Raw genomic sequence first — 225,062 nt, forward strand, 5'->3', positions numbered from 1 at the left:
GCAGCCACCGGCGCAGCTCGCGCTCGCCGCCGAGTTCCCCTCGGCGGAGGCGGCCTGCGCGGCCGTCTGCGCGATCATGGAGCGCGGCCATACGCCGTCGCTGCTCGAGCTGATGGACGGCACCACCGTCCGGGCCGTCAACCAGCTCGCCCACATGGGGCTGCCCGACACCACCGAGGCACTGCTGCTGTGCGCCTTCGACACTCCGGACCCGGCCGCCGATCTGGCCGCGGTGGGGGAGCTGTGCCGGGCCGCGGGCGCCACCGAGGTCGTACCGGCGGACTCCGTCGCCGAGTCCGACCTGCTGCTCCAGGCGCGTCGGCTGTCGCTCACCGCCCTGGAGACGATCAAGACGGCCACGATGATCGACGACGTGTGCGTGCCGCGCACCCGGCTCGCCGCGATGCTCACCGGCACGACGGCGATCGCCGAGAAGTACGGGCTGACCATCGGCGTCTGCGCGCACGCCGGCGACGGCAACACGCATCCCGTCGTGTGCTTCGACCACGCCGACGAGGACGAGTCGCGGCGGGCGCGGGAGTCGTTCGACGAGATCATGGCGCTCGGCCTGGAGCTCGGCGGCACGATCACCGGTGAGCACGGGGTGGGCGTGCTGAAGAAGGAGTGGCTGGCGAGGGAGTTGGGGCCGGTGGGGGTGGAGCTGCAGCGCGGGATCAAGAAGACCTTCGACCCGCTGGGCCTGCTGAACCCGGGCAAGTTGTTCTGAGGCCACCGGCGCGGGCGCGGGCGCCGGTGTGGGTGCGAGTGGGGGCGCGGACGGGGCGCGAGCGGGCGCGCGGGCGCGAACAGCAGCGCGGGCGTGGGCGGGAACGTGGCCCGTGCCCGGCTCACGCCTCGCCGTCCGTGGACTCGTCCGACGGCCACGGGTCGCTCAGCCACAGGTCGTCGGCCGCCACCGTGGTGGCGAGCAGTTCGGCGAGACCGTCGTCGATGCCGAGCTGCTCGGACTCGGTGCCCGGCGGAACCGCGCGCAGGGTCCGCTCCAGCCAGGCCGAGACCTGCGCCGACGGCGCCTCCAGGAGCGCGTCTCCGTCGGGCGACGACAGGGCCATCAGGATCACGTTCTGGCCGTCCGCCTTCGTCGGCCAGACCCGCACGTCGCCGTGGCCGCAGGGCCGGAAGACGCCCTCCACGAGGAGTTCGCGGGCGAAGGTCCAGTTGACGGGGTGTTCGGAGCCGACGTGGAAGGTGATGTGGACGGCGTACGGGTCGTCCACGCGGTAGGCGAGACGGGCCGGGACCGGGATCGAGCGCTCCGGGGAGAGGACGAGCTTCAGCTCGAGCTCGCGCTCCACGACGTTGTTGTCGGTGTTCTGCATGGCGTGCTGCCTCTCTCTCGGTGAGACCCGCGGCGGGCCTTCACAGGGAGAGAGAGCGGTCGGGCGGAGTCATTACGCGACTTCGCGAGATTTTCCGGAGAATTTTTTTCGGGGCCCGGAGCCGGGGTAGGAGCCCGGGGTCCGGGCAGGGGCCCGAGAATCACCCTGAGTGACGAAAGCGCGTGTCTGTCCCTCGAAGGCGGCCTTTATGGCGGGCTCCTTGTCCCTGCGCGGGCGTTCTTCGTTACTGTCCTCCCTGGGCGTGGCGCGGACGGTGCGCGAACGGGGCGCGGTCCGGCCGATCAAAGACGTTGTGACTGAACGGAGTCGGGTCAGTGGCTACTCCACCTGGAGGCGGCGGAGAGGTACCGCAGGCGGGCTACTACCCGGATCCGTCGATTCCCGGGTACATCCGGTACTGGAACGGCGGTGCGTGGGTGCCCGGTACGAGCCGGCCCGCCCCCAAGGAGGGCGAGGCGCTCCCGGCCCCGCCGGTCTCCGTCGCCCCTCTGCTGGCTCCGAGCCCGGCCCCGGCACCGTCGGTGCCCGCCGTGCCCGCCGTGCCCGCGGTCGAGGAGACGGGTCCGCTCTTCTTCGACGAGGACCCCGCCCCCGTCTCCGGCCCCGCGTCCACCCCCACCCCGGCCGCCGCTCCTGCCCCCGCGCCGGCCGCGCAGCAGGAGCCCGCCTCCGCCTGGCAGGCGTCCACGGACCGTCAGACCGGCTTCGGCGGCGAGCGCGACCAGAAGGTCTCCTGGGGAAGCGCCCCGGACCCGCGCGATCCGCGCGCGGCCTGGCCGCCGGCCGGCGCGGGCGGCTCGGACGACGCGCGTCCCGCCCAGCCGGGCGGCTCCCCCGCCGACCGTCCGAACTCCGGTACGGGGGCCCCTGCCTGGCCCGCCGGCGGCGACGGCCGGGCGTCGGGCACGGACGCGTCCGCGGACCGGGCGCCGGGCGCGGCGTCGAGCAGTGCGCCCGCACCCGCCTGGCCCGCGGCCGGCGGTCCGTCCGGCAGTGCCGCGGCGCCCGCCGGGTCGGCGGGCAGGCCCGCGTGGCAGGCGGCCGACGGCCAGGGCGCGTCCGCGTGGCCCGGGACCGGTGGACCGGCCGACGGCCGGGGCGCGGTAGCCGTCCAGGGACCCGGCGCGGACCCGGCCCCGGCGGCCGACGCGGCGGCGTCCGCGTCCGCCGGCGCGGCCGGTGGTACGGCCTCCGGTACGCCGGGCGGCCCCGGCGCGGTGCCCGCCCAGGGGCCGGCCGCGGCCCCCGCCCAGGCGAACGCCGGTACGGCGACGCCCGCGTGGCCCGCCGCCGGAGGGACCGACGAGCAGGGCGTGCGGCCGCAGGGTGACGCCTCGGCCGGGCTGCCGGGTCAGCGTCCCGGCACGTCGACCGGTTCCGCGCGACTCGGCGGCATGCCGGTCAACCCGGCGCCCGCCGCGGGCCACTGGCCCCCGCAGCAGCCCGCACAGGCACAGGCCCCGCAGCCCGCGCAGGGCGTCGGCCAGCAGTCCGCCCAGGCGCAGGCCCCGGCCCAGGCACAGACCCCGTCCCCCCAGGCCCACGGCCCCCACGCCGCCCCGCAGCCCGCCCAGGCCCAGGCCCAGGCCCAGGTCCACGCCCAGGCCCCGTCCCCCCACGTCCCTCAGCCCTCCGCCCCCCAGACCTCCGCCCCCCAGCCCCCGCAGTCGCGCGCCCCTCAGTCCGCCCAGCCGCCCGCGCAGCCGGCCGCCCAGTCGCCCGCCCAGCAGGCTCAGGCCGACGGGCAGCCGGTCGTCCCCTGGAAGCCGCCCGTCGAGGACGTGTTCATGGCGGCGGCGCGGGCGCAGGCCGCCGCGCGGCCGGCCGGGCTCGGGCGGCGGCTGTTGGCCCGGCTCATCGACGGCGTCGTGCTCGGGGCGCTCGTCGGCGCGGTGTCGTACCCCTTCCTCACCGCCGCCGTCACGCACATCGGCGACAAGATCGAGGCCGCCAAGCAGTCCGGCGTCACCGTCCAGGTGTGGCTGGTCGACTCGACGACCTCCGTGCAGTTCGGGATCGTCCTCGCCGCCTTCCTCGTCCTCGGCGCGCTCTACGACGCGCTGCCCACCGCCAAGTGGGGCCGCACGCTCGGGAAGAAGCTCTGCGGCATCGAGGTACGGGACATCGAGGCGCACGAGCCGCCGAGCTTCGGCGCCGCGCTGCGCCGGTGGCTGGTCTACGGCGTGCTGGGACTGCTCGCCGTCGGGGTGCTGAACGTCCTCTGGTGCCTCTTCGACCGCCCGTGGCGGCAGTGCTGGCACGACAAGGCGGCCCGCACCTTCGTCGCCCGCTAGGCCCTGTCGTCAGCTCCCGTCGTCTCCCGTCGTCGCCCCGGGGCGGGCAGGCGGGAGTTGGACGACATGGCCTAGGACCCGGTCTAGGACCCGGCCCGGCCGGCCCCGCCGCCTCCGGAGTTCTTGTTGAGCACGAGGTTGGTGGTCCACCCGTCGCCGAACTTGACGTTCTCCTGCGGGTCGTCGAACGTGTACATGCCTTCCAGCGGGACGGTCTCCCCGGGGCCGGCGGACTGCAGGACGTCGCAGACCTCGCCGACGGAGTTCACGGGGCTGTCCTTCATGGCGGTCATCAGGTCCATGAGCTGCAGGTCGGCCTTGGCCGCGGGCGAGTTGCTGGTCACGCCGACGACGAGCACTCCGGTGGCGTTGCCGGCGACCAGCCGCTTCTGCCGGGCCTCGACCTCGGCCTGGTCGTCGGGCCCGAACTCGTCGATCACCGTCGGGTCGTCCACGGCCTTGAGGCGCCAGCCGGGGTCGTTCTTGACCTGCCCGCCGGCCAGCGTGTCGAGGATCGGGCGGGCGTGGTCGGAACTGATCGAGTAGAACTGGCCCTGGGTGTCGCCGGTCACGCTCAGCACGTTGATGCCGACCACCTTGTTGTCGGTGTTGAACAGGGGGCCTCCGGAGTTGCCCGGGTTGATGGTGGCCGAGTGCTGGATGGTGGAGGGGTAGCGGGGGAGCGAGGGGGACGGTTCGGCGTCGTTGACGCTCGGGTTCTGGACCGAGCCGCTCGTGAAGGCGGGCTTCTGCGTCTCTCCCTGGCTGCCGAGCGAGGCCGGGTAGCCGAGCGCGACGACCTCGTCGGCCGCCTGCATGTCCTTGCTGTCGCCGAACTCCACCGCCTTCAGGTCGGACTGCGGCGAGGTGAACGTCAGCACCGCCAGGTCCTCGCAGGGGTCGATGCCGACCACCCGCACCGGCGCCGCGGGCCGGTCTCCGACGACGGCCTTCAGCGAGGCCTCCCCCTGCACCACATGGGCGGCCGTCGCGATGAGACCTCGGTCGGCGTCGTAGACGAACCCGGTGCCGGATCCGGTCCTCCCCAGCACGTGGACGGTGCCGGGCGCGGACCGCTCGTAGATCTCCTTGGGATCGAAATCGTCCGCGTACGTCGTGCCGCCGGCCGTCAGACCGAGTACCAGCGCCGCGGCTCCGACCACAGCGCTTCTGGCCCGTGCATTCATGAGCTCGCCGCCTTTCCCGCGACGGTGGACCCCTCTTCAGGCTAGGACGGGCGCCGGGAGCGGTCCTGTGCACCGGTCAAGCTTTGAACGGTCAAGCACTCCGGCCGCCCCGAGAGCGGGGGCGTCCCTCGAACGGGCGGCGATTCCTTGCGGGGGCCGGGTGCCCGGGATGCACTGCCCCCATGAGCAACGATCAGCCGCCGCCCCCGCCCCCGGGTCAGCCGCCCGAGGACGATCCGTTCAGCAAGAGGCCCTGGCAGCAGCCGCCCGCGGGGGGAGGTCCGCCCGGCGGCCGGCCCCCCGGCGGTCCTCCCCCCGGCGGTCCCCCTCCCGGCGGCCCGCCGTCCGGGAGTCCGTACGACCAGGCGCCCCCGCCGCCCCCGCCCTACGGCGACTACGGGGGCGGGTACGGCGGCGCCGATCCGCTCGCCGGGATGCCGCCGCTCGCCGAGTCGGGGAAGCGCATCGTCGCCAGGATCATCGACTGGCTGATCATCGCCGTGCCGCTCGCGATCGTCGGCATCCCGTTCGACGTCTACCGGCGGGCCACCGACAACGACAACTTCGACGCCACGGTCAACAGCCTCAACGGCGGCGGCCAGCTGGTCTTCCAGCTCATCACGATCGTCGCGTACGTGGCGTACGACACCGTCATGGTCGCCAAGAACGGGCAGACCCTCGGCAAGAAGTGGATGAAACTGCGGGTCGCGATGCTCAACGACGGCTCCACGCCGCCGATGAGCACCTCCCTGGTCCGCGCGCTCGTGCTCTGGCTGCCCGCGCTGATCTGCTGCGCCTGCCTGTGGCCGCTGCTCCTGCTGATCCTCATCCTCGTGGACAAGCCGTACAAGCAGGGCCTTCACGACAAGGCGGCCAAGACCGTGGTGGTGTCCGTACCTCAGTGACAAGAGGGAGCAACCACGCGCAGAGGACCCGGTGTCACGAAACGGTCCGGGTGTCCGCTCCCGCGCCCACCGGCGCGGCCGGCACCCGGATCTCCGTGTTCCCGGCGGGCACGGAATCCGTGACCAAAGGCTTGACGTGCCTCGTCCGGACCGGCATCGTCACCGCCACCAGTACACCGAGCATCAGGCCCGCGACGCAGATCGCGACGATGCCGAGCGTGGTGGTGGTGCCGGAGAGCAGCAGCAGGGCGACGGTCGCGAGAACGACGGTGGCCGAACCGTAGGCGGACTGTGCGGCGTTCGGTCGCTGCATGACGGGTACCGTCCCTCGGGCACGTGGCGGTGGGCGATCGGTCGACTCGGCGGGTTCGACGCGTCGGCGGGTGACCCCGCGGCGGGTGACCCCGGGCGCGGGCGACTCTCCGACGGGTCGACTCTACGACGGTGGATGCCCGGAGCGAACCGCTGGTAAGCGTGGCCTAACCCACGGCCGATGCACGGGGGGCGCAGGGGCGCACACGCACGCCGGATATTCGTTCGAAGTTCGACTATCGGAAATCCGATCCCGCATAGTGCAGTTGGCCTGTCCAAGTCAAGATCTGTCTTTTCTGCTTCAACTCCGGTCGAATGTCGTCACTTGTGATGCGCTATCCCGCCCGAGCGGACACCCCACCACTCGGTCCGCGGGCGAGGAGCGCCGGGGAGGACAGATCCAAGTGACCAACAAGCGACGGGCGATCAGAGCGTCCGCGATCGTCGTGGCCCTCGCGGCCACGGCCGCCACTGCTTCGACCTTCAGCACGGCATGGGCCGACAACCACGGCAGCGCGCCGGTGGCCGGCTCCGCGCGGGCCGTCGACAAGCTCACCGTCGACCACGACCTCGACGGTCCGTTCAGCAAGCAGCAGGAGCAGCAGCGCAAGGCCGCCGTCGAGCAGGTGCTCAGCGGCGAGAGCAAGGTCGAGAGCCGCAACGGCTCCCAGGTGGTCAAGCTCGACAGCAAGAAGTACGTCGAGCTCGGCCGTGAGAAGACCGACAAGATCTTCACCATCCTCGTCGAGTTCGGCGACCAGGTGGACAACACCACCCTGGTCGACCGCAAGGACGACGACACGAACGAGCTCAAGCCGAAGTACGGCGGCCAGCCCGGCCCGCTGCACAACGCGATAGCCAAGCCCGACCGTGCGAACGACAACTCCACGGCCTGGCAGGCGGACTACAACCAGCAGCACTTCCAGGACCTGTACTTCGGCACCGGCAAGGACAAGAAGGGCCAGCCGAAGCAGTCCCTGAAGACCTACTACGAGAAGACCTCGTCCGGCCGCTACTCGGTCGACGGCCAGGTCTCCGACTGGGTCAAGGTCCCGTACAACGAGGCCCGCTACGGCTCCAACTACTGCGGCCAGACCAACTGCGCCAACGTGTGGGACACCGTGCGCGACGGCCTGGTGGCGTGGAACGCCGACCAGAAGGCCAAGGGCAAGACCGACGCCGAGATCAAGGCGACGCTGGCGCAGTACGACCAGTGGGACCGCTACGACTTCGACGGCGACGGCAACTTCAACGAGCCCGACGGCTACATCGACCACTTCCAGATCGTCCACGCGGGCGAGGACGAGTCGGCCGGCGGCGGCGTCGAGGGCACCAACGCGCTGTGGGCCCACCGCTGGTACGCCTACGGCACCGACGCGGGCAAGACCGGCCCGGCCAACAACAAGGCCGGCGGCACCCAGATCGGCGACTCGGGCATCTGGGTCGGCGACTACACGATGCAGCCGGAGAACGGCGGCCTCGGCGTCTTCGCCCACGAGTACGGCCACGACCTCGGTCTGCCGGACCACTACGACACCTCCGGCGGCGAGAACTCGACCGGCTTCTGGACCCTCATGTCCTCCGGCTCGTGGCTCGGCACCGGCAAGGACTCCATCGGCGACCTCCCCGGCGACATGAACGCCTGGGACAAGCTGCAGCTCGGCTGGCTGAACTACGCCAAGGTCAACGACTGGCAGCGTGGCACCAAGACCACCCACAAGCTGGGCGTCTCGGAGTACAACACCAAGAACCCGCAGGCGCTCGTCGTCGAGCTGCCGAAGAAGAAGGTCACCACCGACGTCGTGGCTCCCGCCGAGGGCGCCACGCAGTGGTGGAGCGACATGGGTGACGACCTCAAGAACACCCTGACCCGCTCCGTCGACCTGACCGGCAAGTCGGCCGCCTCCCTGGAGCTCCAGGGCTGGTACGACATCGAGCAGGACTACGACTACCTGTACGCCGAGGTCTCCACCGACGGTGGCGCCAACTGGGTCGCCCTCGACGGCACCGCCGACGGCAAGCCGCTGCAGAAGGACGCGTCCGGCGCCCCGGCCCTGACCGGCGCCTCGAACACGCACCAGAAGCTCGTCTACAGCCTGAACGCGTACGCGGGCAAGAAGTTCGACCTGCGCTTCCGCTACCAGACGGACGGCGGCGCGGGCGGCAAGGGCTTCACGGCCGACGCCATCACGCTGACCGCCGACGGTGCCGCCGTGTTCTCGGACAACGCCGAGAACGGTGACAACGGCTGGGTCGCCAAGGGCTTCTCGCGCATCGGCAAGGGCTTCGCGAAGGAGTACGAGCAGTACTACATCGCGGAGAACCGCCAGTACGTCTCGTACGACCAGACCCTCAAGGTCGGCCCGTACAACTTCGGCTTCACCGGCGACAAGGCCAGCTGGGTCGAGCACTACCCGTACCAGAACGGTCTGCTGATCTGGAAGTGGGACCTGTCCCAGAAGGACAACAACACCTCCCAGCACCCGGGTGTGGGCCGCGTCCTCCCGATCGACGCCCACCCGAGCCCGCTGAAGTGGGGCGACGGCACGCTGATGCGCGGCCGCATCCAGGCCTACGACTCCCCGTTCAGCATCTCCCGCACGGACGGCTTCCAGCTGCACAACAAGGGCGTCGGCACCTGGGTCCCGTCCCAGGCCGGCAACCCGACCTTCGACGACCGCAAGGGCGTCTACTGGTTCTCCGAGACCGCGCGCTCCGGTGTCCAGGTAACTGACACCAACACCAAGATCCAGGTCGTCAAGGAGGCCAAGGACGGCTCCACGATCACGGTCCAGGTGGGTCCCTCGACCAAGTAACGACGAGTTTTTCTGAATCGTCGCAGGTCAACGCATGATCGGCCGTCGCCCCCTAGCGGGCGGCGGCCGATCGTGTTTAGGTGCGTCTTACGGCCTCGGCCGCCCGACCTTATTGACAGTAGTTCCACGGGGGAGTGGTTCCGCATGCCCAACGGAGGGTTCTGCAGACTGCCGGGAGGCAGTGTCGTCGTCGCCATCGGCCTGCCCAGCCCGGCCGGCGACGGGGCCACCGTCCGCTTCCTGGTGCACGCCGCGAACCGTGCCCGCGCCCTGACCCGGCTGCGGAACCTCGGACTGCGGGCGGTCTACCTCCGCGGCAACACCGAGCCGCCCACCCCGGACGAGATCACGGCCGTCCTGCACCACCCGGAGGGGCTCCTGTGGCGCGCCACCGCCCAGGAGCTCTGGCACCCCATACGCTCCCTCCCGAAGGCCCCGGCCGCCTAGGGCGCCTGTCCGGCCCGCCCGTCCGGCGAGGCCTCCGCTACGGGGCGACGACCGGCTCGCCGGTCAGCTCGACGCCCGCCGCGCGCAGGTCGTCCAGGGCCCGGGCGGTGGTCTCCTTCGCCACGCCCGCGGTCAGGTCGAGCAGGACGTGGGTGCGGAAGCCCGCGCGGGCCGCGTCCAGGGCGGTCGCCCGTACGCAGTGGTCGGTGGCGATGCCGACGACGTCGACCTCGGTGACGTCGCGGGCGCGCAGCCACTCGGCGAGCGCGTCGCCGTTCTCGTCCTTCCCCTCGAAACCGCTGTACGCGGCGGCGTAGGCGCCCTTGTCGAAGACGGCGTCGATCGCGCCGGCGGTGACCGCGGGCGCGAAGTTCGGGTGGAAGCCGACGCCCTCGGTGCCGGCCACGCAGTGCCGCGGCCAGTTCGTGACGTAGTCCGGCGCCTCGCCGGCCGGGGCGAAGTGGTCACCCGGGTCGACGTGGTGGTCACGGGTGGCGACCACGTGCCGGTAGGCGGAGCCCGCCGTCTCGCCGATCAGGTCGGTGATGGCGGCGGCGACGTCCGCGCCGCCGGCCACCGCGAGGCTGCCGCCCTCGCAGAAGTCGTTCTGAACGTCCACAACGATCAATGCGCGGTGCATGACAGGTCCTTAGCGGTCGGATCGGGAGGCCGGATCGGGGAGGCCGGATCGGGCGTCGGTTCTCGGACGGATTCGAGCCTAGAGACTTCCCCCTCCCTGCGGGAGGGGGCGCTCAGAGGCGTTACGCGTACTCCGTCGGCAGGACCGGCTCCCCCCGGGACAGCTGGGTCGCCGACAGCGGCAGCCCGGCGCGGGCCGCGATGTGCCGGGCCCGGGCGGCCTCCAGGGGCTCGCGGGCCACCACGTCGCCGCCCTTGACCAGCTCCACGAGCAGCTGGCGGTCGACGAGCTCCGCCGGGACGGGCCCGGTGCCGACGACCTCGGCCTCGGCGACGCCGGCGGCGTCCGTCCGGCGGGCCGCCCACTTGCGGCCGCCGACGGAGGCCTTGCCGCCCACCGACTTCTTGGCGACCGGGGTCAGCGGGGCCTTCGGGTCGGCCGAGCCGGCCCGGGCGACCAGCTTGTAGACCATGGAGCAGGTGGGGTGGCCGCTGCCGGTGACGAGCTGGGTGCCGACCCCGTACGCGTCGACGGGCGCGGCGGCGAGCGAGGCGATGGCGTACTCGTCGAGGTCGGAGGTGACCACGATCTTGGTGTCCGTGGCGCCCAGCTCGTCGAGCTGCGCGCGCACCCGGTGGGCGACGAGCAGCAGGTCGCCGGAGTCGATCCGGACGGCCCCGAGCCCGGTCCCGGCCACCTCGACGGCGGTACGGACGGCCTCGGCGACGTCGTAGGTGTCGACGAGCAGGGTGGTGCCGCTGCCCAGGGAGTCGACCTGGGCCCGGAAGGCGTCGCGCTCGGTGTCGTGCAGCAGGGTGAAGGCGTGGGCGGAGGTGCCGACGGTCGGGATGCCGTAGCGGAAGCCGGCCGCCAGGTCGGAGGTGGAGTCGAAGCCGCCCACGTAGGCGGCGCGCGAGGAGGCGACGGCGGCCAGCTCGTGGGTGCGCCGGGCGCCCATCTCGATGAGCCGGCGGCCCCCGGCGGCCGAGGACATGCGGGAGGCGGCGGCCGCGATGGCGGAGTCGTGGTTGAGGATCGACAGGATGACGGTCTCCAGGAGCACGCACTCGGCGAAGGAGCCCTCGACCCGCAGGATCGGCGAGCCGGGGAAGTACACCTCGCCCTCGGGGTAGCCCCAGATGTCGCCGGAGAAGCGGTAGCGCGCGAGCCATTCCAGGGTGGGCTCGTCGACGATGTTCCGCTCGCGCAGGTAGCCGAGCACGCCCGCGTCGAAGCGGAAGTTCTCGACGGCGTCCAGGACCCGCCCGGTCCCCGCCACCACGCCGTAGCGCCGCCCCTCGGGCAGCCGGCGGGTGAAGACCTCGAAGACGGACCTGCGGTCCGCGGTACCGGCCCTGAGGGCCGCCTGGAGCATGGTCAGCTCGTACTGGTCGGTGAAGAGCGCCGTCGACGGAACGTCCACCGGCAGCCCAAGGTCCGCAGCGTTCATGTGAGGATGCTACCGCAGTATTCGTCACTCTGACGAATACTGGGAGAACTCGCGGCGTGGCACGGGTGACCCGTTTGTGCGACGGACCGGTCGGGGTGGCAGCATGGGGTAAGTGAGCGTTGCGCCTATCGAGATCGAACGGACCGAATCGGCCGAGGAGGTCTCCGCCGTCGTCGAACCGGACGTGCCGTGGGTGACCCTCGTGCACAACGACCCGGTCAACCTGATGAGCTATGTCACCTACGTCTTCCAGGCGTACTTCGGCTACTCCAAGGACAAGGCGCACAAGCTGATGCTCGACGTGCACAACAAGGGCCGCGCGGTGGTCTCCAGCGGCACCCGCGAGGAGATGGAACGGGACGTGCAGGCGATGCACGGCTACGGCCTGTGGGCGACCCTCTCCCAGGACCGCGGCTGATGGCGGGCCATTTCGAGTCGCTCCCGGGCGGCGGCGCGGCCGTCGCGCTCGACGAGGTCGAGATCTCCATCCTCCGCTCCCTGGCCGTACAGCTCATGGAGCTGATCGGTCCCGGGGAGGAGCCGGTGGAGGGCGACGATCCGCTGGCCGCGCTGTTCACCGAGGGCCCGAGCGAGCCGCCCGCCGACCCGGCACTGCGCCGGCTCTTCCCCGACGCGTACGGGGACGACACCGACGAGCTGCGCCGCGCGGCGGCCGACTTCCGCCGCTTCACCGAGAACGACCTGCGGGCCCGCAAGCGCGACGACGCGCTCACGGTGGTCCGCAGCCTCGACGCGCTCGCCTCGGCGGCGGCCGGTGAGGGCGGCGGCGTCCTCAAGCTGACCCAGGACGAGTCGCGGGCGTGGCTCGGCGCGCTCAACGACCTGCGGCTGACCATCGGCACCCGGCTGGAGGTCACGGAGGACGACGAGAGCGAGCGGCTGTACCGGCTGCCGGACTCCGACCCCCGCAAGCCGATGGTGATGGCGTACCTCTGGCTCGGCGGGCTCCAGGAGTCGCTCGTCGAGACGCTGATGCCGTAGCCGCCGGCCGCGGGGGCCCATCGGCTCGCTGCCGCCGCTGCTGCTGCCGCCGCGGCCGGCCGGGCCCTGGGTTCGGTGTGGCCCTGGGTTCGGTGTGGCCCTGGGTTGGGTGTGGCCCTGGGTTCGATGTGACGGGACACCTGCGACGGCGGGTGTTCGCTCAGCGGACGCTCAAATCCGGATAACGAATGCGTTATCAAAGCGCCCCGCTTTGCTCTGTTGAGTCCGTTTCACCCCCCTTTTCGTGTGGTGTGGGTCACGCGCGGGGTCCTCGATCACGGTTAAGCGCGTGATAAATCTTCACGACCACCCGGGGACGCCACCCCTGTCCCCGGGGGCGCTTCGACCGGCTGACCGCCGGTGGCACTCCATTCCACATCCGGGGGGATCAGGACCTGATCCGCAGCACAGACGGCCGAGCCGGCCGGTGCGCGGATCAGCATGGAGAAAGGCGCACCACCATGACCTCTGCGCAGGTCGACACGCAGCACGACGGCGACGAGGCCGCGGACACGACGGCGGGCGAGGGCTACCACCGGGCACTCGGCGCACGTCAGATCCAGATGATCGCGATCGGCGGAGCCATCGGCACCGGCCTCTTCCTGGGCGCGGGCAAGGGCATCTCGATCGCGGGACCCAGCCTGATCCTCGCGTACGCCGTCGCGGGCCTCGTCATCTTCTTCATCATGCGGGCGCTCGGCGAGCTCCTCATGTACCGCCCCGTCTCGGGCTCCTTCTCGGAGTACGCACGGGAGTTCATCGGCCCGTTCGCGGGCTTCGTGACCGGTTGGACGTACTGGCTCTTCTGGGTCGTCACGGGCATCACCGAAGTCACCGCCGCGGCCACCTACATGACGTACTGGTGGGACATCCCGCAGTGGCTGTCCGCCCTCGTCTTCACCGTGATCCTCTACGGCGCCAACCTGATCTCCGTGAAGCTCTTCGGTGAGCTGGAGTTCTGGTTCTCCATGGTCAAGGTCACCGCCATCGTCGGCATGATCCTGATCTGCGCCGGCATCCTCACCCTGGGCTTCTCCGACGCCGGCGACACCGCCTCGGTCACCCACCTGTGGAGCCTCGGCGGCTTCTTCGCCGGCAAGGACGGCATCTTCTCGACCCTGATGACCCTGCAGATGGTCATGTTCGCCTTCCTCGCGGTCGAGCTGGTCGGCGTGACGGCGGGCGAGTCGAAGGACCCGAAGACGGTCCTGCCGAAGGCGATCAACACCGTGCCGTGGCGCATCGCCGTCTTCTACGTCGGCGCGCTGATCATGATCCTGTCGGTCGTCCCGTGGACCGCGTTCAAGCCGGGCGTCAGCCCGTTCGTCGCGGCCTTCGAGAAGATGGGCCTCGGCATCGGCGCCGCCATCGTCAACTTCGTCGTCCTGACGGCGGCCCTGTCCTCCTGCAACTCGGGCATGTACTCCACCGGCCGCATGCTGCGCGACCTCGCGCTCAACGGTCAGGGCCCGAAGGTCTTCACCAAGCTCACGAAGTCCGGCACCCCGCTGGTCGGCACCACCGTCTCGGCCGCGCTCATGACGGTCGGCGTCTGGATCAACTACCAGTGGCCCGGCGAGGCGTTCAACTACGTCGTCTCCTTCGCCACCATCTCCGGCATGTGGGCCTGGATCGTCATCCTGATCTGCCAGATCCGCTACCGGCTCAGGGCCGACCGCGGCGAGCTGCCGCAGTCCTCGTTCAAGGCGCCGGGCGGCATCTGGTTCAGCGTCTTCTCGCTGGCCTTCATCGGGATGGTCGTCGTGACCATGGGCATGGACAAGGACAACCGGGTCGCGCTGTACGGCGCGCCCGTCTGGGGCCTGATCCTCGCCGTCTCCTACCTGGTGCTCAAGGCCCGCAACCCCGAGGGCGCCGCCTTCGCCAAGCGCTCCTGACCAGCACCGTCTCGGCATTCGGGCCGTCTCGTACCACTCCTCGGTACGGGGCGGCCCGTCTGCTTATCCTGTCGGCATGCTGACCATCACCCGAGCCCTGTACGACCAGATCGTGGAACACTCCCGCGCGGACCACCCCGACGAGGCCTGCGGCGTGGTCGCGGGACCGGTCGGCACGGGCCGCCCCGAGCGCTTCATCCCCATGCTGAACGCCGCGCGCTCGCCCACCTTCTACGAGTTCGACTCCGGCGACCTGCTGAAGCTCTACCGGGACATGGACGACCGGGACGAGGAGCCCGTGATCGTCTACCACTCGCACACGGCGACCGAGGCCTACCCGTCCCGTACGGACATCTCCTACGCCAACGAGCCGAACGCCCACTACGTCCTGGTCTCCACCGCCGACACCGACGGCGCGGGCCCCTTCCAGTTCCGCTCGTACACGATCGTCGACGGCGTCGTGACGGAGGAAGAGGTCAAGGTCGTCGAGGCGTACGAGTGACCGTGCGGATGATCATGCGAGACTGAGCGCGACCAACGGGCGGCAGGAACCAGGAAGCCGGTGCGAATCCGGCACGGTCCCGCCACTGTGACCATCCCTCCCGGGGTGGAAGCCAGGAACTGACCTGCCGCCTTCCCACCGCCGATCGGGGACGCGGAGATCCCCGTCAGGAGGATCGTTCCGTCATGCCCTGGCGCCGTACGTCGCTGCTGCCCGCCGTCGCACTGACCGCCCTGCTCGCCGCCTGCGCGGCCCCCGCCGCCCCACCCGCGGCCGCGCCCGCGCCCGGCTTCCCCTACACCGTCACCAACTGCGGCGTGACGACCACCTACCAGGCCCCGCCGCGGCGCGCGGTGACCATGAACCAGCACGTCACCGAGGTCATGCTCGCCCTCGGCCTGGAGAAGTCCCTGGTCGGCACCGCCTACCTGGACGACGCGATCCTCCCCGCCTACCGCGGGGCCTACGACGCCGTCCCCGTGCTCGCGAAGGAGTACCCCTCCAAGGAGGCGCTGCTCGCCGCGAACCCCGACTTCGTCTACGGCGGATACGCCTCCGCCTTCGACCCCACGGCCGGCCGCGGCCGGGCGGACCTGGAGCGCTCCGGCATCGCCACCCGGCTCAACACCGAGTACTGCCCCGGCGGCCGCGGCTCCCTGGCCGACCTCTACCGCGAGGTCGACGAGGTCGGCCGCACCTTCGGCGCCGCCGACCGGGCCGCGGCCTGGGTCGCCACGGCGAAGAACACCGTCGCCGCCGCCGAGAAGACCCTCAGGGGCGTCGCCCCCGTCTCCGTCTTCGTCTACGACAGCGGCGACAAGACCGCGTTCACCGCCGGCGGCAAGGGCATCGGCAACGAGATCATCACCCGGGCCGGCGGCCGCAACGTCTTCGCCGACCTCGACAAGGCCTTCGGCGACGCCACCTGGGAACAGGTCGTCGCCCGCGGGCCCGAGGTCATCGTGATCTACGACTACGGCGCCACCACCGTCGAACAGAAGAAGCGGCGCCTCCTCGACGACCCCGCCCTGCGCGAGGTCCCCGCGATCAAGAACCGCCGCTTCGCCGTCATGCCGCTCTCCGACACGGTCCTCGGCGTCCGGGCCCCCGCCGCCGTCGGCAAGCTCGCCGCCCAGCTGCACCCCGCGCGATGACCCCGGCGAAGCGCTGCCCGGCCGTGGTCGCCGGGCTGCTCGTGGCGCTCGCCGCGGCCGTCGTGGCCTCGCTCGCGCTCGGCTCCGTCCGCGTCCCGCCCGGCCAGGTGCTCGACGCCCTGACCGGGCGGGCCGGGCCCTCCCCGTACCGGACGATCGTGCTCGACGTACGACTGCCCCGGGTGCTGCTCGGCGCGATCGTCGGCGCCGGGCTCGCCGTCGTCGGAGCCGTCCTCCAGGCCCTCGTCCGCAACCGGCTCGCCGACCCCTTCCTCCTCGGGATCTCCTCCGGGGCCTCCGCCGGCGCCGTGTGCGTGCTGGTCCTCGGCGTGGCCGGCGGCGTCTCCACCGGCGTCGCCCTGCCCGCCGGGGCCTTCGCCGGCGCCCTGCTCTCGCTCGTCCTCGTCTACGCCCTCGCCCGGCGCGGCGGCACCCTCACCGGCGCCCGGCTCGTGCTCGCCGGCGTCGCCGTCTCCTACATCCTGTCCGCGCTCACCACCCTGCTCATGGTCGTCGCGGGCCGGCCCGAGCAGTTCCAGGAGGCGCTGTTCTGGTCCCTCGGCGGCCTCGGCAGCGCCCGCTGGGACGGCCTCCTGCTGCCCGCCGCCGTCCTCGCCCTCGGCATCGGCCTGCTGCTCACCCTCGCCCGGCCGCTCGACCTGCTGCTCGTCGGCGAGGAGGGCGCCACCGTCCTCGGCCTGGACACCACCCGCTTCCGCGCCGTCGTCTTCGTCCTCGCCTCCCTGGTCACCGCCGTCATGGTCGCGGCCAGCGGCGCCGTCGGCTTCGTCGGCCTGATGGTCCCGCACGCCGCCCGCACGGCCGTCGGCGCACCGCACCGCCGGCTCCTCCCGGTCGCCGCCCTCGGCGGCGCGCTCGCCCTGGTCCTCGCCGACCTCGCCGCCCGGACCGTCGCCGCGCCCCAGGACATCCCCGTCGGCGTCCTCACCGCGCTCACCGGCGGCCCGTTCTTCCTCTGGCTGATGCGCCGCCGCCCGGAAGGAGTGACGGCATGACCGGACTGCGCGTCCAGGGGATGGCGTACCGGAACCGGCTGCACGCCGCCGACCTCGTGGTGCGTCCCGGCGAGACCGTCGGCCTCGTCGGCCCCAACGGCAGCGGCAAGACCACCCTGCTGCGCTGCGTCTACGGCACCCTCGCGCCCACCGCGGGCCGCGCCCTCCTCGACGGCGCCGACCTGCTCGCGATGGGGCCCCGGGCGCGGGCCCGCCGGGTCGCGACCGTCCCGCAGGAGAGCGCCGCCGAGTTCGAGCTGACCGTCCGCGAGCTCGTGGCCCTCGGCCGCTCCCCGCACAAGCGCTTCTGGCAGGGCGACAGCGCGGCCGACCTGGCCCGGGCGGACGCGGCCCTGGCCCGGGTCGGCATCGCGGACCTCGCCGAGCGCCCGTACCCCGGCCTCTCCGGCGGGGAGCGGCAGCGCGCCCTGGTCGCCCGCGCGCTCGTCCAGGAGCCCGAGCTGCTCGTCCTCGACGAGCCCACCAACCACCTGGACATCCGCTACCAGCTGGAGATCCTCTCGCTCGTGCGTCACTTGGGCACCGCCAACCTCCTCGCCCTGCACGACCTCACGCTCGCCGGGACCTACTGCGACCGCCTCTACGTCCTGGCGGACGGCCGGATCGTCGCCGAGGGGGCGCCCGCCGAGGTGCTCACCGCGGCCCTCCTGCACGAGGTCTACGGGGTGGAAGCCGAGGTCATCCCGCATCCGCGGACCGGTCGCCCGCTCGTCCTCTACCTCGCGGCCCCGGAGGACCGTCCGACAGCCGAACGCGATCTGTCCGTCATGTGAGATCACATTCCGGAACCCGGACCGGGAATCGATACGATGACCGCATGGTTTCCCACGACGTGAGCGAAGAGACGCCGGGCACACCCCTGCTCGTCGCGCGGCTGCACGTCGACCTGTGCCGCCTCGCCAGCGCGATGTGTACGCCGCGCGCTGCGCTCTGAACGACCGGCCCGAGCGCATTCCCAGCACGACCCCCCTCGCGCGGGGGCCAGAGCCGCGCGCCCATTCCGTCCCTTCCGACAGGAGCCCCACGTCATGGCCATCGAGGTCCGCATCCCGACCATCCTCCGCACGTACACCGACGGCGCCAAGGCCGTCGAGGGCAAGGGCGAGACCCTCGCCGAGCTCTTCGCCGACCTGGAGTCCCGTCACGCGGGGATCGAGGCCCGCATCGTCGACGGCGGCAAGCTGCGCCGCTTCGTCAACGTCTACCTGAACGACGAGGACGTGCGCTTCCTCGAGGGCATCGAGACCAAGCTCACCGACGGCGACAACGTCACGATCCTGCCGGCCGTCGCCGGCGGCATGGTCTGAGCGGACCGGTCCCCATGCGTTACGACTCCCCGCTCGCGGCGGTCGGCAACACGCCGCTGGTCCGGCTGCCCAGGCTCTCCCCGTCGGACGACGTCCGCATCTGGGCCAAGCTGGAGGACCGCAACCCCACCGGCTCGGTCAAGGACCGCCCCGCGCTCCACATGATCGAGCAGGCCGAGAAGGACGGCCGGCTCACCCCCGGCTGCACCATCCTGGAGCCCACCAGCGGCAACACCGGCATCTCGCTCGCCATGGCGGCCCGGCTCAAGGGCTACCGCATCGTGTGCGTCATGCCGGAGAACACCAGCGAAGAGCGCCGCCAGCTGCTCGCCATGTGGGGCGCGGAGATCATCTCCTCGCCGGCCGCGGGCGGGTCGAACACGGCCGTACGCGTCGCCAAGGAGCTCTCCGAGCAGCACCCGGACTGGGTGATGCTCTACCAGTACGGCAACCCGGACAACGCCGGCGCCCACTACGCCACCACCGGCCCCGAGATCCTCGCCGACCTGCCCTCCGTCACCCACTTCGTGGCGGGCCTGGGCACCACCGGCACCCTCATGGGCGTCGGCCGCTACCTGCGCGAGCACAAGCCCGACGTCAAGATCGTCGCCGCGGAGCCCCGCTACGACGACCTGGTCTACGGCCTGCGCAACCTGGACGAGGGCTTCGTCCCCGAGCTGTACGACGCCTCCGTCCTCACCACCCGCTTCTCCGTCGGCTCCGCCGACGCGGTCACCCGCACCCGCGAACTCCTCCAGCAGGAGGGCATCTTCGCCGGCGTCTCGACGGGCGCGGCCCTGCACGCGGCCATCGGCGTCGGCAAGAAGGCGGTCAAGGCGGGCGAGAGCGCCGACATCGTCTTCGTCGTCGCGGACGGCGGCTGGAAGTACCTGTCGACGGGCCTCTACACGGCCAGGACGACGGAAGAGGCGATCGAGACGGTCCAGGGCCAGCTCTGGGCATAGCCCCGCGTCCCCGGACCGCCGGCGCGAGCCCGGCCTGATCCGAAGGAAACGCCCTAGGTCAGATGGCGGACCTGGTCCCAGACGACCGGGTCCGCCGTTCCCACTCTGCGGCGGAACTCCCACACCGGGACGTCCCTCAGCTCGTCCGTCTCCAGGAAGCTGGGCCGCCCCTGGGCGTCGCCCACCGAACCGGGCGGGAGCGGGATCACCCCCGGCCGTTCGTCGTGGTACCTGCTGGTGATCTTGGCGACCAGCGCGTTCTCCCCGCGCAGGGCCAGGACCAGGCACGGCCGGTCCTTCGAGCCAGGCCCGTCCTCGTACGGCACGTCCGCCCACCAGATCTCGCCCGCCCGCGGCAGCCGCTCCGGCGCCTTGCCCGGCGCGGCCGGCCGGGCGGGCGGCCGGGTCCGGCCCGCGGGGCGGCGGTCCGAGCGCCGCCACCCTCCGCCCGACCTCGTCCCGGGGGACCCCCAGGCGAGCGCCACGACGAGCGCGATCACCACGACCGCGACGAGCGCGGGCCACCACGACGTGTCCATACCTCAAGACCGTACCGTCGCGCCCCCCACCGTGCCGCGAAGGCCCGCCATCCATCCGAACCGGTGACAGAGCCCGTGAGTTCGCCCACAACGGGCCGCCACGGAGGAGCGACGGAGGGCGACGCGCCGTACGCTCGACAGACCGCACGACCTCCCCTCTCAGCGCGCTTTCCGCACCCGTCTTCGGAGGTTCACGCTCCATGAAGCTCACCGTCGTCGGCTGCTCCGGGTCGTTCCCGTCCGCGGAATCGGCCTGCTCGAGCTACCTCGTAGAGGCCGACGGCTTCCGGCTGCTCCTCGACATGGGCAACGGCGCCCTCGGCGAGCTGCAGCGCCACATCGGTCTGTACGACCTCGACGCGATCTTCCTCAGCCATCTGCACGCCGACCACTGCATCGACATGTGCGTCTACTTCGTCGCCCGCTACTACCGCCACGAGGGCGGCCGCTGCGGGGCGATCCCGGTCTTCGCACCGGAGGGCGCCGAGCAGCGGCTGACCACGGCGTACGGGGACACGCCGCCGGAGGGCGCGATGGGCGAGGTGTTCGACTTCCAGCCCCTGAAGTCCAACACCTTCGAGGTGGGTCCCTTCACCGTCCGTACGGAGAAGGTGCGCCACCCGGTCGAGGCGTTCGGCATCCGGATCGAGCACGGCGGCCGCACGCTGACCTATTCGGGCGACACCGGCGTCTGCGACGCGCTCCACGACCTGGCGGCGGGGGCGGACCTGTTCCTCTGCGAGGCGTCCTTCACCCACGGCAAGGAGGACATTCCGGCCCTCCACCTCAACGGCCGCGAGGCCGGCGCCCAGGCCGCCCGGGCCGGCGTCGGGCGTCTCGTCCTCACCCACATCCCGCCGTGGACGGACGGCGAACGCAACCTGGCGGACGCCCGCGAGGTGTTCGGGGGGCCGACGGAGCTGGCACGGGCGGGCGCGGTCTACGAGGTCTGACGGGCGTGGTCCACGAGGCCTGAGCCGGGGAGGTCCCCGGAACGAGGACGTGACCCGAGACGGGAAGTCCCGCGGAGACGGAAGTGCCCCGGAGACGGAAGTGCCCCGGAGACGGAAGTGCCCCGGAGGCGCGAAATGCCCCGGAGACGGGAAGTCCCCCGGAGGCGGGAAGTGCCCGGAGACGGGAAGTCCCCCGGAACCAGCCGGTTCCGGGGGACTTCCACGTCGTGCGGCGGAGGCTCACGCCTTGGTGAGGTCCTCGATCTCCTCCTCGGGCTCGCGGCCCGGGGTCGGGAGGTTGAACTTGACGATGGCGAAGCGGAAGACCACGTAGTAGATCGCCGCGAACACGAGGCCGATCGGAATGATCAGCCACGGCTTCGTCGCCAGGTTCCAGTTGAGCAGGTAGTCGATGCCGCCGGCGGAGAAGGTGAAGCCGGCGTGGACGCCGAGCGCCCAGGTGACGGCCATCGAGACGGCGGTCAGGACCGCGTGGATCCCGTAGAGGACCGGCGCGATGAACATGAAGGTGAACTCGATCGGCTCGGTGATGCCGGTGACGAAGGAGGTCAGCGCGAGCGAGAGCATCATGCCGAGGACGGCCTTGCGGCGCTCGGGGCGGGCGGCGTGCGCGATGGCCAGGGCGGCGGCCGGGAGACCGAACATCATGATCGGGAAGAAGCCCGACATGAACTGGCCGGCGGTCGCGTCACCGGCGAAGAAGCGGCTGAGGTCGCCGTGGACGACGTCGCCGGCGGCGTTGGTGAAGTCGCCGATCTGGAACCAGGCCACCGAGTTCACGAACTGGTGCATGCCGACCGGGATCAGCGCGCGGTTGATCAGACCGAAGAGACCGGCGCCACCGGCGCCGAGGCCGGTCATCCACTCGCCGAAGCTGGAGATGCCCTCACCGATCGGCTCCCAGACCAGGCCGAAGAAGACACCGACGGCGGTGCCGACGAAGGCCATGATGATCGGGACGAGCCGGCGGCCGTTGAAGAAGCCGAGCCAGTCGACCAGCTTGGTGCGGTGGAACTTCTGCCACAGCACCGCGGACAGCAGACCCATCAGGATGCCGCCGAGGACGCCCGGGTTGTTGTACGTCGCGGCGACGTCGACACCCTTGTTGGCGGTCGTGTTGACGACGGCCTCGGTGACCGGGAAGGCCTTCAGCACGTTGCTGTAGACCAGGAAGCCGACGAGGGCGGCGAGGGCCGTGGAGCCGTCGGCCTTCTTCGCGAAGCCGATGGCCACGCCGATGCAGAAGAGCAGCGGCAGGTTGTCGAAGACGGCGCCACCGGCGGTGGCGAACACGGAGGCGACCTTGTCCCATCCGAGACCGTCGGCGCCGAAGACGTCGGGCTGGCCGAGACGGAGCAAGATACCCGCGGCCGGCAGTACGGCGATCGGCAGCTGCAGGCTGCGACCGACCTTCTGCAGGCCCTGGAACAGGCCGGATCCGCGCTTCTTCGCGGGAGCGGCGGCCTGGGCGGTGGCCGTACTCATCAACTTCCTCCAGTTGGACAAGGCGCCGCCAGAGGACAGTGAAAGGGGGTGACGGCGACGTCTCGGGGGAACGCGGTGGTCTGGACCGCGTGGTCTACACCATTGAGTGGTGTAGACCTGTTGTAGCACGTGAGACTTAGATAAGGAACCTGTGAATTCTGTGCGCTGAGCCATAGCCGGGCAGGGCGCGACAAAAGGCCCTCGGACCGGGGGGTCCGAGGGCCTGTGCGAGCGGGGCCTACGCCTTCGTGACGTCCTGCTCGATCTCCTTCTCCACCTCCTCCGGCTCGCGGCCCGGAGTCGGGAGGTCGAACTTGGTGATCGCGATGCGGAAGAGCACGTAATAGACGAGGGCGAACGCCAGACCGATCGGGATGATCAGCCACGGCTTCGTCGCGAGGTTCCAGTTGATCACGTAGTCGATCAGGCCCGCCGAGAAGCTGAAGCCGTCCTTGACCCCGAAGGCCCACGAGACCGCCATCGAGACACCGGTCAGCACGGCGTGGATCGCGTACAGCGCCGGCGCGATGAAGAGGAACGAGTACTCGATCGGCTCGGTGATCCCGGTGACGAACGAGGTCAGCGCGACCGAGAGCATCATGCCGCCGACCTCCTTGCGCCGGTGCGGCCGGGCGCAGTGGGTGATCGCCAGGGCCGCCGCCGGCAGGGCGAACATCATGATCGGGAAGAAGCCGGTGGTGAACTGGCCGGCGTTCGGGTCGCCCGAGAGGAACATGGTGATGTCGCCGTGCACCACCGTGCCGTCCGGCTTGGTGTACGAGCCGAACTGGAACCAGATCGGCACGTTGAGGAACTGGTGCAGGCCCACCACGAGCAGCGCGCGGTTCGCCACCCCGAAGATGCCCGACCCCCAGGAGCCGAGCCCGACCAGCCAGTCGCTGAAGCTCTCCAGGCCGTCGCCGATGGGCGGCCAGACCCACAGGCACAGCGAGGCGAAGGCGATGCCGACGAAGGCCATGATGATCGGGACGAGCCGGCGGCCGTTGAAGAAGCCCAGCCAGTCGACCAGCTTCGTACGGTGGTACCGCTGCCAGAGGTAGGCCGCCAACAGGCCCATCACGATGCCCCCGAAGACGCCGGGGTTCTGGTACGTGTAGCCGGCGAAGGAGTCGTCCGTGCCGAGGCAGCCGCCGCCGATGTCCTTCGTGCCCGTCGGGCAGTCCTTCGGGAACTGGCGCAGCACGTTGTAGTAGACGAGGAAGCCGACCACCGCGGCCAGTGCCGTCGAGCCGTCCGCCTTCTTCGCCATGCCGATCGCCACGCCGATGCAGAACAGCAGCGGCAGACCCAGGCTGCCGTCCAGCAGCGCCCCGCCGGCCCCCGCCATCACCTTGGCGACGTTGTCCCAGCCGAGGCCGTCGGCGCCGAACACGTCCGGCTGGCCGAGCCGGCCGATGATGCCGGCCGCCGGGAGCACGGCGATCGGCAGCTGGAGACTGCGGCCCATCTTCTGCAGTCCCTGGAAGAAGCCGCCCCACACCGACTTCTTCGGCCCGGCTGCGGCACTCGCGCTACTCATCGGCGTCCTCCCTGGGTGCTGCGGATGCATACTGGTGTAGACCAGTTGCGATAGGCTCCCGGAGGTCGCTCAGGGCAGGCCGCCGGTGATCGTCATCATTCGGCAGAACGGCGGCATCCGCTCGCGAGGTTGGGCCAACCGTGGGCTACCGTGACAAAGCGGACCAAGGGTGCGCCGAGACTCACGTTCTTCACACGTCTTCGGACGGAACGGACAGGGAGAAACACATGGCCAGCAAGGCTGAGAAGATCGTCGCCGGGCTCGGTGGCATCGACAACATCGAAGAGGTCGAGGGCTGCATCACCCGCCTCCGCACCGAGGTCAACGACCCCGCCCTGGTCGACGAGGCCGCCCTGAAGGCCGCAGGCGCCCACGGCGTCGTGAAGATGGGCACCGCGATCCAGGTCGTCATCGGCACCGACGCCGACCCGATCGCCGCCGAGATCGAAGACATGATGTGAGCGGCTGACACCAGCCGACGAGGGGCCCGTTCCGGCAGGGGAACGGGCCCCTCCGTCATGGGGCTACGCTCGTGGCATGTCTCGAATCGACGGCCGTACCCCCGAACAGCTCCGCCCCGTCACCATCGAACGCGGCTGGAGCAAGCACGCCGAGGGCTCCGTCCTCATCTCCTTCGGCGACACCAAGGTCTTCTGCACCGCCTCCGTCACCGAAGGCGTCCCGCGCTGGCGCAAGGGCAGCGGCGAGGGCTGGGTCACCGGCGAGTACTCGATGCTCCCCCGCTCCACCAACACCCGCGGCGACCGCGAGTCCGTCCGCGGCAAGATCGGCGGCCGCACCCACGAGATCTCCCGCCTCATCGGACGCTCCCTGCGCGCCGTCATCGACTACAAGGCGCTCGGCGAGAACACCATCGTCCTCGACTGCGACGTCCTCCAGGCCGACGGCGGCACCCGCACCGCCGCCATCACCGGCGCCTACGTCGCCCTCGCCGACGCCGTCGCCTGGGCCCAGGGCAAGAAGCTGGTCAAGGCCGGCCGCAAGCCGCTCACCGGCACCGTCGCCGCCGTCTCCGTCGGCATCGTCGACGGCACCCCGCTCCTCGACCTCTGCTACGAGGAGGACGTGCGCGCCGAGACCGACATGAACGTCGTCTGCACCGGCGACGGCCGCTTCGTCGAGGTCCAGGGCACCGCCGAGGCCGAGCCCTTCGACCGCAAGGAGCTCAACGCCCTCCTCGACCTCGCCTCCGGCGGCTGCGCCGAGCTCGCCGAGATCCAGCGCAAGACGCTCGAGGGAACTCTCTGACAGACTGCGGCGTCCTTGGGCATACGGGCGCACGGGTCGAACCGTGCGCCCCGTCCACGAGTTCGTACATACGAGGGGGAGGACCCGACCCTTGAAGCGCCGCCGCTCCATAGCACTCGCCGTCGCCACGGCCGCCGTCACCGTCACCGGCCTGACCGGCTGCGGAGCGCTCGACAAGGCCATGGACTGCGTCAAGACCGCCGACGCCATAGCGACCTCGGTCAGCAACCTCCAGCAGGCCGTCTCCAACGCCTCCAACGACCCCACCCAGATCGAAGAGGCCCTCAACAGCATCGACACCGAGCTCGGCAACCTCAAGAACACGACGGACAACGCCGACCTCTCCAAGGCCGTCGACGACCTCAACAAGGGCGTCGACTCCGTCCGCGCCGCGGTGAAGAACGGCGACACCACGCCGGACATCACGCCGATCACCGACGCGGCCGCCGAGGTGGGCAAGGTCTGCACCCCGGGCTGAGCGGTCACCAGCCCCCGCGCGGGGCCCGGATAATCGGGCCATGACCCGTCTGATCCTCGCCACCCGCAACGCGGGCAAGATCACCGAACTCCACGCGATCCTCGCCGACGCAGGCCTCGACCTCGAACTCGTCGGCGCGGACGCGTACCCCGAGATCCCCGACGTCAAGGAAACCGGCGTCACCTTCGCCGAGAACGCCCTGCTCAAGGCCCACGCCCTCGCCCAGGCCACCGGCCTGCCCGCCGTCGCCGACGACTCCGGCCTCTGCGTCGACGTCCTCCACGGCGCCCCCGGCATCTTCTCCGCCCGCTGGGCCGGCTCCCACGGCGACGACAAGGCCAACCTGAACCTGCTGCTCGCCCAGCTCTCCGACATCGACGACGCCCACCGCGGCGCCCACTTCGCCTGCGCGGCCGCCCTCGCCCTGCCCGACGGCACCGAGCGGGTGGTCGAGGGCCGCATGCCCGGCACCCTGCGCCACGAGCCCGTCGGCACCAACGGCTTCGGCTACGACCCGATCCTCCAGCCGGAGGGCTACGACGTGACCTGCGCCGAACTGACCCCGGCCCAGAAGAACGCCATCAGCCACCGCGGCAAGGCGTTCCGGGCGCTGGTACCGGTGGTCAGGGAGCTGTTGGGCTGAGGCATGCACCAGGGCGCGCCACCCTGACGGGGGCGCGCCCTGTGATGGTGGGCCCGGTGGGACTCGAACCCACGACACACCGGACCTAAACCGGCGCCCTCTAGGCCAGCTGGGGTACGGACCCTCGGCGCCCACTGTACTGCGCGCGGCCACCACGGTTCGAGAAGGTGCCAGTCTGGCTGTGGCACGAGGGGCACAGGTACCGCAGGTTCTCGGCGCGGTTGTCGAGGCGATCGCCGTTGGTGTGGTCGATCTCGAGGATGAGGCGCCTGCCTTGCCAGCTGTCGCCGATGCCGCACGCCTGGCAGATGTGCGGAACGCCCAGCTCGTCCAGCGCGCGACGCAGTTGTGCGGTCTTGGCGCGATGAGAGCCCGGCTCCCGGCGGACAAGGATCTCGGCCGCCGTCTTGCGGCTCTGGGACGGGACGCCCCGTCGATGGGCCTGTCCGACGAAGTGCTGGCAGGAGATGTCATAGGCAGCCATGGCCCGCTTCACGCGAGTCCGGGATGCACCGTTGTCGGGCATGCCGAGCTGCTTCAACACACCAGCGAGGCTTTGCGAGCACGCTGCCGCGCGGACGAGCTCGTCGCGCGGGGGGAGTTCGGCGCCGTACCTTCGTCCGCTGCGGAAGTGAGACGTGTCGATACCGAATTGATCGAGCTTCTTGCGGATGTGTCCGTAGGGGCAGTCACGCGGCGAGTACCCCATGAACTCGATCATTTCGCGGATGCTGTGCGAGTGGGCGGCAGCCTCCGCCAGCACCTCTTTCGTGTAGGAGCGGCGCGGCCGCTCGGGCAGGCTCTCCTCCTGGAAGTGCGAGATGTCGATGCCGTAGTGCCTGAGCCGTCTGTTCAAGTACCCACGCGGGCCGCTGGCCAAGGGGGCATTCAGTCTGCGCATCAGGTCGAGCATGCTCGTGGACACCGCAGCGGTCCGGGTGAGGAGATCGCGGGAGTAGTCCTGTGTGGTCATTCCCCGCCCCTCCGCTTACGGCGGCCTCGGTAAGTGTCCGTCACGGAGTGGCAGTTGGGGCACAGGAACCGGAGGTTCTCCGGTCGGTTGTCCCACCACTCCGCGCTGATGTGGTCCACTTCGAGTTGCAGGGGCTTCCCGTTCCACTCCAGCCCCGTCCCGCACTCCGCGCAGCGTTCCTCGACCCCGCGGAGGAGAAGGTGGCGCCGAAGGCGCTGCCCTGGAACCCTTCCGTCTGCTGGGGCACCGTGCCGGAGCGGTGTTCCGCGGGAGAGCTGTGGGCGCCCCCGCCGTGCGGGTGTGAAATGAGCCGTGTCGATGCCTAGCGCGGCGAGACGTCGGCTGATGTGCGTGTGGTGTCCGCCGACCGTGTCGATACCCAAGTGGCGCAGTACTCCCTGGACGCTCGTGGACGCGGCCACGGCGGCTTCCAGTACCTCCCGCGTCCACCGCACCCCCTCCCGTTCGAAGTGCGAGGTGTCCACCCCCAGCCTTCGCATCCTCTCCGCCACGTACCGCCGCGTAGAACTCCGCGGGTCCACCCCGAGCCGTTCCAGTGCCTCCGACAGCGTCCGCGCCCCGCGGGCCGCCGCCTCCAGGCGGTCCTTCGTGTACGGGCTCGTCCCCATGGATCCCCTCCTTGTACGGATCTCGCACGGACCAACGACCCGAATATCGGACGGTCACGTCATATCGCGTGCGGATATCGCAATTCGGCGGGCGCGCCGAACGGCCCGCGCGGACGGGGCCGGCGCGGGCCGTTCAGGGCTGGGGGGGCGGATGGGAGCCGGATGTCAGAACTTCGGCTCCGGGGCCTGGGCCGTCACCATCTCCGCCGCCTCCTCCGGGGTTGCCACCGCCGGTGGCGAGCCCTCCAGGGGGCGGCGGGCGGTCTCCTTCATGCAGGCGACCGCGACCACGCCGACCAGGGCCGCGCCCATCGCGTAGTACGCGGGCATCAGTGTGCTGCCGGTCGCGCCGATCAGGGCGGTGATCACGAGGGGCGTCGTGCCGCCGAAGAGGGACGTGGAGAGGTTGTAGCCGACCGAGAGGGAGCCGTAGCGGACCTCGGTCGGGAAGAGCGCCGGGAGGGCCGCCGACATGGTGGCGAGCAGGCAGACCAGGGACAGGCCGAGCATCAGCATGCCCGCCGTGATCGCCGGCACGCCGCCCTGGCCGATCAGCAGGAACGCGGGCAGGGAGAGGAACAGGAAGCCCAGCATGCCCGTCATCAGCACCGGCCTGCGGCCGAACCGGTCGTTCAGCCGCCCGACCCGGGTGATGACCAGCATCAGCAGGACCATCACGAGCAGCAGTACGAGCAGTCCGTGCGTCTCGCTGTAGCCGAGCTCGTCGGACAGGTACGTCGGCATGTAGGACAGCAGCATGTAGTCGCAGATGTTGTACGCGCCGACCAGCGCGACGCAGAGGACCAGCGCCCGCCACTGCTCGCGGAAGATCCTGCCCAGGTCGCCCTTGGCGGAGGTCTCCACCGCGTCCGCGGCCGTCGACGGGTGGGCCGGGTCCGACTCCAGCCGCTGGAACGCGGGGGTCTCGTCGAGCCGCATCCGGAGGTAGAGGCCGACCAGGCCCAGCGGCCCGGCGACCAGGAACGGCACCCGCCAGCCCCAGGACTCCATCGTGTCGGAGCCCAGCCAGGCGGTGAGCGCCGTGACCAGACCCGCGGCGCCGACGTAGCCCGCCAGGGTGCCGAACTCCAGGAAGCTGCCGAAGTACCCGCGCCGGCGGTCCGGCGCGTACTCGGCGATGAAGGTGGAGGCGCCGCCGTACTCGCCGCCCGTCGAGAAGCCCTGGAGCATCCGGAAGAAGACCAGCAGGGCCGGTGCCCAGAAGCCGATGGCGGCGTACGAGGGGATCAGGCCGATCGCGAAGGTGCCGAGCGCCATGAGGATCATGGTCAGGGCGAGCACCTTCTTGCGGCCCAGCCGGTCCCCCATGGGGCCGAAGACCAGACCGCCGAGCGGGCGGACCAGGAAGGCGACCGCGAAGGTCGCGAACGACGAGAGCAGCTGGACCGTGTCGTTGCCGGCGGGGAAGAAGACGTGCCCCAGGGTCACGGCGAGATAGGCGTAGATGCCGAAGTCGAACCACTCCATGGCGTTGCCGAGCGAGGCCGCCCGGACGGCGCGCCTGACCGCCGCTTCGTCGGTCACCGTGATGTCCGTACGGCGCAGCCGGGGCCGCTGCCGTCGGCTGACCGCCCGGAACAGCCGGGGGTGGCGCTTCAGGGCGCCGGCGTCGGCCGGGTGGTCGAGGTCGGGGGCCGGCATGGCCGTACGTCCTTTCTCCGGGGGTGCTCCAGGAAGGACGTCTGCGCGGTCACGCCGGCCGCAAACGGGCCGTGACGTGGATTGCGATCCACGTCACGGCGGGGGAGGGGTGTCAGGCCTCGATCTTCAGGTCCTTGAGGATCTTCGCGACGTGGCCGGTCGCCTTCACGTTGTAGAGGGCGCGCTCGACCTTGCCCTCCTCGTCGACGACGACGGTCGAGCGGATCACGCCCGTGACCGTCTTGCCGTAGAGCTTCTTCTCGCCGAAGGCGCCGTACGCCTCCAGGACCTTCTTGTCCGGGTCGCCGACCAGCGTGACCTTCAGGTGCTCCTTCTCGCGGAACTTCGCGAGCTTCTCGGGCTTGTCCGGCGACACGCCGATGACGTCGTAGCCGGCGCCGGCGAGCAGGTCGAGGTTGTCCGTGAAGTCGCAGGCCTGCTTCGTGCAGCCGGGGGTCAGGGCGGCCGGGTAGAAGTAGACGATGACCTTGCGTCCCTTGTGGTCCGCGAGGGAGACCTCGTTGCCGTCCGCGTCGGGAAGGGTGAAGGCGGGGGCGGTGTCGCCGGGCTGCAGTCGCTCGCTCATGGCTCTCCTCGGAGGTCGTACGCGTACGCCGACCCAGCCTAATGGGGGTCTGTGCCGACCCTGGCAGGCATGAGCTGACAGACTGTCCGCAACGACCGGAACACGACTACGGAGGCAGCGCGGTGTCGGACGCCAGGACCCCTGCGCAGATCGAGGCGGACATCGTCCGCCGGCGCGAGCAGCTCGCCGTCACTCTCGACGAGATCGGCATTCGGATGCACCCGAAGACGATCATCGGGGACGCCAAGGCGAAGGTGGCCGCCCAGGTCGACCAGACCGCGGGGCGGGCGTTCGTCGCCGTGAACCGTCTCGTCTCGGACGTGAAGGCCCGCTTCACGAGCGAGGACGGGGCGCCGCGTCTGGAGCGGGTGGTGCCGGTGGCCCTCGTGGCCGTCGCCGTGGTCGGGCTGATCGCGGCGTCCTCCCGCAGGGGCAAGGGCTGACCGTCCTGGAGTTCTCCCGGCGCCTTCTGACCCGTCCCGGGTACGGACGACACGCCCGGGCAGGTAGGTTCGAACCGTGAGCGAGAACACGCACGACAAGCTGCCCATCCGGATGCTCCACGACCGGGTCCTGGTCCGGACCGACTCTCCCGAGGGGGAGCGGCGCTCGGGCGGCGGCATCCTGATTCCGGCGACCGCGGCCGTGGGCCGCCGCCTTGCCTGGGCCGAGGTCGTCGCCGTCGGGCAGAACGTCCGCACGGTCGAGATCGGAGACCGGGTCCTGTACGACCCCGAGGACCGTGCAGAGGTCGAGGTGCGGGGCGTGGCGTACGTCCTGATGCGGGAGCGTGACCTGCACGCGGTCGCCGCCGACCGCTTCCAGGGCGCGACCGACTCGACCGGGCTGTACCTCTAGGACCTCCGGGCCGGTCCGCTTCGGGCCGGTCCGCGCGAAGGGCCTGGTGACCGGTGTCACCAGGCCCTTTGCCCGCTCTTTGCTAAAGTGGACGTACCCGACGAGACGCGCCGTACCGGGTTCCACGACAAGACGACGCACCCCTGTTGATCCGTCTCGCGGAGGTGTTCGTCGTCATGGCCTGGGTTCTTCTCCTCGTCGCCGGTCTGCTCGAGGTCGGCTGGTCGATCGGCATGAAGTACACCGAGGGCTTCACCCGTCTCTGGCCCAGCGTGCTGACCGCCGCCGGGATCGTCGCCTCGATGATGCTGCTCTCTCAGGCCGCCAAGACCCTGCCCATCGGCACCGCCTACGGCGTCTGGGTCGGCATCGGCGCGGCCGGGGCGGCGGTGCTCGGCATGGTGGTCCTCGGCGAACCGGCGACCGCCGCCCGGATCTTCTTCGTCTGTCTGCTGCTCGTGGCCGTGGTCGGCCTCAAGGCGACGTCGGGCCACTGACCGGGGGTCCCACCGGCGGGACCGGCGCGGGCCGGTCCGGCAGCGGGGCCTCGGCCGCCGCGGTCGGGAAGACCTCCGTCGACGCCGCCCCCGGGCCGGTGCCGGGCGCGGCTTCCCAGCTCCGTACGAGCTCCTGGGCCTGCTCCGGCGTCCGGGGCACGACTTCGGGCCCGGCCTGCGGTCCCGTCTGGTCCCGTGCGCCGCCGGCCCCTTCCCGTACCGCCTCTTCCCGCCCCGGCACCCTCGGCACCGTCGGGCGGGGGTGGTGGGGCCGGCGGTTCGCGCCGGGGCCCTCGTACCCCTCGGCCCCGGGGTCGTCCGGCATCGGCGGAACCGGCTCCTCCTCGGCGCCGGCCATCAGCCGCAGGTCGAAGTCCTTCGGCGGGACCCCGGCGAGCGCGTCGCGGGTGAACTGCGCCCAGATCTGCGCCGGTGTCCCGCCCCCGTTGATCCGGGGCTGCCCGAGCGCCCCGTACAGCGGCAGCTGCCGGCCCGTCTCGGGGTCCTGGCCCATCATGGCGACCACGGTCGCGAGCTCGGGGGTGTAGCCGGCGAACCAGGCCGCCTTGTCGTCCTCCGCCGTGCCCGTCTTGCCCACCGCGGGCCGCCCGGCCGCGAGCGCCGCCGTGCCCGTGCCGCCCTCGACGACGCTCCTGAGCACGGAGGTCGTGGTGTCGGCGGCCTCGCGCCCGATCGCCTGGCGGCGGCCGGCGAAGCCCGGCAGCGGGAACTCCTCGCCGTCCCGGACGAGCTTCTCGACCAGGGTGTACGAGCCGTGCCCGCCGTGGTTGGCGAGCGTCGCGTAGGCCTGTGCGAGGTCCAGGACGCTGGCGGTGGCCGGGCCGAGCGCGATGGAGGGCGAGGCGGTGAGGTCCGGGGTCCGGCGCGGCAGGCCGAGCGCGACGGCCGTGTCGCGCACCCGGGCCGGTCCGACGTCCACGGCCATCTGGGCGTACACGGCGTTCACCGAGTAGTCCGTGGCGGCCCGCACGGTGATGGCGCCGTAGTTCGTGTCGTCCTCGTTGGCCGGGTCGTAGGGCGCGCCGCTCCAGCCCTGCACCGGGCGCCGGTTGTCCCCGTCGTAGAAGGTGTTGGGGGTGATCCGTTCGCCTTCCTGGGTCTGCGCGCCGTGCTGGAGGGCGGCGGCGAGGACGAAGGGCTTGAAGGTGGAGCCGATCTGGTAGTCGCGGCGGGTCGCGTTGTTGACGAACTGTTTGGTGTAGTCGATGCCGCCGTAGATCGCGGCGACCTTGCCGCTCGCCGGGTCGATGGCCGCGCCCCCGACGCGTACCCAGCGGTCGGCCGGGTTGCGGGCCGGGTCGAGCTTCGAGGTCACGTGGTCCTCGACGGCCTTCACGAAGGCGTCCTGCTTGGCCCGCTCCAGGGTCGTGGTGATCCGGAAGCCACCGGCGGCCAGGGTCTTCTCGTCGACGATGCCGTTCTCCGTCAGGTACTGCTCGACGGCCTGCACGAGATAGCCGCGCTGCCCGGACAGCCCGGCGGAGGCGTGCGCCGGCCGGGGGGCGGGGAAGACGGCGGCGGCCCGGTTGGCGGGGGAGAGCCAGCCCTCCTTGACCATGCCGTCGAGGACGTAGTGCCAGCGGGCGAGCGCCCGGTCCCGGTTCTCGGGGTGGGTGGCGACGTCGTACGCGTTGGGGGCGTTGAGGAGGGAGGCGAGGTACGCGCCCTCGGCGGTGTCGAGGTCCTTGGCGTCCTTGCCGTAGTAGGCGCGGGCGGCGGCCTGGACCCCGTAGGCGTTGCGGCCGAAGTAGCTGGTGTTCAGATAGCCCTCGAGGATCTCCGCCTTGCTCTTCTCGCGGCCCAGCTTGAGCGCGATGAAGAACTCCTTCGCCTTGCGGGTGAGGGTCTGTTCCTGGCCCAGGTAGTAGTTCTTGACGTACTGCTGGGTGATGGTGGAGCCGGACTGGCGGCCCTTGCCGGTGAGGGTGTTCCAGGTGGCGCGGACCATCGCGCGCGGGTCGACGGCCTGCGAGGTGTGGAAGTCGCGTTCCTCGGCGGCGAGGACGGCGTGCTGGACGGCGACCGGGATCCGTTCCAGGCTCACGTTCTCCCGGTCGACCTCGCCGTCGCGGGCGATCTGGGTGCCGTCCCGGTAGAGGTACAGGTTGGACTGGGCGACGGCGGTGGCGTTCGCGGCCGGGATGTCCACGAGGAGGTAGCCGGCGACGAAGCCGCCGACGAGCAGCAGGACACCGAGCGCGAGCAGGCCGAACAGACGCCGGAGGATGCGGCGCGGACGACTGCGGGGGCGGCCGCGGCCGGGGCGGTCGCCGGTGCGTCTCGGGGGCGGGGCGGGGAGGGTGGGGTCCCGCGGGTCCCAGCCGCCGTCCGAGTTGGGACCGGAGCGGGGCGCTGGGCCGGACCGGGGGCCGGGACCGGAGCGGGGGTCGGCACCGGAGCGTGGGCCCGGACCGGGTGGATCGGGTGGCAGGACCTCGTTCGCCGCACCTGAGGGCATACCGGATGAAGGGGACATAACAGTACATCCTGCCCCCGAGGGGGCCCGAGGGGCCGGAAATCCGCTCGCGACGACACGGGAAATCCCACTAAGGTCGGCCCCTTTGGCGCGGACGGGAACGAGCGAAAAGAGCGGGAGGAGACGGAAGCATGCTCCGGCTCTACGCCACCGTGGCGGCAGGTGGCTTCCGGCGCCATGCCACCTACCGGGTGGCCACGGCGGCAGGGGTTTTCACCAACACGGTCTTCGGCTTCATCCTGTCGTACACCTATATCGCCCTCTGGGACGCGCGTCCCTCGCTCGGCGGATACGACATGGGCGACGCGCTCGCCTACGTGTGGATCGGCCAGGCCCTCATCACCGTGTGCGGACTGATGGGTGGCGGGTTCGAGGACGAGCTCATCGAGCGCATCCGGACCGGCGACATCGCGGTCGACCTCTACCGGCCCGCCGACCTCCAGACCTGGTGGTTCTCCGCCAACCTGGGCCGCTCCGCCTACCAGCTCCTGGGCCGGGGCGTCCTCCCCATGGCCTTCGGCGCCCTCGTCTTCGATTTCACCCTGCCGTCGAGCCCCTGGACCTGGCTCGCCTTCCTCCTCGCCGTGGCGCTCGGCTCGATCGTCAGCTTCGCCATCTGGTACCTGGTCGCGATGAGCGCCTTCTGGCTGCTCGACGGGCAGGGCGTGGTCCAGGTCGCCTGGCTCGGCGGCCTGTTCTTCTCCGGCATGCTGCTCCCCCTCGGCGTCTTCCCGGGCGCCCTGGGCGAGGTGGCCCGGACGCTGCCGTGGGCGTCGATGCTGCAGGTGCCGGCGGACGTCTACCTGGAACGGTACGAGGGCTGGGGGCTGGCGCGTGCGTACGCCTTCCAGGCCGGCTGGGCGGTGGTACTGCTGGCGGCGGGCCGGGCGGCGCAGGCGGCGGCGACGCGGAAGGTGGTGGTCCAGGGTGGGTGAGACGCGGACGGAGGGGGTGCGCGGGGCGGATGAGGCGCGGACGGCGAGGGCGCCCGGGACGGGTGAGGCGCGGACGGCGGGGGTGCGCGGGACGGGTGAGGCGCGGGCGGAGGGGGTGCGCGGGGCCGGTGGGAGCCGGGCCCGCACGGGAGCGGCCGAGTCGTGGCGGACGTACCGGATGATCGCGGCGATGTGGATCCGCTCGACGGTGACGTACCGCGCCTCCTTCGCCCTGACCCTCCTCTCCTCCTTCACGGTCACCTTCTTCGACTTCGTCGTCATCCTCCTGATGTTCGGTCAGGTCGAGGGCCTGGGCGGCTTCACCTTCCCCGAGGTCGCCTTCCTCTACGGGACGACGGGCACGTCCTTCGGTCTGGCGGACCTGGTGATGGGCTCGCTGCCGAGGATGGGCAAGCGGGTGCGGGACGGCTCCCTCGACACCTTCCTGCTGCGGCCGGCCCCGGTCCTGGCCCAGGTCGCGGCCGACCGCTTCGCGCTGCGGAGACTGGGGCGCCTGGCGCAGGGCCTGCTGGTCCTGACCTGGGGCCTGGTGCTGCTCGACGGGGTGTCATGGACGCCGTTGAAGGTGCTGCTGGTGCCGGTGATGCTGCTGAGCGGTGCACTGATCTTCGCGGCGGTGATGGTGGTCGGGGCGTCCGCGCTGTTCTGGCTGCAGGATGCGGCGGAGGTGACCAACTCCTTCACGTACGGCGGCAACACCATGCTCCAGTACCCGCCGACGATCTTCGCGCAGGACCTGGTGCGGGGCGTCGTGTACGTGGTGCCCCTGGCCTTCGTGAACTGGCTGCCGGCCCTGTACGTCCTGGGCCGCCCGGCACCGGCCGGGGTGCCCGGGTGGACGGCGTTCGCCTCGCCCGTGGTGGCGGTGGCGTGCTGCGCGGTGGCGGGATGGACGTGGCGGACGGGGCTGCGGGCGTACAGATCGACGGGCAGTTAGACCGGCGCGGTGCGAGGCACGGTGGCCCGGGGAATCGGGCCGGCGGAATCAGATCCCCGGAGGGGGACGGACCGAAGGAAGGCGGAGGAGCCCGAGATGTCCTTCATCGAGCTGGAGGCGCTGGAGAAGACGTTCACCATCAGGAAGCGGACCGGTGTGCTCCGCCGGGAGAAGCGCGAGGTCAGGGCGGTCGACGGCATCTCCTTCACGGTGGGGAAGGGGGAGATGGTCGGCTACATCGGCCCGAACGGGGCCGGGAAGTCCACCACCATCAAGATGCTCACCGGCATCCTCACCCCCAGCGGCGGGCGGCTGCGGGTGGCGGGCATCGACCCGTCGCGGGAACGCACGAGGCTGGCCGAGCGCATCGGGGTGGTCTTCGGCCAGCGCACCACCCTGTGGTGGGACCTCCCGTTGCGCGACTCGTACGCCCTCGTGCACCGCATGTACCGGATCCCCGACGCCCGGTTCAGGGAGAACCTGGCCCGCTGCGTGGACCTCCTGGAGCTGGGCGACCTGCTGGACGTGCCCGTACGGCAGCTGTCGCTGGGGCAGCGGATGCGCGGGGACATCGCGGCGGCGCTGCTGCACGACCCGGAGGTGCTGTACCTGGACGAGCCGACGATCGGCCTGGACGTGGTGTCGAAGGCGAAGGTCAGGGAGTTCCTGAAGGAGCTGAACGCCACCCGCGGCACGACGGTCCTCCTGACCACCCACGACCTGACCGACATCGAGCAGCTGTGCCGGCGGGTGATGGTCATCGACCACGGGCGCCTGATGTACGACGGCGAGCTGTCGGGTCTCCACGCGGTCGGGGAGAGCGAGCGGCTGCTCGTGGTCGACCTGGCGCGCGAGGCGCCCCCGATCGACGTACCCGGCGCCCGCTTCGTCCGCGCCGAGGGTCCGCGCCAGTGGCTGTCCCTGCCGTCCTCCGCGTCGGCGGCCCCGGTGGTGGCGGCGGTGGCCGCCGCGTACCCGCTTGTGGACCTCTCGGTGCGGGAACCGGACATCGAGGCGGTGATCGCGAAGATGTACCGGGGAACTCCGGATGCGGCTGCGGAGTCCCTCAGATAGGGAGGTGGGGTGATGGTCAGCTTCACTTACACGGCGGCGGACGAGGAGAAGAGCAGGGGCGTCCGGCGGATGAAGGCCCTCGCCACGGGCCTGCTGGCCCTGGTCGCGGCGATCTACGCCCTGGCCACCTGGGCGAAGGCCTCGGACGCGGGCGCCTGGGCGGGCTATGTGGCGGCCGCGGCGGAGGCCGGCATGGTGGGTGCGCTGGCCGACTGGTTCGCGGTCACGGCGCTCTTCCGCCGCCCTCTGGGGCTGCCGATCCCGCACACGGCGATCATCCCGACGAAGAAGGACCAGCTGGGTGCGTCGCTCGGCTCCTTCGTCGGCGAGAACTTCCTCTCCGCGGACGTCGTACGGGGCAGGCTGCGCGGCTTCGCCATCGCCCGCCGCCTGGGAGCGTGGCTCGCCGACCCCGCGCACGCCGACCGGGTCACCTCGGAACTGGCCGCCGCCCTGCGCGGCGCCCTGACCGTTCTGCGGGACTCGGACGTGCAGGCGGTGGTCGGGGAGGCGATCACCCGCCGGGCGGAGTCGGCGGAGGTGGGCCCGCCCCTGGGCAAGACGCTGGCCCGGATGGTGACGGACGGCGCCCACCGCAGGGCGGTGGACCTGATCTGTGCGAGGGGCCACGACTGGCTCGTGACCCACCGGGCCTCGGTGATGGAGGCCATCGAGGGCGGCGCCCCGGGCTGGACCCCGCGCTTCGTGGACCGCAAGGTGGGCGACCGCGTCTACCGCGAGCTGCTCCGCTTCGTGACGGAGATGCGCGACATGCCGGCCCACCCGGCGCGCGCCGCGATCGACCGCTTCCTGGCGGACTTCGCGGCCGACCTGCAGGCCGACACGGACACCCGCGCCCGCGTGGAACGCCTGAAGTCCGAGCTCCTGGCCCGGCCGGAGGTCCAGGACATCATCGCCTCGGCCTGGTCGTCGGTCCGCGCGCTGCTGCTGGCCGCCGCCGAGGACGACAGCAGCCAGCTCCGCCGCCGCGCCCGCGCCTCCCTCATCTCCCTGGGCCAGCGCCTGTCCTCGGACACCCGCCTCCAGACCAAGGTCGAAGGCTGGGCGGAGGACGCGGCGGCCTACGTCGTCACCACCTACCGCACCGAGATCACGTCCCTGATCACCGACACGATCGCCGGCTGGGACGCCACCCAGACCTCCCGGAAACTGGAGGCCAACATCGGCCGCGACCTCCAGTTCATCCGCATCAACGGCACGGTGGTGGGCGCCTTGGCGGGCCTGCTGATCTACACCGTCAGCCACGCCCTGGGCGGCTGACCGGCCCTTGCGCGTCCGGGCCCGGCGACCTCAGCGGGCCTTGCGGGTCACGGCGTACGCGGCTCCGGCCACGGAGAAGCGGCCACCGCGCGTCCGAGCCCGGCCTCAGCGGGTCTTGCGGGTCACGGCGTACGTGGCCCCGGCCATGGCTCCGGCCACGGAGAAGCGGCCACCGCGCGTCCGGTCCCGGCGGCCTCAGCCCGTCTTGCGGGTCACGGCGTACGCGGCCCCGGCCATGGCTCCGGCCACGGAGAACACGGCGGGCCAGGCCCCGATCTTCTTGGCCAGCGGGTGGGACCCGGCGAAGGCGGCCACGTAGGCGGCCGTCAGCCCCCCGGCCACCTTCGCCCCACCCACCTGCTGCCACTCCCGAGCCGCCACCCCACCGGCCACCGCCAGCACGACCCCACCGAGCGGCCGCTTCTTGGTCCACCGCGCTACGGCGTACCCACCGACGAGCCCGGCGGCGGCGACGGCGGGGGAGGGGATGCGGGGCATGGTGGGGCCTTTCTCGCGGGTACGGTCTCGGAACGAGCCTAACCAGGGCGTTCTCCGTGCGGTCAGAGAGTGCCCTCATCGCGGGCCCCGACGGGCCACACGTCGAGTGCGATCTTGGCAAGCTCCGCCTGCCGCTCGTCGATTCCGCGGACGCGCCACGCGCCGCGCTCGTCGTCCCAAAGGCGCTCGATCCCCGTGTCCTGAGTGATGAGGAGCGAGGAGGAGTCGTAGGCGCTGACCTTCTCCGGGTAGGTCTTGTTCGAGGCAGACCGGTTCTTTCGGCCGTGGAGGAGGGTCTGGTTCCCCAGTCGGTTGATCCACTGACCGTGGTCGTCGAGTCTGAACTCGGCCTCCGGGGACTGGGGGTAGACGTGCTCGACGTGCACCGCCGTCGTGCCGGCCACGACGACGTCGTCGACGCCGGCGCGCTGTCGAAGGTACTGCTCGATGGTGCTGAGGAGATACCGCGCCTGGGTGCTGCGCGGGATGGACGCCTGGGCGAAGTCGGTTTGGAAGGTGCCGTCGTCGGGGGTCCAGCTGGTGATCTGAGCGCACGCGTCGTCCGTGCTGAGGCCAGCGCTGACCTGCTTGGACAACTTGAAGAGCTTCTCCTCCAGCAGGGTCGATTCACGTCGGCCGACGACCGTCCAACGGACGTAGTAGCTGATGAGGGCCTGGGTCACCTTGACCATCTCGGTGTAGTTCGCCGCCTCCGAGATCGCCAGGAGCAGCGGGTAGGCAGCGTCCGCGCTGAGGCTTCGCACCTCGTCGAGGAGCCCGTCGAGTTCTTCGACGCCGGTGTCGGAGGTGATGAGCTCGATGTAGCGGCCGGACGCGTTCTGGAGCTCGGCGGCGAAGGTGCGCACCTCGTAGCGGGGCATCGCGTTGTCGAACCGATCCGTGAGTTCCTCTCGGATCGTCGTGTACAGGCTGTGCGAGCGGACGTCACCGTGTCGCGCCACCCAGAAGTGACGGAGAAACTTCTCTATGTCCTCGCGTCGCTCAAATCCATCGAGGAGCGAGCGCCACGCGTTGTTGACGCGGTCTTTCTCGTCGTCGTTCCTGCTCTTTTCCATGAGGAAGTTTCGGACGAGATCGACGGTCGAGAGGTCCTTGCCCCGGGAGTTGATCGTTTCGAATACCTCATTGGCGTCGCTGGACGTGGGAGTCTGGACCTCCACGAATACCAGCCCCTTCATGAGGCAATCCGCGAGCTCGTCCAGCCAGTCGAGCCGCGTTTCGTCGTCGTGAATGTGGTCCAGAGCCCGAATGATGTGCGTCTTGAAGGCCCCGTAGGCATCCTCAATGAGTTTGTGTGACGGGCGCGAGGCCTTCTCCGTGGTGAACTGCCGGCCGGTCGTCTCGCTCCAGTTCTGGATGTAGTCCCTGAAGAAGTCCCGATCGAACAGGGAAAGAGTCAGGAAGTACTGCGGCTGGGCGTGCCGCCCGTCGCGGCGCGCGATGTAGTCCCGCTGCAGGTTGTTCGCCATGACGCGGGCCTCGGTCGCGGCCATGGCGCCGAGGGTGTCGCGTATGGCGGCGATCAGGATCGTTGACGTGGTGAGACGCTGCTGGCCATCAAGCAGGGAGCGCGTCGTGATCTTGTCGTCCGTGATGGTGACGATCGGGCCTATGAAGTACTCGGATGACGCCTGGCTCCCGGTGCTGCGGGCCCGCATGAACTTCAGAATGTCTTGCCAGTAGGTGTCTACTTCGCGCTTTCCCCAAGCGTATTGCCGCTGACTGTCATCAGGGACGACGACAGGGGGATTATTCGCGCCGATCAGCTGGCCGAGTGTTTGGCGTGCGGCGTTCTTGATGATGGCCATGGTGGGTCCTTCCCGGGTTCTCGCCAAGGCTATCGACGCGCGCGTGCGGTGTGACGGAGATGGCTCCATCTCCGTCAACTGGTGCGTAGTTTATGGTGAATTGTTACCTCATTGTCCGGAAGGGACGCCCGCTTGCCCGGCCGTGCTCCGCACGTCTGGTAGCTTCGATGCTTCTTACTGACCGTGAGAGCGGGGGAGGGTGGGGATGGAGAGTCGCATTCCCCGGACGAGTGCCCATGGGCTGCACGACATTCTGGCCAGGGTCTGGGGATCCGGTGCCGAGAATTTCCGAAAGGGCTGGGCGGCGGCGCTTGGTGCCGAATGGGGGTCGCCGGAATTCGCGCGTCGTCACGCCGAGGTCGCCGGCCTTCTCGCGGAGACCATTCAGCAGGTCCAAGCACTACCCGAAGCGCAGCAGGCCCGATACTCCCGGTACTTCCCGCAGTGGTGGACGGCAGTGGTCCAGCCGGATGTGGGCTGGACGGACTCCGGTCGACCTGCACGCGTTCTCGTCACCCAGGAAACGCTCGATCACCTGGCCTCGGCGGCCGACCTCCTGCAAGGGGCCTTGCAGGGCACGGCGTCGGCGCCTGCCGGTTCCAACCTGGATACGCTGAAGGAGAGTTGTTCCTCCTGGCTGGAACTCCTGGAGCAGACGCCGGATTCCGAGCTTGCCCCGTCCTTGCGCGAGGAAATCGCGGCTCAGATTCGGCATCTTCTGTGGCTGATCGAGAACGCTCAGCTTTTTGGCATCGCTCGCATCTCCCGTGAGTCCACGTCGGTCATCGGGGCGCTGGCGCAAGCCTCCACCGTGCTCACCGGCCAGGACCCGCAGACCGGTGGCAAGTGGCGGCGCGGCTTCGTTTCCTTCATCGCGGCATCCGCTCTTCTCGCCACGGGCATGGCGACGGTGCAGACCGCCATAGAGTCAGGGACGGGAGTGGTCAAGGAGATCACTCAGGTCGTTGAGAGCGTTACCTCGTCGGCAGGATGAGCGCACGGGCGGTGGCATCCGCCACCGCCCGCGCAACGTCAACTCCCCGCGATCGAGGAGTCGCAGAACAGGACGACTGACACCTCGGTAACCGGCCGCCGCTATCAGACCCATGCGGCCGCGTGGCCCCGCTCTCCCGGCGCCAACCCGTCCGGTACACGACGCACGGTGTCGGCGACGTGCTTCGCGAGTACGCCACTCAACTGCGTCCCCTCCCTCATCAGCCCCCGCCATTCGTACCAGGCGTGATGCGTCGGTGGCTGAGAGAGAGGTTGTTTGCCGTGACTCCGGGGCTTCAGTCCGCCCCGTGGCACTCCCCGTAAGTCCGCCCCGAGCCGCACCAGCACTCCGCCGACCTGGCCGGGGGCCAGGCGGTCGCTCGGCCGCGGGCTGCCAGGGTCGTGGCGTACTGGGGGAGGAGGTCCGGGTTCGCGGGGGTGGAGGACTCGGAGGCGGCGAAGGCCTCGTAGGAGGGGACCGTGGCCGGGACGATGCCCAGGTTGGGGGTGCCGGACTGGGCGAGTTCGCGGAGGGAGGCCTCGATGTCGGTGAGGTGGGCCCGGTACGTGGGGTACTCCGCCTCCAGTTCCGGATAGGCCGCCAGGAGCTCGTCCAGTTCCGCCTCCGGCCAGTGCAGGACCGCCACCGGGAAGGGGCGGGACAGGGCCGTGCGGTAGGAGCCGAGTTCCGAGCGGAGGCGGGCGATCTCGGCCTGGAGCTCCGCCGGGTCCGAGGAGCCCAGGGCCCACAGGCGCTTCGGGTCGTGCAGCTCGTCCAGCGGGACGTCCGCCGTGTGGAGGCGGTCCGCCAGGGTGTCGCCCTCGTCGTGCGGCAGGGCCAGCAGACGGCGGACCCGGTGCCGGCCGGTCAGGAGGGACTGGAGGGCGTACGAGATGTCCTCCGCGTCGGACGGGAGCAGCAGGCCGGCCGCCTCCGTGAACGTCGCCTCCGCCTCCTCCAGCTCGTCGTGCGACTCCAGCGTCTCCGCGACGATCTCCCAGGGTGCCGGCTCCTCCGGGCGGGCCCGCCGGACGCCCTCGATGATCGCCCTCGCCTCCGCCTCATGGCCGTACTCCCACAGGTTCGCCGCCTTCAGCGACCTGATGAGGAAGGGGTCGGCCGGGGCGCCGGAGAGGAGGTCGTCGTAGAGGGCCGTCGCCCTCTCGCGCTCGCCCGCCAGTTCCAGGTGGGCCGCCGCGCGCAGCAGCAGCGGTTCGCGGTCCTCCGGGTACTGCCCCGCGGTGCGGAGCAGGCGCTCGGCTTCGGTGGTGTGATCGGCAGGCGTGTCGGGGCGCATGTCGACCACCGTACTGCTGTACGGCCCTGGAGAGTTGGCGCGTCAGCGCTTATCGTGCCCGCCGTGCGGGGTCGGCAGGAGCGCATTCCGGTGGTCGTGCAGGCGCGCGGGCGCCCGCGCAGAGGGCGCGGGCCCGTCGGGCGTGCGCTCTTCACCTGCGCCGAAGGCCTCGTCACCTGCGGTGTTCTCCTCGTCCTCCTCGTCGTCCACCAGCTGTGGTGGACCAACGAGCAGGCCCGCACCGAAGCCGTCCAGTCCGTGCGCGCCCTCGAACGGGAGTGGGACGCCTCACCCCCCGTCGTGTCACCTTCCGAGACGGAGGGGATGACGGACGGGGCCCTTTCCGGCGGGGCGCCATCCGGTGGTCCTGCCTCCGGCGGCGGTCCGGGGGAAGGGGGAGGGGGCCGGTCCGGCAGTGCGTCCGGTGGCACGCCCGGGGCCAGTTCCGCTTACGCCGTCCTCCGCATCCCCCGGCTCGGCCTCACCGTTCCCGTCGCCGCCGGTGTCGGCAAGCGCCAGGTGCTCGACCGCGGCTACGTCGGGCACTACCCCGGCACCGCCCAGCCCGGCCGTACCGGCAACTTCGCCCTCGCCGGGCATCGCAACACCCACGGCGAGCCCTTCCGCTACATCAATCGGCTCCAGGAAGGGGACCGGATCACCGTTCGGACCCGGGGCGGGACCTTCACCTACCGCGTCGACCGCGTTCTGCCGCAGACCTCCGCCCGCGACACCGGGGTCATCGAGCCCGTCCCCCGGTCCCTCGTCCACCCGTCCTACGGCTACGACCGGCCCGGCGCCTATCTCACCCTCACCACCTGCACGCCCGAGTTCACCTCCCGATACCGGCTGGTCGTCTGGGCCAAGCTCGTCGCCGGCTGAGCGTGATCGTCGACGCTGGTCGCCGGCTGAGCGTGATCGTCGACGCTCGTCGCCGGCTGAGCGTGATCGTCGACCCGTCTGCCCGTCGACCCGTCGACCGGTTGTCCGGTCGTTGCCCGGTTGTCCGCGGTCTCTCAGCTCTTCCGGCTGTTTCCCCGGGCCGCCGCTACGGTGATCACCGCACCCGCCAGGCCCAGCGCCGCCGACGTCACGACCGCCGCGTCCGGGCCCGCCGTCGACATCGCCAGGGCAAGGGCCACGCCCGCCGACGAGCCGATGTAGCGGGCCGTGTTGTTCGCGCCGGAGCCCATCGCCGCCCGCTCCTGCGGTACGGAGTCCACGGCCATGCGCGGCAGCGCCGCGTTCAGCAGGCCGCTGCCCGCGCCCGCCACCAGCAGGCCGGGCAGCAGGCGGAGCCAGTCGGCCCCGCCCCCGTGTCCGCTCCCGTGGCCGCTCCCCTCCAGGGCGCCGAGCAGGGTCAGCACCCCTACCGTCGACAGCGCGAAGCCGACCGCCAGCTGGTACGGGGCCGAGATCCGGCCCGCCAGGCGGCGCGTCTGCAGGGCGACCACGAACGCCGTGCCCGACCACAGCAGGAACAGCCACGCCGTGCTCAGCGGGGACATCCCGGCGCCCCGCTGCAACAGCGCCGGCAGCACACTGAAGAAGCCGATCACCGCCAGGCCCGTGAAGAGCGCCCCCGCCGTCGCCGCCCGGAACGCCGGGCGCCGGAACAGCTCCAGATCGATCATCGGCGTACGGCTCCGCCGCTCGACCCGTACGAACACCGCCGTCGGCACCACCGCCGCGAGCAGCAGCAGGCCCACGGACGGACGCAGCCAGCCGTCCCGGCCCAGGGTCAGCGCGGTGAGCAGCGCGGCCAGGGCCAGGCCCAGGCTGAGCGCGCCGGCGATGTCCGGGCGGCCCTCCCGCGGGGTGCGCGATTCGGCGAGGGCACGGGTGCCGAGCGCGGCCACGAGCAGGGTGCCCGCCGCCAGGGCCTCGTACGTCCACCGCCAGTCGGCCAGGCCGCTCAGCGTGCCCGCGAGCAGCGGGCCGAGCGCGATGCCCGCGCTGACGAACGCGCCCCACACCCCGGTCGCCCGGATCCGTGCCGCGCCGGTCGGGTACGCCTGCGCCAGCAGCCCGAGGCTGGCCGCCAGCACGGCAGCGCTCGCCGCCCCCTGCGCGATGCGCGCGAGGGTGAAGGTGAGGGTGGTGGTGGCGAGGCCGCCGAGCGCGGTGGTGAGGCCGAGGGCGAGGGTGCCCAGCAGGAACACGCGGCGGCGTCCGTGCTCGTCGGCCAGGCTGCCCGCCACGAGGAGCAGGACGGCGAGGCCGAGCGGGGTGCCGTTCAGCAGCCAGGCCTGCGCGGACGGCGCCGTACCGAAGGCGGCGGCCGTGGCGGGCAGGGTCAGCATCGGGGCCGTGTAGTCCATCAGCGTGAGCGCGGTGGCGGCGCTGGTGACGGCGAGGGTGGCGCCGGGGCGGGAGCCGGGGTCGGGAGGGAGGTGGGGAGGGAGGTGGGTGGCGGGGGAGGGGTCGGAGTCGCGGGCGGGGTGGGAGTGGGGTCGGGCGCTGGGACTGGGGCCGGGGGTGGGGCTGGGGCTGGGGCTGGGGCTTGGGGTGGTGCTGGTGCGGGTGCGCGAGGTGGTTCGGCCGGGGAGCTGTGAGGCCGGCGGCGCTGGGGTGGGCTCGGGCATGGCAGGTCCTCGGGGAGCGGGATGGGTTCGGTGAATGAACCTTAGGTGCTCGCCCACCGTAACAGGGTTAGTTCGTTCATTGAACCCGGTTCGCTATACTCGGCCCCATGGCTCTCGGCAAGGACTACGCCACCCAGCAGTGCTCCATCGCCCGCGCCCTCGAGGTCGTCGGCGAGCGCTGGACCCTTCTCGTCGTGCGCGACGCCTTCTACGGCGTCCGCCGCTACAGCGACTTCCTCGTCCACCTCGGCGCCCCCCGCGCCGTCCTCGCCGCCCGCCTCCAGACCCTCGTCGACCTCGGCGTCCTCGACAAGCGCCGCTATCAGCAGTCGCCGCCGCGCGACGAGTACGTGCTCACCGAGCGCGGCATCGGCCTGTGGCCCGTCCTGCGTTCGCTCGGGCTGTGGGGGCGCGAGGCACTGCCCGGGGCCGTTCCCATGCGGCACTTCCACCACGTCGACTGCGGCACCGAGGTCGGCCCGTACGGCGAGTGCCCGGCCTGCCGGATCCCCGTCCACCCCGCCGACATCGAGATGCGGCCCGGCGCCGGGCTCGACCCGGACCCCGCCGACCCCGTCAGCCGCGCCCTGCTCGCCCCGCGCCGGCTTCTCGTCCCGCTGGAACTCTCGCCGCCCGACGCCCGTCGTGTATAACGGACGAGATCTGCGAAAGGAGGATGAGATGCTCAAGGACCTGGTCCTGCGCGTGCTCGCGCCGCTGCTCGTCCTCCTCGCCCTCGCCGATCTGCTGCTCTCCGACGGCTCGAGCGGGGCCGGGGCCGGTCTCTCCGCCGCCTTCGCCGTCGCCGCGGCCGGTTTCCTCTACGCCCTGACCGGCGCCCGTTCGGCCCTGCCCGTACCGCCCACCCGGGTACGCACGGCCCTGCGCGACCGCGCCCGGCGCACCGCCTTCCTGCCGCAACGCGACCCCGACGCACCAGGCCGCCGCCGGCCCCGGGCGCCGGGACGTCCCCTCCTGACGGCCGCGTAGCGAGACGACCAGCAGTTCTCCCGGGTTCTCGGAGGAGCCGCACCCCGGTTTTCCGGGGGCCGCACCCCGGTTCTCCGAGGACAGCCGAATCCCGGTTCTCCGAGGAGTCGTACCTCGGTCTTCCGAGGAGCCGGGTCCCGGTTCTCCGAGGAGTCGTACCTCGGTCTTCCGAGGAGCCGAGTCCCGGTTCTCCGAGGAGAGCCGAGTCCTGCTTCTCCGAGGTTCACCACCCACGCTCTCCGCGCGGTTCCGTCCTGCCGACATCCCCTTTCTCCCGGCACGACGAGACCCTACGGAGGGCTCCCATGTCCGTTTTCGCCTCCCTGGTCGAGCAGCTCGCCGACCTGCTCCAGCCGCTGTTCGCGACCGCCTCCACCGCCGCCGCGATCGTCCTCTTCACGATGGCCGTACGACTCGCCATCCACCCCCTCTCCCGCGCCGCCGCCCGCGGCCAGAAGGCCCGCACGCGCCTCGCGCCCCAGCTCGCCGAGCTGCGCAAGAAGCACGCCAAGAACCCCGAGCGGCTGCAGAAGGCGGTCATGGAGCTGCACGCGGAGGAGAAGGTCTCGCCGTTCGCCGGCTGCCTGCCCAGCCTGCTCCAGGCGCCCGCGTTCTTCCTGATGTTCCATCTCTTCTCCAGCGGGCGGATGGCCGGCCACAGCCTCTTCGCCGCGCCGCTCGGCGACCACTACGCCGACGCCCTCTCCCACGGCGGCGTCCTCGGCCCGGCCGGCCTGGTCTACCTCGCGCTCTTCGCGCTCGTGGCCGCCGTCGCCACGTACAACTACGTGCGGGCGAAGCGGCAGCAGGCCGCCGCCCCGGCCGCCGACCCCGGCCAGCCGGGTGCCGCGCTCGCCGCCGGCATGGCCCGCTACCTGCCTCTGCTCTCCTTCGCGACGCTGATCTCCGTCGCCGTCGTGCCGCTGGCCGCCGCGCTCTACATCGTCACCAGCACCACTTGGAGCGCCGTCGAGCGGGCCTTCCTCTACCGGGACATGCCCGCCGCCGGGGCCCTGGCGCCGACCGTCTAGGGCAAGCGCCTCCTCCTGCGGTCGGGGGAGTGGCTCCGTGGCAGCCGGCCGGCCACGGAGCCCCCGCGAAAACCCGTTGGCGGGCTCACGGCGACCGCTGCTAGCTTTCCGGAGGCCGTGCGAGAGAACGAGGAGGTGGTACCCGTGAACGCAGTATCGACATGGGTGCTCCCCTCCGGGGTCACGGTCGGGCGATAGGTCGTCCGGGAGCGCCGTTCCAGCGCACTCCCGAAAGGCACGACCATGGCCCTTCACTTCACTTCCGAACAGCGCCTCGACGACGGCGTCCTCGAGCGCGAGTTCACCCTCGGTGAGATCCCCGGCACCCTGTGGACGCCGGAGTCCGCCGCACCGGCACCGCTCGTCCTGATGGCGCACAACAACGGCCTGCCCAAGGCGGACCCCCGGCTGGTGGCCCGGGCCCGGTACACCGCGGCGCGCGGCTATGCGGTGGCCACCATCGACGCCGTCGGGTGCGGAGACCGTCCCCGTTCCGCCGCCGCCGAGCAGGCCCGCGCCGAACTCCGCCGGGCGATGCAGGCCGGCGAGCCCCTCGACGAGATCTTCGAGTCCCTCGTCGGCCCGATGGTCGAGGAGGCGGTGCCGGACTGGCGGACCACCCTGGACGCCCTCCTCGAGCTGCCCGGGATCGGCGGCCCGGTGGGGTACTCCGGGGGATGGGCCGCCCTCGGCATCCGGCTGGCGGTGGTCGAGCCCCGCATCGCGGCCGCCGGGTTCTTCGCTGGCGGGTACGTGCCCCGCGCCCAGCGCGAGGAGGCCCGGCAGGTCACCGTTCCGCTGCTGTTCCTGCTGCAGTGGGACGACGACGGGAACCCCCGGCAGCGGGCCCTCGACCTGTTCGACGCCTTCGGCAGCAAGGAGAAGACGCTGCACGCCAATCTGGGAGGGCATGTCGGCACGCCGTGGTTCGAGCTGGAGGACTCCTGCCGGTTCCTGGACCGACACCTGAAGTGAGCCCGGGCGGGGCGCAGGCCGGCAGGCCGGAAGGGGTCCGGCCTGCCGGCCGGAGGGCCGCCGGCCTGTCAGGCGGGCGGCCGTCGGCTTGTCAGCCGGGAGGTCGCCGGCCCGTCGGCCGGGAGGTCGCCGGCCCGTCGGCCGGAAGGCCGCCGGCCCTCAGCCACAAGGTCGCCCGCCCGTCAGGCCGGAAGGTCGCCCGCCCGTCCGCCGCAAGGTCGCCCGCCCGTCCGCCGCAAGGTCGGCGGCCTGCCGGCCCGCGGGCTGCTGCTCGCGACCCGTCCGCCTTGTTACCCGCGCGTAAGGGTCCAGGGTGTGAACGGGGTCTTGCAGAGTGACCTTTTGTCTTGGAGGATCGACCAATCCTCCGATGGCCGCACTCCATCGGCCGGGGCTCATCACGGCCCGCTCCCCGGGCCACCTCGACCACAGGGAGAAGACCATGAAGCTGCTGCGTGTCGGCCCGGCGGGAGCCGAGCGGCCTGCCCTCCTCGACCAGGACGGAACCCTGCGCGACCTGTCCGCCGTGGTCGACGACATCGACGGCGGTCTGTTCGCCGACGGTGCCGCGCTCGAGCGCGTACGCGCCGCGCTCGGCGCGGGCGTGCTGCCCGCGCTCGACCCGACCGGGCTGCGGATCGGTCCGCCGGTCGGCCGCATCGGCAAGGTCGTGTGCATCGGGCTGAACTACCACGGCCACGCCGCCGAGGTCGGAGCGGCGATCCCGGAGGAGCCCGTCGTCTTCCTCAAGGCCGCCGACACCGTCGTCGGCCCGGACGACACCGTGCTCGTCCCGCGCGGCTCGGTGAAGACCGACTGGGAGGTCGAGCTCGCGATCGTCATCGGCCGGACCGCCCGCTACCTGGAGACCGACGAGGAGGCCCTCGCCCACGTCGCCGGCTACGCCCTCGCCCACGACGTCTCCGAGCGCGAGTTCCAGATCGAGCGCGGCGGCACCTGGGACAAGGGCAAGAACTGTGAGACCTTCAACCCGCTCGGCCCGTGGCTCGTCACCGCCGACGAGGTGCCGGACCCGCAGAACCTCGGCCTGAAGCTCTGGGTCAACGGTGAGCTGAAGCAGGACGGCCACACCTCCGACCAGATCTTCCCGGTCGCGGAGGTCGTCCGCTACGTCAGCCGCTTCATGACGCTCTACCCCGGCGACATCATCAACACGGGCACTCCCGCGGGCGTCGCCATGGGTCAGCCGGAGCCCAAGCCGTACCTGCGTCCCGGCGACGTCGTCGAGCTGGAGGTCGAGGGCCTGGGCCGGCAGCGGCAGGAGCTCAAGAGCGCGTGAGCCCCTCCCCGGCCCGTGCGTGAGCCGCTCCCCGGCCCGTGCGTGAGCCGGGTCCGAACGTGAACCCCTCACGTACGTGAACCCCTCCCGTACGTGAACCCCTCCCGTACGTGAGTCGTTCGGGCGACGCCCCATGCGCCCCGCGCGTGGGGCGTCGCCATGTCCACTGGCGTTCTGCATATTGCCGCATATGCGCGCACATGTAATGAATCGTCATTATCGGGCGGGGCCTGTCGGAGTGGCGGTCGCCGGGGCCGCTGTGCTGGTCGGCGCCCTCGCCTCGGCCGCCTCCGCCGCCCCGCTCCCGGGCGGTCTGGGTCCCTGTCTGCCGGGCAGCTGCCCGGCGCCGTACCCGGACGCCCACAACGGCTACGTCGCCGGCCGCGACAACAACGTCAACATCTTCGTCGGCGGCGACTTCCTCGTGCGCGAGGCGGCCGCCGAGGCCGAGGGCAAGGTCGTGGTCCTCGGCGACTTCGACCTGCACAAGCGCGCCGGCGTCTCGCAGGTCTACAACGTCGGTGTCGCGGGCGTCGGTTCGCGCGTCGTGCCCGACAACGGCACCGACTTCCTCACCGCCGGCGGGGACGTCACCGTCGCCCCCGGCCAGCGCCTGCTCGCCGAGGAAGGCCGGGTGCACGGAGTCGTACGGTACGGGGGCACGCGCAGCGGCACCGTGAGCCCGGCGTCCGTCGCCGACCCCAAGGCCGCCGATCCGTACCGGGACCTGCGGGATCGGCTCACCGCGGCCGGCCGCTGCTACGCCTACCCCGGCGGCAGGCCGCGCACCCCGACCGGCACCGCCGTGAACAAGGGCTACGAGACCGTGTTCAGCGGCGACGGGAAGTCCGCGCTCCAGGTCTTCGACGTCGACTTCGACCTCGAGTCGGCGAACGGCGGCTCGCAGGGCCTGCGCTTCACCCGCATCCCGGCCGACGCGACCGTCCTCGTCAACGTCGTCGGCCCGAAGCGGACCGTCGACACCTACGTCAACGGCTTCCCCGAGGGGCTGCGCGAGCGGCTGCTGTGGAACTTCCCCGACGCGACGGACGTGCTCTTCGAGGGCAGCGGGCAGTTCGCGGGCAGTGTCCTCGTCGCCGGCCGGGCCAGCACGACCAGGGTGACGATGCCCGGCATGAACGGGCGCTTCTACACGAGCGGTTCGCTCGTCCACGCCTCGGTGGTGGGCGGGGGCGGCGGCCAGGAGTTCCACAACTACCCGTTCGACGGCGACCTGCCCGACTGCGACGAGGGCGAGACCACCCCGACCCCGAGCCCGACCCCGACCCCCAGCCCCAGCCTGAGCCCGACCTCGCCCACCCCGACGCCGACGCCCACGCCGACCCCTTGGCCGACTCCGACCCCGGACCCGACCCCGGACCCGACGACCTCGGACACGAACGGCGGGACGAACGGCGGTACGGACGGCGGTACGGACGGAGGCGCGGACGGCGGGACGGACGGCGGCTCGTCCGACGGGGGCGCCGCCGACGGCGGTACGACGAGCGGTGGCGGGCACTCGGGCGGCCACGCCACCGGCGGCACCACCGGCGGTGCAAACGGCGGCGGCGAGAGCAACGGCGGTACCGGGACCACCGGCGGTACCGGGACCACCGGCGGTCACACCCCCGATGGCGGCGAACTCCCCGACACCGGCTCCGGATCCGCCGCCGCCAAAGCCGTCATGGCCGCCATGGCCCTCGCCCTCACCACCGCCGGCGGCGTCCTCGTGGCGGTCGCCCGCCGCAGGGGCCGAAGGCGCTGAGGCCGGGCGGGCGCGCTCCTACGCGTACGAGCCGAGCAGCCGCTCCAGGCCGAGGACGACCAGCGCGTGGTCCTCGGCCTGCGGGAGGCCCGAGACCGTGACCGAGCCGATGACCCCCGCGCCCTCGACCGCGATCGGGAACGAGCCGCCGTGCGCCGCGAAGACGTCCGGGTCCAGGCGCGCGGACTCCTCGAAGGTCGTGCCCTTGGCGCGGAAGCGGGCGCCGACCAGGAACGAGCTCACGCCGTACCGCTCCACGACCCGCCGCTTCCGGTCGATCCAGGCGTCGTTGTCGGCGCTCGACCCGGGCAGGGCGCAGTGGAAGAGCTGCTGGGCGCCGCGCCGGACGTCGACGGCGACGGGTGCCTGCCGCTCGCGGGCGAGCCCGACCAGGATCGTGCCGAGCGTCCAGGCGTCCTCGTAAGTGAAGCGGGGCAGGACCAGCCGCGCCTCCTGAGCCGCCAACTCCTCCACGGAGAGGCCGGCCGAACCCTTCGGACTCACAGCGTCACCGCCACGCCCTCGCGGGCGGACTTCCGCGCTGCCTCCAGGACGTCGAGCGCTGCGGCGGCCTCGTACGCCGTGACCGGGTTCTCGCCGGCACCGCGCAGGGCGGCGGCGACGGCCGCGTAGTAGGCGGGGTAGGCGCCCGGAAGGGTCTCGACGGGGGTGCCGCCGCCGGTCAGCGGGGACTCTCCGGCGCCGAGCCGGCCCCACAGCTCAGCCGGTTCGACGCCCCAGGCGGCGCCGGGCTCGGGGCGCAGGCCCTCGCGCAGGGCGGCCTCCTGGGGGTCGAGGCCGTACTTCACGTAGCCGGCGCGCTGTCCCAGGACCCGGAAACGGGGGCCGAGCTGGGCGGTCGTGGCGCTGACCCACAGGTGGGAGTGGACGCCGTCGGCGTGGGTGATCGCGAGGAACGTGTCGTCGTCGGCCTCGGCGCCGGGGCGGCGCACGTCGGACTCGGCGTAGACGCGGACGGCCGGGCCGAAGAGGACCAGGGCCTGGTCGACGACATGGCTGCCGAGGTCGTAGAGCAGGCCGCCGATCTCCTCCGGGGCGCCGGACTCGCGCCAGCCGCCCTTGAGCTGCGGTCGCCAGCGCTCGAACCGGGACTCGAAGCGCTGGACCTCGCCGAGGGCGCCCTCGGCGAGCAGGGAGCGGAGGGTGCGGAAGTCGTTGTCCCAGCGGCGGTTCTGGAAGACGGAGAGCAGCAGCCCGCGCTCGTCGGCGAGGGCGGCGAGCGCACGCGCCTCGGCGGCGGTGCCGGCCAGCGGCTTGTCGACGACGACGGGCAGGCCGGCCTGGAGGGCGGCGGTGGCGACCGGGACGTGCGTCTTGTTGGGGGAGGCCACGACGATCAGGTCGAGCTCGTCGGCCCGCGCCAGGAGCTCCTCGGCGGAGCCGGCCACGCGCACCCCGGGGTGTTCGGCACGGGCCTGGGCGGCGCGCTCGGGGTTGCCGGTGGAGACCGTGTCGAGGACGAGATCGGGGGAGGCGGCGATCAGCGGGGCGTGGAAGACCGAGCCGGCGAGGCCGTAGCCGACGAGCCCGACGCGGAGCGGGGAGGGGGGCGGAGAGGTGGGGGAGCTCATGTCCACCACTTTGGCAACGCTGTTGCCGAAGTGCAAGCGACGGGCACAATAGGGGCGTGAACAGGGACAACGGAGGAGCCGCCGCCGGGGCCAACCTGCCCGCGCTGCGCAGTCACAACGCGGCGCTGGTGCTCGACCTGCTGCGCGCGGCGGGGGAGGGCGGGATCAGCCGTCTCGAACTGGCCGAGCGCACCGGCCTCACCCCGCAGGCCGTCAGCAAGATCACGGCGCGGCTGCGGACCGAGGGCCTCGTCGCCGAGGCCGGCCGCCGCGCCTCCACGGGCGGCAAGCCCGCCACGGTGCTCCGGCTCGTCCCGGCGGCCGCGTACGCCGTCGGCCTCCACCTCGACCGCGACGAACTCACGGCCGTCCTCCTCGACCTCACGGGTACCCGGGTCGCCACCCGCCGGGTCCCCCTGGACCTGGGCGCGGGGGCGGAGGCGGTCGTCGCGGCGGCGGTGGAGGCGGTGGCAGACGTGGCGGACGTGGGAGACGTGGGGGACGTGGCGGACGACGGCCCAGCCCCCGCTGTCGGCAGTGGGCCGGCCCCCGGCTCGAGCGACGGCCCAGCCCTGGCTGTCGGCATAGGGCCGGCCCCCGGCTCGGGCGACGGCCGAGCCCTCGCCGTCGGCAGTGGCGCCGACCCCGCTCTCAGCCGTGGTGCCGACCCCGCCGTCGGCCGTGGTGCCGACCCCGCCGTCGGCCGTGGTGCCGACCCCGCCGTCGGCCATGGTGCCGACCCCGCCGTCGGCCGTGGCCCCGTGCTCGGTGTCGGCGTCGCCATGCCCGGTCCCCTGGACCACCGGGCCGGGACGCCCGGTCGGGTCACCGGCTTTCCCGAGTGGGACGGCTTTCCCTTGCGCGACGAGTTGGCGCGGCGGCTCGGCCTGCCGGTCGTCCTCGACAAGGACACCAACGCCGCCGCCCTCGGCCTCGCCCTGCGTCCCGACGCGCCGGACTCCTTCGCGTACGTCCACCTGGGTACGGGCCTGGGCGCCGGTCTCGTCCTCGGCGGCGCGGTGCTGCGCGGCGGCAGGACCGGTGCCGGCGAGCTCGGTCACCAGACCGTGCTGCTGGACGGGCCGCCCTGCGGCTGCGGCGGACGCGGCTGCCTGGAGGTGCTGTGCCTGGCGGCCCTCGCGGACGGCGACCGCGCGGAGGCCGCCCGCATCCTCGGCACCGGCGCCGCGAACCTGGTGCGGCTGCTCGACATCGACCGCGTGCTGCTCGGCGGCCGGGCGGTCCTCGCCGACCCCGAGGCGTACGCGCGCGGGGCCCGCGCGGTCCTGGACGGCCTCGGCCTGCCGGCGGACGTCGAGGTCGCCGGCGCGCCGTACGCCGTCGCGGAGGGCGCGGCCCAGCTGATCCTCGCGCCGATCTTCGGAAAATAGGCTGATCGGGCGGAACCGGCGGTGCGTTCGGCCGGCCCCGCCGCGTCGCTCCCGGGCCCGCCCGGAAGCAGGTGGCAACGTCGCGGGCGCCCCGTACGTCCGCGAGCAGCAAAGGCACGCCCCTCATGCGACCGCGCAACGCCCTCGCCCTCGCCGCCTTCGTCACGGCCACGACGGCCGCCGTCCCGGTGGTCCCCGACAGCGCCCCGGCGGCCCAGGCGGCGGCGCCCGCCCGAGCACCCCTCCCCACGTGCGGCGTCGCCGACGCGCCCGACTTCCCGCTCGCCACCCGGATCCGCGGCGGCCCCGTCGAGTACCCCGCCGGCGGGCGCTTCCAGACCTGGCAGCTGGACCTCGCCAACACCACCACCGAGCCCTGCCGCGGCATCCATCCGGTGCTCGTCCTCACCGACCGCGAGCGGATGCTGAGCCCCGAACAGATCCGTGCCGAGTTCTACGACGCGGCGGCGCGGATCTGGCGGCCGGTGGTCTTCGAGGGGACCGACCAGGCCGAGAGCGTCGGCGTGTTCGCCGACGCGCCCATCGGCCCCCTCAGCCCCCTCAGCCCTCTCAGTCCCCTCAGCCCCGGCGAACCCAGTGCCCTCACTCGCCCCACCGAACCCGAGGCCCTGACTCGCCCCACCCACTCCGCCGGCTCGCCCCGACCCACCGGCCTCCTCCACCCCACCGGCACCGCCCGATCCACCTCGTCCGCCGATCCCGGCTCCGTCCCCGACGCCGCCGAACCCGACCCCGCTTCCACCCTCCCCGCCTTCCCCGGCTTCGCCGTCCCCGCCGGCCGGACGCTCACCGTCCCCGTACGGCTCGCCTTCCGGGCAGACGCCGCGCCCGACGAGGTGGTCGTCAACGCCGCCGTCGTCCAGCGCCGGGGCGACGACGGCGACTGGGTCGGCGAGTCCGGCGACTACCGCCTGACCATCGGCCCCGCCGAACCGGAGGCCGAGACCGGCTCCGCCGATCCGACCCCGCGCCCGTCGGCCAGCGCCCGCCCCACCGTCCCCGGCACCGCCCAGAGCACCGCGCCCGCACCCGTCTTCCCGGAACTCGCCACGACGGGGCCCGGTGCGGACCTCCGTTACGCGCCGGCCGCCGCGGCCCTGCTCACGACCGGCGTGGTTCTCGTCCTCCGGTTCCGCGGCCGCCGCCGACGGCACACCTAGGGCGTGTCCGGAAAGTAGCGTCGTCTGCCCGGAGAGCCAATGCGGGACTTTACGGACACGCCCGACGCCGCCCTCTTCCGGACCGGCCGCCTGCCCTCCGCGCAGACGACGCCCCCCTTCCGGACCCGCCGCCTGCCCTCCGCGCAGACGGCGCCTTCTTCCGGACCAGCCGCCTGCCCTCCGCGCAGACGACGCCCCCTACCCGACCGCCCCAGGCCCTCCCCGGCGGATCAGGGCGGCCGGACGGCCCCCAGGCCACGTTCCGTACACCTCCCCGTTCACTCGGCTCTGCGACGATCAACGCGTGCAGAACGTGGAGAGAAACAGCAGCCCCGGCCCGAGCGGTCCGCGACACGGCAGCCCCGACCACCCCGGCGCCCCCATCCGCTCCGGGATCCCCGAGCACGGGCGCGTCCCGAAGTACTACGCCGTGAAGGCCAAGGTCGCCGACCTCGTCGACGAGCTGGGCGAGGGCGGGCTGCTGCCCACCGAGCGGGATCTGGCGGTCCGTTACGAGGTGTCGCGGGAGACCGTCCGGCAGGCGCTGCGCGAGCTGCTCCTGGAAGGGCGGCTGCGGCGGCAGGGGCGGGGGACCGTGGTCGCCGGGCCCAAGCTGGAGCAGCCGCTCTCGCTCGCCAGCTACACCGAAGGCGTGCGGCGGCAGGGCCGCAGGCCGGGACGTACGCTCATCTCGCTCGACCGCTTCCCCTGCCCCGAGGCCCTCGCCCCCGAGGTCGGCGTCGAACGCGGCGCGCCCGTCTGGCACATGGAGCGCGTGCTGCTCGCCGACGACGAGCGGGTCGGCCTGGAGAGCACGTACGTCTCCGAGGCGCGCGCCCCGCGCCTGGACACCGACTTCGACCCGGACTCGTCCTTCTACGCGTACCTCCACGACCGGCTCGGCATCTCCTTCGGCGACGCCGACGAGCGCATCGAGACCGTGCTCGCGACCCCGCGCGAGGCGCTGCTCGTCGGCACCCCTCCCGCGCTGCCCATGCTCCTGATCCACCGCGTCTCGCGGGACACCGAGGGGCGGCCCCTGGAGCGCGTCCGCACCCTCTACCGCGGCGACCGCTTCAGCTTCACCGCGCATCTGGGGCGCCAGACCTGACGATCCCTCCCCTTTCTCCCCCTTCCTTTCTCACCCCTCCTTCCCCCTTCCGTTGGTCACGAAGAGATAACGGGTCTAGTCCAAGCTTGTCGGTCCGTTCACCGTCCCGTCGCCGCCCCGACCGGCCCGGGTCACCCGCCGCCCCGACCGTGAACGGCATGAAGGTGATCGTCGTAGGAGCCGGCGTGGTGGGGACCATGCACGCCTGGCAGGCAGTCGAACGCGGCCATGAGGTCGTCCACATCGAGCGCGAGGCCGAGGCGCGCGGGGCGTCCCTCCGCAACTTCGGCCAGATATGGGTCAGCGGGCGCGCGGGCGGTGAGGAGCTCGACACCGCGCTGCGCGCCCGCGAACTCTGGGAGGGCATCGGTGCCCGCGTCCCCGGGCTCGGCTTCCGGGCCATCGGCTCCCTCACCCCCGTGCGCGGTGAGCTCGAACTCGCCGTCGCCGAGGCCGCCCTGGCCCGGCCGGACGCCGCAGCCCGCGGCTACAAGCTGCTCACGCCGGACGAGGCCCGGTCGGTGAACCCCGCCCTGCGCGGCGCGTTCGACGCCGCCCTGTGGTGCGAGCGGGATGCCGCCGTCGAGCCCCGGACCGCCCAACTCGCCCTGCGCGAGGCCCTCCTGGCCTCCGGCCGCTACACCTTCCTGCCCCGTCGTGAGGTGCGCGAGGTCGTCGACGCCGGCCGACGCGGCGCCGTCCGCGACGACCACGGCGACGTCCACAGCGGCGACGCCGTCGTCCTGTGCACCGGCGCGTGGCTGTCCGGGCTGGTCCGCGAGGTGGCCGGCGAGATCCCGGTCCGCCGGGTCCGGCTGCAGATGATGCAGACCGACCCGCTCGGCGAACCCCTCACCACCTCGGTCGCCGACGCCGACTCCTTCCGCTACTACCCGGCCTACGCCTCGCCTGCCCTCGACGCCCTCAACGCCGGACAGGCGCAGGACCCGACCGCCGCCGCCCACCGGATGCAGCTGCTCATGGTGCAGCGCCTGGACGGCGGGCTGACCATCGGCGACACCCACGAGTACGAGCACCCCTTCGCCTTCGACACCGTCGAGGACCCCTACGAGCACCTCACGCGCGTGGTCGAGTCCCTCCTCGGCCGCCCGCTCCCGCGGGTCCGCCGCCGCTGGGCCGGCGTGTACGCGCAGTGCACCGACACCACCCGCGTCGTCCACCGCCAGCGGGTGAGCGACGGCGTGTGGCTGGTGACCGGACCCGGCGGGCGCGGCATGACCTGCTCGCCCGCCATCGCCGAGACCACCGCGAACGAACTGGGCTGGTGAACACCATGACCACCGACAAAACCCCCCGGCACGACCTGGTCGTCCTCGACATGGCCGGCACCACCGTCGCCGACGGCGGCCTCGTCGAGCAGGCCTTCACGGCCGCCGCCGAGCGTCTCGGAGAGGACCCGGCGACGATGATCGACCACGTCCGGGCCACCATGGGCGAGTCCAAGATCTCCGTCTTCCGCCACCTCTTCGGCGGCGACGAGGCCCGCGCCCGGCAGGCCAACCTGGCCTTCGAGACGGCCTACGGCGAGCTGGTGGCCGACGGCAGGATCGCCGCCGTCCCCGGCGCCGCCGAGGCCGTCGCCGCCCTCAAGGAGCAGGGCCGGACCGTCGTCCTCACCACTGGCTTCGCCCGCGCCACCCAGGACGCCATCCTCGACGCCCTCGGCTGGCGCGAACTCGTCGGCCTCACCCTCTGCCCCGCCGACGCGGGCGGCCGCGGCCGCCCGTACCCCGACATGGTGCTCGCCGCCCTGCTGCACACCGGCGCCGTCGACGACGTCCGCCAGGTCGTGGTCGCCGGCGACACCTCGTACGACATGCTCAGCGGCGTCCGCTCCGGCGCCGGGATCGTCGCCGGCGTCCTCACCGGCGCCCACGGCGAGAGAGCGCTCAGGGAGCACGGCGCCACCGACGTCCTGCCCTCGGTCGCCGGACTCCCCGCGCTCGTACGGGAGTACGAGGAGCGCCGGGGATGAGCAGCGCCACCAGCGGCATCCGCTTCGACGGCGTCTCCGTCGCCTACGACGGCACCACCGTCCTCGACTCCCTCGACCTGACCGTCGAGCCCGGCGAGGTGATGGCGCTGCTCGGACCCTCCGGGTCCGGCAAGACCACCGCCCTGCGGGCCGTCGCCGGCTTCGTCCGGCCGGTCGCGGGCCGGGTGTTCATCGGCGACCGCGACGTCACCGGGCTCCCGCCGCACCAGCGGGGGATCGGCATGGTCGTGCAGCAGTACGCCCTCTTCCCGCACATGCGGGTCGAGGACAACGTGGCCTTCGGCCTCAAGGCGCGGAAGGCGCCCAAGGCCGAGATCCCCGGGCGGGTCGCCGAGGCCCTGGAGATGACCGGGATGGCGGCCTACGCCAAGCGCTATCCGCGCGAGCTCTCCGGCGGGCAGCAGCAGCGCGTCGCCATCGCCCGCGCGCTCGCCATCCGCCCGGACGTCCTGCTCCTCGACGAGCCGCTGTCCGCGCTCGACGCCCGGCTGCGGTCCGGAATGCTCGCCGAACTGGCGCGGCTGCACCGGGAGCTGCCCGAGGTGTCGCTGCTGTACGTCACCCACGACCAGGTGGAGGCGCTCACCCTCGCCGACCGGATCGCCGTCATGGACCGGGCCCGCCTCCAGGACTGCGGCACCCCGCAGGAGCTCTACCGGCGGCCCCGTACCGGGTTCACCGCCTCCTTCGTCGGCAACGCCAACCTGCTGCCGGTGACGGTCGGCACGGACGGGGTGACCCTCGACGGGGTGCCGCTCGACGTGCCCGTCGACGGGGGCGCGGTCCCCGGCTCCTCCGCGACGCTGTGTGTCCGGCCGCACCTGGTGGGCCTGGGCCCCGGCCCCAACACCCTGCGGGGCCGGATCGCCGAGGTCCAGTGGCGGGGGGCGACGCACCGCCTGTACGTGGCGGTCGGCTCCGGACACCGGGTGAAGGCGGACGTGCGGGAGCTGCGGGTGGCACCGGCGCCGGGCGACGAGGTGGAACTGCACTTCGCGCGGGAGGACGCGGTGCTGCTGGCGGCGGGGGTGCACGATGGCTAGCCCCGGGGCCCGTCTCACCAAGGCGCAGCCCGCGCCGGGGGCCGTGCCCGGCCGCCCTGCCGCGCGGGACCTCGGCGGCGAGCGCGGCGGCCGGAACGCGGACGCCTGCCCGCGACCGGGGGAGAAGGATCCACGGCCGGACGGCGACCCGGCCGCCCCGGCCCCGGGCCGCGGTCCGCACGGCGACGCGGCCGCCCCGGCCCCCGGCCGCGGTCCGCACGGCGACCCGGCCGCCCCGGCCCCGGGCCGCGGTCCGCACGGCGACGCGGCCGCCCCGGCCCCGGGCCGCGGTCCGCACGGCGACGCGGCCGCCCCGGCCCCCCGCCGCGGCCCGCACGGCCGGGACGTCTCCTGGCTCTGGGCCGCGCCCCCCGTCCTCGCCCTCGCCGTCGTCTTCCTCTACCCGCTCGCCCTCGTGGTCCAGGAGTCCCTGGCCCCCGGCGCGTACGCGCGGGTCTTCGCCTCCGCGTCCTTCCGGGACGCGCTCGTCACCACCGTGTGGCTCGCCGCGGCGGCCACGGCGGGCTGTCTCGTCCTCGGCTTCGTGCTGGCGCTCGTCCTCGCGTTCGTGCCGTTCCCCGGCGGCCGGGCGGTGGCCAGGTTCATCGACGTCTTCCTGTCCTTCCCGTCCTTCCTGATCACGCTCGCCCTGCTGTTCCTGTACGGCACCGTCGGCATGGCCAACGGGCTGTGGACGGACGTCACCGGCGCGGACAGCGGGCCCTTCCGGTTCCTCACCACCCCGTGGGGCGTGCTGCTCGCCGAGATCACGTACTTCACGCCGTTCGTGATGCGGCCCCTGCTCGCCGCCTTCTCGCAGCTGGACACCGCCCAGCTCGAGGTGGCCTCCTCGCTCGGCGCCCGGCCGCTGCGGATCGTGCGCCGCGTGATCCTGCCCGAGGCGCTGCCCGCGCTCGCCGCCGGCGGCAGCCTCGTCCTCGTGATGTGCCTGAACGAGTTCGGCATCGTCCTGTTCACCGGCGCCAAGGGCGTCACCACCCTGCCGATGCTCGTCTACGGCAAGGCAGTCCTCGAGTCCGACTACGCGGCGGCCTGCGTGGTCGCCGTCGTCAACGTGCTGATCTCCGTGGGGCTCTACGGGCTCTACCGGACGCTCGTGGCCAGGTCCGGCGGCGCCGGGGCCGGCCGGGAAGGGAGCCGCCGTCGTGCTGGTGCATAGCCGAGCCGGCCGGTGGGGCGCCTGGGCCCTGTTCGCGGTCCTGTTCGTACCGCTCTTCGCCCTGCCCCTCCTCGTCATCCTCACCGCCTCCTTCTCCACCCACTGGTCCGGCGCCTTCCCCTCCGGGCCGACCACCGAGCACTACGCCGCCGCCGTGCGCGGCGAGTCGCTCCAGGCGCTCACCACCAGCCTCGTCACCGCCCTCAGCGCGAGCCTGCTCGCGCTGACCTTCGGGACCTGGGCCGCGCTCGCCGCCACGGCCCTGCGCGGGAAGGGCATCGGCCGGAAGGTCCTCGACGCGCTGTTCGTGCTGCCGGTGGCGGTGCCGTCCGTGGTCGTCGGACTCGCCGTCCTGGTCGCCTTCTCGCAGCCGCCGTTGCTCCTCAACGGCACGCGCTGGATCGTGATCCTCGCGCACACCGTTCTTGTCACGGCGTTCGCCTACCAGTCGGTTTCGGCCGCCATCCTGCGTCTCGACCCGATGTACGAGCAGGCCGCCGCCAGTTTGGGTGCCCGGCCCTCGTACGTCCTGCTCAAGGTCCGGCTGCCGCTTCTGCTGCCCTCGCTGAACGCGGCGGCGGGGCTCTGCTTCGCCCTGTCCATGGGCGAGTTGAGCGCCACGATGATGCTCTACCCGCCGGACTGGCTGCCGCTTCCGGTGCTCGTCTTCACGGCCACCGACCGCGGTTCGCTCTTCACGGGCTCCGCGCTCGCGGTGGTCCTGATGGCGGCGACGCTCGTGGTCCTGCTCGCCGTCTCCCGCATCCGTACCAAAGCCTCGTACAGATAACCCACCCCCTCCCTCACTCCTCACCCTGGAGAGAACGACGCCATGCGTACGTACACCACGCCGATCACCGCCGTCACCGGCGCTCTCGCCCTCGCCGCCACCCTCACCGCCTGCGCCGGCTCCACCACCGCCGCCGACGAGAAGGTCGTCACCGTCTACAGCGCCGACGGCCTCAAGGGCGAGGCGGGCGACGGCTGGTACGACAAGGTCTTCAAGGACTTCGAGCAGCAGACCGGCATCAAGGTGAAGTACGTCGAGGGCGGCTCCGGCGAGATGGTGCAGCGCGCCGCCCGCGAGAAGAGCAACACCCAGGCCGACCTGCTCGTCACCCTGCCGCCGTTCATCCAGCAGGCCGACTCCAAGGGGCTCCTCCAGGCGTACACGCCGAAGGACGCGGCCATGGTCAGCGGCGCCGACAAGGCCGACGACGGCACGTGGATCGCCGTCGTCAACAACTACTTCGGCTTCGTCCACAACAAGAAGGAGCTGCCCACCGCGCCCACCACGTGGGAGCAGCTGCTCGACGGCAGGTTCAAGAACAAGCTGCAGTACTCCACCCCGGGCGTCGCGGGCGACGGCACCGCCGTCGTCATCAAGGCCATGCACGACTTCGGCGGCAAGGAGCCGGCGATGGAGTACCTCAAGAAGCTCCAGGCCAACAACGTCGGCCCGTCCTCCTCCACCTCCAAGCTCGCCCCCAAGGTCGACAAGGGCGAGATCCTGGTCGCCAACGGCGACGTCCAGATGAACTTCGCGCAGGCCCGGTCCATGCCGAACCTCGGCATCTGGTTCCCCGCCAAGCAGGGCGGCCGGCCCACCACCTTCGCCCTGCCGTACGCCGCCGGCCTGGTGAACGGCGCCCCGCACGGCGAGAACGGGAAGAAGCTGCTCGACTTCATGCTCACCGAGCAGGCCCAGCGCGAGGTCAGCGCGGTCGGCGGCGGCTTCTCCGTCCGCAAGGACGTGCGGGCCACCGACGCCAACGCCATCGCGCTGGGCAGGCTGATGAGCGGCGTCGTGGTCTTCGAGCCGGACTGGGCGGACATCGACAAGAACCTGACGGCCTACGTGGACGCGTGGAAGTCCGCGACCGGCAGCTGAAAGTTCACCGCACGCCCCTTTCCCCGCGCGGAATTGTCGCGGAAGGATAACGGGTACGGACCAAAGCGATTCCTCGTTCAACGCCCCTGACGCGTCAGGGGCGTTGGTGCGCTCCGCCCCCTGACGCCCAGCCCTACGGAGGACCCCCGACATGCCGCTCACCGGCATCTCCCGCATCTCCCGCCGCAGCGTGCTCGCCGCCGCCGGCGCCACGGCGGCCGTCGCCGCCACCGGCCTCGCCGCCGCCCCCGCCGCCCGGGCGGCCGCCGCCGCCCCGACGCTCCCCGACGGCACCAGCAAGGACAAGGTGCTCTTCGTCGGCATGGACGGCCTGCGCCACGACCGCATCGACGCCGCCAAGGCGCCGAACCTCAAGTCCCTGATGGCCAACGGCACCTACGGCCGCTCCCTGCTCTACGCCAACCCGATGGCCGCCACCTCCTCCGGCCCCGGCTGGTCGACCATCTCCACCGGTGTGTGGCCCGACAAGCACGGCGTGAAGGACAACACCTTCAGCGGCCGCGCCTACGGCACCTACCCGGGCTTCCTCGCCCGCCTGCACCAGGTCCGGCCCGAACTCTCGCTCTTCGCCGCCGTCGACTGGCCCGAGCTCGACACCTACGGCACGGTCACCCCCGGCGCCGACGCCAAGCTCGTCTACAACAACGACTACGCCGTCAACGACCTCCAGATCACCCAGATCACCGAGGACGTCCTGCGCAACCAGAACCCCGACGTCCTCTTCGTCTACTTCGGCGAGACCGACGAGATCGGGCACGGCTACGGCGCGGCGAGCCAGCAGTACCTCGACGCCATCGACGTCCAGGACGGCTACCTCGGCCGCCTCCTCGCCGCCGTCCGGGCCCGCCCCTCCTACGCCACCGAACGCTGGACCGTCATCGTCGCCACCGACCACGGACACACCGACGCCGGCGGCCACGGCGGGTCCAGCATCGAGGAGCGCCGCACCTTCGTCCTCGCCCAGGGCCCCGGCATCGCCGCCGGCGCCCGCCCGATCGACACCCGGCTCGTCGACGTCGCCGCCACCGTCTTCCGCCAGCTCGGCATCACCCCCGACCCGGCCTGGGGCCTGGACGGCAAGCCGATCCAGGACCGCTCCACGGACCCCTTCGACGCCCTCCAGTCCTCACTCGGCGGCCGCGTCGACGAGACCGGCATCCCCACCGGCGTCCTCGGCTTCACCCACACCGCGCCCAGCGGCTGGTCCGTCATCAGCAACGCCATGGGCACCGGCGGGGTGACCGAGTGGCGCGGCTGGTCCTTCGCCACCGACGAGTTCTGGTCCCGCTCCCAGCGGGACCAGTGGCGCGAGCTCAACGTGCGCGCCCGGGGCGTCTTCGCCGTCGCCGACTCCGACGAGTGGGCCGACAAGACCTTCTCCGGCACGTACGACTCCACACTCGTCAGTCCCGCGTACGCGGTCACCGGCGCGGCCCGCGTCACCCTGGACTTCACCACCTTCTACCGGCAGGAGGGCGCGCAGACCGCGCAGATCCTCGCGAGCTTCAACGGCGGCACCCCGACCGTCGTCAGGAGCTACACCGCCGACGTCGTCTCGCAGCCGCAGTCGGTCACGGTCGCCGTGCCGGCCGGCGCGTCCAGCGTGAGCTTCCGCTTCCGCTACACCGGGTCCAACAACTGGTACTGGGTGATCGACGGGGTCAAGGTGAGCACTTCCTGACCTAGTCTGGGGGCGTCGCCACAGCGTCGTCGCGTCGCCCCCAGCACACAGCACGTTCGTACGGCAGGAGTCCCGCACCCATGGCAGAGCGCAAGCCGATCGAATCCTGGCTCACCGACATGGACGGTGTCCTCATCCACGAGGGCGTGCCGATCCCCGGAGCCGACGCGTTCATCACGAAGCTGCGCGACACCGGGAAGCCCTTCCTGGTCCTCACCAACAACTCGATCTACACCGCGCGCGACCTGCACGCCCGGCTGGCCCGCATGGGCCTCCAGGTCCCCGTCGAGAACATCTGGACCTCGGCGCTCGCCACCGCCAAGTTCCTCGACGACCAGCGCCCCGGCGGCACCGCCTACGTCATCGGCGAGGCCGGCCTCACCACCGCGCTGCACGACATCGGCTACGTGCTCACCGACCACGACCCCGACTACGTCGTCCTCGGCGAGACCCGTACGTACTCCTTCGAGGCGATGACCAAGGCGGTCCGGCTCATCAACGCCGGCGCCCGCTTCATCTGCACCAACCCCGACGAGACCGGCCCGTCCCTGGAGGGCCCGCTGCCCGCCACCGGCTCGGTCGCCGCGCTGATCACCAAGGCCACCGGCAAGGAGCCGTACTTCGCCGGCAAACCGAACCCGCTGATGATGCGCACCGGCCTGAACGCCATCGGCGCCCACTCCGAGACCAGCGCCATGATCGGCGACCGGATGGACACCGACATCCTGGCCGGTCTGGAGGCGGGCATGCAGACCTTCCTGGTGCTCACCGGACTGACCACCCAGGCGGAGATCGACCGCTTCCCGTTCCGCCCGTCGAAGATCGTGAAGTCGATCGCGGACCTCGTCGACCGCGTCTGAGTCGTCGCAGGTGAGGGCCACGGCCGGCCCTCTGCGGATGCGAACGGGACCGAACCGGGCGACCCTGCCAGTACCAGGAGGTCACCATGCGTTCAGGTCCCATCGCTCTCCGTGCCGCGGGAGCGGCCTTGGTGCTGGTGCTGGCGCCCACGGCGGGCACCGCACTCGCCCGCGACGGAGTCCACGCCACCGTCACCCCGTCCACCGCCTCGCCGGGCGTCGACGTCGAGGTCCGGGTCACCGGCTGCAAGGGCACCACCGGCGCCGCCGGCTCCCAGGCGTTCACCGAGGCCGTCGAGCTCACCGGCCGGGACGGCGGGAAGGGCGCGCTGTCCGGGAGCGCCAGGGTCAGGCACGGCCTCGAGGACGGGGCGTACCGGATCAGCGTGACCTGCGACGGGCGCGAGCACCGGGACGCCGGCACCGTCCACGTCAGGCGCCACGACGAGCCGACCCACCGGCCCACCCACCACCCGTCCCCGATCGCCCCGGTCCACGCGGGCGGCGGCGGCGCGGCCGCCTTCGCCGCCCCGGCCGCGCCCGGTGTGGCGCAGACCGCGGGCGCGGCGGGCCTCGGCACCCCGTACACCCTCCTGGGGCTCGGCATGGCGGCCGTCGCCGCGGTGGCCGTCGCCGTCCGCAGCGCCCGCCGCCGCGGTACGGGCACGGACTGACCGCGTGACCTCCGGCCGGGCGCTGACCGGGACGGCCTGGGCGGTCCTCCTCCTCGGCCTGTGGTTCTGGGGCAGCGACGCCGCCGAGGGGCCCGTCGGCGGCTCGGCCCCGACGACCGGCGACATCGCCGCCGTGGGCCGCCCGCCCGGCGCGCCGCTGCCCCCGGCGCACACCCCCCTGGCCCCCGTCGAACCGCGCCGCGTGGAGATCCCCTCGCTCGGGATCTCCGCGCCGGTCGTGGCCCGGGGCCTGGACGCGGACGGGGCGATCGACCCGCCCCCGTTCGAGATGCCGCGGACCGTCGGCTGGTACGGCTCCGGCACCCGCCCGGGCGCCCCCGGGCCCGCCCTCTTCGTCGGCCACGTCGACACCGAGACCCGCCCGGCCGTCTTCTACGGCCTGAGCGCGGCCCGCCCCGGCGCGCGGGTCTCCGTGACCCGTTCGGACGGGAGCGTCGCGGAATTCACGATCGACGACGTCCAGGTCCACCCGAGGACGGACTTCGACGCCCGGAAGGCCTACGGCCCGCACGTGCCGGGCCGGGCGGAACTGCGCCTGATCACCTGCGGGGGGACGTACGACCGGGAGAGCGGGGAGTACTCGGCGAACGTGGTGGTGTCGGCGTACCTGACGGGAACGCGCGGCTGACCGACTCCCGGCCGGTGGGTGCGGCGGGGTGCGCGGCTGCCGGGGGCCGACCGACCAGGGTCGACAGACCGGGGCCGACCGACCGGGGCCGACCGACCGGGGGCCGGCCGGCGGGGCGGGTGGCGCCGGCCGCCGGCCGGTCCGGTCCTCGACCGCGGGCTCACGGACCGCGGGAGGAGCCCGGAGCCGTCGCGGGAGGTCGGGTTCCGCTCACTGTAGAGGAGAACGCCGAAACGACCGAGGCCCTTCACCGATCGGTGAAGGGCCTCGGCCTTCGCGTGCGCCGCCAGGGACTCGAACCCCGGACCCGCTGATTAAGAGTCAGCTGCTCTAACCAACTGAGCTAGCGGCGCCTGCTGACAGAGATAACTCTACAGGACGTCCGACCGTGCTCCTGACCATTTACGGTCCGCCCGGCCTGTCGGATGGTCGTATTGAGCCTTCGATCCGTCAAAATGCGATATGTCCGGACAGTTGAGACACTGACGCCCGTGCAAGAGCGCCAGAAGATCTTGACGAGTGTGGAGGGGAACGCATGAGTGTGCCGGTCTTCGAAGAAGTCGAGCCCGCGGCCGACTGCGGCTGCCCGGGCTGCGCCCAGCGGCGGCGCGACCTCGCGCTGGGCCTCCCCGTCCGCGCGGGAGGCCCCCCGTCCGCGCACGGCGCCCGCCGGGCGCTGGTCCTGGTGACGGCGGCGGGGGTGGTTCTGGGCGGGGGTGCGGGGGCGGCCGGCGCGGCGGCGACGGGGGTGACGGACGCCACGGGGGTCACGGGCGGCGGCGGAGTCCTCACCGGCCCGGCCCCGGACACCCCGCAGGGCGACCGGGGCCCGCTGCACGGCGGCGCGCCCGGCCCGGGCTCGTCCCCGTCCCCGGTCGCGGCCCCGACGACCGGTCAGGTCTCCGTCCAGACCCTGCGCAGGACGACCCGGGCCGAGATCATCAACCGGGCGAAGACCTGGGTGACCGAGAGCGTCCCGTACTCGATGGAGCGGTACTGGAGCGACGGCTACCGCCAGGACTGCTCCGGCTACATCTCGATGGCCTGGAACCTCCGGAGCAACGAGTGGACGGGCAGCCTCGACCGCTTCGCCGACCGGATCGACCGGACCGACCTCCAGCCCGGCGACATCCTGCTCTTCCACAACCCGGCGAACCCGACCCGCGGCTCGCACGTGACGATCTTCGGCGGGTGGACGGACTACACGCACACCGCGTACACGGCGTACGAGCAGACGAAGCCGCGCGCCCGGAAGCAGGCCACGCCGCTCGCGTACTGGGAGAACTCCGACCGCTACCTGGCCTACCGCTACAAGGGCGTGGCCGGCGGCAGTACGGGAAGCGGCTCGCCGGGTACGGACACGGTCCCGGGCGCGGGGGGCGCCGGGACGCCGTTCCCGGGAACGGCGATGTTCGGCCCCGGCGCGAACAACGCGTACGTCACGCAGCTCGGGAAGCTGCTCGTGGCGCGGGGCGGCAAGAACTTCTACGCCCAGGGCCCCGGGCCGCGCTGGGGCGAGGCGGACCGCCGGGCGACCCAGGCCTTCCAGCAGGCCCAGGGCTGGAAGGGCGCCGCGGCGGACGGCATGCCCGGCCCGCGGACCTGGGCGCTGCTGGTGTCCGGCCAGGGCCGGGACATCGGCGGTTCGAGTGGTTCGGGCGGGTCGAGCGCAACTGCGACCGGGTTCCCCGGGCGTGGCTACTTCCGTCCGGGCCAATCCAACGCATATGTGGAGAAGCTGGGCAAACAACTGGTGAAGCGGGGCTTCGGCGGGCACTACGTGTCGGGCCCCGGTCCGCGGTGGACGGAGGCGGACCGCCGCAACGTCGAGGCCTTCCAGCGGGCCCAGGGCTGGCGCGGCGCAGCGGCCGACGGCTACCCGGGTCCGGAGACCTGGCGGCGCTTGTTCCGATGACCCCGAGAACATGAGGTGGACCGAATGACGGCATCGACCCCGAACCCCCTGGACTCCGGCCCGGCCGCCACCCGAGACGCGGCCCGCACAGCCCGCCGCCTCACCGACGGCCGCCTACGCCCGTCGGGCCCGCCGGGCGACACGGGGTCGCCCACGGGCGCGGGCTCGGCGGGCGACACGGGGTCGCCCACGGGCGCGGGCTCGGCGGGCGACGCGGGGTCGCCCGGTGGTGGGGCTTCGCCAGGCGGAGGCGGTTCGCCTGCTGAGGGGGTGGGCGTGGCCGAGGGTTCGGCGGGGGCTCCGGTTACCGGGGCCGCAGCTGCCGGTGGGTCGGGGGCTCCTCTTGCCGGGGCCTCACCGGCCGGTGACGTCGGCGTTTCCGGGGTGGGTGCGGGGGCTCCGGTCGGCGGGGCCTCGTCCGCCGGTGCGGGCGCGGTGAGCGGGGTCGTTACGGGGCCGGCCGCCTCGGCGGCCGGGGCGGGCTCGGCAGGTGCCGTGCCCTCAGGTGGGGCTGCGGTGACGGCCGCGCCTGGCGTGGGCGGTGCGGCGGTGGGCGCGGTGACGACTGCGCCTGGCGCGGGCGGTCCAGCGGTGGATGCGGGGGCGGTCGCGTACGGCGACGCGGGTCAGGGTGCGGGCGATCTCAGCAGTGCCTCGTCGGTGGGGGCGCCGGACGCGGGTGCCTCGCACGGTGGCTCGGCGACGGCCGGTGGTGCGACGGCGAGCCCGGTGGGCGCCGCTGCTGCCAATGGCGCGGCGAGTGCGCCGGCTGACGGGACTTCGGGCGCGGCCGTAGGCGCCGTCGGCCCGGCGGTGGGCGTGTCGGGTGGCCCGGGCGCGGGCGCCGGCCCGACGGCGCGAATCGATTCAGCAGACGTGGAACCTTCGGGCTGGGCCCCGAACGCCGCCTCGCCGCAGGCGGATCGGCCGGAGGCCACGGCTCCGGCCGTGGCGGGCGCGCCCGCCGGACAAGCGGGACTCATGGGTGGGGCGGTGGCGTCCGGGGCCCGGACCGGCGGCCCCGCCACCCCGTACGGCGTCTCGGCGGCACCGGACGCGGCTGGAACCGGCGCTGCCGCGGCGAACGGCGCCTTCTCCGCCGCGCCACAACACGGCCTCCGGCCGACGCCCTCCGGCCCGGCCGGAACGGGCGACCCGGCCGGGCCGCAGGCCACCATGGCGGCGATGCCCGCTGGTTCACCCACTGCGGCGCCCGGCCCGGCCGGAACGGGTCACCCCGCCGGGCCGCAGGCCACCACGGCGGTGTCCGCCGGCGGCGCAGGTACCGCGTCGCCCGGCCTGGCTGACCGGGAGGCAGCCGCCGCTGGGACCGCCACGGCGGCGATGCCCGCCGGTTCGACAACCGCGGCGCCCGGCCCGTCCGGAACGGGCGAGCCCGCCGGGTCGCGGGCCACCGCGGCGGCGATGCCCGCTGGTTCACCCACTGCGGCGTCCGGCCCGGCCGGTCAGGGAGCGGTCGGGGGTGAGCTCGGTCCGCGGGGTGTTTCCTGGTCTTCCGCCGGTGGCTCGGATGCCGCGCTGCAGTCCGGCCCGCGAGCAGGAGCGGCCGGCCTCGCTGCTCCGCAGCCCGCGTCCGGTGTGGCCGACGCGGGCGCGGTCGTGGGAGGCCTCGGGCCCCGGACCACGGCCGGGGCGTCCGCCGCCGGTTCCGGTGCCGCTTCGCGGCCCGGCCCGCACGCGGGCGCTGTCGTGGGGGGCGTCGATGCCCCGGGCGCCTCCTCCGCCCCCGCCGCCGGTTCGGATGCCGCGTCGCAGAACTCCGGGGCGTCCGGGGCGGCCCGTACGGGCACCGCACCCGGCGGCTCCGCCGCCCACCCCGACGGTTCGGGTGCCGCGCCGTACCAAGGGCGGTCGGGCCCCGGGCCCGAGCGTGCCGGCTCGGCTGCCGGCGGCCACGCCACCGCGCAGTCCGGCGCCCCGGAGGCCGCCGACGACGCCGCGCCGCACGACACCCGTGCCGCCGCGGCCGGTTCGGGCGGAGGGGCGTCCGCCGGCGGCTCGGGTGCGGCCTCGCCGCAGGCCCGGCCGGGGCTGCGGCCCGCGTCGCCCGGCCTGGCTCGCGGGGCCGGGGCCAAGGGAGAGCCCGGCCCCCGGACCACCTCGGCTGCGCCCGTCGCCGGCTCGGACGCGGTACCGCAGCACGTCCGCCCCCTCCCCGTGTCCCCAGGCCTGGCCACGGCGCAGGGTGCGACGCACGATGCCCGCCGGACCGCGCCCGCCGACGCCGTGGCGGATGCCGCGTCGCCCGCCCCGGCCCGTACGGGCGGTCCCGCCGATGCAGCCGTCTCCACCGCACCCGCACCCGTGCCCGCGGCGGCCGGCGACGACCACGCGCCGCCGCCCGGCGCCGGTTCGGGCGACGCGCCGGGCGCGCGCACCGCGGCTCCGGCCGGTGCGCGCGCCGAGTCGACCGGGCCGGCCGGCCCGAGCCCCACCGCCCGGGCCCCGCGCGTCGCGACGACCAAGGCAGCCGACGACGCCGCCGACCCCGGGTGGATCGCCGGCGTGCGGGTCAGGAGCGTCGCCGTGCCCGTGGCCGCCACCGTCGAGGTCGTACCGCGCGGGAGCGGCGGCAACGGCAACGGCAGCGCCGGCACCAACGGCAACGGCACCGCCGGCAACAACGGCAACAGCGGCGGCCAGCGGCGGCGGAACGTGATCGGGTCCGAGACCACCGGGTCCATCCCCGTGCACCTGTTGTTCCGTGAGGAGTCGGACGGCGCGGGCGACGGTGGGCCCGCCACGGTTCCCGTGCCCAAGGTGTCCGCGGCGGACAAGGCATCCGCGACGTCGAAGGCGGGCGCGCGGAAGGGGAAGGGCAAGGCCCCCGTTCCCGGGGCCGCCCGGCACAGACACGCCGCCGGGCCCGCCCGCCCCGCGCCGACCGCCGATCCGAAGCTGGTCGAGCGGCCCGGGCCGGTGCTGCCCGGATGGATCGGGGCGGTCGGAGGAGCGCTCGCGCTCCTCGGGTGCGCGCTCCTGGTGTGGTGGACGGGAGCCGTGCCCGCCGAGGTGACGCGGATGCTGCGGGTGCCCGCCCGGCCGTACCACGGGATCCACCTCTGGCAGTGGGCCCTGCTGGCGCTCGGCGTGCTGCTGACCCTCTTCTTCCTCGGCGGGCTCGGCCGCGGCCGGGTTGGCTACGCCCTCGTCCTGACCCTCTTCGGCGACTACCGCGGCACCGTCCGCCGCACCGGACTCCTCTGGGTCAGCCCCCTGCTCCTCCGCCGCCGCGTCGACGTACGGCTGCGGCACTGGCGGAGCGAGCCGCTGCCCGCCGTCGACGCGAAGGGCACGGCGCTGGACGTCGTCGTCCTGGTGGTGTGGCGGATCCGGGACACCGTGCGGGCCGCGCTCGGGGTCGACCGGCACGAGGAGTACCTGCGCGAGCAGGTGGAGGCGGCGATGGCCCGCGTGCTGTCGCAGCTGCCGGCCGACGCGTTCCACGAGGACGCGCCGACGCTGCGCGACGCGGAGGCGGTCGGCGAGGCGCTGACCCGGGTGCTGTCGGCGGAGTGCGCCCCGGTCGGGATCGACGTGTTCTCGGCGCAGCCGACCCGGATCGAGTACGCCCCCGAGGTCGCCGCGGCGATGCGGCGCCGCCGGATCGCGGCGATCGACGCGAAGCACCGGGACAGTGTGCTCACCTCGGTCGTGGACGCGGTGGACGACGTCGTCCACCGGCTGACCTCGCGTGGGCTGGTGGAGCTGGACGACTACGACCGGAAGGCGCTGGTGAAGGACCTGACGGTGGCGTTCTACACCGGTCGCACGGCACCGGGGGAGGGCGCGTAGGAACCGGCTTCCCTTCACCCTCAGCCCCCATACGTGTCCCCGCGGGTCGTCCCCGCGGGGACACGTGTGCTTCAGGCGCACCCCGCCCCCACTTTGGTATGGACATGGCCAACTTCCGTCCCTACCTTGGTACTTGGTCTAGACCTGAATCGTTCTCCCCGCGCGCGTGCGGCACAGCCCACAGAACTCCCCCACGTTCTCCTGGAGCGACATCATGCGCAAAAAGACAGGAGTGGCGGCCGTGGCGCTCGGCGTCGCCGCGGCCTCCCTCTTCGCGACCACCAGCGCGAGCAGCCACGGCTACACCGACTCGCCGATCAGCCGTCAGAAGCTCTGCGCCAACCGCACCGTGAGCAACTGCGGCGACATCCAGTGGGAGCCGCAGTCGGTCGAGGGGCCCAAGGGCTTCCCGGCCGCCGGGCCGGCCGACGGGACCATATGCGCCGGCGGCAACAGCCGCTTCGCGCAGCTCGACGCGCCCCGCAACGGCGCCTGGCCCACCACCAGGGTCACCGCCGGCCAGAGCTACACCTTCCGCTGGCAGTTCACGGCCCGCCACGCGACCACGGACTTCCGCTACTACATCACCAAGAACGGCTGGACCGGCACCAAGGCCCTGACCCGGGCCGACCTCGACACCCAGCCCTTCCTGGTCGTCCCCTACAACAACCAGCAGCCGCCCTCGACCCTCTCGCACTCAGGGACCATCCCGGCGGGGAAGACCGGCCGCCATCTGATCCTGGCGGTGTGGACCATCGCGGACACCGGGAACGCCTTCTACGCGTGCTCGGACGTCCAGTTCTAGCGCCGGCTCCCGGCGTTCACATCTGACAGGGCGTCAGCTACCATCCCGCCGCATGGGGACCGTCGCGGAACTCGTACGACGCCAGTGGGGCGACCACCGGACCGGACTGAGGGACGAGCGCACCACCCTCACCCACCACGAGGTCGCCTCCGGCGCCGCCGCGCGCGCCGCCCTGCTCACGGAGCTGATGCCCGACCGGCCGGGGAGCGAGCCGCACCTCGGCCTCCTGCTCGACAACACCCCGGAGTACCCGCTCTGGCTCGGCGCGGCGGCCCTCGCGGGGGCCGCCGTCGCCGGGATCAACCCCACCCGGCGCGGCGCCGAGCTCGCCCGGGACATCCGGCACACCGCCTGCCGGGTCCTGGTCACCCAGCGCGTCCACCTGCCGCTGCTCGACGGCCTCCCGCTGCCCGGCGTCCGCATCCTCGTCACGGACACCGACGCCTACGCCGCCCTCCTCGCCCCCTACGGGACGGCCACCCCCGAGGACACCTTCCTGCGGCCCGCCCGCCCCGACAGCCGGCTGCTCCTCTCCTTCACCTCCGGTTCCACGGGTGCCCCGAAGGCGGCGGTCTGCTCCCAGGGCCGGCTCGCCGCCGCCGGCGCCTCCCTGGTCTCCCACTTCGGCGTCACGCCCGAGGACACGCACTACATCTGCATGCCGATGTTCCACGGCAACGCCGTCATCGCCGACTGGGCGCCCGCGCTCGCCGCCGGCGCCGGCATCGCGCTCCGCGCCCGCTTCTCCGCCTCCCGCTTCCTCCCCGACGTACGCCGCTTCGGCGCCACGTACTTCACCTACGTCGGCCGCGCCGTCCAGTACCTGCTCGCCACCCCCGAGAGCCCCGACGACCGCGACCACCAGCTCCGGCTCGGCTTCGGCACCGAGGCCGGCGCGGTGGACGCGGCCCGCTTCGAGGCGCGGTTCGGGGCGCGGCTGGTCGAGGGATACGGCTCCTCCGAAGGCGGGGCCGCGATCCAGCGGACCGCCGGCACCCCGCCCGGCGCCATCGGGCGCGCCGCACCCGGGGACGACCTGGCCGTGGTCGACCCGGAGACCCGCCGCGAGTGCCCGCCGGCCCGCTTCTCGGCCACCGGCGTGCTGCTCAACGGCGACGAGGCGGTCGGCGAGCTGGTCAACCGGGGCCGCAGCCCCTTCGAGGGCTACTGGCGCAACCCCGAGGCCGACGCCGCCCGGCTCCGCGACGGCTGGTACTGGACCGGCGACCTCTTCTACCGGGACGCCGACGGCTTCCTCTACTTCGCGGGCCGCACCGACGACCGGCTGCGGGTCGACAGCGAGAACCTGGCCGCCGCGATGATCGAGAACATCCTCGCCCGCTGGGACCGGGCGGCGGGCGTCGCCGTCTACGCGATACCCGACCCGGTCTCCGGCGACCAGGTCATGGCCGCCCTCGCCCTGCGCCCCGGCGCCGCCTTCGACCCGGCCGCCTTCGCCGCGTTCCTCGCCGCCCAGACCGACCTGGGCACCAAGATGCCGCCGACCTACGTCCGCGTCATGCCGGAACTCCCGCTCACCGCCACCAACAAAATCCACCGGGTGGCCCTCCGGCGGACCGGCCTCGCCACCCCCGATCCCGTCTGGTGGCGCCCGGCGCCGACCGCGCCGTACGAGCCGCTCACCCCGGAGAGCCGAGAGCACCTCCGCCGACGCTACGAGAACCAGAACCGACCCTTCCCGGGACAGCTCCCGCCACCGTCCGCGTAGGGCCGGGCCTACTCAGCCCCAGGGATCGGGCCGCGCCTACTTCGGCCCCGGGGGGTGGGGCTGCGCTTACTTCGGCCCCGGCGGTGGGGCCGGGCTGCTTCGGTCCCGGGGGTGGGGCCGGGCTGCTTCCGTCCCGGCGGGTGGGGCCGGGCTGCTTCGGTCCCTGGGGGTAGGGCCAGGCCTACCCCCAGGACACCCGCCACACCCATGGCCCGCCCCGGCCCACCGCGCATAGCGTGATCGTCATGCCGCCGCCTGACCGCCGCACCCCCCACATCCCCCATGCTCTCCGTATCCCCCACGCCCCCCGGACCGCCTGGCAGGCGCTCGCCCGGCCGCGGGGGTTCCTCCGGACCGCCTGGCCCTGGCGGGCCGTGGCCTTTCTCGCGTCCGGCGTGGTCAGCGGGGTCGTGGCGCTCGCCGTGCTGCTCGTGCTCCTGGGGTTCTCCGTGGTGCTCGTGGGCCTGCCCCTGCTGCTGCTCGCCGGGGTGGCGCTCGGCCGGGTCGAGCGGTGGCGGCTGCGGCTGGTCGACGGCGAGGCGGCGGCCGATCCGCACCGGGTGCCCGAGGCGCCCGGGCTCGGCGCGTGGCTGCGGCTGCGGGTGCGGGAGCAGGTCACCTGGCGGGAGTTCGCCCATGCCGTGCTCCATGCCACCGTCCTGTGGCCGTTCGATCTGGCCGTGCTCGCCCTCGGGGTGGGACTGCCGGTCATGCTGATGAGCGCCCCGCTGCAGTTCGCGGCCGACGGGCACGAGGCGAAGGTCGTCAAGGCCTGTCTCGTCACCTCGTATCCGCAGGCCTTCGCGGCCGCGGCCCTCGGTCTCGTGCTGCTGCCGCTGCTGCTCCTTCCGCTGACCGCGCTCGCCGGCGCCCGGGCCGCGCTCGGCCGGGCGCTGCTCGCCCCGCGCGAGGCCGAGCTGCGGGACCGGATCGGGGAGGTCACGGCCTCCCGAGCCCGGCTCGCCGCCGCCTTCGAGGCCGAGCGGCGCCGGATCGAGCGCGATCTCCACGACGGCGCCCAGCAACGCCTGGTCGCCCTCACCATGACCCTCGGGCTCGCCCGTTACGACGCCCCGCCCGGGCCGCTCGCCGACCAGCTGGCGAAGGCACACGCGGAGGCCGGGCAGGTGCTCACCGAGCTGCGCGAGCTGATCCACGGCATCCATCCCCAGGTGCTCGCCGACTACGGTCTCGGCGCGGCCCTCGTAGACGCCGCCGACCGGGCCTCCACTCCTGTGGACACGGACGTCGACCTGCCTCGGCTGCCCGGCCCGGTCGAGAGCGCCGGCTACTTCGTGGGCCGCGAGGCCCTCGCCAACGTCGACCGGCACAGCGGCGCGGCCCGGGCCCGGATCACCGCCCGGCACCGCGACGGCGCGCTGGTCGTCTCCGTCGAGGACGACGGCCGCGGCGGCGCCGACTCCGCCCGGGGCAGCGGGCTCACCGGACTCGCCGACCGGCTGGCCGTCCTGGATGGCACACTGACGATCATCAGCCCGCCCGGCGGGCCGACCCTGCTACGAGCGGAGATCCCGTGCAGCGCCCTCTCCGAGTCGTCCTCGCCGAGGACAGCGTCCTCCTCCGCGAGGGGCTGATCGGTCTCCTGAAACGTTTCGGCCACGAGGTGGTCGCCGCGGTCGGCGACGCCGACGCGCTGCGGGAGGCCGTCGCCGCGCACGATCCGGACGTCGTGGTCACCGACGTACGGATGCCGCCCGGCTTCCAGGACGAGGGGCTGCGCGCGGCGGTCGCCCTGCGCGCCGAGCGGCCGGCGCTGCCGGTCCTGGTGCTCAGCCAGTACGTGCAGCGCTCCTACGCCGCCGATCTCCTGGACGCGGGCGACGGCACCGGCGTCGGATACCTCCTCAAGGACCGGATCGGCCAGGTCGAGGAGTTCCTGGACGCCCTGACCCGGGTGGCGGACGGCGGCACGGTCGTCGACCCCGAGGTCGTACGGCAGCTGCTGCGCCGCCACCGCGACCCCCTCCAGGCGCTGACCCCGCGGGAGCGGGAGGTCCTGGGCCTGGTCGCGGAGGGGCACTCGAACGCGGCGATCGCCCGCCGGCTGGTCGTGACGGAGGCCGCGATCGGCAAGCACATCGGCAACATCCTGGCCAAGCTCGACCTGCCGCCGGCCGAGGACACCCACCGCCGGGTGCTCGCCGTCCTCGCCTACCTCCAGGCCTGACGGGCAGGGGAGACCGCCAGGGGAGACGGACCAAAAGCAGAAGGCCCCTCGCTCTCGCGAGGGGCCTTCCGGTCGGTGCGCCGCCAGGGACTCGAACCCCGGACCCGCTGATTAAGAGTCAGCTGCTCTAACCAACTGAGCTAGCGGCGCCTGCTGACAGAGAAAATACTACCTGGTCCCGAGGGGTGCTCGTGACCACCCTCGTGACCACCCGCAGGTCAGCCCCCGGCCGCCCCCGCACCACCCTCGCGGCCAGGTCCTCCGGGGCCGGCCACCTCGTCCGGCCGGGCCACGTCGTCCGGGGCCCCGGGGAGCGGGAGTCCTCAGATCGCCAGCGACAACACCACCGGGGCCGCCCGCCGGTTCAGCATGTCGGCCGCCGAGCGCAGCCGGTGCGCGTGCTCCAGCGGCAGCGACAGGGCCAGGCAGCCCACGGCCGAGCCCGCCGTCAGCGGCACCGCGGCGCAGACCGTGCCCACCGCGTACTCCTGGAGGTCGAGCACCGGGACGGTCGGCGGCTGGCTGTCCAGCTTGGAGAACAGCACCTTCTCGTTGGTGATCGTCCGGGAGGTCAGCCGGGCGATCTTGTGCCGGGACAGGTGGTCACGCCGTCCGTTCAGGTCGAGCTGGGTCAGCAGGCACTTGCCGACCGCGCTGGCGTGGGCGGCCGAGCGGAAGTCCACCCATTCGTTGACCTTGGGCGTGCGCGGGCCGTCGGCGAACTGGGTGATCTTCACCTCGCCGTCGATGTACCGGCTGATGTAGACCGCCGCGCCGACCGAGTCGCGCAGCTCGGTCAGGGTCTCCTGGAGCTTGCGCTCCAGGGCCTCGCGGCGGGTGGTGCCGGAGCCGAGGAGGACCAGGGAGTCACCGATGACGTAGGCGCCGTCCGAGACCTGCTCCACATAGCCCTCGCGGCGGAGCATCAGGAGCAGGGACGTCAGATGGGCGGTGGGCAGGCCGGTCTCCCGTGCGATCTGCACGTCCGTCACGCCGCCGCCGTGCCGTGAGACCGTCTCAAGCACGCGCAGGGCGTATTGCACCGAGTGGAACGGCGCGGTGGGCTCGGGCTTCAGCGCCACGGTTTCCCCCTACCAGGTTGTGACCGCAAGCTTCCGTACCACGATAGCCGCCAAGCTCCCGTTACGGGGCGGCTGTTGGCGAGATTGATGCGGTGCCCACGGGCCGTATCCTGCGGCTCACCACTCTGGCATATGCCATGGTCACAGCCCTGCGGGAGAGGCGGAGGTCAGGGCCGTGACCGGGGCGTTCCGCACGGGCGTTCGGGGCCGTTCCGGACGTGAAGATTTTTTCGGCGGAATAACCGGAGACTCCCTCCTGTTACTCCCTCCCGTACCTACCGACGTCACTGCGCAGGAAGGCCGCCCACGGTGAGCGACGCGATTCGAGACGCGATTCGAGGAGAGGCGCGCGGCACCGCGCCCGTACCGCTGTCCGTACTGGACCTGGTGACCGTCGGCAGCGGGCGCACCGCGAGCCAGGCGCTCGCCACCAGCGTGGACATCAGCCGGCTCGCCGAGCGGCGCGGTTATCACCGGCACTGGGTGGCCGAGCACCACTCGATGCCCGGCGTCGCCTCCTCCTCGCCGGCCGTGATCCTGGCCCACCTCGCCGCCCACACGAGCCGCATCCGGCTCGGGTCGGGCGGTGTGATGCTGCCCAACCACGCGCCGCTGGTGATCGCCGAGCAGTTCGGCACCCTGGAGGCGCTCGCCCCGGGGCGGGTCGACCTCGGCCTGGGCCGTGCGCCCGGCACCGACGGGGCGACCGCGGCCGCGCTGCGCCGCACGGACACCCTGAACGAGGGGGCCGACGACTTCCCCCAGCAGCTGGCCGAGCTGACCCGCTTCCTGGACGACGACTTCCCGGACGGGCACCCGTACGCGCGGATCCACGCCGTGCCGGGTCCGGTGCAGGGGCCGGCGGGGCGGCCGCCGATCTGGCTGCTCGGCTCCTCCGGTTTCAGCGCGCGGCTCGCCGGCCTGCTCGGGCTGCCCTTCGCCTTCGCCCACCACTTCTCGGCGCACAACACGCTCCCCGCCCTCGACCTCTACCGCGAGTCCTTCCGGCCCTCGGCGGTGCTCGACGCGCCGTACGCGCTGATCGGCGTCTCCGCGCTCGCCGCCGACGAGGCGAGGGAGGCCCGCCGGCAGGTGCTGACCGGTGCCCTGTCGATGCTGCGGCTGCGCACCGGCCGGCCCGGGCTGATCCCGACGCCGGAGGAGGCGGAGGCCTACGCGTTCAGCCCGGCCGAGCGGGAGTTCGTGGACGGCTGGCTCGCGAACGTCGTGCACGGCACGCCGGACGAGGTGCGCGAGGGTCTGGACGGGCTGCGGAAGCGGACCGGTGCCGACGAGCTGATGCTCACGGCCAACGCGCACAGCGGCGAGGCCCGGCTGCGCAGTTACGAGCTGATCGCCGACGCCTACGGTCTGCCGGAGCAGGCCCCGGAGGCCGCGCCGGAGCTCGGATAAGCGGAATTTCCCCGCCCGTTGGTTCCTCCTCGAAGCGGCCGGCGGGGGAAGTCTCAAGGGAGCCTTAAACCGCTCGTCACGCGGGGTGGCGAGCGGTTCCTTCATGTGCTGCGAGCCTCTCGAAAGGCCCTGACAAGGGCTTTCTCCGGCCGATTGGTCTAGTCCTCAATTTGGTTCAGACCATTGACGCGCTGTTCACGCGGCGGATATCACTGCTCCAACTTCCGTACCGCCACCCCTCCCGGAGGCCGCACGTGCACCCCCGCAACCCCCGCAGACCGCTGATCGCCGCCCTGCTGAGTTCGGCACTCGCCGCCGGCGCGCTCGCCACCACCGTCGGCCTCGGCTCCGCGCAGGCCGCCGACACCGCCGCCGCCCCCTCCACCGGTGGCGTCAAGATCGCCTACTACGACCAGTGGAGCGTGTACGGGAACGCCTTCTACCCGAAGCACCTCGACGAGCGGGGCATCGCGGCCAAACTCGACGTCATCAACTACTCGTTCGGGAACATCCACCCGACCGACCTCACCTGTTTCGAGGCCAACAAGGCCGCGGGCGACGACAACAACCCCAACGCCGGTGACGGCGCGGGCGACTCGTACGCCGACTACCAGAAGTCCTTCTCGGCCGCGGACAGCGTCGACGGCGTGGCCGACAAGTGGGACCAGCCGATCGTGGGCGTCTTCAACCAGTTCAAGGAGCTGAAGGCGAAGCACCCCCAGCTGAAGATCAACATCTCGCTGGGCGGCTGGACCTACTCCAAGTACTTCTCGGACGTGGCCAAGACCGACGCCAGCCGCCAGAAGTTCGTCGCCTCCTGCATCAAGCAGTACATCCAGGGCGACCTGCCGGTCGAGGGCGGCTACGGCGGCCCCGGCACCGCGGCCGGCATCTTCGACGGCATCGACATCGACTGGGAGTACCCGGGCTCGGACGGCGGCCACCTCGGCAACCACTACGCCCCCGAGGACAAGCAGAACTTCACCCTCCTGCTCGCCGAGTTCCGCAAGCAGCTCGACGCGTACGGCGCCGCCCACGGCGGCAAGAAGTACCTGCTGACCGCCGCCCTGCCGGCCGGCCAGGACAAGATCAAGAACATCGAGACGGACAAGATCGGCGCGTACCTCGACTACGCGAACATCATGACGTACGACATGCACGGCGCCTGGGACGGCGACGGGCCGACCTACCACCAGTCGCCGCTGTACTCCGGTGCGAACGACCCGACCGACGCCATCAAGCCGGGCACCGAGAAGTACTCGATCGACAACGCCATCGACTCCTGGATCGACGGCAAGCCCGCCTACGGCATCACCGGCGGCTTCCCCGCCGGCAAGCTGACCCTCGGCTACGAGTTCTACTACCGCGGCTGGAAGGGCGTCCCGGCCGGCACCACCCACGGCCTCGCCCAGACCGCGACCGGCGGCTCCAACGCCCGCCCGCTCAGCCAGGCGGCCGGCATCGCGTACCACAAGGAGCTCGGCGGCATCGTCGACAACCCGGCGACCACCTACTGGGACGACCAGGCCAAGTCCGCCTACTTCTACAAGGACGGCGAGTTCTTCACCGGTCTCGACCAGCGCACCATCCAGGCCCGCGCCGACTACGCCCACCAGCGCGGTCTCGCCGGCGCGATGATGTACTCGCTGCTCGGCCTCGACGCCAACGCCACGCTCTTCAACCAGATCGTGACCGCGGTCGGCTCGTCCCCGACCACGCCGACGCCCACGCCGACCCAGACCACGGCGACCCCGACCCCGACGGCGACCACCACGAGCCCGACCCCGACCCCGACGCAGACCACCACCCCGCCGACCGGCTGCACCGCCCCGGCGTACGTGGCCGGCCAGGTCTACACCGGCGGCCAGACCGTCTCCCACAAGGGCCACAACTGGAAGGCCAAGTGGTGGACCCAGAACGAGGAGCCGGGCACGACCGGCGAGTGGGGCGTCTGGCAGGACCTCGGCGCCTGCTGACCGCCCGCCGATCGCTCACCGGCCACCGACCGGCCGGCCGTCACCCCGCATGAACCACTGCCCCCGCCCGGAATGTCCCTCCGGCCGGGGGTAGTTCCATGCCGGAAGGCCGCCGGGCCGGGCCCCCTGGGAGGCGGCTAGACCGGCAGCGGCGCGACGCCGATGAGGCCCGCGATGTGCTCCGGGGGGACCGCGCGGGAGTAGAGCCAGCCCTGGCCGGTGTCACAGCCGATCCGGCGCAGCCGGGCGGCCTGCCCCGCGGTCTCCACGCACTCGGCGGTGACGGTGAGTCCGAGCCGGTGGGCGAGCTGGACCAGCGCCTCCACGATCAGCTCGTCCGCCGGGTTGGCGTGCTCCTCGTTCTGGAAGCCGCGGACGAACGATCCGTCCAGCTTGAGGACCGAGACGGGGAGCCGGCTGAGGTAGGCGAGGTTCGAGTAACCGGTGCCGAAGTCGTCGATGGCGATCCGTACGCCCATGTCGCTGAGCGCCTGGAGCGCCTGGAGGGGTCGGCCCGCCGAGCCCATCACCGCGGACTCGGTCAGCTCCAGCTGGAGCAGATGGGGCGCGAGCCCGGTCTCGGCGAGGATGCCCGCGACATCGGCCACCAGGTCGGAGTCCCAGACCTGGCGCACCGCCACGTTGACGCTGACGAAGATCGGCCGGTCGCCCGGATGGTCCTTCTGCCACTGCCGGGCCTGGCGGCAGGCGGTCCGCAGCACCCAGCGGCCGAGCTCGACGATCGAGCCGTCCTCCTCGGCGATCCCGACGAACCGATTCGGCGTCAGCGTGCCGAACTGCGGGTGGTTCCAGCGCACCAGCGCCTCCACGCCGCGCACCGCGCCGTCGGCGAGGTCCACGAGCGGCTGGTACTCGAGCGCGAACTCGCCGCGCTCCACGGCCGGCCGCAGGGTCGAGCTGAGCGCCTGCCTCGTCATCCGGTGCGCGTTGCGCTCCGGGTCGAAGAGCGTCCAGCGCGCCTTGCCGTCGGCCTTCGCCCAGTACAGCGTGGTGTCGGCGGCCTGCATGAGGCAGGTCGCCGAGGAGCCGTGGGCCCGTCGCTCGACCACGCCGATGGACGCGGAGACCGAGAGCCGCTGCCCGGACAGGTCGAAGGGCTCCTGGAGGGCGCCGAGGACGGACTGCGCCAGATCGGCGAGCTGCTCGGTGCCGGTCGAGTCCTCGACCAGGATCGCGAACTCGTCCCCGCCGAGGCGGGCCACGAGGTGCCCGCCGTTGCGCGTGTAGCCGTAGCCGTCGGCGCACTCGGTGAGCCGGCTCGCGACGGCGGCGAGCAGCCGGTCGCCGACCCGGTGGCCGAGGGTGTCGTTGACCGCCTTGAAGCCGTCGAGGTCGAGATAGCAGATGCCGATCCGCCCTGTTCTGCCATGCCCGTACGACTCGTAGGACTCGTAGGACCGGTCGCGGGGGTCCTCGTCCCCGGGGCTCTCGGCGGCGGCGCTCTCCAGGGCGGTGGTGAGGCGCTCGAAGAAGAGGGTGCGGTTGGGCAGCCGGGTGACCGGGTCGTGCATCTGGAGGTGGCGCAGCCGGGCCTGCAGCTCGCGCCGCTCGCTGATGTCGGCGACGGTGAGCAGCACGCGCGGGCTGTCGGGCACGGGGGAGACGGTCACCTCGGCCCACAGGGAACGCCCGTCGGGGTGCTTGAGCCGGCGGGTGCAGCGGAAGCGGGAGCGGCGGCCGCCCAGCACCTCGCGGTAGGCGTGCCAGGTGCGTCCGTCGGAGGCGAGGTCGACGAGGTCGGCGGCGGCCTGCTCGCGCAGGGCGGTGGCCTCGGTGCCGAGCAGGCTCGCGAGCGCGTCGTTGGCGGCGACGACGACGCCGTCCTGGTCGACCATGGCCATCGCGAGCCTCGCGGCGCGGAAGGCGGCGCGGTAGTCGCGGAGTTCGCTCTCCCGGGACTCCGGCGGGAGGAGTTCCTGATCGGGATCGGATGCGTGACGCTCCGTGAGCGTCGGCGCCGCCGACGGGTGCACCGGTTCTTCGGGGGTTCCGCTCACCGCTCGCTCCCGTAGTGCGTTCGGGCCGTACAGATGTGGTCGGAATGGTCGGCCAAGGAAAGTGTGCCGATCATAGAGGCTGGCCCGGGGGCCGTTCCAGCTCCGAGGCCCGCCGCCCGGCCCGTGGGCCCTGTGAGGCTGCCCACCCGGAGCACCGGCCGATCGTTTCTGCGCGGGTCTGACACGGGTCGACGGCGGTCTGACCGAATGTGACTTTCCGTGAGCTGATGCCGATCTGTGTCGCGTCGCCCCGGCGCGTCCCGCTCACCCGACCGGGGCAGCGGAAAGGTGCGAAACCTCTCAAACCGACACAAGGTGGGTGGCGTGTCACGCGATCCGGAGCCGGAGGTCCACGTGAGGGGTCAGCAGCCACCCGGGGGAGTGCAACGCTCGCGCCTGCGCGCCGGTGCGGCGGCCTTCACCTCGCTCGCCGCGCTCGCCGCGACCGGGCTGGTCGCCGGGCCCGCCGTCGCCGCGCCCGCCGCGGGACCCTGCACCCTGCCCCGTACCGCCGCGCATCACTCGCTCGGCCTCGACACCTGGAACGGGTCCTATCCGCGGCCCACCCGCCCCCTCGACGCGGTCATGATCTTCCTGTCCTTCCCGGACTCCACCCCGATGACCACCCCGGCCGAGCTGACCGCCGACCACTTCCCCGGCACGGCCGAGTTCTTCGAGCGCGCCTCCTACGGCCGGTTCAGCCTGCGCGTGCACCCCCGGACCGCCTGGGCCCGGATGCCGCACGACTCCACCGCGTACGCGATACGGCGGGACTGGAGCGCCGAGCACCGCGCGGCCTATCTGCGCGACGCGATCCGTGCCGCCGACGACTCCGTCGACTTCTCCCGCTACGACATCGTCTATCTGGTCGCCGACCCCGACGCCCCCGGCGTGGACTCCGACGCCACCAAGGTGGTCAACCTGGAGCACCCGCTGGAGGCCGACGGCACGGAGGTCAAGCGGGTGGTCACGGTCTTCGAGCGCCACCCGCCGGACCGCAACGTGCTCGCCCACGAGACCGGGCACGTCTTCGACCTGCCCGACCTCTACCACCGGCCCACGGACGGCAAGGGCGACTGGGACACCCATGTGGGCGACTGGGACGTCATGGGCAGCCAGTTCGGCCTCGCCCCGGACCTCTTCGCCTGGCACAAGTGGAAGCTGGGCTGGCTCGACCGCTCCGAGGTGACGTGCGTCCGCGGGCCCGGCACCCATGTGATCAGCCTGGAGCCGGTCGCCGCCGCCCCGGTGGCCGGCGGCACCCTCGGCACCCGGCTGGCCGTCGTCCGTACGGGCGAGGGCAGCGCGCTCGCGATCGAGGCCCGCGCGGCCACCGGCAACGACCGGGACACCTGCGCCGAGGGCGTGCTCGTCTACCGGGTCCGCAACGAGGCGGCCTCCGGCGAGGGTCCGGTCGAGGTCGTGGACACCCACCCCAGGACCGAGGCGTGCTGGGAGCGCTCGGTCTACCCGCCGCTCGCCGACGCGCCCCTGCGGGAGGGCGAGTCCTTCACCGTGCCGGGTACCGGCGTACGGGTGGAGGTCGCCGAGCGGACCAAGGCGGGCGTGTGGACGGTCCACGTCACCGGCCCCCGGGCCGAAGCGCTGAGCTGAGGCCGCCGGGCGCACACGAAGAAGCCCCCCGCTTCCGCGAGGGGCTTCTTCCGTCTGTGCGCCGCCAGGGACTCGAACCCCGGACCCGCTGATTAAGAGTCAGCTGCTCTAACCAACTGAGCTAGCGGCGCCTGCTGACGTCGTAGACATTAGCATCAGGATCCACCGAAGGAAAAATCGATACCCGCACGTCGGCCGCCGAAACCGTCCGGGCCGCCCGGACACAGGCCCACAGCAGCACCTCGGGCCCCGGCAGCCAGGGCTTGCGGGTGTCCGGCGCGACCAGCCAGCGCGGGCCCGAGGTGTCGTGCGGGGAGAGCGGCGGGATCGTCACCGCGTCCCCGGTGCCGTGACAGAGCGGCCGGGGCACGGCGCTTCCCCACTCCTCCCAGTCGAGGAGGGACGGTAAGCGCTGGGCGGTGCCGGGGGCCGCGAAGAGCAGCATCCGGCCCCGGTGCACGGCGACCGGGCCGGAGCCCGGGCCCTCGGCCCAGAGCCGGTCGAGCATCCGGCGCCCGAAGATCGGCTCCACGTTCACCACGTCGAAGACGCCGCCGCAGGGCAGCACGGCCGGGGCGGCGGGCCGCCTCTCCCAGCGGTCGAGCGTGGCCCACGGGTCGGCGGCCGCGGAGGCGAGCCAGGCGGCGCCGTCCTCGGTCACCCGCGCGGCCTGGTGCCGCTCCTCGTCGGGGTCCGCCAGCAGGCGGAGGATGTCGTACGGGGCGGTCTCGTCGCGCAGCCAGGTGGTCATACGAGAAGATCTACCGGGCGTGACGCTTCCGTTTCAGCGGGTTGCCGGAAATCCGGACAAGCCGGGGTTCGGAGGAGTATCTTGCGCCCCGGCATATGCCAGGGCGCTGGTCGGCCGGGGTGGACCGGAGACTCACTCCTCCGGGTCGCGGCCGCCCGTTCGGATCAGGTCCTGCCCGAACTCGATCATCTTGCGCGCGTAGTCCTCGGTCCACGCCGCCCGCTCGGCCACGTCCGCCGGGGTCAGGCGGTCGAACCGGCGCGGGTCCGCCAGCTGGGCCGCCGCGATCGCCTGGAACTCGATCGCCCGGTCCGTCGCCGCGCGGAAGGCCAGCGTCAGCTCGGTCGCCCGGGTCAGCAGCTCCCGCGGATCCTCGATCGACTCCAGGTCGAAGAAGTGCTCCGGGTCGGCGGTCGCCTCGGCAGGCTCGAAGATCAGCGGCGCCGGCCTGACCCGCCGCTGTCCGCTCCGCTCCGCGGATTCCGCCATGGTCCTTCTCCTCCTCGCGCACACGGCCCGAACCCCCGGGCCACCTCTCATTCTCCCGCCCCTGGCAAGAGGGCCCCACGGCCCGCTCACGGGGACCAGGCGACGCGGTGTTCCGCGAGGTGGGAGAGGACCGCGTGATTGGCCTCCCAGCCGTCCGGGAACTTCACCGTGACACCGAGCTGCACCGGCTCCGTCGACGGATGCTCGTCCAGCAGCTCGGCGACGCCCGCGCGGCACACCACGACGCACGCGTGCCGGTGCCGGGAGGCCAGGACGCACAGCCGCCCGGTCTCCAGGTGGAAGGCGGTCGCGTCCGGGCGCCCGGACAGCGGGTGCAGGACCACCGTCACGTCGTACTCCCGGCCCTGGAGCCGGTTCGCCGTGTCCACCGTCACCCCCGAGACGCCCAGCTCGGCCAGCGCCACGCGGATCGCCGCCGCCTGGTCGCGGTGGGCCGTGCCGACCGCGATCCGGTCCGCGGTGAGCGGCACGGGATCGGGGGAGCGTTCGCTCACCGACGCCCCGCCGCGGTCCAGCAGGCGGCGCACCACCAGGGCGACCGCGTGGACCGCCTCCGGGTCGGTGCGCGGGGTGTGCCGGGCCGGCAGCTCCAGCAGGCCCCAGCCGGACTCCGCCGCCTCGTCGAGCACCCGGTCCGGGCCGGAGCCGTCCGAGGCCACGCCGAAGGACAGCCGCCGGTCCCCGTGGTCCGTGCCGCTGCGGAACGGCGTGTACGGGTAGAAGGCGTCCGACACCAGCGGCGCCGCGGAGGCCGGGAGCCGCCACGAGACCGGGAGGCGGTGCTGCGGCAGCTCCGGGTTGTGCGCCAGGAGCGTGGAGACGGCGGAGGCCGACGGGTCGTACGACAGCCCGGCCCACTGCTCCGCGCCCACCACCGAGAACGGGTCCAGCTGCCCCGGGTCGCCCACGAACAGCGCCCGCTCGAACAGACCCGCCACCGCGAGCAGCGCGTCCGAGCGCATCTGGTACGCCTCGTCCACGATCGCGTGCGCCCACGGCTCCACGTTCTTCACGTGCGCCCACTTCGCCGCCGTCGACACGACCACCGGCAGTCCGGCCAGGTCCCCGGCCTTCGCCGACTTCCGCACCTGCTCCAGATCGTTCAGCGCCTTGTCGTACGGGTCGGAGTCGTTCGAGTGCAGCCGGCCCACCGGAAGGTCGGGACGCTTCTCGGCGATCCGCAGCACCAGGTCGTCGACCTGCGCGTTCGTTTGCGCGACGATCATCAGGGGGCGGCCCGCGTCGGCCAGTTCGAGCGCGGCCCGCACCACGAGCGTCGACTTGCCGGCGCCCGGCGGGGAGTCGACGACGACACCCCGGGCGGTCCCGTGCAGGGTGCTCGCCAGGATGGCGTCCGTCGCCCGCGCGGCCGCCGCGGACGGGTCGAAGGGGGCGGGATCGGGGGTCACAGGATGTCCTCGGGGGTCACGGCGTCGGGCAGTTCGGCGGCGTCGGAGCGCGGCGGACCACCGTGCGTCCACGGCGTCTCCTCCGGGTCGGGCAGCTTCGCGCCCACCCGCTGGTCGTGCTCGAACAGCGTCCAGGCGATCCGCTCGCCCTTCTCCGGCACCGAACCCTCCGCCGGCTCCTTCGCACGGCCCATCCTGTCGAGGATCCGCAGGACCAGCGCCCCGTCGTCCTCCTGCCCCACGAACTCGGCCGACTGGGGCTTGCCGTCCAGCGAGCGGTACACCTTCACGCCCACGCCCAGATGCGGGCGGTCGTCCGTGCGGACCGTGAGCCGCGGACGAGGACGGTTCTTCTCCGTCCGCGCCATCGTCACCTCGACGACCTCCGCCACGAACGCCTCGCCCGCGAGCCGCCGCCCCGCCATCACCAGCGGGTCGTCGAGCGCCTCCTGCGCCTCCAGCTGGCCCTGTGCCTGCTCGCGCGCGGCCAGCTTCTGCGCGGCGGTCACCGCGTCGTCGCGGCGCGGCTGCGGCGGCTCGCCCGCCGCGATCCGGTCCCGCTGCCCGGTGAACGACCAGCGGTCGCGGGTCCAGCGGTCGGGCACCCGCGCTCCCTCGGGAAGCGCGCGCAGCAGGTCGAGCGCCCGCCACACCCCGTGCCAGGTCGGCTCCAGCTGGCCGGCGACCAGCCGGCGGACCTCCCGCTCGGCGCGGTGCAGTGCGGCCAGTCCGTCCTCGGCGGCCCCGCCGTCCTCGGCCGCGCCGAGCGCCTGCCGGGCCCGGTCGTAGGCCTCGATCGCGGGCGCGAGCAGCTTGTTGTCGAAGGCGGGGTCGGTGGCCGGGCCGGCCGGCGGGCACAGCAACTGCCCCCGGGCGTCCCGCCCGAGCTCCGCCCGCAGCACCGCCTCCGCCCCGGACTCCCCCTCGGGCGTGTCGATCCAGGCGAGCAGCGCCCCCAGGTGCTGGTCCTCCAGGGAGGACTGGCCCGTCGCCCAGTGCCGGTTCAGCAGGTCCGTCGCCGCGACCAGCAGCGAGGAGCCCGGCACCCGGGCCCGCTCCCCGAGGTGCGTCAGCCAGCGGCCGAGCAGCGGCACCCGCGGCGGCGCCGGGAACGGCGTCTCCGGGTCCTGCTCGGCGGTCCGCCGGAAGCGCGTGGACCGTCCGAGCAGCCGTACGTACTCCACGGCCGCCCGGCTCGGCACCACCACCTGCGGGGCGTCCGCGCACAGTTCGACCTCGACCTTGACCTTCTTCCCGGTCTCCGGGTCGGTCTCGGAGCGTTCCGCCGCCTCGACGACCCCGGCGAAGGAGTCGACGTACGGCAGGATCTCGTCGGCCAGCGCGGCGAGGAACGCGAACCGCAGGTCGCGGTCGCGCGGCTGCGGCACGACGAGCAGCCGCGGCTCCTCCCGGTCCGTGCCCACCAGCGCCCCGAGCGGTGCGCCCGCCTCACCGGCGGTGGTCAGCGGCACCAGGACCAGCGGCCGTTCGGACAGATGCCGGTGCCGGACCGTGGCCAGCGGCTGCGCCCGGCCCGCCTCGACGGCCTCCATCCGGGCGAGGGCGGAGATCAGCGACATGCGCTCACCCCCGCCAGCGCCTCGCCGCGCAGCGCCCGGGCCCGGCGCAGCGCCGCGACCGCCGGGTCGTCGGGGTCGCCGGCCTCGCCCCGCGCCGCCGCCAGGACCGCGCCGATGGTCGTCAGGCCGCCCAGCTCACCGCGTACGGACCGGCCGAGGGCGGTCACGGCGTCCGCGGCCCGGGCCCGCTCGCGGCAGTGGAAGGCCAGCTCGCAGGCGGCCAGGCACTCCGGCGCGTACGCGTGCGGCACGCACTCCACGGCCGCGGTCAGCTCCTCGGCCGAGCACGCCGTCACGTCGAACGTCACGCCCTCGGGGAGCGCGTCCACGATCTCGTCGAGCCGGGTCAGCCGGGCCAGTTGGCGCCGGGTCACCGACAGCTGCTTGCGCACGTCCACCGCCGAGGCCGTCGGCAGGTTGGAGAAGTCCTTCGGGCAGACGAGCAGCACGGTGTGCGCCACCCGCGCGGCCTCCGTGACAGCGGCGACCCGCTCCAGGGCCAGCACGTACACCGCGGCCTGGCGGGCCGCCGCGCCGACCTTCGGCGCGTCGGCCGCGCCGTCGATCATCGGGAAGGACTTGATCTCCACGACCGTCCACCGCCCGTCGGGGTGGACCACGACCGCGTCGGGCTCCAGATAGACGGGGGCTCCGGCCACCTCCAGCGCCAGCATCGGATGGTCGAGCAGCGCCCAGCGGCCCGCCTCCGTCGCCTCGCGCAGCGCGAGCGCGGTCCGGGCCGCCCGGCCCTGGGGCCCGGCGGCCGTGAGGTCCGGCAGGTCCACGGCCGACGGCTCCTCGATGCCGAGCAGCCGCAGCAGCTCCCGCCCGCCGTCCGCCTTCACCTTGGCCTCGAACGCGTTGCCCCGGGCGATGGCGAACTGCGACTGGCCGAAGCCCGAGGGGGCACCCAGCTTCGCGGCGAGCGCCGTCTTGTCGACCCCGGCCCCGTCGAGGACCGCCCGCCGTCGGCAGCCGGGGTTGGCGGCGAGGGCGGCCAGCGCCCGCGCGTCCAGCGGACGCGGCACGGAGGCCGGTCCGCGCAGCTCAGCGAGCTGATGCCGGAGTGTCGTCTGCCGCGGCCGGTGCGGACCGCTGCCCAGGGATGCGCTCACCCGCGGAAGTCTCCCATCCGCCACTGACAAGCGGGGTGCTTTGCCGGGATCCGCCCGTCATCACCCGGTCCGCGAGGCGCATCGCGTACGGCGCGAGCAGCAGTCCCGCGCCCATCACGGCCGCCCCGGCGGCCGCGTCCAGGAAGTAGTGGTTCGCCGTGCCCATGACGACCAGGGCGGTGAGCAGCGGGTAGGCCACGCCCAGCGCCTTGAACAGCGGCGTCCGCCCGTACCGCCACAGCATCACCCCGCACCACAGCGCCCAGCCCACGTGCAGGCTCGGCATCGCCGCGTACTGGTTGGTGAGCCCGCCCAGACCGCGCGGCGCGCTCGCCTCCCCGCCCCACCAGCCGTACGCGCTGAACCGGGCCATCGTGTCGACGAAGCCGTGGGCGGGGTCGAGCAGCCGGGGCGGGCAGGTCGGCAGCAGGGTGAAGCCCACGAGCCCGAGCAGGGTGGAGACCATCAGCCAGGTGCGGGCCGCCCGGTACGCGGCGGGCCGGCGGCGGAACAGCCAGACGAGGACGGCCGGCGTGACCAGGTAGTGCAGGGAGGCGTACGCGAAGTCGGCGGGGATCCCGAGCGCGGGCGTGGCGGTGAACAGGCGGTTGAGCGGGTGCTCCAGGTCGAGGCCCAGGGTCTGCTCGGCGCGCAGGATCGCCAGGCCGTTCCCGACGGCGGTGTCGAGGTCCCCGCGGGCGAGCAGCCGCCCGCCGGAGTAGGCCGCGTACACCGCGGCGATCAGTATGAGCTCCGCCCACCAGCGTGGCCTGCGCATCCGAGGTCCCCCGCCTTCCCCCCGACTCGTACTCCGACCGTGAGAGGACGCCGGGAGGCGGGAGGAGGTTGCCCGGAGGTCACCGGGAATCCACGTGGGTGATGATGGAAGTGCATCGCGAACATCGCCCCGCTGAAGAACCAGGGAGCCTTCATGGCACCGCGCATCCTGCTCGCCCGGCACGGCCAGACCGAGTGGTCACTGCTAGGACGTCACACCGGCAGGACGGACATCCCCCTCCTCGAAGAGGGCCGACGCGGCGCCAAGCTGCTCGGCGCACGCCTGCAGCGGGGGCCGTGGGCCGGGCTCGACGGGGTCGAGGTGCGCACCAGCCCGCTGGTGCGGGCCCGGGAGACCTGCGACCTGGCCGGCTTCGGCGACCGCGCGGAGGACTGGGACGCCCTCATGGAGTGGGACTACGGCGCCTACGAGGGCCTGACGCCGGACGAGATCAAGGCCGGCCGGCCGGACTGGTTCATCTGGCGCGACGGCGTGGCCGAGGGCGAGACCATGGCCGAGCTGTCGGCGCGGGCGGACCAGGTCGTGGAGTGGGCCCGCTCGGCCGACCGAGACGTCCTGGTCTTCGCCCACGGGCACATCCTGCGGTCCATCGGCGCCCGCTGGCTCGGCGAGGACGTGTCCTTCGCCGCCCGCATCCGCCTCGATCCGACCAGCCTGTCGGTCCTGGGCTGGGCCTACGGCGACCCGGCGATCGAGCGCTGGAACGACACCGGGCACCTGGAGTAGCGGAGGCCGTCCGGGCGCGCGCCGCTCAGTATCCGGCGGCCGCCGTCCGGGCGCGCGCCGCTCAGTACGCGGCGAGCACCCGCCGGGTCTCGGCGAGCATCGTGCGGATCCGGGCGGACTCGACGCCGTCCAGCGAGGACTCCACCCGGCGCACCTCCGCCTCGGCCTCGTCGGGGCGGCCCGCGCGGGCGAGGTCGCCGGCCAGCTGGGCCCGGTAGAGGGCCAGGTTGCGGGCGAAGTGCGGGTTCTGCAGGACCGTGGCGCGCTGGGCGTGCCGGGCCGCGCGGGACCAGTCGCCGAGCAGCGACCAGCACTGCGCCTCCAGAGCCTCCAGTTCCGGCTCGCCGAAGAAGGACATCCACTCGGGGTCGCTGTCCCTGGGGCCCCGCTCGAAGTGCCCGTGGGCGCGGCCGAGGGCCTGCGCGCAGGCCGAGCGGTCACCGAGGCCGGCCCACGCGCCGGCCTCCCGCAGGGTGAGCAGGGCGAGCAGCCGGGCGGAGGCGAGCGGCCGGGCCGCCCGCAGTCCGGCCTGCGCGGCCCGGACCGCCTCCCGGTACCGGCCGCAGTCCCGGGCCAGGAACGAGGTGTTGCAGAAGGCGTGCGCCTCCAGGGCGGCGTCGCCGGCCACCCGCGCGGTCGCGAGGGCCTCGGCGTAGTGCGAGCGGGCGTCGTCGCGGCGGCCCGAGTCATGGGCGAGCCAGCCGACGGAGATGGCCAGCTCACCTGCGCCGTTGTGCAGCCGGTCGGCCGTGGAGCGGCGGGCGGTGACGCCCGCGTCGAGCAGGGCGTAGGCGGTGCGCAGCGGCTGGGTGGCGCGCTGGTAGAGGCCTTCGGCGCCGTGCCGGTCGTCGAGCAGACGGATCTGCCGTACGGCGTCCTCGACGGCGCGGACCTCGGTGTCGCCGACACGGTGGGCGCCACGGGGGGCGGGGATCGCGGCGGCGACGGTGCCGCTGCCGAGTCCCAGCGAGGCGGCCGCCAGGGTGGCGGTTCCGCCGGTCATGAATGCGCGACGCAGCACGTCGCTCTCCTCATCGTTCCGGGTGGTGATGGCGAGGGGTGACGGTTCCCCGGCCGCCACGGCGGCCGGCCGCCGGCCCCGAACGGTCTCCCGCGCCGAGAACCCCAGGTCCGCAAGGGTGAGTCCGGGGAACATGTGCAGGAAGACCCGCTCGTACGCGTAGTTCGGGCAACGGATCTCGCCCGCCTCCACGCGCCCGATGTAGCGGGCGTCGCATGCGACCTGCTCGCCGATCTCCCGCGCGGCCCGGCGGACGATCGCGGCGAACTCCGCCGGCGAGCGCTGTCCGCGGAGTCTGCGGAAGGCGAGATTGGGAACTGCCCGTGACAACGCCATGGCCGAGCCCTCTCCTGGTGCTGCCGGTGTTCCGGCGGGGCAAGAACGTACCTGCTGTGACCGGCCGCGTACGCAGGGTTTGGCAACAAATCGGATATCTCGCACGTGATCTGCCATGAACTGCCATCCTTTGCGGCGGCGTGCCGCCGTAGCCGTTGACGCGTACCGGCGTTGAACCATGCGGAGAGACGGAACGTGTCTCCTCTTGAGCGAGGAGGGGTCCCATGGTGGAGACCGAAGCGTCGCAGTCGACCGAGCGGCACAGGCCCACGCAGGACGCGAGCGCGTCCCTCGCGTCGCGCGCCGGCGCGGGCGGCCCCCGCTCGGGCGAAGCCGAGAGCCTCGGGGACTGCGACCTGGTGACCGTCCCGGCCCGGCAGGGCCTGGAGGCCGTGGACATCCTGCGCCGGGGCGGCGCGCCCGCGGTGGGCCCCGTGCTGCACGACGGCGCCTGCGACACCCTCGGCTTCCTGGTGCCGCCCGGCACGGCGGCGGCCTGGGACATGCCGGGCAGCGCCTGTACGAGGACCGACGGGCGCGGGCTGCGGCTGCCGGAGCTGCCGGAGCTGCCCGGCCCGGACGGCGTCACCCCGCGCCCGGCGGACTGGCTGCTGCCGCCGGGCGACAGCGGCGAGGTCACCGACCCGGCGATGCTGCGCGCGGCCCTCGGCCAGGCCGCCCGGCTGATCGAGGCGGCGGACGGCTGCCGCTGAGCGCCCGGGTGCCGGGACGGCCGTCGGGCGGCCGCGGCACCGGACGCGGCCGGTCGTGCGCCTCCCCGCGTCCCTTCGGGGCGCCCCCGCGCGTCACCTGGCCCGATAATGGGGCACGTGGCCAGGAACAAGCAGCGGGAACGGGCGGCGGGAGCCGTGGCGGTCGTCGAGACCGTCGACGGCGGGCTCGCCGAACTCATACCCGACCGTGAGCGGCCCCGCGGGTGGACGCTGCTCATCGACGGCGCACCGCAGTCGCACGTCGATCTCGACGACCCCGCGCACCTCTCCTTCGAGTACCAGCGCCGGCTCGGCCACATCGCCGATCTGGCCGCCCCGCCGAACAAGCCGCTCCAGGTCCTGCACCTCGGCGGCGGCGCCTTCACCCTCGCCCGGTACGTGGCCGCCACCCGGCCCCGCTCCACGCAGCAGATCGTGGAGCTCGACGGATCCCTCGTGCAGCTGGTCCGCCGGGAGCTGCCGCTCGACTCCTCGGCGCGCATCCGGGTCCGCTCCACCGACGCCCGCGCCGGGCTCGGCAAGGTCCAGGACGGCTGGGCCGACCTGATCATCGCCGACGTGTTCAGCGGGGCCCGTACGCCCGCGCACCTGACCAGCACCGAGTTCCTGGCCGAGGTCCGGCGGGTGCTGCGGCCCGGCGGCTTCTACGCGGCGAACCTCGCCGACGGCCCGCCGCTGGCCCATCTACGCGGCCAGATCGCCACCGCCGCCACGGTCTTCCCCGAGCTGGCGCTGGTCGCCGACCCGACCGTGCTGCGCGGCCGGCGCTTCGGCAACGCCGTGCTGCTCGCCTCGGACCGGGAGCTGCCGGTGGCCGAGCTGACCCGGCGGGTGGCGACCGACCCGCATCCGGGGCGGGTCGAGCACGGCCGGGCGCTCGCCGACTTCACGGGCGGCGCGGCGCCGGTCACCGACGCGAGCGCCAAGCCCTCGCCCGTACCGCCGGCGTCCGTCTTCCGCTGAGCCCGCGCCGGGTGCCGCCGAGCCCACTGAGCCCGCGCCGGGTGCCGCCGAGCCCACTGAGCCCGCGCCGGGTTTCCGCCGGGCCCGCTGAGCCCGCGCCGGGTTCCGCCGGGTCCGCTCAGCCCAAGCAGTCTCCGCCGGGCCCGCTGAGCCCGCGCCGTCTTCCGCCGGGCCCGGGCCGGGTCACCGCTCGTCGATCTCCACGCGCGGCGCGGTGTCGTGCCACACGCAGAAGACGGAGATCTCCCGGCCGTCCTTGGTGAAGGTCACCCGGATCCAGGTGGGCTGCTTCCACACCTGCATCTGCCAGCCCGAGCCGGGCGTGGCGGAGACCAGCTCGGCCGAGGACGGGCCGAGGTCGAAGACGACCCGGCCGCCGTCCGTGCCGTAGCTCTTGACGCTGCCGGTGTCCCCGGTGCCCTCGCCGGGGCCGCCCGGCGTGGTCCGCGGGGCGGTGGGCCGGCGGGTGGGCGCGGTGGACGCCGTCCTCGTCGGTCGGGCGGTGGACGGCGTGGCCGTCGGGGTCGCCGAGGGCGACCCGGGGCTGTGCGTCGAGGAGGTCAGCGGGTCCGTGCCGGTGCCGCCGCCCGCGGCGGCCAGGGTGCCGGAGGGGATGGGCAGGGCCCGCGGCGGGTCGTAGACCGTGCCGGCCAGCACCGTGTGCACGCCCCACCAGGAGAGCGTGACGGCGCCGCCCGTGGCGAGCGACCACGCCAGCGCGTGAACCAGTCCTCTTCGCATCCGGCTCATCCTGCCATCACCCGAATGGCGTACGGTGCCGCCCATGGCAAGTGTGCTCGTGGTCGAGGACGACCAGTTCGTGCGCTCCGCCCTCATCCGGCACCTGACCGAGGCCTCCCACACCGTGAGAAGCGTCGGTACGGCCCTGGAGGCGCTGCGCGAGGTCGCCCATCTCCGTTTCGACGTGGTCATCCTCGACCTCGGACTGCCCGATCTGGACGGCGCCGAGGCGCTGAAGATGCTGCGCGGGATCACCGACGTGCCCGTGATCATCGCGACCGCCCGCGACGACGAGGCGGAGATCGTCCGGCTGCTCAACGACGGGGCGGACGACTACCTCACCAAGCCGTTCTCCGTGGAGCACCTGTCCGCCCGCATGGCGGCGGTGCTGCGCCGGTCCCGCGCCTCGGCGGGGGAGGCGCCGCCCTCCCGGGAGCTGCGGGTCGGCGGGCTCGCCATCGACCCGCTGCGCCGCCAGGCCGCGCTCGACGGAACGGCCCTCGACCTGACCCGGCGCGAGTTCGACCTGCTGGCCTTCCTCGCCGGCCGGCCCGGGGTGGTGGTGTCCCGCAAGGAGCTGCTCGCCGAGGTGTGGCAGCAGGCGTACGGGGACGACCAGACCATCGACGTCCATCTGTCCTGGCTGCGGCGGAAACTGGGGGAGACGGCCGCCCGCCCCCGCTATCTGCACACCCTGCGCGGGGTGGGCGTGAAGCTCGAACCCCCGGTCGGCACCGGGGAGTCCCAGCCGTGAGATGGGCCCTGGTCAAGGTGTCGCTCGCGGTGACCGCGATGGTCGTCGTCGCCTTCGCCGTGCCGCTCGGTCTGGTCGTCAAGGAGATGGCCCGCGACCGGGCGTTCTCCAACGCCGAGCGGCGGGCCGCCGGTCTCGCGCCGGTCCTCGCGATCACCACCGACCGCGAACAGCTGGAGCGGGCCGTCGCCACCACCGACGACGGGGCCGAGGGCCGGCTCGCCGTCCACCTCCCGTCCCCCGGCGAACCCGCCGGCCGGGGCGAGGAGATCGGCACCCGGCGGGCCAGCGACGAGGACCTGGCCACCACCAGGACGCTCGGCCGGGCCACCATCGCCGAGGTGCCGGGCGGCTCCGCGCTGCTCCAGCCCACCGCGGTCAGCTCCGGACAGGTCGCGATCGTCGAACTCTTCGTCCCCGAGGGCGAGGTCAGCAACGGCGTCGCCACCGCCTGGCTGGTCCTCGCCGCCGTCGGCGTCGCCCTGATCGTCGGCTCCGTGGCCGTCGCCGACCGGCTCGGCCTGCGCATGGTCCAGCCCGCCCAGCGGCTCGCCCGCGCCGCCCACGACCTGGGCGAGGGCAGGCTGGGCGCCCGCGTCCGCGAGGAGGGGCCGCCCGAGCTCAAGTCGGCCGCCGTCGCCTTCAACTCGATGGCCGACCAGGTCGTCCAGCTGCTCGCCAACGAGCGGGAGCTGGCCGCCGACCTGTCGCACCGGCTGCGCACCCCGCTCACCGTGCTCCGGCTCAACGCGGCCTCGCTGGGCTCCGGCCCGGCGGCCGACCAGACCCGGGCCGCCGTCGAGCAGCTGGAGCGCGAGGTCGACACCATCATCCGCACCGCCCGCGAGGCCAAGCCGCAGACCCAGGCCACCACGGCCGTGGCCGGCTGCGACGCGGCCGAAGTGGTGCGCGAGCGGATGGACTTCTGGTCGGCGCTCGCCGAGGACGAGGACCGCAAGGTGCGGGTCGCGGGGATCGAGCGGCCGGTCCGGATCCCGGTCGCCCGGCCCGAGCTCGGCGCGGCGCTCGACGCCCTGCTCGGCAACGTCTTCCGGCACACCCCGGAGGGCACCGCCTTCTCCGTCGACCTCCACAACGGCGAGGACGCCGTGATCATCCTGGTCTCGGACGCGGGCCCCGGCATCCCCGACCCCGCCGCCGCGCTCGCCCGCGGCGCGGGCAGCGGCCGCGCCGGCTCCACCGGCCTCGGCCTGGACATCGTCCGGCGCATGGCCGAGTCCACCGGCGGCGACGTCCGGATCGGGCACTCCGTGCTCGGCGGCACCGAGGTGCGGATCTGGATCGGGCTGGGCGAACGGGGCGCCCGCACCCCTGCGGGGCGCCGCGGCCGCCGCCGTGGCCGCTGAACCTTTAGTCCCTCCGATGCCTCCCTTAAGCGGACCCTAAGAATCCTCAACCCCGGTCCGCTCGTGGTCATTTGTCCGTTCGCCGGTCGCTAGCGTGCTGCCGCACCCCCTCGTCCACCACCCCCGGCACACAGAGGCAGGCACGCCATGGGCACCCGTTCGCACCGGCGCAGGACCAGCGGCAGGACCAAGGTCGTCGGCGCGGTCGTCGCCGTCGCGGTGATCGGCGGCGCGGCCTTCGCGCTCTCCGGCACCGCCCAGGCCGCGTCCGTCGGCGCCGCCTACACCAGGACCAGCTCCTGGACCGGCGGCTACACCGGCCAGTACGTCGTCACCAACGAGACCTCCGCCCCGCAGTCCGACTGGACCCTGGAGTTCGACCTCCCCGCGGGCACCGTCATCGGCTCCCTCTGGAACGGCGAGCACACCGTCTCCGGCCGGCACGTCACCGTGAAGCCCGCGAGCTGGAACAAGCAGCTCGCCCCCGGCCAGTCCGTCACCGTCGGCTTCGTGACCTCCGCCGCCGGCGCGGCCGGCGACCCCGTCAACTGCCTCATCAACAAGGCCGCCTGCTCGGCCGGCGGGCCCACCCCCACCCCGAGCGGCCGCCCCACCGGACAGCCCACCGCGACCGCCACCCCCACGGCCACGGCGACCCCCACCAGGACCGCCACGCCCACCCCGACCAAGACCGCGACCGCGACCCCCATGCCGACGCCGACGGCCACCACCACGCCCGCCGGGTCGGCCCGCTTCGCCCCGTACGTCGACACCTCCCTCTACCCGTCCTACGACCTGCTCGCCACCGCCGACGGGACCGGGGTGAAGGAGTTCAACCTCGCCTTCATCACCTCCGGCGGCAGCTGCGCCCCCCTGTGGGGCGGCGTCACGGACCTGGCCTCCGACAAGGTCGCCGCCCAGATCGGCGCCCTGCGGGCCAAGGGCGGCGACGTCCGGGTCTCCTTCGGCGGCGCGGCCGGCCACGAGCTGGCGCTCAACTGCCAGAGCACCGCCTCCCTCGCCGCCGCGTACGGCAAGGTCATCGACCAGTACAAGCTCACCAAGGTCGACTTCGACATCGAGGGCGCCGCGCTGCCGGACACCGCCGCCAACACCCGCCGCGCCCAGGCCATCGCCCAGCTCCAGAAGTCCCACCCGGGCCTGAACGTCTCCTTCACCCTGCCGGTCATGCCCGAGGGCCTGACCCAGCCGGGCGTCGACCTGCTCGCCGACGCGAAGCGGAACGGGGTCCGCGTGGACGCCGTGAACATCATGGCGATGGACTACGGGCCGGCCTACAGCGCCGACATGGGCCAGTACGCGATCTCGGCCGCCACCGCCACCCAGGCCCAGATCAAGGGTGTCCTCGGCCTGTCCGACGCGGCGGCCTGGAAGGCCGTCGCCGTCACCCCGATGATCGGCGTCAACGACGTCGCCTCCGAGGTCTTCAGGGTCGACGACGCGACCCAGCTGGTCGACTTCGCGCGCTCGAAGGGCATCGGCTGGCTGTCGATGTGGTCCTCGACCCGCGACAAGCAGTGCGCGGCCGGCGCGGTCAACTACGCGGACGCCACCTGCTCCTCGATCCTCCAGCAGCCGCTCGCCTTCACCAAGGCCTTCGCCGCCTACCGGTAGCCGCCACGAGCCGCCGGAAGCCCCCCACCCACGGCGGTGCGGGACCCCCTGGTCCTCGGACCCCCTGGCCCCCCACCCCCGGCGGTACGGACCCCCCGGTCCCCCCACACCGCGCGCCCCGGACGGAACCACCCCACCGCCGTCCGGGGCGCGCCCCTGCGCCCGGTCTAGCCGGCCGTCGCCGTTCGCCACTCCTCCGCGTAGTCGTTGAAGATGGCCCGCAGGTGGTGGCCGATCTTCAGGTAGTCCAGGTCGTCGAGGTTCGCGAGCGAGATCCGTACCGACCACTCGGGGCCGTCGAAGCCGCCGCCGTTCAGCAGCACCACGCCGGTCTGCTCGGCGAGCCGGAAGAGCGGGTCGACCGGCTCGTAGTTCTTCTCCAGGAAGTCCGCGAAGTCCTTCCCGTGCACCCGTTCCGCCTCCGCCAGCAGATCGAGCTCGATGTAGTAGCCGGCCCGCTCGGCGTCCTCGGCGATCTTCATCTGGGCGCCTTCGAGGAGCAGTTCGAGCCGCTGCCGGACGATCCCGCGGACGCGCTCCTTGTAGGCCTGGCCCTCCTCCACCATGGCGAAGAGGGAGAAGAGGCTCATCATGACCTGCTGCGGCAGCGAGAGCCCGGCCGTGTGGTTGAGCGCGACCTGACGTGAGTCCGCGACCAGCCGGTCGATGAACCGGATCTTCCCCGGTTCGACGGACAGCGAGCCGTACCGCCGGTCCAGGCGCTCCTTCTCGCCCTCCGGGAGCGCGGCGATCATCCGGTCGATCACGTTGTCGTCGTTGAGCCCGATGACCCCGAGCCGCCAGCCCGTCGCTCCGTAGTGCTTGGAGTACGAGTAGACGAGCAGCGTGTTCTGCGGCAGGTCGGCCGCGATCGAGCGGAAGCCGGGCACGAAGGTGCCGTAGACGTCGTCCGTCACGATCACCAGGTGGGGGTTCTTCGTGGCGACCAGCTCCTTGATCTGGTCCGCGACCCGCCGGCTCAGCGCGAGCGACGGCGGGTTGGAGGGGTTGACCATGCACAGCAGCTTGATCGACGGGTCCTCCAGCTTCGCGACCTCCTCCGTCGGGTAGCGCCACTCGCGCACGCCCGTCTCCGCGAAGAGCGAGGCCTCCACGTGCACCACGTCGAACTCGTACGTGTCGAGCGCGGGGATCTCGATGTACGGCGTGAAGACCGGCACCATCAGGGCGATCTTGTCGCCCTTCTTCAGGATCCCGTTCCTCACCAGGGAGTCGAAGACGTAGCACATGGCGGCGGTGCCGCCCTCGGTCGCGAAGTACGAGACGTTCCCCGCCGGCGGACGCCCGTCGAAGATCTCGTCGTCGACGTAGCCGCGGACGATCTGCTCGGCGTGCGGGAGGATCCGGTCCGGCACGGGGTAGTTGTCGCCGATCGAGCTGTCGGCCAGCTCGTGCACGAAGGCGTCCTTGTCGAAGCCGAAGCGCTCGACCGCGTACTCCACGCACTTCCGCAGGAGGTCGACGCCCGGCAGGTCCGGGTGCTGCCGTACGAAGGTGTCGAACCGCGCGCCCGAGCCCGTCTCCTCGGGCATGCCGCCCAGGTCGTCGGCGGTCCACACCCGGCGTGACTCGGCGAGCGCGAAGTAGCCGAGGGCGTGGAAGGCCTCGCGCGGACCCGTCGCCGTCCAGTTCGGGTTGCCGCGGCCCGCGTTGAGCATCTGGACCTGGGTCTTGCCCTTCTGACCCGGCTGGTCGGCCTGCGCCGCGCGGGCGAGCCGGATGAACGTGTCCTTCAGCTCGAACGGCGACAGCTGCGCGTAGGACTTGATCTCGTCGCGCGTGAACGTGGTCTTGGGCATGTCGGTCCTTACGTGCGTCAGGGGTGGGGGAGGACGGCCACGGGGCTCCGGGGCGGGACTGTGCCGCGCCGCTCGCCCCGCTCAGGCCCCGAGGATGCCGACGAGCAGCGGGCCGGTCAGGGGCAGCAGGAAGTTGGACAGGGCGTAGGTGATCGTGTAGCCGAGCATGGGCACCGAGCTCTGGGCGACCTGGGTGACCGAGGTGATCGCCGGGGTGGAGCACTGCTGTCCGGCGATGGCGCCGATGAGCAGCGGTGGCTCGATCCCCAGCAGCCGGCGCCCCACGAGGAGCGAGAGCGTGGCGGGTACGAGGACCATCACGATGCCGGCGAACGGCAGCAGCGCGCCGTACTCCTTGAGCAGCGGCCCCGCCTGGGGGCCGGAGACCAGTCCGGTGCAGGCGATGAAGACCGCCAGGCCCATGTCCTTCAGGGTGCTCGCGGCCTGCGGCGGGAAGGCGCCGAAGGTCTGGCTGCGGGAGCGGAACCAGCCGAAGAGCAGACCGGAGACCAGGCAGCCGCCGCCGGTGCCGAGGGACAGCGGCACGCCGCCGAACTTCACCACGATCTGCCCGAGGAGCGAGCCGACGACGATGCCGGCGCCCAGGTAGACGAAGTCGGTGGCATCGTTCCGCACCACCGAGCCGATCTTCTGCACCAGGCGGCCGAGCCCGGAGCGGGCGCCCACCAGGGTGAGCACGTCGCCGCGGTGCACCTCGGTCTCGGGGGTGGCGGGCAGCACCTGGTCGCCGCGCTGCACCTCGGTGACGTAGACGCCGCTGTCACGGAGCTCGGCGTGCTCCTTGCGCAGCCCGTCGAGGGTCTTGCCGGACACCGACGGGTCGGTGAGGGAGACCTGCGCGGTGGCGAGCGGGGTGTCGAGGCCGGGCACCGCCGGGGTCTCGGGGCCGATCAGCCGGCCCGCCTCGATGATGTTGGCCCGGCGGCCCACCATGAGGACGAGGTCGGAGAGGGTGAGCTCGAAGTCCGGCGGCGGGGGAGTGAGCACCTTGCTGCCCCGTTTCACCGCCTCGACGGTGACCCGGCTGCCGTTGCGGTGCTCCAGCTGGGAGACGGTGGCGCCGTCCGCGATCGTGACCAGGAACGTACGGCCCACCATGCCGGGCAGCGCCTCGCGCTCGTCCGACTCGAGGCCGCCGGAGCCGCCGCGCATCCGCTCCCACAGGGCGCGCGAGGACTCGCGCAGGTCGATCCGCAGGATCATCGGCATGAGCTGGCTGGTGTAGATCACGATGGTGACCAGGCCGAAGAGGTAGCAGACGGTGTACGCGGTGGCGACATGGCCCTGGTAGGTGCTGATCTGCGCGGCCGTCAGGCCGTCCAGCTTGCCGATGGCCTCGGTCGCGGTGCCGACCACGGCGGACTCGGTGGCGGCGCCGGCGAGGATGCCGGAGGCGGTGCCGACGTCGAGGTCGAAGGCCTTGGCGAGGCCGTAGGCGATGCCGACGACGGTGACGAGCTCGATGCCGCAGAGGGTGAAGAAGCGCAGGCTCTTCCTGTTGAGGTTGGCGATGAACTGGGGACCGGCCATGTAGCCGAGGGCGAAGATGAAGATCGCGAAGAAGATCGTCTTGACGTCCGCGTCGACCTGGACCTCGGTCCAGGCCCCGAGCAGCAGCGAGACGATCAGGGTGCCGCAGATGCCGCCGAGGGTGATGGGTCCCACGCGCAGCTTCCCGACGAGATAGCCGGCGCCGAGGCAGAGGAAGACGGCGAGTTCGGGGTGGTCCTTGATCACTCCCATAGGGCCTCACCGCACCCGGAAGGGGTGGGGGAATGCGGAGATATCAGGCATAAAGGGACGCTAGCAGCGCCGCCACGAGCGAAGCCCGCCGCCTCGGCCGAAGGAGTGACGTGGGGCGTACCGGGGCCGCCGGGGGTCCGTCCGGGAACACGAAAACGACCGAGGCCCGGTTCTCTCGAACCGGGCCTCGGCCTTCAGGGTGAGTAACGGGACTCGAACCCGCGACATCCTGGACCACAACCAGGTGCTCTACCAGCTGAGCTATACCCACCACGACCGGTCATCTGCCCGAGGGCTTCCCTGACCGGCCGAGAAGAAGTCTACAGGGTCCGAGGGGGTGCTCGCGCACACGTTTCCCCGAGGGGCTCGTGGGCGCGAGCGGCGCGGATCAGAAGTGCTGGTCCCCGGTGATGACGTGCTTGGCCGCGATCTGCTTCGCGGTCTCCGAGTCGGGGCCGGGCTGCGGGACGAAGACCGCCTCGCGGTAGTAGCGGAGCTCGGCGATGGACTCGCGGATGTCGGCGAGCGCGCGGTGGTTGCCGTTCTTCTCCGGACTGTTGAAGTACGCCCTCGGGTACCAGCGGCGGGCCAGCTCCTTGACCGAGGAGACATCGACGATCCGGTAGTGGAGGTGCTTCTCCAGGGCCGGCATGTCCCGGGCGAGGAAGCCGCGGTCCGTGGAGACCGAGTTCCCGCACAGCGGAGCCTTCCCGGGCTCCTTCACGTGCTCGCGGATGTAGGCGAGCACCTGGGCCTCGGCGTCGGCGAGGGTGGTGCCCTCGGCGAGCGCGTCGAGCAGGCCGGAGGCCGTGTGCATCTGGCGCACGATCTCCGGCATGGTCTCCAGGGCCGCGTCCGGCGGGCGGATCACGATGTCCACGCCTTCGCCGAGCACGTTCAGTTCCGAGTCGGTGACCAGCGCGGCCACCTCGATGAGTGCGTCGTCCGTCAGCGAGAGCCCGGTCATCTCGCAGTCGATCCACACCATGCGATCGTTCATGCGTCCTACCTTATGGCCGAAGGGAGCCGCGGCCGAAGAAAAGGCCGCGGCCGGGAAACGGCCGAAGGGCCCCCTGGGACCCGCGGCCGGGAAACGGCCGAAGGGCCCCCTGGGAGGTGTCCTCGGGGGCCCTTCGGTTTCTCGGGGCGCGGCTTGTGGCTCGCGCGGTCTCTAGGGGGCGCTGCGCTGGCCCGGGAGGGCCGGCCGGCCGGGGGCGAAGGCGTCCGACACGGGCTTGCCGGGCTCCAGCGGGTGTCCGGGCCGCCGCGGCATCGTCTGCGCCTGGGCCGGGACGACCGCGTCGAGCACCGCCGTGCCGCCCTCGCCCTGCGGCCGCCGGGCCCGGTACGCGGCCCGGTAGGCGGCCGGCGAGGAGCCCAGCTGGCGCCGGAAGTGCCCGCGCAGGGCCACCGGCGACCGGAAGCCGCAGCGCCCGGCGACCTCGTCGACGGAGTAGTCGGAGGTCTCCAGGAGCCGCTGTGCCTGCAGCACCCGCTGGGTGATCAGCCACTGCAGCGGCGCGGAGCCGGTCAGCGAGCGGAAGCGACGGTCGAAGGTCCGTCGTGACATGTACGCACGGGCCGCCAGGGTCTCCACGTCGAACTGCTCGTGGAGGTGCTCCAGCGCCCAGGCGACGACCTCGGCCAGCGGGTCGGCGCCGATCTCCTCGGGTAAAGACCTGTCGAGGTAGCGCTCCTGACCGCCGCTGCGCCGCGGCGGGACGACCAGCCGGCGCGCCAGGGCGCCCGCGGCCTCCGTGCCGTGGTCGGTCCGCACGATGTGCAGACAGAGATCGATTCCGGCCGCCGTGCCGGCGGAGGTCAGCACGTCGCCGTCGTCGACGAAGAGCTCCCGCGGGTCCACGTGGACCGACGGATAGCGCTTGGCGAGCGTCGGGGCGTACATCCAGTGCGTCGTCGCCGGGCGCCCGTCGAGCAGGCCGGCCGCGGCGAGGACGAACGCCCCGGTGCACAGGCCGACGATGCGCGCGCCCTCCTCGTGGGCCCGGCGGAGCGCCTCGAGCGCCTCCGGGGGCGGCGGCGAGGTGATCGAGCGCCAGGCCGGCACGACGACGGTGCCGGCGCGGCTGATCGCTTCCAGGCCGTACGGCGCGGTGAGTTCGAGCCCGCCCGTGGTCCGCAGGGGGCCTTCCTCGCCGGCGCACACCAGCAGCCGGTAGCGCGGCACCCCCGCGTCCTGGCGGTCGATGCCGAAAACGGAGAGCGGGATGGAGCTCTCGAAGATGGGGCCACCGCTGAACAGCAGTACCGCGACGACTTCGCGACGGCGGCGCCCGGACAGCTTCCGTGCCGCCTCCGGTGCGGCGGAGTGGTCCTGGCTCATGACGCTAAGCCCCCCTCGGTGTTGGCGTCTCCCTGGTCGTGTCGCTGTGCCACGTTTCCCCTCGGTTTTGCACGAGACCCCAGTCTTCGGTATCCATGATCGAATCTACTGCGTCCCGTGGCGCCGGCGTGACAAGTTCTCCTTCCGGCACATTGTCGACATGGCCACTTGGCGTGAAGCATTCGATCGCGAAGCGCAGTCCAGGGCGGCGATGCCTGGACCTACGCGGGTTGAGCGGTCTTCGATCAGCGACGCGCCGGGTGCGGGAACTTGGCTGAAAACATACGGGATCGGCTGTGCGACCCTGTCAACTCCGCGAGTGGTCCCGGGGTCCGCGCGCCCGGTTTCCCCCCTCCCGCGCCTCGGCGAGCAGCCCGCGCTCGGAGCGGCGCAGCAGCATCCGGCAGGCGGCCGTGACCGCGACCAGACCGACCGCCGCGCCGGCCGCCCCGCCCACGGACGTCCCGTAGACGAGCAGCACGACCGGGACGAGCACGCAGCAGAAGGCCGCCCAGCGCACCACGTCGCTCGCCGCGTCCTGCCCCGGACCGCCCGGCGCCCCGTGCCCGGCCGGCACCGACGGCACCGTCGGGACCGCCGGGACCGTCGGCTCCGGCGTCGCCCGGCGGCGGCGCCCGCGACCCCTGGGGGGCCGGGCCGCCGGGGCGGCCCCGGGCGGGACGACGACGGCGGTCACGGTCTCGGCGGCGGCGAGGGCGGCGGCCGCCGAGGCGGCGGGGCGGGCGGTGTCTACGGGGGACGGTGCGGGCACGGGCGGACTCCCTGCGACGGTGGCGTGACCTGTGGAAACGAGGAGTGGAACGTTCCGGTCACTGCGCGCACCGTCCGTTTGGCCCCCGTACGGACACCTGTAGGGCACATCCGGCATTGCGCTACGGCGCGGGGCTCGTGCATGCTCCCTGGAACGCCGTGCGGACGGCGCTCCGACGGCCCTGGGCACGAGAGGAGTGTCGCCGTACCCTTGGGGGTATGGGCTTGGGAAGATGATTCCCGGACACAGCTCCGCCGCCAACCGTTGTTCCGCTCCCCGTCCTTTCCGTCCCTCCCACGAGGACCCTCTTCGCCGAGACACCGATGGCCGGTCACGAATTCCCCGAACCCGCGGACCGCAAGCGCGTCGCCGACTCCACGGTCGACCCCCTCGCGGTGGAACAGCCACGTCACGCCTGCGACCCGGCCTTCCGGCACGGTGTCGTGGTCGGCTTCGACGGCTCCACGTCCAGTGAGCGCGCCCTCGCCTACGCCATCGGCATGGCCCGCCGCTCCGGCTCCGGCCTGATCATCGTCCACGTCGCCAACCGGCTGCCCACCACCGTGTGGGCCGGCTGCGAGCCCCCGGTCTTCGTCGACGTGCCCGATCACCGCACCGAGGTCCTCGGCCTGGAGCTGGCCTGCGCGGACCACCTCTCCGAGGTGCCCTGGATCCTCGTCGAGCGCGGTGGCGACATCTGTCACGAGCTGGAGGAGGTCGGCCGGGAGTACTCGGCCGACGCGATCGTGGTCGGCTCGACGCACGGCATCGTCGGACGGATCTTCGGCTCGGTGGCCGGCCGGCTCGCGCGTCGCGCGCAGCGGCCCGTGGTCGTCATCCCGTAACAGCAGTCCCTGCTTCAACTCCCTTGTTCCGGCCATAATTTCGGCCTTCCTCAGGTGAATTGTGTGCTTGTGAAGGGTACATAAAGGCCACCGGAACAAAGTGGCCCAAGCAGCACAACTGCACACCTGAAGGGAGCCCGCCGTGTCCAACGAAGCCGCCGCGGGAAACACCACCTCCACCCTCGGACACCTCGCACTCGGACTGACCCTCCTCGCCTTCGGCCTCGGCTCGACAGGCGTGATCGACCATGTCGGCAGCGCCGACGCCGCCGGGCTCGCGACCTGGGTCGGCGGCGTGGCCCTCTTCCTCGTCGGCCTGCTCGCCCTGCGCGCGGGCAACTCCGCCGAGGGCACGGCCTATTCGGCGCTCGGTGCCTTCTGGTTCACCTGGGGCACGGGCGTCGGCGACAGCGGCTCGGCCGAGGCCGCGGGTCTGTTCCTGCTGCTGTGGGCGCTGCTGGCGCTCACCCTGACGATGGCGTCCGGCGGCAGCGGCCTCCTCGGCCAGGGCGTGTACGGGCTGCTCTTCGTCGCCCTCCTGCTGCTGGGCGTCGGGGCCCTCGCGGACAACTCCGGCCTCGGCAAGGCGGGCGGCTGGGTGGCCGCGGTCGCCGGTCTCGCGGCCTGGTACGGCGCGACCGCCGCGGTCGCGGGCTGGCCGACCTCGCTGGCCCGCTCGGGCCGCGGAGCCGCCGCCGCGAGCTGATCGGCGCGGCGCGCGCCCGGGCGTGCGCACATGAAGGAGCGGCCCCTGTGCACCTGGGATGCACAGGGGCCGCTCCGGTGTCCGGCCGATCGCCGGGGGACAGGCCCGGCGTGCGGGACCTCGGGGGACAGGCCCGAGGAGCCGCCTACTCGACCGTGACGGACTTGGCCAGGTTGCGCGGCTTGTCGATGTCGCGGCCCATGGCGAGCGCCGTGTGGTAGGCGAGGAGCTGGAGCGGGATGCCCATCAGGATCGGGTCGAGCTCGTCCTCGTTCTTCGGCACGACGATGGTGTGGTCGGCCTTCTCCTGCGGCTGGTGGGCGACCGCGAGGATGCGGCCGCTGCGGGCCTTGATCTCCTCCAGGGCGGCGCGGTTCTTCTCCAGCAGGTCGTCGTCGGGGACGATCGCGACCGTCGGCAGGGCCGGCTCGATGAGGGCGAGCGGGCCGTGCTTCAGCTCGGAGGCCGGGTAGGCCTCGGCGTGGATGTAGGAGATCTCCTTCAGCTTCAGGGAGGCCTCCAGGGCGACCGGGTAGCCCCGGACGCGGCCGATGAACATCATCGACTGGGCGCCCGCGTACTCCTTGGCGAGCTTCTTGATCTCGTCCTCGGTCTTGAGGATCTCCTCGATCTGACCGGGCAGCTTGCGCAGGCCCTCGATGATCCGCTTGCCGTCGGTGACGGACAGGTCGCGGATGCGGCCGAGGTGCAGGGCGAGCAGCGCGAAGGCGACCACGGTGTTGGTGAAGCACTTGGTGGAGACGACGCAGACCTCGGGGCCGGCGTGCACGTACATGCCGCCGTCGGCCTCGCGGGCGATGGCGGAGCCCACCACGTTGACGACGCCGAGGACGCGGGCGCCCTTGCGCTTGAGCTCCTGGACGGCGGCCAGCACGTCGTAGGTCTCACCGGACTGGGAGACCGCGATGTACAGGGTGTCGGGGTCCACGACCGGGTTGCGGTAGCGGAACTCGGAGGCCGGCTCGGCGTCGGCGGGGATGCGGGCCATCGACTCGATCAGACCGGCGCCGATGAGGCCGGCGTGGTACGAGGTGCCGCAGCCGAGGATCTTGATCCGGCGGATGCCGCGGGCCTCGCGGGCGTCCAGGTTGAGGCCGCCGAGGTGCACGGTGGAGAAGCGGTCGTCGATCCGGCCGCGCAGCACGCGGTCGACCGCGTCGGGCTGCTCGGAGATCTCCTTGTGCATGTAGGTGTCGTGGCCTCCCATGTCGTACGAGGCGGCCTCCCACTCCACGGTCTCCGGGGTGGCCGTCGTGGAGGCGCCCGTCGTCGTGTACGTGCGGAAGTCGTCGGCCTTGAGGGTGGCCATCTCGCCGTCGTCGAGGGTGACGACCTGGCGGGTGTGGGCGATCAGGGCGGCGACGTCGGAGGCGACGAACATCTCCTTCTCGCCGATGCCGAGGACGACCGGGGAGCCGTTGCGGGCCACCACGATGCGGTCGTTGAAGTCGGCGTGCATCACGGCGATGCCGTAGGTGCCCTCGATGTGCTTGAGCGCCTCGCGGACCTTCTCCTCCAGGGTGTCGGCCTGGGAGCGGGCGATCAGGTGGGTGATGCACTCGGTGTCGGTGTCGGAGGCGAAGACGACGCCCTCGGACTCCAGCTTGGCGCGCAGTTCGGCGGCGTTGTCCACGATGCCGTTGTGGACGACGGCGACCTTGTTCTCGGGGTCCATGTGCGGGTGCGAGTTCACGTCGCTCGGGGCGCCGTGGGTGGCCCAGCGGGTGTGCGCGATGCCGGTGGTGCCGGCGAAGCGCTTGGGAACGCGGGCCTCCAGGTCGCGGACCCGGCCCTTGGCCTTCACCATCTTCAGGCCGGCGGCCTTGGGGCTGGTGACGACGATGCCGGCGGAGTCGTAACCCCGGTACTCAAGACGCTGCAGTCCTTCGAGCAGCAGGGGAGCCACGTCGCGCTTGCCGATGTAACCGACGATTCCGCACATAAAGGTGTAAACCCTCCAAGGTCAGTGAGTGTGCTCGGCCGTCTCAGCCGTACACGATGCGACGCAGCTGCCGGAGCGAGAGCTCCGGTGGCGCCACGGCGCGGTGCGGCAGTTCGGCCGCGATCCGCTCGAAGATCTCCGCGTTCACCGAGCCGCCGGCCTGCAGTTCGCGATGGCGGCGGCGCACGAAGTCCTCGGTCGTCTCGTCGAAGTACGCGAGGACGTCGAGGACCACCCGGGAGGCCTCACCGCGCTGGAGCGCGGTGCTGCGCACCAGGTGGTCGATGAGGTCGTCGTACGACGGTCGGCGATCGAGCACCCGTGAATCTTGAGGGGTATCCGAGGGTCAGTGCAAGAATCCTGCCCGATTTCGGGCAGATGAGGGCACGATCACACCTCTGTATGGGCTGATTGGTCTACACCTTGACCCTGCTTGGGGCGCGCGGTACGCATGGTCACTGTTCGGATACGCACCGCTCGTCGCAAAGGACCATGCCTGTGAGACAGCGCAGAACGTTTCCGCTCCTCTTCTCCTCCCTCCTCCTCACCGTCGGCGGCCTGTGCGCCCTCGGCCTCTCCCGCCCGGACACCGCCGCTGCCGCCGCCGACGTGCGCCCGCTCGGCGCCGTCGTGCCCGTCCCCGCCTCCGTGACCCCCGGCGGGGCGCCGTACGCCCTCAGCCGCACCACCGCCGTCCGCGTCGACCCGGCCGACCCCGCGTCCGGCGAGATCGCCGCGTACCTCGCCCGGCTGCTCCGCCCCTCCACCGGCTACCCGTTGCCCGTCGTCGACGAGGACACCGCCCGCGGCGGCATCCTGCTCCGGCTGGACCCGCACGCCACCGCCCTCGGCGACGAGGGCTACGAGCTGCGCTCCGGCCGCGGCGGCGTCACCCTCACCGCACACCGGCCGGCCGGGCTCTTCCACGCGGTCCAGACACTTCGCCAGCAGCTGCCCGCCGCCGTCGAGAAGCGGACCGTGCAGCCCGGCCCGTGGAAGATCGCCGGCGGCACCGTCGTCGACACCCCGCGCTACGCCTACCGGGGAGCCATGCTCGACGTCTCCCGGCACTTCTTCACCGTCGACCAGATCAAGCGCTACGTCGACCAGCTCGCCCTCTACAAGGTGAACGCCCTGCACCTGCACCTGAGCGACGACCAGGGCTGGCGCATCGCGATCGACTCCTGGCCCCGGCTCGCCGCGCACGGCGGCTCCACCCAGGTCGGCGGCGGCCCCGGCGGCTTCTACACGAAGGACGACTACCGGGAGATCGTCCGCTACGCCGCCTCCCGCCACCTGGAGGTCGTCCCCGAGATCGACATGCCCGGCCACACCAACGCCGCCCTCGCCTCCTACGCCGAGCTCAACTGCGACGGCGTCGCCCCGCCGCTCTACACCGGCACCGAGGTCGGCTTCAGCTCGCTGTGCGTCCCGAAGCAGGTGACGTACGACTTCGTCGACGACGTCATCCGCGAACTGGCCGCCCTCACCCCCGGCCGCTACCTCCACATCGGCGGCGACGAGGCGCACTCCACCGGCCACGCCGACTACGTGGCCTTCATGGACCGGGTGCAGCCCGTCGTCGCGAAGTACGGCAAGACCGTCATCGGCTGGCACCAGCTCACCGGCGCCCGGCCCGCGCCCGGCGCGCTCGCCCAGTACTGGGGCCTGGACGGCACGTCGGCCGCCGAGAAGGAACAGGTCGCGGCGGCCGGGCGGGCCGGCACCGGGATCATCCTGTCGCCGGCCGACCGCGCCTACCTGGACATGAAGTACACGAAGGACACCGAGCTCGGACTGTCGTGGGCCGGATACGTCGAGGTGCGGCGCTCGTACGACTGGAACCCGGCGACCCTCCTGCCGGGCCTGCCGGAGACCGCGGTCGCCGGCGTCGAGGCGCCGCTGTGGACGGAGACCATCAGCAAGAGCGCCCACATCGACCGGATGGCCTTCCCGCGGCTGCCGGGCGTGGCCGAACTGGGCTGGTCGCCGGCCGCGAGCCACGACTGGGAGGCGTACCGGCTGCGACTCGCCCAGCAGGGGCCGCGGCTGAGCGCCCTGGGCATCGACTTCTACCGCTCGCCGCAGGTCCCGTGGGCGGCCGACTAGGGTCCGCCGCACCCCGGCCGTACGCCACAGAGCGCGGGCCCCGGCGGAGGACCGTACTCCGCCGGGGCCCGCGCCCGGTCTCAGGCGAACCGCGCGATCGGGTTCACCAGGTCGCCGACGAGCTGGAGGGCCGCCGACGGGTCCGCCAGGTCCACCATCTGCCGGTTGTTGCGCAGCTGGAGGCGGTTCAGGGCGGACAGGGCGAAGGTGTCCGCGAACAGGTCGTACTGCGCGAAGCGGTCCGCCAGCTCAGGCCTGGCCTCCTGGTAGCCCTTCACGCACTCCGCGACCGTGCGCCAGAAGTCGTCCTCGCCGAGGACGCCCTCGGCCGCCAGCGTGGCGCCGAGGAAGCGGAAGAAGCAGTCGAAGACGTCCGTGAAGACCGACAGCAGCTTCATGTCCTCGGGGACCTCGGCCTTGATCCGCTCCACCGCCGGCGGGAGCACCGCCGCCGGGTCCATGACGCAGATCTCCTCGGCGATGTCCTTGAAGATCGCCCGGGAGACCGCGCCGTGCTCGTCGAGGACCAGGATCACGTTCTCGCCGTGCGGCATGTAGACCAGGTCGTACGCGTAGAAGCAGTGCAGGACCGGGAGGAGGTAGGCGTCGAGGTAGCGGCGCAGCCACTCCGCCGGCGCCAGCCCCGACTCCTTGACCAGGGCGCCCGCGAGGGACGCGCCGGCGTGGTCCAGGTGCAGCAGCGAGGCCATCGTGGCGAGCCGCTCGCCCTCGGCGAGGGTCGGCACCGGGGACTCGCGCCACAGCGCGGCCAGCATCTTGCGGTAGGGCGAGTAGCGGTCGGTGGCCGCCTCGTACTCCAGGTGCCGGTAGCCGACCGCCGCGCGCTCGCGGATGATCGAGAAGCGCGCCGCCTTGAGGGTCGGGTCCGCCTCGATCAGACCGGCCAGCCAGTCGTTGATCGCCGGGGTGGCTTCCATGTACGCGGCCGACAGGCCCCGCATGAAGCCCATGTTGAGGACCGACAGGGCCGTCTTCACGTAGTGCTTGGCCGGGTCGGCGGTGTTGAAGAAGGTACGGATGGACTGCTGCGCCAGATAGGCGTCGGCGCCCTCGCCCAGGTACACCAGGCGCTCCTGGGCGACCTCGGCGGCGAAGGTGACGGACAGCTTGTTCCACCACTGCCAGGGGTGCACCGGCATGAGCAGGTAGTCGGCGAGGTCCAGGCCGCGGGCGGCGAGGGTCGCGGCGAAGCCGTCGACGGCCGCGTCGCCGAGCTCGGCGCGGACGAAGGTCTCGTAGTCGATCCCGGCGCCGGCCGTGAAGGTGGCGCGGTCGCGGTGCGCGGCCAGCCACACCAGGTGCACCGGGGTGGCCGCCTCCGGCGCGTAGGCGCGGTACTCGTCGACGCCGAAGCCGAGCCGCCCGTTGTTGGCGACGAAACAGGGGTGGCCCTCGGTCATCCCGGTCTCGATCGCCTGGAAGTCCGCGCGGGCCAGCTCCGCGGCCGTCACGCGCGGTTTGGTCGCCTTGTAGGCCGTGCCGGACAGGGTGGAGGAGATCTCCTCCAGATAGACCGGCAGGATCTCGTCGCTCAGACCGAGCGAGCCGCGCAGCTCCGTGACGAACTGCAGGGCGTCCAGCGGCAGCTGCTCGCTGCCGCGGTGCCGGCTGATGGAGTCCGGGTAGACCTGCCAGTGGTCGAGGGCGAACCGGTCCGCGGTGAAGCGGTACTCGGTGCGGCCGTCGTCGCCGAGCACCCGGTAGCGGCCCTCGCCCAGCTCCTGCGGGTCGAGCAGACGCTCGTGGGTGAACTCGGCGAGGGCCTTGCGGATCAGCGCCCGGTTGGCGTCGGCCCAGCGCTCGGGCGTCAGGTGGGCGACGGGGTCGGTGAAGGTGCTCATACGGCGGCTCCCACGGCGGCCTCGAACCGGGCGCGGGTGCAGAAGCTCAGCAGCGCCTTCTTCTCCGGCTTCTGGATCTCCCGCTCGGGCACGAAGCCGACGGCCTCGTTGAGCGCGTGGACGGCCGTGTTGCGGACGTCGGGCTCGACGACCACCCGGGCGGTGGCGGGGTCGGCGAACAGCTCGCGCATGACGGCGGTGATGACCGTGCGGGTGAAGCCGTGCACGGGGGTGTCGGTGGGCGCGACGAGGAAGTGCATGCCGACGTCACCGGGTTCGGGCTCGTACAGCCCGACCAGCTCGGCCTTCGCCGGGTCGTAGCGCTCCATCAGGAAGGCGGGCGTGCCGTCCACGAGGCCGATGAAGGCGTCGTGGTGCGGGTCGGCGGCGATCGCCATGTACTCGCGCTCGACGTCCTGGAGCTTCGCGTCCTGCATCATCCAGAACGCGGCCTTGGGATGGGTGACCCAGGGGTGGATCAGCTCGGCGTCCGTCAGCGGATCGAGCGGGCGTATGCGGACGGTGGCGGTCATACGGCGAACTCCTGGAACGCGATGGTCTTCTCGACGGGGTAGTACTCGGAGCCCAGCATCTCGCCGATGATGTAGGCGTTGCGGTACGCCCCCATGCCCAGGTCGGGCGAGGTGATCGAGTGGGTGTGCACACCGGCGTTCTGCAGGAAGACCCCGCGGCCCGTGGTGTCGACCGAGTAGTTGCGGGCCACGTCGAAGCGGCCCTGGGAGTCCCAGCGGAGGCGGTCGCGGACCGGCTCCAGGAAGGCGGGGACGGCGTACTTGTAGCCGGTGGCGAGGATCAGGCCCTCGGTCTCCAGGTGGAAGTCCTTCTCCTGCTCCTCCTGGCGGAAGCCCAGCGTGTAGCCGCCGGTGCGCTCGTCGTACGCGGCCGAGGTGAGCGCCGAGTTGGTGAGCAGCCGGGTGGGGACGGGGCCGGCCAGGTTCTTCTGGTAGAGCAGGTCGAAGATCGCGTCGACGAGCTCGCCGTCGATGCCCTTGAACAGGCCCTTCTGCTCGGTCTCCAGGCGGTAGCGGGTGCGCTCGGGCAGGGCGTGGAAGTAGTCCACGTACTCCGGCGAGGTCATCTCCAGGGTGAGCTTGGTGTACTCGAGGGGGAAGAAGCGGGGGGAGCGGGTGACCCAGTTGAGCCGGTAGCCGTGGACGTCGATCTCGCTCAGCAGGTCGTAGTAGATCTCCGCGGCGCTCTGGCCGCTGCCGACCAGGGTGATGGACCGCTTCTTCTGGAGTTGCTCCTTGTGCGGGAGGTAGCGCGAGTTGTGGATGTAGTCGCCGCCGAGGCCCCGGCAGGACTCGGGGACGTACGGCGGGGTGCCGGTGCCGAGCACGATCCGGCGGGCCCGGAACGTTTCTCCGGCCGCGGTGGACACCACGTACAGCTCGGCGGTCTCGTCGTACGAGACGGAGGAGACGGTGGTGGAGAAGCGGATCGAGGAGAGCTTTCCGGCGGCCCAGCGGCAGTAGTCGTTGTACTCCGTCCGCAGCGGGTAGAAGTTCTCGCGGATGTAGAAGGAGTAGAGCCGGCCCTTCTCCTTCAGGTAGTTGAGGAAGGAGTACGGCGAGGTCGGGTCGGCCAGGGTGACGAGGTCCGACATGAACGGGGTCTGGAGGTGGGCGCCCTCCAGGAACATGCCGGAGTGCCACTCGAAGTCCGGCTTGGACTCCAGGAAGAGGCCGTTCAGCTCGTCGATCGGCTCGGTCAGGCAGGCCAGGCCGAGGTTGAAGGGACCGAGCCCGATGCCGATGAAGTCGTGGGGCTGGGCCGTCTCAGGCGTGGACAAGGTTCTCTCCCAGGTACTGCTCGGCGTGGCCGGCGATCAGATCGAGGACGGCGGCGATGTCGGCCACGGTCGTCTCGGGGTTGAGCAAGGTGAACTTGAGGTACTGCCTGCCGTCGACCTTCGTGCCGGCGACCGCGGCCTCACCGGAGGCGAAGAGGGCCTTGCGGGCGTAGAGGTTGGCCCGGTCGATCTCGGCGGGCGAGGTGACGGCCTCGGGGATGTAGCGGTAGACGAGGGTGGACAGCTGCGGCGCGACGACCACGTCGTAGCGCGGATCGGCGGCGAGGAGCTCGAAGCCGGCCCGGGCCAGGTCGCAGACCTCGTCGAAGAGCTCGCCGACGCCGTCGGCGCCCATGACGCGCAGGGTCATCCACAGCTTGAGGGCGTCGAAGCGCCGGGTGGTCTGGAGGGACTTGTCGACCTGGTTGGGGATCTGCTCGGCGAGGGTCCGGCGCGGGTTGAGGTAGTCCGCGTGGTACGTGGCGTGCCGCAGCGTGAGCCCGTCGCGGACCAGCACGGCCGAGGAACTGACCGGCTGGAAGAAGGACTTGTGGTAGTCGACGGTGACCGAGTCGGCCCGCTCGATGCCGTCCAGGAGGTGGCGGCGGGTCGGTGAGGCGAGCAGTCCGCAGCCGTAGGCGGCGTCCACGTGCATCCAGGCGCCGTACTCGGCGGCCAGGGCGGCGATCTCGGGCAGGGGGTCGATGGAGCCGAAGTCGGTGGTGCCGGCGGTGGCGACGATCGCCATCGGGATCAGGCCCTCGGCGCGGCAGGTCTCCAGCTCGGCGGCGAGCACCACGGACTGCATCCGGCGGTCGCGGTCGACCGGGACCGGGATGACGGCGTCCCGGCCGAGGCCCAGCAGGGTGGCCGACTTCTGGACGCTGAAGTGGCTGCACTCGGAGGCGAAGACGCGCAGTTTCGTCAGGTCGGCGGTGCCGGCCTCCTCGCGGGCGAGCAGCAGCGCCTGGAGGTTGGACTGGGTGCCGCCGCTGGTGAACACGCCGTCGGCGAGTGGGCCGAGGCCGATCCGGCCGGCGGTCCAGTCGATCAGCTTGCGCTCGATGAGGGTGCCGCCGGCGCTCTGGTCCCAGGTGTCCAGGGAGGAGTTGACGGCGGAGAGCACGGCCTCGCCGAGGACGGCGGGGATGACCACCGGGCAGTTGAGGTGGGCCAGGTAGCGCGGGTGGTGGAAGTAGACGGCGTCGCGGAGGTAGACGTCCTCCAGCTCGTCGAGGGCCGCGGAGGCGTCGCCGAGCGGCCGGTCGAGGTCGACGGCGTCGACGACGGGGGCGAGTTCGGCCGGGGTGACGCCGGTGAACGGGCCGCGGGCCGTGGCGAGTTTCCTCGCCACCCGCTCGACTCCTTCGGTGACGGAGCGTCGGTAGGCCTCCGCCGTCGTGTCGTTGAGCAGGTGGGAGCGCATGTGGGGCCCTTCCGGGTGTGGGGTACGCGGTAGGTCGAGCTGACGTAACTTAGGTTAGCCTAACCTAAGTTCGCATACAACAACGGCCCCTCAGCCCGGAAGGGTTGAGGGGCCGTCGGCCCTGTGGGGGGATGAGGGAGGGGCTTGGCGGGCCCCAGGGGTGTCGCTACGCCTCTTCCTGCGTCTCGTCCGGGACCTCGCGCAGGGCGTCCTCGGACAGGCCCTTGCGCCAGTAGCCCACGAACGTGACCCGGCGCCTGTCGAGCCCGCGCTCGCGCACGAAGTGCCGGCGCAGCGCCTTCACGGCGCCGGACTCGCCCGCGATCCAGACGTAGGGGTCCGCGCCGGGCAGCTCGGCGCTCGCGATCGCCGCGACGGCGGAGGGCGCGCCCTCCTCGCGGACCAGCCAGGTGACGGTCGCGTCGGCCTCGGTCGCCGGCTCCATGCGGTCGCCGGCGTAGGGGACTTCGAGGTAGACGTGGGCGCGGGTCTCGGCCGGCAGCCACTCCAGGATCGCCGAGACGGCCGGCAGGGCCGTCTCGTCGCCCCAGAGGAGCACGGAGTCCGCGTCCTCGGGCAGTTGGAAGCGCACGCCGGTGTTCTCGGCCACGGCCGGGCCGAGGACGACCACCCGGTCGCCGCGGCTCGCCTGCTGGGCCCACCGGCAGGCGGGGCCGACGCCCGCCGCGTCGCCGGCCGGGGCCCCGTGGATCGCGAAGTCGATGTCGATCTCGGCCACGGGCTCGGTGCGCTGCGCGCGGACGGTGTACGAGCGCATCACGGCCCGCTCGTCGTGCGGCATGGCCCGGTAGGCGCCCAGGATCGCGTACATGTCCGGGTCGTCCAGCGGGGGCAGCACGGGGGCGTCCTGGCCGGGGTGCGGCAGGAAGAGCGAGAGCGACTGGTCGCGCCCGCCGGAGGCGAAGTTCTTCAGGTCCTCACCGGTGAAGGTGACGCGGACCAGGGACGGGCCGAGCCGCCTCGTCCGGTCGACCTGGAGGGAGAAGAACTGGAACGGGGCGGTCTCGGCGTGCGTCATGGGTCAGGACACCTTCTTGGCGTTCTCGAGGGCCTTGGCCAGGTCCTCCAGGAGCGGGGCGCACTTGGCGTACGAGTAGATCGGCTCGGTCACGCGCGGGATGACCTGGCCGGCCTTGACGGCGGGCAGCGCGGCCCAGGTGGGCTTGGCCTTCAGGGCCTCGGGCTGCAGGGCCGAGGTGCGGTTGTCCAGCATGATGACGTCGGCCTGGTACTTGTCGACGTTCTCCCAGCTGAGGCCCTCGAACCAGCCGCCCTGGTCGAGCTTGGCGGGCGTGACGATGTTGACGCCCAGCTCCTTGAAGTACAGCGTGTCGGTCGGGCGGACCGGGGTGGAGACGTAGAAGAGGTCCGGGGAGCCGGAGCCGATGAGGACCTTGATGTCCTTCTTGCCCTGGGCGGCCTTGCGGACCCGCTCGGCGGCGGCCTCGAAGCGGGCCTTGTCCGCCTTGATCCGTGCGGTCTGCACGTCGGCGCCGAGCGAGGCGGCGAGGTCGGCGTGGCGCTGGAGGACGGCCGGCATGGACTTGTCGGCGGCCCACAGGGCGACGCTCGGGGCGATCTTGAGGATCTTGTCCTTCTGCTCGGCCGGGACGTACCAGAGGTCGTTCTTCTCCCACATGTCCGTGACGAGGAGCTCGGGCTGGAGCTTGAGGTACTCCTCGATCTTGAACTCGCCCCAGACGTTGCCGATGATCTTGACCTTCTTGACGTCGAGGTCGCCGGCCTGGACGTCCGGGGCCTCCGCGCCGGTCTTCGGGTCCTTGACCGTCGTCGGGCCGAAGACGCCCTTGACCTCGATGCCGAAGTCCTTGAGGGCGGCGGCGGTTCCGGTGAAGGCGACGATGTTCTTCGGGACGGACTTGGCCTCGACGGCGGTGCCGCGGTCGTCGGTGAACGTCCACGGACCGGCCTTCCCGCCGGCCTTGGCCGAGTCGCCGCCGCCCTTGGTCTCGCTCCCGCAGGCGGCGAGCGCGGCGCCGAGCCCGAGGGCGCCGCCCGCGGCGAGCAGGCCGCGACGGGTGAGGGAGGTGGCTCGGGCGGTGCTGGGCATGGCGAAGTCGCTTTCGGTACGCGCCGGACGTCGGCGGGTCGGCCTGGTCAAGTCGAAGGTAGGTTAGCCTAACCTCATTCCGATCAACAGGGGTGGGGCAGCCCCTTCCGGCCCCGGGAACGAGTGGAGCCCGTCACCCCGGTGCGGGGTGACGGGCTCCGTCGGGTGCGGGCAGGGGTCAGGCCGACAGGCCCAACTCGCGCGCGATCAGCATCCGCTGGACCTCGCTCGTGCCCTCGCCGATCTCCAGGATCTTGGAGTCGCGCCACATGCGGGCCACCGGGTACTCGTTCATGAAGCCGTAGCCGCCGTGGATCTGGGTCGCCTCGCGGGCGTTGTCGACGGCCACCGTCGAGGAGTACAGCTTCGCGAGCGCCGCCTCCTTCTTGAACGGCTCGCCGAGCACGAGCCGCGAGGCCGCGTCGCGCCAGCCGACCCGGGCCATGTGGGCCCGCATCTCCATGTCGGCGATCTTGAACTGGACGGCCTGGTTGTCGCCGATCGGACGGCCGAAGGCGTGACGTTCCTTCGCGTACTTCACCGACTCGTCGACACAGCCCTGCGCCAGGCCCGTGGCGAGCGCCGAGATGGCGATCCGGCCCTCGTCGAGGATCCGCAGGAACTGCGCGTAGCCGCGGCCCTCCTCGCCGAGCAGGTTCTCCACCGGGACGCGCACGTCGTCGAAGGCGAGTTCACGGGTGTCCGAGGCGTTCCAGCCGACCTTCGAGTAGGGCGCGGCGACCGTGAAGCCGGGCGTGCCCGAGGGGACGATGATCGAGGAGATCAGCGGGCGGCCGTCGGGCTTGCGGCCGGTCACCGCCGTGACCGTGACCAGGCCGGTGATGTCCGTACCGGAGTTGGTGATGAAGCACTTCGAGCCGTTGATGACCCACTGGTCGCCGTCGCGGACGGCGGTGGTGCGGGTGCCGCCCGCGTCCGAGCCGGCGCCCGGCTCGGTCAGGCCGAAGGCGCCGAGCATCTCGCCGGAGCACAGCTTCGGCAGCCACTCCCGCTTCTGCTCCTCGGTGCCGAAGCGGTAGACGGGCATCGCGCCGAGCGAGACGCCCGCCTCCAGGGTGATGGCGACGGAGGAGTCCACGCGGGCGAGCTCCTCCAGCGCGATGCCGAGCGCCAGGTAGTCGCCGCCCATGCCGCCGTACTCCTCGGGGAACGGCAGGCCGAACAGGCCCATGCGGCCCATCTCGCGGACGATCTCGTACGGGAACTCGTGCCGCTCGTAGTAGTCGCCGATCTTCGGCGCCACGACGTCGTGGGCGAACTCCTCCACCGTACGGCGGAGTTCCTCGTGCTCTTCGGAGAGTCGGTGGTCGAGGGACATGGCTCAGGACTCCTTGTGGGAGAGCGCGCGGACGGTACGGGACGGGCTCGGCCGGCCCAGCTGTTCGGCCATCCAGCCGCTCGTGGCGGTCAGGGCGGCCAGGTCGACCCCGGTCTCGATGCCGAGGCCCTGGAGCATCCACACCAGGTCCTCGGTGGCGAGGTTCCCGGTGGCGGACTTGGCGTACGGGCAGCCGCCGAGGCCGCCGGCGGAGGCGTCGACGGTGGTGACGCCGTGCCGGAGCGCGGCGAGCGTGTTGGACAGCGCCTGCCCGTAGGTGTCGTGGAAGTGCACGGCGAGGCGGGAGGTGGGCACCCCGGCCTCGTTGAGCGCCGTGAGCAGGGCGGCGACGTGCCCGGGGGTGGCGACGCCGATGGTGTCGCCGAGGCTCAGCTCGTCGCAGCCCATGTCGGCGAGCGCCTTCGTGACCCGGACGACCTGCTCGATCGGGACGGCGCCCTCCCAGGGGTCGCCGAAGCACATCGAGAGATAGCCGCGGACCGTGAGGCCCGCCTCTATCGCCCGGGTGACGACCGGCCGGAACATCGCGAGCGCCTCGTCGACGGTCCGGTTGAGGTTGGCCTTCGCGAAGGACTCGGTGGCCGAGGCGAAGACGGCGACCTCGCGGGCGCCGAGGTCGAGCGCCCGGTCGAGCCCGCGCTCGTTCGGCACGAGCACCGGCAGCCGCACCGGCAGGCCGCTGACCTGAGGGAACAGCTGCTCGGCGTCGGCCAGTTGGGGCACCCACCGGGGGTGCACGAAGCTGGTCGCCTCGACGGTCGACAGGCCGGCGGCGGCGAGCCGCCGGATGAACTCGGCCTTCACGTCGGTCGGGACGGCCGTCTTCTCGTTCTGCAGCCCGTCCCGCGGCCCCACCTCGTGGATCCGGACCCGCGGGGGCAGCGTGGGGTCGGGCACGCTCATCGGCAGGCCGGTCATGCCGCCTCCTCCTCGTCGCGGGGGGTCACCACGGCCAGGATCTGGTCCATGGCGACGGTCGTGCCGGGCGTGACGTCCAGCTCGGTGACGGTGCCGGCGTGCGGGGCGGAGATGACGTGCTCCATCTTCATCGCCTCGACGACCAGCAGACTCTGCCCGGCCTCGACCTCGTCCCCGACCGCCACCTTCACGACGGTCACGGTGCCGGGCATGGGCGCGGCCAGCGTGTCGGCGCCGCCGTGCCGGGCACCGCTGAGCGCGGCGGCCACCGGGTCGTGGTCCAGGACGTGCCAGGAGTCGCCGTCGCGGCCCAGCCAGCGCCCCTCCGGGGAGGGGGTGACGGTGAAGCGGTGCGTGACGCCGTCGACGGCGAGGACCAGCGCGGAGCCGTCGGCGTCGCCGACCAGCGCCGCGGAGACGGCGCCGCTCTCGTTGCCGGAGGCGGTCCCGCCCTCGTCGCCGGAGGCGGTCCCGAACAGCAGCTCGACGGTCTCCGCCGCGCCGCGCACCCGGACGGTCACCGGCTCGTGGCCGGGCACCCGGAAGTCCAGCGCCGTCCACGCGGGGGTGCCGCCCAGGCGCCATCCCGTACGGGCGTCGAAGGGGTCCGCCCAGGCGGCGCCGTCCGTCGCCCGCGCCGGCACGTGACGCAGCAGCGCCGCCGCCGCGTACACCTCCGGCGGGACCGTGCCGTCGATCAGGCTCTCCGCGTCCCGCTCGACCAGGCCCGTGTCCAGGTCGCCGGTGACCACGTCCGGGTGGGCCAGCAGGCGGCGCAGGAAGCCGGCGTTGGTCGGGACGCCGAGGGTGACCGTGTCGGCCAGGGCCGCGCGGAGCTTGCGCAGGGCCGTCGGGCGGTCCTTGGCGTGGACGATGACCTTCGACAGCATCGGGTCGTAGAGGGACGAGACCTCCGTGCCCTCCGCGAGGCCGGAGTCCGTGCGGACTCCCGCGCCCTGGGGCTCGTTCAGCGCGAGGACCGTGCCGCCGGACGGCAGGAAGCCGCGCGCCGGGTCCTCCGCGCAGATCCGCGCCTCGATCGCCCAGCCGTCGAGCCGGACGTCCTCCTGGGCGAAGGACAGCGGCTCGCCCGCGGCCACCCGCAGCTGCCACTCCACCAGGTCCAGGCCGGTGACGAGCTCCGTCACCGGGTGCTCGACCTGGAGGCGGGTGTTCATCTCCATGAAGTAGTACGAGGACGGGTCGCCGCCCGGCACGATGAACTCGACCGTGCCCGCGCCGACATAGCCGCAGGACCGGGCCGCGTCGACCGCCGCCGCGCCCATCGCCGCCCGGATCTCCGGGGTGAGCAGGACGCTGGGGGCCTCCTCGATGATCTTCTGGTGGCGGCGCTGCAGCGAGCACTCGCGCTCGCCGAGGTGCACCACGTTCCCGTGCGCGTCCGCGAGGACCTGGATCTCGATGTGCCGCGGCCGGTCGATCCACCGCTCCACGAGCAGCGTGTCGTCGCCGAACGAGGACCGCGCCTCGCGCCGCGCCGCCGCGATCTCCTCCTCCAGGACGGCCAGGTCGCGCACCAGGCGCATGCCCTTGCCGCCGCCGCCCGCGCTGGGCTTGAGCAGGACGGGCGCGCCCAGCTCGCGCGCGGCGTCGACGATCTCGGGGTCGGCGGCGCCGGGGACGACGGGCACGCCCGCCGTCCGCACGGTGTCCTTCGCCCGGATCTTGTCGCCCATCAGCGAGATCGCCTCGGCGGACGGTCCGATGAAGACCAGGCCCGCCTCGGCGCAGGCCCGCGCGAAGCCCGCGTTCTCGGCGAGGAAGCCGTAGCCGGGGTGGACGGCCTGCGCGCCGGTGCGCCGGGCGGCGTCGAGCAGGGCGGGGACGGAGAGATACGACTCCGAGGCCGCCGGCGGCCCGATCCGTAGCGCCGTGTCCGCCTCCCGTACGTGCCGGGCCTCGGCGTCCGCGTCGCTGTACACGGCCACCGAACGGACGCCCATCTCCCGCAGGGTGCGGATGACCCGTACGGCGATCTCGCCCCGGTTGGCCACCAGGACGGTGTCGAACATGTGCTGCATCCTCTGGGTCCTCACATCCGGAAGACGCCGAACTGGGGGTCACCCAGGGGCGCGTTGGCACAGGCGGTCAGGGCGAGACCGAGCACCTGCCGGGTCTCCAGCGGGTCGATGACCCCGTCGTCCCACAGCCGGGCCGTCGCGTAGTAGGCGTTGCCCTGCGTCTCGTACTGCGCGCGGATCGGGTCCTTGAAGGCCTCTTCCTCCTCGGCGCTCCACGCGTCGCCGAGCTGGTCGCGCTTGACCGTGGCGAGGACGGACGCGGCCTGCTCGCCGCCCATGACGGAGATCTTGGCGTTGGGCCACATCCACAGGAAGCGGGGGGAGTAGGCCCGGCCGCACATCGAGTAGTTGCCCGCGCCGTAGGAGCCGCCGACGACGACCGTCAGCTTCGGCACGCGCGTGGTGGCCACGGCCGTCACCATCTTGGCGCCGTGCTTGGCGATGCCGCCGTGCTCGTACGCCTTGCCGACCATGAAGCCGGTGATGTTCTGCAGGAACAGCAGCGGGATGCCGCGCTGGTCGCACAGCTCGATGAAGTGGGCGCCCTTCTGGGCGGACTCGGCGAACAGGATGCCGTTGTTGGCGACGATGCCGACCGGGTGGCCGTGGATCCGGGCGAAGCCGGTGACCAGGGTCTGCCCGTACTCCGCCTTGAACTCCTGGAAGCGGGAGGCGTCCACGATCCGCGCGATCACCTCGCGCACGTCGTACGGGGTGCGCGAGTCGACCGGCACCGCGCCGTACAGGCCCGTGGGGTCGACCTTCGGCTCCTCGGCCGGCTCCACCGACCAGGGCAGCGGGCCGCGCTCGGGGAGGGTCGCGACGATGTTCCGGACGATCCGCAGGGCGTGGGCGTCGTCCTCGGCGAGGTGGTCGGTGACGCCGGAGATCCGCGAGTGGACCTCGCCGCCGCCGAGCTCCTCGGCCGTCACGACCTCGCCGGTCGCCGCCTTCACCAGCGGCGGGCCGCCCAGGAAGATCGTGCCCTGGTTGCGCACGATCACGGCCTCGTCGCTCATCGCCGGCACGTACGCGCCGCCGGCCGTGCAGGAGCCCATGACGGCCGCGATCTGCGGGATGCCGGCGCCCGACATCCGGGCCTGGTTGAAGAAGATCCGGCCGAAGTGCTCGCGGTCCGGGAAGACCTCGTCCTGCATCGGCAGGAAGGCGCCGCCGGAGTCGACCAGGTAGAGGCAGGGGAGACGGTTCTCCAGCGCCACCTCCTGGGCGCGCAGGTGCTTCTTCACCGTCATCGGGTAGTACGTGCCGCCCTTGACGGTCGCGTCGTTGGCGACGATCACGCACTCGCGGCCGGAGACCCGGCCGATGCCCGCGATCACGCCCGCGGCCGGGGCCTGGTCGCCGTACATCCCGTCGGCCGCCAGCGGGGCCAGCTCCAGGAACGGCGAACCCGGGTCGAGCAGCGTGTCCACACGGTCGCGGGGCAGCAGCTTGCCGCGTGCGGTGTGCCGGGCGCGGGCCTTCTCGCCGCCGCCGAGGGCGGCCGCGGCGAGCTTGGCGCGCAGGGTCGCGGCCAACTCGTGGTGGGCCGCCTCATTGGCCTGCCAGGCCGCCGAGGCGGGATCCGCCGCGCTCGTCAGCACAGGTGCCTGGTGCATCCGTCGAGCTCCCTTGCTCGGTCGGTCCACTCGGGTTAATGAGCGTTAACGTATGCCCCTCAGGTTAACGACCGCTAACCGGGTTGTCTAGAATCGAATCCATGACCACGACGCCGACCCCGACCGGCCGGACCGACGCCCCGACGCGACGCGAGCAGATCCTCAAGGAGGCCGCGCGCCTCTTCGCCGAGCGCGGCTTCCACGGCGTGGGCGTCGACGAGATAGGAGCCGCCGTCGGCATCAGCGGCCCCGGGCTCTACCGGCACTTCCCCGGCAAGGACGCGATGCTCGCCGAGCTGCTCGTGGGGATCAGCGAGCGGCTGCTCGACGGCGGCCGGCTGCGGGTCGCCGAGTCGGACGGGGACCCCCGCGCCGTCCTCGGCTCCCTCATCGACGGCCACATCGACTTCGCCCTCGACGACCGGCCGCTCATCACGCTGCACGACCGCGAGCTCGACCGCCTCAAGGACGAGGACCGCAAGCGGGTCCGGCAGCTCCAGCGGCAGTACGTCGAGCTCTGGGTCGCCGTCGTCCGCGACCTGTACCCGGCGGCGGGGGAGTACGAGGTGCGCGCCGCCGTCCACGCGGTCTTCGGGCTCCTCAACTCGACCCCGCACCTGGGCGCGCCGCTGGGCCGCACCGAGATGGAGACCCTGCTGCGCGGTCTCGCCCACGGGGCCTTCGGCTCGCTGGGCGGCGGTCAGGGCGCCGCCTAGGAGGAGGGGCGGGGCGCCCGGCAGAATGGGCGCCATGCCGATACTCAGCCGCGCCGCCCTCGTCGAGCACCTCGTCCGGACCCGTATCGCCGGGGACGTCGCCACCCCGCGCGACAACAACCTCAGCCACTACCGGAAGCTCGCCAACGGCGACCGGCACTACTGGCTCGGCCTGGAGCTCGGCGACCGGTGGACCGACGAGCAGGACGTGCTCGCCGTCATGGCCGAGCGGTGCGGTGTCGTCGACGACCCCGCCCACCGGACCGGCCAGGACACCATCGACCCCGAGCTCACCGTCGCCGCCCTGGAGCGCATGGCCGCCCGGCTCGCCAAGGCCGCCGCCGGGAAGGAGCGCGTCCTCTTCGCGACCGGCCACCCCGGCGCGCTCATCGATGCGCACAGCCGGGTGGCCGGCGCGCTGCGGGCGCGCGGCTGCGAGATCGTCCGGATCCCCGGCGGCCTCACCGCCGACGAGGGCTACGTGGTGCAGTTCGCCGACGTCGCCGTCTTCGAGCGGGGCGCCAGCCTGTGGCACACGCACTCCCCGGAGCCGATGAACGCGATCCTGGACGGCCTCGCCGCGCTGGGCGAGCCCGCGCCGGACCTCGTGGTCGCCGACCACGGGTGGGCGGGGCGCGCGGCGCAGCGCGGCGTCGACTCGGTGGGGTACGCGGACTGCAACGACCCGGCGCTGTTCCTGGCGGAGGCCGAGGGGACGATGCAGGTCACCGTGCCGCTGGACGACCACGTCCTGGACCCCCGCTCCTACGAGCCCCTGACGGCGTACCTGCTGGACGCGGCGGGCCTCCTCGGCTGACCCCGGCCCGGCCCCCGCTCCGGGGCCGCCTGCCGCTCCGGGGCCTCGCATCGCTCCCTGGCCTTCCTGCGCTCCGGGGCCTCCCGCCGCTCCGGTGCCCGCCACCGCTCCGGTGCCCGCCACCGCTCCGGCGCCCGCCACCGCTCCGGTTCCTCAGTCCCGGGCCGGGGTCGGGTCCAGGTAGACGCGGCGGATCGAGGGGAAACGGGTCCGGAGGCGGGTCTCCGCGTGGTCGCAGGCCGCCTCCACCTCGGCGGCCGAGGACACGTCCCTGAAGTCGATCTTCGCGGCGACCAGCACCTCGTCCGGCCCCTGGATCAGGGTCGTCAGGTCCACGACCCCGACCACGTGCTCCACGGCGAGCAGCTCCTCGCGGACCTGCTCGCGCATCGGGCGGGGAAGCGGGCGGCCCACCAGGAGCTGCGCGTTGGAGCGGCCGAGGACCCACGCCACGTACACCAGCAGCAGGCCGATGAGGAGCGAGGCGACGCCGTCCCAGACGCCCGACCCGGTGATCTGGCCGCCGAGCAGCCCGCCGGCCGCCAGCATGAGTCCGGCGAGGGCGGCGGAGTCCTCCATGACCACGGCCTTGACCGTGGTGTCCGGGGTCAGCCGCAGATAGCGCGCGAAGGGGGTGCGGGTGCGCTCCGCCTCCGCCCTGACCTGGCGGATCGCCGTGCGCAGCGAGAAGCCCTCCAGGACGCCCGCGACGGCGAGCACCACGTACGAGGCGAGGGGGTCGCCGAGGTCCTCCCCGGCGACCAGGGTGTGGACGCCGTCGTAGAAGGAGAAGACGGCGCCGCCGACGAAGGTGGCGACGGCGGCCAGCAGGGCCCACACGTAGCGCTCGCCCGCGTAGCCGAGTGGATGGTCGTCGTCGGCGGGCCGGTCGCTGCGCTTGAGCGCGGTGAGCAGCAGGCCCTCGGTGACCGTGTCGGCCACCGAGTGGGCGGCCTCCGACAGCATCGCGCTGGACCCGCTGATCAGGCCGGCGACGGCCTTGGCGACGGCGATGCCGAGGTTGGCCGACGCCGCCACGACCACGGTGAAGGTGCTCTCGCTCCGGGTGCTCCGCTCCTGTACCGCCATGGACCGGACGCTACGTCCGGTCGTCAGCGGGGGACGCGAACGACACCCTCCTGGATGACCGAGATGGCCAGCTTCCCGTCCTGGGTGAAGATCCGGGCCTGGCCGAGGCCGCGTCCGCCGGACGCCGTGGGCGACTCCTGGTCGTACAGCAGCCACTCGTCGGCACGGAAGGGGCGGTGGAACCACATGGCGTGGTCCAGCGACGCCCCGACGACGTCGCCGACGGCCCAGCCGCCGCGCCCGTGGGCGAGCAGGATCGAGTCCAGCAGCGTCATGTCGGAGACGTACGTGGCCAGGACGACGTGCAGGAGGGGGTCGTCGGCCAGCTTGCCGTTGGTGCGGAACCACACCTGGGAGCGGGGCTCGCGCGGGGTGCCGACCGTGCCCCAAGGGGGCGTCTCGGCATAGCGCAGGTCGACCGCGGCCCGGGCCTCGATCAGCCGGTCCGCGACCTCGCGGGGCAGGTGGCGGGGCAGCATCTCGGCGGGCGTCGGCAGCGACTCGGGGTCCGGCGCGGGCGGCATGTCCGCCTGGTGGTCGAGCCCCTCCTCGTACGTCTGGAAGGACGCCGACAGGTGGAAGATCGGCTGGCCGTGCTGGACGGCCACCACCCGGCGGGTGGTGAAGGAACGCCCGTCGCGGATGCGGTCCACGTTGTAGACGATCGGCGCGCCCGGGTCCCCGGGACGCAGGAAGTACGCGTGGAGCGAGTGGGCGAGCCGGTCCTCGGGGACGGTGCGTCCCGCCGCCACCAGCGCCTGGGCGGCCACCTGGCCGCCGAAGACGCGGGGGACGATCGAGGCCCGGGACTCGCCCCGGAAGATGTCCTGCTCGATCCGCTCGAGGTCGAGCAGATCGAGCAGGTCATCCAGTGCTTTGTGCTCGTCGGGCACTTACAGGCCCATCGACTTGGCGATGATCGACTTCATGATCTCGCTGGTGCCGCCGTAGATGCGGTTGACGCGGTTGTCCGCGTACAGGCGGGCGATCGGGTACTCGTTCATGTAGCCGTAGCCGCCGTGCAGCTGGAGGCAGCGGTCGATCACGCGGTGCGCGACCTCGGTGCAGAAGAGCTTGGCGGAGGCGGCCTCGGCCGGGGTCAGCTCGCCCGCGTCCAGGGCCTCCAGGGCGCGGTCGGCGACGGCCTCGGCGGCGTCGACCTCGGCCTGGCAGGCGGCCAGCTCGAACTTGGTGTTCTGGAAGTGCGCGACCGGCTTGCCGAAGACCGTGCGGTCCGTCACGTACTGCTGGGCGAACCGGACGGCGGCCTTGGCCTGCGCGTACGCGCCGAAGGCGATGCCCCAGCGCTCGGAGGCGAGGTTGTGGCCGAGGTAGGAGAAGCCCTTGCCCTCCTCGCCGAGCAGGTCCTCGACGGGCACCTTGACGTCGACGAAGGCGAGCTCGGCGGTGTCCGAGGTGCGCAGGCCCAGCTTGTCCAGCTTGCGGCCGATGGAGTAGCCCTCGGACTTGGTGTCCACGGCGAAGAGGGAGATGCCGAAGCGGCGGTCCTCGGCCGAGGGGGCGGAGGTGCGGGCACAGACGATGACGCGGTCGGCGTGGACGCCGCCGGTGATGAAGGTCTTCGCGCCGTTGAGGACGTAGTGGGTGCCGTCCTCGGAGAGCTTGGCGGTGGTCTTCATGCCCGCGACGTCGGAGCCGGTGCCCGGCTCGGTCATCGCGAGGGCCCACATCTCCTCGCCGGAGACGAACTTCGGGAGGTAACGCTTCTTCTGCTCGTCGGTGGCGAGCATCTTGATGTACGGCAGGGCGAGCAGGACGTGCACGCCGGAGCCGCCGAAGTGCACGCCGGCGCGGGAGGTCTCCTCGTAGAGGACGGCCTCGAACTTGTGGGTGTCCAGGCCGGCGCCGCCGAACTCCTCCGGCACGTTGATGCCGAAGACGCCGAGCTCGCCGAGCTTGTCGTAGAACTCGCGCGGCGCCTGACCGGCGGCGAACCACTCGTCGTAGACGGGGACGACCTCGGCCTCGATGAAGGCCCGGATGGTCTCCCGGAACGCCTCGTGGTCCTCGTTGAATACGGTACGGCGCACGGTGCGACTCCTCCGGTATGCGGGCCCAGTTGTCTAAGCGCTTGCTCAGTCTGTCGTCAACGAAGTTACCCAGCGGTCACCCACCCTGTCCAGACTCAGCGCCTGTGATCCAGGCCCGCCCCACGGAGTCGTATCCGTACACGGGCCGGCCCTTCGCCCCGCTCGTCCGGAAGGGCGCGCCGTCCTCGTCCCCGATCCGGACGGTGCCCCGGCGCCCCTCCGAGCTCCACTCCAGCTCCAGGTACCAGCGGCAGTCGCATCCCGCCGCCCCCGCCGAGACCAGCAGCTCCTCCGGCTCGGCGGCGCTGACCGCGTACGGGAAGGAGACCGCCGGGAGCGTCCGGCCCTCCTCCCCGGAGGCGTCGTACCCGTCCAGCGCCCGCGCCACCGGCCGCGGCCGGTCCAGGTCCACCTCGAAACGGCGCGGCGTCACCGCCCCGCCGCACCCGTCGTCCGTCCGGTACGCCGCCCACGGCAGCGGCGCGCCCCGCTCCACCACCCGCACGTGCAGCGCCTGGAGCACCACCGCCGCCGCGCCCTTCCCCTGGACCGACACCCGTACCAGCGTCTCCCCGCCGTCCACGGCCCCCTGCGCCGCCGCCCAGCTCCGCGCGTCGGCCGGCTCCGGCGGGGGCGGGGGCGTGCGCTCCACGAGGTAGGTGTGCCCGCACCCGTTCTTCCAGAGGTGCGAGGCGACCGTCCACGTCAGCGGCGCCGGCGGTTCGGCGGCCCGCTCCCGGGTCTTTCCCGGTAGGAGTACGGCTCCGAGCGTCACCGCCCCCACGACCGCCAGCGCTGCGCCGACCACGCCCGCCCACCCCCACCTGCCCCGCCGCCGTCCGGACGGGAGGCCCGGCACGCGCGCGTGCACGGGTTCCCGCTCGGGCTCGGGCGCCGCCTCCGGGGCCGGGGCCGCCTCCGGGGCCGGCGCGGGCACGGGACCCGGCTTCGGTCCGGGAGCCTGCTTCGGTCCGGGAGCCGGCTTCGGTCCGGGCTCCTGCTCCGGGCCCGGTTCCTGCGCCGGTCCGGGTTTCTGCTCCGGGCCGGGCTCCTGCGCCGGTCCCGGTTCCTGCTCCGAGCCGGGTTCCTGCTCCGGGGCGGGCTCCCGCTCCGGGCCGGGTGCGGGCTCCTGCTCCGGGCCGGGCGGGGGCGCCGGCTCCGTGTCGGGCCCAGGCGCCGACAGGCGGCGGGCGCCGTCCGCGCGGCTCCAGGCTGCCGCCAGGGCCCGCCGCTCCTCCCCGTCCGCCCCGCACAGCAGGGCGAGGCGGTCGACCACGGCGAACCCCTCCGGGACGGTCGCGCCGGAGCAGTAGCGGTGGAGGGTGGACGCGCTCACGCCCAGGCGCCGGCCCAGCGCCTCGTAGCTCCTCCCGTCCCGCGCCTTCAGGGCGCGCACGAGCCGCGCGAACTCCTCGACGGCGGCCTTCGGCATTCCATCCCCCTCGACCCGCGTCCCACCCTCTTCACGTCCTTGCACGTCAGCGGGGGTGGAACGGTTCCGGGACGGAGGGTGGGCGCGTCACCGTTGCCGGCGGCGGGCGCCGGCCCGAGGCTGGTCGAGCACTGACCGAACGACCCGACGGGGGATCCACCACGATGCACAAGCTCCGTACCGCACTCGCCACCGCCGCCGCTGCCGCCCTGGGGCTCGCGGCCCTCGCCACGGCCCCGGCGCAGGCCGCCGCCCAGCCCGCCTTCCTCGCCGCCTCCCAGATGCCGGCGTCGTCGACGCCGTGGACCGCCACCCAGGTCTTCACCGGCGTCCCGGAGAACGGCGGCGTCCTCTGCGCCCCGTACAAGATCCCGGCGCAGAACACCCGCTACCGCGAGTTCAGCACCGAGCTCGACACCAACGGCGTCCAGGTCACCACCGTCGCCCGCACCGAGGCCGACGCCGTGAAGCTCGTCGACACCCTCCGCAAGGCCCTCGCCGGCTGCGGCGCCGCGCTGGAGCGGCAGAACCCGGGCCTGCGGGCCGTCAGCGCCTTCCACGGCAAGCTCGCCGTCGAGGAGGGCGCCTGGGTCTACAGCCTGGACACCGCCGACCCGCAGATCGGCAGCACCGACATCCACCTCTTCTCCGTCGGCCGCGACGGCCGCACCGTCACCCTCGTCCGCTGGGGGCAGATGGGCGACCTCGCGGACGCCCCGCTGACCGCCTTCCGCACCACGACGAAGACCGCCGTCGACAAGCTCTACTGATCCGTCGCCTCGCCGAGCGCGAACCACAGCTCCATCCGCACGTCCGGGTCGTCCAGGTCCCGGTCGAGGAGGGCCGCGCAGCGGGCGATCCGCTGGCGGACGGTGTTGCGGTGCACGTCGAGGGCCACCGCCGTCCGGTCCCAGCTGCCGTGCAGGGAGAGCCAGGCGCGCAGGGTCTCCCTGAGCGGTTCGCTCAGGGGCGCGAGGAGGGTCCGGGCGTGGGCGGCGGCCTCGTCCGGGTCCACGAGGGACGCGAGGCCGCCCGGGCGGTGGCGCACGAGCGCCGACCGGGTGGCCTCCGCCCGGCGCAGGGCCCGCGCGGCCTGCCCGTCGGCGGCGGGGAGGTCCCCGGCTCCGGCCGGGGCGGAGACGCCGAGGAACCACCCGGGCTGCGCGGTGACGGCGGAGGAAGCGGGCAGAAGGAGACGCGCCCGGGCGGGGACCGCCCCGGCGCCACCGGCCGCTCCCGCCTCCCCCGGGGACCCTCCCGTCCCCGTCGGAGGCCTGTCCGCACCGCCGGGCGCTCCCGTCTCCACCAGCGCCGTCCCCAGCGACGCCGCCAGGTCCGCCACCGCGAACGGGGTGCCGTCGCCGCCCCGCGCGTGGACCACCGTCCACGGCCCCGGGTCCAGGGCGGCCGCCGCCTCCGCCGGGGAGGCGCCCAGGAGCAGCCGGACCAGGGCCCCGTCCCGTGCCGCCGCGTCCGCGCCCCGGTGCGGGGCCGTCAGGAGGGACAGCAGGACCACCGCGACCCCGGCGATCGTGCGGTCGCCGGGGTCCCGCCGCTCCGTCGCCACCCCCAGGGCCAGCCCGTCGCCGCCCCCGAGGGCGTACGCCGCGAGGCGCAGCCCCCCGCCCTCGCCGCTCGCCGACGCCGGCCCGCCCGGGCGCGGGCCCAGGACCCCCGCCAGTTCCCGCAGCGCCCGCGCCGCCTCCGCCGGGACCTCCCGGCCGGCCGCCGCCGACTCCGTGCCGTCCGCGGCGAGGAGGACCGCCCGGCCGCCGAGCCGGGCGGCGAGCGCGCCGAGGACCGCGGGGACGGGCGCCGGGCGTGCCGCCGCCGTCGCCAGGGACTGCTGGGCCTCCGTCACCCGGCGCAGCTCGTGCAGCCGGGCCTCCGCCATCAGCCGCCACACGGCCCGCGCCACCGCCGTGAACGGGGTGCGCGGCGGCACCTCGAGGAGCGGGAGGCCCTGACGGGCGCAGGCCTCGACCAGACCCGCCGGGACCGTGTCGTACACCGGCGTCACCCCGAAGGCGAGCGCCGCCGCTCCCGCCTCCACCACCCGCTCCACGTACCGCGCCGGGTCGGTGAGCTGCACGCCCGCCGTCATCAGGAGTTCGCCGCCGAGCAGGTACGGGTACGGGTCGGCCATCTCCGAGGTGTGCACCCAGTGCAGCGGTACGTCCCCGGGCCCGGCGAGCAGCCGCAGGCCCAGGTCCCGGCGGGCGAGCAGCGCGGCGAGCGGGATCGGCGGGGCCGGGGGAGTGAACGCGGGGTGCGCGGGGCTCGTCGTCATGGACCCTTCGTACACCATGGGCTCGTACAGTGGAGGAAACGCACACTTCTGCGCTGCTTCACCGGCGCCTACCGTCGTGCCGGAGAACCATCCCCTCGCCCCCCGGAGGACCCGACCATGAGCAGCAGCGACCAGAACACCCCGCGCGGCCCGATCGACTCGTCCCGCATCCCGCGGTACGCCGGTCCCGCGACGTTCGCCCGGCTGCCGCGGCTCGACGAGGTCGGCGCCGCCGACGTCGCCGTGGTCGGCATCCCCTTCGACAGCGGCGTCTCCTACCGCCCCGGCGCCCGCTTCGGCGGCAACGCCATCCGCGAGGCCTCCCGCCTGCTGCGCCCCTACAACCCGGCGCAGGACGCCTCCCCGTTCGCCCTCGCCCAGGTCGCGGACGCCGGTGACATCGCGGTCAACCCGTTCAACATCAACGAGGCCGTCGAGACCATCGAGGCCGCCGCCGACGACATGCTCGCCACCGGCGCCCGCATGATGACCCTCGGCGGCGACCACACCGTCGCCCTGCCGCTGCTCCGCTCGGTCGCGAAGAAGCACGGCCCCGTCGCCCTGCTCCACTTCGACGCCCACCTCGACACCTGGGACACCTACTTCGGCGCCGAGTACACCCACGGCACCCCGTTCCGCCGCGCCGTCGAGGAGGGCATCCTCGACACCTCCGCCCTGTCGCACGTCGGCACCCGCGGCCCGCTCTACGGCAAGCAGGACCTGACGGACGACGAGAAGATGGGCTTCGGCATCGTCACCTCTGCGGACATCTACCGCCGCGGCGCCGACGAGGTCGCCGACCAGCTCCGCCAGCGCATCGGCGACCGCCCGCTGTACATCTCCATCGACATCGACTGCCTCGACCCGGCCCACGCCCCGGGCACCGGCACCCCCGAGGCGGGCGGCATGACCTCCCGCGAGCTCCTGGAGATCCTCCGCGGCCTCGCCTCCTGCAACCTCGTCGGCGCCGACGTCGTCGAGGTCGCCCCCGCCTACGACCACGCCGAGATCACGGCCGTGGCCGCCTCCCACACGGCCTACGAGCTGACGACGATCATGTCCCGCCAGATCGCGGCGGCGCGCGACGCCGGCTGACCCGCGTCGCCGGCCCCGCCCGCTGCTTCCGCGCCCCACGCGGCCGGCGGCCGGGCGGGACCGGTGACACCCGTCCGGCCGGGGTTCCTTCGCGCCTGGCGTCGGGCCGGTTCTTTCCGCCTGGCGTCCGGACGGGCTGCTTCCCGCCCGGTGTCCGGCTGGGCTGCTTCCCGCCCGGTGTCAGGTCGGCTCCTTCCCGCCCGCCGTGCGGTCCGCCCCGCCCGCCGTCCGGTCCGCCCCGCCCGCCGTGCGGTCCGCCCCGCCCGCCGTGCGGGGCCGCCCGCCACGCAGGTCCGCCGGTCGTACGGGTCCGCCCGCCGTATGGGTCCGCCCGCCATGCAGGGCCGCCCGCCAATGCAGGGCCGCCCGCCGTACGCGGCCCGGCAGGGGGCCCTCCCGGTCGGGGGAGACCCAGGGAAGAGGGCCGGGGTCGCGGACCCACCGCCCCGGGCGGGACCGGACCTGGGGCAGGCTGGACCTGCCCGCCGTCACCGGGCCGCGCCCGACCGACCACGTCACGCCCCGAGGGACCCATGACCCACGACCATGACCTCGTGCTGCGGCCCACCGCCGCGCAGATCGCCGCCGCCCTCACCCCGCCCCCCGGGCGAACCGGCGGCGACCTCGTCGTCGAGACCCTCTCCGGCCTCGGCGCGACCACCGTCTTCGGCCTCCCCGGCCAGCACGCCCTCGGCATGTTCGACGCCCTGCGCCGCTCGGACCTGCGCTACGTCGGACTCCGCGTCGAGAACAACGCCGGCTTCGCCGCCGACGCGTACGGCCGGATCACCGGCGAGGCCGCCCCGCTGCTGCTCTCCACCGGCCCCGGCGCGCTCATGTCCCTCGCGGCGCTCCAGGAGGCGGCCGCCGCCTCCGCGCCGGTCCTCGCGATCGGCAGCCAGGTCCCGACGGCCGGGCTCGGCGGCGGCCGGCACGGCTACCTGCACGAGCTGCGCGACCAGCAGGCCTCGTTCCGGGACGTCGTGAAGTCGGTCCACACCGTCCGCACGCACTCGCAGATCCCCTCCGCGATCGCCGCAGCCTGGAAGTCGGCGCTCACCGCCCCGCACGGGCCCGTGTGGGTGGAGATCCCGCAGGACGTGCTGCTCGCCGGGACGACGCTCCCCGTGGTCACGGCCATGGACGCGACCCCCGACGAGGTCGTGCCCCGCCCCGAGCTGACCGCGGTGGCCGCGCACCTGCTGGCGAACGCCGAGCGCCCGGCGATCATCGCGGGCGGCGGGGTCGTCCGCTCGGACGCCTCCGGCAAGCTGCTCGCGCTCGCCGAGCGGATCGACGCGCCCGTCGTCACGACCTTCGGCGGCAAGGGCGCCTTCCCGTGGGAGCACGCGCTGTCCCTGCAGTCCTGGCTGGAGGACCGGCACACCACCGACTTCCTGGAGGACGCGGACGTCCTCCTCGTGGTCGGCTCGGGCCTCGGCGAGCTGTCCTCGAACTACCACACCTTCGCCCCGCGCGGCCGGATGATCCAGATCGAGGCCGACGCCGGCAAGCTGGAGTCGAACCACCCGGCCCTCGGCATCCACGCGGACGCCCGGCTGGCGTTGCAGGCGATCCTGGAGACGGTGGACGTACGCCGGGACGCCGGCGCCCCGGAGCGGGTGCGGGCCGTCCTGGACAAGGTCCGCGAGCGGCTGGCCGCCCAGGACCTCGGCCTGGAGCAGCGGGTCGTCGCCGCCGTGCGCGCGGCGCTGCCGGACCGGGCGCCCAGCTTCTGGGACATGACGATCCTGGCGTACTGGGCCTGGTCGGCCTTCGACGCCCGCCGCCCCAACACCATGCACTCCGCGCAGGGCGCCGGTGGCCTCGGCTACGGCTTCCCCGCCGCCCTGGGGGCGGCCGCGGCCGACCCGACCCATCCGGTCCTCGCGGTGTCCGGCGACGGCGGCGCGATGTACTCGATCGCGGAGCTGGCGACGGCGAAGCAGTACGGCCTCGACGTCACCTGGCTGATCGTCGACGACGGCGGCTACGGCATCCTGCGCGAGTACATGACGGACGCCTTCGGCGAGGCCACGGCGACCGACCTGTCCCGGCCGGACTTCGTCGCGCTCGCGGAGTCCTTCGGCGTCCCGGCCGTCCTCACCACCCCGGACGCCCTCACCGAGGACCTCTCCAGGGCCCTCAGGACCCCGGGCCCGTCGGTGGTCGTCCTCCCGGCCCTGCTGAGGATGTTCGAACCGACCCACCTCTGACCGGCCCCGAGTCCGGTCCGGAGACCGGTGCGGAGTCCGGTCCGGAGACCGGCCCCGCCAGCCCCTGAGGGTCCTCTCGCCGGCCGCCGCGGGCCTAGGACCTCCGACCCGGTCGGGTCCGACCTCCGACCGGTCTTCGCCGCCGAATTGTTGCGGCGGGATGAAATCGCACGTCGGCCGCGTTGCGCCTTCCGGTAGAGCAGGACGGACGGGAGGCGCCACGTGGCGGCGGTGGGGCAGGAACAGACGGAGGCGCGACAGCCGGGCTGGGCGCGCAGGCTGTGGGGATACGCCTGGCGCTACAAGGCGAACGTGGCCCTCGCCCTCGGCTCCTCGCTGGGCGGCATGGCCGTGATGGCGCTCGTCCCGCTGATCACCAAGGTGATCATCGACGACGTGATCGGCTCGAAAACCGGGTCCCTGGCTCTGTGGACCGGGCTGCTCATCGGCTCCGCCGTCGTCGTCTACGCCCTCACCTACGTCCGCCGCTTCTACGGCGGACGGCTCGCCCTCGACGTGCAGCACGATCTGCGCACCGAGATGTTCGGCACCATCACCCGGCTCGACGGGCGCCGGCAGGACGAGCTGTCCACCGGGCAGGTCGTCGGGCGGGCCACCAGCGACCTGCAGCTCATCCAGGGGCTGCTCTTCATGCTCCCGATGACCCTCGGGAACTTCCTGCTCTTCTTCATCTCGCTCGGCGTGATGGCCGCCCTGTCCCTGCCGCTCACCCTGGTCGCGCTCGCCGTCGCGCCCGCCCTCTGGTGGATCGCCCGCCGCAGCCGCACCCGTCTGCACCCCGCCACCTGGTACGCACAGCAGCAGGCCGCCGCCGTCGCCGGCGTCGTCGACGGGGCCGTGACCGGCGTGCGGGTGGTGAAGGGCTTCGGGCAGGAGGAGCAGGAGACCGGCAAGATCCGCGAGGCCGGGCGGAAGCTCTTCGCTGGCCGCCTGCGCACCATCCGGCTCAACGCGAGGTACACCCCGGCCCTCCAGGCCGTGCCCGCCCTCGGCCAGGTCGCCGTCCTCGCCCTCGGCGGCTGGCTCGCGTACCGGCACCAGATCACCCTCGGCACCTTCGTCGCCTTCTCCGCCTACCTCGCCTCCCTCGTCGGCCCGGTCCGCATGCTCGCCATGGTCCTCACCGTCGGCCAGCAGGCCCGCGCCGGCGTCGAGCGGGTCCTGGAGCTCATCGACACCGAACCGACCCTGCGGGACGGCACGAAGGAGCTCCCCGCCGACGCGCCCGCGACGGTCGAGTTCGACGACGTGTCCTTCGCGTACGAGGACGGCAGCCCCGTCCTCCGGGGCTTCTCGCTGGAGATCCGGCCCGGCGAGACCGTCGCCGTCGTCGGTTCCTCCGGCTCCGGCAAGTCCACCGTCTCGCTGCTGCTGCCCCGCCTCTACGACGTGACCCACGGCGCCGTCCTCGTCGGCGGCCACGACGTCCGCGAGCTCACCCTCGACTCGCTGCGCGCCGCGATCGGGCTCGTCCCCGAGGACTCCCTCCTCTTCTCCGACACGGTCCGCGCCAACATCGCGTACGGCCTGCCGGAGGCCACCCAGGAGCAGATAGAGACGGCCGCCCGCGCCGCCCAGGCCGACCGCTTCATCGCCGAGCTCCCGGACGGCTACGACACCAAGGTCGGCGAGCACGGCCTCACCCTCTCCGGCGGCCAGCGCCAGCGCATCGCGCTGGCCCGCGCGATCCTCACCGACCCCCGGCTGCTGCTCCTCGACGACGCCACCTCCGCCGTCGACGCCAAGGTCGAGCACGAGATCCACGAGGCCCTGAAGTCCGTGATGGCCGGCCGCACCACGCTGCTCATCGCGCACCGCCGCTCCACCCTGGGCCTCGCCGACCGGATCGCCGTCCTCGACGGCGGCCGGCTCGCCGACATCGGCACCCACGAGGAGCTGGAGCGGCGCTCCGCGCTCTACCGGCGCCTGCTCACCGACCCCGACGAGCTGGGCGCCGTCTCACCCGGCCACCTCCCCCCCGTCGAGGTGCCGGAGGACCGCACGCTGCGGGCCGAGCTGGACGCCGAGTTCGACGCGGAGCGGGGGATCACCCCCACGCTGTGGGAGCGAGAGGAGGCCGAGGAGGGAGAGCCGAAGGCGCCCGGGGCCACCCCGGAGCTGCTCGCCGCCGTCCAGGCCCTGCCGCCCGCCGCCGACACCCCGGACGTCGACGAGACCCGGGCCGTCTCGCCCGAGGAGTCGTACGGGCTGCGCCGTCTGCTGCGCGGCTTCGGCCTGCCCCTGCTCGTCAGCCTGGGGCTGGTCGCCGTGGACGCGGGCGCGGGCCTGCTGCTGCCGATCCTGATCCGGCACGGCATCGACGAGGGCGTCAACCGGCTCGCCATCGGCGCCGTCTGGGCCGCCTCCGCCCTCGCCCTGGTGACCGTGCTCGTCCAGTGGGTGGCGCAGACCGCCGAGACCCGGATGACCGGCCGCACCGGCGAGCGGATCCTCTACGCGCTGCGCCTGAAGATCTTCGCCCAGCTCCAGCGGCTCGGCCTGGACTACTACGAGCGCGAGCTGACCGGCCGGATCATGACCCGGATGACCACGGACGTCGACGCCCTGTCGACCTTCCTGCAGACCGGTCTCGTCACGGCCTTCGTCTCCGTCGTCACCTTCTTCGGCATCATGGGCGCGCTGCTCGTGCTCGACCTCCAGCTCGCCCTGGTGGTGTTCGCGACCCTGCCGGTGCTCGCCGTCGCCACGTACTTCTTCCGCCGCTCCAGCGTGAAGGCGTACGAGCTGGCCCGTGAGCGGATCAGCGTGGTCAACGCCGATCTGCAGGAGTCGGTGGCGGGCCTGCGGATCGTGCAGGCCTTCCGGCGCGAGCGGTCCGGTGCCGAGCGCTTCACGGCCCGCAGCGAGGAGTACCGCGAGGCCCGCGTCCGGGGCCAGTGGCTGATCTCGGTCTACTTCCCCTTCGTCACGCTGCTGTCCTCGGTGGCCGCCGCGGCCGTCCTGATCGTCGGCGCGCACCGCATCGAGGACGGCACGCTCACCACCGGCGCGCTCGTCGCCTACCTGCTCTACATCGACCTGTTCTTCGCGCCCGTGCAGCAGCTGTCCCAGGTCTTCGACGGCTACCAGCAGGCCGCGGTCTCGCTGAAGCGGATGCAGGAGCTCCTCCAGGAGCCCACCTCCACCGCCGCCGCGGCCGCCCCGCGCGAGGTCGCGCGCCTGCGTGGCGAGATCGCCTTCGAGAACGTGTCCTTCGCCTACGGGAGCGATGCCGGCGATCCGGAGGCGGCCGCGCTGACCGGCGTCGACCTGCGCATCCCCGCCGGTCAGACCGTCGCCTTCGTCGGCGAGACCGGTGCGGGCAAGTCGACCCTGGTCAAGCTGGTCGCCCGGTTCTACGACCCGACGGACGGCCGGGTCACCGCCGACGGCATCGATCTGCGCGAGCTCGACCTCACCGCGTACCGCCACCGGCTCGGCGTCGTCCCGCAAGAGGCGTACCTCTTCCCCGGCACGGTCCGCGACGCCATCGCGTACGGGCGCCCGGACGCCACCGACGCCGAGGTGGAGGCCGCGGCCCGCGCGGTCGGCGCCCACGACATGATCGCCACCCTCGACGGCGGCTACCTCCACGAGGTCGCCGAGCGCGGCCGCAACCTCTCGGCGGGGCAGCGCCAGCTCATCGCCCTGGCCCGCGCCGAACTGGTCGACCCCGACGTGCTGCTGCTCGACGAGGCCACCGCCGCCCTCGACCTGGCGACCGAGGCCCAGGTCAACGCGGCCACCGACCGCCTCGCCGGCCGCCGCACCACCCTGGTGGTGGCCCACCGCCTCACCACGGCCGCCCGCGCGGACCGGGTGATCGTGATGGACCACGGCCGGGTCGCGGAGGACGGCAGCCACGACGAACTCCTCGCCCGCGACGGGCGCTACGCGGCCCTGTGGCGCACCTTCATCGGCGAGGCCGAACCGGCGAGCGTCGAGGCGGTCTGACGGGCCCGGCGCCCGGCGTACACGTGGCGGTCTCACGGGCCCGGCTCACGGGGCGGACGAGGCGGTCTGAGGGTCCGGTACACGGCACGCATGAGTACGAGCGCCGATGCCGGCGGGCGGCGGCCCGGGATTGAATCGCTCCCATGAGCGACCACCCGCGGCTCCCGTCCGCCCCGTCCGCCGCCCCGAACGAGGCACGCCGGTTCCGTGTCCGTGCCCTGTGGGCCGGGCTGCTGCTGATCCCGGCGACCGTCCTGGTCGTGATCCTCGCCCTCGCCTCCGAGAGCGGCACGGCCTGCGTCATGCACGGCACGTGCCGCGACGTTCCCGGCCCGCTCTACCTCTGCACCCTCGCCGTGGCGGTCGGCGCCCTGATCTGGACGCAGTCCACCCCGGACGGCGCCCCGCCCGCCCCCGCCCGCAAGGCCGGCCTCGCCGTCCTCCTGGGCGCCGACCTCCTGTTCCTCACCCTCGTCGCGACGTATTTCGCCGGCTGAGCGCGCTCCGACCCGGCCGCCGGCAACCGAATCGCGGTCGGCTGCGTCGTATGCACATACGACCGGAAGCAGGGGGGCGGGCGCGTGTTCGGTGGGGTTGGGGTGGGAGTGGTTCGGCGGCCGCTCGTGTGTCTGCTCGGACTGGTCCTCGCCGTCGGGGCGCTCGTGCTGGCCGGGCCCGTCTCCGGGAGTGCCGACGCCGCCTCCGTGTGCACCGGGCGGCCCACCCGCACCGTCGGTTTCGTCACCGGGGAGCTGCGGCTCTTCCGGACCCGGCACTACGTCTGCGCGCTCGTGGTGGCGAAGGGGCCCGGCGCGCCGCGGCCGATGTCGGTATCGCTGCAGCCGCGTGGCGGCCGGGCCGCGGTCAGTTCCGGGCGGTTCTCGCGGCAGGCCGGGCCGGTGACCGTGCACGCCCTCAACCGGTGCGTACGGGCCTCGGCGGCCGTCTCGGGACGTGGCACGACCACCGGCTGGATCCTGTGCTGATGCAGAGGTAAGTCCCAACCAGGTCTGGCGGCCCGCACGTTGACCCCGCTAGGTTCACGACACCGTTGTGAACCAAGGGGAGGGTGAATGCGCAAGTCGCTGAGATGGGTGCTGTCGCTCTCGGTGCTCATAGGCACCGTGGGCTCGACCGGCGTGGCTACCGCCGCGGACACGGAGACCGGCAGCACGTCCGTCGTCGACTCGCAGAGCACGGACATCAAGGACCGCATCCTGGCGATCCCCGGGATGAGCCTGATCGAGGAGAAGCCGTACGCCGGCTACCGCTTCTTCGTCCTGAACTACGAACAGCCGATCGACCACCGCCGGCCGTGGGCCGGTACGTTCCAGCAGCGGATCGCGATCCTCCACAAGGACACGGACCGCCCCACCGTCTTCCGCACGAGCGGATACGGGCTGAGCACCACCCCGAGCCGGACCGAGCCGACCCGGATCGTGGACGGCAACCAGGTCTCCATGGAGTACCGCTTCTTCTCGCCGTCCCGCCCGCAGCCGGCCGACTGGTCGAAGCTGGACATCTGGCAGGCCGCGAGCGACCAGCACCGCATCTACACCGCGCTGAAGTCGATCTACGGCAAGAAGTGGCTGTCCACCGGCGCCTCCAAGGGCGGCATGACGGCCACCTACTACGAGCGCTTCTACCCGAAGGACATGGACGGCGTCGTCGCCTACGTGGCGCCCAACGACGTGGTCAACCAGGAGGACTCGGCCTACGACCGGTTCTTCGAGACGGTCGGCACCAAGGACTGCCGCGACCGGCTGAACAACATGCAGCGCGAGGCGCTGGTCCGGCGCGAGCCGCTGGAGAAGAAGTACGAGGCCTGGGCGAAGTCCGAGGGCGCCACCTTCAACACGGTCGGCTCGCTCGACAAGGCGTACGAGGCCGTCGTCCTCGACTTCGTGTGGGGCTTCTGGCAGTACTACGGCCAGGCCGTCTGCGACCAGATCCCGGACGCCGCCACCGCGAGCGACGACACCGTCTACGAGACGATCGACGCCTACTCCGGCTGGTCCGCGTACACCGACCAGGGCCTGGAGTACTACACGCCGTACTACTACCAGGCGGCGACCGAGCTCGGCTCGCCCACCATCACGCAGCCCCACCTGGCGGGCCTGAGCCGCTACGGCTACCAGCCGGCCAGTTCCTTCGTGCCGCGTGAGATCCCGATGAAGTTCAAGCCGTGGGTCATGCGGGACGTCGACACGTGGGTCCGCCACAACGCGAACCACATGCTCTTCGTCTACGGCGGCAACGACCCGTGGGGCTCCGAGCAGTTCCGCCTCGGCAAGGGGGCCCGCGACAGCTACGTGTACGTCGCGCCGGGCGCCAACCACGGTGCCAACGTGGCCGGTCTCGTCGAGGCCGAGAAGGCCAACGCCACCGCCCGCATCCTCGCCTGGGCCGGGGTCGACGCCCCCGCCGCGCAGGCCGCCCAGCCGCTGGCGCGCTTCGACGCCCGCCTCGACAGGCCGGTCGACGAGGACGCCACCCGGGAGCACGGCCTGCGCCCGTAGCCCTCGGATCCCCGTCGTACGCCGTGAGCCGGCACCCCGCCGTACGGGGTGCCGGCTCACCGCCGTCACGCGTACGACAGGCCGTGGCCCACCGGGTACAGCACCTTCGCCGGGTCGTCCGCGTCCTGTATCGGGACGGGCAGCCGGCCGCGCGGGTCGGCCCGGCCCGCGAGCACCCGGACCGCGGCGCGCAGTTCGACGTCCGTCCAGGAGTAGGAGGCGAGCGTGGCCCGCTGTCCGCTGATCCGGGCGACGTCGTACGGGTTGCGGATGGCGATCGTGACGACCGGCACGCCCGTCGCGACCAGCCGGGCGACGAGGGTCCGCTGCGGGCTGGTCGCCGACAGGTTGTAGGTGCCGACGACGACCAGGTCCTGCCCGGCCGCGGCGGCCACCGCCTCCTCGATCCTGGCGGCGGTCGGGGTGATCCCGGTCGACAGGGCCCGCGCCGTGAAGCCGAGTTCGGTGAGCGCGCCGGCCAGGGTGGTGGTCGGCGGGCCCGTGGTGCCGGACGGCGAGGCGGGATCGGCGCCGACGACGAGCACCCTGGGGTGGCTGCGCCGGCTCACCGGCAGGAAGCCGCCCTCGTTGACCAGGAGCGTCGTGGTCGCCTCGGCGATCCGGTCGGCGTGGGCGAGGTGCGCCGCGGTGCCGACCGTGCGGTCGACGCCGGCGTGGGTGACGTACGGGTCCTTGAACAGGCCCAGCCTGGCCTTGAGCCGCAGGATCCGCAGGATCGATTCGTCGAGCCGGGCCTCGGTGAGCTCCCCGCTCCTGACGGCCGCGAGCACCGCGTTCCAGGCCACCGACAGGTTCGGCGGGTTGAGCAGCTGGTCCACGCCCGCCTTGAGCGCGAGGACGGGGACGCGCTCGTCGCCGTACTTGGTGCGGACGCCCTCCATGCCGAGCGAGTCGGTGACGACGACGCCGTCGTAGCCGAGCTCCTCGCGCAGGATGCCGGTGAGGATCGGCCGGGACAGCGTCGCCGGGTCCTCGCTCGGGTCGAGCGCGGGCACCACGATGTGCGCTGTCATGATCGAGTCGATGCCGGCGGCGATCGCGGCGCGGAACGGCGGCGCGTCGAGCTCGGCCCACTGCGCACGGGTGTGGGTGATGGTCGGCAGCCCGTAGTGGCTGTCGACGGCGGTGTCGCCGTGCCCGGGGAAGTGCTTGGAGGTCGCGGCCACGCCGGCCCGCTGATAGCCCTTGACCTGGGCCGCGACCAGGTCGGCGACGGCGTTCGGGTCGGCGCCGAAGGAGCGGACGCCGATCACCGGGTTGGCCGGGTTGACGTTGACGTCGGCGACCGGGGCGTAGTTCTGCCGGATGCCGACGGCCGCGAGCTCGGAGCCCGCGATCTGCGCCGCCTTACGGGCGTGGGCGTGCGAGCCGGCCGCGCCGAGCGCCATCGCGCCGGGCAGGAGGGTGGCGGGTTCGCCGACCCGGCAGACGATGCCGTGCTCCTGGTCGGTGGAGATCAGCAGCGGGACGGGAGTCGGCTGGGCGAGACCGGCCCGCTGGATGCCGTTGGAGAGATCGGCGATCTGGTGCGGGTCGCGGGTGTTGTGCGCCCACGCGAAGTAGATGACGCCGCCGACGTGGTAGCGCTCGACCAGCTCGGCGGCGGTGCGGACGCCGATCTCCTTGAGGTTGGCGTCGACGTCGGCCTGGTCGGGGGCGGTGGCGGAGTGGCCGTAGACCCGCATGACGAACAGCTGGCCGACCTTCTCCTCCAGGGACATGCGGGAGAGGAGGTCCTGGAGCTTCCGGTCGTCGGCGTGGGCGACCGGGGCCGTCACGCCCGTGACGGCGGCGGCCGCCGCGGCGGCGGTCACGGTGAGGAGGGTCCGCCGGGACGGGGCGGGCGAAGGGGCGGGGGAGGACGAAGGGGAGGAGGGGGTGGGGGAGGGGGCGCGGTGGTGCAACTGATGCTCCTTCCGGCCGTGCGTGGTGGAGGAAGAGGTGAAGGAAACTTCCAAGGAGCCACGGATAGCCGGAAAGTAACTGCCAGGTCAAGGACCCGCGCAAGAAACGCCGGTGCTTGTGGCGCCTACGCCGCCGACGCGACCTCCGGCCAGAGCTCCTGGAGGGTGCGGACCGTCTCGGTGATCGCCGGCCGGCGGGCCGCTCCGGTGCGCCACAGCGCCCGCAACCGCCGCGTGGGGATCGGGTCGAGCCGCAGCGGCACCACCTCCGGCGGCAGGGTCCCGCGCCCGAGCCGCGGGACGAGCGCGATCCCGAGCCCGGCCGCCACCAGCGCCACCTGCGTGTGGTTCTCCTCGGCCTGATGGGCGATCAGCGGCTCGTAGCCGGTCGCGCGCAGCGTCCGCATCAGCCAGTCGTGGCACACCGTCCCCGGCGGCTGGGTGATCCACCGCTCCTGGCTCAGCTCCTCCCGGCGCACCCCGTCCCGCGCCGCCAGCGGATGCCCCCGGGGCACGAGGATGTCGCACAGGTCGTCGCCGATCACCGCCTGTTCCACCCCCGGCGGTACGGGCAGCGGGGCGATGTCCCAGTCGTGCGCCACGGCCAGGTCGAGCACGCCGCGCGCCACCAGGTCCACGGACAGGTGCGGATCCACCTCGGTCAGGCGGGCGTCGAGGGCCGCATGACGGCGCGCCAGCTCCGCGAGCACCCGGGGCATCAGCCCGCGCGCCGCGCTCGGGAAACAGCCGATCCGCAGCCGGCCCGCCGGCAGCCCGCGCCGCTCCTCCAGCCGGACCTCCGCCTCCTCGACGATCGACATCAGCCGCTGGGCGGTGTCGGCGAGCTGCCGGGCCTCGTCGGTGAGCCGGACGCCCCGGCCGCTGCGTTCGAGCAGGGTCGTGCGGGTCTCCCGCTCCAGCTTGGCGATCTGCTGGGAGACGGCCGAGGGGGTGTAGCCGAGGGCGGTGGCGGCGGCCCCGACCGTGCCGTGCACGGCGACGGCGTGCAGCGCCCGCAGGCGTCCGAGATCCAGCACGTGAGCCTCCGAGTGCACCGTGGATGTAGCGATGCTTCATCCAACCATGAAGGAATCCGTGCTGGTGCTACACGTTCCGCCCGGGTGATCCTCGTCGGTATGCGCCCCGCCCACATCGCCCTCGCCGCCCTGGTCGCCGCCCTCTGGGGAGTGAACTTCGTCGTCATCGAGATCGGCCTCGACCACTTCCCGCCGCTGCTCTTCTCCGCCCTCCGCTTCCTCGTCGCCGCCCTGCCGGCCGTCTTCCTCGTCGGCCGTCCCAAGGTCGCCTGGAAGTGGATCGTGGGCGTCGGCCTCGCGCTCGGCGTGGCCAAGTTCGGCCTCCTCTTCACCGGCATGAGCCTCGGCGCCCCGGCCGGCCTGTCCTCCCTGGTCCTGCAGGTCCAGGCCGTCTTCACCGCCCTCTTCGCCTTCCTCGCCCTCGGCGAGCGCCCCGACCGGATCAAGCTGCTCGGCATGGGCGTCGCCCTCGCCGGCATCGGTCTCGCCGCCCTCGACGAGGGCGCCTCGGGCTCGATGACGGGCTTCGTCCTGGTGATCGCCGCCGCCGTCTGCTGGGGCGTCTCCAACGTCCTCACCCGCAAGGCCGCGCCGCCGGATCCGCTCAACTTCATGGTCTGGGTCAGCACCGTGCCCGTCCTGCCGCTGCTCGCCCTGTCCCTGCTGCTCGAAGGCCCCCGGCGGGACCTCGACGCCCTCCGCGCGCTCGACTGGACCGGCGCCGGCGTCATCGTCTACGTCGCCTGGATCACCACCGTCTTCGGCTTCGGCGCCTGGGGCTGGCTGTTGCGCCGTCACCCGGCCTCCTCGGTGGCCCCGTTCTCGCTCCTCGTCCCGGTCTTCGGGATGTCCTCGGCCGCCCTCTTCCTGGGCGAGGGCATCAGCCCGCTGCGCTGGTGCGCGGCGGCCCTGCTGGTCGGTGGAGTGGCGCTGACGTCCGTACAGAGGAAGGCCGTTCGGGAGGCGGAGGCTAGGGTTCTGGTGCCGACGTCCCCCGGGGGAGCCACCACACCATGAGCCATCAGCAGCCACACCCGTACGAGCAGCCGCAGCCGCAGCCGTACCAGCAGCCGCAGCCGCAGTCGTATCCGCAGCAGCAGCCTCACCCGTACCCGCAGCAGCACCCCCAGCCGCAGCAGCCCCACCTGCATCCGCAGCAGCAGCAGCCCCACCCCTATCCGCAGGCGGCGCAGTCGTACGCGCAGCCCCAACCGCCGTACGGCGCCTCCGCGCCCCACGGTTGCGAGGTGTGCGGGGCGCAGCCCGCGGCGGCGGCGACGGTCCGCGCGCACCAGGGCATGGTCGTCGTCATGCGTACGGTCACCCGGCGCGGCGTCTTCTGCCGGACCTGCGGCCTCGCCGTCTACCGGCAGATGACCTCCGAGACCCTCGTGACCGGCTGGTGGGGCCTTCTCTCCTTCTTCGTCACGCCGTTCGTCGTGCTCGGCAACCTCGGGGCCCGCTCGGTCTTCCGCCGGATGCCCGAGCCGTACGGTGCCCGGCGACCGCCCCTGGACCCGGGGCGGCGGGTGCTGCGGCGGGCGCCCGCGATGCTGATCCTCACTCCGGTCGCGCTCGTCCTCCTCGCGATCCCGGCGCTGGTCCTGCTCGGACTGCTCGTGGAGGACGAAGGTGACGGAGGGACGGTCGGGCTCTCCGTCGGCGACTGCGTCCACAACACGGAGGAGTGGCCGGAGCAGAAGCTGCTGAAGGTGGACTGCGGCTCGCCACTCGCCGAGTACCGGGTCGCCGACGAGCAGCACTGCGGCCCGTCCGACTACCTCCTGCGCGCCGAATACATGATCGACTCGCCGGGGACGCCCGGCTACTGTGTCACGGCCAAGTGACCGTACGCTGCTGAAGGGGCGCTCCGCATGACCTTCGAGAACGTCACGCTCGACCTCTCCGATCCCGCCCCCGGCACCGTCCTCCTCGTCGGCATCCCGGGCAGCGGCAAGAGCACCGTCGCGGCGGCCCTCGCGGCCAGGTTCGCCCGCTCCGCGCACATCGAGGTCGACCGGCTCCAGGAGCTCATCGTCGAGGGGTGCCACTGGCCCTCGCCCGAGGGCGACCCGGAGGCCGACCGGCAGATCCTGCTCCGCGCCCGCAACGCCTGCCTGCTGGCGGACAGTTTCGCCACGGCCGGCTTCCTGCCGGTCGTCGACGACGTGGTGGTCCGCCGCTCCCACCTCGACTTCTACCGCTCGCAGGCGAAGGCGGTCCCGCTCCACGTGGTCGTCCTGGCCCCCGGCCCCCAGAAGGCCTGGGAGCGCAACAACGCCCGCCACAAGCGCCTCACCACCAACTGGGCCTTCCTCGACGAGGCGATGCGCGAGGAGCTGTCCGGCGAGGGCGTCTGGATCGACAACGCGGAGCAGACGGTCGAGCAGACGGTGGACGCGGTCCTCGCCGCGACGGGCCTGGCCCCTACGGGCCCGGCCGTTACGGGCCGGCCCTGAAGCGGGAGGCGGGAGCACGCCCATGCCTGAACAGGTAGGCGAGGGCCCGCCCGCGCCCCGACCGGTAAGCGGCAGCACGTACACGACTGAAGCGGGAAGCGGGAGCACGCCCATGGAGGAGCAGCGGCACGACGTGATCGTGTCCCGGCCCGTCGGCCGGGTGGTCGGCGGCCGCGCCGACGTGCGGGACGACGAGTGGGGCGAGGTCACCGCCGTGATCCGGCTCGACGCCGGGCGCTTCGGCCCGGACGCCCTCGCCGGCCTCGACGCCTTCTCGCACCTGGAGGTCGTCTACCACTTCGACCGGGTGCCGGAGGAGAAGATCGAGACCGGCGCCCGCCACCCGCGCGGCAACACCGACTGGCCCCTGGTCGGCATCTTCGCCCAGCGCGGCAAGAACCGCCCCAACCGCCTCGGCGTCTCCCGCTGCCGCCTCCTCCGCGTCGACGGCCTCGACGTCCACGTCCAGGGCCTCGACGCGGTCGACGGCACCCCGGTGCTCGACCTCAAGCCGTACCTCGCCGAGTTCGGCCCCCAGGGCCCGACCGAGCAGCCCGCCTGGGCCACGGAGATCATGCGCCGCTACTACTGACGGCCCACGCCCTCCGCGGCCCACGGCGTCAGCCCACCCGGGAGCGGACGGTCACCGCGTTGTTCACCGGGTTCGGGTCGGCCGTGGTGCTGGTGACCCGCGCCGTGTCGGTGACCGTGGTGCCGGCGTTGGCCCGGACCGTGACGACGATCGTGGCGGTCCGGCTCGTGTTCGCGCCGAGCGTGCCCAGCTTGCAGGTCACCGTGTCCGTCGAGCCGGCCGGGGGAACGACGCAGCTGCCCTGGGTCGAGCTCGCGCCGACGAACTCGCCCTCGGCGGGGAGGGTGTCGTCGAAGACGACGTTCTCGGCGGCCGACGGGCCGTTGTTCCGGACCGTCACCGTGTAGACCAGACTGCCATTCGCCGCGACGGGGTTGGGCGCGGCGCGCAGCGCGACGGTGAGATCGGCGCTCGGCCGGGAGGTGACCAGGTTGTGGGCACCGCCCGCACTGATGCTCCGCACACCGTCCAGGAACTGGGTGCAGGGCGCGGCCTGGCCGACGGCGCACACCTTGACGGGCACGGTCCGCTGGGCCGTGGTCCCGTCCCCGAGCTGGCCGGCGTAGTTGGACCCCCAGCTGCGGACGCCCCCGTCCGTGCGCAGCGCCACGTTGTGGGTGTAGCCGGCGGACACGGAGGCGATTCCGGTCAGGAACGAGGAGCAGGGGGCGGTCGCTCCCGGGGCGCAGACCTGCACCGGGAGCGAGCTGTCGGTGGTGGTGCCGTTCCCGAGCTGTCCGGAGTCGTTCCGGCCCCAGCCGCGGACGGTGCCGTCGGTCCGCGCCGCCACGCTGTGGCGGTAGCCGGCGCCGAGGGACCTGACCCCGGTGAGTCCGCCGACCTGGACCGGTGCGCTGCTGTTGGCGGTGGTGCCGTTGCCGAGCTGACCGCTGGAGTTGTCCCCCCAGCTGTGGACGGTGCCGTCGGCCGCCAGGGCCAGGCTGTGCGCTTCGCCCGCGGAGACGGCGGTCGCATCGAAGAGGTAGTCGTCGCAGGGCGCGGTCTGCCCGACGGCGCAGACCGTCACGGGGGTGCTGCTGTCGGTGGTCTTCCCGTTCCCGAGCTGTCCGGAGTCGTTCCGGCCCCAGCTCTGGACGGTGCCGCCGGTCCGCAGCGCGAGGGCGTGGGCACCACCGGCCGAGATGGCGGTGACCTGGTTCGTGTTCCCGTTGCCGACGACGACGGGCACGGTGGCGTACGCGCTGGTGATGCCGGTCCCGAGCTGGCCGTAGATGTTCTCGCCCCAGGCGACGACGGTTCCGTTCGCTCGAAGGGCCAGAGTGAAGTCATGTCCGGCGGAGATGGCCACCACGCCCGTGAGGAAGCTGTCGCAGGGCGCGGTCGCGCCGACCGCGCACACCTGCACGGGGGTCATGCTCGTGGTGGTGGTGCCGTCGCCCAGCGTGCCGAAGAAGTTGTCTCCCCACGTCCAGACGGTGCCGTCCGCGCGCAGTGCCACGCTGTGGAAGACGCCGCCGTCGACGGAGACGACGTCGTCGAGGGATGACAGGCACGGCGCGCTGCCGCAGACGCGGACGGGCGTGGCGGCGAAGTCGACGGTGGCGCCGTCGCCGAGCCGGCCCTCGTGGTTGGTGCCCCAGGCGAGCGCGGTCGCGGGCTCGGTCGGGCGTCCTTCCGCGGCCCACGCGGTGTGCCCGGCGGCGGCCGGGGCGAGGCCGCCCGCCAGCAGCGCCGCCACCCCCAGGGCGGCGACGCGTGCGCGGAGGGGGCGCCTGCGCACGGAGCGCTCGCGGGCCGAGCGTGCGCGTACGGACGGGAACCCGGCCGGCGGCCGGGGGCTTCGACTCATGATCACCTCTGGGTTCGGGGGACCTCTGAGGTGAAGCCTTCGGGCGCGCCGCCCGACGTGCCAGTCGCAGAGGGCAACCGGATGATCACCCCTATGCCACGGCCCGCGGCGGCTCCTGACAGCCCGTCACCCGCGTGGCCGCCCCGTGGAGCCCCGCACCACGACCTCCGCCGGGATCGTCGCCAGGCCGCCCGGCGGGGTGTCCTCGGCGCCGAGGGCGAGCCGTCCGGCGCGGGCGCCGGCCTCGTGCAGCGGCAGTCGGACGGTGGTCAGGGCGGGCACCACGTCGACCGAGAACGGGAGGTCGTCGAAGCCCGCCACCGACACGTCGCCGGGGATGCCGAGGCCCCGGTCGCGCAGGGCCGCGCAGACGCCGAGCGCGACCGTGTCGTTCGCGGCGACGACGGCCGTCAGGTCCGGTTCGCGGCGCAGGAGTTCGGCCGTGGCGTCGTAGCCGGACGCGCGGTCGTACGGGCCGTGGACGGTGGGCCCTTCGGCCGCCCCGGCCGCGCGCAGGGCCTCGCGGTGGCCCTCCAGGCGGTGCCGGGTCGTGGTGCGGTCGGCCGGCCCCGCCACGTAACCGATCCGCCGGTGGCCGAGGGTCAGCAGGTGCTCGGTGAGGCGGCGCGCCCCCGACCGGTTGTCGAAGGCGAGGGTGGCGGCGGTGAGGCCGGGCAGCGGGGGCCGCCCGCACAGCACCACCCGGGTGCCGGCGTCGGTGAGCTTCGTCAGCTTGGCCGTCACGGCCGCGAGGTGTCCGGGGTCCTCCAGGGAGCCGCCGGTGAGGATCACGGCGGCGGCCCGCTGGCGCTGGAGCAGGGTCAGATAGGTGAGTTCGCGCTCGGGCGAGCCGCCCGTGTTGCAGACCACGGCCAGCTTCTCGCCGCCGGCCCGGCCCGCCCCGCTCTCGCCGATGGCGCCCTGCGCGGCCCCGGCCATGATCCCGAAGAAGGGGTCGGCGATGTCGTTGACGAGGATGCCGACCAGGTCGGAGGTGGCGGCCGCGAGTGAGCTCGCGGGGCCGTTGGGGACGTAGTCCAGCTCGTCGACCGCGCGCATGACCCGCTCGCGGGTGGCGGCGGCGACCGGGTAGTTGCCGTTGAGGACGCGGGAGACGGTCGCGGGGGAGACCCGGGCGCGGGCGGCCACGTCCGCCAGGGTGACGGTCATCGCGTGCGTACCTCCAGGGGCCTTGTCGGCGGTGATGTCGGCAGGCTAGCGTCATGCGCGATAGAAAGCGCTTTCCATCGTGCTTTCCGTCCGCGTGACGTACCGCCCGCCGGGAGAGGAAACACCTTCGTGACACGCAGAACGGTCCGCATCGCCATGAACGGCGTCACCGGACGCATGGGCTACCGCCAGCACCTCGTCCGCTCGATCCTCGCCCTGCGCGAGCAGGGCGGACTCGACCTCGGCGACGGCGAGACCCTGTGGCCCGAGCCGGTCCTCGTCGGCCGCCGCGAGCCCGCCCTGCGCGCCCTCGCCGAGCGCCACGGGCTGACCGAGTGGTCCACCGACCTCGACGCCGTCCTCGCCGACGACACCGTCGACGTCTACTTCGACGCCCAGGTCACCTCCGCCCGCGTCGAGGCGATCACCAAGGCGATCGCGGCGGGCAAGCACGTCTACACCGAGAAGCCGACCGCCGCCGACCTCGCCGGCGCCCTCGAACTCGCCCGCCTGGCCCGGCAGAAGGGCGTCCGCCACGGCGTCGTCCAGGACAAGCTCTTCCTCCCCGGCCTGCGCAAGCTGAAGCGGCTGATCGACGGCGGCTTCTTCGGCGAGATCCTGTCCGTGCGCGGCGAGTTCGGCTACTGGGTCTTCGAGGGCGACTGGCAGGAGGCCCAGCGCCCCAGCTGGAACTACCGTGCCGAGGACGGCGGCGGCATCGTCGTCGACATGTTCCCGCACTGGGAGTACGTGCTCCACGAGCTCTTCGGCCGGGTCACCTCCGTCACCGCCCACGTCGCCACCCACGTCCCGCGCCGCTGGGACGAGGCGGGCAAGCCGTACGAGGCGACCGCCGACGACGCCGCGTACGGGATCTTCCAGCTGGCGGGCGGCGCCGTCGCCCAGATCAACTCCTCCTGGGCGGTCCGCGTGCACCGCGACGAACTGGTGGAGTTCCAGGTCGACGGCACCCACGGCTCCGCCGTCGCCGGTCTGCGCAGCTGCCGCGTCCAGCACCGCTCCGCCACCCCGAAGCCGGTGTGGAACCCCGACATCCCGGCCACCGAGGCCTTCCGCGAGCAGTGGCAGGAGGTCCCCGACAACGCCGAGTTCGACAACGGCTTCAAGGCCCAGTGGGAGCTCTTCCTGCGCCACGTCGCCCTCGGCGAGCCGTACCACTGGGACCTGCTCGCGGGCGCCCGCGGCGTCCAGCTCGCCGAACTCGGCCTGCGCTCCGCCGCTGAGGGCCGCCGCCTGGAGGTCCCGGAGGTGACCCTGTGATCCGGCTGCCCGGGCCGGGCGGGGAGCTGCGGGCCTACGAGCCGCGCACCGAACCCCTCGCCCTCGCGGCCGGCGCCCCGCCGACCTCCCGTACGGTCTTCTCCGCCGCGCACGTCGTCGCCGACCCGTACGCCGACACCCACCCCGACGCCCCCGCCGCCGTCGACTGGGACGCCACCCTCGCCTTCCGCCGCCACCTGTGGTCCCACGGACTCGGCGTGGCCGAGGCGATGGACACCGCCCAGCGCGGCATGGGGCTCGACTGGTCCGGGGCGGCCGAGCTGATCCGCCGCAGCGCGGCGGAGGCACGCGCCGTCGGCGGCCGGATCGCCTGCGGGGTCGGCACCGACCAGCTCACCGGCCCGGCCGGCCTCCCGGAGGTCCGCCGCGCGTACGAGGAGCAGCTCGCCGTCGTGGAGGAGGCGGGCGCCCAGGCGATCGTGATGGCCTCCCGCGCCCTCGCGGCCGCCGCCCGGGGCCCCGAGGACTACGCGGACGTCTACGGCCGGGTGCTCCGCCAGGCCGCGGAGCCGGTCGTCCTGCACTGGCTCGGCCCGATGTTCGACCCGGCCCTGGAGGGCTACTGGGGCTCGGCGGACCTCGACGCGGCGACGGACACCTTCCTGGAGGTGATCGCGGCCCACCCCGACAAGGTGGACGGCATCAAGGTCTCGCTCCTGGACGCCGGGCGCGAGGTCGAGCTGCGCCGGCGCCTCCCCGACGGGGTCCGCTGCTACACGGGCGACGACTTCCACTACCCCGAGCTGATCGCGGGCGACGAGAGGGGCTTCAGCCACGCCCTGCTCGGCGTCTTCGACCCGCTCGGCCCGCTCGCGGCCGAGGCCGTCCGGATCCTCGACACGGGCGACACGGCCGGCTTCCGCGCGCTCCTCGACCCGACCGTCGCGCTCTCCCGCCACCTCTTCCAGGCCCCGACCCGCTTCTACAAGACGGGCGTGGTGTTCCTCGCCTGGCTGGCCGGCCACCAGGAGCACTTCACGATGGTCGGCGGCCTCCAGTCCGCCCGCTCCCTCCCGCACCTCGCCCGCGCCTACGAACTCGCCGACGGCCTCGGCCTGTTCCCGGACCCGGCGTCGGCGGAGTCCCGGATGCGGTCCCTGCTCGACGTGTACGGGGTGCCCCGATGAACCTGGACCGCTTCAGCGTCAACCAGATGACCGTCAAGCAGCTCCCCCTCCCGGAGCTCGTCGCCCACTGTGTCCGCCTGGGCATCCCCGGCGTCGGCCTGTGGCGCGAGCCCGTCCAGGAGTACGGGGTGGAGGCCGCGGCCGCACTCGTCCGCGACGCGGGCCTCACCGTCACCACCCTGTGCCGCGGCGGCTTCTTCACGACCGACGGCTGGGAGGAGGCCAACCGGGCCGCGATCGACGAGTGCGTGACCCTCGGCACCGACACCCTCGTGCTCGTCTCCGGCGGCCTCCCGCCGGGCAGCCGCGACCTGCCCGCGGCCCGCGCCCGCATCGCCGACGCGATCGGCACGCTCGCCCCGTACGCCGGGGAGCGGGGCATCCGGCTCGCGATCGAGCCCCTCCACCCCATGTACGCCGCCGACCGCTGCGCCGTCTCCACCCTGGACCAGGCCCTGGACATCGCCGAGCGCTTCCCGGCCGAGCAGGTCGGCGTGGTCGTCGACACCTACCACCTGTGGTGGGACGACCGGGCCCCGGCCGCCGTCGCCCGGGCCGGCGCGACCGGCCGCCTCCACTCCTTCCAGCTCGCCGACTGGACCACGCCGCTTCCGGCCGGGGTCCTCAACGGCCGCGGCCGGCTGGGCACCGGCGCGGTCGACCTGCCGGCCTGGGCCGCCCTCGTGGAGAAGGCGGGCTACGTCGGCCCGGTGGAGGTGGAGCTCTTCAACGAGGACCTGTGGGCACGGGACGGGGCGGAGGTCCTGGAGGAGACCCTGGAGGCGTTCCTGGCGGTGTGACGTCGCGTCGCGTACGCGGGGGCCGCCCGGGGCGGAAGGCCGCCCGCGGCCGGGTGGGCTCAGGGACTCAGGCGCCGCACGTCCTGGTGCCCGACCTCCTTGAGGACGCGAGCGACGGTGGCGAAGTCGTTGTCCCTGTGCAGGATGACCAGGCCGTGATGGACGGCCGTGGCGCAGAGAAGGAGATCGACGACGCCCGCGGCGCGGTGCTGCCCCTTCCGGGTCAGCTTGTACTGGGCGGTTTCCACCCATCGCCACGCGTCCTTCGGAACGCGCACGGCCGTGAACAGGGCGGAGAGGTCCTCGTCGATCTCCTCGCGGTCGTGCGCGTTGACGGCGCTGAAAAGGATCTCCGTCCGTGTCGCCTCGCACATGCCGATGGCGCCGGTCTCGATCTCGGCGTCCCAGCGTCGCTGCGCCGCCGGATCGGTGCCCAGGTGGACGTAGGCGCTGGTGTCGATGAGATAGGTGATCACGCGCCGCCCTCGCCGCGTTGTGCGGCCTTACGGGCTTCCCAGTCCCGGCGCACGGGCTCCAGCTCCCCGCGCGCGCCACGCTCCGCCAGGCGCTGGAAGGCCGCCCGGCGTCGATGACGCCTTATGACCTCCTCCAGCGCCGTGTTGATCGTGTCCTTCTTGGTGGTCGTACCGAGCAGCTTCGCGGCCTCGGCGAGTACGTCGTCGTCGACGTCCACATTCGTGACACCCATGATCACCCTCCATGTGGGCAATGTGGCAGAGTTTCCCACCTCTCCCACATTGTAGGGCGGGCCCGGAATCGGCGCCCGTGCCCCGAGCCCCCTCGCCACTGCGGACCGGTCGGGGCAAGCCGTCCGGGGCTGTCGGTGCCGGGCGATAGCCTCCAGGCATCGGAGACGTAGGAAGCCAGGTGGGGCATGCCCGGTAGGGGAGTTGAGTCGCAGCAAGGCAGTCGCCAGGGTGTCAGTGAGGTCACCGGTGTCCTGGAGCGGATCACCTACGCCAACGAGGAGACCGGGTACACGGTCGCCCGGGTCGACACCGGCCGTGGCTCCGGCGACCTGCTCACGGTCGTCGGGTCGCTGCTCGGCGCCCAGCCGGGGGAGTCCCTGCGGATGGAGGGGCGTTGGGGCTCCCACCCGCAGTACGGGCGCCAGTTCACGGTGGAGAACTACACGACCGTCCTGCCGGCCACCATCCAGGGCATCCGCCGCTATCTCGGCTCGGGTCTGATCAAGGGCATCGGGCCCGTCTTCGCCGACCGCATCACCACCCACTTCGGCCTGGACACCCTGCGGATCCTGGAGGAGTCGCCCGGGCGCCTGATCGAGGTCCCGGGCCTGGGCCCCAAGCGCACCGGGAACATCGCCGCCGCCTGGGAGGAGCAGAAGGCCATCAAGGAGGTGATGGTCTTCCTGCAGGGCGTCGGCGTCTCCACCTCGATCGCCGTGCGCATCTACAAGAAGTACGGCGACGCCTCGATCTCCGTGGTGAAGAACCAGCCCTACCGGCTCGCCGCCGACGTCTGGGGCATCGGCTTCCTCACCGCCGACCGCCTCGCCCAGGCCGTCGGCATACCGCACGACAGCCCCGACCGGGTCCGGGCCGGGCTGCAGTACGCGCTGTCGCAGTCCGCCGACCAGGGACACTGCTTCCTGCCCGAGGAGCGGCTCATCTCCGACGCCGTGAAGCTGCTCCAGGTCGACACCGGCCTGGTCATCGAGTGCCTCGGCGACCTCGCCGAGGACCCCGAGGGCGTCGTACGGGAGAAGGTGCCCGGCCCTGAGGGGCTGCCCGTCATGGGCGTGTACCTGATCCCGTTCCACCGGGCCGAGCTGTCCCTCGCCGGGCAGGTCCGGCGGCTCCTGACCGCCGAGGAGGACCGGATGCCGGCCTTCCGGGACGTCGCCTGGGACCGGGCCCTGGCCTGGCTCGCGGAGCGTACCGGGGCCTCGCTCGCCCCCGAGCAGGAGGCGGCCGTGCGGCTCGCCCTGACCCGCAAGGTCGCCGTGCTGACCGGCGGCCCGGGCTGCGGCAAGTCGTTCACGGTCCGCTCGATCGTGGAGCTGGCCCGGGCCAAGCGGGCCAAGGTGGTGCTCGCCGCCCCCACCGGGCGCGCCGCCAAGCGGCTGGCCGAGCTGACCGGGGCCGAGGCCTCCACCGTGCACCGGCTCCTGGAGCTGAAGCCGGGCGGCGACGCCGCCTACGACCGGGACCGGCCGCTCGACGCCGACCTGGTCGTGGTCGACGAGGCCTCCATGCTGGACCTGCTGCTCGCGAACAAGCTGGTCAAGGCCGTGGCACCCGGGGCGCACCTGCTCCTGGTGGGGGACGTCGACCAGCTGCCCTCGGTCGGCGCCGGCGAGGTCCTCGGCGATCTGCTCGCCCCGGGCAGCCCGGTGCCCGCCGTCCGGCTCACCCGGATCTTCCGGCAGGCCCAGCAGTCCGGCGTGGTCACCAACGCGCACCGGATCAACGAGGGCCTGCCGCCCGTGACCACCGGCCTGCCGGACTTCTTCCTCTTCGCCGAGGAGGAGACGGAGGACGCCGCCCGGGTGGCCGTGGAGGTCGCGGCCCGCCGGATTCCCGCCAAGTTCGGCCTCGACCCGCGCCGGGACGTCCAGGTGCTCGCCCCCATGCACCGGGGCCCCGCCGGGGCCGGCGCGCTCAACGGGCTGCTCCAGCAGGCCGTCACCCCGGCCCGGCCCGATCTGCCCGAGAAACGCTTCGGCGGCCGGGTCTTCCGGGTCGGCGACAAGGTCACGCAGATCCGCAACAACTACGAGAAGGGCGCCAACGGCGTCTTCAACGGCACCGTCGGTGTGGTGACCTCCCTCGACCCCGTCGAGCAGCGGCTCGTCGTGCGGACGGACGAGGACGAGGAGGTGCCGTACGGGTTCGACGAGCTGGACGAGCTGGCCCATGCCTACGCTGTGACCATCCACCGATCCCAGGGCAGCGAGTACCCGGCGGTGGTGATCCCGGTCACCACCAGCGCCTGGATGATGCTCCAGCGGAACCTGCTCTACACGGCCGTCACCCGGGCCCGGAAGCTCGTCGTCCTGGTCGGCTCCCGCAAGGCGATCGCCCAGGCGGTGCGTACGGTTTCGGCCGGGCGCCGCTTTACCGCACTCGCCCATCGCCTCACAGGGGGCACTCTCGTGTGAAAGATCACGGAGGACTTCCGGAACCGGGGCGAAGGGGGCAGGATGAGCAGGTTGGCGGCACTGAGTGCCGCCGATTGGCCCAATGGTCGACCCCGAGTGCACTCTCCTGAGCCAAATGGGGGATGGTAGAGACAGTCAGGGCACCTCGAAGAAGAGGCACTACGTCGGTGAGGGATGACGTGAGCGACAACTCTGTAGTACTGCGGTACGCGGACGGTGAATACACCTACCCGGTGGTCGAGAGCACCGTCGGCGACAAGGGCTTCGACATCGGGAAGCTCCGAGCCCAGACCGGTCTGGTCACCCTGGACAGCGGATACGGCAACACCGCCGCCTACAAATCCGCCATCACCTACCTGGACGGCGAGAAGGGCATCCTGCGGTACCGCGGCTACCCGATCGAGCAGCTGGCCGAGCAGTCCACCTTCCTCGAGGTGGCGTACCTGCTGATCAACGGCGAGCTGCCGACGGCGGACGAGCTCACGGCGTTCCAGAACGACATCACCCAGCACACGCTGGTCCACGAGGACGTCAAGAACTTCTTCCGCGGCTTCCCGCGGGACGCGCACCCGATGGCGATGCTGTCCTCCGTGGTCTCCGCGCTGTCCACCTTCTACCAGGACAGCCACAACCCGTTCGACGAGAAGCAGCGCCACCTCTCGACGATCCGGCTGCTCGCCAAGCTGCCGACCATCGCGGCCTACGCGTACAAGAAGTCGGTCGGCCACCCCTTTGTCTACCCGCGTAACGACCTCGGGTACGTCGAGAACTTCCTGCGCATGACCTTCTCGGTGCCGGCCCAGGACTACGACCTCGACCCGGTCGTGGTCTCGGCGCTCGACAAGCTGCTGATCCTGCACGCGGACCACGAGCAGAACTGTTCGACCTCCACCGTCCGCCTGGTCGGCTCCTCGCAGGCGAACATGTTCGCCTCGATCTCCGCCGGCATCTCGGCCCTGTGGGGCCCGCTGCACGGTGGCGCCAACCAGTCCGTCCTGGAGATGCTCGAGGGCATCCAGGCCAACGGCGGCGACGTCGACTCCTTCATCAACAAGGTGAAGAACAAGGAGGACGGCGTCCGCCTGATGGGCTTCGGCCACCGGGTGTACAAGTCCTTCGACCCGCGCGCCAAGATCATCAAGGCGGCGGCGCACGACGTCCTGTCGGCCCTCGGCAAGTCCGACGAGCTGCTCGACATCGCGCTCAAGCTGGAGGAGCACGCGCTCTCGGACGACTACTTCGTCTCGCGCAACCTCTACCCGAACGTGGACTTCTACACGGGCCTCATCTACCGCGCGATGGGCTTCCCGACCGAGATGTTCACCGTGCTCTTCGCCCTCGGCCGCCTGCCGGGCTGGATCGCCCAGTGGCACGAGATGATCAAGGAGCCGGGTTCCCGCATCGGCCGCCCGCGCCAGATCTACACGGGCGTCGTCGAGCGCGACTTCGTCCCGGTCGAGGCCCGCTGACCGCAGGCCGCCGGCCCCCAGGCCGACGAAAGCGCCCCGCCGCCGATCCCCCCACGGGTCGGCGGACGGGGCGCTTCCCATATCCCCGGTGCGGATTCCCCCCACGGGATCCGGGCCGGGCGTCTGCTCGCGCGGTCTGCCGGGGTACGTACGGGAGGGCCGCTCAAAGCTCCCCGGTGCACGTGCCCCGGCCGCGCTTGCCTGGGACGTCCCCCAAGACATCCCATGAACGTCCCCCAAGACGTTCTCGGCATCGCCCACTTAGACTCGCGAACAGCCCAGATGGTTACCCCCAAATATCTGTGATCTAGGTCTCTTTGTGAAGGTCCTGTGCGTCACGTGTAGGTGAATTCAGGTGATCACTCGGCCGAATCGGCGCAGCCGCAGGCTGTTGGTCACCACGAACACGGACGAAAAGGCCATCGCGGCGCCGGCGATCATCGGGTTGAGCAGCCCCGCCGCGGCCAGCGGCAGCGCGGCCACGTTGTAGCCGAAGGCCCAGCCCAGATTGCCCTTGATCGTGGCCAGGGTGCGCCGGGAGAGCCGGATGGCGTCCGCCGCGACCCGCAGGTCGCCGCTGACCAGGGTCAGGTCGCTCGCCTCGATCGCCGCGTCCGTGCCGGTGCCCATCGCCAGACCCAGATCGGCCGTCGCGAGGGCGGCCGCGTCGTTCACCCCGTCGCCGACCATCGCCACCGTGCGTCCCTCGGCCTGGAGCCGCCGGATCACGGCCACCTTGTCCTGCGGGAGCACCTCGGCGATCACCTCGTCGATGCCCACCTCGGCCGCCACCCGCTCGGCCACGGCCCGGCCGTCGCCGGTGAGCAGCACCGGGCGCAGGCCCAGGCCGCGGAGCCGGGCGACCGCCTCGGCGCTGGTCTCCTTGACCGCGTCGGCGACCGTGAGGGTGCCGCGGGCCCGTCCGTCCCAGGCGACGTGCACGACCCCGGGGCCCGTTCCGCCGGGCACCTCGATCTCCTCGGCGGCCAGCAGGGCGGCGCGGCCGACCAGCACCAGGTGCCCTTCGACGGAGCCGCGCACGCCGAGGCCGGGGACGTTCTCGAAGGTCTTCGGTACGGGCAGCTCGCCCACCCGCGCGGCGGCGCCGGCCGCGATCGCGCGGGCCACCGGGTGCTCGGAGGAGTGCTCCAGGGCGCCCGCGAGCCGCAGCAGCTCGGCCTCGTCGGCGCGGCTCGTGCCGTAGGCGCCGCCGTACACGCGCACCCCGGTCAGCTCCATGCGGCCGGTGGTGACCGTGCCGGTCTTGTCGAGGACGACGGTGTCGACGCGACGGGTGGACTCCAGCACCTCGGGACCCTTGATGAGGATGCCGAGCTGGGCGCCGCGGCCGGTGCCGACCATGAGGGCCGTCGGGGTCGCGAGCCCGAGGGCGCAGGGGCAGGCGATGATCAGGACGGCCACGGCGGCCGTGAAGGCGGCGGTGGTGTCGCCGGTCAGCAGGAGCCGGCCGACGAGGGTGCCGAGGGCGACGAGGAGCACGACGGGCACGAAGACGGCGGAGATCCGGTCGGCGAGCCGCTGGACCTCGGCCTTGCCGTTCTGGGCGTCCTCGACGAGCTGGGCCATGCGGGCCAGCTGGGTGTCGGCGCCGACCCGGGTGGCCTCGACGACGAGCCGGCCGGAGGTGTTGACGCAGCCGCCGGTGACGGGGTCACCGGGGAGCACGTCGACGGGGACGGACTCGCCGGTGAGCATGGAGGCGTCGACGGCGGAGGCGCCCTCCGTGACGGTGCCGTCGGTGGCGATCTTCTCCCCGGGGCGTACGACGAAGCGGTCGCCGACCCGCAGCGCGGCCACCGGGATCCGCACCTCGCCCTCCCCGCGCAGCACGGCCACGTCCTTGGCGCCCAGCCGCAGCAGCGCGTGCAGGGCGGCGCCGGCCTTCCGCTTGGCGCGGGCCTCCAGGTAGCGGCCGAGCAGGATGAAGGTGACGACTCCGGCGGCGACCTCCAGGTAGATGGTGGAGGCGGCGTGGTCGCGGCTGACGGCCAGGCTGAAGTCGTGCCGCATCCCGGGCATGCCGGCGTCGCCGAGGAAGAGCGCCCACAGCGACCAGCCGAAGGCGGCGAGGGTGCCGACCGAGACGAGGGTGTCCATGGTGGCGTTGCCGTGCCGCAGGTTGGTCCAGGCGGCCCGGTGGAAGGGCAGCCCGCCCCAGACGGCCACGGGAGCGGCGAGCGTCAGCGAGAGCCACTGCCAGTTGTCGAACTGCAGCGACGGGACCATGGCGAGGAGGACGACGGGCACGGCGAGCACGGCGGAGACGGTGAGCCGCTGCCGGAGCGCGCCGAGCTCGGGGTCCCGGTCCCTTTCGGTCTCCCCGGTGGTCTCCGGCGCGGGCTCGGGCTCCGGCGGCGGGGGTTCCTCGGCGGTGTAGCCGGTCCTGACGACGGTGGCGATCAGCGCGTCGACCGTGACCTCCGCGGGGTGTTCGACGTGCGCCTTCTCCGTGGCGTAGTTGACGGTGGCCGTCACCCCGTCCATGCGGTTGAGCTTCTTCTCGACGCGGGCCGCGCAGGAGGCGCAGGTCATCCCGCCGATCGTCAGCTCGGTGATCGTGGAGGTCATCGGAGGGTTCCAAACGGGAGCAGGGCCATACGGTCACCGTACGGCCCTGCGGCGGTGCTGCGGGAACGGTCCCTCGGGCGTTCCCCCGGCGCGGTGTCTCAGGCGAGGCCCACCAGCTCGTAGCCGGCCTCGTCGACGGCGGCGCGGACGGCCTCCTCGTCGAGCGGGGCCGACGAGACCACGGTCACGAGGCCGGTGGCGGCCACGGCCGTCGCGGAGGAGACGCCGGCGATCTCGGAGATCTCGGCGGAGACCGCGCCCTCACAGTGGCCGCAGGTCATTCCCTTGACCTGGTAGACGGTGGTGAGTTCGGTCTGCGTCTCGGCGGTCATGACGTGTCTCCTCTTCGAGGGGTGGTGCGGTGCGGGGTCCCCTGGTCTGCGGGGCCGTACGCCGTAGTAGCACAGACTATACCCCTAGGGGGTATGAATTGCATGCGTGTCCGGTGCGCGCCGCGGGTGGGCGCGGTCATCTGACCGCTGGGCCGCTTCTTATGGTAGATACCCGACATGTCGCATTCGGGGACCACGCTGATCCTGATCATGGCGATCGCCGTCCTGGCGCCGCTGCTCGCGTACGGAGCGGGCCGCTGGCTCCCCGTACCGCTCGTCATCTTCGAGATCCTGCTCGGCATCGTCATCGGCCCCGACGTCCTGGGCTGGGCGAAGCCCGACGCGCTCGTCGACGGACTCTCCCAGCTGGGCCTCACCATGCTGATCTTCCTCGCCGGGTACGAGATCGAGTTCGGCAAGGTCCGCGGCGACACCCTCACCCGCTCGGTGTGGGCCTGGGTGTGCGCCCTCGCGCTCGGCCTCGGCATCGGTGTGCTGCTCGGCGGCGGCTACGACAAGGGCGTCTTCATCGGTGTCGCGCTCACCAGCACCGCCCTCGGCACCGTCCTGCCGGTGCTCCGCGACGGCGGCGACCTGCGCGGCCGCTTCGGCTCGGTGGTCATGGCCTTCGGTGCCGTCGGGGAGTTCGGGCCCGTCATCGCCATGGCGCTGCTCCTGAGCGGCCGCAAGCCGGCCGAGTCGACCGTCCTGCTCGCCGTCTTCGCGGCGCTCACCGCGGGCGCCGTCGTCTGGGCGCTGCGCCCCCGCCGCCCGTGGTTCTCCCGGGTCGTCGCCCGGACCCTGCACACCAGCGCCCAGTTCGCGGTCCGCTTCGTCTTCCTGCTGCTCGCCGTGATGCTGGGCGCCTCGCAGGCGCTCGGGCTCGACGTGCTGCTGGGCGCGTTCGCGGCCGGTCTGATCACGCGCCTGGTGCTGGCCGGGGCCGTCCCGGAGTCCGGACAGCAGATCCTGGAGAAGGTCGAGGGCGTCGGCTTCGGCTTCCTCGTCCCGGTCTTCTTCGTCGTCACCGGCATCGAGTTCGACCTCGACTCGCTGCTCGCCGGCGGCCGCACGCTGCTGCTCCTGCCGCTCTTCCTGGTCCTGTTCCTGGTGGTACGGGGCGGCCCGGTGTGGTTCCTCGCGCCGCGCGACCTGGGCCGGCGCGACCGGGGTGCGCTCGTCCTCTACGGCTCCACGGCGCTGCCGCTGGTCGTCGCCATCACGACCATGGGCGTCGACGACAAGATGCTGACGGCGGGCGAGGCGGCGGCGCTGGTGGGGGCCGGGATGGTGTCCGTGCTCGCCTTCCCGCTGCTCGCGCTGAGGCTGCGGGCGCGCGGCGGGGCGGGCGCGGCGGAGGGTGCGGAGGGCGCCGCGGCGGCGCCCGGCCGGGAAGGGGCGGCCTCCGGGCAGGTCACGGGCTCGGAATCGTGGTGAGCGCCTCGCCGATGATCGGGTCGAGGTAGCGCAGCAGCACCGTCTTGGTCTCGGCGATCACCGCGTCCCGCTCGGCCCCCTCGGGCGCGGCCAGGATCAGGGCGAGTCCTGCCTTCACGATAGCGAACACCATATCGGCGATCCGGGTGCGCTCGGCGGCCTCGCTGCCGGGCAGGTAGTGGCCGAGCAGGTCGCCGACCCGGGCGAGCAGGGAGGCGTGCAGGGCGTCGTGCTCCTCCGCGATGCGGCCGGGGATCTCCGAGCCGTGCATGAGGGCGAGGAAGACCGGGTTCTGGCAGTTGAAGTCGATCAGCGGGTCGAGGACGGCGTCGAGCAGCTGGGGGAGCGGCAGGGCGAAATTCGCGGGTGTGAAGGCCTGGCCGTGGTACTCGCGCATCTGGGCGAGCAGCCGGTCGCCCAGCTCGACGGCGATGGCCTCCTTGTTCGGGAAGTACTGGTAGAGCGTGCCGGGGGAGACGCTCGCCTCGCGGGCGATCGCGTTGGTGCTGGTCGCCGTGTAGCCGTTGGCGCAGAAGACGTTCGCGGCGGCCTGAAGCAGCTGCGCGATACGGCGCTCGCCGCGGGCCTGGCGGCGGCGCGGCTTCGGTTCCTCGGACATGGCTGTCCCCAGCTCTCTGAACGCGATTGACAAACGCGAGAGGTCGCTCGCATTCTTGAGAAACGCGAGTGATCACTCGTGTTTGCCAGTCTATGGGCAACGGACGACCCATGCGGCCTGCCGGGAAGCGAGCGCACGGGTCATGGTGAAGGGGACACCGCGTCATGGCCGAAGTCAAGAAAGCCCTGCCCACGGGGGGTGGGCCCGGGGGCTGGACGCGGTTCGTGACGGCACGGCCGCGCCTCACCCTCCTGGTCGCCCTCGTGCTCACCGCCCTGGCGGTCCTCGCCGGCGGCGGCGTCGCCGACCGCATGGGCAGCGGCGGCTGGGAGGACCCGGACGCCGAGTCGACGTACGCGACCGAGGTCCTGGAGCGGGAGTTCCCCGCCTCCCAGCCCAACCTCCTGCTGCTCGTCGACGCGGGCGACGCCCCGGTCGACTCCCCGGCCGTCGTCGCCGAGGCCCGGCGGCTCGCCGAGCGGCTCGACGCGCAGCCGGGCGTCGACGGCCTCGGCTCGTACTGGGCGACCGGCTCGCCCGCGCTGCGGTCCAAGGACGGGCACGAGGCCCTGATCGCGGCCCGGATCGACGGCGAGGAGAAGGCCGCGGGCGAGATCCTCCAGCGCATCGCCCCCGAGTTCCGCGGCACCCACGGGCCCGTGGAGGTGTCCGTCGGCGGTCCCCTCGCGGTCCGCCACGAGATGCAGACGATCATCCAGGAGGACCTGCTCCGGGCCGAGGTGATCGCCCTGCCCATCACCCTCGTGCTGCTCGTCATGGTCTTCGGCAGCGCCGTCGCCGCCCTGCTGCCGCTCGGCATCGGCGTCGTCGCCATCCTCGGCACCAACGCCGTGCTGCGGGGCATCACCGAGTTCACCGACGTCTCCGTCTTCGCGCAGAACCTCACCACCGCCCTCGGCCTCGGACTCGCCATCGACTACGCCCTGTTCGTGGTCCGGCGCTTCCGCGAGGAGCTGGCCACCGGCGCCGACGCGAGGACGGCCGTCGCCACCACCCTGCGCACCGCGGGGCGGACCGTGCTCTTCTCCGCCCTCACCGTCGCCGTGTCGCTCGCCGCGATGCTCGTCTTCCCGCAGTACTTCCTGCGCTCCTTCGCCTACGCCGGCATCGCCGTCGTCCTGCTCGCCGCCGCGGCGGCCCTGATCCTGCTGCCGGCCGCGCTCGTGCTGCTCGGGGACCGGGTCAACGCCCTCGACCTGCGCAGGCTGCTGCGCCGCGAGGGGCGGGCGCGCGGCGCCGGCCGGAGCGAGGCCGGGGCGGCCGACGGGGCGAGCGGGCCGGCGGGGGCCGAGGCGCCGACGGGGGCCGAAGCGGCCGCGGGGGCCGGCTGGGGGCGGGCCGCCGCCCTCGTCATGCGCCGGGCGCCGCTGTTCGCCGTCGCCACCGCCACCGGGCTCGTCCTGCTCGGACTGCCCTTCCTGGGCGTGAAGTTCGGCACCGCCGACGACCGCCAGCTCCCGGCGACCGCCGAGTCCCGGGTCGTCCAGGACCAGCTGCGCGACGGCTTCCCGGGCAATCCCGGCGCCGCGCTCACCGTGCTCGCCGAGGGCCCGGCCACGCCCGAGCAGTACGCCGACTACCGGGAGCGGATCGAGAAGCTCGACGGGATCACCCGGGTCGACGGTCCGGTGACCTCCGGGACGGGCGAGCGCACCCACGCCTCCTACACCGTCGTCCCCGAGGGTGAGGGCGTCGGTGCCGGCGCCCAGCGCGTGGTCGGCGAACTGCGCGCCGAGCAGGCGCCGTTCGACACCTCCGTCACCGGAGCCGCGGCCGTCCTGGTCGACTCCAAGGAGGCCATAGGCGAGCGGCTGCCCTGGGCGGCCGGCATCATCGCCGTGGTCACGCTGGTGCTGGTCTTCCTGCTCACCGGCAGCGTCCTCATCCCGCTCCAGGCCGTCGTGCTCAACGCCCTCAGCCTCACCGCGATGTTCGGCGCCGTCGTCTGGGTCTTCCAGGAGGGGCACCTCTCCGGACTCCTCGGCTTCACCCCCACGGGGGACATCGAGACCACGCTGCCCGTCCTGATGTTCTGCGTCGCCTTCGGCCTCTCCATGGACTACGGGGTGTTCCTGCTCTCCCGGATCAAGGAGGAGTACGACGCCACCGGCGACCACGAGCACGCCGTCCGCTTCGGACTGCGCCGCACCGGCGGCCTGATCACCGCGGCCGCCGTCATCCTGGCCGTCGTCATGGTGGCGATAGGCACCTCCCGGGTCACCAACACCAAGATGCTGGGCCTCGGCGTCGCCCTCGCCGTCCTCATGGACGCGATGGTGGTGCGCAGCCTGCTCGTGCCGTCCGTGATGAAGCTGACCGGGCGCCTCACCTGGTGGGCCCCGGGACCGCTGCGCCGCCTCCACGACCGCTTCGGCATCAGCGAGGGCGGAGAGGACACGGGGCGCATATCCGGGCCGCCGGAGTCGGAGCCGGCGCCGGCGTCCGGGCTGTCCGAGTCGGGGCCGGCGCCGGGGCGGGAGTCCGGGGCGTCGGAGTCGGGGCCGCGGGCGGAGCCCGTACGGGAGAAGGTCGGCTAGCGCCCTTCGGCGCGCCACGGCCGAGGGCCCCGCTCCGCGGAATGCGCGGCGCGGGGCCCTCGGAGGCCGGCGGGAGGGCTCAGCTCCGGCGGCTCCGGTTCCCGGGACGGCTCGCGACCCAGGAATGGATGGTGTCCGGGTACCAGTAGGGCTTCCCCGACTCGACATGGTCGGGCGCCGGCAGCAGTCCGTGCTTCCGGTAGGAGCGGACCGTGTCCGGCTGCACCTTGATGTGCGCGGCGATGTCCTTGTACGACCAGAGCCTTCTGTCCGTCATGCGTGGCACCTCTCCTGCGTGCCCGGCAGCGGCGGCGGGGGTTGCCGTCGGGGGAGCTGCCGGGCGTCACTGGTGATCACTCGCGATCACTGAGCCTGTGCCCGGTGAACGGCGCCTCCTGACGGGAGGGGAGCGCTTGTCGAAGGCCTGTGACGGAAGTCCCGCGTAATGGAGATATGCGTGACGAAGGGGCGACGGTTGTGACGTAAGTGACGCGAAGTCATCAGACGCCACAGGAGCGGAGGAAGTCCCGGGTGCGCACCGCGATCGGGTAGGGCCGGTCCGGCTCGCAGGGGTACATGTCCTGCTCGACGATGGCGAAGAGCTCCACGCCCAGGGCCTGCGCGGCGGCCAGGACCGGTTCGAGCGCCGGCACCCCGGTCGGCGGCTCGCACATCACGCCCTGGGCCACCGCCGGGCCGAAGGGCACCTCGTCGGCGACCACCCGGGCGAGCACGGCCGGGTCGACCTGCTTCAGGTGGAGGTAGCCGATCCGCTCGCCGTAGGTCTCGATCAGCTTGACGCTGTCGCCGCCGCAGTAGGCGTAGTGCCCGGTGTCCAGGCAGAGCGCGACCAGGTCCGGATCGGTGGCGTCGAGGAAACGGGTGACGTTCTCCTCGCTGTCGATGTGCGTGTCGGCGTGCGGATGGACCACGATCCGCAGCCCGTAGCGCTCGCGGACCTCCCGGCCGAGTCGCTCGGTCAGGCCGGTCAGCGACCGCCACTGCTCCGGTGTGAGGGTGCGGTCCTCCAGGACCTCGCCCGTGCGGTCGTCGCGCCAGAAGGAGGGGATGACCACCAGGTGCTCCGCGCCCATCGCCTGCGCCAGCGCCGCGTTCTCGGCCACGTGCGCCCAGGTCCGCTCCCACTCCTCGGGCCCGCGGTGCAGCCCGGTGAACACGGTCGCGGCGGAGACCCGCAGACCCCGGCGGGCGGTCTCCTCGGCGAGCACCGCCGGATCGGTCGGCAGATAGCCGTACGGACCGAGCTCGATCCACGTGTAACCGGCCCCCGACACCTCGTCGAGAAACCGCTGCCACGGCACCTGCCGGGGATCGTCGGGAAACCAGACGCCCCAGGAGTCGGGGGCGGAACCGATGCGGATCCGGGACAGCGGCGCCCGGTTCGTCGGGTTCGTCATGCATGCCACCTTGGCGGCGGTCTCGGAGGGGCGTCAAGACGTCGTCCGGACGCAGGTCCGAATGTCAGGACATGTCGTTGACAGCGCCCGGGGCCGTGGATAGACCTGGGTGGGGTGCGTGGGCCCGGCGGGGCCGTGGCGAGAGGTGACGTGGCATGACGGCGGAGCCGTACGAGCGGCCGTACGACCTGATCACGATGGGCCGCCTCGGCGTGGACCTCTATCCGCTGCAGAGCGGTGTGGAGCTCGCCCGGGTCGAGACCTTCGGGAAGTTCCTCGGCGGCTCCCCGGCCAATGTCGCCGTCGCCGCCGCGCGCCTCGGGCGGAGCGTCGCACTCGTCAGCCGGACCGGCGCCGACCCGTTCGGGGAGTACCTGCACCGGGAGCTGCGGGCGTTCGGTGTGGACGACCGCTGGGTCACCGAGGTGACGGACCATCCCACTCCGATCACCTTCTGCGAGATCTTCCCGCCCGACCACTTCCCGATCCACTTCTACCGCCGCCCCAAGGCACCCGACCTGGAGATCCATCCGCACGAACTCGACCTGCCCGCGCTCCGGGCCGCCCGTGCCCTCTGGGTGACCGGCACCGGCCTGAGCGCCGAGCCCAGCCGCACCGCGACCCTCGGCGCGCTGCGCGAGCGGGCCGCCGCGGCCGGTCCCGGCGCGCTCACCGTCCTCGACCTCGACTGGCGCCCCGCCCTGTGGGACGGCACCGCCGACGAGGCCCGCCCGCTCTACCGGGAGGCCCTGCGGCACGCCACGGTCGCCGTCGGCAACGTCGACGAGTGCGAGGTCGCGACCGGCGAGCGCGAGCCGCACGCCGCCGCCCGCGCCCTGCTCGCCGCGGGCGTGCGGCTCGCCGTCGTCAAACAGGGCCCCAAGGGCGTCCTCGCCCTGTCCGCCGACGGCACCGCGGCCGAGGTGCCGCCGCTGCCGGTGGAGGTGGTCAACGGCCTCGGCGCGGGCGACGCGTTCGGCGGCGCGCTCGCCCACGGGCTGCTCGCCGGCTGGGACCTGGAGCGCGTCCTGCGCTACGCCAACGCGGCGGGCGCGATCGTCGCCGGCCGCCTCGCCTGCTCGCCCGCGATGCCCTACGACGAGGAGATCGCCCGCGCGCTCGACGCCGGCAGCGGCTCGATCCCGGTGAGCCCGCCGGACAACGGGTAGGGACAAGCGCATGGACTCCACGCTCGATCTGCACCTCCCGGCCGGCGCGGCCGCCCGCGGCCCGTACGCCGTCGACATCGACCCCGAACGGGCCGGCTGGACGCACAGCGCGCTGCGCGTCCTCGACCTTCCGCCCGGCGGGACCCACACGTTCGGGGCGGGGAACAGCGAATGGGTGGTGCTTCCGCTGTCCGGGGGCGGTACGGTGCGCGTCGAGGGGGAAATCCTCGAACTCGTGGGCCGCGCGAGCGTGTTCGACGGGGTCTCGGACTTCGCCTATGTGCCCAGGGACGCCCAGGCCCAGATCGCCTCCGGTGCGGGAGGCCGCTTCGCTTTGGCAGGAGCGAAGTGCGAGCGACGACTCCCCGCCCGCTACGGCCCCGCGCCGGAGGTTCCCGTCGAGACCCGGGGCAGCGGCAACCGCGCCCGCGAGGTGCGCAACTTCGCCGCGGCGGGCAGCTTCGACTGCGACCGGCTGATCGCCGTCGAGGTCGTCACCCCCGGCGGCAACTGGTCCTCCTACCCCCCGCACAAGCACGACGAGCACCTCCCCGGCACCGAGTCCGTCCTGGAGGAGATCTACTACTACGAGGTGTTCTCCCCGCCGGGCGGCCCGCCCGGCCTCGGCTACCAGCGGATCACCCCGTCCCGCCCCGGCGGCGCCGAGCTGCTCGCCGAGGTCCGCACCGGAGACGCCGTCCTCGTGCCGGACGGCTGGCACGGCCCGTCCATCGCCCAGCCCGAGCACCCCCTGTACTACCTGAACGTCATGGCGGGCCCCGGACCCGAGCGCGCGTGGCGGATCAGCTTCCACCCCGACCACACGGAGGGATACCAGTGACGCGCTCCACCGTCGCCCAGGCCCTGGTGCGGTTCCTCGCCGCCCAGTACACGGAACGCGACGGCGTACGGCGGCGGCTGATCAGCGCCACCTGGGGCATCTTCGGCCACGGCAACGTCGCCGGGATCGGCCAGGCGCTCGTCGAACACCCCGGGCTCATGCCGTACCACCAGGGCCGCAACGAACAGGCCATGGTGCACGCGGCCGTCGGCTACGCCCGCCAGTCCCGCCGGCTCCAGGCACACGCCGTCACCACCTCCATCGGCCCCGGCGCCACCAACCTCGTCACCGGCGCCGCCCTCGCCACGATCAACCGGCTGCCCGTCCTGCTGCTGCCCGGCGACACCTTCGCCACCCGCCCCGCCGACCCCGTCCTCCAGCAGCTCCAGGTCCCGTACGCCGGCGACGTCTCCGTCAACGACTGCCTGCGCCCGGTCTCCCGGTACTTCGACCGGATCGTCCGCCCCGAGGCCCTGATCCCGGCCGCCCTCGAAGCGATGCGGGTCCTCGCCGACCCCGCGGAGACCGGCGCCGTCACCCTCGCCCTCCCGCAGGACGTGCAGGCCGAGGCGTACGACTGGCCCGAGGAGTTCTTCGCCGAGCGGACCTGGCGGGTGCGGCGCCCGGCGCCGGACGAGGACGAACTGGCCGCGGCGGCGGCGGCCGTCGGCCGGGCCGCCCGGCCGCTGATCGTCGCCGGCGGGGGCGTCAAGTACAGCGGGGCCGAGGAGGCCCTCTCCGACCTCGCCGCGCGCACCGGCATCCCGGTCGCCTCCACCCAGGCCGGCAAGGGTGCGCTGCCCGCGGACCACCCCCAGGACGTGGGCGGCATCGGCCACACCGGCACCGCCGTCGCCGATCACCTGGCCCGCACCGCCGACGTGGTGATCGGGGTCGGCACCCGCTGGAGCGACTTCACCACCGCGTCCTCGACGCTCTTCCGCCACCCCGGCGTGCGGTTCGTCAACCTCAACGTCGCGGCCGTCGACAGCCACCGAATGGCGGCGCTGCCGCTGGTCGCGGACGCCCGCGAGGGCCTGGAACAGCTCCACACGCTCCTGGAGCAGCACCACGTCACCGCGCACTACGCGCACGAGTACGCCGAGGAGAAGCTGCGCTGGGAGGCCCGCGTCAGCGCCGCCTACGCCGCCCCCGAGACGGGTGACCGTCCCACCCAGGCCCAGGTGCTCGGCGTACTCGACACCCTGGTCACCGGGGACGACATCCTGATCAACGCCGCCGGCTCGCTCCCCGGCGACCTCCACAAGCTGTGGCGGACCCGGTCCGCCGACCAGTACCACGTCGAATACGGGTACTCGTGCATGGGCTACGAGATCCCCGCGGCCATCGGCGTCGCCCTCGCCGCCGCACCCGGGCGCCCCGTCTGGGCCCTCGTCGGCGACGGGACGTATCTGATGAATCCCACCGAGATCGTCACCGCCGTGCAGGAGGGACTGCCCGTGAAGGTGGTGATCCTGCAGAACCACGGGTACGCCTCGATCGGCGGCCTCTCCGAAGCCGTCGGCGCCGAGCGCTTCGGCACCGCCTACCGCTTCCGGGCCGACGACGGCGGCTTCACCGGACCGCCGCTCCCCGTCGACCTGGCGGCCAACGCGGCCTCCCTCGGGATGCGGGTGCTGCGCGCCCACACCGTACGTGACCTGCGGGAAGCCCTCGCGGACGCGCGCGGGGCGACGGTTCCCACATGTGTCTACGTCGAGACCGAAACGGCAGACAGTGTGTCGGGCGCGCCCCCCGCCCAGGCGTGGTGGGATGTGCCCGTGGCCGAGACGTCGACCCGCCCGTCGGCGGTCAAGGCCCGCGAGGAGTACGACCGGCACGTCACCGCCCGACGCCGCCATCTCTGAAGGAGTACGTAATGACGAAGACCGTCAACCACTGGATCGGTGGCAAGACCGTCGAGGGCACGTCGGGCAACTGGGGCCCGGTCACCGACCCGGCCACCGGCGCCGTCACCACGCGGGTGGCGCTCGCCTCCGTCGAGGAGGTCGACGCGGCGGTCGCCTCCGCCAAGGCCGCCTTCGAGACCTGGGGCACCTCCTCGCTGGCCCAGCGCACCACCATTCTGTTCCGCTTCCGCGCGCTGCTCGACGCCAACCGCGACGCCATCGCCGAGCTGATCGTCGCCGAGCACGGCAAGGTGCACTCGGACGCCCTCGGCGAGGTCGCCCGCGGCCTGGAGATCGTCGACCTGGCCTGCGGCATCACCACCCAGCTCAAGGGCGAGCTCTCCACGCAGGTGTCGAACCGGGTGGACGTGGCCGCGATCCGCCAGCCCGTGGGCGTGGTGGCCGGCATCACCCCGTTCAACTTCCCGGCGATGGTGCCGATGTGGATGTTCCCGCTGGCCATCGCCTGCGGCAACACCTTCGTCCTCAAGCCGAGCGAGAAGGACCCGTCGCCGTCCCTGAAGATCGCCGAGCTGCTCGCCGAGGCGGGCCTGCCGGACGGTGTCTTCAACGTCCTGCACGGCGACAAGGTGGCCGTGGACCGGCTCCTGGAGCACCCGGACGTCTCCGCGGTCTCCTTCGTCGGCTCGACCCCGATCGCCCGCCACATCCACACCACCGCCGCCGCCAACGGCAAGCGCGTCCAGGCGCTGGGCGGCGCCAAGAACCACATGCTCGTGCTGCCCGACGCCGACCTCGACGCGGCCGCCGACGCGGCGGTCTCGGCGGCGTACGGCTCGGCCGGCGAGCGCTGCATGGCGATCTCCGCGGTCGTGGCCGTCGGCTCCATCGGCGACGAGCTGGTCCAGAAGATCCGCGAGCGCGCCGAGAAGATCAAGATCGGCCCCGGCAACGACCCCACCTCCGAGATGGGCCCGCTCATCACGGCCGTCCACCGCGACAAGGTCGCCTCGTACGTGCACGGCGCGGCGGACGAGGGCTGCGAGGTCGTCCTCGACGGCACCGGCTACACGGTCGACGGCTTCGAGGACGGCCACTGGATCGGCCTGTCCCTCCTGGACCACGTCCCGACCACGGCCAAGGCCTACCAGGACGAGATCTTCGGCCCGGTCCTGTGCGTGCTGCGCGCCGACACCTACGAGGAGGGCGTGGCCCTCATCAACGCCTCGCCCTTCGGCAACGGCACGGCGATCTTCACCCGCGACGGCGGCGCCGCCCGCCGCTTCCAGCTGGAGATCCAGGCCGGCATGGTCGGCGTGAACGTCCCGATCCCGGTGCCCGTGGGCTACCACTCCTTCGGCGGCTGGAAGGACTCGCTCTTCGGCGACCACCACATCTACGGCAACGACGGCGTCCACTTCTACACCCGCGGCAAGGTCGTCACCACCCGCTGGCCGGACCCGTCCGAGGCCCCGACGGGCGTGGACCTGGGCTTCCCGCGCAACCACTGATCACCGGCACGGCCGCACCGCCGGCCCCCGGAAATCCACTGGCCCCCAGGGCGCGCACCGGCGCACCCTGGGGGCCATGTCCGTTCCCGTCCCCCCGAAGTACCAGATCCGCGCCGTCCACACCGACACGACGGTCACCGTCTACCAGGCCTACACCCCGTCGATCGGCCTCCCCGCGGCCCGCGACGGGCGCTTCCCCGCCGCGTGGAAGCGGGACCGGATGACCTGGATCAAGCCCTCGTTCCTGTGGATGGCCTACCGCTGCGGCTGGGGCCTGAAGGAGGGCCAGGAGACCGTCCTCGCCGTCGAGATCGCCCGCGAGGGCTTCGACTGGGCGCTGCGCCACGCCTGCCTGTCCCACTACGTCCGCGGCTTCCACCCCGACCGGGCCGCCTGGCGGCAGGAGTTGAAGAGCTCGCCGGCCCGCGTCCAGTGGGACCCCGAGCGCGACCCGCACCTGCGGCCGCTGCCGTACCGCTCCCTCCAGCTCGGCCTCGCGGGCGAGGCGTCCCGTCGGTACGCGGACGAGTGGACGGTCGGCATCCGCGACGTGACCCCGCTCTTCCACGAGGTCCACGGCCTGGTGCGCACCGGACGAACGGCCGAGGCGACGGCGCTGCTTCCGGAGGAGCGCCCGTACCCGGTGGCGAACGGGCTGCTCGGGAAACTGGTGCCCGCGGGTCCTTGGGGACCGATCCCGGTCAGCCGGTGACGCGGAACACCCGCTGTCCCGCCACGGCCTCGAAAGACCGGCCGCAGGCCGTCGACGGCCGCCGGCCGGGCGCGGTCGGTGCCCCGAACCTCCCGCCCGCGCGTACCGCGTCTGGTGTACGGGACCGTACTGCGTACGACCGGAGGAGGCCGTGCCTCTCCGCCCCTGGGCAGCCGAGCCGCGCCCGCTCCGGCCCCTAGGCTCGATCCCATGCAGCTGCGACTTCCCCGGAAGGGCCTCCCGCGCCCCGGTCTGCCGCGGTGGGCCGCGGTCGCCGCCGTCCTCGCCGTCCTCGCGGGCGGCGGCGTCACCTGGACCGCCGTCGCCTCCGACCGGTCCGCGCCCGTGACGCGCGCCGACCGGACGCTCGACCTCGACGGCGTCCGCATCGACACCTCGTACTTCACCGCCGGCGCCGAGGGCCGCCGCCCCGCCGTCCTCCTGGGCCACGGCTTCGGCGGGTCCAAGGACGACGTCCGCGCCCAGGCCGAACAGCTCGCCCGCGACGGTTACGCCGTGCTCACCTGGTCCGCCCGCGGCTTCGGCGCCTCCACCGGTCAGATCGGCCTCAACGACCCGCAGCGCGAGGTCAAGGACGTCCGCGGACTCGTCGACTGGCTCGCAGCCCGCCCCGAGGTGCTGCTCGACCGGCCCGGCGACCCGCGCGTCGGCGTCACGGGCGCCTCCTACGGCGGCGCGGTCTCGCTGCTCGCCGCGGGCCACGACCCCCGGATCGACGCGATCGCCCCCGGCATCACCTACTGGAACCTCGCCGACGCCCTGTTCCCCAACGGCGTGTTCAAGAAGCTCTGGGCCGGCATCTTCTTCTCCAGCGGCGGCCCCGTCGGCACGGACCCCTGCGGGCGCTTCAGCCCCGAGGTCTGCGCCCTCTACCAGCGCGTCGCCGTCTCCGGGAAGCCCGACGCCGCCGCCCGCGCCCTCCTGGAGGCCCGCAGCCCCTCCGTCGTCGGCGCCCGTATCAAGGTGCCCGCGCTGATCGTCCAGGGGCAGGCCGACTCCCTCTTCACGCTCGCCCAGTCCGACGCCATGGCGCGGACCCTCGCCGCCAACGGCGCCCCCGTCGCCGTCGACTGGACCGCGGGCGGCCATGACGGCGGCGACCGCGAGACCGCACGGGTCCAGGCCCGGATCACCGCCTGGTTCGACCGGTACCTGAAGCGGGACGAGTCCGTGGACACCGGTCCCGCCTTCCGCGTCAGCCGTACCGGAGGCGTCGACTCCACCGATGGCCGGGCCACCCTGCGCGGCGCCACCGCCGCCCGCTATCCCGGTCTCGGCGCCGGATCGGTGTCCGTCGCCCTCTCGGGCCCGCCGCGCTCCTTCGCCAACCCGGCGGGCGCCGCCCCGCCCGCGCTCTCCGCCGTCCCCGGCCTCGGCGGCGGGCTCTCCCAGCTGTCCTCGCTCGGCGTGGGCCTCTCCCTCGACTTCCCGGGCCAGTTCGCCGCCTTCGACGCCCGGCCGCGGACCCGGCCGATCCGTGTCACGGGCGCCCCGACCGTCACGGTCCGGGTGACCTCCACCGCCCCCGACGGCTCGGCGGTCCTCTTCGCCAAGGTGTACGACGTGGGGCCGGACGGCCGGCAACAGGTGCTGCCCGCCCAGCTCGTCACACCGGTACGGGTCGACGGCGCCGCCCGGGGCCGCACCGTGGACCTCGTCCTCCCGGCCGTCGACCACGAGGTGGCCGCCGGACACCGGCTGCGGCTCGTCCTCGCCGCCACCGACCTCGGCTACGCCTCCCCGGCCGCCCCCGCCACGTACACGGTCGCCGTCGCGAGCCCGCTGACGGTGCCGACCGCACCGGCGGTGACGACCGAGGCCGCGGGCCTGCCGTGGTGGGTCTGGGGCCTGCCGGCGCTCGGCCTGGCCGTCGCCGCCGCGCTCCTGCTCACCGCCAGGCGCCGCACGACGGCCCCGGCACCGGATCCGGACCTCGCCGACGTCCCGCTCCGGATCACCGGCCTGACGAAGAAGTACGCGGGCGGCGACCGGTACAGCGTGCGCGACCTGTCCTTCCGCGTCGAACAGGGCCAGGTGCTCGGCCTGCTCGGCCCGAACGGGGCCGGCAAGACGACCACCCTGCGGATGCTCATGGGCCTGATCACCCCCGACGCGGGCGAGATCCGGGTGTTCGGGCACGCGATCCGGCCCGGCGCCCCGGTGCTCTCCCGCGTCGGCGCCTTCGTCGAGGGCGCGGGCTTCCTGCCGCACCTGTCGGGCCGGGAGAACCTGGAGCTGTACTGGCGGGCCACCGGCCGCCCCGCCGAGGACGCCCACCTCGACGAGGCGCTGCGCATCGCCAACCTGGGCGGCGCCCTGGAACGCGCCGTCCGCACCTACTCGCAGGGCATGCGGCAGCGGCTCGCCATCGCCCAGGCCATGCTCGGCCTGCCGGACCTGCTGATCCTGGACGAGCCGACCAACGGCCTCGACCCGCCGCAGATCCGCGAGATGCGCGAGGTGATGATCCGTTACGCGGCCGGTGGCCGCACCGTGATCGTCTCCAGCCACCTCCTCGCCGAGGTCGAACAGTCCTGCACCCACCTGGTGGTGATGGACCGCGGCGGCCTGGTCCAGGCGGGCCCGGTCGAGGAGATCACCGGTTCCGACGACACGCTCCTCGTCACCCTGGACGGCGAGGTGCCGGACGAGGTGGTGGAGAAGCTCGACGCGGTACGCGTGGACGCCGGACTGCTGGTCCGCCTGAACGACCGGACCGCGACCGCCCTGCTCGGCGAACTCGTCCGCCTGGACGTACCGGTGACCGGGGTCGGCCCGCACCGGCGCCTGGAGGACGCGTTCCTCACCCTGATCGGAGGAGAGACCGCATGACCGCCGCAGCCGCCCTCGGCCATGCCCCTGGCTACACCCCCGGCCGCACCCTGCCGCTGCGCGTCGAGGCCGTACGCCAGCTGAAGCGCCGCCGCACCCTCGTCATGGGCCTGGTCCTGGCCGCCCTGCCCTTCGTCCTGATCGCCGCCTTCGCCATCGGCGGCGGCCCGGACGGCGCCGGCAACGACCGGATCACCCTCATGGACACGGCCACCGCCTCGGGCGCCAACTTCGCGGCGACCTGCCTCTTCGTCTCCGCGGGCTTCCTCCTGGTGATCCCGGTCGCCCTCTTCTGCGGCGACACGGTCGCCTCGGAAGCGGGCTGGTCCTCCCTCCGCTACCTCCTCGCCGCCCCGGTCCCGCGCGCCCGCCTCCTGTGGTCCAAGCTCGCGGTGGCCCTGGCCTTCAGCGCCGCGGCGATGCTCCTGCTCCCGCTGGTCGCCCTGGCGGCCGGCACGGTGGCCTACGGCTGGGGACCCCTGAAGCTCCCCACCGGCGGCGCGCTTCCGGCCGGCGACGCCCTGCTCCGCCTCGCCGTGGCGGTCGCCTTCGTCTTTGTTTCCCAACTCGTCACGGCGGGCCTCGCCTTCTGGCTCTCCACCCGCACCGACGCACCCCTGGGCGCCGTCGGAGGCGCCGTCGGCCTCACCATCGTCGGCAACGTCCTCGACGCCGTCACCGCCCTCGGCGACTGGCGCGCCTTCCTCCCGGCCCACTGGCAGTTCGCCTGGGCGGACGCCCTCCAGCCCCAACTGGAGTGGGCCGGCATGGTCAAGGGCGCGTCGATCTCGCTGACGTACGCGGTGGTCCTGTGTGCGCTGGCGTTCCGGGGCTTCGCGCGGAAGGACATCGTGTCCTAGGGGGAGGCGTCCGGAGCCCGCCGCTCACACCCACCCCCTCACAGCCACCCCCTTCGAGCCGCTTCCGCCCCCGCGCGGAAGCGGCTCGTCGTACCCAGGGCCGTCATCAGTTCGCCGACGCGGCGGCTGTACGTGCGGGGGGACATGCCCAGGCGGGCCGCGGCCGTCTCGTCCGTGAGGCCTTCCAGGAGGGCGTCGAGGACCGGGCGGAGCTGTGGGGGGAGTTCGCGGGTGGGGGGAGTGAGGCCCGCGAGTTCCTGGCTCGCGGCCCAGGAGGCGTGGTGGGCGCGGGCCAGGGCCTGGACGACGACGGGGTCGCGGATGAGGAGGAGGCCGTTGTAGAGGAGCTCCAGGTCGAGCGGGACGGCCGCGACCGTGCGGTCGACCAGGATCATCTTGAAGGGGATCGAGTCGGCGACCCTGGCCCGGCCGGGGATCCGGGTCACGCCCGTGAGCTGGGGGAGGGCGTGGCGCGGGACGATACGGCGGACCTCGCCGGCCCGCTCCGCCGCCGCTCGCATGCACGCTCCTGCAAGCTCCAGGAACGGCTCGGGAATCGCACGCGAGACGGAGGCGGCCGGGTCGTCGAAGGTCAGCAGCTCGTGCCGGGCCGAGGCGGCCAGGCCCGCGAGCGCGGCGCTGACCCGGCGCGTGCCGCGGACCGGGCGCCCCGGAGGGCGTTGGAGCTCCGGGCCGGCGCGGCCCATCGCCGAACGGGCGAGCATCACGGAGCCCGCAGTCTCTGCCACCGCTGACCACCCCCGCCCGATCGGTGTGCCACTCCATGTACGCACGTGACTGCGTACGGTGACAACCCCTGTTGACAAAGCTGGCGAGTCCCTGCCACGGCGGTGTGCCCCCGGCGCCGTTGCCGCATTGAGATCCTTCCGCAACTCCTTCGTCTGCTCCTCGCGGCCTGCTCGGACGTCACATTCACAAGTGGCTTCGAGATGGGGGGAGATGGACATGGCACCGAGGGCTTTCCGCCTCGCGCTCGCCGGACTGATCGGCGGTGCGCTGTTGTTGACCGGCTGTGCGGGTGGTTCCGACGGGAACGGACTCGCCAGGGCCGACGGTTCGGCGAGGGACCGGGGCGCACCGGCGCCCGACGCGTCGGCCCCGCCCGGCGCGCCCGAGGCGCCCGAGCGCCTGTCGACGTTCGCGCTCGACGTGGACACGGCCTCGTACGGCTACGCCCGCCGCTCCCTCGCCGAGGGGCGGCTGCCCGATCCGGCGGGCGTGCGGCCCGAGGAGTTCGTCAACAGCTTCAAGCCCGACTATCCCCGGCCGAAGGACAACGGCTTCAGCGTCACCCTCGACGGCGCGCGCTCGGACGCCGCCGGCTGGTCGCTCCTGCGGGTCGGTCTCGCGACCCGGCCGAGCGACGGCGAACGCCCGCCCGCCCGCCTCACCTTCGTGGTGGACGTCTCCGGATCCATGGGCGAGCCCGGCCGGCTCGACCTCGTCAAGGAGTCCCTCGGGCTGCTCGCCGACCGGCTCCGCGACGACGACTCGATCGCCCTCGTCACCTTCAGCGACGACGCCGAGACCCGGCTGCCCATGACCCGGGTCGGCGGCCACCGCGAGCGGATCCACGAGGTCGTCGACGGCCTGGAGGTCAGCTCCTCCACCAATGTCGAGGCGGGTGTCCGCACCGGTTACGACGTCGCCGTCGAGGGCCACCGCAAGGGCGCCACCAACCGGGTCGTGCTGCTCTCCGACGCGCTCGCCAACACCGGCGACACCGACGCGGCGGGCATCCTGGAACGGATCGACCAGGAGCGCCGCGCGTACGGGATCACCCTGTTCGGCGTCGGCGTCGGCAGCGAGTACGGCGACGCCTTCATGGAGAAGCTCGCCGACAAGGGCGACGGGCACACGACCTACGTCGGCACGCCCGAGCAGGCCCGCAAGGTCTTCGTCGACCAGCTGCCCGGGCACGTCGAGCTGCGTGCCCGCGACGCCAAGGCGCAGGTCGCCTTCGACCCGAGGACCGTGGAGAGCTTCCGGCTCGTCGGCTACGAGAACCGCCGGGTCGCGAACGAGGACTTCCGGGACGACCGGGTCGACGGCGGTGAGGTCGGGGCCGGGCACACGGTGACGGCGCTGTACGCGGTGCGGCTGAAGCCCGGGGCCCAGGGGAGGGTCGCCACCGCGACCGTGCGCTGGCTCGACCCCGCCACCCGCGCCCCGCACGAGCGCTCCGGCGCGGTGGAGACCGCCGCGCTGACCGCGCCGATCTGGGGCGACGGCCACGACAGCCTGCAACTGACGGCGATCGCCGCCTACTTCGCCGACCGGCTGCGCGGCGGCACGCTGCCGGGCGCCCCGGCCCTGTCCGGCCTCGCCGCCCGGGCGGGATCGCTGGCCGAGCGGGCGCATTCCGCCTCGGTGCGCGAGCTGGCCGAGGCGATCCGGCAGGCCGACGGACTGGGCGGTTCCGGCGACCCGTACGCCGGTTGATCGGCATGATGACGCTCATGGCCGCTCTGCTGCTCGCCCTCGCCGTCGTGTCCACCGGTCTCTACGCCGGATTCATGCTGATCTTCCGCACCGGTGTGATGCCGGCGCTCGCCCGGCTGTCGGACGAGGAGTTCGTCCACACCATGCGGCGGATCAACGAGTACGTGCCGAGGCCGGTGTTCCTGGTGGTGTTCCTCGGGGTCGTCGTCTTCCCGGCGGCCGCCCTGTTCGTGCCGGTCGACGGGCGGACCGACACCCAGAAGTGGCTGGTGGTCGCCGGGCTCGTGTGCGCGGCGGCCAATCACCTGGTCACCGTCGGCGGCAACGTCCCGCTCAACACCGCGCTGGCCGCCTCGGAGCGGACCGCCGAGCCGGCCGCCTCCGTACGGGCGGCGTTCGAGCAGCGCTGGAACGCCTTCCACGCCGTCCGCACCCTGCTGATCCTGGCGTCCTTCGGGCTGCTGACCGCCTCCGCCGTCGTCACCGGCTGAACCGGCCGACTCGACCACGGGGTCGGTTTTTCCGTCGCCCTGAGTGACATGCGGCGGCGCCGACGCGGCGTCAGGTCGGGGCCGGATGCCCCGACCTGACGTTCTCGCAGTCGGCGCTGTCCGCGAAACCCCAGGTGAGAGGCTGTGCGTGCGGGTCTGGCGCGATGCTCCGGTTCACGGCGGAGGGGCCTTCGGGTATCTTCCAGTCGCCGGAAAATAAGGTACCCCTAGGTTTGTTTTCTCGGGCCACCGGGATGCCGGTTCGGGCAAAGGAGAGGGACGGGACTCCCATGGCGAAGCAGGATCGGGCGATCCGCACTCGCAAGGCCATCCTGGAGGCGGCGGCCGCCGTCTTCGACGAGCGGGGCTACGAGGCCGCCAAGCTCTCCGACATCCTGGCGCTCGCCCAAGTCACCAAGGGCGCGCTCTACTTCCACTTCGACTCCAAGGAAGACCTCGCGCACGCGGTGATCGACGCCCAGGTGTCGGTCGTGCCCACGGCGCCGCCGCAACTGTCGAAGGTGCAGGAGTTCGTGGACGTCGGCATGGTCTTCGCGCACCGGCTGACCCGGGACCGGGTGCTCAGCGGCAGCGTGCGGCTCACCCTCGACCAGGGCGGGCACGACCTCAACCGCAGCGGCCCCTACCGGGAGTGGACCGAGATCCTGCTCGGCCTGCTCAACGAGGCCAAGGAGCGCGGGGAGCTGCTGCCGCACGCCGATCCGGCGGAGGTGGCCCCGCTGGTCGTGGGCGCCTACGCGGGGCTCAACCTGATGGCGCACGCCCTGGAGGGCGACCGCACCTCGATGGAGCGCTGGGCGTCGTCGCTGTACCACCACTTACTGCCGAGCATCGTGGTCCCGTCCGTCCTGACGATGCTCGATCTGGAGCCCGGGCGCGGCGCCCGCGCCCTCGGCCTCGCCGACGGCGCCCTCTCCTAGCCCCGTTCCCGGCCGCGACCGCCCACGTCGGAGCGTCGCGGCGCCACCTCCTGGCCGCCGGCCCGTCCACTCTCGGCCACAACTCTTCACCCGAGGCGCCCTTCTGGTGGCTCACTTCGCGCGGCATCATGGGCAAGGTCAGGGCAGGAAACAAAACCGCCATGGCGGTTTGTTGGGGCGCCTGGCCGGAAGCGACCCGCGCGGGTGCCCGAAAACGTTCCCCAAAGCATACCCGTGGGTCCAGTTACTGGATTCGCGGGTACGTTTCCCCCCGACTTAACGCAGCGTTGACAGGAACACACCGGCTAAAAAGGGACGAAAATACCGTCCCCAGGGTCCAGAGTTTCCGTACCGCCCGGTTTCTTATTGACATGCACCGCGGTCTCTTTTCTAATCGTCCAGGGTCATCCCGTGCACAGACACTGAGGGGGCAAGGTGGACGTCCGGATCCTGGGGGGACTTTCGGTACGCGAGAACGGGGTGTCGATCACCCCGACCGCTGCCGCGCCGCGACGACTGCTCGCCCTGCTCGCCGCCGGTGCCGACCAGATCGTCCCGGTCTCCGTCCTCATGGAGGAGGTCTGGCCGTCCGGCGCCCCGCGCGGGGCGCGCGCCGAACTGCACTCCCACATCCACGGGCTCAGGTCGCTGATCGCCGCGGCGCTGCCCGGCGGCCGCAAGACGGGCCGCACGGCCGAGACCGTGCTCGCCGCCCAGTCCGGCGGCTACCGGCTCGACACCGGCGGCGGCTCCCACGACGTCTGGCAGTTCGAGCGCGCGGCCGGCGCCGGATACCGCGCCATGGAGGCGGGCGACCTCGCGCACGCCGCCCTCCGGCTCGGCGAGGCCCTGGCGCTCTGGCGCGGCGAGCCGTACGCGGGCGTCGACGCCGGGCCCCGGCTGCGCGCCGACATCGAGCGCCTGGAGGCCTCCCGGCTCAGCGTGCTCGACCAGTGGGTGGAAGCCCAGCTGGGCCTCGGCCGGCACGCCGAGATGGTCCCCGAACTCGCCGTGCTCGCCGCCCGGCACCCCGTCAACGAGTCGCTGCACGCCCAGTTCATGGTCGCCCTGCTGCGCTCCGGTCGCACCGACGACGCCCTGGAGGCGTACCGCCGGCTGTGCGCGGGGCTCCAGCGGGACGGCGGCCGGGAGCCCTCGGCGCGCCTGCGCCGGCTCCACCGTTCGCTCCTGACGGTCCGGGACGCCGCCCGGCCGCGGGTGCCGGCCCAGACGCAGAGCTCCTGGGCCCGCCTGGGGGCGGGCGCGGACGCGGGGAGGGGCGCGGGCGTGCGGAGGAGCGCCGACGCGGGCGTCGGCGTGGGCGTCGGCATCCCCGCCGTGGCCGGTGCGCCGGTCTGATCCGGCGGCCCCTCCGGCGGTCCGCCGGCCGGACCGGACACCCCGGGGCCGGCACTCCGGGAGCGCCCGGTCGGCCCGTCCCCAACGGCTCCTGACACTCCATCGGGCCCGACCGGCCCACGGTCGCCCGCCCGGCGCTCCCCGCGGAGCGGTGTCCTTGCGGGGGAAGGGCGCGCGGGTGGCCAGGGCACCCGCGCGGGCACGGATGGGGCGGAAGAGGAGCGAACGGGAATGAAGTGGTCGATCTCACCGTTGACCGTCGTCCACGACCGATCTAGGTTCGGCCAGCGGTACGGGTTTCCACTGCGGCACCCGGTTCTGCTCAGCAGCGGGAGTTGAGGCATGTCCAAGCACGGCGCGGACGGGGGCGGGGGCGCCGACGCGCTCGCCGTGCTGGAGCTGCTCGCCCAGCAGGCACCGCAGGAGCGGTTCGCCGAACTCCTCGACGAGGCCCGGGCGGACGACCTGTCCGAGGAGCGAAGGGCCGCGCTGGAGAGGGCCGTTCTCCTCGCGACCGGCATCGGTCACGCGCTCGCCCGCCGCGAGCAGCGCGACGCCGGCCTCGACGCCCTCGCCGACACCGCCCGTGACCTGACCCACCCGTACGACCTGGACGGCCTGCTGCGGGTCGTCGTCCGGCGCGTCAAGCGCCTCCTCGACCTCGACCTGGCCTTCGTGACCCTGCGCGACGCGCACGGGCTGCGGACCCTGCAGGCCGGCGACGGCGACCTCACCGCGCCCGACGCGGCCGGCTGGCCCGGCGTCCTCGACGAGGACGGACTGGGCGGGCTCGTCCACACGCTCGGCGGGCCCGTCTGGACCGAGGACTATCTCGCGGACGAGCGCTTCGCCCGGCTGCCCGCGGTCGACGAGATCGTACGCGGCGAGGGCCTGCGCGCCTTCCTCGTCGTGCCGCTGCGCGCGGGCGACACCTGCCTCGGACTGCTCTACGGCGCCGACCGCAGCGCCCGCCGCTTCACGGCCGGTGAGCTGGGGCTCGTCTCCGCGTTCGCCGACCTGGCCGCCGTCGCCACGGAGAAGGCCAGGCTGCTCGACCAGACCCGGGCCGAGGTCACCGAGCTCGAGCGGGACAGCTCCCGGGCCCGCACCCGGCTCACCCGCATGCGGTACATCGGCGAGGCGCACAGCCGGATCATGAACCTGATCCTGGCCGGCGGCGACCTCGGCAACGTCGCCAAGGCCGCCGGGGACGCCCTCGACGCCTGCGTCCTCATCCGAGACCCGGGCGGCCGCACGCTGGCGTCCACCGGGGAGATCGCCGGCCTCGACGAGGAAGCGGTGGCCAAGGCCTCGCTCGACGCCCACGCCGGCCGCCGTCCGGTGCTCACCGGCGGCACCGCGGACCCGGCCCTTCCCGACGAGGACCCCGAGTCCGACCGGACGTGGGTCGCGCCCGTCCTCGCCGGCTCGGAGGACCTGGGGGTGCTCGTGGTGCGCGCCGCCACACCGCTCACCGGCGACGACGAGCGGCTGCTCGAACTCGCCGCCCAGTCCGTGGCCTTCCTGCTCCTCATGCAGCGCTCCACGGCCGTCGCCGAGGGCCCCGTCCGTGACGAGCTCCTCGACGACCTGCTCGCCGATCCCCAGCACGCCCCGCAGCAGATCGCGCAGCGCGCCCGCCGGCTCGGCATCGACCTGCGCAAGCCGCACGTCCTGGTGGTCGCCCGGCCCGAGGGCGGGGAGCAGGGCCGTGCGGTGGTGTGGGCGTCCTCGTACGCGTACCGGATGGCGGGTCTGAAGACCGTCCAGGGCGGCTGCATCGTGCTGCTGCTGCCCGGACTGGACGCCTCGGCGGCCGCGAAGGCCGTCTCGGGCGAACTCGCGCCGCTGCTCGGGCACCCGGTGTCGGTGGGCGCCGCCGGTCCGGGCTGGAGCCCGGACAGCGTGGGCCGGCTCTACCAGGAGGCCATGCGCTGCCTGGACGCGATGAGCGCGCTGGGCGGCGCGGGAGCGGCGGCCTCCGTGGACGACCTGGGCTTCCTGGGGCTGCTGCTCTCCGACGACCACGACGTCGACGGCTTCATCGAGTCGGCCATCGGGCCCGTACTGGACTACGACGCCGAGCGGTTCACCGACCTCACCCGCACTCTGGAGGCGTACTTCGCCTCCGGTGCCAGCCCGACCAACGCGGCCGAGGCGCTGCACGTGCACCCCAACACCGTCTCGCGGCGCCTCGAGCGCATCGGCGAACTGCTCGGCGCCGAATGGCAGAAGCCCGGCCAGGTCCTGGAGGTGCAGCTGGCCCTCCGGCTCCAGCGCACCCGGGACGTCCTCGCCCGCCGGCGCGCCGACCTCGGTGAGGGCCGCCCGCCCGCGGCGCCCGCACCGCTCAAGGACGCCCCGTAGGAGACGTCCGGGCCGCCGTCGTGTGCCTACGGGGCCCGGAAGCCCCAACTTCCGGGCCCCAGCCTGGGATCAGCCCGCCGAGCGGCCGTGGACGGAGCCGTACGAGGTGTCCCGGTCGGTGGCCAGCACGGTCGCCGCGTGGGCGGCGGAGGCCAGCGTGATGTGCCGGTGCCAGCCGCGGAACGAGCGCCCCACGAAGTCCCGCAGGCCCGCGCCCTCGCCGACCGCGCGGAAGTCCCGCTCCACCCGCCGCGACAGCTTGGTCAGCCGCAGCAGCGGGCCGACGGCCGAGCCGGTCAGGTCGGTGATCCACAGCCGGGCGGGGGAGCGCCGCGGGTCGTCCCACTCGCCGAGCAGGAGCAGCGGCCGCTGCCGCTCGCCCGCCGGTACGGGCAGGGTGACCCGGACCGCGGTGGCGAGCGAGGTGCGCGAGGTCCGGATCCCGGCCGCCGAGTCCACCCAGCTCACCGGGCGGCGCAGGCCCTTCAGGGACTCCAGGATCTGCAGCGCGCTGAGCGGTCCGGCGCCGAAGCCCGGCAGCGAGCGGTCCGCGACGGTCAGCCGGCAGTGCGTGTCGATCTGGGCGACCACCGGGACGCCGGCGAGGGCGAGCCGGTGCAGGGCCGCCCGTCCGGCGCCGCCGCGGATGTCGAGCAGCAGCGGCTTGCGGGCGACCTCCGGCCAGCGGGCCGCGTCGAGCGCCGCGTTGACCGCGCACTCCTCCAGGGTCTCCTCGGCCGCTCCCTCGGGCACCTCCGCGCGGTCCCGCCGGGTGCGGTCCTTGACCCACGGATCGGGGAGGAAGAGGCGCCAGTTGACGGGGACGCTGACGTCCTCGGAGGCGAACCACACGCCGAAGGCCTGCTGGCCGCGGAAGACCTGGCCCCGCTCGGGGTCGAAGCGCCGGTCGACGCCGACCGAGTGCTGTCCGGCCTTCGGTATCGGCATCGGCCGCACCACCCAGGCCTGCGGGCTGCTGTTCTGCTGCAGGAAGCGCGCCAGCTCGGCCCGCATCGGCCGCCAGTCCCACGTGGAGCTGGAGATGAAGTGGTGCAGGCTCTGCTCGGCGGCGGGGCCGCCGATCTGCGCGGCGATGTTGCGGATGGACTTGCGACCCTGCGCGGTCAGCAGGCCGTGCAGGTACTGCTCGGCCTTCAGACGCTGGTCGCGACGCGGGAAACCGGAGAAGAGCGCGGCGCAGAGTTCGCCGTACACGTCCTCGCCGGCAGCGTCACGGTGCGCGGCGACGGTCCTGAACCTGGTTGCGACGGATGTACTCACGACACTCCTGCCCTACGGGTTGCGCAGCTCCCTCCCGCTGCTACCTCCACGTTCGCGGCTTCGCGCCGGGGGGACGAGGTGTAGCCGGCACCCGTATCGGCCGCCCGATGGTGGCCGGACCACAACCCCCCGATACCCCAGGGGGGATCTGACAGACTCGCCGGACCGGCTTTGACCCGCTCGCCGTCCGGCCCGGACCATCGTTTCGAGGCAGCACGGGCCGGGCCCCGGTTAATGCCCCAGGCCGGGGGCCGTGCCTGTGCGCCTCGCTCACGAGCCCGTGCCCGTCCGCACGGGCCCGTGCGCCTACCCTGGTGCCATGGGGTTCCGCGCGCAGCTACCGGTCGTCGGGGTGATCGCCCTCGGGGGCGCGCTCGGCGCCACCGCCCGGTACGCCGCGACCCTGGCCTGGCCCACCCCGGCCGGCGCGTTCCCCTGGACGATCCTCACCGTCAACGCGGTGGGCTGCGCCGTCCTCGGCGCGTTCATGGTCCTCGCGACGGAGACCGTCACCCCGCCCCACCCGCTCCTGCGCCCCTTCCTGGGCACCGGCGTCTGCGGCGGCTTCACCACGTTCTCCACCTACGCGCTCGACACCCAGCGGCTGCTCGCCGACGGAGAGGTCGCACGGGGCATGGCATATCTGTCGGCGACCGCGGTGACCGCGCTGGCCGCGGTCTGGGCGGCCGTCGGGGCGACCCGGGCCGTCGTGCGGGCCGTTCCGGAGAGGAGGGCCCGATGAGCCGGCTCACCGGACGGGCGGTGCGCCTGACGGTGCTGGTAGGCGAGCGGGACAGCCGGCACCACCGGCCGGTGTACACGGAGATCGTGCACCGCGCGCACGCCGCCGGTCTCGCCGGCGCGTCCGTCTTCCGCGGCGTCGAGGGCTTCGGCGCCTCCTCCCTCGTCCACACCACCCGGCTGCTCTCGCTCGGCGAGGACCTGCCGGTGGCGGTCGTGATCGTGGACACGGAGGAACGGGTGCGGGCCTTCCTGCCGGAGCTGGAGGAGCTCACGGCGCAGGGCGGTCTGGTGCTGCTCGACGCCTGCGAGGTCGTACGGTACGGGCCGGGGGAGCCGCGCGGGTGAACTGGCTGCTCGTCGTCGTGGGCGCCGCCGTCGGCGCCCCGCTGCGCTATCTCACGGACCGCGCCGTCCAGGCCCGGCACGACTCGGTCTTCCCCTGGGGCACGTTCGTGGTGAACGCCGTCGGGTCGCTCGTCCTCGGCCTGCTGACCGGCGTCGCCTCCGCCCGCGCCGGGCTGCTCCTGGGCACGGGCCTGTGCGGCGCGCTCACCACGTACTCGACCTTCTCGTACGAGACGCTGAAGCTGTACGGGACGGGCGCGCGCGGGTACGCGGTCGCCAACGTCCTGGGCAGCACCGCGGCCGGGCTCGGCGCCGTGTGGCTCGGCGTCACGCTCGCCGGCTAGGTCCTGTCGTCGCACTCCCCGTCGTTGCCCGGGGCAGGCGGGAGTGCGACGACAGGGCCTATGGCATGTCCTTCGGGGAGGACGGTTTACGCCAGCCGCCGCTGACCTCCTTGACCTCCTTGTGCGGGAAGCGGCGTTCCGCGTACTCCTTGGCGGGGGAGCCGGGCAGCACGTACAGGGTCTCGGCCTTGTCCTGGAGCGGGCGCAGGACGGTGTCCATGAAGTTCCGGCGGTCGTCGAGGTACGGCCCGAGGACGTCCTCCCCGGCGGGGCAGACGGCCAGGCAGTAGGCGGCCTTGTAGTTCGGCTTGAAGGCCAGGCTCTGCCACATCGAGGCGTTCTCCGCGTCGGTGACCCGCGAGCGGAAGTCGGCGGCGTCCGCGCTGTCGGCGACCGTCTGCACGTAGTCGGTGAAACCGGCCATGAACTCGCGGTAGTTGTGGGTCGCGCAGGCCAGGAAGTCGAAGCCGCCGTCCTTGGTGAGGGCGCCGACCGGGCAGGCGGCCACGCACAACTTGCAGTCCACGCAGGGGTTGTAGTCGAGCGGCTCGCCGTACGAGGAGACCTCGGCGTCCAGGAGGACGGTGGCGAGCAGGACGAAGCTGCCGAACCTCGGGTGGATGACGTTGCGGTGCAGCCCCATCACACCCAGGCCGGCCGCCACCGCGACCGTCTTGTGGGCGACGACCCAGACCCGGCCGGGGAACCGGTCCATCTCCATGGGGAAGGTCGCGGAGGGGTTCACCGCGCGGTATCCGGCGTCCTGGAGCTCCCGTACGACCGTACGGGCCGCGTCGTTCACGAGCTCCCCGGCCCGGTGGAACTCGTGGTTGGCGACGCTGCGGGCCGCCGAGCGCACGTCGTCGCGGTTCATGCGGACGACGAGCGAGACGAGCGTCCGCGCCCCGGGCAGCGCCTCCTCGACGTGTTCGCGTTCCCCGGCCAGGTCGGGATGGTCCAGGCTCACCGCCGCGGCGTCGTCCGCCCCGGCCCGCAGGCACAACTCCCGCAGCCGGTCGGCGTCGAGGACCACCGGTGGTTCGGCCCGCTGCTCCGTGTCGCGCGCCGCGAGCACGGCCCGCACGGACGGATGGCCGGCCAGCCGGGCCGGAAGCTTTCGGGCTTCCATGGAAACGCCACGCCCCCTCTGATGGGTCAGTTTGATTTCTGGACACACTAGAGGGGGAGACAGTTGGAAAACAAGACTGACTGGCGGCGGATCAGCGGGTGCCGCGGGAGGGGCGGCGCGGCAGCAGCAGGGCGGGCAGCACGGCCAGGCCCATCAGGGCCGCCGCCACCGCGTAGGTGACGCGGAAGCCGGCCGGGTCGGCGCCCGCCGCGCCGAGCACCACCGAGCACAGGGCCGTGCCGATCGAGGCGCCCACCTGCGAGTTGATGCTCAGCGCCGTGCTGGCCGCCGCCATCCGGTCCTTCGGCAGGTCGCGGCTCGCGGTGGTCATCGTCGGCATCAGGACCATGCCCGCGCCGACGCCCATCACCATCGCCGCGCCGACCACCCGCCAGGGCGCCACGCCCTCCGTGCCGGTCTGCAGCGCGCTCAGGACCATCCCGAGCGTCGCGAGGGCGACGCCGACCGGGATCAGCCGCCGGGGCGACGCCGTGTCGATGCGGCGGGCGGCGACCTGCATGGTGAGGCCGACGGTCAGCCCGATCGGGGCGGCGAGCAGCCCGGCCGAGCTCGCGCTCCACCCCCGTACCGCCTGCCAGTACACCGGGCCGAGCAGCATCGAGCCGAAGTATCCGCAGGTGAACAGCGCCAGGGTGGCGGCCCCGGCCGCGAAGGTGCGGTCGCGCAGGAGGCGCAGGTCGAGCAGCGGCTCACGGGCCGACAGGGCCCGCCGGACGAAGGCCGCGACGAGCAGCACGCCCGCGGCGGTGGGGAGCAGCGCCCCGAGGCTCGCCCAGTCGCCGCCCTCGCCGCCGCGCGCCAGGCCGTACAGGAGCAGGGCGAGACCGGGGGAGAGCATCAGCAGGCCGGGGACGTCCAGGCGCGGGGCCGGGGCGCCGGCGCGCGGCGCGTCGGGGGGCAGGAGGCGCCCCGCGAGGGTCAGCGCCACCGCGCCCAGGGGGAGGTTGACCAGGAAGATCCAGTGCCACGACGCGGCGTCGACGAGCCAGCCGCCGAGCGTCGGTCCGATCACCGGGCCCACCAGGATCGGCAGTCCGCCCACGGCCATCGCCCGCCCCAACCGGGCCGGGTCGGCGGCACGCATCGTCATCGTCATGCCGACCGGCATGAGCAGTCCGCCGCCGAGGCCCTGCACCGCGCGGAAGGCGATCAGGCTGGGCGCGTCCCAGGCGAACGCGGCGAGCACCGAGCCGAGGGTGAACAGGACGAGCGCGGCAAGGTACGTGCGCTTCGCGCCGAACCGGCCGATGGTCCAGGCCGTGGTGGGGATGACCGCGGCGAGCGCGAGGGTGTAGGCGGTGGCGGTCCACTGGATGGTCGCCAGCGGCGCCTGGAAGGCCTCGGAGAGGCTGCGCAGGGCGACGTTGACGATCGTCATGTCCAGGACCGCCATGACGGAGCCGAGGACGACGACGGTGAGGATCCGGCCGAGCGGTGCGGCGGGAGCGGGGCCGGCGTTCCCGCGCGGCGTGCGGAGCAGTGCGGTGGTCATCGCCTGCGCCCCCCTCAGCCCTGGTAGGGCAGGTCGGCCCGGGCGGTGCGCAGCGCCCGCCCCCACCAGGCGAGCTGGCCGAGCATGCCCTTGGCGGCGGTCTCGGCGATCACCGCGTCCCGTGGCACGCCGTCCTCGCCGAGCCCGGACCAGGGGCCGTGCAGGCTCACCGCGTCGCGCACGGTGGTGGCGTGCAGCTCGGCGAAGACCAGCCGGAGCTGCTCCACGGCCCGCAGGCCGCCGCCGAGACCGCCGTACGAGACGAAGCCGACCGGCTTGGCCTGCCACTCGGGGCGGTGCCAGTCGATGAGGTTCTTCAGGACGGCCGGGAAGCTGTGGTTGTACTCGGGCGTGACGACCACGAAGGCGTCGGCTGCGGCGAGCCGCGGCGAGACCTCGGCGAGCGCCGCGGCCGCTCGGGGGCTCGGCCCGGCTCCCCAGTCCGGCATGGCCAGCGGCAGGTCGACCTCGGCGAGGTCGACGACGTCGAGCTCCAGGCCGCCGTGCCGCTCGGCGACGGCGAGGAACCAGTCGGTGACGGCACCGGCCTGACGGCCCTCGCGGACGCTGCCGACGAGGACGGCGACGCGCAGCGCGGCGGGCGCGGTGGCGGTCTCGGAAACGACGGTGGTGGTCTCGGAAGCGACGGTGGCGGTCTCGGGCATGGCGGATCCCCCTCCAGGAGTGGTCCGGACGCCCGGCGCGTCCGGCCCTCCCTGAAGGTACAACGCTCGTTGTAAAAAGTGCAACGCTCGTTGTACCCGCGGTGCGGTGCGGCGGTAAGGTGCCGTCATGAGCAGCACCAACGACGCCTGGATGGAACGGGCCCGGCGCGAGGTCCCGCCCCGCAAGCTGGAGAAACAGCTCACGGTGGTCCGCGCGGCCTGCGGGACCTTCGGCCGCGAGGGCTACGCGCGCGCCTCCGTCGACGCCCTGGCCGCCGCGGCCGGCGTGTCGACCCGCACGCTCTACAACCACTTCCCGGGCGGCAAGGCCCAGCTCTTCCAGACGGTCGTCACCTGGACCTCCCACGAGGTGAAGGACGCCCAACTGGCCCGGCTGCACGCCCTCCTGGACCCCGCGCGGCCGCCCCACCCCGACGCGCTCGAACGCGACCTGGTCGCGCTCGCGCGGGCCTTCACCGACCTGATCGCCGAGTATCCCGACCACTTCGCCCTGGTCCGGCACCTCTCCGCCGAGGCCGACCACGTCCCCGCCGAGGTCCGCACCGCCTGGCAGGAGGCCGGACCGGGACCGGTCTCCGCCGCGCTCGCCGCCGCCTTCACCGGGCTGGCCGAGCACGGCCTGCTCGACCTGCACGGCGACCCCGACCTGGCGAGCGGCCACTTCATGGCCCTCACCACGGCCACCGTCGTCCAGCGCTCCCACTACGGCGTGCTGCCGCTCCCGCAGGCCGAGACCGACCGCATCCTCGAGGGAGGGGTGGCCGCCTTCGTCCGCGCCTACCGCCCCGCCTAGGAAGCGTCCTCCGGACGGCCGGCGCGTGCCGTCCGGCTCACGACCGGGCCCGCGCCGGCTGTCGCCCGTCGGCCCCGGCCTGGGGGTAGATGCGGGCGCCGCACCGCGGGCCCGCCTGCGGGGCGAGCGCCAGCGCGAAGCCGTGGTTCGCGGCGACGGACCGGATGTGCTCGGCCGACAGGGAGCCCTGCCGCTCCAGGGTCAGCGCGGGCAGCCCCGCCCGGCCGCGCCCCGCCGAGCGGTGGAAGGAGACCACGCTCGTCGACACCGGCGCGTGGTACGGGTACCGCAGCCGCGCCGCGGCGTCGTCGGCATGCGCCAGGATCCGTACCCGCGGCTCGTCCCGGAAGTCCGCCACCACGCCCTCGCCGCGCCAATGGGGCAGCTCACGCGAGCGGTTCGCCGAGGTGATGAACAGGAACGCGGCCGCCGTACGGTCGAGGGCGGCGCGCAGGAAGGCGTTCGACGGGCAGTGCCGGCCCGGCGCGACCACCTGTACGGTCCGCACCCCGTCCTGGACGGCGGTCAGATGGCCGGGCAACCGCTCCGCGGCGGGGCCGCGGAAGCCGAACGGCCCGAGCTCGTACAGCTCGTCGAGCAGCGCCCACAACTGCCGCCGGGGCAGCTCGGCGGGCAGGCGGGTCCAGTCGAAGAGGGCGTGGACGCCGGACGGCACGGTCGTGACGGACCCGACCTGCCCCGGCGGACGGCCCTTCATCCGGTTGACCCGTGCCACGACCTCCGGGGCGGCGCCCGCGGTCAGCGCGTAGAAGTTGGCGAAGCCGTGCACCACCGCACCGCCCTCGCCCAGCTCGTCCGCCGCCCGTCGTACGTCCTCCGGGTCGCCCAGGACCAGGTCCCTGACCAGTACCGCCCGCTCGTCTCCCACGGTCGTGCCTCCACTGCCCGTTCGCTCACCGACCACACACGTGATCGTTTACGGCGTGCAACGAGCCCGGCCCGATCCGGTCACCGTGGCCCGCGCCGTCACCGCGCGCCGAACACGGCCGTCCGGAAGGCGTCGCGGACCGCGGTCACCGGGCCCGTGTCGCGGGTGAAGTAGAGCTTGTTGGTGAGCAGCACGGCCCAACGGCCGCGGGACGGGCTGACCCACATGCCGGTGCCGGTGAAGCCGTAGTGCACCCAGACGTCGTCCCGTACGGAGGTGCCGGGCGCGAGGTGCCAGAAGAGCCCGCGCGCCGGGGCGAGTTCGCCCGTACGGACCCGCAGCGAGTCCGCGACCCACCCGGGGCCGAACGGCGGCCGGACCGGATCGAGCACCTGACGCAGGAAGCGCCCCAGGTCTCCGGTGGTGGAGAACGTCCCGGCGATGCCGCACGCGCCGCCGAGCAGCCGGGTGGAGAAGTCGTGCACGGTGCCCTGGAGATGGGCGCCGGTCTCCTCGTCGTACTCGGTCGGCGCGGCCCGCGCGGCCAGCGGCGCCGGCAGCGGACCGTACCGGGTCTCCGTCATGCCGAGCGGAGCCCAGACCCGCTCGGCGGCCAGCCGCGCGAGGGGCCGGCCGGTGAGGTGCTCGGCGAGATAGCCGAGGATCAGCGCCGCCCGGTCGGTGTACTCGACGGCCTCCCCGGGCCGCCGGCGCAGCACCTCGCGCAGCACCCCGTCCCGTACGTCCTGCGGATCGGTGCCGTACAGGGCGCGCAGATTGGCGCGCAAGGGCAGGCCGGCGGTGTGGGTGAGGAGTTGGAAGGCGGTGACGTCGCCGAGCGGATGGCCGGCGACCTCGGGCCAGAAGGCGCCGAGCGGGGCGTCGAGCGCGAGCTCGCCGGACTCGGCGAGCGTGCCGACGACCGGCCAGACGGCGATCACCTTCGTGAGGCTGGCGAGGTCGTACAGCGAGTCGTCCCGCACGAGGCCGTCCCTGACCGGGCCGCAGGCGGCCGGTCCGGGCGCGAGGGACCCGACGGCCCCGCCCGCCAGGGGCCCGCGGGCGTCGCCGACGGCCCAGGCGGCACCGGGATAGACCCGGGCGCGGACCCCGTCCTGAAGGAGCCGTTCGATGCGCGGAGCGCCGAGCGTCGTGTTCACATCAGGTGTCTACCCAGCGGGAGTCGCTCTCCCGCGGGGCGGTCCGGATCCGCCTGCTCAGGCCTCCACGATGCGGAGCATGCCGCCGATGCCCAGGACGCTGTCGAGGCCGCGCAGTTCCTCGACGGCCTTCTTCATCGCGCCTTCCTCGGCGCGGTGCGTGATGAAGACGACGCGGGCCTTCGAGGCGCGGTCCTCCTGGGTGATGGAGCGGATGGACACCCCGTGGCGGCCCAGCACGCCCGTCACCTCGGACAGCACGCCCGGCGCGTCGGTGACGTCCAGCTTGAGGTAGTGGGGGTGGCTGAGCAGTTCCGTGGGCCGGAGCGTCGCGGGGCTGCCGAGCGGCACCGCGCGGTGGGTGCCGCGGCGCACGTGGTCCGCCGCGGTGACCAGGTCGCCGAGGAGCGCGGACGCGGAGGGCAGCCGGCCGGCCCCGTGCCCGTAGAACATCTGGTCACCGGCCGCGCTGCCGCGGAGGAAGACCGCGTTGAAGGTGCCGCGTACGTGGGCGAGGGGGTGGTTCCTGTCCACGAGGGCCGGGAAGACCTGGACGCCGATCTCGCGCTCTCCGGTGCCCGTCGTCCCGAACACGTCCGCCTTGGCGACGGACTTGACGACGTAGCCGAAACGCTCGGCGATCTCGAAGTCCTCGCGGTCCAGCCCCTCGATCCCCTCCCGCTCGACGTCGTCGACCGCGATCGCGCGCTTGAAGGCGAGCGAGGCGAGGATGGCCAGCTTCGACGCGGCGTCCGCGCCGCTGACGTCGTTGGTCGGGTCGGGCTCGGCGTAGCCCGCCTCCTGCGCCTGGCGCAGGACCTCGGCGTACGGGAGGCCCTCCTCGGACATGCGCGTCAGCATGTAGTTCGAGGTGCCGTTGACGATGCCGAGGACGCTGGTGATGTCCTCGCCGAGGAAGGACTCCCGGAGGAGGCGGAGGATCGGCACGGAGGCCACGGCGGCCGTCTCGAAGAACAGGTCGACGCCGGTGGCGTCGGCCGCCGCGTAGAGCTCGGGGCCGTGCTTGGCGATGAGCTCCTTGTTGGCGGTCACGACGGGCTTGCCGGCGCGGAGTGCGGCGAGCACGTAGGCGCGGGCCGGCTCGAGGCCGCCCATCACCTCGACCACCACGTCGATGTCCTCGGCGTCGGTGACCGCCGCCACGTCCTCGGTGAGGAGCGCGGCCGGCAGACCCGGGCGTTTCCTTCCGGCGTCACGTACGGCGATGCGCGTGAGGCGGAGATCGAGGCCGTTGATTTCCCTGATCTCGGGAGCCCGGCTCAGGAGGAATTCGGCGAAAGTCGCTCCGACATTACCGGCGCCCAACATGCCCACATTTATGCTGCGATACATGGCCGGAGCATACAGGCCGGTCCTGGGCCCGGCCGCGACCTTTTCCCGGGCATCTCGCATGGTGAAACCGCTGGTAAGCGCGGGGTCCGGATTTACCGGAAGCGTAATTCCGTTCCGTCGTTCCGTACGGGCGGAGTGCCGGCGAAGGTGCGGGCCGGGAGCGGCCGGCGGAGGATCGAAAGGACGGCGTCCGCGGGAGAGCGCCGCCCGGCACCGCCCAGCGCGTGAAGAGGTCCGGCCATGGAACCGTACGACGACACCGCCGACGCCGTGGAGGACACCGCCGGCTCCGCGGAGAACACCGCCGGCTCCTCGGAGAACACCGCCGGCTCCGTCGAGGAGACCGCCGGCTCGGCCGAGGACCCCGTTGGCGGCACCGTCTCCGTCCCGCCGCGGACGACGCCGTGAGCCGGGCTCCGCGCGGGGACGCGCCGGGCGGCGGGCGTTACGGCGAGGACGTCTTCCGGCCCGAGGCGGCGGGCGAGGGCGAGCGCATCGACTACGGCGCGCTCGCGTACGACGACATCACCCTGGCGCGGCTGCGCGACCTCGGGGCCGGTCCGGGCTGGCGCTGTCTCGACGTGGGGGCCGGTACGGGCACGGTCGCCCGCCGGCTGCTGGAGGAGGCCGGGGTGGAGAGCGTGCTCGCGGTGGACCGCGACGTACGGTTCCTCTCCGAACGGCCCGTGCCGGGCCTGGACGTGCGGGAAGCCGACGCCACCGCGCCGGACTTCGCCCCCGGCCGGTTCCGGCTGGTCCACGCGCGCTTCGTGCTGATGCACCTGCCCGAGCGCGAGCGCGTGCTCAGGGCATGGGCCGAACTCGTCGAGCCCGGCGGCGTACTGGTGCTGAGCGACGCGGTCGACCTGACGAGCGACCGGGCTCCCGGCACGCCGTACACCGAGGTGATGCGGGCGATGTGGCAGGGGCTGCGGGACACCATCGGCACGGACGTCTCGTGGGTGCCGTCGTACCCGGACCTGCTGCGCGGGGCCGGGCTCGCGCCCGTCGCCGCCGAGATCCATGTGCCCCCGCTCGTGCCGGGCAGCCCCATCAGCCGCTTCTGGGCGGACACATGGGAACGGAGCAGGGCGGCGATGCTCGCGACCGGCCTGGTCGACGACGCGGCCGTCGACGCGGCGATCCTCTATCTGCACTCGGACGCGTGCGCGGCCCTGTCGGCCGGGATGGTCACGGCGTGGGGTCGGCGCCCCGAGGGGCGGGAGGCGGCGGGCTGACCGTTTCCGCTGCAGCGCCTTTCGGGGAGGGGTCCGCTTTGAACCCGGGAAAGGGGATTGCCGCGGTCGTCGCCGAACCGCGCCATGGCTCTCCCTCCGCCGTGATCTGTCGTTCTGGCGTCGTTCTGCGGTCGTTCTGCGGTCCTTCGTCCCTTCCTTCCGTCTGAGGGTTTCATTCCGCTTTCTCTCGGTCGCGCGGGGCAGCACGCCGGAGAGGTCGAAGGTGACTGTTTTCCCTCCGGCCTATTAGCCGGGGCGGGTGAGTTCGACCGAGTTCCTTGACCCGGTCTTTCGACCGCGCTCGCGGGCCGACCGGGGGAACGCGCGGCGACCTGGAGCGACGGTGAGCTCACGTTCCGCCGGCGGCGGCACGCGCGCTCCGGCGCGGCGGGTGGCTCGATGACCTGAAGCAGCGCCTCGCGCAGGGGGCTGGGCTAGGGGATCCGGCCAGGGCGGGTCGCCCGTGAACTTCCCCGCGCGTTCTCCGGCGGCGAGCCGGCGGCACTGCCCCGACACTCGGTGACGGCCTGGACGCCCAGGGGGGCCGTCCTGGCTCGCAGAGGGCTGTCCGGCAGCCCCGGTCGAGCACCGAAAACGCGGCCTGACCAGCAAAAAGACCCTCCCGAAGGAGGGTCTGGGTGGAGCGCCCCCGGCAGGACTCGAACCTGCGGCCAAGTGCTTAGAAGGCACCTGCTCTATCCGCTGAGCTACGGGGGCCTGTGGTGGTCGGGACAAGGATAGGGCTCCGATCCCCTTGGCCCGGTTGCTTCACCTGCGTGGCACGATGTGGAGGTTCGGTGAAGCGGTCCGATAATCGCAGGCAGGTGCGATTCGTGCAGCGCTTTTCGCGCCACTCGGGCCGGGTGTTGTGCACTCGTTATGCCTGAGGCCCCCGGCTACATCCGTTCGGTCGGCGCGCGCAGCCGCAATACGCTTCAAAAAGGCTCCAAAATTGGGCATTCTTCGCATGTGGTGACCATGGACGAACGGCCTCAGCTGATCGACGCACTCTCCGCCCTGCGCGACCGTGTCGCCGCCGTGCGTCTTCCTCTCCCCCTCCCCGGCGCCCCCCGCGCCCGGCAGACCCGGTCCGAGCTGCTCGCCCAGCTCGACGACTACTTGGTGCCCCGCCTGAAAGATCCCGACGCCCCGCTGCTCGCGGTCGTCGGCGGATCCACGGGGGCGGGGAAGTCCACCCTGGTCAACTCGCTCGTCGGGCGGCGCGTCAGCGAGGCCGGGGTGCTCAGGCCCACCACCCGTACGCCCGTCCTGGTGTGCCACCCCGAGGACCACCACTGGTTCGCCGGAATGCGCGTCCTGCCCCAACTGACCCGCGTCTGGCTGCCCCAGCAGGACGACGACCACCCGGCCGAGGAGCCCCCCGAGGACAACGCCCTGCGCGTCGAGACCGCCGCCACCCTGCCCCGCGGGCTCGCCCTCCTCGACGCGCCCGACATCGACTCGCTCGTCGTCGAGAACCGCCTCCTCGCCGCCGAGTTGATCTGCGCCGCCGACATCTGGGTCATGGTCACCACCGCCTCCCGCTACGCCGACGCCGTCCCCTGGCACCTCCTGCGTACCGCCAAGGAGTACGACGCCACCCTCGTCACCGTCCTCGACCGCGTCCCCCACCAGGTCATCGGCGAGGTGTCCCGGCAGTACGAGGCGCTGCTCGACAAGGCCGGCTTCGGCGACCTGCCCCGGTTCACCATCCCCGAGCTCCCCGAGTCCACCGGCGGTGGCAGCGGGCTGCTGCCCGACAACGCCGTCGCCCCGCTGCGCGGCTGGCTCGCCCACTGCGTCCAGGACCCCGCCGCCCGCCAGCAGGCCGTCGGCCGTACCGCCGCCGGCGTGCTCGACTCCCTCGACACCCGCATGCCGGAGCTCGCCGGCGCCGTCGCCGCCCAGTACGCCGCGGCCGTACGGCTCGGCGGCGCCGTCGAGGCGGCCTACGACGCGCAGGGGCAGCGGGTCCGCGAGCTCGTGAAGCGCGGCGCCGTCCTCGCCGGCGACGCCCGGACCCGCTGGCGCGGCTACCCCCGGGACAGCTCCGCCGAGGAACTCCTCGACGCCCTCGTCGAATCCCTCGCCGCCCTGGTGCAGTGCGCCGTCGCCGCCGCCGACGAGCGGGTCCGGGACGCCTGGCGCCGCGAACCGGCCGCCGGCGCGCTCGCCCCGAGCGGTGCCGCGTTCCGGGACCCCCGCAAGGACGAGAGCCGGGACGCCGCCGAGCGGATCGCCATGTCCGTACGGCACTGGCGGCGCGTCCTGGAGGAGATGGTCGAGGAGGAGGTGCACGGCCTGGAACACCCGGCCGCCTTCCGCGGTTCCGGGAGGGGACACGGGCGCCCCGGGAAGACCTCCTGGCGCGGTGCGGGGCGCGGTTCCGGGCGCGCGGCGGCCGCCGCCGGGCCCGACACCGAGACGCTCACCGCGCTCCTCGCCGCTGTGCTCCTCGGCGGTCGCCGCACCCGCGCCGCCGGAGACCGGCTGGCCGAACTCCTCGGCGCCCAGGGCGCCCTGCTCCTCCGCGACAAGGGCGGCGAGCTGCTGCGCAGCTGCCTCGACGGCGCCCTGCACACCGAACGCGACCGGCGTCTCGCGCCCCTCGACGCCCTCGACGTGACCCCCGAGCCGCAGGCCGAGCTGATCGCCGCGCTCTCCGTCCTGCAGAAGGAGAAGTGACGCAGTGGAGAACCGAGTGGACGCAGCGGAGAGCGCGGTGGATGGGGTGGCTGGGGTGGCTGGGGTGGATGGAGTGGACGCGGTGGATGGGGTGGAGCGGGAGGGTGCGGGGGGCACGGGGAGCACGGGGAGCACGGGGAGTGGGGAAGGCGCGGACGGTTCGGCGAGGACTGCCGATGTAGTGGGTGCGGGTGCGGGTGCGGGTGCGGGTGCGGGTGCGGGTGGGGCGTCGGGCTTCGGCTTCGCCCGCGTCGCGACCCCCACGCCGACCCCTGCCGCCGCCCAGGCCCCCGCGGCTGCCCCCACCCTCACCCCCACCCCAGCCTCTGCCCCCGCCCCCACCCCCGCCCGCTGGGACGACGGGCTCATCGCTCGCCGTGCCGCCGAGCGCGCCGCCCCGCAGGGCGAGGGGGCCGACGGCGTGCCGGAGCAGGGCGGGGACGACGACGAAGGCGGGCTGCCGCCGCTCCGCGGGGCCTACGGGGGTGCCCTGCGGGCCCGACTCGACGCGTTGCACGAGCTCGTCGGCCTGTCCCGTACGCGGGTCGAGGCGGAGGCGCTCGCCGAGGCCGGGCGGGTGCTCGACGAGGCGGCCGCACGCCAACGGCTGTCGGCGCGGCACACCGTCGTCGCCATCGCCGGGGCCACCGGCAGCGGAAAGTCCACGCTCTTCAACGCCCTCGCCGGGGTCCCGGTGTCCGAGACCGGGCTGCGACGCCCCACGACCGCCGCGCCGCTCGCGCTGAGCTGGTCGGAGGGGGCCGCCGGGCTGCTCGACCGGCTCGGGATCCCCGGTCGGCTCCGGCGCCGGCCGCTCGCGGGCGGCGCGGCGGACGCCGACCTCCAGGGGCTCGTGCTCGTCGACCTGCCCGATCACGACTCGGCGGTCACCGCCCACCGCGACCAGGTGGACCGGCTGCTCGGCCTGGTCGACGCGGTGATCTGGGTGGTGGACCCCGAGAAGTACGCGGACGCCGCCCTCCACGAGCGCTATCTGCAGCCGCTCGCCGGGCACGCCGAGGTCACCTTCGTCGTGCTCAACCAGATCGACCGGCTCGGCACAGAGGCCGCCGACCTCGTCCTCGACGACCTGCGGCGCCTCCTCGACGAGGACGGCGTGGCGCTCGGCGAGCACGGCGAACCGGGTGCCACCGTCCTCTCCCTCTCCGCGCTCACGGGGGAGGGCGTACCGGAACTGCGCGAGCTGCTGGGCCGGTTCGTGCAGGAACGCACGGCGCCCGAGCGGCGGCTGTCCGCCGACGTGGACGCGGCCGCGGCCCGGCTGAAGCCGGTGTACGTGGCGGACGGCCGGCCGGGGCTCGGCGAGCGGGCCCGGGAGGACTTCGCCGACCGGCTCGCGGTCGCGGTCGGCGCGCAGGCGGCGGGGGAGGCCGCCGAGCGGGTCTGGCGGCGCGGGGCCATCCGTGCCTGCGGGACGCCGTGGCTGCGGCTCTACCGCTGGTACGAGCGGGTCCGCGCGCACGGCAGCACCGACCCGCGCCTGAACGCGCCGGTCGAGGAGGAGCTGACCGCGCGTCAACGGGTCGAGCAGGCGGTGCGGATCGTCTCCGACGAGGCCTCGCGCGGGCTGCCGGGGCCGTGGGCGCAGGCGGTACGGGAGGCGGCGCTGCGCGGGGCCGACGGGCTGCCCGAGGCGCTGGACGAGCTGACCGTGACGATGGGCGACCCGGCGGCCCGGCCGCCCCGCCCGGCGTGGTGGCCGGCCGCGGTGCTCGCCCAGGTGGTGATGACCTTCCTGCAGATCTTCGGCGCGCTGTGGCTGGTGGGCCAGATCGTGGGCGTGGTGGAGCCGCTGCTCTGGCCGCCCGTCCTGATCATGGTCGCCGGGATCGTCGGGGGGCCGCTGGTGGAGTGGGCGTGCGCGACGGCCGTACGCGGGCCGGCCCGGCGCTACGGCCAGGACGCCGAGCGGAGACTGCGCGAGGCGGCGGCGGCCTGCGGCCGGGCGCGGGTGCTCGACCCGATCGCGGCGGAGCTCATGCGTTACCGGGAGGTGCGCGAGCAGTACGTGACGGCCTCGGGCGCGACGCGGGTGGTGAGCCGGGTCGCGGGCGGCGGTCGCTTCGGCGGGACGCGGCTCGGCCCGGCGAGGTCGGGCGCGGCGCGGGTGAGGTGAGGCGGCCCGCCCCCGTCCGGCGTCCGTTCCGTCCGGCGCCCGTGCCGTCCGTCAGCCCCTCCCACCGCCCGTCACATCCACGGCGGAAGGACCCCTTCGGGTGGCCGAGTTGTCCACAGTCGTCCGCTTGTCCACACGCCTCAGCGGGTTTTCGCGCTTCGTTCCACCATGGGCACAGAGCGAAGGAAACCGTAGGACGACGAGGGGCGGGCGGAGACATGAGCGAGACGACGGTGACGCTGGTCGGCAACGTGGCGACGAACGTGGAGTACCGGGAGACGGTGACGGGCGGGGTGGCGCGGTTCCGGTTCGCCGTGCCGGTGCGGCGCTGGGACCGTGAGCGGGCGGTGTGGACGGACGGGCCCACCAGCTTCTTCACGGTGTCGGCCTGGCGCTCGCTGGGGGTGAATCTGGCGGCGTCGGTGTCGGTGGGCGAACCGCTGGTGGTACACGGCAGGCTGAAGGTGCGTGAGGAGGAGCTCGACGGGCGTCGCAAGACCTTCGTCGACGTGATCGCGACCGCGGTGGGCCACGACCTGTCACGGGGCACGGCGGCGTTCCGGCGGGCGGCGCGGCAGAATCCGGAACAGCAGCCTCCGGAAGAGCGCGCGCCCGACCCCTGGCAGACCCCGCCACCTGCGTCCGGCGAGGCCAACGCCACCCTTGTAACCGTCTCCTGACGAAGCGTTGTGGGGATTTGTCGATACCGTGACCAGCGGTTTCATGGGCAACTACCGCCGCTGATAACGATTTCGAGTCGGAATGGTTATCGGACTGCACTAGTGGACACGCGGGGGTTTCGCGTCCCTAGGATTCCCTGTACTCATGAGGCGCTTGCTTCCAGTGGGTCAGTGAGTCTGCTGGCAGGTGCTCCCCCCACGCGTATCGATGGATGACGCGGAGCAGCCTGCCCGGAGGGGAAATCCATGTTTTCTGTACGGAGGCGCGGCGCTGCCCGCCTTGCCGCATCGACCGCGATCACGGGTCTGGTCGCCGCCGGTGCGATAGCCGTCGCGGGACCGGCGATGGCCGACCAGGGTGACAAGGGCACCGGTGGCGCCACCGCCACGCTCGGTGACCTGACCATCCACGCCAAGGTCAAGATCGAAGGCCTGGGGTGGCACGTCGACGCCGGTCTCTTCGAGATGGCCGTGAAGTCCGGTGGGTCCATCCAGACCTACTGCATCGACTTCCACACCGACGCCCTCAAGGGCCAGGAGTACGAGGAGGTCGGCTGGAACCAGTCGTCCCTCCACAACAACCCGAACGCCGGCAAGATCCGCTGGATCCTGCAGCACTCCTACCCGCAGGTGAACGACCTCGACGACCTGGCCAAGAAGGCCGGCGCCGCGAAGCTCACCAAGGAGACCGCCGCGGCCGCCACGCAGGCCGCCATCTGGCACTTCTCGGACAAGATCGAGGGCACCCCGCTCGACGCCGACGCGGCCAAGCTGACCTCGTACCTGGAGGAGAAGGCGGAGAACCTGGAGGAGCCGAAGGCCTCCCTCAGCCTCTCCCCGTCCTCCGTCGCCGGCAAGGCCGGTGAGCGCCTCGGTCCGATCACCGTGGACACCAACGCCGACACGGCCGCGGTCTCCCTCACCCCCGGCGCCCCCGCCGGCGTGAAGATCGTCGACAAGGACGGCAAGGTCGTCAGCTCCGTCGCCAAGGGCGAGAGCAAGATCTACTTCGACGTTCCGGCCGGCACCCCGGACGGCAGCGCCGAGGTCAGCGTCCAGGGCGACACCACCGTCCCGATCGGTCGCGCCTTCGTCAGCAAGAAGGTCAAGAGCCAGACCCTGATCCTGGCCGGCACCAGCACCTCCACGGTCAGCGCCAAGGCCTCCGCGACCTGGGCCAAGAAGGGCGCCGTTCCGGCCGTCTCCGCCGTGAAGAACTGCGCCAAGGGCGGCGTGGACATCACCGCCTCCAACGAGGGCGACGAGGACTGGACCTTCGAGCTCAAGGGCGAGAAGCACACCGTCGCGCCCGGCAAGTCCGAGACCTTCACCGTCCCGGTCGCCGAGGACGAGGCGTACAAGTTCACGATCACCGGCCCGAACTTCGAGAAGGTCATCGAGGGCGTCCTCGACTGCAAGACGGCCACCCCCGGCCCGAAGCCGTCCGACACCCCCTCGCCGTCGCAGACCCCCGCCACGGGCGGCAGCACCTCCGGCACCACCGGTGGTGGCGACCTCGCCGAGACCGGTAGCTCCAACGCCACCCCGATGATCGCCGGCATCGCCGTCGCGCTCGTCGTGATCGGCGGCGGCGCGGTCTTCTTCCTCCGTCGGAAGAAGCCGGCCGGCCAGTGACCGCCGAGCGGTCAGGCCTGAACGGCACGGAGTAGCCACCAAGCACTCCGGGAACGGCCCAGGAGCGGCCCCGTCGCGCAGCGCGCGGCGGGGCCGCTCCCGCGTGTCCGGGCCACCGACGGTGACCGGACGGTCACCGCACCGCGCGCCAAGCCCCCAGATCAGGCGCCCGGGGCGGAACGGGTTTCCGCCGACGGGGCTCGGTCAGGCAAGATGGGTCTATCTGCCCACTCACTCCTTGCCGGACGGTTTCTCTTGGCTGAGTACATCTACACCATGCGCAAGACGCGCAAGGCGCACGGCGACAAGGTCATCCTCGATGACGTGACGCTGAGCTTCCTGCCCGGTGCGAAGATCGGTGTGGTCGGCCCGAACGGTGCCGGTAAGTCCACCGTGCTGAAGATCATGGCCGGTCTGGAGCAGCCCTCCAACGGTGACGCCTTCCTGTCGCCCGGCTACTCCGTCGGCATCCTCATGCAGGAGCCGAAGCTCGACGAGTCCAAGACGGTCCTGGAGAACGTCGAGGACGGCGTCGCCGAGATCAAGGGCAAGCTCGACCGGTTCAACGCGATCGCCGAGGAGATGGCGACGAACTACACCGACGAGCTCATGGAGGAGATGGGCAAGCTCCAGGACGACCTGGACCACGCCAACGCGTGGGACCTCGACGCCCAGCTGGAGCAGGCCATGGACGCCCTGGGCTGCCCGCCCGGCGACTGGCCGGTCGGCAACCTCTCCGGTGGTGAGAAGCGCCGCGTCGCGCTCTGCAAGCTCCTCCTGGAGGCGCCCGACCTGCTGCTCCTCGACGAGCCCACCAACCACCTCGACGCCGAGTCGGTGAACTGGCTCGAGCAGCACCTCGCCCAGTACAAGGGCACCGTCGTGGCCATCACCCACGACCGGTACTTCCTCGACAACGTGGCCGAGTGGATCCTGGAGCTCGACCGCGGCCGCGCCCACCCGTACGAGGGCAACTACTCGACCTACCTGCAGAAGAAGGCCGAGCGCCTCAAGGTCGAGGGCAAGAAGGACGAGAAGCGCCAGAAGCGCCTCAAGGAAGAGCTCGAGTGGGTGCGGTCCAACGCCAAGGGGCGTCAGGCCAAGTCCAAGGCGCGTCTCGCCCGCTACGAGGAGATGGCCGCCGAGGCCGAGAAGATGCGGAAGCTGGACTTCGAGGAGATCCAGATCCCGCCGGGCCCGCGCCTGGGCTCCGTCGTCGTCGAGATCAACAACCTGAACAAGGCCTTCGGCGACAAGGTCCTCATCGACGACCTCAGCTTCACGCTGCCGCGTAACGGCATCGTCGGCATCATCGGTCCGAACGGCGCCGGCAAGACCACGCTGTTCAAGATGATCCAGGGCCTGGAGACCCCCGACTCCGGCGAGATCAAGATCGGTGAGACGGTCAAGATCTCGTACGTGGACCAGGGCCGCGCCAACATCGACCCGAAGAAGACCCTCTGGGCGGTCGTCTCGGACGAGCTGGACTACATCAACGTCGGCCAGGTCGAGATGCCGTCCCGCGCCTACGTCTCCGCGTTCGGCTTCAAGGGCCCGGACCAGCAGAAGCCGGCCGGCGTGCTCTCCGGCGGTGAGCGCAACCGCCTCAACCTGGCGCTCACCCTCAAGCAGGGCGGCAACCTGCTGCTCCTCGACGAGCCGACCAACGACCTCGACGTCGAGACCCTGTCCTCGCTCGAGAACGCGCTCCTCGACTTCCCCGGCTGCGCCGTGGTCGTCTCCCACGACCGCTGGTTCCTCGACCGGGTCGCCACGCACATCCTGGCGTACGAGGGCGACTCCAAGTGGTTCTGGTTCGAGGGCAACTTCGAGTCGTACGAGAAGAACAAGGTCGAGCGGCTGGGCCCGGACGCCACCCGTCCGCACCGCGCCACCTACAAGAAGCTCACCCGAGGCTGATCCTTCTCATGGCACGGCACATCTACTCCTGCCCCCTGCGCTGGTCGGACATGGACGCCTTCGGGCACGTCAACAACGTCGTCTTCCTCCGCTATCTGGAGGAGGCGCGGATCGACTTCATGTTCCGGCTGGCGCCGGGGAACGGGAGCCCGTCGTTCTCCGGAGGGTCCGTCGTGGCCCGGCACGAGATCGACTACCTGCGGCCGCTGGTCCACCGGCACGAGCCGGTGACCATCGAGTCGTGGGTCACCAAGATGGGCGCGGCGTCGCTCACGATCGCGTACGAGATCAAGGACCCGGACGTGACGTACGTGCGGGCCCGGACGGTCGTCGTACCGTTCGACCTCAAGGAGCAGCGCCCGCGCCGGATCTCCGACGAGGAGCGGGCGTTCCTCAAGGAGTACCTGGACGACGGGATGACGTCCGCCGCATGACCGCCATCGCGCCGCTGCACTTCGCCGACCCCCGGGAGGCGGCGGGTCTCGCCGCCTTCCTGCGCCGGCTGCTCCACTACGACCGCGCCGCCGCCGTCCGCCTCCAGGCCGGCGGGGGCGCGCTCGCCGTGTTCGGGCGGCCGCCGTCCTTCGAGGTGCTCGCGATCCGCACCGCACGGCTCGTGGACCCGGTGGACCTGGACGTGACCGTCTCCGCCGGAGAACTCCTCGAAGGCGTCGAGGAATCGGCGGGCAAGGCGGTCGTCCCCGGCTCCGTCACCGGCCCGCCGTGGGCCGGTGTCCTGCCGCCCCGGGGCGGCTGGGAGCCGGTCGCCGGCCTGCCGTCCGCCGACGGGATACGGGGCGCGGTCGCCGCCGCCGTGACCGAGTTCCGCGCGCGGGACGAGGCCCTGCCCGAGGAGCGACGCACCCGGGCCGAGCGCGACCGCATCGGCCGCGAGATCTGGTCCCGCACCCTGGCCGACACCGGGCTGCCGCTGCGCGCCGCGCACGCGGCCCAGTCCCTCGGCTTCCTGCCGCGGCTCCCCGCCGAGGAACTGCCGGTGGCCCTCTTCGCCTCCGGACCGTGGCTCCGGCTCCGCACCCCGTACGGCTCGATAGCGCTGCGGACCTCCCCGATGTCCCTGAGCGTGGCGCCGGGCACCGCCCGGTGATCACCCCCGTGGTCGAGGGACCGCTCACCGGCCCCGAGCTGGACGCCCTCTTCCACGCCTCCTGGCCCGGGCACCGAGGCACCGACTTCGCCCCCGTCCTGGCCCGCCGTCTGCTGCACGTCACCGCGCGCCGTGACGGGCGGCTCGTCGGCTACGTGAACGTGGTCGGGGACGGAGGCGTGCACGCCTTCCTGCTCGACACCACGGTCCACCCGGACGAGCGCCGCGCGGGCCTCGGTACCGCCCTCGTCCGCACCGCCGCCGCGGCCGCGCGGGAGCGCGGGGCGCACTGGCTGCACGTGGACTTCGAGCCGCGTCTCACCCGCTTCCACGAGGAGTGCGGCTTCCGGCCCACCGCGGCCGGGCTCATGGACCTGCGCGCCTGAGGACGCGGCCCCCGCACCCGCCGGGCGCCCCGGCTCACCACAGGGGGCTCTCCCCGCGTCCCTCCCCGACGATCGCGAGCGCCGAGAGCGCCGCGCACAGGGTGAGCAGGACGGAGGGGACCGCCAGGGAGCCGTGGGACACGTTGTCCTCGGCCAGGACCGGGTCCATGCGGTGGGCGGGGTCGTAGGCGATGCGGACCTTCCGGCCCGCGTCGCCGACGCGTCTCTCGGCCGTGAACTCCGAGGGATAGCCGCCGTCGCAGTCCAGCGGATGGTGGTAGAGCCACTTCTCGCTCGGGGCGCCCTCGCCGAAGGTCGGGTGGAACGTCGCCCTGGCCTTGCCGGTGATCACGCACTCGGCGACCTCGGCGCGGATCCGCGAGTCCCGGGCCTCCACCCAGACCGCCCCCAGGCCCGCCACGAGCAGCACCACGGCGACCACGCTGCCGCCCTCCCGGAAGAGCGCGTTGTGCGCGAACAGGGCGAGGCCGGTCAGGGCGAGGCCCGCCAGGAGTGCGAGCGCGGTCGGTACGCGGACGGGGCTGCGCATGCTCCAGCCCGCCCACAGGTGCAGCAGCACACCGGCACCGGCGGGCACGAGCACGGCGCCGGCGTACGACAGGGTCTTCGCCACGGGTCACCCCCCCCGGCAGGGAGACGCCCGCCACCGGACACCGGTTCCCTCAGCGCCCGGCGTCCGCCTCCGCGTCGTCCGGCCAGACCCCGATGTGGTCCTGCTCCAGCTCCAGGGCCACCCGGTGCCGCATGCCCAGCGCCTCGGTGTACTCCGCGGGCAGCTGGAGCCGGCCCGCGCGGTCGAGCATCGCGTACTCCCGGGCCACCAGCGACTCCTGGCCCTCCGCGTCGATCTCGGTGCGGCGCAGCACCTCGGAGGAGGTGCGGCCGTCGCGGATCGCGACCGTACGGCGCACCTCGGAGGCCACCGCCTGGTCGTGGGTGACGATCACGATCGTCGTGCCCAGCTCCTCGTTGGCCCGGCGGAAGGCCGCGAAGACCTGCTCGCCGGTGGCCGAGTCCAGTTCGCCGGTGGGCTCGTCGGCGAGCAGCACCGACGGGTTGTTGGCCAGCGCGACGGCGATCGCCACCCGCTGCTGCTGGCCGCCGGAGAGCTGGTGCGGCCGCCGGTCGGCCATCTCGGCCATGCCGAGCATCGACAGCAGCTCCTCCGCGCGCCGCGCCTTGTGCTTCGTACGGCCCTTCAACTGCATCGGCAGGGCCACGTTCTGCGCGGCCGTCAGATACGGCAGCAGGTTCCGCGCGGTCTGCTGCCAGACGAAGCCGACGACCTCGCGGCGGTAGCGCAGCCGCGCCTTGCCGTCCATGGAGAGCAGGTCGCAGCCCGCGACCTTGGCCGCGCCGGCGGTCGGCACGTCGAGCCCGGCCAGGATGTTCATCAGGGTCGACTTCCCCGAGCCGGAGGCGCCGACCAGGGCCATCAGCTCGCCCTCCTTCACCAGCAGGTCGAGGCCCTGGAGCGCCTGCACCTCCACCCCGTCGGTGGTGAAGATCCGGACGAGACGGTCGCAGGCGATCAGGGCGTCGTGCCCGTACGAGGGCCGGTCGCGCCGGTCCGCCGCCCGCCGCTCCAGCTCCTCCAGCGTCGTCGGGCCGGAGTTCCCCGAGCTCACCGAAGTCGTCGTCATCGTGCGTCTCCTGCCCTGAGTTCCTTGATCGAGCCCCTGCGGGATGCCCACCACGCCTGCACCACGGCCGCCGCCGCCGCGAGCAGCACCACCCCGGCGGCCGGCAGTCCCAGCGACCAGCGGTCGGCCCGGAGCGCCGAGCCCAGCGCGACCGCCTCGTCCGGCGCGGCGGCCAGCGCGAGCCGCGCCAGGTCCACGCCGGGCGCCAGCAGCAGGATCGTCGCCCAGCCCACCAGCGCGCCGCCCAGCGCCGCGAGCACCGCCTGCGGCAGCGCCTCCCACACCAGCAGCCGGCGCGCCTGCCCGCGGGTCAGCCCCATGGTGCGCAGCCGGGCGAGCAGCGTGGTGCGCTCGGGGGCGACCTGGAGCAGGGAGATCAGCACCGCGAGGACGGCGTAGCCGGCGCCCGCGGCGACGGCGGCGAGATAGAGCCGCTCGGCGCCGTTCTGCATGGGCGAGTCCACGTACCGGGCCCGCCGCTCGGCGGTCAGCTCGACCTGGCCCTTCCTGTCCTTCGCCCGGACCGCGGCGCGCAGCGCCGTGCCGTCGAGGGCCCCGTCGCCCCTGCCGGTGACCAGCAGCGCGGTGGGCGCCCGGTTGGTGAGGTCGGCGCCGTTGACGAGGAGGAAGTCCTTGTCGGGCAGCGCGGGCGTGACGGCGCGCACGGCGATCACCTTCACATGGAAGCGGCCGGCGGCCGCCGTGATCTCGAGGGGCCGGCTGCCGAGGCGCTCGGCGACCCGCGGCGAGGCGATCGCGGGGATCACGCGGTCGGTGTCCCCGACGTGCGCCGGCCCGCCCGTGCCCGTGGACCTCAGCAGATCGGCGGGGAACGGGCCGAAGCCGGTCCGGGCCGCGAGCCGGGCGTACGAGGCGGGCTCGACGCCGATCAGCGGGGCGCCCATGCCGTTGTCGGTGACGCCCGCGTGCGAGGGCAGCTCCAGGCCGTACTCGATCTGCACGGGCGACACCTCCCGCACCCCGGGGAAGTCCCGCACCGTCTCGGCGACCGCGGGGGGCAGCGGCGTCCATCCCACGTCGCTGGTCACCCGGGCGTCCGCGCCGGTCGCCAGGATGGCGGCCCGGTCACGGGCGTCGGCGACCCCGGCGAGCACGGAGCCGCCGAACGCGGCCGTGGTCAGCGCGAGGAGCAGGGCGAGCAGCGGCAGCGCGCCGGTCGCCGAGGAGCGCCCGGCGCGGGCCAGCGACAGGAAGCCGACCGCGCCCCGCAGCCGGCGCGCGGGCCGGGCCGCCCAGCGCAGCGGCAGCGGATACAGGCGTACGAGCACGAGCGCGGCGATCAGGCCGACCAGCACCGGCGCCGCGCTGACCAGGTAGTCGCCGGAGTCGCCGGTGCCGCGGCGGCGCAGCGCGACGACCGCGCCCACCGCGAGGACGAGGAAGGTGAGTTCGACGACCGTGCGGCGCCGGGACGGCCGGGCGGTGATCAGGTCCTCGCGGCCGCCGTGCAGCTGGGGGCGGCGGTGCAGGAACACCGCGCGCAGCGGCAGCACGAGGGTGGCGAGCAGGGCGACGGCCCCGGCTCCCGCGCAGGCGGGCCAGAGCCGGGCGCCGCCGGAGTCGGTGAGCCCCACGGCGAGCAGCAGCCCGAGCCCGGCGGCCGGGACGGCGACCGCGCCGGTCTCGCCGAGCAGCCGCCCGCCGATGCCGGTGAGGGACGCGCCCCGGGAGCGCAGCAGGGCGAGCTCGGCGTGCCGCCGGGCGGTGAACAGGCCACCGGTCATGGCGAGGACGACGGCCGCGACCGCGCCGACCCCGAAGGCGGCGACGGCGACCACCGCGGCGATGGCGCCGCGCATGCCGACGTAGCCGGCGACGACCTCGTCGAGCTCGGTGGTGAAGTTGCCGGTCGTGCCGAGGACCCCGCGCAGCGCCACCAGGTCGGGCCCGCCGGACGCCGAGTCGAGGGCGGCGGTGAGCCGGTCGGTGTCCTGCGCGCTGAGGTGGCCGACGGTCGGCGCGTACCGCCAGTACTGCTCGGGCTCGCCGAGCGTGTCGACCAGTCCGGGCGCGCTCTCGGGCGCCACGATCAGACCGGCGACCCAGTACCACTTGACCTCGGCGGTGCCCCGGGCCGTGAAGAGGGGGGTGTGCAGGAGCGGGTCGACCGCCCAGTAGCCGCTGCCGGTGTCCCGCGGCTCGACGAGGCCCGTGATGGTGACGGGCTTCGGCTCGCCGTCGCTGCCCGGGACGTGGACGACCGATCCGACCTTGAGGTGGAGCGCCTGGGCGGTCTTCGCCGTGACGACCGCCTCCATGGCGCCGTCCCGCCCGGCTCGGGCGGCCCGGCCGGCCGTCAGGGTGGAGTGCGCGGCCAGGTCGGAGGGGGTGTCGAGGACGAACTCGGCCGGCTCGCCGTCGGGGGCGGGCAGCCACGGGTCGAGGCCGGGAATCCGCTTCGTCGTGTGCACCCCGTACACCGAGTTCGCGGGGTCGGCCTTCAGTGGAGCGGGCAGCAGCGGCGTCAGCCGGTCCCGGAGCGTGCGCAGCCTCTCCGGCCTGAATTCCCCCGCCCGCTCCTCCTGGCTCAGGCTGCTCTTCACCGAGGAGGTGAGCATCAGCGCGGTGCGGCGCGGCTCGGCCGAGTCGACCGCGTGCCACAGGCCCTCGGTCTCGTACGTGTCGACCGCGCGCGGCAGCGCGGCGGCGAGGAAGGCCGTCACCAGCACGAGCAGGCCGTAGGCGAGGGCGGTGCCCGGGGCGGTCCGCAACCGGGTGCGGACCCAGGGGGCCACGGCGCGGGCGGGCTTGCGGGGCATGGCGTTCGCCTTTCCGCGGGCGGGGGTGGACGGCGGCTGCGGGGCGCGGGTGGCCGGCGGCATCAGTTCTCCCCCTGGGTGCGCAGGGTGACGGCCGGGTCGGTGCGGCGCAGCGCGATGGCGCCGACGACGACCAGCGGCAGCGCGGCCACCGCGACGAGCAGCAGGGCCACATGGCCGACCGGGAGTTCGACCAGGACGGCGGGCACGGGCCGCTCCGCCTGGCCGGTGAGCACGATCAGCGGGACGACCGCCCGGGTGAGGACGGCGCCGAGCGCGACGCCGACGGCCAGCCCGATGCCGATGAGCAGCCCCTGCTCGGCGGCGACCAGCCGGGCCAGCTGCCGGCGCGGCGCGCCGAGCGCCCGCAGCACCCCGAACTCCCGCGACCGCTCGCGCAGGGAGCCGGCCGAGCCGACCGCGAAGCCGACCGCGGCGAGCGCGGCCGCGGCGGCCGCCACGGCCATGAGGGCGGAGTTGGGGCCGGCTCCGAGCGGGTCGCCGAGCAGTTCGGCGGCGGCCTCGTCCCGGACGAGGACCAGGCCGGGGTCGGCGTCCGGGCGGGCCCGCAGCGTCGCGGCGACCTCGGACGCCTTGCCGGGCGCGGTGGTCAGCCACCACTCGGTGGGCGCCAGGGTCGCCGTCGGCGTGGCGGACAGCGCCCGGTTGGCCGTGGACAGGTCGACGAGCACGGCGCCGCCGCTGTCGGGGGTGGTGGCGGGCGCGGTCGCGGACACGGCGCGGGCGCCCGGCCCGGTGGTGGGCAGCTCGCGGACGACGGCGGCGACCGTGATGTTCAGGGTGGAGCCGCTGAAGGTCACGTCGACCCGGTCGCCCCGCTTCGCCTTGGTGGCGGCCAGGAACGCGTCGGTGACGAGCGCCGGGACGGACCTCGGCGGGGCGGGGCGCGGGGCGGACAGCGCCACCGTGTAGCCGTCGGTGCCGGACCCGCCCTCGTCCGCGGCGACGAAGAAGCCGACGGTGAGCGGGGCGGCGCCGGTGGGCGTGCCGCTCAGCGGGGCGTCGTTGGTCTCGCCGCCGGACTTCTCCGCCGTGTAGGCCCCGGCCCAGGCGGGCAGCGCGGAACGGGCGTCGAGCGGCTGCTCGGCGCCGGCTCCGCGCACCGCGACGAGCCGCTCCACGGTGAGCAGGTGCCGGCCGGCCCGCTCGGCCTCGTTCTGCCCGCGCACCTCGATACCGGTCAGGCCGAAGCCGCCGACGTCGCCGAGCTCGGGCAGTCGCAGCGTGAGCGGGTGGACGCGGCCGTCGGCCGGCAGGCTGCCGAGGAGGCGGCGGTACGGGACGCCGTAGGCGTCCTCCAGGACGGCGGTGACCCGCGAGGCGGGCGCGCCGGCCGGCGCCGTGTCGCGCAGGTCCACCCGCAGGGCGCGGGTGCCGGTCGGCAGCGCGATCCCGGGGCGCGGCCCGGCCTTCGGCGTGACGGCGGCGAGGCGCGCGGCGGGGGAGCCGTCGGCGAGGTCCGGCCGGAACAGCAGCCCGTCGGCGGCGTGCCGGGTGTCGACGGCGAGGACGGTCGCGTTCTCGCCGGCGATGTCGGTGCTGGAGCGGTGCACGGGCGCCGCCGCGCGGACGCCGGGCAGGGCCGCGAGCCGTTCGGTCTGCGCCGCCTCGCCGGGGCCCGCGCCGAACACCCGGACACCGGTGCCGGTGCGGAAGTCGGCCTGGTCGCGCTGCGAGCGGTTCCACGAGTCGCTCTGGCCGATGGCGAGCATGCCGAGGGCGACCGCGAGCACGAGCAGCAGGACGGGACCGGCCCCGCGCAGCGGGCGCCGGCTGAACTGCCAGCCGGCGAGCGCCGCCGGAAGGCCGCGGCCGCCGGCCGCCCGCCGCTCGGCCAGCCTGGCGGCGGGCGGCAGCAGACGCAGCGTCAGGACCGTGCCGGCGAGCAGGGCGAGGGCGGGCGCCGCCACCAGGAGCGGGTCGACCCCGAGGGCGCCGGAGCGGTCGCCGGCCAGCGCGCCGCCGCCCTCGCCGGTCTGCCGGTCGAGCTGCCAGTAGGCGACGCCGGCGACGATCAGGAGGGCGACGTCGGCCCCGGCCCGTACCGGCGCGGGCAGGGCGGCGGCGCGGCCCTTGCGCAGCGAGACGGCGGCCCCGTCCCCGGCGGCGAGGGCGGGGGCGACGACGGCGGCGGCGCAGCACAGGGCGACGGCGGCGGCGACCAGCCAGACCACCGGCGGGGGCGTGGCGTCGAGCCGGCCGAGCGCGTCGAGCGCGGAGCGGTCGGCGAAGAGCCGGGTGAGCGGCCCCGCGAGCAGCGGGGCGGCGACGGCGGCGGGCAGGGCGAGGAGCAGGGCCTCGGCGGTGGCGAGTCCCGCGATGCGGCGGCGTGAGGCGCCGCGGGCGCGCAGGAGTTCGGTCTCTCCGGAGCGTTCGGTGCTGAGCAGCCGGGCGACGAGCAGCAGCGCGTAGGCGGCGAGCAGGACGAGCTGCACGGCCACGATGGAGAGGGTGGAGCGGGAGACGAGCAGGGCCCGGGCGGTCTGGTCCAGGACGGTCGGCAGCGAGGTGGTCGCGGTGACGGTGGTGCCGAAGCGGGCGGTGTCCGTGACGATCGTCCTCGGACCCTGGGCCGCGGCCTCGCGCAGGGCGTCCATCCGGTCGGTGGTGACGCCGGTGTAGTCGGCGGTGGCCAGCCAGGCGGTGTCGCCGGTGGTGACCCGGCCGGAGCCGAGGAGGGCGGGGTCGGCGAGCAGCGGGCCGTACGTGGTGAAGACGACGGTCTTCACGCCGCGGCCGCCCGCCGGGTCGAGCTGCCAGTACAGGTCGGAGGTGTCGAGGGGCCGGTAGAGGCCGGTGATCCGCGTCCGGACGGGCTTGCCGCCGAGCCGGTCGGTGAGGTCGAGAACGGTGCCGGGGGCCACCTTGAGCCGCTTCGCGGCCTCTTCGGGGAGGGCGGTCTCGACGGGGTCGCCCGGACCGCCGGCCTTCGGCCAGGAGCCGCTGACCAGGGTGAGCCGCGAGCGGTCGAGCGCGGCGAAGTGGGTGAGGTCGGGGTCGCCGGCCCGGGCGGCCGGCGGCTGGAGGGCGCGGGGCAACGCGTACGGGCCGGAGTGCTCCAGCTTGCGCAGGGCGGTGGGCAGCCCGTCGAAGGTCCGGCCGGCGCCCTCGCGGACGGCGGCGTCGGCGCTCGCCCGCCGGTCGGCCGGGATCTGTCCGCGGACCACGAGGGCGGCGGCGGGTGCGGAGCGGCCGCGCAGGGTGCCCTGGAGGGCGGCGTCGCCGATCGAGCCGGAGAACGCGGCGAGTGTGGCGAGGACTGCGGTGGTCAGGAGGACGGCGAGCAGGGCGGCCGCGAGGAGCAGGCGATGTGCCCTGATCCGTAGGAGTACGAAGCCCGTCACCCGTTTTCCCCCCTGAAAACAACGCGATCGTTCACTATCGAACGTTCATCGGATGCTTTCAGAGGGCATCGGGGCGGGTAACCGCTTTCACCGGCACCTTGATGCGATCGTGACCGTTATGCGGGGCCGCGTCACCGGAATGTGTTCGTCCGGGAGCGGCGGGTCAGACCGGAGCGGGGGCGCCGGGCGCGGGGGTCAGTCCGCCGTGTTGATCATCGAGGCGGCGGCGTAGGTCATGTAGTGCCACAGCTGCTGCTCGTGCTCCGGCGCGAGCCCCAGGCCGTCCACCGCGTCCCGCATGTGCCGCAGCCACGCGTCGTGCGCCGCCCGGTCCACCGTGAACGGGGCGTGCCGCATCCGCAGCCGGGGGTGGCCGCGGTGGTCGCTGTAGGTGCGCGGGCCGCCCCAGTACTGCATGAGGAAGAGGACCAGGCGCTCCTCGGCCGGGCCCAGGTCCTCCTCCGGGTACATCGGCCGCAGCAGCGGGTCCTCCGCGACTCCCTCGTAGAAGCGGCGGACCAGGCGCCGGAAGGTCTCCTCGCCACCCACCTGCTCGTAGAAGGTCTGCTCCTGAAGCGTGCCGCGCGGAATCTCGTTCACCGTTCCATCGTCTCAGATGCCCCGACCGGGGACCGGAGGTCCCGGGACCCCTGGCCGGAAAGGGCCGCGCGCAGCACCCTGGACCCATGCGCGACATGTTCGCCGAGGAGGGCGCACGGGCGCGGCGGGCGCTGGTGCGTGAGATCGAGGCGTACGGCGCCCTGCGCGACCCGGCCTGGCGGACCGCCTTCGCCCAGGTCCCGCGCCACCTCTTCGTGCCCTACTACTACGTCCCCGGCGCCGGCGGCTACGAACGCCTCTGGTCGGGCGACCCGGATCCCGCGCGGCGCACCCGCTGGCTCCTCGGGGCGTACCGGGACGGCGCCCTCGCCACCCGGGTCAGGGACGGCGAGCTGGTCTCCTCCGCCAGCCAGCCCTCGCTCATGGCGCGCATGCTGGAAGCCCTGGACGTCCGCGACGGCCACGACGTCCTGGAGATCGGCGCGGGCACCGGCTACCACGCGGCCCTGCTGTGCCACCGGCTCGGCGACGCGCACGTCACCACCGTCGACCTCGAGGAGGAGATCACCGAGTCCGCCCGGGTCCATCTCGCCGCCGCCGGGTACCGGCCCGCCGTGATCACCGGCGACGGCGCCCGCGGCTGCGCCGAGCGCGCCCCCTACGACCGGATCGTCGCCACGTGCGAGGTGCCGTCGATCCCGTACGCCTGGCTCGACCAGTCCCGGCCCGACGCCCGGATCCTCGCCCCGCTGTCCTCCGGCCTGATCCTGCTCGCCGTCCGCGACCCGGACCACGCCGAGGGGCGCTTCCTGGCCACCTCCGCGTACTTCGTGGCCCTGCGGGGCGGCAGCGCCCGCACCCCGCGGACGCGGACGGCCGGGGTGCCGCGGGGGGTGTTCGAGGACGAACGCTTCCAGTTCCTGGCCGGCCTGGCCGGCGAGGCCCTGGACACGCGCGAAGCGCTCTCGCTCTGGCAGCGCGAACGGCGGCCGGAGCGGGAGCGCTTCGGGGTGACGGTGAGCGGCGGCCGGCAGTGGGCCTGGCTGGACGACCCCGAGGGGCCGTACGCCTGGCCACTGCCGGACGCGTGACCGGGAAAGGCGTGCCCGGTCCTGGGTCGTGTCCGCCCTAGCCCCGGCGGACGGTGATCGTCGTCCAGGCGCCGACGTGCACCCGGTCGCCGTCCTGGAGCTGCACCGGGACATAGGGCTGGATCGGGTCGGCGGAGCCGTTGATCGTGGTGCCGTTGGTGGAGTTCTGGTCCACCACCGCCCACGAGCCGTCCGGCTGCTGCACGAGCACCGCGTGCTGGTGCGAGACGCCCGGGTCCTCCGGCGGCACCGACAGGTCGATGTCGGGCGACTCGCCGGTGGAGTGCCGGCGGCGGCCGATGCTGACCTGGTTGCCCTGGAGCTGGAGGTGCTGCTCGGGCGAGTACGCGGGCAGATTGAGCCCCGAGGCCTCCGGGCCGCTGCGCTGCATCATCGCCATGAAGTAGTCGCGGTCCGGACCGATCACCGCGGTCCAGCCGAGCTGCGGCTGCGGCGGCTGCGGCCGCTGTGCCTGCTGGAACTGCGGCGGCGGACCCTGCGGACCCGGACCCTGCGGACCCGGACCCTGCGGACCCGGACCCTGCGCTCCGGGGTGCCCGCCGGGGCCGTGCTGCGGCGGGCCCTGCGGACCCGGGCCGCCGGTGAACGGGTCGCCCTGGCCGGGCAGCGGCGGTGCCATGGGGTGGGGCGCGGGCGGCGCCGGAGGCTGCGGCGCCGAGGGCGGCGGCAGCATCCAGTCGTCGTCGGCGCGCGGCTGCGGAGGCGCGGGCGGCGGCGGAGCCTGCGGGAACGCCTGCGGGGCCTGCGCCTGCGGGGCCTGGAGGTGGGGTGCCTGATGAGGCGCCTGGTGGGGTGCCTGACCGTGGGGTGCCGGCGGGCCCGGCGGCTGCGGACGCTGCGGCGGCGCCTGGTGGTGCGTCGGGTCGGCGCCCAGCGGCTCGGCCGGCCGGTTCACCTGCGAGGGCCGCGAACCCTGGTACTCGTACGGGTCCGGATGCTGCGGCTGCGGGTGCTGCGGCGGCGACTGGAAGCCCGGCGGCAGGTTGAGGCCCGGCGGCGGACCCTGCGGCGGGCCCGGCTGCGCGTGCTGCGGCGCGATCGGCGTGTACGAGGTGGCCGTGTTCGTGAGGAAGTTCCAGCGGCACTCCTCGCAGAACGGCGCCATGTGCTCACGCGGGGTGCGGCACTGCGGGCAGAGCTCTGCCTGGGCGGTCGCGTTCGGGTCGTAGCCCCCGGGGGCGGGCGGCGGCGGCACGGGCGCGCCGGGGCCACCGGAACCGCCCGGGCCCGGGTAGCCGTACGCGGGAGGCGGCGGCGGGGGAGGCGGCGGTACGGCACCCGTCGGCGCACCCGCCCCGGCCGCCATGCGGTGGCCGCAGACCTCGCACCAGTCGTCGGAGACCGACTGGTGTCCGTTCGGGCAGGTCGGCATGTCGGTGCTTCCCCCTCTCGTCGTCCCTTACGGCCCTGTGTGTCCGTTACTTCTTCACGCGTACGGTCTTGGTGGAACGCGTCTCGAGAGTCATCTCGTCCGCTTCCGCGACCTTCGCCTTCAACCGCACAGTACCCGTCGCGGCGTCGACCACGTCCACCACCTTCGAAAGGAGTTTCGCGGTATCGGCGTTGCCGGAGACCGCGGCGAGCTGCACCGCGCGCCCCAGCTTGGCCGTCGCTCCGTCGTAATCACCCGATTTGCGGGCATCGAGCCCCTGCTGGATGGCGTCGGCGAGTTCGGCCTGGCCCGTGTAGTGCGCGACCTGCGGATTGATGGAGGTGGACATCACCATGTCGTCCGTCCACACCGCCCGGACCAGTCCGTGGGACAGCGTCGCCGGCGTGCCGCCCGCCGGGTCCGGGACGATCAGCGAGACCCGGGCGGCCAGCATCTCCTGCCCGATCGCCGCCTCCGGGACGCGCACGGACACGTGGTAGTCGCGGGACTCGTCGCCCCACGAGCCGGTCGGGTAGTCCCCGGCACGCGGGCCCGCCTCGGTGCGGCGCCCCGTCAGGTCCTCGACGGTCGGGGCCACCTGCTTCACGAAGCCGATCTCCACGCCCACCGGGGTCCACAGGCGCAGCGTGACGTCCGCGACCTCCTTGCGCATGGCGTGCTCCATCATCGTCGTGAAGTCGGCGGCGAGACCGGCCGGGTCGGCGACGATGTCGGCCGTGCCGAGCAGCGCCCGGGCGATGCCCCTGACCTCCTCGACGTCCCAGTCGGTCCCCACCCCGCGGGCGTCGCAGGTGAACCGGCCCGCGCAGTCCTCCAGGGCGGCCTTCAGCTCCTCCGGCTCCTCGTGCTCGTTGCGGCCGTCGGTGAGCAGGATGCCGTGCCGGATCGCCGCGTCGGCGGAGGACAGCAGCCGGTCGGCCAGCCGCAGCCAGGTGCCGATCGCGGTGCCGCCGCCCGCGCTCAGGCCGCGCAGCGCGTCCTTGGCCTCGGCGCGGGTGCGTCCGTCGGCGACGGCGAGCCGCCCGTCGCCCGGGTAGACCTCCTTCGCCACGTGCGTGCCGGCGACGACGGCGAAGGAGGTGCCGTCGCGCAGGGCGTCGATCGCGGCGGCCGTCGCCTCGCGCGCGCCGCGCATCTTGGCCCCCGGGTAGTCCATCGAGCCGGAGCAGTCGAGCATGAGGACCACCGCGGCGGAGCCGCCGGCGGCCGGCAGCGCCGTGGCGCGGGCGCCCGTGGTGCCGGCGGTGCCGCCCCCGGTGGAGGTGACCGTGACGATCGCGTTGACGTCCCGGCCGCCCTCCGGCAGGTACTCGTTCTGGTACACGTCCACCGAGAACTGCGGCCCGGTCGGCTTGGAGAAGTTGGCCATGGGTGATTCGGCTCCTCGGCTCACGAGGGGAAGGGAAAGGTCGGGGTCTCGGGCCCGGTACGGGGCGGCCGCCCGCGGACCGCGCGGGGACCGGGGCGGGTCTTGCGGATCATGCCCCGGGGGACGGGACGGCGAACGGCAGCAGCGCGACCGTGATGTTGTCGTGGCCGCCGCCGTCCAGGGCGTGCCCCACCAGGACCTGCGCGCCGTGCAGCGGGCGGACGCCCGCGTCCGGCGGCATGACCCGGGCCATGTCCCCGGCGCCCTCCGCGTAGTTCCACAGACCGTCGGTGCAGACCACGACCACGCCCGGCCGGTCCGGTTTGAACGCGGCGGTGTGCGGCTCCAGTTCGTACGAGTCGGCGCCGAGCCAGCCGGTGATGGCGTGGGCCCGCTCGTCCGCGTACGCCTGCGCCTCGTTCATCAGGCCCGCCGCGACCATCTGCGCGGCCCACGAGTCGTCCTCGGTGAGCCGGGCGGGCGGCGAACTGCGGTCGTCCGGCACCCAGTAGGCGCGGCTGTCACCGACCCAGCCGACGATCAGCAGCCCGCCGGCGACGATCGAGCCGACGATGGTGCAGGCCGGGGCGTTCTGGTGCTCGCGGTCCGCCGAGCCGCGCTCCGCGAGGGCGTCGACCGCCTCGGCGGCGGCCACGATCGCCTCGTGCATCGCCTGCTGCGGGTGCGTGCCGCGGGGCAGCGCGGCCACGAGCACGTCGCGCGCGGCGGCGGCCGCCGCGCTGGACGCCTCGTCGGGACGGGTCGCCGAGGACACGCCGTCGCAGACGACGGCGAGCGCGGCGGGGGAGCCGTCCGGCAGGGTGACCTGCGCGACGGCGAAGGCGTCCTCGTTGCGGTGGTGCCGCAGACCACGGTCGCTGACGGCGGCGACCGCGGGCAGCTCCTGCTCCATGTGGTCCCGCTCGCGCGGCTGCGCGTGCCCGCAGTGCTCGCAGTACCCGTCCCCGTCCACCCGCCCGGCCCGGCAGGCCACACACACCTTCCGACCGTCGCCGGCCGTGCCCGCGGCGCCCGTGGCGACAGCCCCGCCCGTGGCGACGGCGGAGGGCGGGGAGACGGCCGCCGGCCCGGGCTGTGCTGCGGACCCGGGCTGCGGGGTCGGCTCGGGCCGGCCGGCGGGCTCGGGCCGGGGGGCCGGCTCGGCCTGCAGGGCGGCGCGCGGGTCGGGGGCGGCGAGGGTGAAGTCCTCGTCTGCGGAGGCGGATCCGGAGCCACGTCCGGAGCCGGCCCCGGCTCCGGCTGCCGTTCCTCCTCCTCCGGCCCCGGCTCCGGCCCCGGGTCCGGCCGCCCCGGGTCCGGCCGCCCCGGGTCCGGCCTCGGCTCCGGAGCCGGCCGTGGGCCCGGTCTCGGCGTTCGGTGTCGGCGGGGCCGGGGCCGGGGCGGCCTGGGGTGCCGGGTCGCTCGGCGGCGGGGGGACCTCGTCCGTGCGGACCGGGACGGTCGGGAGGTCGCGCCCGCCCGAGTCCGTGCCCGGCAGGTCACCGGGGTGCTGGGTCGCCGTGGTGAGCGACTGGGGGTCGCGGGGCGGCGGCTCCGGCCAGTCCACGGGCAGGGCGATCGGGACCGTCGGCCGGTCCGGCGGCGGGCTCGCGGCCGACAGGTCGTAGCCGCACGCCCCGCAGAAGCGGTCGCCGGACTCGAGCGGCTCCGAGCAGCCGGGGCAGCTCCCCAGGGGATGCGGGGGCTTGGGCTTCAGGGACATACTCACACCCACGTCCTGGGGCGGAAGCGGTTGGCCCGCTCCACCAGTTCGATCCTCTCCTCGCCCTGCTGGGCGAGCCGGGCGAGCACCCGGTACGAGCGTTCGAGGCCGAAGCGCAGTCCGCGCTCGTCCAGTTCGCTGCCGAGCAGCACCGTGCCGTCCGGGCCCGCGCCCGGGCTTCCGGACAGCACCCAGTCGAGCGCCGTGCCCAGCACCTCGGTCGCCAGCCGCTCGCGGCGCACCGCGTCCAGGCCGAAGCCCTGCAGCGCCGAGACCTGCGCCGCGGCGGCCGTCAGATCGGCTCCCAGCGGCTCGTTCGTCGGCCGGCGGCGCAGCCGGGCCCGTACGGCGGCGACCCGGGCGGCCGTGTAGTGGATCGACGACTCCGGCACGGACTCCAGGGTGCGCACCGCCCCGGCCCGGTCGGCGGCCGCGAGCTGCACCCGGGCCAGGCCGAAGGCCGCGCTCACATAGCTGGGGTCGGTCGCCCACACCAGGCGGTAGTACTCCGCCGCGTTGTCCAGCTGGCCGAGCACCTCGGCGCACACGCCGAGCGCCAGCTTGGGCGCGGGCTCGCCGGGGAAGGCGTCGTAGATCGCGTCGAAGGAGAGCGCCGCGTTCTCCCGGTCGTCGCAGGCCAGGGCCGTCACGCCGCGGTACCAGACCACCCGCCAGTCGTCGCCGTGGCCCTGCTCCAGGGCGGCGAGCGCCTGTCCGGCGGCAGCGAGGTCGCCCATCTCCAGCCGCGCCCGCAGTTCGCGCAGCCGCAGTTCGAGCGAGGGGACCGGTGCCGCGTGCAGGGCGGTGAGCAGCTCGGCGGGAGCGGCGGCGAGCAGACCGGCCAGGAAACCGGCGTTGGGATCGCCCGGGTCGACCCGCGGCACGGGCAGCGCCAGCGCGGTCGCGGCCACGTCGAGCGGGCGCAGGAAGCTGCCGCCCCGGCCGGCGACGGAGGTGGGCAGCGTCTTCCGGCGGCCGCGCCGGGTCTCGCGCGCCCCGAGGACCGACACGTCCTCGGTGAGCTCGGCGAACAGCTCGGTGTCGGTGACCCGGGTCTCGGCCCCGAACAGCGTCGACAGGGCGGGTCGGGGCCGGCCCGACTGCAGGGCGACGACCTCGCGCAGCACACCCGTCAGCTGCTCGGCCATCTCCTGCGCGGAGGCGAACCGGCGGGCCGGGTCCGGGTCGGTGGCCCGCACCAGGAAGCGGTAGAAGGACTCGTACGTGCGGAGGACCTCGATGCCGTCCGGCTCCGGCAGCGAGTCCACGAAGACGTTCGTGTAGCCCTGGAAGTCGAAGGTGAGGACGGCCAGGGTGCGCGCCACCGTGTACAGGTCGCTCGCCACCGACGGGCCGACCTCGGCGACCTCCGGCGCCTGGTAGCCGACCGTGCCGTAGATCGCCGACTCGTCGTCGTCCATCCGCCGGACCGCGCCCATGTCGATGAGCTTCAGCTGGTCCTCGGTCTGGATCGCGTTGTCGACCTTGAAGTCGCAGTACAGCAGGTTGCGGCTGTGCAGATGGCCGAGCGCCTCCAGGGCCTCGATGCCGTACGCGCAGGCCTGCTCGACCGGCAGCGGGTCGCGCCGCCCGTCGGGGGTGCGCCGGTCGTTGGCGATCTCCTTGAGGGACTTGCCGCCCACGTACTCCATGACGATGTAGCCGTCCATGGAGCCGGTCCGCTGGTCGAGGTGCTCGACGAAGTTGTAGATCCGGACGATGTTGGAGTGCTCGATCTCCGCGAGGAAACGGCGCTCCGAGATCGCCGCGGCCATGGCGTCCTGGTCGCCGGTGTCGAGCAGGCCCTTGAGGACCACCCAGCGGTCCGAGACCGCCTTGTCGACGGCCAGGTAGACCCAGCCGAGACCGCCGTGGGCGAGACAGCCCGCGACCTCGTACTGCCCGTGCACCACGTCACCGGCGCGCAGCTTCGGCACGAAGGAGTACGGGTGGCCGCACTTGGTGCAGAAGCCCTCCGTGCGGCCCGGCCGGTCCCCGCGCGAACGGCCCACCGGGGCACCGCAGTCGGAACGCGAGCAGAATCGCTTCCTCTCCGGGACCTCCGGGTTCGCCATCACCGCCGCCCGCGGGTCGGGACGCGGCACCTCCGGCACCGTCACCAGCCCCGCGCCCAGCCGGCCCCGCCCCGACGGGCCGCCGGTGGAACCCGAGCTGCGCACCGACACCGAACGGGCCGTGCTCCGCCCCGACAGCGCCCGCGAGAGCCGCCCGGACACCGAACGCCGGGACGCCGAGGACCGCGCCGAGCGGGACGCCCGCGAGGACGCGCGCGACGAGGACGCCGGGCCCGAACGGCCCGACTCGGAGCCCGCCCCGCCCACCGCCATGCCCGTCGGCGTCGACTGCAGCATGCCCCCGGGCGCGACGACCGGGGCCAGACCGCAGGTGTCGCAGTACAGCTCGCCGCCTCCCATGTCCTCGTACGAGCCCTCGCACGACGGACGCTGACAGCTGCTCAC

The 225,062-nt window shown here is 73.2% G+C and carries 192 protein-coding genes, 6 tRNA genes and 2 riboswitches (1 of these 200 cut by a window edge); of the genes, 113 read left to right on the plus strand and 85 right to left on the minus strand.

Annotated features, from left to right (window positions below; genetic code table 11):
- Positions 1 to 727: the 3' portion of an FAD-binding oxidoreductase gene (locus ACIGXE_RS00435; RefSeq protein WP_399740757.1), read on the plus strand. It extends 656 nt beyond the left edge of the window; only the last 727 of its 1,383 coding nucleotides appear in the window; the start codon falls outside the window, past its left edge; the stop codon is at positions 725 to 727.
- A 121-nt stretch (positions 728 to 848) separates the two neighbouring features.
- On the opposite strand, the gene ACIGXE_RS00440 is transcribed toward ACIGXE_RS00435, so the two are convergent.
- Positions 849 to 1,340: an SsgA family sporulation/cell division regulator gene (locus ACIGXE_RS00440; protein ID WP_399740760.1), complete on the minus strand. Its 492-nt coding sequence runs from the start codon at positions 1,338 to 1,340 to the stop codon at positions 849 to 851.
- Between the two features lie 335 nt (positions 1,341 to 1,675).
- On the opposite strand from ACIGXE_RS00440, the gene ACIGXE_RS00445 reads away from it, so the two are divergent.
- Positions 1,676 to 3,655, plus strand: coding sequence for an RDD family protein (locus ACIGXE_RS00445; RefSeq protein ID WP_399740762.1), 1,980 nt, complete (start codon positions 1,676 to 1,678; stop codon positions 3,653 to 3,655).
- Positions 3,656 to 3,738: 83 nt separating this feature from the next.
- Here the strand turns inward: ACIGXE_RS00445 and ACIGXE_RS00450 are convergent, their stop codons facing one another.
- A complete protein-coding gene (locus ACIGXE_RS00450; protein WP_399740765.1) occupies positions 3,739 to 4,842 on the minus strand; it encodes a S1C family serine protease in 1,104 nt (367 codons plus the stop codon).
- Between the two features lie 182 nt (positions 4,843 to 5,024).
- On the opposite strand from ACIGXE_RS00450, the gene ACIGXE_RS00455 reads away from it, so the two are divergent.
- Positions 5,025 to 5,747 carry an RDD family protein gene (locus ACIGXE_RS00455; protein ID WP_399740768.1) on the plus strand — a complete coding sequence of 241 codons (723 nt, stop codon included), beginning with the start codon at positions 5,025 to 5,027 and terminating at the stop codon, positions 5,745 to 5,747.
- Positions 5,748 to 5,781: 34 nt separating this feature from the next.
- Here ACIGXE_RS00455 and ACIGXE_RS00460 read toward each other — a convergent pair whose 3' ends face one another.
- Positions 5,782 to 6,060 (minus strand): hypothetical protein, encoded by a 279-nt coding sequence (locus tag ACIGXE_RS00460; RefSeq protein WP_399740771.1) that lies wholly within the window; start codon positions 6,058 to 6,060, stop codon positions 5,782 to 5,784.
- 403 nt (positions 6,061 to 6,463) lie between these two features.
- Here ACIGXE_RS00460 and ACIGXE_RS00465 point away from each other — a divergent pair, with 403 nt between their 5' ends.
- Positions 6,464 to 8,875 carry an immune inhibitor A domain-containing protein gene (locus ACIGXE_RS00465; protein ID WP_399740774.1) on the plus strand — a complete coding sequence of 804 codons (2,412 nt, stop codon included), beginning with the start codon at positions 6,464 to 6,466 and terminating at the stop codon, positions 8,873 to 8,875.
- Positions 8,876 to 9,019: 144 nt separating this feature from the next.
- The gene (locus ACIGXE_RS00470) at positions 9,020 to 9,322 is read left to right on the plus strand and encodes a hypothetical protein (protein WP_399740777.1); all 303 of its coding nucleotides are present in this window, start codon (positions 9,020 to 9,022) and stop codon (positions 9,320 to 9,322) included.
- A 37-nt stretch (positions 9,323 to 9,359) separates the two neighbouring features.
- Here ACIGXE_RS00470 and ACIGXE_RS00475 read toward each other — a convergent pair whose 3' ends face one another.
- Positions 9,360 to 9,962 (minus strand): isochorismatase family protein, encoded by a 603-nt coding sequence (locus ACIGXE_RS00475; protein WP_399740780.1) that lies wholly within the window; start codon positions 9,960 to 9,962, stop codon positions 9,360 to 9,362.
- A gap of 121 nt (positions 9,963 to 10,083) precedes the next feature.
- Positions 10,084 to 11,412 carry a nicotinate phosphoribosyltransferase gene (locus ACIGXE_RS00480; protein ID WP_399740783.1) on the minus strand — a complete coding sequence of 443 codons (1,329 nt, stop codon included), beginning with the start codon at positions 11,410 to 11,412 and terminating at the stop codon, positions 10,084 to 10,086.
- Positions 11,413 to 11,524: 112 nt separating this feature from the next.
- On the opposite strand from ACIGXE_RS00480, the gene clpS reads away from it, so the two are divergent.
- The 10 genes from clpS (at position 11,525) to ACIGXE_RS00530 (ending at position 19,277) form a co-directional block, all read left to right on the plus strand.
- A complete protein-coding gene (clpS, locus tag ACIGXE_RS00485) occupies positions 11,525 to 11,830 on the plus strand; it encodes an ATP-dependent Clp protease adapter ClpS (protein WP_352080754.1) in 306 nt (101 codons plus the stop codon).
- Entirely contained in the window at positions 11,830 to 12,414 is a 585-nt protein-coding gene (locus tag ACIGXE_RS00490; RefSeq protein ID WP_399740786.1) for a DUF2017 domain-containing protein, read from the plus strand. The genes clpS and ACIGXE_RS00490 overlap by 1 nt, the downstream gene beginning before the upstream one ends.
- Before the next feature lie 461 nt (positions 12,415 to 12,875).
- Entirely contained in the window at positions 12,876 to 14,312 is a 1,437-nt protein-coding gene (locus tag ACIGXE_RS00495; protein WP_399740789.1) for an amino acid permease, read from the plus strand.
- A 76-nt stretch (positions 14,313 to 14,388) separates the two neighbouring features.
- Complete coding sequence (locus ACIGXE_RS00500; protein WP_399740792.1) at positions 14,389 to 14,814, plus strand: Mov34/MPN/PAD-1 family protein; 426 nt, start codon at positions 14,389 to 14,391, stop codon at positions 14,812 to 14,814.
- 1 nt (position 14,815) lies between these two features.
- Positions 14,816 to 14,957, plus strand: a riboswitch (cobalamin riboswitch).
- Between the two features lie 42 nt (positions 14,958 to 14,999).
- Positions 15,000 to 15,968: an ABC transporter substrate-binding protein gene (locus ACIGXE_RS00505; protein WP_399740795.1), complete on the plus strand. Its 969-nt coding sequence runs from the start codon at positions 15,000 to 15,002 to the stop codon at positions 15,966 to 15,968.
- Complete coding sequence (locus ACIGXE_RS00510) at positions 15,965 to 16,984, plus strand: FecCD family ABC transporter permease (protein WP_399740798.1); 1,020 nt, start codon at positions 15,965 to 15,967, stop codon at positions 16,982 to 16,984. Before ACIGXE_RS00505 ends, ACIGXE_RS00510 begins: the two co-directional genes overlap by 4 nt.
- Positions 16,981 to 17,778: an ABC transporter ATP-binding protein gene (locus tag ACIGXE_RS00515; protein ID WP_399740800.1), complete on the plus strand. Its 798-nt coding sequence runs from the start codon at positions 16,981 to 16,983 to the stop codon at positions 17,776 to 17,778. Before ACIGXE_RS00510 ends, ACIGXE_RS00515 begins: the two co-directional genes overlap by 4 nt.
- A gap of 44 nt (positions 17,779 to 17,822) precedes the next feature.
- Complete coding sequence (locus ACIGXE_RS00520; RefSeq protein WP_365339594.1) at positions 17,823 to 17,939, plus strand: putative leader peptide; 117 nt, start codon at positions 17,823 to 17,825, stop codon at positions 17,937 to 17,939.
- A gap of 94 nt (positions 17,940 to 18,033) precedes the next feature.
- A complete protein-coding gene (locus ACIGXE_RS00525) occupies positions 18,034 to 18,312 on the plus strand; it encodes a MoaD/ThiS family protein (protein ID WP_399740804.1) in 279 nt (92 codons plus the stop codon).
- A 14-nt stretch (positions 18,313 to 18,326) separates the two neighbouring features.
- Entirely contained in the window at positions 18,327 to 19,277 is a 951-nt protein-coding gene (locus tag ACIGXE_RS00530; RefSeq protein ID WP_399740807.1) for a PLP-dependent cysteine synthase family protein, read from the plus strand.
- A gap of 53 nt (positions 19,278 to 19,330) precedes the next feature.
- Here the strand turns inward: ACIGXE_RS00530 and ACIGXE_RS00535 are convergent, their stop codons facing one another.
- Positions 19,331 to 19,816 (minus strand): type II toxin-antitoxin system PemK/MazF family toxin, encoded by a 486-nt coding sequence (locus tag ACIGXE_RS00535; protein WP_399740810.1) that lies wholly within the window; start codon positions 19,814 to 19,816, stop codon positions 19,331 to 19,333.
- Between the two features lie 200 nt (positions 19,817 to 20,016).
- Between ACIGXE_RS00535 and ACIGXE_RS00540 the strand changes: the two genes are divergently transcribed.
- A complete protein-coding gene (locus ACIGXE_RS00540) occupies positions 20,017 to 20,769 on the plus strand; it encodes an MBL fold metallo-hydrolase (RefSeq protein ID WP_399740813.1) in 753 nt (250 codons plus the stop codon).
- 240 nt (positions 20,770 to 21,009) lie between these two features.
- Here ACIGXE_RS00540 and ACIGXE_RS00545 read toward each other — a convergent pair whose 3' ends face one another.
- Together ACIGXE_RS00545 and ACIGXE_RS00550 are read right to left on the minus strand one after the other, a co-directional pair.
- Entirely contained in the window at positions 21,010 to 22,275 is a 1,266-nt protein-coding gene (locus tag ACIGXE_RS00545; protein ID WP_399740816.1) for a PTS transporter subunit EIIC, read from the minus strand.
- 238 nt (positions 22,276 to 22,513) lie between these two features.
- A complete protein-coding gene (locus ACIGXE_RS00550) occupies positions 22,514 to 23,815 on the minus strand; it encodes a PTS transporter subunit EIIC (protein ID WP_399740819.1) in 1,302 nt (433 codons plus the stop codon).
- Positions 23,816 to 24,042: 227 nt separating this feature from the next.
- On the opposite strand from ACIGXE_RS00550, the gene ACIGXE_RS00555 reads away from it, so the two are divergent.
- From ACIGXE_RS00555 to rdgB, 4 genes are all read left to right on the plus strand, one after another.
- Positions 24,043 to 24,276: a PTS glucose/sucrose transporter subunit IIB gene (locus ACIGXE_RS00555; protein WP_290110624.1), complete on the plus strand. Its 234-nt coding sequence runs from the start codon at positions 24,043 to 24,045 to the stop codon at positions 24,274 to 24,276.
- A gap of 76 nt (positions 24,277 to 24,352) precedes the next feature.
- Entirely contained in the window at positions 24,353 to 25,084 is a 732-nt protein-coding gene (rph, locus tag ACIGXE_RS00560) for a ribonuclease PH (RefSeq protein WP_399740822.1), read from the plus strand.
- A gap of 91 nt (positions 25,085 to 25,175) precedes the next feature.
- Complete coding sequence (locus ACIGXE_RS00565; RefSeq protein ID WP_399740825.1) at positions 25,176 to 25,562, plus strand: hypothetical protein; 387 nt, start codon at positions 25,176 to 25,178, stop codon at positions 25,560 to 25,562.
- 40 nt (positions 25,563 to 25,602) lie between these two features.
- On the plus strand, positions 25,603 to 26,205 hold the full coding sequence (gene rdgB / locus ACIGXE_RS00570) for an RdgB/HAM1 family non-canonical purine NTP pyrophosphatase (protein WP_399740829.1): 603 nt from the start codon (positions 25,603 to 25,605) through the stop codon (positions 26,203 to 26,205).
- A 45-nt stretch (positions 26,206 to 26,250) separates the two neighbouring features.
- Here the strand turns inward: rdgB and ACIGXE_RS00575 are convergent.
- The 5 genes from ACIGXE_RS00575 to bcp all read right to left on the minus strand — a co-directional run bounded on the left by ACIGXE_RS00575 (position 26,251) and on the right by bcp (position 30,055).
- Positions 26,251 to 26,329 (minus strand) — tRNA-Leu (locus ACIGXE_RS00575).
- Entirely contained in the window at positions 26,306 to 27,178 is an 873-nt protein-coding gene (locus ACIGXE_RS00580; protein WP_399740832.1) for an HNH endonuclease, read from the minus strand. Before ACIGXE_RS00580 ends, ACIGXE_RS00575 begins: the two co-directional genes overlap by 24 nt.
- Entirely contained in the window at positions 27,175 to 27,807 is a 633-nt protein-coding gene (locus ACIGXE_RS00585; protein WP_399740835.1) for an HNH endonuclease, read from the minus strand. The genes ACIGXE_RS00580 and ACIGXE_RS00585 overlap by 4 nt, the downstream gene beginning before the upstream one ends.
- 165 nt (positions 27,808 to 27,972) lie before the next feature.
- Positions 27,973 to 29,469 (minus strand): glycine betaine/L-proline transporter ProP, encoded by a 1,497-nt coding sequence (gene proP / locus ACIGXE_RS00590; protein WP_399740838.1) that lies wholly within the window; start codon positions 29,467 to 29,469, stop codon positions 27,973 to 27,975.
- Positions 29,470 to 29,581: 112 nt separating this feature from the next.
- Complete coding sequence (gene bcp, locus ACIGXE_RS00595) at positions 29,582 to 30,055, minus strand: thioredoxin-dependent thiol peroxidase (protein ID WP_399740841.1); 474 nt, start codon at positions 30,053 to 30,055, stop codon at positions 29,582 to 29,584.
- A 122-nt stretch (positions 30,056 to 30,177) separates the two neighbouring features.
- Between bcp and ACIGXE_RS00600 the strand changes: the two genes are divergently transcribed.
- The 3 genes from ACIGXE_RS00600 (at position 30,178) to ACIGXE_RS00610 (ending at position 31,410) form a co-directional block, all read left to right on the plus strand.
- On the plus strand, positions 30,178 to 30,498 hold the full coding sequence (locus ACIGXE_RS00600; RefSeq protein ID WP_399740844.1) for a DUF3618 domain-containing protein: 321 nt from the start codon (positions 30,178 to 30,180) through the stop codon (positions 30,496 to 30,498).
- Between the two features lie 76 nt (positions 30,499 to 30,574).
- On the plus strand, positions 30,575 to 30,913 hold the full coding sequence (locus ACIGXE_RS00605; RefSeq protein ID WP_073807849.1) for a co-chaperone GroES: 339 nt from the start codon (positions 30,575 to 30,577) through the stop codon (positions 30,911 to 30,913).
- Positions 30,914 to 30,978: 65 nt separating this feature from the next.
- Positions 30,979 to 31,055, plus strand: a riboswitch (guanidine-III (ykkC-III) riboswitch).
- Between the two features lie 34 nt (positions 31,056 to 31,089).
- Positions 31,090 to 31,410, plus strand: coding sequence for a DMT family transporter (locus tag ACIGXE_RS00610; protein WP_399740848.1), 321 nt, complete (start codon positions 31,090 to 31,092; stop codon positions 31,408 to 31,410).
- Here the strand turns inward: ACIGXE_RS00610 and ACIGXE_RS00615 are convergent.
- Positions 31,388 to 33,907: a transglycosylase domain-containing protein gene (locus ACIGXE_RS00615; RefSeq protein ID WP_399740851.1), complete on the minus strand. Its 2,520-nt coding sequence runs from the start codon at positions 33,905 to 33,907 to the stop codon at positions 31,388 to 31,390. The genes ACIGXE_RS00610 and ACIGXE_RS00615 overlap by 23 nt on opposite strands.
- A gap of 131 nt (positions 33,908 to 34,038) precedes the next feature.
- Here ACIGXE_RS00615 and ACIGXE_RS00620 point away from each other — a divergent pair, with 131 nt between their 5' ends.
- From ACIGXE_RS00620 to ACIGXE_RS00635, 4 genes are all read left to right on the plus strand, one after another.
- Positions 34,039 to 34,842: an ABC transporter permease gene (locus tag ACIGXE_RS00620; protein ID WP_399740854.1), complete on the plus strand. Its 804-nt coding sequence runs from the start codon at positions 34,039 to 34,041 to the stop codon at positions 34,840 to 34,842.
- Complete coding sequence (locus ACIGXE_RS00625; protein WP_399740857.1) at positions 34,835 to 35,800, plus strand: ABC transporter permease; 966 nt, start codon at positions 34,835 to 34,837, stop codon at positions 35,798 to 35,800. Before ACIGXE_RS00620 ends, ACIGXE_RS00625 begins: the two co-directional genes overlap by 8 nt.
- A 96-nt stretch (positions 35,801 to 35,896) precedes the next feature.
- Positions 35,897 to 36,874 carry an ATP-binding cassette domain-containing protein gene (locus ACIGXE_RS00630; protein ID WP_399740859.1) on the plus strand — a complete coding sequence of 326 codons (978 nt, stop codon included), beginning with the start codon at positions 35,897 to 35,899 and terminating at the stop codon, positions 36,872 to 36,874.
- 12 nt (positions 36,875 to 36,886) lie between these two features.
- Positions 36,887 to 38,155 carry a DUF445 domain-containing protein gene (locus ACIGXE_RS00635; protein WP_399740862.1) on the plus strand — a complete coding sequence of 423 codons (1,269 nt, stop codon included), beginning with the start codon at positions 36,887 to 36,889 and terminating at the stop codon, positions 38,153 to 38,155.
- A gap of 195 nt (positions 38,156 to 38,350) precedes the next feature.
- Here the strand turns inward: ACIGXE_RS00635 and ACIGXE_RS00640 are convergent, their stop codons facing one another.
- Positions 38,351 to 38,653: a hypothetical protein gene (locus ACIGXE_RS00640; protein ID WP_399740865.1), complete on the minus strand. Its 303-nt coding sequence runs from the start codon at positions 38,651 to 38,653 to the stop codon at positions 38,351 to 38,353.
- Positions 38,654 to 38,715: 62 nt separating this feature from the next.
- The gene (locus tag ACIGXE_RS00645; protein ID WP_399740868.1) at positions 38,716 to 40,482 is read right to left on the minus strand and encodes a DUF262 domain-containing protein; all 1,767 of its coding nucleotides are present in this window, start codon (positions 40,480 to 40,482) and stop codon (positions 38,716 to 38,718) included.
- A gap of 205 nt (positions 40,483 to 40,687) precedes the next feature.
- Between ACIGXE_RS00645 and ACIGXE_RS00650 the strand changes: the two genes are divergently transcribed.
- Positions 40,688 to 41,476 (plus strand): hypothetical protein, encoded by a 789-nt coding sequence (locus tag ACIGXE_RS00650; RefSeq protein ID WP_399740871.1) that lies wholly within the window; start codon positions 40,688 to 40,690, stop codon positions 41,474 to 41,476.
- Positions 41,477 to 41,771: 295 nt separating this feature from the next.
- Here the strand turns inward: ACIGXE_RS00650 and ACIGXE_RS00655 are convergent, their stop codons facing one another.
- Entirely contained in the window at positions 41,772 to 42,773 is a 1,002-nt protein-coding gene (locus ACIGXE_RS00655) for an SEC-C metal-binding domain-containing protein (protein ID WP_399740873.1), read from the minus strand.
- Between the two features lie 63 nt (positions 42,774 to 42,836).
- Between ACIGXE_RS00655 and ACIGXE_RS00660 the strand changes: the two genes are divergently transcribed.
- Positions 42,837 to 43,655, plus strand: a complete 819-nt coding sequence (locus ACIGXE_RS00660; protein ID WP_399740876.1) for a class E sortase — start codon at positions 42,837 to 42,839, stop codon at positions 43,653 to 43,655.
- Positions 43,656 to 43,789: 134 nt separating this feature from the next.
- Here the strand turns inward: ACIGXE_RS00660 and ACIGXE_RS00665 are convergent, their stop codons facing one another.
- Entirely contained in the window at positions 43,790 to 45,358 is a 1,569-nt protein-coding gene (locus tag ACIGXE_RS00665; protein ID WP_399740879.1) for an MFS transporter, read from the minus strand.
- Positions 45,359 to 45,465: 107 nt separating this feature from the next.
- Between ACIGXE_RS00665 and ACIGXE_RS00670 the strand changes: the two genes are divergently transcribed.
- The 6 genes from ACIGXE_RS00670 to ACIGXE_RS00695 all read left to right on the plus strand — a co-directional run bounded on the left by ACIGXE_RS00670 (position 45,466) and on the right by ACIGXE_RS00695 (position 51,419).
- Positions 45,466 to 46,011 (plus strand): winged helix-turn-helix transcriptional regulator, encoded by a 546-nt coding sequence (locus ACIGXE_RS00670; protein WP_399740882.1) that lies wholly within the window; start codon positions 45,466 to 45,468, stop codon positions 46,009 to 46,011.
- Positions 46,012 to 46,039: 28 nt separating this feature from the next.
- Complete coding sequence (locus ACIGXE_RS00675; protein WP_399740885.1) at positions 46,040 to 46,348, plus strand: DUF6412 domain-containing protein; 309 nt, start codon at positions 46,040 to 46,042, stop codon at positions 46,346 to 46,348.
- A 305-nt stretch (positions 46,349 to 46,653) separates the two neighbouring features.
- A complete protein-coding gene (locus ACIGXE_RS00680) occupies positions 46,654 to 47,379 on the plus strand; it encodes a YidC/Oxa1 family membrane protein insertase (RefSeq protein ID WP_399740887.1) in 726 nt (241 codons plus the stop codon).
- A gap of 243 nt (positions 47,380 to 47,622) precedes the next feature.
- Entirely contained in the window at positions 47,623 to 48,354 is a 732-nt protein-coding gene (locus tag ACIGXE_RS00685; RefSeq protein ID WP_399740889.1) for a dienelactone hydrolase family protein, read from the plus strand.
- Between the two features lie 442 nt (positions 48,355 to 48,796).
- On the plus strand, positions 48,797 to 49,654 hold the full coding sequence (locus ACIGXE_RS00690; protein WP_399740892.1) for a fumarylacetoacetate hydrolase family protein: 858 nt from the start codon (positions 48,797 to 48,799) through the stop codon (positions 49,652 to 49,654).
- Positions 49,655 to 49,892: 238 nt separating this feature from the next.
- Entirely contained in the window at positions 49,893 to 51,419 is a 1,527-nt protein-coding gene (locus ACIGXE_RS00695) for a choice-of-anchor A family protein (RefSeq protein ID WP_399740895.1), read from the plus strand.
- Positions 51,420 to 51,437: 18 nt separating this feature from the next.
- Here ACIGXE_RS00695 and ACIGXE_RS00700 read toward each other — a convergent pair whose 3' ends face one another.
- Both ACIGXE_RS00700 and ACIGXE_RS00705 read right to left on the minus strand, forming a co-directional pair.
- Positions 51,438 to 51,923, minus strand: coding sequence for a heme-degrading domain-containing protein (locus tag ACIGXE_RS00700; RefSeq protein ID WP_399740897.1), 486 nt, complete (start codon positions 51,921 to 51,923; stop codon positions 51,438 to 51,440).
- Positions 51,920 to 53,011, minus strand: a complete 1,092-nt coding sequence (locus ACIGXE_RS00705; RefSeq protein ID WP_399740900.1) for a Gfo/Idh/MocA family oxidoreductase — start codon at positions 53,009 to 53,011, stop codon at positions 51,920 to 51,922. Before ACIGXE_RS00705 ends, ACIGXE_RS00700 begins: the two co-directional genes overlap by 4 nt.
- Before the next feature lie 56 nt (positions 53,012 to 53,067).
- On the opposite strand from ACIGXE_RS00705, the gene ACIGXE_RS00710 reads away from it, so the two are divergent.
- From ACIGXE_RS00710 to ACIGXE_RS00770, 13 genes are all read left to right on the plus strand, one after another.
- Complete coding sequence (locus tag ACIGXE_RS00710) at positions 53,068 to 54,402, plus strand: ROK family protein (protein WP_399740904.1); 1,335 nt, start codon at positions 53,068 to 53,070, stop codon at positions 54,400 to 54,402.
- Between the two features lie 125 nt (positions 54,403 to 54,527).
- The gene (locus tag ACIGXE_RS00715) at positions 54,528 to 55,583 is read left to right on the plus strand and encodes a hypothetical protein (RefSeq protein ID WP_399740906.1); all 1,056 of its coding nucleotides are present in this window, start codon (positions 54,528 to 54,530) and stop codon (positions 55,581 to 55,583) included.
- Positions 55,584 to 55,896: 313 nt separating this feature from the next.
- Positions 55,897 to 56,694: a GntR family transcriptional regulator gene (locus tag ACIGXE_RS00720; RefSeq protein ID WP_399743660.1), complete on the plus strand. Its 798-nt coding sequence runs from the start codon at positions 55,897 to 55,899 to the stop codon at positions 56,692 to 56,694.
- A gap of 158 nt (positions 56,695 to 56,852) precedes the next feature.
- A complete protein-coding gene (locus tag ACIGXE_RS00725) occupies positions 56,853 to 57,983 on the plus strand; it encodes a TIGR03364 family FAD-dependent oxidoreductase (RefSeq protein WP_399740909.1) in 1,131 nt (376 codons plus the stop codon).
- A gap of 5 nt (positions 57,984 to 57,988) precedes the next feature.
- On the plus strand, positions 57,989 to 58,690 hold the full coding sequence (locus tag ACIGXE_RS00730) for a phosphonatase-like hydrolase (RefSeq protein WP_399740912.1): 702 nt from the start codon (positions 57,989 to 57,991) through the stop codon (positions 58,688 to 58,690).
- Positions 58,687 to 59,754 (plus strand): ABC transporter ATP-binding protein, encoded by a 1,068-nt coding sequence (locus ACIGXE_RS00735; protein ID WP_399740915.1) that lies wholly within the window; start codon positions 58,687 to 58,689, stop codon positions 59,752 to 59,754. The genes ACIGXE_RS00730 and ACIGXE_RS00735 overlap by 4 nt, the downstream gene beginning before the upstream one ends.
- Positions 59,747 to 60,934: a 2-aminoethylphosphonate ABC transporter permease subunit gene (locus tag ACIGXE_RS00740; protein ID WP_399740918.1), complete on the plus strand. Its 1,188-nt coding sequence runs from the start codon at positions 59,747 to 59,749 to the stop codon at positions 60,932 to 60,934. The genes ACIGXE_RS00735 and ACIGXE_RS00740 overlap by 8 nt, the downstream gene beginning before the upstream one ends.
- Positions 60,921 to 61,724, plus strand: a complete 804-nt coding sequence (locus ACIGXE_RS00745; RefSeq protein ID WP_399740922.1) for an ABC transporter permease — start codon at positions 60,921 to 60,923, stop codon at positions 61,722 to 61,724. The genes ACIGXE_RS00740 and ACIGXE_RS00745 overlap by 14 nt, the downstream gene beginning before the upstream one ends.
- 42 nt (positions 61,725 to 61,766) lie before the next feature.
- Positions 61,767 to 62,825: a 2-aminoethylphosphonate ABC transporter substrate-binding protein gene (locus ACIGXE_RS00750; protein WP_399740925.1), complete on the plus strand. Its 1,059-nt coding sequence runs from the start codon at positions 61,767 to 61,769 to the stop codon at positions 62,823 to 62,825.
- Between the two features lie 151 nt (positions 62,826 to 62,976).
- Positions 62,977 to 64,527, plus strand: a complete 1,551-nt coding sequence (locus ACIGXE_RS00755) for an alkaline phosphatase family protein (protein WP_399740928.1) — start codon at positions 62,977 to 62,979, stop codon at positions 64,525 to 64,527.
- An 80-nt stretch (positions 64,528 to 64,607) separates the two neighbouring features.
- Positions 64,608 to 65,387: an HAD-IIA family hydrolase gene (locus ACIGXE_RS00760; protein WP_399740931.1), complete on the plus strand. Its 780-nt coding sequence runs from the start codon at positions 64,608 to 64,610 to the stop codon at positions 65,385 to 65,387.
- A gap of 86 nt (positions 65,388 to 65,473) precedes the next feature.
- Positions 65,474 to 66,061 (plus strand): hypothetical protein, encoded by a 588-nt coding sequence (locus tag ACIGXE_RS00765; protein ID WP_399740933.1) that lies wholly within the window; start codon positions 65,474 to 65,476, stop codon positions 66,059 to 66,061.
- 4 nt (positions 66,062 to 66,065) lie between these two features.
- A complete protein-coding gene (locus tag ACIGXE_RS00770) occupies positions 66,066 to 66,710 on the plus strand; it encodes a class F sortase (protein ID WP_399740936.1) in 645 nt (214 codons plus the stop codon).
- A gap of 279 nt (positions 66,711 to 66,989) precedes the next feature.
- Here the strand turns inward: ACIGXE_RS00770 and ACIGXE_RS00775 are convergent.
- Positions 66,990 to 67,063 (minus strand) — tRNA-Lys (locus ACIGXE_RS00775).
- A gap of 182 nt (positions 67,064 to 67,245) precedes the next feature.
- Between ACIGXE_RS00775 and ACIGXE_RS00780 the strand changes: the two genes are divergently transcribed.
- From ACIGXE_RS00780 to ACIGXE_RS00805, 6 genes are all read left to right on the plus strand, one after another.
- Positions 67,246 to 68,625 carry a peptidoglycan-binding protein gene (locus tag ACIGXE_RS00780; RefSeq protein WP_399740939.1) on the plus strand — a complete coding sequence of 460 codons (1,380 nt, stop codon included), beginning with the start codon at positions 67,246 to 67,248 and terminating at the stop codon, positions 68,623 to 68,625.
- A gap of 1,710 nt (positions 68,626 to 70,335) precedes the next feature.
- Positions 70,336 to 72,441, plus strand: coding sequence for an SPFH domain-containing protein (locus tag ACIGXE_RS00785; protein ID WP_399740941.1), 2,106 nt, complete (start codon positions 70,336 to 70,338; stop codon positions 72,439 to 72,441).
- A gap of 214 nt (positions 72,442 to 72,655) precedes the next feature.
- Positions 72,656 to 73,246: a lytic polysaccharide monooxygenase gene (locus ACIGXE_RS00790; protein ID WP_399740944.1), complete on the plus strand. Its 591-nt coding sequence runs from the start codon at positions 72,656 to 72,658 to the stop codon at positions 73,244 to 73,246.
- Positions 73,247 to 73,298: 52 nt separating this feature from the next.
- A complete protein-coding gene (locus ACIGXE_RS00795) occupies positions 73,299 to 74,975 on the plus strand; it encodes an AMP-binding protein (protein WP_399740947.1) in 1,677 nt (558 codons plus the stop codon).
- 245 nt (positions 74,976 to 75,220) lie between these two features.
- Positions 75,221 to 76,570, plus strand: coding sequence for a sensor histidine kinase (locus ACIGXE_RS00800; RefSeq protein ID WP_399740949.1), 1,350 nt, complete (start codon positions 75,221 to 75,223; stop codon positions 76,568 to 76,570).
- Complete coding sequence (locus tag ACIGXE_RS00805; RefSeq protein ID WP_399740952.1) at positions 76,510 to 77,163, plus strand: response regulator; 654 nt, start codon at positions 76,510 to 76,512, stop codon at positions 77,161 to 77,163. The genes ACIGXE_RS00800 and ACIGXE_RS00805 overlap by 61 nt, the downstream gene beginning before the upstream one ends.
- 76 nt (positions 77,164 to 77,239) lie before the next feature.
- On the opposite strand, the gene ACIGXE_RS00810 is transcribed toward ACIGXE_RS00805, so the two are convergent.
- Positions 77,240 to 77,313: transfer RNA gene (locus ACIGXE_RS00810), tRNA-Lys, on the minus strand.
- A gap of 173 nt (positions 77,314 to 77,486) precedes the next feature.
- A complete protein-coding gene (locus ACIGXE_RS00815) occupies positions 77,487 to 78,245 on the minus strand; it encodes an IclR family transcriptional regulator (protein WP_399740954.1) in 759 nt (252 codons plus the stop codon).
- A 321-nt stretch (positions 78,246 to 78,566) separates the two neighbouring features.
- Here ACIGXE_RS00815 and ACIGXE_RS00820 point away from each other — a divergent pair, with 321 nt between their 5' ends.
- Together ACIGXE_RS00820 and ACIGXE_RS00825 are read left to right on the plus strand one after the other, a co-directional pair.
- Positions 78,567 to 79,658, plus strand: a complete 1,092-nt coding sequence (locus ACIGXE_RS00820) for an LLM class flavin-dependent oxidoreductase (RefSeq protein ID WP_399743663.1) — start codon at positions 78,567 to 78,569, stop codon at positions 79,656 to 79,658.
- 281 nt (positions 79,659 to 79,939) lie between these two features.
- A complete protein-coding gene (locus tag ACIGXE_RS00825; protein WP_399743666.1) occupies positions 79,940 to 81,634 on the plus strand; it encodes a glycosyl hydrolase family 18 protein in 1,695 nt (564 codons plus the stop codon).
- Positions 81,635 to 81,771: 137 nt separating this feature from the next.
- Here the strand turns inward: ACIGXE_RS00825 and ACIGXE_RS00830 are convergent, their stop codons facing one another.
- Positions 81,772 to 83,652 carry a putative bifunctional diguanylate cyclase/phosphodiesterase gene (locus ACIGXE_RS00830; protein WP_399740957.1) on the minus strand — a complete coding sequence of 627 codons (1,881 nt, stop codon included), beginning with the start codon at positions 83,650 to 83,652 and terminating at the stop codon, positions 81,772 to 81,774.
- Between the two features lie 324 nt (positions 83,653 to 83,976).
- Between ACIGXE_RS00830 and ACIGXE_RS00835 the strand changes: the two genes are divergently transcribed.
- Positions 83,977 to 85,266, plus strand: a complete 1,290-nt coding sequence (locus ACIGXE_RS00835) for a M6 family metalloprotease domain-containing protein (RefSeq protein WP_399740960.1) — start codon at positions 83,977 to 83,979, stop codon at positions 85,264 to 85,266.
- 57 nt (positions 85,267 to 85,323) lie between these two features.
- Here ACIGXE_RS00835 and ACIGXE_RS00840 read toward each other — a convergent pair.
- The 7 genes from ACIGXE_RS00840 to ACIGXE_RS00870 all read right to left on the minus strand — a co-directional run bounded on the left by ACIGXE_RS00840 (position 85,324) and on the right by ACIGXE_RS00870 (position 91,409).
- Positions 85,324 to 85,397: transfer RNA gene (locus ACIGXE_RS00840), tRNA-Lys, on the minus strand.
- Positions 85,388 to 86,017: a bifunctional DNA primase/polymerase gene (locus ACIGXE_RS00845; RefSeq protein WP_399740963.1), complete on the minus strand. Its 630-nt coding sequence runs from the start codon at positions 86,015 to 86,017 to the stop codon at positions 85,388 to 85,390. The genes ACIGXE_RS00840 and ACIGXE_RS00845 overlap by 10 nt, the downstream gene beginning before the upstream one ends.
- Positions 86,018 to 86,149: 132 nt before the next feature.
- Positions 86,150 to 86,506, minus strand: coding sequence for a hypothetical protein (locus ACIGXE_RS00850; RefSeq protein ID WP_399740966.1), 357 nt, complete (start codon positions 86,504 to 86,506; stop codon positions 86,150 to 86,152).
- Between the two features lie 86 nt (positions 86,507 to 86,592).
- Positions 86,593 to 87,936, minus strand: a complete 1,344-nt coding sequence (locus ACIGXE_RS00855; RefSeq protein ID WP_399740969.1) for an AAA domain-containing protein — start codon at positions 87,934 to 87,936, stop codon at positions 86,593 to 86,595.
- Positions 87,933 to 89,516 (minus strand): hypothetical protein, encoded by a 1,584-nt coding sequence (locus ACIGXE_RS00860; protein WP_399740972.1) that lies wholly within the window; start codon positions 89,514 to 89,516, stop codon positions 87,933 to 87,935. The genes ACIGXE_RS00855 and ACIGXE_RS00860 overlap by 4 nt, the downstream gene beginning before the upstream one ends.
- On the minus strand, positions 89,507 to 90,631 hold the full coding sequence (locus tag ACIGXE_RS00865) for a hypothetical protein (protein WP_399740975.1): 1,125 nt from the start codon (positions 90,629 to 90,631) through the stop codon (positions 89,507 to 89,509). Before ACIGXE_RS00865 ends, ACIGXE_RS00860 begins: the two co-directional genes overlap by 10 nt.
- Positions 90,564 to 91,409 (minus strand): phosphatase PAP2 family protein, encoded by an 846-nt coding sequence (locus ACIGXE_RS00870; RefSeq protein ID WP_399740978.1) that lies wholly within the window; start codon positions 91,407 to 91,409, stop codon positions 90,564 to 90,566. Before ACIGXE_RS00870 ends, ACIGXE_RS00865 begins: the two co-directional genes overlap by 68 nt.
- 153 nt (positions 91,410 to 91,562) lie before the next feature.
- Here ACIGXE_RS00870 and ACIGXE_RS00875 point away from each other — a divergent pair, with 153 nt between their 5' ends.
- Entirely contained in the window at positions 91,563 to 92,156 is a 594-nt protein-coding gene (locus ACIGXE_RS00875) for a histidine phosphatase family protein (RefSeq protein ID WP_399740981.1), read from the plus strand.
- Positions 92,157 to 92,217: 61 nt separating this feature from the next.
- Here ACIGXE_RS00875 and ACIGXE_RS00880 read toward each other — a convergent pair whose 3' ends face one another.
- On the minus strand, positions 92,218 to 93,513 hold the full coding sequence (locus tag ACIGXE_RS00880; protein ID WP_399740984.1) for a tetratricopeptide repeat protein: 1,296 nt from the start codon (positions 93,511 to 93,513) through the stop codon (positions 92,218 to 92,220).
- Between the two features lie 224 nt (positions 93,514 to 93,737).
- On the opposite strand from ACIGXE_RS00880, the gene ACIGXE_RS00885 reads away from it, so the two are divergent.
- Together ACIGXE_RS00885 and ACIGXE_RS00890 are read left to right on the plus strand one after the other, a co-directional pair.
- Entirely contained in the window at positions 93,738 to 94,226 is a 489-nt protein-coding gene (locus tag ACIGXE_RS00885; RefSeq protein WP_399740986.1) for a hypothetical protein, read from the plus strand.
- 108 nt (positions 94,227 to 94,334) lie between these two features.
- Complete coding sequence (locus ACIGXE_RS00890; protein ID WP_399740989.1) at positions 94,335 to 95,210, plus strand: spermidine synthase; 876 nt, start codon at positions 94,335 to 94,337, stop codon at positions 95,208 to 95,210.
- 183 nt (positions 95,211 to 95,393) lie between these two features.
- Here ACIGXE_RS00890 and ACIGXE_RS00895 read toward each other — a convergent pair whose 3' ends face one another.
- Positions 95,394 to 95,960, minus strand: coding sequence for a hypothetical protein (locus ACIGXE_RS00895; protein ID WP_399740992.1), 567 nt, complete (start codon positions 95,958 to 95,960; stop codon positions 95,394 to 95,396).
- A 34-nt stretch (positions 95,961 to 95,994) separates the two neighbouring features.
- Between ACIGXE_RS00895 and ACIGXE_RS00900 the strand changes: the two genes are divergently transcribed.
- The 3 genes from ACIGXE_RS00900 to ACIGXE_RS00910 all read left to right on the plus strand — a co-directional run bounded on the left by ACIGXE_RS00900 (position 95,995) and on the right by ACIGXE_RS00910 (position 99,707).
- Entirely contained in the window at positions 95,995 to 96,705 is a 711-nt protein-coding gene (locus ACIGXE_RS00900) for a response regulator transcription factor (RefSeq protein ID WP_399740994.1), read from the plus strand.
- The gene (locus ACIGXE_RS00905) at positions 96,702 to 98,072 is read left to right on the plus strand and encodes a sensor histidine kinase (protein ID WP_399740997.1); all 1,371 of its coding nucleotides are present in this window, start codon (positions 96,702 to 96,704) and stop codon (positions 98,070 to 98,072) included. Before ACIGXE_RS00900 ends, ACIGXE_RS00905 begins: the two co-directional genes overlap by 4 nt.
- A gap of 147 nt (positions 98,073 to 98,219) precedes the next feature.
- The gene (locus tag ACIGXE_RS00910) at positions 98,220 to 99,707 is read left to right on the plus strand and encodes a cellulose binding domain-containing protein (RefSeq protein WP_399740999.1); all 1,488 of its coding nucleotides are present in this window, start codon (positions 98,220 to 98,222) and stop codon (positions 99,705 to 99,707) included.
- A 167-nt stretch (positions 99,708 to 99,874) separates the two neighbouring features.
- Here ACIGXE_RS00910 and ACIGXE_RS00915 read toward each other — a convergent pair whose 3' ends face one another.
- The 6 genes from ACIGXE_RS00915 to ACIGXE_RS00940 all read right to left on the minus strand — a co-directional run bounded on the left by ACIGXE_RS00915 (position 99,875) and on the right by ACIGXE_RS00940 (position 106,407).
- On the minus strand, positions 99,875 to 101,527 hold the full coding sequence (locus ACIGXE_RS00915; protein ID WP_399741002.1) for a bifunctional aspartate transaminase/aspartate 4-decarboxylase: 1,653 nt from the start codon (positions 101,525 to 101,527) through the stop codon (positions 99,875 to 99,877).
- An 81-nt stretch (positions 101,528 to 101,608) separates the two neighbouring features.
- Positions 101,609 to 103,291 carry an aspartate-alanine antiporter gene (aspT, locus tag ACIGXE_RS00920; protein WP_399741003.1) on the minus strand — a complete coding sequence of 561 codons (1,683 nt, stop codon included), beginning with the start codon at positions 103,289 to 103,291 and terminating at the stop codon, positions 101,609 to 101,611.
- Between the two features lie 198 nt (positions 103,292 to 103,489).
- A tRNA-His gene (locus tag ACIGXE_RS00925) sits at positions 103,490 to 103,562 on the minus strand.
- 117 nt (positions 103,563 to 103,679) lie between these two features.
- Positions 103,680 to 104,291 carry an oligoribonuclease gene (orn, locus tag ACIGXE_RS00930; RefSeq protein WP_399741006.1) on the minus strand — a complete coding sequence of 204 codons (612 nt, stop codon included), beginning with the start codon at positions 104,289 to 104,291 and terminating at the stop codon, positions 103,680 to 103,682.
- 171 nt (positions 104,292 to 104,462) lie between these two features.
- The gene (locus ACIGXE_RS00935; RefSeq protein WP_399741008.1) at positions 104,463 to 105,635 is read right to left on the minus strand and encodes a helix-turn-helix domain-containing protein; all 1,173 of its coding nucleotides are present in this window, start codon (positions 105,633 to 105,635) and stop codon (positions 104,463 to 104,465) included.
- A gap of 307 nt (positions 105,636 to 105,942) precedes the next feature.
- Entirely contained in the window at positions 105,943 to 106,407 is a 465-nt protein-coding gene (locus ACIGXE_RS00940) for a hypothetical protein (RefSeq protein ID WP_399741011.1), read from the minus strand.
- Positions 106,408 to 106,730: 323 nt separating this feature from the next.
- Here ACIGXE_RS00940 and ACIGXE_RS00945 point away from each other — a divergent pair, with 323 nt between their 5' ends.
- Complete coding sequence (locus ACIGXE_RS00945) at positions 106,731 to 107,252, plus strand: universal stress protein (RefSeq protein ID WP_399741014.1); 522 nt, start codon at positions 106,731 to 106,733, stop codon at positions 107,250 to 107,252.
- 142 nt (positions 107,253 to 107,394) lie between these two features.
- Positions 107,395 to 107,958 (plus strand): GPR1/FUN34/YaaH family transporter, encoded by a 564-nt coding sequence (locus ACIGXE_RS00950; protein ID WP_399741017.1) that lies wholly within the window; start codon positions 107,395 to 107,397, stop codon positions 107,956 to 107,958.
- 145 nt (positions 107,959 to 108,103) lie between these two features.
- Here the strand turns inward: ACIGXE_RS00950 and glmS are convergent, their stop codons facing one another.
- Together glmS and ACIGXE_RS00960 are read right to left on the minus strand one after the other, a co-directional pair.
- Positions 108,104 to 109,921 (minus strand): glutamine--fructose-6-phosphate transaminase (isomerizing), encoded by a 1,818-nt coding sequence (gene glmS / locus ACIGXE_RS00955; RefSeq protein ID WP_399741020.1) that lies wholly within the window; start codon positions 109,919 to 109,921, stop codon positions 108,104 to 108,106.
- A gap of 43 nt (positions 109,922 to 109,964) precedes the next feature.
- Entirely contained in the window at positions 109,965 to 110,240 is a 276-nt protein-coding gene (locus ACIGXE_RS00960; RefSeq protein WP_365339780.1) for a hypothetical protein, read from the minus strand.
- Between the two features lie 173 nt (positions 110,241 to 110,413).
- Here ACIGXE_RS00960 and ACIGXE_RS00965 point away from each other — a divergent pair, with 173 nt between their 5' ends.
- Entirely contained in the window at positions 110,414 to 112,030 is a 1,617-nt protein-coding gene (locus tag ACIGXE_RS00965) for a beta-N-acetylhexosaminidase (protein WP_399741023.1), read from the plus strand.
- Positions 112,031 to 112,110: 80 nt separating this feature from the next.
- On the opposite strand, the gene ACIGXE_RS00970 is transcribed toward ACIGXE_RS00965, so the two are convergent.
- The 10 genes from ACIGXE_RS00970 to ACIGXE_RS01015 form a co-directional block, all read right to left on the minus strand.
- Entirely contained in the window at positions 112,111 to 113,892 is a 1,782-nt protein-coding gene (locus ACIGXE_RS00970; protein WP_399741026.1) for an IucA/IucC family protein, read from the minus strand.
- Entirely contained in the window at positions 113,889 to 114,425 is a 537-nt protein-coding gene (locus ACIGXE_RS00975; RefSeq protein ID WP_399741029.1) for a GNAT family N-acetyltransferase, read from the minus strand. The genes ACIGXE_RS00970 and ACIGXE_RS00975 overlap by 4 nt, the downstream gene beginning before the upstream one ends.
- Complete coding sequence (locus tag ACIGXE_RS00980; protein ID WP_399741032.1) at positions 114,422 to 115,705, minus strand: lysine N(6)-hydroxylase/L-ornithine N(5)-oxygenase family protein; 1,284 nt, start codon at positions 115,703 to 115,705, stop codon at positions 114,422 to 114,424. Before ACIGXE_RS00980 ends, ACIGXE_RS00975 begins: the two co-directional genes overlap by 4 nt.
- Positions 115,692 to 117,131: a pyridoxal phosphate-dependent decarboxylase family protein gene (locus ACIGXE_RS00985; protein WP_399741035.1), complete on the minus strand. Its 1,440-nt coding sequence runs from the start codon at positions 117,129 to 117,131 to the stop codon at positions 115,692 to 115,694. The genes ACIGXE_RS00980 and ACIGXE_RS00985 overlap by 14 nt, the downstream gene beginning before the upstream one ends.
- A 166-nt stretch (positions 117,132 to 117,297) precedes the next feature.
- Entirely contained in the window at positions 117,298 to 118,170 is an 873-nt protein-coding gene (locus ACIGXE_RS00990; RefSeq protein WP_399741038.1) for a siderophore-interacting protein, read from the minus strand.
- Between the two features lie 3 nt (positions 118,171 to 118,173).
- A complete protein-coding gene (locus ACIGXE_RS00995; protein ID WP_399741040.1) occupies positions 118,174 to 119,223 on the minus strand; it encodes an ABC transporter substrate-binding protein in 1,050 nt (349 codons plus the stop codon).
- A 178-nt stretch (positions 119,224 to 119,401) separates the two neighbouring features.
- Positions 119,402 to 120,562: an acyl-CoA dehydrogenase family protein gene (locus ACIGXE_RS01000; RefSeq protein WP_399741043.1), complete on the minus strand. Its 1,161-nt coding sequence runs from the start codon at positions 120,560 to 120,562 to the stop codon at positions 119,402 to 119,404.
- A 3-nt stretch (positions 120,563 to 120,565) separates the two neighbouring features.
- Positions 120,566 to 121,501: a hydroxymethylglutaryl-CoA lyase gene (locus tag ACIGXE_RS01005; RefSeq protein WP_399741046.1), complete on the minus strand. Its 936-nt coding sequence runs from the start codon at positions 121,499 to 121,501 to the stop codon at positions 120,566 to 120,568.
- A complete protein-coding gene (locus ACIGXE_RS01010; RefSeq protein WP_399741048.1) occupies positions 121,498 to 123,534 on the minus strand; it encodes an acetyl/propionyl/methylcrotonyl-CoA carboxylase subunit alpha in 2,037 nt (678 codons plus the stop codon). The genes ACIGXE_RS01005 and ACIGXE_RS01010 overlap by 4 nt, the downstream gene beginning before the upstream one ends.
- A gap of 20 nt (positions 123,535 to 123,554) precedes the next feature.
- The gene (locus ACIGXE_RS01015; RefSeq protein ID WP_399741052.1) at positions 123,555 to 125,162 is read right to left on the minus strand and encodes a carboxyl transferase domain-containing protein; all 1,608 of its coding nucleotides are present in this window, start codon (positions 125,160 to 125,162) and stop codon (positions 123,555 to 123,557) included.
- Positions 125,163 to 125,263: 101 nt separating this feature from the next.
- Here ACIGXE_RS01015 and ACIGXE_RS01020 point away from each other — a divergent pair, with 101 nt between their 5' ends.
- Positions 125,264 to 125,878, plus strand: a complete 615-nt coding sequence (locus ACIGXE_RS01020; RefSeq protein WP_399741055.1) for a TetR/AcrR family transcriptional regulator — start codon at positions 125,264 to 125,266, stop codon at positions 125,876 to 125,878.
- A 34-nt stretch (positions 125,879 to 125,912) separates the two neighbouring features.
- Positions 125,913 to 126,695 (plus strand): phosphatase, encoded by a 783-nt coding sequence (locus ACIGXE_RS01025; protein ID WP_399741058.1) that lies wholly within the window; start codon positions 125,913 to 125,915, stop codon positions 126,693 to 126,695.
- A gap of 153 nt (positions 126,696 to 126,848) precedes the next feature.
- Here ACIGXE_RS01025 and ACIGXE_RS01030 read toward each other — a convergent pair whose 3' ends face one another.
- From ACIGXE_RS01030 to ACIGXE_RS01045, 4 genes are all read right to left on the minus strand, one after another.
- Positions 126,849 to 127,784: a cation diffusion facilitator family transporter gene (locus tag ACIGXE_RS01030; protein ID WP_399741061.1), complete on the minus strand. Its 936-nt coding sequence runs from the start codon at positions 127,782 to 127,784 to the stop codon at positions 126,849 to 126,851.
- 23 nt (positions 127,785 to 127,807) lie between these two features.
- Positions 127,808 to 128,677, minus strand: a complete 870-nt coding sequence (locus tag ACIGXE_RS01035) for an acyl-CoA thioesterase (RefSeq protein ID WP_399741064.1) — start codon at positions 128,675 to 128,677, stop codon at positions 127,808 to 127,810.
- A complete protein-coding gene (locus tag ACIGXE_RS01040; RefSeq protein WP_399741067.1) occupies positions 128,678 to 129,835 on the minus strand; it encodes an acyl-CoA dehydrogenase family protein in 1,158 nt (385 codons plus the stop codon). It lies immediately after the preceding gene.
- A gap of 76 nt (positions 129,836 to 129,911) precedes the next feature.
- A complete protein-coding gene (locus ACIGXE_RS01045) occupies positions 129,912 to 131,267 on the minus strand; it encodes a helix-turn-helix domain-containing protein (RefSeq protein WP_399741070.1) in 1,356 nt (451 codons plus the stop codon).
- Between the two features lie 164 nt (positions 131,268 to 131,431).
- Here ACIGXE_RS01045 and ACIGXE_RS01050 point away from each other — a divergent pair, with 164 nt between their 5' ends.
- Complete coding sequence (locus tag ACIGXE_RS01050; protein WP_399741071.1) at positions 131,432 to 132,037, plus strand: hypothetical protein; 606 nt, start codon at positions 131,432 to 131,434, stop codon at positions 132,035 to 132,037.
- On the opposite strand, the gene ACIGXE_RS01055 is transcribed toward ACIGXE_RS01050, so the two are convergent.
- The gene (locus ACIGXE_RS01055) at positions 132,031 to 133,557 is read right to left on the minus strand and encodes a PucR family transcriptional regulator ligand-binding domain-containing protein (protein WP_399741074.1); all 1,527 of its coding nucleotides are present in this window, start codon (positions 133,555 to 133,557) and stop codon (positions 132,031 to 132,033) included. The genes ACIGXE_RS01050 and ACIGXE_RS01055 overlap by 7 nt on opposite strands.
- 117 nt (positions 133,558 to 133,674) lie before the next feature.
- Here ACIGXE_RS01055 and speB point away from each other — a divergent pair, with 117 nt between their 5' ends.
- The 6 genes from speB (at position 133,675) to ACIGXE_RS01085 (ending at position 143,362) form a co-directional block, all read left to right on the plus strand.
- Positions 133,675 to 134,652 carry an agmatinase gene (speB, locus tag ACIGXE_RS01060; RefSeq protein WP_399741077.1) on the plus strand — a complete coding sequence of 326 codons (978 nt, stop codon included), beginning with the start codon at positions 133,675 to 133,677 and terminating at the stop codon, positions 134,650 to 134,652.
- Positions 134,653 to 135,185: 533 nt separating this feature from the next.
- Positions 135,186 to 136,868 carry a thiamine pyrophosphate-binding protein gene (locus ACIGXE_RS01065; protein WP_399741079.1) on the plus strand — a complete coding sequence of 561 codons (1,683 nt, stop codon included), beginning with the start codon at positions 135,186 to 135,188 and terminating at the stop codon, positions 136,866 to 136,868.
- Positions 136,869 to 137,090: 222 nt separating this feature from the next.
- Positions 137,091 to 140,843, plus strand: a complete 3,753-nt coding sequence (locus tag ACIGXE_RS01070; protein ID WP_399741081.1) for an ABC transporter ATP-binding protein — start codon at positions 137,091 to 137,093, stop codon at positions 140,841 to 140,843.
- 143 nt (positions 140,844 to 140,986) lie between these two features.
- Positions 140,987 to 141,340 carry a hypothetical protein gene (locus ACIGXE_RS01075; protein ID WP_399741084.1) on the plus strand — a complete coding sequence of 118 codons (354 nt, stop codon included), beginning with the start codon at positions 140,987 to 140,989 and terminating at the stop codon, positions 141,338 to 141,340.
- A gap of 126 nt (positions 141,341 to 141,466) precedes the next feature.
- Complete coding sequence (locus ACIGXE_RS01080; protein WP_399741087.1) at positions 141,467 to 141,829, plus strand: hypothetical protein; 363 nt, start codon at positions 141,467 to 141,469, stop codon at positions 141,827 to 141,829.
- Between the two features lie 87 nt (positions 141,830 to 141,916).
- Complete coding sequence (locus tag ACIGXE_RS01085; RefSeq protein ID WP_399741089.1) at positions 141,917 to 143,362, plus strand: aminopeptidase; 1,446 nt, start codon at positions 141,917 to 141,919, stop codon at positions 143,360 to 143,362.
- Between the two features lie 65 nt (positions 143,363 to 143,427).
- Here ACIGXE_RS01085 and ACIGXE_RS01090 read toward each other — a convergent pair whose 3' ends face one another.
- Positions 143,428 to 145,197, minus strand: coding sequence for a glycoside hydrolase family 3 protein (locus ACIGXE_RS01090; RefSeq protein WP_399741092.1), 1,770 nt, complete (start codon positions 145,195 to 145,197; stop codon positions 143,428 to 143,430).
- Between the two features lie 215 nt (positions 145,198 to 145,412).
- The gene (locus tag ACIGXE_RS01095; RefSeq protein ID WP_399741094.1) at positions 145,413 to 146,324 is read right to left on the minus strand and encodes a LysR family transcriptional regulator; all 912 of its coding nucleotides are present in this window, start codon (positions 146,322 to 146,324) and stop codon (positions 145,413 to 145,415) included.
- A gap of 99 nt (positions 146,325 to 146,423) precedes the next feature.
- Here ACIGXE_RS01095 and ACIGXE_RS01100 point away from each other — a divergent pair, with 99 nt between their 5' ends.
- From ACIGXE_RS01100 to ACIGXE_RS01115, 4 genes are all read left to right on the plus strand, one after another.
- Positions 146,424 to 147,341: an EamA family transporter gene (locus tag ACIGXE_RS01100; RefSeq protein ID WP_399741097.1), complete on the plus strand. Its 918-nt coding sequence runs from the start codon at positions 146,424 to 146,426 to the stop codon at positions 147,339 to 147,341.
- Positions 147,338 to 148,171, plus strand: coding sequence for a hypothetical protein (locus ACIGXE_RS01105; RefSeq protein WP_399741100.1), 834 nt, complete (start codon positions 147,338 to 147,340; stop codon positions 148,169 to 148,171). The genes ACIGXE_RS01100 and ACIGXE_RS01105 overlap by 4 nt, the downstream gene beginning before the upstream one ends.
- Positions 148,172 to 148,198: 27 nt before the next feature.
- Positions 148,199 to 148,783: an AAA family ATPase gene (locus ACIGXE_RS01110; protein ID WP_399741103.1), complete on the plus strand. Its 585-nt coding sequence runs from the start codon at positions 148,199 to 148,201 to the stop codon at positions 148,781 to 148,783.
- A 112-nt stretch (positions 148,784 to 148,895) separates the two neighbouring features.
- The gene (locus ACIGXE_RS01115) at positions 148,896 to 149,375 is read left to right on the plus strand and encodes an SAM-dependent methyltransferase (RefSeq protein ID WP_399741105.1); all 480 of its coding nucleotides are present in this window, start codon (positions 148,896 to 148,898) and stop codon (positions 149,373 to 149,375) included.
- A 28-nt stretch (positions 149,376 to 149,403) separates the two neighbouring features.
- Here the strand turns inward: ACIGXE_RS01115 and ACIGXE_RS01120 are convergent, their stop codons facing one another.
- Together ACIGXE_RS01120 and ACIGXE_RS01125 are read right to left on the minus strand one after the other, a co-directional pair.
- Complete coding sequence (locus tag ACIGXE_RS01120) at positions 149,404 to 151,185, minus strand: hypothetical protein (protein WP_399741108.1); 1,782 nt, start codon at positions 151,183 to 151,185, stop codon at positions 149,404 to 149,406.
- Between the two features lie 126 nt (positions 151,186 to 151,311).
- Positions 151,312 to 152,355, minus strand: a complete 1,044-nt coding sequence (locus ACIGXE_RS01125; RefSeq protein ID WP_399741110.1) for a LacI family DNA-binding transcriptional regulator — start codon at positions 152,353 to 152,355, stop codon at positions 151,312 to 151,314.
- 129 nt (positions 152,356 to 152,484) lie between these two features.
- On the opposite strand from ACIGXE_RS01125, the gene ACIGXE_RS01130 reads away from it, so the two are divergent.
- From ACIGXE_RS01130 to ACIGXE_RS01140, 3 genes are read left to right on the plus strand one after another with little or no spacing between them, the layout of a single operon-like run.
- Positions 152,485 to 153,636, plus strand: coding sequence for a Gfo/Idh/MocA family protein (locus ACIGXE_RS01130; protein WP_399741113.1), 1,152 nt, complete (start codon positions 152,485 to 152,487; stop codon positions 153,634 to 153,636).
- A complete protein-coding gene (locus ACIGXE_RS01135) occupies positions 153,633 to 154,784 on the plus strand; it encodes a dihydrodipicolinate synthase family protein (RefSeq protein WP_399741116.1) in 1,152 nt (383 codons plus the stop codon). Before ACIGXE_RS01130 ends, ACIGXE_RS01135 begins: the two co-directional genes overlap by 4 nt.
- Positions 154,781 to 155,584 (plus strand): sugar phosphate isomerase/epimerase family protein, encoded by an 804-nt coding sequence (locus ACIGXE_RS01140; protein ID WP_399741119.1) that lies wholly within the window; start codon positions 154,781 to 154,783, stop codon positions 155,582 to 155,584. The genes ACIGXE_RS01135 and ACIGXE_RS01140 overlap by 4 nt, the downstream gene beginning before the upstream one ends.
- Before the next feature lie 59 nt (positions 155,585 to 155,643).
- On the opposite strand, the gene ACIGXE_RS01145 is transcribed toward ACIGXE_RS01140, so the two are convergent.
- Positions 155,644 to 156,060: a PIN domain nuclease gene (locus ACIGXE_RS01145; RefSeq protein WP_399741122.1), complete on the minus strand. Its 417-nt coding sequence runs from the start codon at positions 156,058 to 156,060 to the stop codon at positions 155,644 to 155,646.
- Positions 156,057 to 156,293, minus strand: coding sequence for a type II toxin-antitoxin system VapB family antitoxin (locus ACIGXE_RS01150; protein WP_399741125.1), 237 nt, complete (start codon positions 156,291 to 156,293; stop codon positions 156,057 to 156,059). Before ACIGXE_RS01150 ends, ACIGXE_RS01145 begins: the two co-directional genes overlap by 4 nt.
- 186 nt (positions 156,294 to 156,479) lie before the next feature.
- Between ACIGXE_RS01150 and ACIGXE_RS01155 the strand changes: the two genes are divergently transcribed.
- Positions 156,480 to 158,729 (plus strand): ATP-dependent RecD-like DNA helicase, encoded by a 2,250-nt coding sequence (locus ACIGXE_RS01155; RefSeq protein WP_399741128.1) that lies wholly within the window; start codon positions 156,480 to 156,482, stop codon positions 158,727 to 158,729.
- A 179-nt stretch (positions 158,730 to 158,908) separates the two neighbouring features.
- A complete protein-coding gene (locus ACIGXE_RS01160; RefSeq protein WP_399741131.1) occupies positions 158,909 to 160,198 on the plus strand; it encodes a citrate synthase in 1,290 nt (429 codons plus the stop codon).
- A 351-nt stretch (positions 160,199 to 160,549) separates the two neighbouring features.
- On the opposite strand, the gene ACIGXE_RS01165 is transcribed toward ACIGXE_RS01160, so the two are convergent.
- On the minus strand, positions 160,550 to 162,787 hold the full coding sequence (locus ACIGXE_RS01165) for a heavy metal translocating P-type ATPase (protein ID WP_399741134.1): 2,238 nt from the start codon (positions 162,785 to 162,787) through the stop codon (positions 160,550 to 160,552).
- Between the two features lie 98 nt (positions 162,788 to 162,885).
- Positions 162,886 to 163,119, minus strand: a complete 234-nt coding sequence (locus tag ACIGXE_RS01170; RefSeq protein ID WP_399741137.1) for a heavy-metal-associated domain-containing protein — start codon at positions 163,117 to 163,119, stop codon at positions 162,886 to 162,888.
- A 177-nt stretch (positions 163,120 to 163,296) separates the two neighbouring features.
- On the opposite strand from ACIGXE_RS01170, the gene ACIGXE_RS01175 reads away from it, so the two are divergent.
- Complete coding sequence (locus tag ACIGXE_RS01175) at positions 163,297 to 164,556, plus strand: cation:proton antiporter (RefSeq protein ID WP_399741139.1); 1,260 nt, start codon at positions 163,297 to 163,299, stop codon at positions 164,554 to 164,556.
- Here the strand turns inward: ACIGXE_RS01175 and ACIGXE_RS01180 are convergent.
- The gene (locus ACIGXE_RS01180) at positions 164,534 to 165,175 is read right to left on the minus strand and encodes a TetR/AcrR family transcriptional regulator (protein WP_399741141.1); all 642 of its coding nucleotides are present in this window, start codon (positions 165,173 to 165,175) and stop codon (positions 164,534 to 164,536) included. The genes ACIGXE_RS01175 and ACIGXE_RS01180 overlap by 23 nt on opposite strands.
- Positions 165,176 to 165,339: 164 nt before the next feature.
- Here ACIGXE_RS01180 and ACIGXE_RS01185 point away from each other — a divergent pair, with 164 nt between their 5' ends.
- The gene (locus ACIGXE_RS01185; RefSeq protein ID WP_399741144.1) at positions 165,340 to 167,733 is read left to right on the plus strand and encodes an MMPL family transporter; all 2,394 of its coding nucleotides are present in this window, start codon (positions 165,340 to 165,342) and stop codon (positions 167,731 to 167,733) included.
- Between the two features lie 79 nt (positions 167,734 to 167,812).
- Here ACIGXE_RS01185 and ACIGXE_RS01190 read toward each other — a convergent pair whose 3' ends face one another.
- Both ACIGXE_RS01190 and ACIGXE_RS01195 read right to left on the minus strand, forming a co-directional pair.
- Complete coding sequence (locus ACIGXE_RS01190) at positions 167,813 to 168,010, minus strand: helix-turn-helix transcriptional regulator (RefSeq protein ID WP_399741147.1); 198 nt, start codon at positions 168,008 to 168,010, stop codon at positions 167,813 to 167,815.
- Between the two features lie 223 nt (positions 168,011 to 168,233).
- Positions 168,234 to 169,151: a sugar phosphate isomerase/epimerase family protein gene (locus ACIGXE_RS01195; protein WP_399741149.1), complete on the minus strand. Its 918-nt coding sequence runs from the start codon at positions 169,149 to 169,151 to the stop codon at positions 168,234 to 168,236.
- Between the two features lie 155 nt (positions 169,152 to 169,306).
- On the opposite strand from ACIGXE_RS01195, the gene iolC reads away from it, so the two are divergent.
- The 7 genes from iolC to ACIGXE_RS01230 all read left to right on the plus strand — a co-directional run bounded on the left by iolC (position 169,307) and on the right by ACIGXE_RS01230 (position 178,968).
- Entirely contained in the window at positions 169,307 to 170,320 is a 1,014-nt protein-coding gene (gene iolC, locus ACIGXE_RS01200; RefSeq protein ID WP_399741152.1) for a 5-dehydro-2-deoxygluconokinase, read from the plus strand.
- Positions 170,321 to 170,330: 10 nt separating this feature from the next.
- On the plus strand, positions 170,331 to 171,161 hold the full coding sequence (gene iolB, locus ACIGXE_RS01205) for a 5-deoxy-glucuronate isomerase (RefSeq protein ID WP_399741155.1): 831 nt from the start codon (positions 170,331 to 170,333) through the stop codon (positions 171,159 to 171,161).
- The gene (iolD, locus tag ACIGXE_RS01210; protein WP_399741158.1) at positions 171,158 to 173,029 is read left to right on the plus strand and encodes a 3D-(3,5/4)-trihydroxycyclohexane-1,2-dione acylhydrolase (decyclizing); all 1,872 of its coding nucleotides are present in this window, start codon (positions 171,158 to 171,160) and stop codon (positions 173,027 to 173,029) included. The genes iolB and iolD overlap by 4 nt, the downstream gene beginning before the upstream one ends.
- Positions 173,030 to 173,040: 11 nt before the next feature.
- A complete protein-coding gene (gene mmsA / locus ACIGXE_RS01215; protein ID WP_399741161.1) occupies positions 173,041 to 174,543 on the plus strand; it encodes a CoA-acylating methylmalonate-semialdehyde dehydrogenase in 1,503 nt (500 codons plus the stop codon).
- A 76-nt stretch (positions 174,544 to 174,619) separates the two neighbouring features.
- A complete protein-coding gene (locus tag ACIGXE_RS01220; RefSeq protein WP_399741163.1) occupies positions 174,620 to 175,255 on the plus strand; it encodes a DUF4291 domain-containing protein in 636 nt (211 codons plus the stop codon).
- A 210-nt stretch (positions 175,256 to 175,465) separates the two neighbouring features.
- Positions 175,466 to 178,108, plus strand: a complete 2,643-nt coding sequence (locus tag ACIGXE_RS01225; RefSeq protein ID WP_399741166.1) for an alpha/beta fold hydrolase — start codon at positions 175,466 to 175,468, stop codon at positions 178,106 to 178,108.
- Positions 178,105 to 178,968: an ABC transporter permease gene (locus ACIGXE_RS01230; RefSeq protein WP_399741169.1), complete on the plus strand. Its 864-nt coding sequence runs from the start codon at positions 178,105 to 178,107 to the stop codon at positions 178,966 to 178,968. The genes ACIGXE_RS01225 and ACIGXE_RS01230 overlap by 4 nt, the downstream gene beginning before the upstream one ends.
- A 38-nt stretch (positions 178,969 to 179,006) precedes the next feature.
- Here ACIGXE_RS01230 and ACIGXE_RS01235 read toward each other — a convergent pair whose 3' ends face one another.
- Complete coding sequence (locus ACIGXE_RS01235) at positions 179,007 to 179,717, minus strand: DNA-binding response regulator (RefSeq protein ID WP_399741172.1); 711 nt, start codon at positions 179,715 to 179,717, stop codon at positions 179,007 to 179,009.
- A 211-nt stretch (positions 179,718 to 179,928) separates the two neighbouring features.
- On the opposite strand from ACIGXE_RS01235, the gene ACIGXE_RS01240 reads away from it, so the two are divergent.
- The 5 genes from ACIGXE_RS01240 to ACIGXE_RS01260 all read left to right on the plus strand — a co-directional run bounded on the left by ACIGXE_RS01240 (position 179,929) and on the right by ACIGXE_RS01260 (position 186,589).
- Positions 179,929 to 181,431 (plus strand): von Willebrand factor type A domain-containing protein, encoded by a 1,503-nt coding sequence (locus ACIGXE_RS01240; protein ID WP_399741175.1) that lies wholly within the window; start codon positions 179,929 to 179,931, stop codon positions 181,429 to 181,431.
- A gap of 17 nt (positions 181,432 to 181,448) precedes the next feature.
- Positions 181,449 to 181,922: a DUF1772 domain-containing protein gene (locus ACIGXE_RS01245; RefSeq protein ID WP_399741178.1), complete on the plus strand. Its 474-nt coding sequence runs from the start codon at positions 181,449 to 181,451 to the stop codon at positions 181,920 to 181,922.
- A gap of 290 nt (positions 181,923 to 182,212) precedes the next feature.
- Positions 182,213 to 182,863, plus strand: coding sequence for a ScbR family autoregulator-binding transcription factor (locus ACIGXE_RS01250; RefSeq protein ID WP_399741181.1), 651 nt, complete (start codon positions 182,213 to 182,215; stop codon positions 182,861 to 182,863).
- Between the two features lie 435 nt (positions 182,864 to 183,298).
- Positions 183,299 to 184,222 carry a BTAD domain-containing putative transcriptional regulator gene (locus tag ACIGXE_RS01255; RefSeq protein ID WP_399741184.1) on the plus strand — a complete coding sequence of 308 codons (924 nt, stop codon included), beginning with the start codon at positions 183,299 to 183,301 and terminating at the stop codon, positions 184,220 to 184,222.
- Positions 184,223 to 184,564: 342 nt separating this feature from the next.
- A complete protein-coding gene (locus tag ACIGXE_RS01260) occupies positions 184,565 to 186,589 on the plus strand; it encodes a GAF domain-containing protein (RefSeq protein WP_399741187.1) in 2,025 nt (674 codons plus the stop codon).
- Positions 186,590 to 186,658: 69 nt separating this feature from the next.
- Here ACIGXE_RS01260 and ACIGXE_RS01265 read toward each other — a convergent pair whose 3' ends face one another.
- The gene (locus ACIGXE_RS01265) at positions 186,659 to 187,870 is read right to left on the minus strand and encodes an IS701 family transposase (RefSeq protein WP_399741190.1); all 1,212 of its coding nucleotides are present in this window, start codon (positions 187,868 to 187,870) and stop codon (positions 186,659 to 186,661) included.
- 319 nt (positions 187,871 to 188,189) lie between these two features.
- On the opposite strand from ACIGXE_RS01265, the gene crcB (ACIGXE_RS01270) reads away from it, so the two are divergent.
- Genes crcB (ACIGXE_RS01270) through crcB (ACIGXE_RS01280) form a run of 3 tightly spaced genes read left to right on the plus strand, consistent with a single transcriptional unit; the run spans position 188,190 to position 189,303 of the window.
- A complete protein-coding gene (crcB, locus tag ACIGXE_RS01270) occupies positions 188,190 to 188,612 on the plus strand; it encodes a fluoride efflux transporter CrcB (RefSeq protein WP_399741193.1) in 423 nt (140 codons plus the stop codon).
- Positions 188,609 to 188,959, plus strand: a complete 351-nt coding sequence (locus ACIGXE_RS01275; protein WP_399741196.1) for a DUF190 domain-containing protein — start codon at positions 188,609 to 188,611, stop codon at positions 188,957 to 188,959. Before crcB (ACIGXE_RS01270) ends, ACIGXE_RS01275 begins: the two co-directional genes overlap by 4 nt.
- Positions 188,956 to 189,303 carry a fluoride efflux transporter CrcB gene (crcB, locus tag ACIGXE_RS01280; protein ID WP_399741199.1) on the plus strand — a complete coding sequence of 116 codons (348 nt, stop codon included), beginning with the start codon at positions 188,956 to 188,958 and terminating at the stop codon, positions 189,301 to 189,303. Before ACIGXE_RS01275 ends, crcB (ACIGXE_RS01280) begins: the two co-directional genes overlap by 4 nt.
- A gap of 58 nt (positions 189,304 to 189,361) precedes the next feature.
- Here crcB (ACIGXE_RS01280) and ACIGXE_RS01285 read toward each other — a convergent pair whose 3' ends face one another.
- From ACIGXE_RS01285 to ACIGXE_RS01295, 3 genes are all read right to left on the minus strand, one after another.
- Positions 189,362 to 190,432 carry a 4Fe-4S binding protein gene (locus ACIGXE_RS01285; protein WP_399741202.1) on the minus strand — a complete coding sequence of 357 codons (1,071 nt, stop codon included), beginning with the start codon at positions 190,430 to 190,432 and terminating at the stop codon, positions 189,362 to 189,364.
- Positions 190,433 to 190,523: 91 nt separating this feature from the next.
- The gene (locus ACIGXE_RS01290; protein ID WP_399741205.1) at positions 190,524 to 191,945 is read right to left on the minus strand and encodes a DHA2 family efflux MFS transporter permease subunit; all 1,422 of its coding nucleotides are present in this window, start codon (positions 191,943 to 191,945) and stop codon (positions 190,524 to 190,526) included.
- 14 nt (positions 191,946 to 191,959) lie between these two features.
- Positions 191,960 to 192,610, minus strand: coding sequence for an NADPH-dependent FMN reductase (locus ACIGXE_RS01295; RefSeq protein WP_399741208.1), 651 nt, complete (start codon positions 192,608 to 192,610; stop codon positions 191,960 to 191,962).
- A 127-nt stretch (positions 192,611 to 192,737) separates the two neighbouring features.
- Here ACIGXE_RS01295 and ACIGXE_RS01300 point away from each other — a divergent pair, with 127 nt between their 5' ends.
- The gene (locus tag ACIGXE_RS01300; protein WP_399741211.1) at positions 192,738 to 193,424 is read left to right on the plus strand and encodes a TetR/AcrR family transcriptional regulator; all 687 of its coding nucleotides are present in this window, start codon (positions 192,738 to 192,740) and stop codon (positions 193,422 to 193,424) included.
- 37 nt (positions 193,425 to 193,461) lie between these two features.
- Here the strand turns inward: ACIGXE_RS01300 and ACIGXE_RS01305 are convergent, their stop codons facing one another.
- The 3 genes from ACIGXE_RS01305 to ACIGXE_RS01315 form a co-directional block, all read right to left on the minus strand.
- Entirely contained in the window at positions 193,462 to 194,313 is an 852-nt protein-coding gene (locus ACIGXE_RS01305; RefSeq protein ID WP_399741214.1) for a hypothetical protein, read from the minus strand.
- Positions 194,314 to 194,411: 98 nt separating this feature from the next.
- Positions 194,412 to 195,473, minus strand: a complete 1,062-nt coding sequence (locus ACIGXE_RS01310) for a serine hydrolase domain-containing protein (RefSeq protein WP_399741217.1) — start codon at positions 195,471 to 195,473, stop codon at positions 194,412 to 194,414.
- A gap of 57 nt (positions 195,474 to 195,530) precedes the next feature.
- Positions 195,531 to 196,826 (minus strand): homoserine dehydrogenase, encoded by a 1,296-nt coding sequence (locus ACIGXE_RS01315; protein ID WP_399741220.1) that lies wholly within the window; start codon positions 196,824 to 196,826, stop codon positions 195,531 to 195,533.
- Between the two features lie 240 nt (positions 196,827 to 197,066).
- On the opposite strand from ACIGXE_RS01315, the gene ACIGXE_RS01320 reads away from it, so the two are divergent.
- A complete protein-coding gene (locus ACIGXE_RS01320; protein ID WP_399741223.1) occupies positions 197,067 to 197,234 on the plus strand; it encodes a hypothetical protein in 168 nt (55 codons plus the stop codon).
- Positions 197,231 to 198,064 (plus strand): class I SAM-dependent methyltransferase, encoded by an 834-nt coding sequence (locus tag ACIGXE_RS01325; protein ID WP_399741225.1) that lies wholly within the window; start codon positions 197,231 to 197,233, stop codon positions 198,062 to 198,064. The genes ACIGXE_RS01320 and ACIGXE_RS01325 overlap by 4 nt, the downstream gene beginning before the upstream one ends.
- A gap of 644 nt (positions 198,065 to 198,708) precedes the next feature.
- Here ACIGXE_RS01325 and ACIGXE_RS01330 read toward each other — a convergent pair.
- A tRNA-Arg gene (locus tag ACIGXE_RS01330) sits at positions 198,709 to 198,781 on the minus strand.
- A gap of 261 nt (positions 198,782 to 199,042) precedes the next feature.
- On the opposite strand from ACIGXE_RS01330, the gene ACIGXE_RS01335 reads away from it, so the two are divergent.
- The 8 genes from ACIGXE_RS01335 (at position 199,043) to ACIGXE_RS01370 (ending at position 208,615) form a co-directional block, all read left to right on the plus strand.
- On the plus strand, positions 199,043 to 200,749 hold the full coding sequence (locus ACIGXE_RS01335; RefSeq protein ID WP_399741228.1) for a dynamin family protein: 1,707 nt from the start codon (positions 199,043 to 199,045) through the stop codon (positions 200,747 to 200,749).
- Between the two features lie 367 nt (positions 200,750 to 201,116).
- Entirely contained in the window at positions 201,117 to 202,886 is a 1,770-nt protein-coding gene (locus ACIGXE_RS01340; RefSeq protein WP_399743669.1) for a GTPase, read from the plus strand.
- A gap of 218 nt (positions 202,887 to 203,104) precedes the next feature.
- Complete coding sequence (locus ACIGXE_RS01345) at positions 203,105 to 203,566, plus strand: single-stranded DNA-binding protein (RefSeq protein ID WP_399741231.1); 462 nt, start codon at positions 203,105 to 203,107, stop codon at positions 203,564 to 203,566.
- Positions 203,567 to 203,812: 246 nt separating this feature from the next.
- On the plus strand, positions 203,813 to 205,201 hold the full coding sequence (locus ACIGXE_RS01350) for a Cys-Gln thioester bond-forming surface protein (RefSeq protein ID WP_399741234.1): 1,389 nt from the start codon (positions 203,813 to 203,815) through the stop codon (positions 205,199 to 205,201).
- A gap of 255 nt (positions 205,202 to 205,456) precedes the next feature.
- The gene (ettA, locus tag ACIGXE_RS01355) at positions 205,457 to 207,121 is read left to right on the plus strand and encodes an energy-dependent translational throttle protein EttA (protein WP_399741237.1); all 1,665 of its coding nucleotides are present in this window, start codon (positions 205,457 to 205,459) and stop codon (positions 207,119 to 207,121) included.
- Between the two features lie 8 nt (positions 207,122 to 207,129).
- The gene (locus tag ACIGXE_RS01360; protein ID WP_399741240.1) at positions 207,130 to 207,555 is read left to right on the plus strand and encodes an acyl-CoA thioesterase; all 426 of its coding nucleotides are present in this window, start codon (positions 207,130 to 207,132) and stop codon (positions 207,553 to 207,555) included.
- Positions 207,552 to 208,229 carry a hypothetical protein gene (locus ACIGXE_RS01365; RefSeq protein WP_399741242.1) on the plus strand — a complete coding sequence of 226 codons (678 nt, stop codon included), beginning with the start codon at positions 207,552 to 207,554 and terminating at the stop codon, positions 208,227 to 208,229. The genes ACIGXE_RS01360 and ACIGXE_RS01365 overlap by 4 nt, the downstream gene beginning before the upstream one ends.
- Positions 208,226 to 208,615, plus strand: a complete 390-nt coding sequence (locus ACIGXE_RS01370; protein WP_399741245.1) for a GNAT family N-acetyltransferase — start codon at positions 208,226 to 208,228, stop codon at positions 208,613 to 208,615. The genes ACIGXE_RS01365 and ACIGXE_RS01370 overlap by 4 nt, the downstream gene beginning before the upstream one ends.
- Before the next feature lie 34 nt (positions 208,616 to 208,649).
- On the opposite strand, the gene ACIGXE_RS01375 is transcribed toward ACIGXE_RS01370, so the two are convergent.
- The 5 genes from ACIGXE_RS01375 to ACIGXE_RS01395 all read right to left on the minus strand — a co-directional run bounded on the left by ACIGXE_RS01375 (position 208,650) and on the right by ACIGXE_RS01395 (position 217,024).
- Entirely contained in the window at positions 208,650 to 209,249 is a 600-nt protein-coding gene (locus tag ACIGXE_RS01375; RefSeq protein ID WP_399741248.1) for a hypothetical protein, read from the minus strand.
- Between the two features lie 49 nt (positions 209,250 to 209,298).
- Positions 209,299 to 210,279 (minus strand): ABC transporter ATP-binding protein, encoded by a 981-nt coding sequence (locus tag ACIGXE_RS01380; protein ID WP_399741251.1) that lies wholly within the window; start codon positions 210,277 to 210,279, stop codon positions 209,299 to 209,301.
- Positions 210,276 to 213,059, minus strand: coding sequence for an FtsX-like permease family protein (locus ACIGXE_RS01385; RefSeq protein WP_399743672.1), 2,784 nt, complete (start codon positions 213,057 to 213,059; stop codon positions 210,276 to 210,278). Before ACIGXE_RS01385 ends, ACIGXE_RS01380 begins: the two co-directional genes overlap by 4 nt.
- Before the next feature lie 62 nt (positions 213,060 to 213,121).
- Positions 213,122 to 216,424 (minus strand): FtsX-like permease family protein, encoded by a 3,303-nt coding sequence (locus ACIGXE_RS01390; RefSeq protein ID WP_399741254.1) that lies wholly within the window; start codon positions 216,422 to 216,424, stop codon positions 213,122 to 213,124.
- A gap of 195 nt (positions 216,425 to 216,619) precedes the next feature.
- Entirely contained in the window at positions 216,620 to 217,024 is a 405-nt protein-coding gene (locus ACIGXE_RS01395; protein ID WP_399741257.1) for a globin, read from the minus strand.
- 86 nt (positions 217,025 to 217,110) lie between these two features.
- Here ACIGXE_RS01395 and ACIGXE_RS01400 point away from each other — a divergent pair, with 86 nt between their 5' ends.
- Entirely contained in the window at positions 217,111 to 218,076 is a 966-nt protein-coding gene (locus ACIGXE_RS01400; protein WP_399741260.1) for a methyltransferase domain-containing protein, read from the plus strand.
- Positions 218,077 to 218,113: 37 nt separating this feature from the next.
- Here the strand turns inward: ACIGXE_RS01400 and ACIGXE_RS01405 are convergent, their stop codons facing one another.
- From ACIGXE_RS01405 to ACIGXE_RS01420, 4 genes are all read right to left on the minus strand, one after another.
- On the minus strand, positions 218,114 to 219,469 hold the full coding sequence (locus ACIGXE_RS01405) for an FHA domain-containing protein (protein ID WP_399741263.1): 1,356 nt from the start codon (positions 219,467 to 219,469) through the stop codon (positions 218,114 to 218,116).
- 46 nt (positions 219,470 to 219,515) lie between these two features.
- On the minus strand, positions 219,516 to 220,859 hold the full coding sequence (locus ACIGXE_RS01410) for a VWA domain-containing protein (RefSeq protein WP_399741266.1): 1,344 nt from the start codon (positions 220,857 to 220,859) through the stop codon (positions 219,516 to 219,518).
- A 109-nt stretch (positions 220,860 to 220,968) separates the two neighbouring features.
- Positions 220,969 to 222,582, minus strand: coding sequence for a protein phosphatase 2C domain-containing protein (locus tag ACIGXE_RS01415; RefSeq protein WP_399743675.1), 1,614 nt, complete (start codon positions 222,580 to 222,582; stop codon positions 220,969 to 220,971).
- A 2-nt stretch (positions 222,583 to 222,584) separates the two neighbouring features.
- Positions 222,585 to 225,017, minus strand: coding sequence for a tetratricopeptide repeat protein (locus ACIGXE_RS01420; protein ID WP_399743678.1), 2,433 nt, complete (start codon positions 225,015 to 225,017; stop codon positions 222,585 to 222,587).
- Positions 225,018 to 225,062 lie beyond the last annotated feature (45 nt).

Source organism: Streptomyces sp. NPDC053431, assembly GCF_044544925.1.
Lineage (GTDB): Bacteria > Actinomycetota > Actinomycetes > Streptomycetales > Streptomycetaceae > Streptomyces.

Excerpts from the sequence above, each read along its gene's own strand:
- ACIGXE_RS00440 (WP_399740760.1), bottom strand. The coding sequence starts at position 1,340 with ATGCAGAACACCGACAACAACGTCGTGGAGCGCGAGCTCGAGCTGAAG.
- ACIGXE_RS00450 (WP_399740765.1), bottom strand. The coding sequence starts at position 4,842 with ATGAATGCACGGGCCAGAAGCGCTGTGGTCGGAGCCGCGGCGCTGGTA.
- ACIGXE_RS00455 (WP_399740768.1), top strand. The coding sequence starts at position 5,025 with ATGAGCAACGATCAGCCGCCGCCCCCGCCCCCGGGTCAGCCGCCCGAG.
- ACIGXE_RS00460 (WP_399740771.1), bottom strand. The coding sequence starts at position 6,060 with ATGCAGCGACCGAACGCCGCACAGTCCGCCTACGGTTCGGCCACCGTC.
- ACIGXE_RS00470 (WP_399740777.1), top strand. The coding sequence starts at position 9,020 with ATGCCCAACGGAGGGTTCTGCAGACTGCCGGGAGGCAGTGTCGTCGTC.
- ACIGXE_RS00475 (WP_399740780.1), bottom strand. The coding sequence starts at position 9,962 with ATGCACCGCGCATTGATCGTTGTGGACGTTCAGAACGACTTCTGCGAG.
- ACIGXE_RS00480 (WP_399740783.1), bottom strand. The coding sequence starts at position 11,412 with ATGAACGCTGCGGACCTTGGGCTGCCGGTGGACGTTCCGTCGACGGCG.
- ACIGXE_RS00490 (WP_399740786.1), top strand. The coding sequence starts at position 11,830 with ATGGCGGGCCATTTCGAGTCGCTCCCGGGCGGCGGCGCGGCCGTCGCG.
- ACIGXE_RS00495 (WP_399740789.1), top strand. The coding sequence starts at position 12,876 with ATGACCTCTGCGCAGGTCGACACGCAGCACGACGGCGACGAGGCCGCG.
- ACIGXE_RS00500 (WP_399740792.1), top strand. The coding sequence starts at position 14,389 with ATGCTGACCATCACCCGAGCCCTGTACGACCAGATCGTGGAACACTCC.
- ACIGXE_RS00505 (WP_399740795.1), top strand. The coding sequence starts at position 15,000 with ATGCCCTGGCGCCGTACGTCGCTGCTGCCCGCCGTCGCACTGACCGCC.
- ACIGXE_RS00510 (WP_399740798.1), top strand. The coding sequence starts at position 15,965 with ATGACCCCGGCGAAGCGCTGCCCGGCCGTGGTCGCCGGGCTGCTCGTG.
- ACIGXE_RS00515 (WP_399740800.1), top strand. The coding sequence starts at position 16,981 with ATGACCGGACTGCGCGTCCAGGGGATGGCGTACCGGAACCGGCTGCAC.
- ACIGXE_RS00520 (WP_365339594.1), top strand. The coding sequence starts at position 17,823 with ATGGTTTCCCACGACGTGAGCGAAGAGACGCCGGGCACACCCCTGCTC.
- ACIGXE_RS00525 (WP_399740804.1), top strand. The coding sequence starts at position 18,034 with ATGGCCATCGAGGTCCGCATCCCGACCATCCTCCGCACGTACACCGAC.
- ACIGXE_RS00530 (WP_399740807.1), top strand. The coding sequence starts at position 18,327 with ATGCGTTACGACTCCCCGCTCGCGGCGGTCGGCAACACGCCGCTGGTC.
- ACIGXE_RS00535 (WP_399740810.1), bottom strand. The coding sequence starts at position 19,816 with ATGGACACGTCGTGGTGGCCCGCGCTCGTCGCGGTCGTGGTGATCGCG.
- ACIGXE_RS00540 (WP_399740813.1), top strand. The coding sequence starts at position 20,017 with ATGAAGCTCACCGTCGTCGGCTGCTCCGGGTCGTTCCCGTCCGCGGAA.
- ACIGXE_RS00545 (WP_399740816.1), bottom strand. The coding sequence starts at position 22,275 with ATGAGTACGGCCACCGCCCAGGCCGCCGCTCCCGCGAAGAAGCGCGGA.
- ACIGXE_RS00550 (WP_399740819.1), bottom strand. The coding sequence starts at position 23,815 with ATGAGTAGCGCGAGTGCCGCAGCCGGGCCGAAGAAGTCGGTGTGGGGC.
- ACIGXE_RS00555 (WP_290110624.1), top strand. The coding sequence starts at position 24,043 with ATGGCCAGCAAGGCTGAGAAGATCGTCGCCGGGCTCGGTGGCATCGAC.
- rph (WP_399740822.1), top strand. The coding sequence starts at position 24,353 with ATGTCTCGAATCGACGGCCGTACCCCCGAACAGCTCCGCCCCGTCACC.
- rdgB (WP_399740829.1), top strand. The coding sequence starts at position 25,603 with ATGACCCGTCTGATCCTCGCCACCCGCAACGCGGGCAAGATCACCGAA.
- ACIGXE_RS00580 (WP_399740832.1), bottom strand. The coding sequence starts at position 27,178 with ATGACCACACAGGACTACTCCCGCGATCTCCTCACCCGGACCGCTGCG.
- ACIGXE_RS00585 (WP_399740835.1), bottom strand. The coding sequence starts at position 27,807 with ATGGGGACGAGCCCGTACACGAAGGACCGCCTGGAGGCGGCGGCCCGC.
- proP (WP_399740838.1), bottom strand. The coding sequence starts at position 29,469 with ATGCCGGCCCCCGACCTCGACCACCCGGCCGACGCCGGCGCCCTGAAG.
- bcp (WP_399740841.1), bottom strand. The coding sequence starts at position 30,055 with ATGAGCGAGCGACTGCAGCCCGGCGACACCGCCCCCGCCTTCACCCTT.
- ACIGXE_RS00610 (WP_399740848.1), top strand. The coding sequence starts at position 31,090 with ATGGCCTGGGTTCTTCTCCTCGTCGCCGGTCTGCTCGAGGTCGGCTGG.
- ACIGXE_RS00615 (WP_399740851.1), bottom strand. The coding sequence starts at position 33,907 with ATGTCCCCTTCATCCGGTATGCCCTCAGGTGCGGCGAACGAGGTCCTG.
- ACIGXE_RS00620 (WP_399740854.1), top strand. The coding sequence starts at position 34,039 with ATGCTCCGGCTCTACGCCACCGTGGCGGCAGGTGGCTTCCGGCGCCAT.
- ACIGXE_RS00630 (WP_399740859.1), top strand. The coding sequence starts at position 35,897 with ATGTCCTTCATCGAGCTGGAGGCGCTGGAGAAGACGTTCACCATCAGG.
- ACIGXE_RS00635 (WP_399740862.1), top strand. The coding sequence starts at position 36,887 with ATGGTCAGCTTCACTTACACGGCGGCGGACGAGGAGAAGAGCAGGGGC.
- ACIGXE_RS00640 (WP_399740865.1), bottom strand. The coding sequence starts at position 38,653 with ATGCCCCGCATCCCCTCCCCCGCCGTCGCCGCCGCCGGGCTCGTCGGT.
- ACIGXE_RS00645 (WP_399740868.1), bottom strand. The coding sequence starts at position 40,482 with ATGGCCATCATCAAGAACGCCGCACGCCAAACACTCGGCCAGCTGATC.
- ACIGXE_RS00650 (WP_399740871.1), top strand. The coding sequence starts at position 40,688 with ATGGAGAGTCGCATTCCCCGGACGAGTGCCCATGGGCTGCACGACATT.
- ACIGXE_RS00655 (WP_399740873.1), bottom strand. The coding sequence starts at position 42,773 with ATGCGCCCCGACACGCCTGCCGATCACACCACCGAAGCCGAGCGCCTG.
- ACIGXE_RS00665 (WP_399740879.1), bottom strand. The coding sequence starts at position 45,358 with ATGCCCGAGCCCACCCCAGCGCCGCCGGCCTCACAGCTCCCCGGCCGA.
- ACIGXE_RS00670 (WP_399740882.1), top strand. The coding sequence starts at position 45,466 with ATGGCTCTCGGCAAGGACTACGCCACCCAGCAGTGCTCCATCGCCCGC.
- ACIGXE_RS00675 (WP_399740885.1), top strand. The coding sequence starts at position 46,040 with ATGCTCAAGGACCTGGTCCTGCGCGTGCTCGCGCCGCTGCTCGTCCTC.
- ACIGXE_RS00680 (WP_399740887.1), top strand. The coding sequence starts at position 46,654 with ATGTCCGTTTTCGCCTCCCTGGTCGAGCAGCTCGCCGACCTGCTCCAG.
- ACIGXE_RS00685 (WP_399740889.1), top strand. The coding sequence starts at position 47,623 with ATGGCCCTTCACTTCACTTCCGAACAGCGCCTCGACGACGGCGTCCTC.
- ACIGXE_RS00690 (WP_399740892.1), top strand. The coding sequence starts at position 48,797 with ATGAAGCTGCTGCGTGTCGGCCCGGCGGGAGCCGAGCGGCCTGCCCTC.
- ACIGXE_RS00705 (WP_399740900.1), bottom strand. The coding sequence starts at position 53,011 with ATGAGCTCCCCCACCTCTCCGCCCCCCTCCCCGCTCCGCGTCGGGCTC.
- ACIGXE_RS00715 (WP_399740906.1), top strand. The coding sequence starts at position 54,528 with ATGCGACCGCGCAACGCCCTCGCCCTCGCCGCCTTCGTCACGGCCACG.
- ACIGXE_RS00725 (WP_399740909.1), top strand. The coding sequence starts at position 56,853 with ATGAAGGTGATCGTCGTAGGAGCCGGCGTGGTGGGGACCATGCACGCC.
- ACIGXE_RS00730 (WP_399740912.1), top strand. The coding sequence starts at position 57,989 with ATGACCACCGACAAAACCCCCCGGCACGACCTGGTCGTCCTCGACATG.
- ACIGXE_RS00735 (WP_399740915.1), top strand. The coding sequence starts at position 58,687 with ATGAGCAGCGCCACCAGCGGCATCCGCTTCGACGGCGTCTCCGTCGCC.
- ACIGXE_RS00740 (WP_399740918.1), top strand. The coding sequence starts at position 59,747 with ATGGCTAGCCCCGGGGCCCGTCTCACCAAGGCGCAGCCCGCGCCGGGG.
- ACIGXE_RS00750 (WP_399740925.1), top strand. The coding sequence starts at position 61,767 with ATGCGTACGTACACCACGCCGATCACCGCCGTCACCGGCGCTCTCGCC.
- ACIGXE_RS00755 (WP_399740928.1), top strand. The coding sequence starts at position 62,977 with ATGCCGCTCACCGGCATCTCCCGCATCTCCCGCCGCAGCGTGCTCGCC.
- ACIGXE_RS00760 (WP_399740931.1), top strand. The coding sequence starts at position 64,608 with ATGGCAGAGCGCAAGCCGATCGAATCCTGGCTCACCGACATGGACGGT.
- ACIGXE_RS00765 (WP_399740933.1), top strand. The coding sequence starts at position 65,474 with ATGCGTTCAGGTCCCATCGCTCTCCGTGCCGCGGGAGCGGCCTTGGTG.
- ACIGXE_RS00780 (WP_399740939.1), top strand. The coding sequence starts at position 67,246 with ATGAGTGTGCCGGTCTTCGAAGAAGTCGAGCCCGCGGCCGACTGCGGC.
- ACIGXE_RS00790 (WP_399740944.1), top strand. The coding sequence starts at position 72,656 with ATGCGCAAAAAGACAGGAGTGGCGGCCGTGGCGCTCGGCGTCGCCGCG.
- ACIGXE_RS00795 (WP_399740947.1), top strand. The coding sequence starts at position 73,299 with ATGGGGACCGTCGCGGAACTCGTACGACGCCAGTGGGGCGACCACCGG.
- ACIGXE_RS00800 (WP_399740949.1), top strand. The coding sequence starts at position 75,221 with ATGCCGCCGCCTGACCGCCGCACCCCCCACATCCCCCATGCTCTCCGT.
- ACIGXE_RS00845 (WP_399740963.1), bottom strand. The coding sequence starts at position 86,017 with ATGACCACCTGGCTGCGCGACGAGACCGCCCCGTACGACATCCTCCGC.
- ACIGXE_RS00850 (WP_399740966.1), bottom strand. The coding sequence starts at position 86,506 with ATGGCGGAATCCGCGGAGCGGAGCGGACAGCGGCGGGTCAGGCCGGCG.
- ACIGXE_RS00860 (WP_399740972.1), bottom strand. The coding sequence starts at position 89,516 with ATGTCGCTGATCTCCGCCCTCGCCCGGATGGAGGCCGTCGAGGCGGGC.
- ACIGXE_RS00870 (WP_399740978.1), bottom strand. The coding sequence starts at position 91,409 with ATGCGCAGGCCACGCTGGTGGGCGGAGCTCATACTGATCGCCGCGGTG.
- ACIGXE_RS00875 (WP_399740981.1), top strand. The coding sequence starts at position 91,563 with ATGGCACCGCGCATCCTGCTCGCCCGGCACGGCCAGACCGAGTGGTCA.
- ACIGXE_RS00880 (WP_399740984.1), bottom strand. The coding sequence starts at position 93,513 with ATGGCGTTGTCACGGGCAGTTCCCAATCTCGCCTTCCGCAGACTCCGC.
- ACIGXE_RS00885 (WP_399740986.1), top strand. The coding sequence starts at position 93,738 with ATGGTGGAGACCGAAGCGTCGCAGTCGACCGAGCGGCACAGGCCCACG.
- ACIGXE_RS00890 (WP_399740989.1), top strand. The coding sequence starts at position 94,335 with ATGGGGCACGTGGCCAGGAACAAGCAGCGGGAACGGGCGGCGGGAGCC.
- ACIGXE_RS00895 (WP_399740992.1), bottom strand. The coding sequence starts at position 95,960 with ATGAGCCGGATGCGAAGAGGACTGGTTCACGCGCTGGCGTGGTCGCTC.
- ACIGXE_RS00900 (WP_399740994.1), top strand. The coding sequence starts at position 95,995 with ATGGCAAGTGTGCTCGTGGTCGAGGACGACCAGTTCGTGCGCTCCGCC.
- ACIGXE_RS00910 (WP_399740999.1), top strand. The coding sequence starts at position 98,220 with ATGGGCACCCGTTCGCACCGGCGCAGGACCAGCGGCAGGACCAAGGTC.
- ACIGXE_RS00915 (WP_399741002.1), bottom strand. The coding sequence starts at position 101,527 with ATGCCCAAGACCACGTTCACGCGCGACGAGATCAAGTCCTACGCGCAG.
- aspT (WP_399741003.1), bottom strand. The coding sequence starts at position 103,291 with ATGGGAGTGATCAAGGACCACCCCGAACTCGCCGTCTTCCTCTGCCTC.
- orn (WP_399741006.1), bottom strand. The coding sequence starts at position 104,291 with ATGAACGATCGCATGGTGTGGATCGACTGCGAGATGACCGGGCTCTCG.
- ACIGXE_RS00935 (WP_399741008.1), bottom strand. The coding sequence starts at position 105,635 with ATGAGCCAGGACCACTCCGCCGCACCGGAGGCGGCACGGAAGCTGTCC.
- ACIGXE_RS00945 (WP_399741014.1), top strand. The coding sequence starts at position 106,731 with ATGGCCGGTCACGAATTCCCCGAACCCGCGGACCGCAAGCGCGTCGCC.
- glmS (WP_399741020.1), bottom strand. The coding sequence starts at position 109,921 with ATGTGCGGAATCGTCGGTTACATCGGCAAGCGCGACGTGGCTCCCCTG.
- ACIGXE_RS00965 (WP_399741023.1), top strand. The coding sequence starts at position 110,414 with ATGCCTGTGAGACAGCGCAGAACGTTTCCGCTCCTCTTCTCCTCCCTC.
- ACIGXE_RS00970 (WP_399741026.1), bottom strand. The coding sequence starts at position 113,892 with ATGAGCACCTTCACCGACCCCGTCGCCCACCTGACGCCCGAGCGCTGG.
- ACIGXE_RS00975 (WP_399741029.1), bottom strand. The coding sequence starts at position 114,425 with ATGACCGCCACCGTCCGCATACGCCCGCTCGATCCGCTGACGGACGCC.
- ACIGXE_RS00985 (WP_399741035.1), bottom strand. The coding sequence starts at position 117,131 with ATGCGCTCCCACCTGCTCAACGACACGACGGCGGAGGCCTACCGACGC.
- ACIGXE_RS00990 (WP_399741038.1), bottom strand. The coding sequence starts at position 118,170 with ATGACGCACGCCGAGACCGCCCCGTTCCAGTTCTTCTCCCTCCAGGTC.
- ACIGXE_RS00995 (WP_399741040.1), bottom strand. The coding sequence starts at position 119,223 with ATGCCCAGCACCGCCCGAGCCACCTCCCTCACCCGTCGCGGCCTGCTC.
- ACIGXE_RS01000 (WP_399741043.1), bottom strand. The coding sequence starts at position 120,562 with ATGTCCCTCGACCACCGACTCTCCGAAGAGCACGAGGAACTCCGCCGT.
- ACIGXE_RS01005 (WP_399741046.1), bottom strand. The coding sequence starts at position 121,501 with ATGACCGGCCTGCCGATGAGCGTGCCCGACCCCACGCTGCCCCCGCGG.
- ACIGXE_RS01010 (WP_399741048.1), bottom strand. The coding sequence starts at position 123,534 with ATGTTCGACACCGTCCTGGTGGCCAACCGGGGCGAGATCGCCGTACGG.
- ACIGXE_RS01015 (WP_399741052.1), bottom strand. The coding sequence starts at position 125,162 with ATGCACCAGGCACCTGTGCTGACGAGCGCGGCGGATCCCGCCTCGGCG.
- ACIGXE_RS01020 (WP_399741055.1), top strand. The coding sequence starts at position 125,264 with ATGACCACGACGCCGACCCCGACCGGCCGGACCGACGCCCCGACGCGA.
- ACIGXE_RS01025 (WP_399741058.1), top strand. The coding sequence starts at position 125,913 with ATGCCGATACTCAGCCGCGCCGCCCTCGTCGAGCACCTCGTCCGGACC.
- ACIGXE_RS01030 (WP_399741061.1), bottom strand. The coding sequence starts at position 127,784 with ATGGCGGTACAGGAGCGGAGCACCCGGAGCGAGAGCACCTTCACCGTG.
- ACIGXE_RS01045 (WP_399741070.1), bottom strand. The coding sequence starts at position 131,267 with ATGCCGAAGGCCGCCGTCGAGGAGTTCGCGCGGCTCGTGCGCGCCCTG.
- ACIGXE_RS01050 (WP_399741071.1), top strand. The coding sequence starts at position 131,432 with ATGCACAAGCTCCGTACCGCACTCGCCACCGCCGCCGCTGCCGCCCTG.
- ACIGXE_RS01055 (WP_399741074.1), bottom strand. The coding sequence starts at position 133,557 with ATGACGACGAGCCCCGCGCACCCCGCGTTCACTCCCCCGGCCCCGCCG.
- speB (WP_399741077.1), top strand. The coding sequence starts at position 133,675 with ATGAGCAGCAGCGACCAGAACACCCCGCGCGGCCCGATCGACTCGTCC.
- ACIGXE_RS01065 (WP_399741079.1), top strand. The coding sequence starts at position 135,186 with ATGACCCACGACCATGACCTCGTGCTGCGGCCCACCGCCGCGCAGATC.
- ACIGXE_RS01075 (WP_399741084.1), top strand. The coding sequence starts at position 140,987 with ATGAGCGACCACCCGCGGCTCCCGTCCGCCCCGTCCGCCGCCCCGAAC.
- ACIGXE_RS01085 (WP_399741089.1), top strand. The coding sequence starts at position 141,917 with ATGCGCAAGTCGCTGAGATGGGTGCTGTCGCTCTCGGTGCTCATAGGC.
- ACIGXE_RS01100 (WP_399741097.1), top strand. The coding sequence starts at position 146,424 with ATGCGCCCCGCCCACATCGCCCTCGCCGCCCTGGTCGCCGCCCTCTGG.
- ACIGXE_RS01105 (WP_399741100.1), top strand. The coding sequence starts at position 147,338 with ATGAGCCATCAGCAGCCACACCCGTACGAGCAGCCGCAGCCGCAGCCG.
- ACIGXE_RS01110 (WP_399741103.1), top strand. The coding sequence starts at position 148,199 with ATGACCTTCGAGAACGTCACGCTCGACCTCTCCGATCCCGCCCCCGGC.
- ACIGXE_RS01115 (WP_399741105.1), top strand. The coding sequence starts at position 148,896 with ATGGAGGAGCAGCGGCACGACGTGATCGTGTCCCGGCCCGTCGGCCGG.
- ACIGXE_RS01120 (WP_399741108.1), bottom strand. The coding sequence starts at position 151,185 with ATGAGTCGAAGCCCCCGGCCGCCGGCCGGGTTCCCGTCCGTACGCGCA.
- ACIGXE_RS01125 (WP_399741110.1), bottom strand. The coding sequence starts at position 152,355 with ATGACCGTCACCCTGGCGGACGTGGCCGCCCGCGCCCGGGTCTCCCCC.
- ACIGXE_RS01140 (WP_399741119.1), top strand. The coding sequence starts at position 154,781 with ATGAACCTGGACCGCTTCAGCGTCAACCAGATGACCGTCAAGCAGCTC.
- ACIGXE_RS01150 (WP_399741125.1), bottom strand. The coding sequence starts at position 156,293 with ATGGGTGTCACGAATGTGGACGTCGACGACGACGTACTCGCCGAGGCC.
- ACIGXE_RS01155 (WP_399741128.1), top strand. The coding sequence starts at position 156,480 with ATGCCCGGTAGGGGAGTTGAGTCGCAGCAAGGCAGTCGCCAGGGTGTC.
- ACIGXE_RS01165 (WP_399741134.1), bottom strand. The coding sequence starts at position 162,787 with ATGACCTCCACGATCACCGAGCTGACGATCGGCGGGATGACCTGCGCC.
- ACIGXE_RS01170 (WP_399741137.1), bottom strand. The coding sequence starts at position 163,119 with ATGACCGCCGAGACGCAGACCGAACTCACCACCGTCTACCAGGTCAAG.
- ACIGXE_RS01175 (WP_399741139.1), top strand. The coding sequence starts at position 163,297 with ATGTCGCATTCGGGGACCACGCTGATCCTGATCATGGCGATCGCCGTC.
- ACIGXE_RS01180 (WP_399741141.1), bottom strand. The coding sequence starts at position 165,175 with ATGTCCGAGGAACCGAAGCCGCGCCGCCGCCAGGCCCGCGGCGAGCGC.
- ACIGXE_RS01185 (WP_399741144.1), top strand. The coding sequence starts at position 165,340 with ATGGCCGAAGTCAAGAAAGCCCTGCCCACGGGGGGTGGGCCCGGGGGC.
- ACIGXE_RS01190 (WP_399741147.1), bottom strand. The coding sequence starts at position 168,010 with ATGACGGACAGAAGGCTCTGGTCGTACAAGGACATCGCCGCGCACATC.
- ACIGXE_RS01195 (WP_399741149.1), bottom strand. The coding sequence starts at position 169,151 with ATGACGAACCCGACGAACCGGGCGCCGCTGTCCCGGATCCGCATCGGT.
- iolC (WP_399741152.1), top strand. The coding sequence starts at position 169,307 with ATGACGGCGGAGCCGTACGAGCGGCCGTACGACCTGATCACGATGGGC.
- iolB (WP_399741155.1), top strand. The coding sequence starts at position 170,331 with ATGGACTCCACGCTCGATCTGCACCTCCCGGCCGGCGCGGCCGCCCGC.
- mmsA (WP_399741161.1), top strand. The coding sequence starts at position 173,041 with ATGACGAAGACCGTCAACCACTGGATCGGTGGCAAGACCGTCGAGGGC.
- ACIGXE_RS01220 (WP_399741163.1), top strand. The coding sequence starts at position 174,620 with ATGTCCGTTCCCGTCCCCCCGAAGTACCAGATCCGCGCCGTCCACACC.
- ACIGXE_RS01225 (WP_399741166.1), top strand. The coding sequence starts at position 175,466 with ATGCAGCTGCGACTTCCCCGGAAGGGCCTCCCGCGCCCCGGTCTGCCG.
- ACIGXE_RS01230 (WP_399741169.1), top strand. The coding sequence starts at position 178,105 with ATGACCGCCGCAGCCGCCCTCGGCCATGCCCCTGGCTACACCCCCGGC.
- ACIGXE_RS01240 (WP_399741175.1), top strand. The coding sequence starts at position 179,929 with ATGGACATGGCACCGAGGGCTTTCCGCCTCGCGCTCGCCGGACTGATC.
- ACIGXE_RS01245 (WP_399741178.1), top strand. The coding sequence starts at position 181,449 with ATGGCCGCTCTGCTGCTCGCCCTCGCCGTCGTGTCCACCGGTCTCTAC.
- ACIGXE_RS01250 (WP_399741181.1), top strand. The coding sequence starts at position 182,213 with ATGGCGAAGCAGGATCGGGCGATCCGCACTCGCAAGGCCATCCTGGAG.
- ACIGXE_RS01260 (WP_399741187.1), top strand. The coding sequence starts at position 184,565 with ATGTCCAAGCACGGCGCGGACGGGGGCGGGGGCGCCGACGCGCTCGCC.
- crcB (WP_399741193.1), top strand. The coding sequence starts at position 188,190 with ATGGGGTTCCGCGCGCAGCTACCGGTCGTCGGGGTGATCGCCCTCGGG.
- ACIGXE_RS01275 (WP_399741196.1), top strand. The coding sequence starts at position 188,609 with ATGAGCCGGCTCACCGGACGGGCGGTGCGCCTGACGGTGCTGGTAGGC.
- ACIGXE_RS01285 (WP_399741202.1), bottom strand. The coding sequence starts at position 190,432 with ATGGAAGCCCGAAAGCTTCCGGCCCGGCTGGCCGGCCATCCGTCCGTG.
- ACIGXE_RS01290 (WP_399741205.1), bottom strand. The coding sequence starts at position 191,945 with ATGACCACCGCACTGCTCCGCACGCCGCGCGGGAACGCCGGCCCCGCT.
- ACIGXE_RS01295 (WP_399741208.1), bottom strand. The coding sequence starts at position 192,610 with ATGCCCGAGACCGCCACCGTCGCTTCCGAGACCACCACCGTCGTTTCC.
- ACIGXE_RS01300 (WP_399741211.1), top strand. The coding sequence starts at position 192,738 with ATGAGCAGCACCAACGACGCCTGGATGGAACGGGCCCGGCGCGAGGTC.
- ACIGXE_RS01315 (WP_399741220.1), bottom strand. The coding sequence starts at position 196,826 with ATGTATCGCAGCATAAATGTGGGCATGTTGGGCGCCGGTAATGTCGGA.
- ACIGXE_RS01320 (WP_399741223.1), top strand. The coding sequence starts at position 197,067 with ATGGAACCGTACGACGACACCGCCGACGCCGTGGAGGACACCGCCGGC.
- ACIGXE_RS01335 (WP_399741228.1), top strand. The coding sequence starts at position 199,043 with ATGGACGAACGGCCTCAGCTGATCGACGCACTCTCCGCCCTGCGCGAC.
- ACIGXE_RS01345 (WP_399741231.1), top strand. The coding sequence starts at position 203,105 with ATGAGCGAGACGACGGTGACGCTGGTCGGCAACGTGGCGACGAACGTG.
- ACIGXE_RS01350 (WP_399741234.1), top strand. The coding sequence starts at position 203,813 with ATGTTTTCTGTACGGAGGCGCGGCGCTGCCCGCCTTGCCGCATCGACC.
- ACIGXE_RS01360 (WP_399741240.1), top strand. The coding sequence starts at position 207,130 with ATGGCACGGCACATCTACTCCTGCCCCCTGCGCTGGTCGGACATGGAC.
- ACIGXE_RS01365 (WP_399741242.1), top strand. The coding sequence starts at position 207,552 with ATGACCGCCATCGCGCCGCTGCACTTCGCCGACCCCCGGGAGGCGGCG.
- ACIGXE_RS01380 (WP_399741251.1), bottom strand. The coding sequence starts at position 210,279 with ATGACGACGACTTCGGTGAGCTCGGGGAACTCCGGCCCGACGACGCTG.
- ACIGXE_RS01385 (WP_399743672.1), bottom strand. The coding sequence starts at position 213,059 with ATGCCCCGCAAGCCCGCCCGCGCCGTGGCCCCCTGGGTCCGCACCCGG.
- ACIGXE_RS01400 (WP_399741260.1), top strand. The coding sequence starts at position 217,111 with ATGCGCGACATGTTCGCCGAGGAGGGCGCACGGGCGCGGCGGGCGCTG.
- ACIGXE_RS01405 (WP_399741263.1), bottom strand. The coding sequence starts at position 219,469 with ATGCCGACCTGCCCGAACGGACACCAGTCGGTCTCCGACGACTGGTGC.
- ACIGXE_RS01410 (WP_399741266.1), bottom strand. The coding sequence starts at position 220,859 with ATGGCCAACTTCTCCAAGCCGACCGGGCCGCAGTTCTCGGTGGACGTG.
- ACIGXE_RS01415 (WP_399743675.1), bottom strand. The coding sequence starts at position 222,582 with ATGTCCCTGAAGCCCAAGCCCCCGCATCCCCTGGGGAGCTGCCCCGGC.
- ACIGXE_RS01420 (WP_399743678.1), bottom strand. The coding sequence starts at position 225,017 with ATGGGAGGCGGCGAGCTGTACTGCGACACCTGCGGTCTGGCCCCGGTC.